This window comes from Streptomyces hokutonensis (assembly GCF_000376565.1).
Classification (GTDB): Bacteria; Actinomycetota; Actinomycetes; order Streptomycetales; family Streptomycetaceae; genus Streptomyces; species Streptomyces hokutonensis.
This window is the reverse complement of the sequence record NZ_BARG01000052.1, coordinates 57,672-263,696: the sequence shown is the minus strand read 5'-3', so window position 1 is coordinate 263,696 and position 206,025 is coordinate 57,672. Positions and strand designations below refer to the sequence as shown.

At 70.9% G+C, this 206,025-nt stretch carries 170 protein-coding genes, 2 pseudogenes and 2 riboswitches (1 of these 174 cut by a window edge); of the genes and pseudogenes, 76 read left to right on the top strand and 96 right to left on the bottom strand.

Going from position 1 to position 206,025, the window contains the following annotated elements:
- Nucleotides 1-278: LysE family transporter (locus tag SSP08S_RS56320; protein WP_019071817.1), on the bottom strand; the 278-nt coding region annotated here is incomplete at its 3' end.
- On the opposite strand from SSP08S_RS56320, the gene SSP08S_RS32370 reads away from it, so the two are divergent.
- Complete coding sequence (locus SSP08S_RS32370) at nucleotides 277-654, top strand: LysR family transcriptional regulator (RefSeq protein ID WP_026179015.1); 378 nt, start codon at nucleotides 277-279, stop codon at nucleotides 652-654. The genes SSP08S_RS56320 and SSP08S_RS32370 overlap by 2 nt on opposite strands.
- 2 nt (nucleotides 655-656) lie before the next feature.
- Nucleotides 657-1,058, top strand: a complete 402-nt coding sequence (locus SSP08S_RS64575) for a LysR substrate-binding domain-containing protein (protein WP_158697233.1) — start codon at nucleotides 657-659, stop codon at nucleotides 1,056-1,058.
- A 97-nt stretch (nucleotides 1,059-1,155) separates the two neighbouring features.
- On the opposite strand, the gene SSP08S_RS32360 is transcribed toward SSP08S_RS64575, so the two are convergent.
- From SSP08S_RS32360 to SSP08S_RS32345, 4 genes are all read right to left on the bottom strand, one after another.
- Nucleotides 1,156-2,517: a glycine cleavage T C-terminal barrel domain-containing protein gene (locus tag SSP08S_RS32360; protein WP_019071815.1), complete on the bottom strand. Its 1,362-nt coding sequence runs from the start codon at nucleotides 2,515-2,517 to the stop codon at nucleotides 1,156-1,158.
- A 172-nt stretch (nucleotides 2,518-2,689) separates the two neighbouring features.
- Nucleotides 2,690-3,817: an MBL fold metallo-hydrolase gene (locus SSP08S_RS32355; RefSeq protein ID WP_019071814.1), complete on the bottom strand. Its 1,128-nt coding sequence runs from the start codon at nucleotides 3,815-3,817 to the stop codon at nucleotides 2,690-2,692.
- A gap of 136 nt (nucleotides 3,818-3,953) precedes the next feature.
- A complete protein-coding gene (locus SSP08S_RS32350; protein WP_019071813.1) occupies nucleotides 3,954-4,865 on the bottom strand; it encodes a LysR family transcriptional regulator in 912 nt (303 codons plus the stop codon).
- Between the two features lie 199 nt (nucleotides 4,866-5,064).
- Nucleotides 5,065-6,408 carry a hypothetical protein gene (locus tag SSP08S_RS32345; protein ID WP_019071812.1) on the bottom strand — a complete coding sequence of 448 codons (1,344 nt, stop codon included), beginning with the start codon at nucleotides 6,406-6,408 and terminating at the stop codon, nucleotides 5,065-5,067.
- A gap of 137 nt (nucleotides 6,409-6,545) precedes the next feature.
- On the opposite strand from SSP08S_RS32345, the gene SSP08S_RS32340 reads away from it, so the two are divergent.
- The gene (locus SSP08S_RS32340) at nucleotides 6,546-7,043 is read left to right on the top strand and encodes a MarR family winged helix-turn-helix transcriptional regulator (protein WP_019071811.1); all 498 of its coding nucleotides are present in this window, start codon (nucleotides 6,546-6,548) and stop codon (nucleotides 7,041-7,043) included.
- Between the two features lie 21 nt (nucleotides 7,044-7,064).
- Here the strand turns inward: SSP08S_RS32340 and SSP08S_RS32335 are convergent, their stop codons facing one another.
- The 7 genes from SSP08S_RS32335 to folP all read right to left on the bottom strand — a co-directional run bounded on the left by SSP08S_RS32335 (nucleotide 7,065) and on the right by folP (nucleotide 14,505).
- A complete protein-coding gene (locus tag SSP08S_RS32335; protein ID WP_019071810.1) occupies nucleotides 7,065-7,991 on the bottom strand; it encodes a LacI family DNA-binding transcriptional regulator in 927 nt (308 codons plus the stop codon).
- A 104-nt stretch (nucleotides 7,992-8,095) separates the two neighbouring features.
- Nucleotides 8,096-9,124 carry a chorismate-binding protein gene (locus SSP08S_RS32330; protein ID WP_043259849.1) on the bottom strand — a complete coding sequence of 343 codons (1,029 nt, stop codon included), beginning with the start codon at nucleotides 9,122-9,124 and terminating at the stop codon, nucleotides 8,096-8,098.
- Nucleotides 9,125-9,185: 61 nt separating this feature from the next.
- Nucleotides 9,186-10,058, bottom strand: a complete 873-nt coding sequence (locus SSP08S_RS32325; RefSeq protein ID WP_019071808.1) for a bifunctional 5,10-methylenetetrahydrofolate dehydrogenase/5,10-methenyltetrahydrofolate cyclohydrolase — start codon at nucleotides 10,056-10,058, stop codon at nucleotides 9,186-9,188.
- A 126-nt stretch (nucleotides 10,059-10,184) separates the two neighbouring features.
- Nucleotides 10,185-11,090, bottom strand: coding sequence for a formyltetrahydrofolate deformylase (purU, locus tag SSP08S_RS32320; protein WP_019071807.1), 906 nt, complete (start codon nucleotides 11,088-11,090; stop codon nucleotides 10,185-10,187).
- Entirely contained in the window at nucleotides 11,087-11,959 is an 873-nt protein-coding gene (locus SSP08S_RS32315; protein ID WP_078532568.1) for a methylenetetrahydrofolate reductase, read from the bottom strand. The genes purU and SSP08S_RS32315 overlap by 4 nt, the downstream gene beginning before the upstream one ends.
- Before the next feature lie 135 nt (nucleotides 11,960-12,094).
- Nucleotides 12,095-13,438, bottom strand: coding sequence for an aminomethyltransferase family protein (locus SSP08S_RS32310; RefSeq protein ID WP_019071805.1), 1,344 nt, complete (start codon nucleotides 13,436-13,438; stop codon nucleotides 12,095-12,097).
- A 179-nt stretch (nucleotides 13,439-13,617) separates the two neighbouring features.
- Entirely contained in the window at nucleotides 13,618-14,505 is an 888-nt protein-coding gene (folP, locus tag SSP08S_RS32305) for a dihydropteroate synthase (RefSeq protein WP_019071804.1), read from the bottom strand.
- A 324-nt stretch (nucleotides 14,506-14,829) separates the two neighbouring features.
- Between folP and SSP08S_RS32300 the strand changes: the two genes are divergently transcribed.
- The gene (locus SSP08S_RS32300) at nucleotides 14,830-15,771 is read left to right on the top strand and encodes a serine protein kinase RIO (RefSeq protein ID WP_019071803.1); all 942 of its coding nucleotides are present in this window, start codon (nucleotides 14,830-14,832) and stop codon (nucleotides 15,769-15,771) included.
- Between the two features lie 80 nt (nucleotides 15,772-15,851).
- Here SSP08S_RS32300 and SSP08S_RS32295 read toward each other — a convergent pair whose 3' ends face one another.
- The 8 genes from SSP08S_RS32295 to SSP08S_RS32260 form a co-directional block, all read right to left on the bottom strand.
- On the bottom strand, nucleotides 15,852-17,315 hold the full coding sequence (locus tag SSP08S_RS32295) for a DUF6351 family protein (RefSeq protein ID WP_026179014.1): 1,464 nt from the start codon (nucleotides 17,313-17,315) through the stop codon (nucleotides 15,852-15,854).
- Between the two features lie 125 nt (nucleotides 17,316-17,440).
- Nucleotides 17,441-18,490, bottom strand: a complete 1,050-nt coding sequence (locus tag SSP08S_RS32290) for a hypothetical protein (protein WP_019071801.1) — start codon at nucleotides 18,488-18,490, stop codon at nucleotides 17,441-17,443.
- Between the two features lie 134 nt (nucleotides 18,491-18,624).
- Nucleotides 18,625-21,354 carry an AAA family ATPase gene (locus SSP08S_RS32285; protein ID WP_019071800.1) on the bottom strand — a complete coding sequence of 910 codons (2,730 nt, stop codon included), beginning with the start codon at nucleotides 21,352-21,354 and terminating at the stop codon, nucleotides 18,625-18,627.
- Nucleotides 21,355-21,537: 183 nt separating this feature from the next.
- On the bottom strand, nucleotides 21,538-21,897 hold the full coding sequence (locus SSP08S_RS32280; RefSeq protein WP_019071799.1) for an ArsR/SmtB family transcription factor: 360 nt from the start codon (nucleotides 21,895-21,897) through the stop codon (nucleotides 21,538-21,540).
- A gap of 207 nt (nucleotides 21,898-22,104) precedes the next feature.
- Complete coding sequence (locus SSP08S_RS32275) at nucleotides 22,105-22,479, bottom strand: hypothetical protein (RefSeq protein ID WP_026179013.1); 375 nt, start codon at nucleotides 22,477-22,479, stop codon at nucleotides 22,105-22,107.
- A gap of 228 nt (nucleotides 22,480-22,707) precedes the next feature.
- The gene (locus SSP08S_RS58320; RefSeq protein ID WP_019071797.1) at nucleotides 22,708-22,956 is read right to left on the bottom strand and encodes a hypothetical protein; all 249 of its coding nucleotides are present in this window, start codon (nucleotides 22,954-22,956) and stop codon (nucleotides 22,708-22,710) included.
- A gap of 423 nt (nucleotides 22,957-23,379) precedes the next feature.
- Nucleotides 23,380-24,150 (bottom strand): aldo/keto reductase, encoded by a 771-nt coding sequence (locus SSP08S_RS56310; protein WP_019071796.1) that lies wholly within the window; start codon nucleotides 24,148-24,150, stop codon nucleotides 23,380-23,382.
- Between the two features lie 169 nt (nucleotides 24,151-24,319).
- Nucleotides 24,320-25,210, bottom strand: a complete 891-nt coding sequence (locus tag SSP08S_RS32260) for a serine hydrolase (protein WP_019071795.1) — start codon at nucleotides 25,208-25,210, stop codon at nucleotides 24,320-24,322.
- Between the two features lie 712 nt (nucleotides 25,211-25,922).
- Here SSP08S_RS32260 and SSP08S_RS32250 point away from each other — a divergent pair.
- The 3 genes from SSP08S_RS32250 (at nucleotide 25,923) to SSP08S_RS32240 (ending at nucleotide 28,092) form a co-directional block, all read left to right on the top strand.
- The gene (locus SSP08S_RS32250) at nucleotides 25,923-26,474 is read left to right on the top strand and encodes a SigE family RNA polymerase sigma factor (protein WP_019071793.1); all 552 of its coding nucleotides are present in this window, start codon (nucleotides 25,923-25,925) and stop codon (nucleotides 26,472-26,474) included.
- Entirely contained in the window at nucleotides 26,471-27,154 is a 684-nt protein-coding gene (locus tag SSP08S_RS32245) for a SecDF P1 head subdomain-containing protein (protein ID WP_026179012.1), read from the top strand. The genes SSP08S_RS32250 and SSP08S_RS32245 overlap by 4 nt, the downstream gene beginning before the upstream one ends.
- Nucleotides 27,155-27,276: 122 nt before the next feature.
- On the top strand, nucleotides 27,277-28,092 hold the full coding sequence (locus SSP08S_RS32240; protein WP_026179011.1) for an SAM-dependent methyltransferase: 816 nt from the start codon (nucleotides 27,277-27,279) through the stop codon (nucleotides 28,090-28,092).
- Between the two features lie 61 nt (nucleotides 28,093-28,153).
- Here the strand turns inward: SSP08S_RS32240 and SSP08S_RS56305 are convergent, their stop codons facing one another.
- Nucleotides 28,154-29,020: a TetR/AcrR family transcriptional regulator gene (locus SSP08S_RS56305; protein ID WP_019071791.1), complete on the bottom strand. Its 867-nt coding sequence runs from the start codon at nucleotides 29,018-29,020 to the stop codon at nucleotides 28,154-28,156.
- A gap of 55 nt (nucleotides 29,021-29,075) precedes the next feature.
- Nucleotides 29,076-30,470, bottom strand: a complete 1,395-nt coding sequence (locus tag SSP08S_RS32230; RefSeq protein WP_281176159.1) for a flavin monoamine oxidase family protein — start codon at nucleotides 30,468-30,470, stop codon at nucleotides 29,076-29,078.
- A 158-nt stretch (nucleotides 30,471-30,628) separates the two neighbouring features.
- On the opposite strand from SSP08S_RS32230, the gene SSP08S_RS32225 reads away from it, so the two are divergent.
- From SSP08S_RS32225 to SSP08S_RS32160, 14 genes are all read left to right on the top strand, one after another.
- Nucleotides 30,629-32,167 (top strand): APC family permease, encoded by a 1,539-nt coding sequence (locus tag SSP08S_RS32225; protein WP_019071789.1) that lies wholly within the window; start codon nucleotides 30,629-30,631, stop codon nucleotides 32,165-32,167.
- 42 nt (nucleotides 32,168-32,209) lie between these two features.
- Nucleotides 32,210-33,592, top strand: coding sequence for an NAD-dependent succinate-semialdehyde dehydrogenase (locus SSP08S_RS32220; protein ID WP_019071788.1), 1,383 nt, complete (start codon nucleotides 32,210-32,212; stop codon nucleotides 33,590-33,592).
- A gap of 64 nt (nucleotides 33,593-33,656) precedes the next feature.
- Entirely contained in the window at nucleotides 33,657-35,762 is a 2,106-nt protein-coding gene (locus SSP08S_RS32215) for an acetate--CoA ligase family protein (protein ID WP_019071787.1), read from the top strand.
- Nucleotides 35,746-36,900 (top strand): acyl-CoA dehydrogenase family protein, encoded by a 1,155-nt coding sequence (locus tag SSP08S_RS32210; RefSeq protein ID WP_019071786.1) that lies wholly within the window; start codon nucleotides 35,746-35,748, stop codon nucleotides 36,898-36,900. The genes SSP08S_RS32215 and SSP08S_RS32210 overlap by 17 nt, the downstream gene beginning before the upstream one ends.
- A 44-nt stretch (nucleotides 36,901-36,944) precedes the next feature.
- Entirely contained in the window at nucleotides 36,945-37,970 is a 1,026-nt protein-coding gene (locus tag SSP08S_RS32205) for an NAD(P)H-dependent flavin oxidoreductase (RefSeq protein WP_019071785.1), read from the top strand.
- A 46-nt stretch (nucleotides 37,971-38,016) separates the two neighbouring features.
- A complete protein-coding gene (locus SSP08S_RS32200; protein WP_019071784.1) occupies nucleotides 38,017-38,475 on the top strand; it encodes a hypothetical protein in 459 nt (152 codons plus the stop codon).
- 29 nt (nucleotides 38,476-38,504) lie between these two features.
- Nucleotides 38,505-39,725, top strand: coding sequence for a low temperature requirement protein A (locus SSP08S_RS56300; RefSeq protein ID WP_019071783.1), 1,221 nt, complete (start codon nucleotides 38,505-38,507; stop codon nucleotides 39,723-39,725).
- 94 nt (nucleotides 39,726-39,819) lie between these two features.
- The gene (locus tag SSP08S_RS32190) at nucleotides 39,820-40,245 is read left to right on the top strand and encodes a hypothetical protein (RefSeq protein WP_026179010.1); all 426 of its coding nucleotides are present in this window, start codon (nucleotides 39,820-39,822) and stop codon (nucleotides 40,243-40,245) included.
- A gap of 197 nt (nucleotides 40,246-40,442) precedes the next feature.
- Nucleotides 40,443-41,672: a PP2C family protein-serine/threonine phosphatase gene (locus tag SSP08S_RS32185; protein WP_019071781.1), complete on the top strand. Its 1,230-nt coding sequence runs from the start codon at nucleotides 40,443-40,445 to the stop codon at nucleotides 41,670-41,672.
- Between the two features lie 272 nt (nucleotides 41,673-41,944).
- Nucleotides 41,945-42,811 carry a DUF4132 domain-containing protein gene (locus SSP08S_RS32180; protein ID WP_019071780.1) on the top strand — a complete coding sequence of 289 codons (867 nt, stop codon included), beginning with the start codon at nucleotides 41,945-41,947 and terminating at the stop codon, nucleotides 42,809-42,811.
- A complete protein-coding gene (locus SSP08S_RS32175) occupies nucleotides 42,808-47,700 on the top strand; it encodes a hypothetical protein (protein WP_019071779.1) in 4,893 nt (1,630 codons plus the stop codon). The genes SSP08S_RS32180 and SSP08S_RS32175 overlap by 4 nt, the downstream gene beginning before the upstream one ends.
- A gap of 79 nt (nucleotides 47,701-47,779) precedes the next feature.
- Nucleotides 47,780-48,940, top strand: a complete 1,161-nt coding sequence (locus tag SSP08S_RS32170) for an ATP-binding protein (RefSeq protein ID WP_019071778.1) — start codon at nucleotides 47,780-47,782, stop codon at nucleotides 48,938-48,940.
- Nucleotides 48,937-52,446, top strand: a complete 3,510-nt coding sequence (locus SSP08S_RS32165) for a vWA domain-containing protein (RefSeq protein ID WP_019071777.1) — start codon at nucleotides 48,937-48,939, stop codon at nucleotides 52,444-52,446. The genes SSP08S_RS32170 and SSP08S_RS32165 overlap by 4 nt, the downstream gene beginning before the upstream one ends.
- A complete protein-coding gene (locus SSP08S_RS32160; RefSeq protein WP_019071776.1) occupies nucleotides 52,443-54,299 on the top strand; it encodes an SWIM zinc finger family protein in 1,857 nt (618 codons plus the stop codon). The genes SSP08S_RS32165 and SSP08S_RS32160 overlap by 4 nt, the downstream gene beginning before the upstream one ends.
- 132 nt (nucleotides 54,300-54,431) lie before the next feature.
- Here the strand turns inward: SSP08S_RS32160 and SSP08S_RS32155 are convergent, their stop codons facing one another.
- Nucleotides 54,432-55,223, bottom strand: a complete 792-nt coding sequence (locus tag SSP08S_RS32155) for a hypothetical protein (RefSeq protein WP_102133449.1) — start codon at nucleotides 55,221-55,223, stop codon at nucleotides 54,432-54,434.
- 206 nt (nucleotides 55,224-55,429) lie between these two features.
- On the opposite strand from SSP08S_RS32155, the gene SSP08S_RS32150 reads away from it, so the two are divergent.
- Entirely contained in the window at nucleotides 55,430-56,059 is a 630-nt protein-coding gene (locus tag SSP08S_RS32150) for a GNAT family N-acetyltransferase (RefSeq protein WP_019071774.1), read from the top strand.
- A 40-nt stretch (nucleotides 56,060-56,099) separates the two neighbouring features.
- Here SSP08S_RS32150 and SSP08S_RS32145 read toward each other — a convergent pair whose 3' ends face one another.
- Both SSP08S_RS32145 and SSP08S_RS32140 read right to left on the bottom strand, forming a co-directional pair.
- Entirely contained in the window at nucleotides 56,100-60,185 is a 4,086-nt protein-coding gene (locus tag SSP08S_RS32145) for a beta-galactosidase (RefSeq protein ID WP_019071773.1), read from the bottom strand.
- Nucleotides 60,186-60,467: 282 nt separating this feature from the next.
- The gene (locus SSP08S_RS32140) at nucleotides 60,468-63,761 is read right to left on the bottom strand and encodes a lectin (protein ID WP_019071772.1); all 3,294 of its coding nucleotides are present in this window, start codon (nucleotides 63,759-63,761) and stop codon (nucleotides 60,468-60,470) included.
- Between the two features lie 943 nt (nucleotides 63,762-64,704).
- On the opposite strand from SSP08S_RS32140, the pseudogene SSP08S_RS58770 reads away from it, so the two are divergent.
- Together SSP08S_RS58770 and SSP08S_RS32130 are read left to right on the top strand one after the other, a co-directional pair.
- Nucleotides 64,705-65,435 (top strand): annotated as a pseudogene (locus tag SSP08S_RS58770) (COG3415 family protein); the annotation flags it as partial.
- 65 nt (nucleotides 65,436-65,500) lie between these two features.
- Nucleotides 65,501-66,079 carry an AAA family ATPase gene (locus SSP08S_RS32130; protein ID WP_158697232.1) on the top strand — a complete coding sequence of 193 codons (579 nt, stop codon included), beginning with the start codon at nucleotides 65,501-65,503 and terminating at the stop codon, nucleotides 66,077-66,079.
- Here SSP08S_RS32130 and SSP08S_RS62610 read toward each other — a convergent pair.
- From SSP08S_RS62610 to SSP08S_RS32110, 4 genes are all read right to left on the bottom strand, one after another.
- Nucleotides 66,076-66,243: a hypothetical protein gene (locus SSP08S_RS62610; RefSeq protein WP_086022023.1), complete on the bottom strand. Its 168-nt coding sequence runs from the start codon at nucleotides 66,241-66,243 to the stop codon at nucleotides 66,076-66,078. The two genes, SSP08S_RS32130 and SSP08S_RS62610, sit on opposite strands and share 4 nt — an antisense overlap.
- A 191-nt stretch (nucleotides 66,244-66,434) precedes the next feature.
- A complete protein-coding gene (locus SSP08S_RS56285) occupies nucleotides 66,435-67,694 on the bottom strand; it encodes an MFS transporter (RefSeq protein WP_245607996.1) in 1,260 nt (419 codons plus the stop codon).
- An 11-nt stretch (nucleotides 67,695-67,705) separates the two neighbouring features.
- Nucleotides 67,706-68,599: a dihydrodipicolinate synthase family protein gene (locus tag SSP08S_RS32115; RefSeq protein ID WP_019071768.1), complete on the bottom strand. Its 894-nt coding sequence runs from the start codon at nucleotides 68,597-68,599 to the stop codon at nucleotides 67,706-67,708.
- A gap of 35 nt (nucleotides 68,600-68,634) precedes the next feature.
- Nucleotides 68,635-69,957, bottom strand: a complete 1,323-nt coding sequence (locus tag SSP08S_RS32110) for an aminotransferase class I/II-fold pyridoxal phosphate-dependent enzyme (protein ID WP_019071767.1) — start codon at nucleotides 69,955-69,957, stop codon at nucleotides 68,635-68,637.
- Nucleotides 69,958-70,157: 200 nt separating this feature from the next.
- Between SSP08S_RS32110 and SSP08S_RS64265 the strand changes: the two genes are divergently transcribed.
- The 4 genes from SSP08S_RS64265 (at nucleotide 70,158) to SSP08S_RS32090 (ending at nucleotide 74,880) form a co-directional block, all read left to right on the top strand.
- Nucleotides 70,158-71,642 (top strand): M4 family metallopeptidase, encoded by a 1,485-nt coding sequence (locus SSP08S_RS64265; RefSeq protein WP_019071766.1) that lies wholly within the window; start codon nucleotides 70,158-70,160, stop codon nucleotides 71,640-71,642.
- Nucleotides 71,643-71,729: 87 nt separating this feature from the next.
- Nucleotides 71,730-72,524, top strand: a complete 795-nt coding sequence (locus SSP08S_RS32100; RefSeq protein WP_043259814.1) for a class I SAM-dependent methyltransferase — start codon at nucleotides 71,730-71,732, stop codon at nucleotides 72,522-72,524.
- 308 nt (nucleotides 72,525-72,832) lie between these two features.
- A complete protein-coding gene (locus SSP08S_RS32095) occupies nucleotides 72,833-73,276 on the top strand; it encodes a DUF485 domain-containing protein (RefSeq protein WP_019071764.1) in 444 nt (147 codons plus the stop codon).
- Nucleotides 73,273-74,880 carry a sodium/solute symporter gene (locus tag SSP08S_RS32090; RefSeq protein ID WP_019071763.1) on the top strand — a complete coding sequence of 536 codons (1,608 nt, stop codon included), beginning with the start codon at nucleotides 73,273-73,275 and terminating at the stop codon, nucleotides 74,878-74,880. Before SSP08S_RS32095 ends, SSP08S_RS32090 begins: the two co-directional genes overlap by 4 nt.
- Nucleotides 74,881-74,932: 52 nt before the next feature.
- Here the strand turns inward: SSP08S_RS32090 and SSP08S_RS32085 are convergent, their stop codons facing one another.
- Nucleotides 74,933-75,721 (bottom strand): lysozyme, encoded by a 789-nt coding sequence (locus SSP08S_RS32085; protein WP_245607998.1) that lies wholly within the window; start codon nucleotides 75,719-75,721, stop codon nucleotides 74,933-74,935.
- A 245-nt stretch (nucleotides 75,722-75,966) separates the two neighbouring features.
- Here SSP08S_RS32085 and SSP08S_RS32080 point away from each other — a divergent pair, with 245 nt between their 5' ends.
- A complete protein-coding gene (locus SSP08S_RS32080; protein WP_043259839.1) occupies nucleotides 75,967-76,776 on the top strand; it encodes an inositol monophosphatase family protein in 810 nt (269 codons plus the stop codon).
- Here the strand turns inward: SSP08S_RS32080 and SSP08S_RS32075 are convergent.
- The 5 genes from SSP08S_RS32075 to SSP08S_RS32055 all read right to left on the bottom strand — a co-directional run bounded on the left by SSP08S_RS32075 (nucleotide 76,751) and on the right by SSP08S_RS32055 (nucleotide 82,979).
- Nucleotides 76,751-77,764 carry an NAD(P)-dependent alcohol dehydrogenase gene (locus SSP08S_RS32075; protein WP_019071760.1) on the bottom strand — a complete coding sequence of 338 codons (1,014 nt, stop codon included), beginning with the start codon at nucleotides 77,762-77,764 and terminating at the stop codon, nucleotides 76,751-76,753. The genes SSP08S_RS32080 and SSP08S_RS32075 overlap by 26 nt on opposite strands.
- A gap of 52 nt (nucleotides 77,765-77,816) precedes the next feature.
- The gene (locus tag SSP08S_RS32070; protein WP_019071759.1) at nucleotides 77,817-79,241 is read right to left on the bottom strand and encodes an MFS transporter; all 1,425 of its coding nucleotides are present in this window, start codon (nucleotides 79,239-79,241) and stop codon (nucleotides 77,817-77,819) included.
- A 77-nt stretch (nucleotides 79,242-79,318) separates the two neighbouring features.
- Complete coding sequence (locus SSP08S_RS32065; RefSeq protein WP_019071758.1) at nucleotides 79,319-81,613, bottom strand: FUSC family protein; 2,295 nt, start codon at nucleotides 81,611-81,613, stop codon at nucleotides 79,319-79,321.
- A 111-nt stretch (nucleotides 81,614-81,724) separates the two neighbouring features.
- Complete coding sequence (locus SSP08S_RS32060) at nucleotides 81,725-82,156, bottom strand: ankyrin repeat domain-containing protein (protein WP_019071757.1); 432 nt, start codon at nucleotides 82,154-82,156, stop codon at nucleotides 81,725-81,727.
- Nucleotides 82,157-82,307: 151 nt separating this feature from the next.
- A complete protein-coding gene (locus tag SSP08S_RS32055; RefSeq protein ID WP_026179004.1) occupies nucleotides 82,308-82,979 on the bottom strand; it encodes a class I SAM-dependent methyltransferase in 672 nt (223 codons plus the stop codon).
- A gap of 88 nt (nucleotides 82,980-83,067) precedes the next feature.
- Between SSP08S_RS32055 and SSP08S_RS32050 the strand changes: the two genes are divergently transcribed.
- Complete coding sequence (locus SSP08S_RS32050; RefSeq protein ID WP_019071755.1) at nucleotides 83,068-83,640, top strand: YdcF family protein; 573 nt, start codon at nucleotides 83,068-83,070, stop codon at nucleotides 83,638-83,640.
- A 3-nt stretch (nucleotides 83,641-83,643) separates the two neighbouring features.
- On the opposite strand, the pseudogene SSP08S_RS59665 reads toward SSP08S_RS32050, so the two are convergent.
- Nucleotides 83,644-83,739 (bottom strand): annotated as a pseudogene (locus SSP08S_RS59665) (cupin domain-containing protein); the annotation flags it as partial.
- A 301-nt stretch (nucleotides 83,740-84,040) separates the two neighbouring features.
- On the opposite strand from SSP08S_RS59665, the gene SSP08S_RS56280 reads away from it, so the two are divergent.
- Complete coding sequence (locus tag SSP08S_RS56280) at nucleotides 84,041-85,402, top strand: bifunctional o-acetylhomoserine/o-acetylserine sulfhydrylase (RefSeq protein ID WP_019071753.1); 1,362 nt, start codon at nucleotides 84,041-84,043, stop codon at nucleotides 85,400-85,402.
- Nucleotides 85,399-86,544: a homoserine O-acetyltransferase MetX gene (gene metX, locus SSP08S_RS32035; RefSeq protein ID WP_078532566.1), complete on the top strand. Its 1,146-nt coding sequence runs from the start codon at nucleotides 85,399-85,401 to the stop codon at nucleotides 86,542-86,544. The genes SSP08S_RS56280 and metX overlap by 4 nt, the downstream gene beginning before the upstream one ends.
- Before the next feature lie 11 nt (nucleotides 86,545-86,555).
- On the opposite strand, the gene SSP08S_RS32030 is transcribed toward metX, so the two are convergent.
- From SSP08S_RS32030 to SSP08S_RS31935, 18 genes are all read right to left on the bottom strand, one after another.
- Nucleotides 86,556-86,993, bottom strand: a complete 438-nt coding sequence (locus SSP08S_RS32030) for an ester cyclase (RefSeq protein WP_019071751.1) — start codon at nucleotides 86,991-86,993, stop codon at nucleotides 86,556-86,558.
- A gap of 49 nt (nucleotides 86,994-87,042) precedes the next feature.
- Nucleotides 87,043-87,822 carry an SDR family NAD(P)-dependent oxidoreductase gene (locus tag SSP08S_RS32025; protein ID WP_019071750.1) on the bottom strand — a complete coding sequence of 260 codons (780 nt, stop codon included), beginning with the start codon at nucleotides 87,820-87,822 and terminating at the stop codon, nucleotides 87,043-87,045.
- A gap of 33 nt (nucleotides 87,823-87,855) precedes the next feature.
- On the bottom strand, nucleotides 87,856-89,316 hold the full coding sequence (locus tag SSP08S_RS32020; protein WP_019071749.1) for an MFS transporter: 1,461 nt from the start codon (nucleotides 89,314-89,316) through the stop codon (nucleotides 87,856-87,858).
- Nucleotides 89,317-90,138, bottom strand: coding sequence for a TauD/TfdA dioxygenase family protein (locus SSP08S_RS32015; protein ID WP_019071748.1), 822 nt, complete (start codon nucleotides 90,136-90,138; stop codon nucleotides 89,317-89,319).
- 39 nt (nucleotides 90,139-90,177) lie between these two features.
- Entirely contained in the window at nucleotides 90,178-91,503 is a 1,326-nt protein-coding gene (locus SSP08S_RS32010; protein WP_019071747.1) for an LLM class flavin-dependent oxidoreductase, read from the bottom strand.
- On the bottom strand, nucleotides 91,500-92,846 hold the full coding sequence (locus SSP08S_RS32005; RefSeq protein WP_019071746.1) for an LLM class flavin-dependent oxidoreductase: 1,347 nt from the start codon (nucleotides 92,844-92,846) through the stop codon (nucleotides 91,500-91,502). Before SSP08S_RS32005 ends, SSP08S_RS32010 begins: the two co-directional genes overlap by 4 nt.
- Before the next feature lie 13 nt (nucleotides 92,847-92,859).
- On the bottom strand, nucleotides 92,860-93,645 hold the full coding sequence (locus tag SSP08S_RS32000) for an ATP-binding cassette domain-containing protein (protein ID WP_019071745.1): 786 nt from the start codon (nucleotides 93,643-93,645) through the stop codon (nucleotides 92,860-92,862).
- The gene (locus SSP08S_RS31995; protein ID WP_019071744.1) at nucleotides 93,642-94,436 is read right to left on the bottom strand and encodes an ATP-binding cassette domain-containing protein; all 795 of its coding nucleotides are present in this window, start codon (nucleotides 94,434-94,436) and stop codon (nucleotides 93,642-93,644) included. Before SSP08S_RS31995 ends, SSP08S_RS32000 begins: the two co-directional genes overlap by 4 nt.
- On the bottom strand, nucleotides 94,433-95,290 hold the full coding sequence (locus tag SSP08S_RS31990; protein WP_019071743.1) for an ABC transporter permease: 858 nt from the start codon (nucleotides 95,288-95,290) through the stop codon (nucleotides 94,433-94,435). The genes SSP08S_RS31995 and SSP08S_RS31990 overlap by 4 nt, the downstream gene beginning before the upstream one ends.
- Nucleotides 95,287-96,237, bottom strand: a complete 951-nt coding sequence (locus SSP08S_RS31985; protein WP_019071742.1) for an ABC transporter permease — start codon at nucleotides 96,235-96,237, stop codon at nucleotides 95,287-95,289. The genes SSP08S_RS31990 and SSP08S_RS31985 overlap by 4 nt, the downstream gene beginning before the upstream one ends.
- Nucleotides 96,238-96,268: 31 nt before the next feature.
- Nucleotides 96,269-97,819, bottom strand: a complete 1,551-nt coding sequence (locus tag SSP08S_RS31980) for an ABC transporter substrate-binding protein (protein WP_019071741.1) — start codon at nucleotides 97,817-97,819, stop codon at nucleotides 96,269-96,271.
- 74 nt (nucleotides 97,820-97,893) lie between these two features.
- The gene (locus SSP08S_RS31975) at nucleotides 97,894-99,210 is read right to left on the bottom strand and encodes an O-acetylhomoserine aminocarboxypropyltransferase/cysteine synthase family protein (RefSeq protein WP_019071740.1); all 1,317 of its coding nucleotides are present in this window, start codon (nucleotides 99,208-99,210) and stop codon (nucleotides 97,894-97,896) included.
- Entirely contained in the window at nucleotides 99,207-100,232 is a 1,026-nt protein-coding gene (locus SSP08S_RS31970) for an isopenicillin N synthase family dioxygenase (RefSeq protein WP_019071739.1), read from the bottom strand. Before SSP08S_RS31970 ends, SSP08S_RS31975 begins: the two co-directional genes overlap by 4 nt.
- A gap of 364 nt (nucleotides 100,233-100,596) precedes the next feature.
- Nucleotides 100,597-101,874, bottom strand: coding sequence for a sulfite oxidase (locus tag SSP08S_RS31960; RefSeq protein WP_019071737.1), 1,278 nt, complete (start codon nucleotides 101,872-101,874; stop codon nucleotides 100,597-100,599).
- Nucleotides 101,875-102,323: 449 nt separating this feature from the next.
- Nucleotides 102,324-103,616, bottom strand: a complete 1,293-nt coding sequence (locus tag SSP08S_RS31950; RefSeq protein ID WP_019071735.1) for a hypothetical protein — start codon at nucleotides 103,614-103,616, stop codon at nucleotides 102,324-102,326.
- Nucleotides 103,617-103,714: 98 nt separating this feature from the next.
- Nucleotides 103,715-104,293 carry a TetR/AcrR family transcriptional regulator gene (locus tag SSP08S_RS31945; RefSeq protein ID WP_019071734.1) on the bottom strand — a complete coding sequence of 193 codons (579 nt, stop codon included), beginning with the start codon at nucleotides 104,291-104,293 and terminating at the stop codon, nucleotides 103,715-103,717.
- 130 nt (nucleotides 104,294-104,423) lie between these two features.
- The gene (locus tag SSP08S_RS31940) at nucleotides 104,424-104,864 is read right to left on the bottom strand and encodes a MerR family transcriptional regulator (protein WP_019071733.1); all 441 of its coding nucleotides are present in this window, start codon (nucleotides 104,862-104,864) and stop codon (nucleotides 104,424-104,426) included.
- 30 nt (nucleotides 104,865-104,894) lie between these two features.
- Entirely contained in the window at nucleotides 104,895-105,914 is a 1,020-nt protein-coding gene (locus tag SSP08S_RS31935) for an MDR family NADP-dependent oxidoreductase (RefSeq protein WP_019071732.1), read from the bottom strand.
- 177 nt (nucleotides 105,915-106,091) lie between these two features.
- A riboswitch (SAM riboswitch) is annotated at nucleotides 106,092-106,205 on the top strand.
- 18 nt (nucleotides 106,206-106,223) lie between these two features.
- Between SSP08S_RS31935 and SSP08S_RS64570 the strand changes: the two genes are divergently transcribed.
- The 12 genes from SSP08S_RS64570 to SSP08S_RS31875 all read left to right on the top strand — a co-directional run bounded on the left by SSP08S_RS64570 (nucleotide 106,224) and on the right by SSP08S_RS31875 (nucleotide 118,841).
- Nucleotides 106,224-106,364 (top strand): putative leader peptide, encoded by a 141-nt coding sequence (locus SSP08S_RS64570; protein WP_369407106.1) that lies wholly within the window; start codon nucleotides 106,224-106,226, stop codon nucleotides 106,362-106,364.
- A 235-nt stretch (nucleotides 106,365-106,599) separates the two neighbouring features.
- Nucleotides 106,600-108,219: an ABC transporter substrate-binding protein gene (locus SSP08S_RS31925; RefSeq protein ID WP_019071730.1), complete on the top strand. Its 1,620-nt coding sequence runs from the start codon at nucleotides 106,600-106,602 to the stop codon at nucleotides 108,217-108,219.
- A gap of 3 nt (nucleotides 108,220-108,222) precedes the next feature.
- Nucleotides 108,223-109,182, top strand: a complete 960-nt coding sequence (locus SSP08S_RS31920) for an ABC transporter permease (protein ID WP_019071729.1) — start codon at nucleotides 108,223-108,225, stop codon at nucleotides 109,180-109,182.
- Entirely contained in the window at nucleotides 109,179-110,108 is a 930-nt protein-coding gene (locus SSP08S_RS31915) for an ABC transporter permease (RefSeq protein WP_019071728.1), read from the top strand. The genes SSP08S_RS31920 and SSP08S_RS31915 overlap by 4 nt, the downstream gene beginning before the upstream one ends.
- Nucleotides 110,090-111,826 (top strand): dipeptide ABC transporter ATP-binding protein, encoded by a 1,737-nt coding sequence (locus tag SSP08S_RS31910; protein WP_026179003.1) that lies wholly within the window; start codon nucleotides 110,090-110,092, stop codon nucleotides 111,824-111,826. Before SSP08S_RS31915 ends, SSP08S_RS31910 begins: the two co-directional genes overlap by 19 nt.
- Entirely contained in the window at nucleotides 111,823-112,836 is a 1,014-nt protein-coding gene (locus SSP08S_RS31905; RefSeq protein WP_019071726.1) for an LLM class flavin-dependent oxidoreductase, read from the top strand. Before SSP08S_RS31910 ends, SSP08S_RS31905 begins: the two co-directional genes overlap by 4 nt.
- Nucleotides 112,833-113,375 (top strand): hypothetical protein, encoded by a 543-nt coding sequence (locus SSP08S_RS31900; protein ID WP_026179002.1) that lies wholly within the window; start codon nucleotides 112,833-112,835, stop codon nucleotides 113,373-113,375. Before SSP08S_RS31905 ends, SSP08S_RS31900 begins: the two co-directional genes overlap by 4 nt.
- A 475-nt stretch (nucleotides 113,376-113,850) precedes the next feature.
- The gene (locus SSP08S_RS31895) at nucleotides 113,851-114,540 is read left to right on the top strand and encodes a putative 2OG-Fe(II) oxygenase (protein WP_158697231.1); all 690 of its coding nucleotides are present in this window, start codon (nucleotides 113,851-113,853) and stop codon (nucleotides 114,538-114,540) included.
- A 107-nt stretch (nucleotides 114,541-114,647) separates the two neighbouring features.
- A complete protein-coding gene (locus tag SSP08S_RS31890; RefSeq protein ID WP_019071724.1) occupies nucleotides 114,648-115,712 on the top strand; it encodes a YncE family protein in 1,065 nt (354 codons plus the stop codon).
- A 114-nt stretch (nucleotides 115,713-115,826) separates the two neighbouring features.
- Nucleotides 115,827-116,459, top strand: a complete 633-nt coding sequence (locus SSP08S_RS56275; protein WP_158697230.1) for a hypothetical protein — start codon at nucleotides 115,827-115,829, stop codon at nucleotides 116,457-116,459.
- Entirely contained in the window at nucleotides 116,456-117,565 is a 1,110-nt protein-coding gene (locus tag SSP08S_RS56270) for a DNA glycosylase AlkZ-like family protein (protein WP_019071722.1), read from the top strand. The genes SSP08S_RS56275 and SSP08S_RS56270 overlap by 4 nt, the downstream gene beginning before the upstream one ends.
- A complete protein-coding gene (locus tag SSP08S_RS31875) occupies nucleotides 117,558-118,841 on the top strand; it encodes an MFS transporter (RefSeq protein WP_026179001.1) in 1,284 nt (427 codons plus the stop codon). Before SSP08S_RS56270 ends, SSP08S_RS31875 begins: the two co-directional genes overlap by 8 nt.
- A gap of 60 nt (nucleotides 118,842-118,901) precedes the next feature.
- On the opposite strand, the gene SSP08S_RS31870 is transcribed toward SSP08S_RS31875, so the two are convergent.
- Nucleotides 118,902-119,930, bottom strand: coding sequence for a helix-turn-helix transcriptional regulator (locus SSP08S_RS31870; protein ID WP_019071720.1), 1,029 nt, complete (start codon nucleotides 119,928-119,930; stop codon nucleotides 118,902-118,904).
- A gap of 202 nt (nucleotides 119,931-120,132) precedes the next feature.
- Here SSP08S_RS31870 and SSP08S_RS31865 point away from each other — a divergent pair, with 202 nt between their 5' ends.
- Genes SSP08S_RS31865 through SSP08S_RS31855 form a run of 3 tightly spaced genes read left to right on the top strand, consistent with a single transcriptional unit; the run spans nucleotide 120,133 to nucleotide 123,648 of the window.
- Nucleotides 120,133-121,170 carry an FkbO/Hyg5 family chorismatase gene (locus tag SSP08S_RS31865; RefSeq protein WP_019071719.1) on the top strand — a complete coding sequence of 346 codons (1,038 nt, stop codon included), beginning with the start codon at nucleotides 120,133-120,135 and terminating at the stop codon, nucleotides 121,168-121,170.
- Nucleotides 121,167-122,714 carry a class I adenylate-forming enzyme family protein gene (locus SSP08S_RS31860; protein WP_019071718.1) on the top strand — a complete coding sequence of 516 codons (1,548 nt, stop codon included), beginning with the start codon at nucleotides 121,167-121,169 and terminating at the stop codon, nucleotides 122,712-122,714. Before SSP08S_RS31865 ends, SSP08S_RS31860 begins: the two co-directional genes overlap by 4 nt.
- On the top strand, nucleotides 122,701-123,648 hold the full coding sequence (locus SSP08S_RS31855) for a DMT family transporter (RefSeq protein WP_019071717.1): 948 nt from the start codon (nucleotides 122,701-122,703) through the stop codon (nucleotides 123,646-123,648). Before SSP08S_RS31860 ends, SSP08S_RS31855 begins: the two co-directional genes overlap by 14 nt.
- A gap of 60 nt (nucleotides 123,649-123,708) precedes the next feature.
- Here SSP08S_RS31855 and SSP08S_RS31850 read toward each other — a convergent pair whose 3' ends face one another.
- The 11 genes from SSP08S_RS31850 to SSP08S_RS31800 form a co-directional block, all read right to left on the bottom strand.
- The gene (locus tag SSP08S_RS31850; protein ID WP_019071716.1) at nucleotides 123,709-123,951 is read right to left on the bottom strand and encodes a DUF6059 family protein; all 243 of its coding nucleotides are present in this window, start codon (nucleotides 123,949-123,951) and stop codon (nucleotides 123,709-123,711) included.
- Nucleotides 123,927-125,153, bottom strand: a complete 1,227-nt coding sequence (locus tag SSP08S_RS31845) for a dipeptidase (RefSeq protein ID WP_019071715.1) — start codon at nucleotides 125,151-125,153, stop codon at nucleotides 123,927-123,929. The genes SSP08S_RS31850 and SSP08S_RS31845 overlap by 25 nt, the downstream gene beginning before the upstream one ends.
- Nucleotides 125,150-126,814: a dipeptide ABC transporter ATP-binding protein gene (locus tag SSP08S_RS56265; RefSeq protein WP_019071714.1), complete on the bottom strand. Its 1,665-nt coding sequence runs from the start codon at nucleotides 126,812-126,814 to the stop codon at nucleotides 125,150-125,152. Before SSP08S_RS56265 ends, SSP08S_RS31845 begins: the two co-directional genes overlap by 4 nt.
- On the bottom strand, nucleotides 126,807-127,787 hold the full coding sequence (locus SSP08S_RS31835; RefSeq protein ID WP_019071713.1) for an ABC transporter permease: 981 nt from the start codon (nucleotides 127,785-127,787) through the stop codon (nucleotides 126,807-126,809). Before SSP08S_RS31835 ends, SSP08S_RS56265 begins: the two co-directional genes overlap by 8 nt.
- A gap of 3 nt (nucleotides 127,788-127,790) precedes the next feature.
- Nucleotides 127,791-128,873, bottom strand: coding sequence for an ABC transporter permease (locus SSP08S_RS31830; protein WP_019071712.1), 1,083 nt, complete (start codon nucleotides 128,871-128,873; stop codon nucleotides 127,791-127,793).
- The gene (locus SSP08S_RS31825; RefSeq protein ID WP_019071711.1) at nucleotides 128,870-130,495 is read right to left on the bottom strand and encodes an ABC transporter substrate-binding protein; all 1,626 of its coding nucleotides are present in this window, start codon (nucleotides 130,493-130,495) and stop codon (nucleotides 128,870-128,872) included. The genes SSP08S_RS31830 and SSP08S_RS31825 overlap by 4 nt, the downstream gene beginning before the upstream one ends.
- Nucleotides 130,496-130,727: 232 nt before the next feature.
- A riboswitch (SAM riboswitch) is annotated at nucleotides 130,728-130,837 on the bottom strand.
- Nucleotides 130,838-130,870: 33 nt separating this feature from the next.
- A complete protein-coding gene (locus SSP08S_RS31820) occupies nucleotides 130,871-131,404 on the bottom strand; it encodes a P-loop nucleotide/nucleoside kinase family protein (RefSeq protein ID WP_019071710.1) in 534 nt (177 codons plus the stop codon).
- A gap of 6 nt (nucleotides 131,405-131,410) precedes the next feature.
- The gene (locus SSP08S_RS31815) at nucleotides 131,411-132,475 is read right to left on the bottom strand and encodes an LLM class flavin-dependent oxidoreductase (RefSeq protein WP_019071709.1); all 1,065 of its coding nucleotides are present in this window, start codon (nucleotides 132,473-132,475) and stop codon (nucleotides 131,411-131,413) included.
- Nucleotides 132,476-132,511: 36 nt separating this feature from the next.
- Nucleotides 132,512-134,311, bottom strand: a complete 1,800-nt coding sequence (locus tag SSP08S_RS31810) for a dipeptide ABC transporter ATP-binding protein (RefSeq protein ID WP_019071708.1) — start codon at nucleotides 134,309-134,311, stop codon at nucleotides 132,512-132,514.
- Complete coding sequence (locus SSP08S_RS31805) at nucleotides 134,308-135,207, bottom strand: ABC transporter permease (RefSeq protein ID WP_019071707.1); 900 nt, start codon at nucleotides 135,205-135,207, stop codon at nucleotides 134,308-134,310. The genes SSP08S_RS31810 and SSP08S_RS31805 overlap by 4 nt, the downstream gene beginning before the upstream one ends.
- Nucleotides 135,204-136,190, bottom strand: coding sequence for an ABC transporter permease (locus SSP08S_RS31800; RefSeq protein WP_019071706.1), 987 nt, complete (start codon nucleotides 136,188-136,190; stop codon nucleotides 135,204-135,206). Before SSP08S_RS31800 ends, SSP08S_RS31805 begins: the two co-directional genes overlap by 4 nt.
- 182 nt (nucleotides 136,191-136,372) lie before the next feature.
- Here SSP08S_RS31800 and SSP08S_RS31795 point away from each other — a divergent pair, with 182 nt between their 5' ends.
- The gene (locus SSP08S_RS31795; protein WP_019071705.1) at nucleotides 136,373-138,058 is read left to right on the top strand and encodes an ABC transporter family substrate-binding protein; all 1,686 of its coding nucleotides are present in this window, start codon (nucleotides 136,373-136,375) and stop codon (nucleotides 138,056-138,058) included.
- Nucleotides 138,059-138,122: 64 nt separating this feature from the next.
- Here SSP08S_RS31795 and SSP08S_RS31790 read toward each other — a convergent pair whose 3' ends face one another.
- Both SSP08S_RS31790 and SSP08S_RS31785 read right to left on the bottom strand, forming a co-directional pair.
- On the bottom strand, nucleotides 138,123-139,754 hold the full coding sequence (locus SSP08S_RS31790; RefSeq protein WP_245607995.1) for a family 2A encapsulin nanocompartment cargo protein cysteine desulfurase: 1,632 nt from the start codon (nucleotides 139,752-139,754) through the stop codon (nucleotides 138,123-138,125).
- A gap of 662 nt (nucleotides 139,755-140,416) precedes the next feature.
- Entirely contained in the window at nucleotides 140,417-141,355 is a 939-nt protein-coding gene (locus SSP08S_RS31785; RefSeq protein WP_026179000.1) for a family 2A encapsulin nanocompartment shell protein, read from the bottom strand.
- A gap of 174 nt (nucleotides 141,356-141,529) precedes the next feature.
- On the opposite strand from SSP08S_RS31785, the gene SSP08S_RS31780 reads away from it, so the two are divergent.
- Nucleotides 141,530-142,432, top strand: coding sequence for a LysR family transcriptional regulator (locus tag SSP08S_RS31780; RefSeq protein WP_019071701.1), 903 nt, complete (start codon nucleotides 141,530-141,532; stop codon nucleotides 142,430-142,432).
- On the opposite strand, the gene SSP08S_RS31775 is transcribed toward SSP08S_RS31780, so the two are convergent.
- Nucleotides 142,407-142,871 carry a hypothetical protein gene (locus SSP08S_RS31775; RefSeq protein WP_158697229.1) on the bottom strand — a complete coding sequence of 155 codons (465 nt, stop codon included), beginning with the start codon at nucleotides 142,869-142,871 and terminating at the stop codon, nucleotides 142,407-142,409. The two genes, SSP08S_RS31780 and SSP08S_RS31775, sit on opposite strands and share 26 nt — an antisense overlap.
- 169 nt (nucleotides 142,872-143,040) lie before the next feature.
- Between SSP08S_RS31775 and SSP08S_RS31770 the strand changes: the two genes are divergently transcribed.
- Entirely contained in the window at nucleotides 143,041-143,559 is a 519-nt protein-coding gene (locus tag SSP08S_RS31770; protein ID WP_019071699.1) for a VOC family protein, read from the top strand.
- Nucleotides 143,560-143,585: 26 nt separating this feature from the next.
- Nucleotides 143,586-145,175 carry an FAD-dependent oxidoreductase gene (locus tag SSP08S_RS31765; RefSeq protein ID WP_019071698.1) on the top strand — a complete coding sequence of 530 codons (1,590 nt, stop codon included), beginning with the start codon at nucleotides 143,586-143,588 and terminating at the stop codon, nucleotides 145,173-145,175.
- A 54-nt stretch (nucleotides 145,176-145,229) separates the two neighbouring features.
- Here SSP08S_RS31765 and SSP08S_RS31760 read toward each other — a convergent pair whose 3' ends face one another.
- Nucleotides 145,230-146,213, bottom strand: coding sequence for an NAD(P)/FAD-dependent oxidoreductase (locus SSP08S_RS31760; RefSeq protein ID WP_019071697.1), 984 nt, complete (start codon nucleotides 146,211-146,213; stop codon nucleotides 145,230-145,232).
- A gap of 226 nt (nucleotides 146,214-146,439) precedes the next feature.
- Here SSP08S_RS31760 and SSP08S_RS31755 point away from each other — a divergent pair, with 226 nt between their 5' ends.
- Together SSP08S_RS31755 and SSP08S_RS31750 are read left to right on the top strand one after the other, a co-directional pair.
- Nucleotides 146,440-146,742: a ferredoxin gene (locus SSP08S_RS31755; protein WP_019071696.1), complete on the top strand. Its 303-nt coding sequence runs from the start codon at nucleotides 146,440-146,442 to the stop codon at nucleotides 146,740-146,742.
- Nucleotides 146,743-146,800: 58 nt separating this feature from the next.
- Entirely contained in the window at nucleotides 146,801-148,228 is a 1,428-nt protein-coding gene (locus SSP08S_RS31750; protein ID WP_218006673.1) for an aromatic ring-hydroxylating oxygenase subunit alpha, read from the top strand.
- Nucleotides 148,229-148,279: 51 nt separating this feature from the next.
- Here SSP08S_RS31750 and SSP08S_RS31745 read toward each other — a convergent pair whose 3' ends face one another.
- Entirely contained in the window at nucleotides 148,280-148,750 is a 471-nt protein-coding gene (locus SSP08S_RS31745) for a cupin domain-containing protein (RefSeq protein WP_043259809.1), read from the bottom strand.
- A 142-nt stretch (nucleotides 148,751-148,892) separates the two neighbouring features.
- On the opposite strand from SSP08S_RS31745, the gene SSP08S_RS31740 reads away from it, so the two are divergent.
- From SSP08S_RS31740 to SSP08S_RS31720, 4 genes are all read left to right on the top strand, one after another.
- On the top strand, nucleotides 148,893-149,360 hold the full coding sequence (locus SSP08S_RS31740; protein WP_019071693.1) for a cupin domain-containing protein: 468 nt from the start codon (nucleotides 148,893-148,895) through the stop codon (nucleotides 149,358-149,360).
- 410 nt (nucleotides 149,361-149,770) lie between these two features.
- Nucleotides 149,771-150,985: an ABC transporter substrate-binding protein gene (locus tag SSP08S_RS31730; RefSeq protein ID WP_218006672.1), complete on the top strand. Its 1,215-nt coding sequence runs from the start codon at nucleotides 149,771-149,773 to the stop codon at nucleotides 150,983-150,985.
- 42 nt (nucleotides 150,986-151,027) lie between these two features.
- Complete coding sequence (locus tag SSP08S_RS31725; RefSeq protein ID WP_019071690.1) at nucleotides 151,028-153,808, top strand: branched-chain amino acid ABC transporter permease/ATP-binding protein; 2,781 nt, start codon at nucleotides 151,028-151,030, stop codon at nucleotides 153,806-153,808.
- On the top strand, nucleotides 153,805-154,536 hold the full coding sequence (locus SSP08S_RS31720) for an ABC transporter ATP-binding protein (protein WP_019071689.1): 732 nt from the start codon (nucleotides 153,805-153,807) through the stop codon (nucleotides 154,534-154,536). Before SSP08S_RS31725 ends, SSP08S_RS31720 begins: the two co-directional genes overlap by 4 nt.
- A gap of 20 nt (nucleotides 154,537-154,556) precedes the next feature.
- Here SSP08S_RS31720 and SSP08S_RS61925 read toward each other — a convergent pair whose 3' ends face one another.
- Nucleotides 154,557-154,694 (bottom strand): hypothetical protein, encoded by a 138-nt coding sequence (locus SSP08S_RS61925; protein WP_019071688.1) that lies wholly within the window; start codon nucleotides 154,692-154,694, stop codon nucleotides 154,557-154,559.
- A 243-nt stretch (nucleotides 154,695-154,937) separates the two neighbouring features.
- Here SSP08S_RS61925 and SSP08S_RS61920 point away from each other — a divergent pair, with 243 nt between their 5' ends.
- Nucleotides 154,938-155,303, top strand: coding sequence for a response regulator transcription factor (locus SSP08S_RS61920; protein ID WP_019071687.1), 366 nt, complete (start codon nucleotides 154,938-154,940; stop codon nucleotides 155,301-155,303).
- A 97-nt stretch (nucleotides 155,304-155,400) separates the two neighbouring features.
- Entirely contained in the window at nucleotides 155,401-156,015 is a 615-nt protein-coding gene (locus SSP08S_RS31705; protein WP_019071686.1) for a dihydrofolate reductase family protein, read from the top strand.
- A 14-nt stretch (nucleotides 156,016-156,029) separates the two neighbouring features.
- Here the strand turns inward: SSP08S_RS31705 and SSP08S_RS31700 are convergent, their stop codons facing one another.
- From SSP08S_RS31700 to SSP08S_RS59655, 3 genes are all read right to left on the bottom strand, one after another.
- Nucleotides 156,030-156,875, bottom strand: coding sequence for an MOSC domain-containing protein (locus tag SSP08S_RS31700; protein WP_019071685.1), 846 nt, complete (start codon nucleotides 156,873-156,875; stop codon nucleotides 156,030-156,032).
- 13 nt (nucleotides 156,876-156,888) lie between these two features.
- A complete protein-coding gene (locus SSP08S_RS31695) occupies nucleotides 156,889-157,578 on the bottom strand; it encodes a M24 family metallopeptidase (RefSeq protein WP_019071684.1) in 690 nt (229 codons plus the stop codon).
- An 86-nt stretch (nucleotides 157,579-157,664) separates the two neighbouring features.
- Nucleotides 157,665-158,942, bottom strand: a complete 1,278-nt coding sequence (locus tag SSP08S_RS59655; RefSeq protein ID WP_019071683.1) for a methyltransferase domain-containing protein — start codon at nucleotides 158,940-158,942, stop codon at nucleotides 157,665-157,667.
- A 322-nt stretch (nucleotides 158,943-159,264) separates the two neighbouring features.
- On the opposite strand from SSP08S_RS59655, the gene SSP08S_RS31685 reads away from it, so the two are divergent.
- From SSP08S_RS31685 to SSP08S_RS31670, 4 genes are all read left to right on the top strand, one after another.
- A complete protein-coding gene (locus SSP08S_RS31685) occupies nucleotides 159,265-159,684 on the top strand; it encodes a TOBE domain-containing protein (protein WP_019071682.1) in 420 nt (139 codons plus the stop codon).
- Between the two features lie 156 nt (nucleotides 159,685-159,840).
- Nucleotides 159,841-160,482 carry a molybdopterin-dependent oxidoreductase gene (locus SSP08S_RS31680; protein WP_019071681.1) on the top strand — a complete coding sequence of 214 codons (642 nt, stop codon included), beginning with the start codon at nucleotides 159,841-159,843 and terminating at the stop codon, nucleotides 160,480-160,482.
- Between the two features lie 71 nt (nucleotides 160,483-160,553).
- A complete protein-coding gene (locus tag SSP08S_RS31675; protein WP_078532564.1) occupies nucleotides 160,554-161,534 on the top strand; it encodes an alpha/beta fold hydrolase in 981 nt (326 codons plus the stop codon).
- 14 nt (nucleotides 161,535-161,548) lie between these two features.
- Nucleotides 161,549-162,097 (top strand): YciI family protein, encoded by a 549-nt coding sequence (locus SSP08S_RS31670; RefSeq protein WP_019071679.1) that lies wholly within the window; start codon nucleotides 161,549-161,551, stop codon nucleotides 162,095-162,097.
- 25 nt (nucleotides 162,098-162,122) lie between these two features.
- Here the strand turns inward: SSP08S_RS31670 and SSP08S_RS31665 are convergent, their stop codons facing one another.
- A complete protein-coding gene (locus tag SSP08S_RS31665; RefSeq protein ID WP_019071678.1) occupies nucleotides 162,123-162,554 on the bottom strand; it encodes a hypothetical protein in 432 nt (143 codons plus the stop codon).
- A gap of 199 nt (nucleotides 162,555-162,753) precedes the next feature.
- Between SSP08S_RS31665 and SSP08S_RS31660 the strand changes: the two genes are divergently transcribed.
- Both SSP08S_RS31660 and SSP08S_RS31655 read left to right on the top strand, forming a co-directional pair.
- Complete coding sequence (locus tag SSP08S_RS31660; RefSeq protein WP_019071677.1) at nucleotides 162,754-163,131, top strand: NUDIX hydrolase; 378 nt, start codon at nucleotides 162,754-162,756, stop codon at nucleotides 163,129-163,131.
- 188 nt (nucleotides 163,132-163,319) lie between these two features.
- Entirely contained in the window at nucleotides 163,320-163,706 is a 387-nt protein-coding gene (locus SSP08S_RS31655; protein ID WP_019071676.1) for a toxin Fic, read from the top strand.
- A 16-nt stretch (nucleotides 163,707-163,722) separates the two neighbouring features.
- On the opposite strand, the gene SSP08S_RS31650 is transcribed toward SSP08S_RS31655, so the two are convergent.
- Entirely contained in the window at nucleotides 163,723-164,154 is a 432-nt protein-coding gene (locus tag SSP08S_RS31650) for a MarR family winged helix-turn-helix transcriptional regulator (RefSeq protein ID WP_019071675.1), read from the bottom strand.
- A gap of 198 nt (nucleotides 164,155-164,352) precedes the next feature.
- Here SSP08S_RS31650 and SSP08S_RS31645 point away from each other — a divergent pair, with 198 nt between their 5' ends.
- Complete coding sequence (locus SSP08S_RS31645; protein WP_051106026.1) at nucleotides 164,353-165,759, top strand: DHA2 family efflux MFS transporter permease subunit; 1,407 nt, start codon at nucleotides 164,353-164,355, stop codon at nucleotides 165,757-165,759.
- A 19-nt stretch (nucleotides 165,760-165,778) separates the two neighbouring features.
- Here the strand turns inward: SSP08S_RS31645 and SSP08S_RS31640 are convergent, their stop codons facing one another.
- Complete coding sequence (locus SSP08S_RS31640) at nucleotides 165,779-167,023, bottom strand: FAD-dependent monooxygenase (RefSeq protein ID WP_019071673.1); 1,245 nt, start codon at nucleotides 167,021-167,023, stop codon at nucleotides 165,779-165,781.
- 206 nt (nucleotides 167,024-167,229) lie between these two features.
- On the opposite strand from SSP08S_RS31640, the gene SSP08S_RS31635 reads away from it, so the two are divergent.
- The 3 genes from SSP08S_RS31635 to SSP08S_RS31625 are packed head-to-tail and all read left to right on the top strand — an operon-like array spanning nucleotide 167,230 to nucleotide 172,075.
- Nucleotides 167,230-168,432, top strand: a complete 1,203-nt coding sequence (locus SSP08S_RS31635) for an acyl-CoA dehydrogenase family protein (RefSeq protein ID WP_019071672.1) — start codon at nucleotides 167,230-167,232, stop codon at nucleotides 168,430-168,432.
- 48 nt (nucleotides 168,433-168,480) lie between these two features.
- Nucleotides 168,481-169,263, top strand: a complete 783-nt coding sequence (locus SSP08S_RS31630) for an SDR family oxidoreductase (RefSeq protein ID WP_102133446.1) — start codon at nucleotides 168,481-168,483, stop codon at nucleotides 169,261-169,263.
- A 46-nt stretch (nucleotides 169,264-169,309) separates the two neighbouring features.
- On the top strand, nucleotides 169,310-172,075 hold the full coding sequence (locus SSP08S_RS31625; RefSeq protein WP_019071670.1) for an ATP-binding protein: 2,766 nt from the start codon (nucleotides 169,310-169,312) through the stop codon (nucleotides 172,073-172,075).
- Between the two features lie 7 nt (nucleotides 172,076-172,082).
- Here the strand turns inward: SSP08S_RS31625 and SSP08S_RS31620 are convergent, their stop codons facing one another.
- The 3 genes from SSP08S_RS31620 to SSP08S_RS31610 all read right to left on the bottom strand — a co-directional run bounded on the left by SSP08S_RS31620 (nucleotide 172,083) and on the right by SSP08S_RS31610 (nucleotide 174,841).
- Complete coding sequence (locus SSP08S_RS31620; RefSeq protein ID WP_019071669.1) at nucleotides 172,083-173,549, bottom strand: FAD-binding protein; 1,467 nt, start codon at nucleotides 173,547-173,549, stop codon at nucleotides 172,083-172,085.
- A 132-nt stretch (nucleotides 173,550-173,681) separates the two neighbouring features.
- A complete protein-coding gene (locus SSP08S_RS31615) occupies nucleotides 173,682-173,876 on the bottom strand; it encodes a hypothetical protein (RefSeq protein WP_019071668.1) in 195 nt (64 codons plus the stop codon).
- A gap of 53 nt (nucleotides 173,877-173,929) precedes the next feature.
- Complete coding sequence (locus tag SSP08S_RS31610; RefSeq protein ID WP_019071667.1) at nucleotides 173,930-174,841, bottom strand: PfkB family carbohydrate kinase; 912 nt, start codon at nucleotides 174,839-174,841, stop codon at nucleotides 173,930-173,932.
- A 72-nt stretch (nucleotides 174,842-174,913) separates the two neighbouring features.
- Between SSP08S_RS31610 and SSP08S_RS31605 the strand changes: the two genes are divergently transcribed.
- Together SSP08S_RS31605 and SSP08S_RS31600 are read left to right on the top strand one after the other, a co-directional pair.
- Nucleotides 174,914-175,354 carry a MarR family winged helix-turn-helix transcriptional regulator gene (locus SSP08S_RS31605; protein ID WP_019071666.1) on the top strand — a complete coding sequence of 147 codons (441 nt, stop codon included), beginning with the start codon at nucleotides 174,914-174,916 and terminating at the stop codon, nucleotides 175,352-175,354.
- Between the two features lie 167 nt (nucleotides 175,355-175,521).
- Entirely contained in the window at nucleotides 175,522-177,186 is a 1,665-nt protein-coding gene (locus SSP08S_RS31600) for an MFS transporter (RefSeq protein WP_051106025.1), read from the top strand.
- 23 nt (nucleotides 177,187-177,209) lie between these two features.
- Here SSP08S_RS31600 and SSP08S_RS31595 read toward each other — a convergent pair whose 3' ends face one another.
- The 12 genes from SSP08S_RS31595 to SSP08S_RS31540 form a co-directional block, all read right to left on the bottom strand.
- The gene (locus SSP08S_RS31595; RefSeq protein ID WP_019071664.1) at nucleotides 177,210-177,710 is read right to left on the bottom strand and encodes a GNAT family N-acetyltransferase; all 501 of its coding nucleotides are present in this window, start codon (nucleotides 177,708-177,710) and stop codon (nucleotides 177,210-177,212) included.
- A gap of 43 nt (nucleotides 177,711-177,753) precedes the next feature.
- The gene (locus SSP08S_RS31590) at nucleotides 177,754-178,677 is read right to left on the bottom strand and encodes a DUF5829 family protein (RefSeq protein ID WP_019071663.1); all 924 of its coding nucleotides are present in this window, start codon (nucleotides 178,675-178,677) and stop codon (nucleotides 177,754-177,756) included.
- Between the two features lie 120 nt (nucleotides 178,678-178,797).
- Nucleotides 178,798-180,372 carry a glycoside hydrolase family 140 protein gene (locus SSP08S_RS31585; RefSeq protein WP_102133445.1) on the bottom strand — a complete coding sequence of 525 codons (1,575 nt, stop codon included), beginning with the start codon at nucleotides 180,370-180,372 and terminating at the stop codon, nucleotides 178,798-178,800.
- The gene (locus SSP08S_RS31580; protein ID WP_019071661.1) at nucleotides 180,369-182,918 is read right to left on the bottom strand and encodes a glycoside hydrolase family 3 protein; all 2,550 of its coding nucleotides are present in this window, start codon (nucleotides 182,916-182,918) and stop codon (nucleotides 180,369-180,371) included. The genes SSP08S_RS31585 and SSP08S_RS31580 overlap by 4 nt, the downstream gene beginning before the upstream one ends.
- Entirely contained in the window at nucleotides 182,915-185,077 is a 2,163-nt protein-coding gene (locus SSP08S_RS31575; RefSeq protein WP_019071660.1) for a beta-galactosidase, read from the bottom strand. Before SSP08S_RS31575 ends, SSP08S_RS31580 begins: the two co-directional genes overlap by 4 nt.
- Before the next feature lie 56 nt (nucleotides 185,078-185,133).
- Entirely contained in the window at nucleotides 185,134-186,621 is a 1,488-nt protein-coding gene (locus SSP08S_RS31570) for a glycoside hydrolase family 43 protein (protein WP_019071659.1), read from the bottom strand.
- On the bottom strand, nucleotides 186,618-187,544 hold the full coding sequence (locus SSP08S_RS31565; protein ID WP_019071658.1) for an ATP-binding cassette domain-containing protein: 927 nt from the start codon (nucleotides 187,542-187,544) through the stop codon (nucleotides 186,618-186,620). The genes SSP08S_RS31570 and SSP08S_RS31565 overlap by 4 nt, the downstream gene beginning before the upstream one ends.
- Entirely contained in the window at nucleotides 187,541-189,379 is a 1,839-nt protein-coding gene (locus SSP08S_RS31560) for a dipeptide/oligopeptide/nickel ABC transporter permease/ATP-binding protein (RefSeq protein ID WP_019071657.1), read from the bottom strand. Before SSP08S_RS31560 ends, SSP08S_RS31565 begins: the two co-directional genes overlap by 4 nt.
- Nucleotides 189,376-190,317, bottom strand: a complete 942-nt coding sequence (locus tag SSP08S_RS31555) for an ABC transporter permease (RefSeq protein ID WP_019071656.1) — start codon at nucleotides 190,315-190,317, stop codon at nucleotides 189,376-189,378. The genes SSP08S_RS31560 and SSP08S_RS31555 overlap by 4 nt, the downstream gene beginning before the upstream one ends.
- Nucleotides 190,318-190,410: 93 nt before the next feature.
- Complete coding sequence (locus tag SSP08S_RS31550; RefSeq protein WP_019071655.1) at nucleotides 190,411-191,940, bottom strand: ABC transporter substrate-binding protein; 1,530 nt, start codon at nucleotides 191,938-191,940, stop codon at nucleotides 190,411-190,413.
- A gap of 336 nt (nucleotides 191,941-192,276) precedes the next feature.
- Nucleotides 192,277-193,272, bottom strand: a complete 996-nt coding sequence (locus SSP08S_RS31545; protein ID WP_019071654.1) for a LacI family DNA-binding transcriptional regulator — start codon at nucleotides 193,270-193,272, stop codon at nucleotides 192,277-192,279.
- A gap of 156 nt (nucleotides 193,273-193,428) precedes the next feature.
- Nucleotides 193,429-194,025, bottom strand: coding sequence for a TetR/AcrR family transcriptional regulator (locus SSP08S_RS31540; protein WP_019071653.1), 597 nt, complete (start codon nucleotides 194,023-194,025; stop codon nucleotides 193,429-193,431).
- 97 nt (nucleotides 194,026-194,122) lie between these two features.
- On the opposite strand from SSP08S_RS31540, the gene SSP08S_RS31535 reads away from it, so the two are divergent.
- Nucleotides 194,123-195,094, top strand: a complete 972-nt coding sequence (locus SSP08S_RS31535; RefSeq protein ID WP_019071652.1) for an NAD(P)-dependent oxidoreductase — start codon at nucleotides 194,123-194,125, stop codon at nucleotides 195,092-195,094.
- A gap of 39 nt (nucleotides 195,095-195,133) precedes the next feature.
- Here the strand turns inward: SSP08S_RS31535 and SSP08S_RS31530 are convergent, their stop codons facing one another.
- Nucleotides 195,134-195,976 (bottom strand): MHYT domain-containing protein, encoded by an 843-nt coding sequence (locus SSP08S_RS31530; RefSeq protein ID WP_019071651.1) that lies wholly within the window; start codon nucleotides 195,974-195,976, stop codon nucleotides 195,134-195,136.
- Nucleotides 195,977-196,707: 731 nt separating this feature from the next.
- On the opposite strand from SSP08S_RS31530, the gene SSP08S_RS31525 reads away from it, so the two are divergent.
- From SSP08S_RS31525 to SSP08S_RS31515, 3 genes are read left to right on the top strand one after another with little or no spacing between them, the layout of a single operon-like run.
- The gene (locus SSP08S_RS31525; RefSeq protein WP_019071650.1) at nucleotides 196,708-197,400 is read left to right on the top strand and encodes a hypothetical protein; all 693 of its coding nucleotides are present in this window, start codon (nucleotides 196,708-196,710) and stop codon (nucleotides 197,398-197,400) included.
- Nucleotides 197,397-199,574: a bifunctional serine/threonine-protein kinase/ABC transporter substrate-binding protein gene (locus tag SSP08S_RS31520; RefSeq protein WP_019071649.1), complete on the top strand. Its 2,178-nt coding sequence runs from the start codon at nucleotides 197,397-197,399 to the stop codon at nucleotides 199,572-199,574. The genes SSP08S_RS31525 and SSP08S_RS31520 overlap by 4 nt, the downstream gene beginning before the upstream one ends.
- 33 nt (nucleotides 199,575-199,607) lie before the next feature.
- Nucleotides 199,608-201,716, top strand: coding sequence for a bifunctional serine/threonine-protein kinase/ABC transporter substrate-binding protein (locus SSP08S_RS31515; RefSeq protein WP_019071648.1), 2,109 nt, complete (start codon nucleotides 199,608-199,610; stop codon nucleotides 201,714-201,716).
- Nucleotides 201,717-201,761: 45 nt separating this feature from the next.
- On the opposite strand, the gene SSP08S_RS31510 is transcribed toward SSP08S_RS31515, so the two are convergent.
- Both SSP08S_RS31510 and SSP08S_RS56250 read right to left on the bottom strand, forming a co-directional pair.
- Nucleotides 201,762-204,152, bottom strand: coding sequence for an ATP-binding cassette domain-containing protein (locus tag SSP08S_RS31510; RefSeq protein ID WP_026178996.1), 2,391 nt, complete (start codon nucleotides 204,150-204,152; stop codon nucleotides 201,762-201,764).
- Between the two features lie 122 nt (nucleotides 204,153-204,274).
- Complete coding sequence (locus tag SSP08S_RS56250) at nucleotides 204,275-205,507, bottom strand: MFS transporter (protein ID WP_019071646.1); 1,233 nt, start codon at nucleotides 205,505-205,507, stop codon at nucleotides 204,275-204,277.
- Nucleotides 205,508-205,607: 100 nt separating this feature from the next.
- On the opposite strand from SSP08S_RS56250, the gene SSP08S_RS31500 reads away from it, so the two are divergent.
- Nucleotides 205,608-206,025: the 5' portion of a CGNR zinc finger domain-containing protein gene (locus SSP08S_RS31500; protein ID WP_019071645.1), read on the top strand. 131 nt of this gene lie beyond the right edge of the window; the window shows 418 of its 549 coding nt (coding positions 1-418); it begins with the start codon at nucleotides 205,608-205,610; the stop codon falls past the right edge of the window.

The following is a 206,025-nucleotide window of genomic DNA, read 5'->3' as shown; positions in this document are numbered from 1 at the left end:
ACCTCTTGACCGGCGGCCCCATCGGTCAGACGCCGCCCGCCACCGCCACCCCGAGCGGCGTCGTTCGCGCCATGGGTGGACCGGAGTGTGCCGATGCCGAGGACGATCAGGACGAGGCCGCCCGCCACACGTACGACCATGTAGGCGGCGGGGTCGGCCAGCAGGACCGCGGAGAGTCCGGCCTCCACCGCGGTGGACCAGAGCACCGTGCCGACGGCGTTGCCGGCGATGGATGCCCGCGCCAGGCGCGAACCGCCCTCCAGGGTCTGCCGAATCATGAACGCCTGTCCAGCGCCCGGAAGCATCGCGAGCAACGCAGCCGCCCACGCCCTTGGCCTCACCCCGGCGGCCGTGACCCAACAGGTGGCCAAGGCGGAACGGGACTGGCAGGCGCCGCTGGTTCTCCCCAGGCCTCGGGGAGCCACGCTCACCGCAGCCGGCACCCTCCTCGCCCGGCACGGTCGCGTGATCGACGAGCAACTGGACCAGGCCACCGGCGAGTTGGCGATGCTGCTCGGTCAGCTGTCACTGCGCCTGCGGGTGGGCGCATTCCAAGCGCCGTCGCAGCACCTGCTCCCGCCCGCGCTGACGGCACTGCGGCACCGGCACCCTGACACGGTGTCGAGGAGATCGCCGCGGGCCGACTCGACCTAGCGGTGATCGCGTCTTGGGATGCGCTCCCCGCGCCACCTCCGTGGGTCGCCGTCCACGATCTGCTCGTCGATCCGACCCATGGTCGTCGTACTCCCCGACGACCATCCACTGGCCGGCCGGCACCCCGTCGGGACCCCGATCGGCCTACACGAGCTGCGCGCCGGGTCATCAGTGACGATCGTGGCGGCCGGTCATCCGGCGGCGAGCAGCTCGACCGGGACGCCTCCGAGGCCGGTTTCACCCCTCGCATCAGGTACCGGACCGCCTCGTACGCCGTCGCCCCGGCACTCGTCGGAACCGGTATCGGCGTGGCCCTCGTCTCCCGCCTGGTCCTGACCGACGTCCCCGGCACCACCCATGGCGAACTGGCTCAGCCTCGACTGCACGCGGTCACCCCCACATAAGCCTCCCTGACACCTCTGGTGGACGTCTTCCTCGATCCCCTGCGCGACGTCGCCGGGCACATCACCGCGACCTGGGCGAACGGGCGCTGAGGGTCCCTCACCGCCCGGTGACGTCGATGCGCCGGTTGTCCGGCTTGAAGGGCAGTGCTGTGACCGTCGCGCGGATCTCCCGCTGCGAGGTGCCCGGACGGCCCCACAGGACGACGACCTCCGTGCCCGGGGTCGCATGCGCGGGGTCGAGCACACAGAGGGAGATCATCGCCCGCAGGGTCGGGCTCACCGTCCGGCCCGTGGCCACGCCGACCGGCTCGCCCGACACCAGGACCTGGTCGAAGTGGGGACCGCGTCCGCGCGGCAGTTCCATCTGGTCCGGCGGCTCGGCCTCGGCCAGGAGCGAGGTGAGGATGCCCGCGACGTCCTGTTCGTTCCAGCGTAGACCTGCCAACTGCCGTGTGGGTACGCCGTTTTCGGCGTCCCGGACGAGTGCGTCCCGGCCGACGAAGTCGCGGTCGGGGACGCCCTTGCGGAAGCCCCAGCCGAGCTCGCCCGGCTTGCGGAAGTAGTCTGTCACCCCGCCCGCGGGGACGAAGCTGCCGGTCGGCGCGCCCTTGCGGAACTGTCTCGGCGCGCCCGGCGTGAGGATGGACGCCGGCAGATAGTCCAGCCCGTTGGTCGCGATCCCGGCCTCGATGTGCTGAACAGGCTGGGCCCGGAAGCCGAGTTGACGCATGCCGACGTCCTGCCCGCTCGCCACGACCGCCGCCCAGATGTCGTTGGCGTGTGCGGCCGGCCCGTGCAGTTCGTATCCGAGTTCGCCCGAGATCCCGGTGCGCAGGACCCGTACCGGGACCCCGTCGACCTCCGACATACGGCTGCGGCTGAAGGCGATGTCGCGGAGGTCGTCCCCCGTCAGCTTCTCCAGTGCCGCCAGGGACGCCGGGCCCTGGACGCCGAAGATGAACACGTCGGGGCTGATGTCGGTGGCGGCGGCGTCCCAACTGCCCTGGCCCAGCTGCCACAACAGCCAGTCGCAACTGCCCGCGGTGTAGACGAACTCGTCGGGTCCGAGCCGGCACAGCACGCCCTCGGAGGCGACCCAGCCGTTCTCGTCGAGCTGCACATGGTGCTTGATCTGCCCGGTCTCGAAACGGGAGAGGTCCCGCATCCCCAGCCGGCTCAGGAACGCGAGCGCCTGCGGGCCGTGCACCTTCACCTTGTGCAGCGAGGTCCAGTCGCCGACGTAGCACGAGCCGACATGGGCGGCGCTCTCCTCGACCCAGTCCGTGTACTCCTCGGGGAGCAGGAGCTGCGCGAAGCGGCCGTAGGTGCCCCGGATGTTGCCCACGTCCTGGGCCGCGGCGGCCGGGCTGAACATCGCCGGGCGCTCGGTGATGAACGGGGCGTCGTTCAGCCGGAGAACCGCTTCGTAGGTGCTGCGCTGTTGTGAGACAGGGTCCATTTCACTCTCCGTCGAGTGGCCGTCGTCCAGGGTGCCGCCCGGAACGACCTCGCTGCTAGATCGATTAAGTCGGACGGTAACAGGAGGTCCGGGCCGGGGCGAGAGTCATGACGCACCGTTGATCGGTCGCGCGGTGCAAGCAATGCGGAACTGCCGTGCGGTGCCGGATCGGTCAGGACCGGCGGGACCCGCGCCGCTGTACCGGCAGACGCAGCAGGTCCGCGCCCAGCACCATCCGTCCGCCGAAGCCGGCCCGGCGTGCGCTGTCGCGGAGGAGGCGGCGCCAGGTCGCGTCGGGGACCACCGTCTGCTGTCCCGGGCCGAAGTGGGTCGCAACCAGAGTGCCTACGTCCGACTCGGCCGCGATCCGGCCGAGTTGGGCCACGTCCGTGTGGGTCGAAGTGATGTGGTCGATCAGCGCCTGGGGCAGGCCGAGAGTCGCGAGACCGGCCGGGTACAGGGCCTCGTGGACCAGGACGTCCGCGTGCGCCGCGAGCGTGATGATGTTCGGGGTCGGTGCCGTGTCGCCGGAGAAGACGACGCTGCCGTGGTCCGTGTCGAAGCGGTAGGCGTAGGCGGGGAACACCGCGCCGTGCGGGACGAGGACGGCGGTGACCTTCATGTCGTCGTTCTCCATGACGGTGAACGGCGCCATCGTCGGCGCGGAGTTCGTCGCCGAGGCGCCGGCGCCGGAGGGCGGCAGTACGTCGTGAACGTGGAGCAGGGTCGCCGGGTCGATGCCCGCGTGTTCGGCCATGAAGAAGGTCGGCGACGCCGCGTAGGCCTGGCCGGCCAGCCTGGTCATCTCGACCGTGCCCGGCACGGGCCCTGAGGCGCCGGTGACGGTCGAGGCGATACCGGCCGACCCCGGACCGTAGACCTCGATCGGGTTCTGGAAGCCCTGCGCGCCCGAGGCGCCCGCCGCCAGCAGCGGGAAGGAGTAGTAGTCGACGATGTGGTCCGCGTGCAGGTGGGTCAGGAAGATCCCGGCCAGCGACGGCATCGACAGCCCGGCGCGCAGGTACTGGGTCACCGCGCCCCGTCCGCAGTCGATCACGTACGTTCTGCCGTTGACCGTCAGCGCCGACGAGATGCCGTACCGGGTCGCCAGGGGCGGCGGGCCGCCGTTGGTGCCGAGCAGTGTCACGGACAGGCCCGTTCCGGAGGGCGCGGATCCGGTGTTCGTGGCCGCGGCGGCCGGTTCGGTGCCGAGCAGTGGCAGGGCGACGGCGGCGGCCGATGCCGTCATCGCGCCCAGCATCGTCCGGCGGGACGTCGGTTCACCCGGGGGTTCGCACATGAAGAGACAGCTCCTTCGTGGCTCGATTCGCGTTGCCACAGTGGCCACACCGAGCACGGCTGTCCATCAGTCGGTACAAAATATGTAATCAAGGGGCGAACTCTAAGATTTCGCACCGCGCAAGTGGCCGCGGACGTCAACGGCCGATCGTGGGAATCGGGTTCTCCGCGAACCACTGGGCGAGGAAGTCCAGGAAGACCGTGATCTTGCGCTGGGTGCCCGGACCGGGTCCGTGGATCGCGTAGAGCGGGCGGTCCGGGGCCGCCAGTTCGGGCAGTTGGACCTGCAGGGCCCCGGAGACGAGGTCGTCGTAGACGGACCGCTGTGGCAGCAGGGCGATCCCGCGCCCGTGGACGGCCGCCTTCTGGAGCGCGATGTACGAGTTGGACGAGAAGGCCACGTTGCGGATCTTGTGCAGGGTGGAGGCGTGGCCGTGTCCGATGCGCCAGACGGGGTCGTTGACGTGCACGAGACAGTCGCGACCGGCCAGGTCGCCGGGGTTTTCCAGGGCGCCGTGTTCGTCGACGTACGTCTTCGACGCGCACAGGACGAAGGGCAGCGAGGCGATCTTCTTCAGCCGCACACTGGAGTCCCGCAGGTCCCGGGTGTGGAACGCCAGGTCGAAACCGCCGTCCAGGAAGTCGTACGTCCGGTCGGACACGCCTCCCAGCTCGAACCGGATCTGGATCTTCGGGTGGGCGGCGGAGAACGCGGCGATGGCGTCTCCGAGGTCCAGACTCCCTATCCACTTCGGGCAGATGATGCTGAGGACGCCCTCCGCCCTGTCGTGCAGCTGCGCGATGTCGGAGTCCTCGGCGTCGATCTCCTTGACGATGCGGGCGGCGAACTCGGCGTAGCGCAGGCCCGGTTGGGTCAGGCTCACCGAGCGGGCCGTGCGGTTGACCAGCCGTACGCCGACTTGTCGCTCCAGCTCGGCGACATGCCGCGACACCAGTGATCCCGACGACCCCAGCGCCTTGGCGGCCCCGTTGAAGCTGCCGAGCTCGGCGACGATGACGAAACTGCGCATGAGAAGCAGACGGTCCATGGCGTTCCTCCGGTCCGTCACGGCACCGGTGTCCCTCCGGGCCGTGTCGGACATGGGGTGATGCGGTTGGGCGGAGAAGGTCGTCGCGTTGACACAACTAGATCGATCTAGTGATCGTAACAGAGGCCCCTCATCACCGGGAGTGCTCGGGTCTTCCCGTCTGCGCCGGGTCGGCCCGCCCAGCCGCACCGCCCGTGGGTCAGCGCTTCTTCGTCGCGAACGGGCGCGCCATGACCGTGCCGCGGACGCGGGTCTGGGCGTGCCGTTCGACGGCCGGGTTGGGTGAGCCACCGTTCGGCTCGCCCCAGACGATCTCCACCTGGTCTCCGGCGGCGGCCGTCGGGGCGATGGTGCCGAGCGAGATCCAGCCGCGGACGTTCGCGGAGTACGAGGTGAGCATCGCCGCTCCCACGAGTTCGCCGTCCTTCTCCACGCGGTCGAACTGGCAGGCGGTGTAGAACGCCGCCGGCATCTCCATGTACTTGAAGCGCCCCTCGCCCTTCTCGTACATGCTCGCGAAGATCTTCCCGACGTCGTCGCGGTCCCAGAGCACCCAGGCCTTGCGGCGGTGCGGCCGGTCCTTGATCGCCTCGAGGCCCTCGCGGCCGACGAAGTCGTGGTCGAACTTGAGGATGTGGCCGTAGCCGAGGTCCCACGGGGTGGTGTAGTACTCCTCGATCCGGTCGGCGACGAAGCTGCCGCCGAGGGCGAGGTTGCCCTCGAACGAACGCGCCGACTGCCACTCGCGGAACGCTTTCATGTCCTCGCCGGAGTAGGTCGCCGGCAGGGTGTTGGCGATCCAGCCCGACTCGGTGGCGACGGACGCGTAGGCGCGGGCGCCGATCTGGCGCAGGCCGTACTCGGCACCGGCCTCCACGATGAGGTCACGCACCGAGTCGATGTCGGCGTACGGCCCGGTGAACTCGTAGCCGGGGAAGCCGGACATGCGGTGGTTGAGCGCGGTGACCTCGTGCGGGCCGACGTTGAAGCGGCCCATGGTGAAGAACGGGATGTCCGGCATCGGCCCGCCGTTGACCTTCTCGAAGATCGCGGCGGCGTGCGGGCCCTGGAGCTGGAGGCGGAACAGCTCGCGGCCCTTCGGGTTGTTCACCGTGCGCTCGTCCCGGCGGACGGTGACGTCCCAGTCGCCGGTGGCCGCGTTGAACTGCACCCAGTTGAGGGCCGGCGGCCGGCCGACGATCCGGACGTGGCGGTCGCCGACGCAGAACAGGATGCAGTCGCCGATCATGTAGCCGTCGGGGCGGACCGTGATGAGCTGCTTGGCGCTCCCGGGGCCGAAGCCCTGGAAGCTGTTGGCCCCGAGGTGTTCGAGCAGCCGGTAGGTGTCGGGGCCCTGCACGACGAGGTCGGTCATGTGGTGCGAGAGGTCCATCAGCGCGGCGCTGTCGCGCCAGGCCTCCTGCTCGTCGCGCCAGTTGCTGAACTCGGGCTTGATCGGGAACGGGTACGCCCCGGAGCGTCCCTGCCGAAGCAGGGCGAGCGCCCCTCCCGCCTTGTTGATCTCTTCTTCGAGACTGGGCATGGGATTCCTCTCGGTCAGCGGCGCACAGCTTCGTCGCTGCGCCTCGCGACCGTATAACAGATGCCTGTAAAGTTTTAAGACGTCTGAAACAATGTTCTCGGGCGGATACTGACGTCCCGTACAGACGGAGGGCGACGATGGCTTCGGCGAAGGACAGCGCGGGTCCCGCATGGCAGGACGGACTGCCTCATGTGCTGTGGCGGACACAGCAGGCCGTGCACGGCCGGCTTCAGGACACGCTGGACGGACTCGGTGTCACCGTGACCCAGCTCGGTCTCGCGGTTCACCTCGACGAACTCGGTCTGATGTCCGCCTCGGACCTGTCACGGCTCTTCCACATCACGCCCCAGAGCGTGACGACGGCCCTCGCACAGCTCGAACGCGTCGGATGGGTCCGCCGGCTGCCCCATCCGGTGCACAAGCGCGTCATCCTGCACGAGCTCACCGAAGCGGGCCTCGCCGGAGTCGCGGACGGCCGGGCACGCATCGCCGCGATCGACGCCGCCCTCGCCGGGATCCTGGGTGACGGCGGCAAGGACGAGGTCATCGGTCAACTGCGGAAGCTGCTCTTCGCGTTGGAGGGTGAGGATCCCGCCTACGCCGGGATGTGGCCGGTGGTCCGCGCCACACCCTGAGCGCCGCACGGCCCACGGCGGTCAGACCGACGCGCGTGCCACGATCCGGCCCGGCACGGGCGCCAGCCCCCCGGTGCCGATGCCCAGGGCATTGCGGGCGGCGATCCGTCCGAGGACCTCGGCGTCGATGTGGACGGTGGTGAGCGCGGGCGTGGACAGCGAGCCGTACTCGGTCTCGTCGAAGCCGATCACGGCCATGTCCTCGGGCACCCGCAGCCCGAGATCCCGCAGGGCCGCGAGGCTGCGCTGCGCGATGTCGTCGTCGAAGGCCGCCAGCGCCGTCACATCGGGGTGGGCCGCCAGGAACGCCCGGATCGCCGCCGCACCGGCCTCCCTCGGCCTCGGCACGACGATGCGTTCCAGGGGCGGAAGTCCTCGACGCCGGGCGGCTTCCTGGGAGAACCCGAGCCGGGCCTCGGTGAGCGGGAAGTCGTGATCGGGCATCGCCAGGGCGATCCGGGTGTGTCCGTGGTCGGCGAGGTATCCGATCTGGAGGGCGGCGTTGGCGGCGAACCCGTTCTCCCAGTCGTCCTCGGTCGGTTCGTCGCCGCGCATGTAGGCCTCGCCGAGCCGCAGGACCGCCCGCGGCGCGATGGTGTCCAGGACCTTCTGGGTGGCCTCGGGGATCGAGTGCCCGTGCCGGACCAGCAGGATGTGGTCGTGTTCGGCCAGCTCCTCGTCCAGGCCCCGGACGTAGCTGCGGGAGAAGTTGCCCTCCATGCCCCAGTCGACGTTGAGCACCACGATGCGCGAAGAGCCCTCACGCAGTGCGCGGGCGATCCCGTGCGGGACGTATCCCAGGTCCTGGGCGGCCTCCATGACCCGCTCCCGGGTGGCCGCGGAGATCGTCTGGCGCGGGTCGTCGTTCAGGACGAAACTCACCGTCGCCCGCGAGACACCGGACGCCTTGGCCACGTCGGTCAACGTCACTCGGCCCGAACGGCCCATGCCCGCGTACTCCCATCGTCAGCCGTGCACACCGCACGCCCTCGTCGGCGGGCGTCACCAGTCGCCCTCCGGCACGTCGGGTTCACTCTACGCGCTAGATCGATTCAGTCCTCCACGACAGGACGCCGGCGCATCGGACCTCCGCTCGCGACGGACAACAACCGGTGTGCCTTCAGTTCGGTCTCCTGCCATTCCCGCTCGGGTTCGGAACCCCAGGTGATGCCCGCTCCGGTGCCGAACCTGAGGAGCCCTTCGCTCCGGTCGATCCAGAAGGTCCGGATGCCGACCGCCAGTTCGCCGCACCCGCGGTCGGCGTCGACCCAGCCGATACCACCGCAGTAGGGACCGCGAGGTTCCGTCTCCAACGCGTTGATGATCCGCAGGGCGCTCTCCTTGGGCGCCCCGGTGACCGATCCGGGCGGGAACGTCGCCGTCAGCAATTCGGGCCAGCCCACGCCTTCGCGCAGCCGCCCGCGCACGGTGGACACCAGGTGGACGAGCCCGGGGTGCTTCTCGACCGCGCACAGATCGGGTACGGCCACGGTGCCCGGGACGCAGACGCGGCCGAGGTCGTTGCGGACCAGGTCGACGATCATCACGTTCTCCGCGTGGTCCTTCTCCAGCAGATCCGCCTCGGTACGGCCGGTCCCCTTGATGGGCCCCGATGCCAGGTCCCTCCCGGTGCGCCTGAGGAAGAGTTCCGGCGAGGCGGTGGCCACCTCCACGCCGTGCCGTGGCAGACGGACGACACCCGCGTACGGTGCGGGATTGTGCCGTGCCAGCAGGCCGGAGAGTGCCATGACATCGGCCTCCGGCGCGATCGGGGCGGACAGCACCCGGCACAGATTGGCCTGGTAGACCGCGCCGGCGGCGATGTGTTCGCGGATGCGCGTCACACCGTTGGTGTAGGCGACGCGGTCGAGCGAGGAGGTCCACGCGTCGGGAGGAGGGCCGCGCCAGGGCGCCGTGGAAGGGCCACGGTCGTCCGTCCGTCGTACGTCGCGGAAGCGGGCGCAGGTCAGGCGGCCCTCGAAGTCGTACGCCACGGCCCAGAAGCCCTCGGAGTCCAACGCCTCGGCGTCCTGGGTGACGTCGACGAGACCGGTGGCGAGCTGTCCGCCGAGCAGGGCCATGGCGGGGAACTGGTCCACTGTGAACCTCCTTTGGCGCAAGTGGCTCCGCGTGCGGCGGAACTCAGGCCGCCGCGACGACCTCGGGTCCGGAACTCCACCGGGCGGCGAGCAACGTGTTGACCAGCAGCATGGCGATGGTCATGGGGCCCACGCCGCCGGGAACGGGGGTGATGCGACCGGCGATTCCGTCGAGTTCCTCGGAGCGGACGTCGCCGGCCAGGCCGGAGGGCGTCCGGTGGATGCCGACATCGATGACGACGGCGCCGGGCCCGACGTGTTCCGGGCCGATCAGCCCGCGGACCCCCGTGGCGACCACGACTATGTCGGCGGGGCGCGTGACCGCTGCGAGGTCGAGGGTGAACTCGTGCGCCACCGACACCGTTGCCCCGCGCCGCAGGAGGAGCTGGGTCAGCGGTCTGCCGACGAGTTCGCCCCAGCCGACCACCGCGACGTTCGCGCCCTGGAGCGGAACCCCCTCGGCGTCGAGCAGCTCGATGACTCCGCTGGGCGTGCAGGGGCGCAACCCCCGCTCCCCGCGGGCGAGAAGGCCGAGGCTGGCGGTGGTGAGACCGTCGACGTCCTTCATGACGGGGATGCGGTCGATCAGCGTGGCCGCGTCGAGCCGCGCGGGCAGCGGGAGTTGGAGGAGGATGCCGGAGACCCGCGGATCGGCGGCCAGTTCGTCGATGACGGCGGCCACGTCGTCGTGGGTCGCGTACCGGGGCAGGTGGCGGTGGAAGTCGCGCATGCCGGCCTCCTTGATGGCCCGGCGTTTCGCGGCGACGTACACGGCGCTGGCCGGATCGTCGCCGACGAGGACGGTCGCCAGTCCGGGAACGCTTCCTGAGGTGGTGGCGGCGACCGCGGCGACCTCCTCGGCGACCCGCGAGCGGATGCGCCGGGCGATTGCGGTGCCGTCGATCCTGGTGGTCATGGTCGGACCGCTTTCTTGTGACGGGGAACGATTCGCCCGGGCGACCGGGGCGTGGTGGGTGCGACCGTTGTCGTACGGCACCCGAACTGGCCGGTCGCCGGGCACAGTTGGCGAGATCGCCGGTCGCTAGGCGAAGACGATGGTGTGGTTGCCGTCGCGCATGACCCGGTCCTCGGCGTGCCACAGCACGGCGCGGGAGAGCACCGCGCGTTCCACGTCGGCGCCGCGGCGGGTGAGGTCGGTGGCCGAGTGGGCGTGGGTGACGCGGACGACGTCCTGCTCGATGATCGGGCCCTCGTCGAGGTCCTGGGTGACGTAGTGGGCGGTGGCTCCCACGAGTTTCACGCCCCGCTCCTTGGCCTTGGCGTACGGTCCGGCGCCGATGAAGGCGGGCAGGAAGGAGTGGTGGATGTTGATGATCGGGATGCCGACGTCCTCGATGAACTCGCCCGAGAGGATCTGCATGTAGCGGGCCAGGACGACGAAGTCGACGTTGCCCTTGAGCAGCCGCAGGTGTTCCGCCTCGGCGGCGGACTTGTCGGCGCCTTGGCAGGGCACGTGGAAGAAGGGGATCCCGAAGCTGCGGACCTCCTCGGCCACGTCGGGGTGGTTGGAGATCACCATGGCGACGGTGACGGGCAGTTGCCCCTGCCGGTGGCGCCAGAGCAGGTCGAGCAGGCAGTGGTCGGACTTCGACGCGAAGATCGCGACCCGCTTGGGCACCGACAGGTCGCGCAGCGTGTAGCTCAGCCCGAACGCGTCCACCAGGTGCTCGTCGAGATCGGCGCGCAGTGCGGGCAACGCGGCCTGGAGACCGTCGAGTCCGAAGACCGTGCGCTGGAAGAAGGCGCCGCCCTGCGGATTGTCGGAGTACTGGTCGAGGGAGACGATGTTCGCGCCGTGGCGGCTCAGGACGGACGTCACGGCGGCGACGATGCCGGTGGCGTCGGCGCCCTGGAGGACGAGCGAGGCCTGCTGGGCGGGCCGCTTGCCCGCGGCGGTGCGGGCCGGGGCGTCTTGGGTGAGGGTCATGCCAGGCTGTCCTTCCGGAAGCGGGCGGCCCAGTCGGAGGTGGCCTTGAGTCCGCCGAACGTATAGAAGTGGATCTTCAACTCGCCGTGGCGGCCCGGGTCGTGGGCTGCGGCCAGGTCGCGCAGGAAGCGATCGGGCCCTGCCGTGCCCATGAGGTTGCTCAGGGACAACCCGTATTTCTTGACGACCGAGGCGCTGGTCCCGACTCCGAAGCGGGCCGCGTACGACATGAGCCGGCGCACTCCGGCCGGCCCGGGCACTCCGATCCGGACGGGGAGTTCGACACCCTGGCCGCGGACCTGTTCGACCCAGGCGAGCACCGGGTCGACGTCGAAGCCGAACTGCGTGATGATGCCGCCGTCCAGGGGCTGGGCGGCGAGCGAGGCGTGTTTGTCCCGCAGTGCTGACCAGAGCCGGCCGTCGTCGATCGCGGGATGCCCTTCCGGGTATCCGCTGACGCTGACATGGCGGACGCCGTACTCCTGGAGCAGGCCCGTTTCGATCAGGGACAGCGAATCGGCGTACGGGCCCTCGGGATGCGCCGGATCTCCCCCGACGACGAACACGTTGTCGGACGTGCCGTCTTCGCGCAGGCCGGCCAGGAACTGCTCGAAGTCGGCGCGCGACCCGAGGCGGCGGGCCGATATGTGGGGCACCGGAACAAAGCCGAGCCGCTTGACCGCCCGGGCCGCCTCCAACCGCATCCGGAGGTTCTCGTTGCCGAGGAAGGTGACATTGATCCGGGTGCCCTGGGGGATGCTGTCGCGGGCCTCTTCGAGTTTGGGTACATCCTTGCCCGTCATCTCCAGGGAGAAGTCGTCGAGCAGCGAGGTACCGACCGCTGCTCGCATCGTGCTTGCGGGATTCATCGTCTTTCGTCTCGCTCTCTCTTCTGCGGGGGCCGGGTTCGGGGCACTCCCGCGGCACCGCCGGGGCGGCCCGGTCGACTTGACGTCGTGTCAGGAGGCGGGCCGGACCGGAAAGGTGCCGCGCGGCGGCCGGGGTCAGCGGTCGCGGCGGTAGAGGGTGCGCGCGTGCTGGTTGAACGGGGAGGGCTGGACCGTGGCGCGGATGCGGGGGAAGCCGAGGTCGGCCTCGGGGTCGGTGCCGGACCCGGGGTGCTCACCCCAGACGACCGTCACCTCGGTGCCGGGCACGGCGTGTTCGGGGTCGATCAGGGTCTGCGCCAGCACGGTCCCCACCGGGTCGATCGACGCGCTCTGCATGGTCACGCCGACCAAACCGTCGGCGTTCTCCACCCGGTGCCGGGCGTAGGAGAGGACGAAGCCGGGGTCCTCGCCCTGTCCGACGGCGGCGCGGACGTCGTCCGGGTCGAGGACGAGGGTCACCTTGGTGCGGAGCGGCTCCTCCTTGGCCTTCACCAGGGCGTCCCGGCCCACGAAGTCGTGGCCGAAGTGGATCACCTTCCCGTAGCCCAGTTCGTACGGGGAGACGTAGTAGTCCTCGATGTCCTCCGAGAAGTAGCTGCCGTTCAGCGGACGCTTGCCCTCGATGCCGAACAGGGGCAGGTACCTGCGGTATTCCAGCAGGTCCGGGTGGGTGTAGATGGCGGGGACGGGCGAGGGGATCCACCCGCTCTCCACACTGGGCGTGGCGTACGCGAGGGCGCCGACCTGGATCAGACCGAGCGGCTCGCCCGCCTTGAGGAACGTCTCGTGCACGTATGCCGAGTGCTCCCACGGACCGATGAACTCGAAGCCGGCCTGGCCGGCCATGCCGTGCCGCAGGGCGCGGATGGGGCGACCGTCCAAGGAGACCGCGGTGGAGTGGAAGAACTTCGTCTCCGGCAGCGGCCCGCCGAAGACCCGCTCGACGAGTTCCGCCGCCAGGGGTCCCTGGATCTGGTAGCGGAACAGCTTCGGATCGCCGCCGCCCGGACGGAAGGCGGAGGACGGGTCGGTGACGAACCCGACGTCGTAGCCGCCCTTCTCCGCGTGGTACTGCACCCAGTGCTGCGCCGCCGGGATCCCGCTGAGGAGGTACTTGTTCTCGCCCTCCCGGGCAAGGATCCCGTCGGTGACGATGTGGCCGTGCCGGGTGACCGGCACGTACTGCTTGGCCTGTCCGATCGCGAACTTCTCGAAGTTGTTGGCCCCGTGGTCGGCGAGCACCTTCGTGGCGTCCGGTCCCTCGATCCACATGTCGTACATGTGGTGCGAGAGGTTGAGGAGTGCCACGCCCTCGTGCCAGGCGGCCTGCTCCTGACGCCAGCCGGAGTACTCGCGCTCGACGACTTCGGGGGTCCACGGTTCGGCACCGGGCCGCCACAGCAGCTTGATCGGCGAACCGGCCTGGTCGATGGCGTCCTGGAGGGTGGGGATTGCCATAGTGACTCCTTGCTCGTAGCGACTCTCAGCGGTCTGTCTCATGGGAGCTAAATCGATCTAGTACGCCGACGAAGGCCCCTGTCCGGCTCGACGAGTTGGGGGGATTGCGTCACTAGAACGATCTAGCGGAAGCTAACAGAGTGGCCTCGCTCAAGGCGAGGGCCGGTGCGCAGGTTTTTCTACAGTCCCCGGTCGAGGTGTGCGCGGTAGGCGGCAGCCATGCGCACCGCGTCGAGACCGGCGCGGACGTCGTGGACGCGCACACAGAACGCGCCCCCGACGGCGGCGAGCGCGGAGACCGCCGCGGATGCCACGTCCCGCTCCGCGGGCGGCACCCGACCGGCACCCCCGGCCGCGAGGGCCGCGCCGATGAAGCGCTTCCTCGACGCGCCGACGAGCAGCGGATACCCCAGTCGCCGGAGGGAGCCCAGGTGGGCCAGCAGCGCCCAGTCATGCTCGGGGCGCTTGGCGAAACCGATTCCCGGATCAAGCACGACGCGGGCGGGGTCGACTCCCCCGTCCGCCAACTGCCGGACCCGCAGGCCGAGTTCGGCGACGACATCGGCGACGACATCGCCGTACACGGCATGGCGGTCCATCTCGTGGCTCGGCGCACGCCAGTGCATGGCGACGTACGGAACGCCGGCCGCGGCGACGGTCGAGGCCATGGCGGGGTCGGCCAGGCCGCCGCTCACGTCGTTGACCAGACGAGCACCCGCCTCGACGGCGGCCCGGGCCACGGGCGCGTGCATGGTGTCGATGCTCGTGCACACGCCGGCCCGGGCCAACGCGCGCACCACCGGGACGGTCCGGGCCAGTTCCTCGTCCAGACCCACGGGGTACGCCCCCGGTCTGGTGGATTCGCCGCCCACATCCACGATGTCCGCACCCTGAGCGGCGAGTGCCAGCCCCCGGTCGACGGCGCGTCCGGTGTCGGCGTACAGGCCGCCGTCCGAGAACGAGTCGGGTGTCACGTTGAGGATCCCCATGACCAGGCATCGTCCGGGCCGGGGCAGCCCTTCGAGTTCGGTGTGCGTTCCCGGCCGCCCGAGGGTGACGTCTTGCATGGTTGGCATCGGTGGCAACCTCCTTGATCCCGCGTCCCGCCGCGAGAAAGGAATACTAAATCGATTAGGTCGTCAGGTTACAGAGGAAAGCTAAATCGATCTAGCACCTGTGGATGACTGTCTTCGCGACCGTCGGCGCGTACTGCGACGGGTGGACCACTCGACCTGCTTTATTCGGTTGCCGCTCCCCCGGTCCGCCCTTCACCATGGGCGAGCGACCGGGAGCTGCCCGGTGCTCCACGAGAGGAGGCACGACCGTGATCACGACTGTCCTCGGCATGCCCGCAGACCACCTCTCACTCACTCCATGGAGCACCTCCAGCGATGTCTCACGACGATCTCCCGCAGCACTCTCAACTCCCTTCGTTCCCTGACGACTTCAGCACCGACGCGCACCGCTCCGTCCCGGTGCCGGACGGCCTGGGCGACGTCGACGACCGGTTCGTCTTCGACTTCCGCGCCTACGACGACGACCTCGCCGACGGCCAGCGCTGGTCGACCTGGCTCAGCGTCGAACCCCTCTCCCGCGGCCCCGAGCCGCTCCCGGACTGGGTGGTGACCTCGCAGGGCGCGATCGACACCGAACTCGGCGTCCTCAAGACCGGCAAGGAGGCCGACGTCCACCTCGTCGAGCGCGCCGACCCGCTCGACCCCGACGCCGGCGTGGTGATGGCGGCCAAGCGGTACCGCTCTCCCGAACACCGGTCCTTCCACCGCGCCGCGTCCTACACCGAGGGCCGCTCGATGAAACGCTCACGCGACGAGCGGGCCGTCAAACGCAAGAGCACCTTCGGCCGGCAGGTCGCGGCCGGCGAGTGGGCGGTGTCCGAGTGGGGTGCGCTGGTGCGGTTCTGGAACCTCGGGCTGCCGGTTCCCTATCCGGTCCAGATCGACGGCACCGAGATCCTCATGGAATGGATCACCGTCGTCGACGAGGACGGCACCGTCGCGACGGCGCCCCGGCTCGCCCAGACCCGACCCTCGCCCGAGCTGCTCGCGGCGTACTTCGAGCAGCTCACCGACGCGCTCGCGACGATGGTGCAGAACGGCCTTGTGCACGGTGACCTCTCGGCGTACAACATCCTGGCGGCGGGCGAGCGGCTGGTGATCATCGATCTGCCACAGATCGTCGATCTGGTCGGCAACCTCAACGGGATGACCTTCCTCCAGCGCGACTGCGCCAACATCTGCGGCTGGTTCCGCTCACGGGGCCTCGACGTCGACGAGCACGAGCTGTTCGCGGAACTGATGGCACACGCCTTCTGACCGAACCGGGCGGCCGGCCGTACTCCGTCGTCGGTGACCCTCCGGAACACCCACCGGGTCACCGACGACACCGCCGGCGGTCAGGGAGCGATCCCCACACCGTCGATCCGGCTCCACGCCCGTTCCTGTGCCGCGGTCATGGCGGGCCAGGCGAGCCCACCCGGCCGGGGCCGGATCCGTGAGGCGTAGGGCGCGGGGCGGAAGGTCGGGTCGTAGAAGCACCCGCTGCCGTACTTCTCGTCGAAGTCCGCGCAGGAAGCCGCGACCGAGCGCGGGGTCGGCTTGCGTCCGTGGCGGACCCAAGTGTCAAGCGCCGCAATCGAGTTGGCGTACTCGGAGTCGCTCAGCGCGCTGTGCTCGGTCTCCGTCGTGAAGGTCTGGACGAGGTTGCCGCCCCGGCCCGCGCCCTGGAGAGTGGCGCGGTAGGCCGCCTCGTGCTCGACGAAGGCGGTGGGGTCGTCGATCGCGTGCAGGGTGAGGACGGGGATGGAGACCTTGCCGGTCAGGTCGCTGTCGTAGGAGAGGTCGCGGCGCGCGGTCGGGTCGGCGGAGAACCGTTCGACGCCCGCGTTGAGCGCCTTGTCGTCGTGCGAACCCGAGTACCACACGCCCCTATTGCCGAAGGGGTTACGGCCGCCGAGCCGGTTCGACACGATGTCCCGGAACGTGAAGGTCGCGAACCGCAGATGTGACTCCAGCGCGCGCTCCGGGATGCGGGTGACGGCGAGGATGTCGTCGAGGTTGCGCTGCTGGAGCGCGGTCCGCTCAGCGGGGGCGGAGGCGAATCCGGTGCACTCCTGAAGGCGGGCGCGGAGCCCGGCGCTCGTCATGGTGGAGTCGGCGCGCAGCCCCTGCCACAGCGGGTACTGCGGCTCGCTCGGGCGGGGGTGGTTGTGGCAGTAGTACTGGTAGACCACCCGCAGGTCGACGCGGTAGTCGTAGCCGCGCGAACCGCCGCCGAGGACGCCGCTCGTGAGGAGCGCGCCGTCGTAGGCGCCGGGTTGTCTGCCGTAGGTCTCCGCGACCTTGGCGGCGACGTCGCCGCCCCAGGACTGGCCGTGCACATAGGTGCGCTTCGGTTTGCCGAACTCCGAGACGAACAGTTTGCGCACGTTCTCGGTGTCGGCGGCGGCCATCCGGGTCCCGTAGCCACCACGGCGGTAGGACGAGCCGGCCCAGGCGTACCCCTCCTCGACCATCACCGCCCAACGGCCCAGATCGTCGGTGCTCCGTGACGGGTCCGAGGAGTCGCCGAGATCGGGGCCGCCGTGCGCGTGCACGACGAGGGATCCGTTCCACTGCGTCGGGACGGCCATCGCGTAGTACGCCCCGTTGGCGTCCTGGCCGGTGTAGCAGGTCGCCTTGCCGAGCAGGTTGGGCGGGCAGGCTGCCACCGCGGGCCGCACGGTCTCCGTCCGGGGCGCGGGGGCGTTGCCGAGCGTACCGAGGAGTGCCGCGGCGAGGGCTGCGGCCAGCGCCGCCCGGCGGTGGCGAGGGGACGAGAGGCGTCTGCGTACTGGTACAGGTGCGTCAAATGTCTTCAAGGGAGCGGCTCCTGTGGTTTCGCTGTGCGAACGTGCCCTGCGAACCGTGATGCTAGGAACCGCCCCACTCGGGGACTACCCGTCGATCATTGCGTTCATAGTGTTCGCCCGCCGTGGCGCACCGATCAGTTGAACATGCGCCAGGTGTACGTCACGCGGTAGTGCCCGCCGAAGCCGCGGTACTCGGCGGACGCCGCCGCCGTTTCGGGCTTGCCGTTCCAGCGGCCGGTCAGTGCCGGGATGACGGTGCTGAGGGTCACGGGCGTGAACACGTCGTCCTCGACGATGCCCTTCAGCTGGTCGAAGGCCCAGCCGACGGCCGCGCCGACCGCCATGCCGATGAGGATGCCGAGCAGTCCGCCCGAAGCGCCGATCGCCGCGCCGACCGCCGCGGCGAGGTAGGCGGCGACCTTCGTCCTGACCATGTCCAGCAGTCGGTCGACGTAGGTGGCGAGCCCGCCGAAGTCGGTCTCCGCGAGCACCAGCGTGACGAAGTACGACTTCGGGTAGGTCGTGCCTCCCTCGTCGAGGTTGAACCAGTGGAACTGCTTCGGCGGCGCGTACGTCTTGACGTCTCCGTCGTCGAAGCTGCGCACGTCGAACGGGCTGATCTTCAGGGCGTCGCCGCTCTCGTCGACACTGGTGCCCGCGAGGGAGATCTCGTCGGAGCCCAGTTCCGACGTCTCGGCCAGGCACTTCACGCTGTGGATGCGCAGTTCCAGCTTGTGCAGCGCGGACGGTGCGGCCGCGGTCCCCGCGCCGGCCTGCGGTTCCTCGGGGAGGAGGAAGGGCAGCTTCTTCAGTTCGTCGGCCGGGAACTTCAACCGCTCCGGGAAGGGCATGCGCCGGATCTGCGCGTCGACCGAGGCCGGTGAGCGCAGGTCGACCCGGGCCAGGTCGCCGAGGCGTCGGGCCCGGCCCGCCACGTCCTTGAGGTCGGCGACGACCGCGTCCGCCGCCCGCTTCTTCTTGTCGTCGGACAGCCGGTCGAAGCGCTGGGCCAGCAGGTGTTCCGCGGCGCCCTTGTCCTCGGGCATCGGGTACCTGGCGGGCTCGGCGTGGTGCGCGGCGACCTTGTCGGCGGCGAGCCTCAGCTCCTGCACAACACGTTCGGCCACCGCCTTCACCTTGGCGTGCGGTATGTCGGTCACTATCTGACTGGTGTTGTCGACCATGACAGTCGATCCCCCGGTTGGTTGCGTGTGGTTGGGATTCCTCCGCTACGGGCCTCGGGCCCACGAGTGCGAAGTTCCACCGACGCTACGGCCGGCGCCGGCCCGGCACCCCGGGTGCGGCACCCGGGGTATCCCTAGGAACGGGGGTCGGGCACGGCGGCCAGCCGGGCCGCGAGCCGGGTGCGGGAGTCCACGCCCAGCTTCGGGAAGATCCGCCCCAGGTGGTACTCGACGGTCTTGACGCTGATGACGAGTTCGCGCGCCACCTGCCTGTTGGTCAGCCCGGACGCCACCAGACGGGCGACGGCACGCTCCTGCGGGGTGAGCACGGCCAGGTCCGACGGCCGCTCGGGGCGCGCGGCGGGGCGCAGCCCGCACGCGGCCAACTCCCTGTCGCAGCGCTCCAGATCGGGCTTCGCCTCCAGGGGTACGAGGAGGTCGCGGGCGCTCTGCAACTGCTCGCCCGCAACGGTGCGCTTCCCCGTGCGCCGCAGGAAACCGCCGTAGGCGAGGTGCAGCAGGGCCCGGTCGAAGGGGGCCTCGACATGGGCGGAGTGCCTGAGGCCCAGCCGGAAGGCGCGTTCGGCGGCTTCGGTGTCGCCGCGCGCGGCCTCCAGCGTGCCGCGGGCACGGGCGGCGACAAGCAGCGCCTCGTGGTGCCCCCGCCGGGCGGCGAGCACTTCGTACGGGGCGAGGATCCCTGCGGCGCGCTTCTCCTCGCCGAGGGCGGCCCACGCGTCGGAGAGAAGGTCTGCCCACGGTACGGTTCCGGGCTCTTCGAGGGAGCCGCGCGGGCCGAGCGCGAGCAGTGGATCGAGGGCCACGACGACGCCTTCCGGATCACCCTGGGCGCGGGCCAGACAGCCCTCGGCGAGCGCTGCCGCCAGCGCCGGGCTCACATGACTGCCCCCGGCGTAGGCGCGAACCACGGACGCGTGTGCCTGCGCCTTGGCGAACTCGCCGCGTGCCGCGCACAGTTGGGCGGCCAGTGTCCTGCTGTGCAGGGCGATGTGCGGCTGATCGGTGTCGGCGGCGAGCGACAGGGCGAACTCGGTGTGGACGAGCGCGTCGTCCCAGCGCCCCACGCGGTACTCGGCGGAGGCGAGCCCTGTCGCGGCGACCACCCGGAACGAGGCGGCCCGCCCGCGACAGGCGCCGAACACCCCGCTCAAGTCCCTTACGGCACCGGTGAGATCGCCGACGAACGGGCGCAGGTTCCCACGGCCCAGAAGGTTCTCCAGCTGTGCGGGGGACGCGAGGACCGGGTCGGGCAGCGGGCCGAGCTCCGCCAGGGTGTCCGCGGCCCGTCCGCTCATCGCGAGCCCGATCAGGCGCAGGTAGCGGATCATGTCGGTGGCGGTGTCGTCCGGCGCGAGACGCAGGGCCAGGTCCGCCCATTCGGCCATCTCGGCTCCGTGCGACATGCTGCCGTGCAGTGCGGCGAACTGCCCCGCGATCCGCGCCCCCAGCAAGGGCTCGGCCTCCGGGTCGCAGCGGTGCCAGGCATCCGTGAGCAGCGCCTCGGCGCGCCCCACGTCGAACAGGCTGAGCCGCCCCAGCAGGTAGCTGCGCCATCCGCCGGGCGCGAACTGCCGTATCCGTTCGGCGACTTCCCCCACATCCTGTACGTCCCCCGCAAGCAGCCGGCACTCCACGGCTTCGAGCGAGCACCGCTCCTGGACCCCGCCGTCCGGGCTCAGCCGGGCGGCCGCCTCGAGTTGCCCCGCCGCGCCGGCCCAGGCACCTTCGGCGGCGAACTTCCGGCCCAGCGCGGCCAGTTCGGCGGCCAGCCCCTCGTCGGGACCGACCGCCGCGAGCGCCCGGTGCCGTAACCACTGCGCCTCGTCCGTCACGACGGCGGCGGCCCGCAGATGCAGCGCGGCCCGTCGCGCGGGACCGAGCCGGTGGTACACGGCGGCGTGCACGAGGGGATGCGGGAACCGGATACCCGGGTCACCGGCCGCCTCGGTCAACAGGCCTGCGCGCACTGCCTCTTCGAGGGCGGCAAGTGCGTCACCGCCGACGGCTCCTCGCGGGTTCCCGTGGGCGACCGTCCACGCTTCGGCGAGTCCGCTGTGGGCGCCGAGCACCGCCGCCGCGCAGACCAGTGCCTCGGCCGGCGCGCCGATCGCGGCGAGCCGGGCCAGCACCAGTGCGGTGAACGACCTGGGTGCGGGCGGCGCGACGTCGGTCCGCGCCAGCGCCTCCAGCAGCCCGGGGCCCTCCTGCTCCAGCAGGGCCTTGACGTGGAGGGGGTTGCCCCCGGTGTGCGCGTACAACCGGTCGGCCGCCGCGACCGTCAGCCCGGCTGTGCCCAACTCGCTTCCCAGTCGCCGCAGTTCGGCGGGCGCGAGCCCGTCCAGCCGGACCCGCACGACGTCGTCCGCGGTGAAGCACCGCCGCAGTCCATCCGGCAGCCGTGCGTCGTCGACGTCCCGCACGACCACCAGCACCAGCACCCGGTCGGCCCGCAGCCGCCGTACGGCGAAGGTGAGTGCCTGGAGAGACGCGTGGTCGGCCCACTGGGCGTCGTCCACCACCACGACGACCGGTTCCCTGGGCTCGGGATCACCCTCCTGCGCCTCGTCCCACGCCTCCAGCAGTTCCGCACCCGCCGCCGAGGCGTCCGTCCAGCGGACCCTCGGCCCCAGCAACTGCGTTAGCACGCCGAAGGCCAGCTCGGACTCGGCCTCCTCTCCCGCGGCCCGCAGCACCTGCCCGGAACCGCACAGGAAGTGACGTACGAGGGCGGTCTTGCCGATCCCCGCCGGACCCTCGACGAGAACGCGCACGGGGACTCCGGCCCGAGCCCGCTCCAGGGCGCCGGCCAGCAGCGCGAGGCTCTCCGCGCGCCCGACGAACACGCCCTCCGGCCCCGGCCGAACTGTGGGACCCGCATGGTCCACCTCGGCTCACCCCCTCGGCCGCCCCCTGCGAGCATCGTCCTCAGGAAGGCGCGAGCAGTCCAGGTGTCGAACTCCCTGGACCCAACAGGCGCGCCGAATGGGCGAGTTCGGCCGCTGCAACGCCGTTCTCCCGTCCCGGCCTCACCGAGACGTAGGCACCGGACGCGGCGGGGCGTCCGCCTGCTGGAGTTCGGCGAGGATCTGGTTCTGGCCGGTGAGGAGTTCGGTGAGGATACGGCGGGCGGCGCGCAGGAGGTCGGCGACGTCCGTGCCGGCGAGTTCGTAGCGGACGGTGGAGCCCTCCCGTGTGGAGACGACGATCCCGGAGCGCCGCAGGACGGCCAACTGCTGCGACAGGCTGGAGGGTTCGATCTCGATGTCGGCGAGCAGGTCCCGTACGGACACCGGACCGTGCTGGAGGAGTTCCAGGACCCTGATGCGCACGGGGTGGCCGAGCATGCGGAAGAAGTCTGCCTTAACCTGGTAGAGGGGGACCTGCATGGATGCTCGCTCCTTGCCGGGTTGTTCGGACCGCAGCCGCCGGGATGTGGCGGTACCCGAGAGTGCCGCCACATCGCAGGCCGCCCTCCGAAGCCGATCCTTCACGTCTCGGTCCCCGCACAACCGCACATTGCGACCATGCAGATATCGCGAGTTGAAGAAGTCTTCACATCATGGGCAGACGTGGTTCCCGCGCGTCAGGACGGGCTAGATCTCGATCGCCGCCTCGACGCGTTTGAGTTGGTGGCGGGCCATGGCCAGGTTCGAGCGGGCCTTGTCCAGGACGAGGTACAGGAACAGGCCGTTGCCGTCACGGCCGGTGACCAGGCGGATCAGGTGGTACTGGCCGTCCAGCGTGATCAGGATGTCCTCGATCTGGCCCTTGAGGCCCAGCTGTTCCATGGTGCGCACCTTGGCCCGGATCACATCCGTGTTGCCGGCCGCGGCGACCGTCAGGTCGAGACTCTTGCTGCCGCCCAGCGTGCCCAGCGCCATTCCGCTGGTGTAGTCGACGACCGCTGCCCCCATCGCCCCCTCGATGCCGGCCATCATCTCCTTCAGCGACACTTCAACACTCGCCACGATGCCTCCCCTTGCGTTCCGTTGACTGCGGCGGGCCGGTACCCCCGACCCGCCTCGACGTCCGGACCGTAGGCATCCGGCCCTCGCCCGCGGAGCATCTCTTCGAGACTGACTCCGGACGATCGAACAACGGCCCGACAGGATCTGTTGATGGGCCGGAACTGCCGTGCCTGGTACGAAAGTTGACCCATCCGAGGCGCGGGCGGAACTACAAGATCCCTCGCACATTCACCGTCTCGGGCCGATCGGAGTGAACCTCCCCACCCGCGACTCGATCGCCTTCGCGGCCCGGAGCAGTACCCGTTCCTGGAGCTTCCCGCCCAGGAGTTGGACCCCCGCCGGAAGGGCGTCGACGACGCCGGTCGGGACCGCGACCGCGGGAAGGCCGAGGACCGGCACCGCCATCGGGGCGTACTGCGCCTGGACGGGCTGACGCATGCGGTCCGCCGAGTGGGTGTCGGCGTCCTGCCCGAACACGGGCTCGGTCGAGGGGGGGGAGGACCAGGATCGGGTACCGCTCCAGGAATGCCTGGAGTTCGGCGATCAGGACGCCTCGGCGGGTCCAGCCCTGGATGTAGGCGGGGAGGTCCGGCGACGTCCCCCACCACTCGCCCGCGACCTCGAAGTAGTGCCGCGCCGCAGCCCGCAGGCCGTCGTCCCCGAGGCTCTCGACGCCCGGCCACAGCACCCGGAAGTCCTCCAGGACCAGGAGGTACCAGAGCCGGTACGCCTCCTCCAGCTGCGGGACGTCGACCTCCTCCACCTCGTACCCGGCCTCCTCCAGTGCGCGCGCCGCCCGGGCGATCACCCCGCCCGCCGAGGCCGACAGGCCACCCGGCGCCCCGGACCTGGCGATACCGACCCGCGGCAACACCTCACCGGGGCTCGCGAGTCGGACGCTCAGCGACACAGGGTCGCGTGGGTCGAAGCCGGTCCCGCGACGGCGCGCAGGCCGGCACCGCCCGCGAGCAGACCGCCGGCGAGTGGACTGAACGCGGTCGTGGAGATGCCCAGGTGTCGGCCGGCGGGCATGACCTCGGCTTCGACACCTCGCTCGGCGAGGCTGTAGAGCACCTGATGGCGGACCGGCCGCCGTGCTCCGAGCCGGTCCGCCGTGAGCACGGCTTCCGTCAACTCCCAGCCTGCGTAGGTGGACAGGGCGTAGTAGCGGATCGTCCCGGCCCGGATCAGGTCCTCGAACGTGCCGATGGTGTCCGCGACATCCGTGACGGGATCCGGGTGATGGGCGTAGTAGATGTAGTAGATGTCGATGTGGTCGGTGCGCAGGCGGCGCAGGCTGCGCTCCACCGTCGTGACGATGTGCGCTCGGCTCAGGCCGCCGCCGGTGAAAGAGCCGTCGTTCGGGCCCGGCCCGACGGGGTCCGGGACCTTGGTCGCGAGTACGACATGGTCGCGCCTGGCGGCTATGGCCCGCCCCACGAGTTCCTCCGCCGATGCCCGCTCCTCGGCGGACGGCGCTCCCGGGCGGTCGAACCGCGGTTGGTTGCCGTAGGAGTTGGCCGTGTCGACGAAGTTGATGCCCTGGTCGAGTGCGAAGTCGACGACCCGCTGTGTGTCGGCCTCGGTGGGCGAGACTCCGAAGGTCGCGGTGCCCAGGGCCGCCGGCCTGGACACCCGGAGCCCGCTGGACCCGAGAAGCGCGTATTCCATGTCCGTGCCTCTTCTTCGTCGGTCCCCCTTCCTCGCGCGCGTGGGCACGCGGACGGGTACGGCCGACGTCAGGCGGCTTGGCCGCAGGGAACAGCGGGTGTGTTCCACGGGGTGGCACCGAAGTCGCAGCTGGGCAATCGCTGGAGGACCAGTGCGGCGGGGTGCGCCGTCAGCCGGCCGCCTGTGCCGAGGAGACCGCCGTGCGGGCCGCGCTTTCGACCGCCGCTATGCCGCCCGCCATCGACGCGTTGCCTGCGGAGAGGACCGCGACGAGGTAGTGGTGCGTTCCCGAGGTGACCTCTCCGACGCTGTTGATGTCCCACAGGCCGGTGGTGCTGCGCTGCAGCCAGCCGTTCTTGAGCGCCCACCCGGCGTCGGAGGCCGCCGAGACGCCCCACGACTGTCCGGCGGCGATGCGGGTCATCAGCGTACGGATGTAGGTCTGGGACGTCCCGGTCAGTACGGAGCCGCTCGCGGACGAGGTCCCGCCCTCGGCGAAGACCGCCTGCAACAGGCGGATCTGGTCGGTCGCCGTGGTCTGCGTGAGTCCCCACCTGCCGGCGGCTCCGCCCACGGTCGATGAGAGACCGAGGCGCTTGTTCGCCGCCTCCAGGCCGGGCGCCTGGCCGATCCGCCGCCAGAGTGCGTTCGCCGCGTCGTTGTCGCTGTGCTCGATCATCGCCGTGGCCCAGGTGCGTTCCTGCTGGGTGAGACCACGTCCGGCGTCCTGGGCCTGGAGGAGCAGCGTGGCGAGGATGTCGACCTTGATGATGCTGGCCGTGTCGTAGGGGACGTCCTTCCCACGCACCTGCGGCTTCAGGGCGGGGTGGTCCAGGTCCAGCACCGCGGTCGTCACGCGTGCCTCGCTCGTCGCGGTCGTCTGCGTGGTGCCGGTGCCGGAGCGCGCCGGCGTGCCGGTGTCGGCCGCCGCGGCCGGGCCGACCGCGGCGATCGCGAGAAGGGTGGACACTGCGCCGGTGAGGAGCGCCGCGCGACGGCCGCGACGGCCGGGGGTGCTCGCGGTCGACGTGGTCTGTCGGGGATTCGGTCGGTACGACATGGGGCCTCGGCGGTTCGGGGGCGGGGGCACAGAGCTGCGAACGTAGACGAGGCGGCCGTTCCGTGACGTGACCGGTGCCACGGAAAAGCCCTATAGGCACGATTTGTGAGGATAGCCACAGCTCACGGACCGCCCTGGATCGGGCTACGGCCCCCACGAGCACTGCTGCGAACTACCGCCTCCCCCTCGGCTTCTCAGGACCTTCGGCTACGGCCGGCGCGGACTGCGGCAGACGGGGAGCAAGGGTCGGCACGCCTGGAATCGTCAGGAGTGCGAGCGCCGCGAGGACAAGCCATGGGGCCGCGCTCGACACCTCGAACAGAACGGGGAACAGCAGTGGGGCCACGACTGTCGCGATCGCGAAGCAGTACGGGAAGACGGCCATGTACCGCCCGCGGAGGTCAGCGGGCGCGGCATCGGCGGACAACACGTTCGACAGCCGCGCCTGCCTCGATCCGTCTCCACCTGCCGGACAAATTGCTGACCAGCGTGAAGGCGGAGGACCACAAGGCCCGCTGCCCCAGTGAGGCGATCGTCGCGCCGAGGAGAAGCACACCGGTGTTCCGGACCGGCCGGCCTCGAGCCGCACGCTGTCGGTGGTGCGGTCGGCGCCGACGGCCGTCGGGAGCATCGCAGTCGAAAAAAGTCCTAACTGCAAGGCAGTAGAACCCCCTGCCGTACACGTCTTTACGGGGGAACAAGGGAGGGCACTTTGAACGCCGACGATGAACGCGAGTTCCGCGAGTTCGTGGCGGCACGGTCGAGATCGCTGCTGCAGACGGCCTACCTGCTGACCGGGGACTGGGAGCAGGGCCGCGACCTGGTCCAGACCGCACTCGCGTCCACCGCCCGGCGCTGGTCGCGACTACGCGACCGGCAGCAGCCGGAGACCTATGTGCGCCGGGCGATCTACCACGCCCAGATAGACCGCTTCCGACTGCTCAGTTGGGGCAAGGAGACCGTCACCGACACACTGCCCGAGCCGCCCGCGCAGGCCGCCGACTGGGCCGACACCGTGGTCCAGCGGCAGGACATCATGGCCGCGCTACGGCGTCTGCCCAAGCGTCAGCGCGCGGTGATCGTGCTGCGCTACTTCGAGGATCTGCCGGACCCCGAGATCGCCGAGATCCTGGGCATCTCCCAAGGCACGGTCCGCAGCCAGACCCACAAGGCCCTGACAGCCCTCCGCTCCGCCTTCGCCGAGGCGGCACAGGCGGCTGCTCCCTCCCCGTCCCCTGCCTCCGGAAGGAGCACCGTCGCATGATCGAGTCGACCGAACACCCCCTGCACCATGCCCTGCACGCCCATGTCCAAGAGAGCGGGGGCGACGCCGCCGGTCCTTACCTGGTCGCCCTGGCCGACGACGCGTTGCGGGTCGCCCGGCGGCGGCAGCGGCTGGCCCGCGCCGGGGCGGGAGTCATCGCCGTCGCCGCGATCGCCACCGCCGGGATCGCCGTCGCGGACGGCGGGACCTGGGGCGCGCACCAGGTGCGGCCCGCCGTAGGAGGCGTCGGGAACGCCGAGCAGGCGGCCAGGATCTCCCTCCTGCCGGTCACGTCCGTCACGGAGCACGCCTGCGCCGCCGGCAGCGGCGGCTACACCTTGCGGCTGCCCGCGGCCAGCCCGGCGTCCTGCGTCCAGGTCGACCGGGCACGCGGGATGACCGACGTGCGTGCCGTCTCCGCGAAGGCCCTCAGCAGCGCCGGCGAGTGGGAGGTCGTGGTGACCCTGAACTCCGCGGACCGGACCCGCCTCGCCGACCTCACCGGCACCCTCGCCACGGCCCCGGCCCCGCGCAACGAACTGGCCGTCCTCATCGACGGCAAGATCCGCGACACGGCCTACGTAGCCGCCCCTCTCACCGAAGGCCGCTTCGGCGTCGTCGGTGGGCTCACCAGCGAATCCGCCCACAGCCTGGCCCTCCGTCTGGGAACCCACAAGTGAGGATGCGTGCGCACCAGTACTCGATTGCTCCGGAGAGACGAACTGGCTTACGCGGCCGTGCCGTTGGGACGTAGGTTGAGCGGCGGACACCGCACACCTCGGCTGAAGGACGAACGCTACCCATGCCAGACCAAGCAATGACGCCCGGACCGGCCGCACAGCAGAAGATCGACACATCGGTGCCGCACTCGGCCCGGATCTGGAACTACTGGCTGGGCGGCAAGGACAACTACCCCGTCGACGAGGAGGCCGGGGACGCGTACACCGCCGTGTTCCCCGGCATCGTCACCATCGCCCGCAGCAGCCGCGCCTTCCTGCGCCGCAACATCACGTACCTGGTCTCCGAGGCGGGCATCCGCCAGTTCCTGGACGTGGGCACCGGTCTGCCGACCGCTGACAACACCCATCAGGTCGCCCAGCGGATCGCCCCCGAGGCCCGGATCGTCTACGTCGACAACGATCCGATGGTCCTCGCGCACGCCCACGCGCTGCTCTACTCCACGCCGGAAGGCGTGACCGCCTACGTGGACGCCAACGTGACGGACCCGGACCGCATCCTGGCGGAAGCCGCCAAGACCCTGGACCTCAGCAAGCCGACCGCCCTCATCCTCAGCAACATCCTTGGCCACGTCGCCACCCACGACCAGGCGCTCTCCATCGTCACCCGCCTGATGGACGCGCTGCCGTCCGGGAGTTACCTCTCCATCAACGACGGTTCGCGGGGCATCGACCCGGTCTTCGAGCAGGCCCAGGACGCCTACAACGAGAGCGGTGCCGTTCCCTACAACCTGCGCACCGTCGACGAGATCACGGCGTACTTCGACGGTCTGGAGCTGGTGGACCCGGGGGTGGTCTCGGTTCCCCTCTGGCGCCCGGAGTCCACGTCCCCGGCTCCGGAACAGATCGGCGAGCACGGCGGCCTCGCCCGGAAGCCGTGACACCCCGAGCTTCACTCTGAAGCTCGTACAGATCGCCGGTGCCCCAGGCCGATCGGTGAGGTCAGGTCAGATCGAGGTGCGGTTCGAAGGCCCGCAGCAGGAGTGAGCGCATGCGGTCCGGCCGCATCTCGGTCGAGCCGGCGAGGATCTGCATCGCCAGGCCGTCGACCATCGCGGTGAACCGGTCGGCGAGGGCCTCGACGTCGGCCTCCGGCGCCAGGCCCTCGGACCGGCACTCGTGCAGCAGGTCCACCACGACCCGGTACCAGCCGGAGTAGATCCGCCGCTGCGCGGACCGCAGCCCGGGTTCCAGCATCGCCTGGTTCCAGAACTGGATCCACACCGACCACTCGTCGATGTCGTCGGCGGTGAGCGGGAGTTGGACCTCGATGAGGCGGCGCAGCTTGTCCCGCGCGGAGGTCGCCCGGCCGAACTCCTCGTCGAGCCGGGTGCGGAACCGCTGGGCGTAGTACTCGAGCGCCGCGTGCAGCGTGGCTTCCTTGCTGGGGAAGTGGTAGTGCACCGTCGCCGTGCTGGTCCCGCAGTAGCGGGCGATGTCGGAGACGCGCACGTTGTGGTAGCCGCGGCGGGCGATGAGGACGGTCGCGGCCTCCAGGATCTGGTCCCGCCGTTCCTGTGCCGTCACCGGCTGCGCCCGGTCCCGTCCGGTGTCGGGCGGGAGCACGGGCTCCGGACCGACACCCTCGACGAGATACGCCACGGACACCCCGCAGGCCTTCGCGATCGCGGCGATCTCCTCGTCGCGCAGCCGCCGCGTCCCGCGCAGCGCCTTGGACAGGGCGGTCGGGTCCATGCCGATCCGGTGGGCGAGTTCGCGCTGGGAGACGGCGGCGGCCCGGATCGCCGTACGGACGCGTTCCGGCAGATCGGCGGCGGTCGCGGCCGGCCGCTCTTCGATGCTGGTCATAACCCGGTCAGTATGTCAGGCAAGGGTGTTCACCCCGGATTTCGGGCAACGCGGTTCACCCCGGGTGGGCGACGGCCGTCAGGGCGCTGATCACCTCGGCCGCGGCCCGCTCGCCCGACGAGATCGCCCCGTCGATGTAGCCGTTCCACACCGAGGCGGTCTCGGTCCCCGCCCAGTGGACGAGCCCGGACGGCTCCCGCCAGCCGTCCCTGCCGTGCCGGGTCCAGCCGCCCGGGGTCACGAAGCACTCGTAGCCGCCGATGGTCCAGCCCATCCGGGGCCAGATCCTCTCGACGTAGTCGACGGGCACTCCGGCCTCGGGCCCGGCCACCGCGGACAGTGCAGCCAGTACTTCGCGGCGGCGCTCGGTGTCGGTTCCGGCGGACCAGCGGTCGAGCCGGTCGCCGTAGACGAACGCGACGAGCACGCCGCGCGAGGCGTCCTCCGGGGAGTTGTCGAAGACGACGCCGACCGGGCTCTCGCCGTAGAGCGTCGCGATGCCGGAACGTCCGGCCGCGCGCCAGAAGGGTTCCTCATAGACGGCGTGCACCTTGGCGACCCGTCCCATGGGCGAGTGGCGTACCCAGCCGCGCCGCCCGGCGGGGAGCACCGGGTCGAACGCGATCCGTTCGACCGCCGCCGGGGGCACGGCGACGACGGCTCGCCGCGCGCGGACGACGGTGTGGCCGGTGCACGCCTCGACTCCGTGCGCGGTCTGGCGCAGGGACAGCACCGGTTCGCCGAGCCGGACCCGCCCGCCGAGCGACTTCGCGAGCGCGTGGGCCACCGCGTCCGCCCCGTCGGAGAAGCGGGCGTCCTGGGCGCAGCCGCGGGTCTCCATCAGCTGTTCGTAGCCGCCGCCGGAGGCCAGGTAGAACAGCACGTGGAAAAAGGAGATCTCACGCGGTTCGGCGCACCACACGCCCTGGATCGCGAGCGCCAGCCGCGCCAGGGCGTCCTCGTCGGCCGTCTGCGCGCGGAAGAAGTCCTCGGCCGACAGGGCGTCGAACTCCGCGAACCGCGGGGTGGACCAAGGCTGTTCGAGGACGACAGTACGGGCGAGGTCGTCGAGCAGGGCGGTGACGCGTTCGTACTCCTCGATGCCCGGGCCACTGTCCGGCGCGCCACCCGCGTAGTCGACGCGGGTACCGTCGGCGCGGATCTCGACGTGCCGACCGGTCTCCCAGGTCGGGAACGTCCGGCAGCCGAAGCGATCCGCGAGCGCGTGGAACCGTCGCTGGCCGGGCCCGATCCACTGTCCTCCGTGGTCGATGCGCACGCCCGACGGGCTCACCTGGCTGAACACACGGCCGCCCACACGGTCGGCGGCCTCCAGTACGACGACGTCGACCCCCGCGTCGGCCAGCCGCCACGCGGTGCTCAGTCCCGCGTATCCGGCGCCCACGACGACGACCTCGGTATCGACGGCAGAAGTCTCGAGTGCTGTCACGCCGGCCACCGTGCCGCAACACTGACTCATCAGTCAATACATCCCACAAAATTGCGATCGAGGTCTTGACAGCACCTTCCGCCGCAGCCAGTCTGACTCGCCAATCAGTCATTGCGTTTTCTTGTCGGTACCCGTAGACCAATAGATCGGGAGTGGCAATGACCTCAGATTCGCAACTCGACGTGCGCGAGGTCCAGACGGACAAAGGCCTGCGCTCCGGCGCGCTCTCCATGGCCACCAGCCTGATCCTCGCCGTGGCATCCGCCGCGCCCGCCTACAGCCTCACCGCCACGCTGGCGTTCGTCGTCGGCTACGTCGGCTTCCAGGCCCCGGCCGTCGTGGTGCTCGCCTTCGTCCCGATCCTGTTCGTCTCCTTCGGCTACGCCGCGCTCAACCGCCGCGATCCGGACTGCGGCACGATCTTCACCTGGGCCACCCGCTCCCTGAACCCGAGCCTCGGCTTCCTCGGCGGCTGGGCGATCATCGCGTCCTTCGTCCTCGTGATCGGCAGCCTCGCGCAGGTCGCCGGACAGTACGTGTTCCTGCTGGCGGGCGCCGAGAACATCGGTTCCGATCCGGCGAACTGGCGGGTGCTCCTCGCCGGACTCGGCTGGCTCGCGCTGATGACCCTCGTCTGCTACCGCGGTATCGAGATCGCGGCGGCGGTCCAACGCGCCCTGCTTTTCCTGGAGTTCGGGATGCTCGTGGTCCTGTCCGTCGTCGCGCTCGTCAAGGTGTACGCCGGCTCCGCGCCGACCGGGACCCGGCGTCCGAGCCTGTCCTGGCTCAACCCGTTCGAGGGCGCGTCCCTGAGCGCGTTCGTCAGCGCGCTGGTGCTGATGCTGTTCATCTACTGGGGTTGGGAGACGGCGCTCACCGTCAACGAGGAGACCGCCGACCGGCACCGCGTCCCGGGCCGCGCCGCGACCTGGTCCACGGTGCTGCTGGTGTTGCTGTACCTCCTCGCCACGTTCGCCGCGATCTCCTTCGCCGGCGTCGGCGACTCCGGGATCGGCCTGAACAACCCGGACAACTCCGGGGACGTCCTCTACGGTTTCGGCACCGCCGTGTTCGGGTCGAGCGGTTTCGGCTCGGTGTTGTGGCACCTGCTGATCCTCATGGTCCTCACCTCGGCCGCCGCCTCGACGGAGACGACCGTACTGACCCTGAGCCGCACGATGCTGTCGATGGGCGACCAGGGCGCGCTCCCGCGCGCGCTGGCCCGGGTGCACCCGCGCTTCCGCATCCCGCACGTGGGCACGATCGCGGTCGGGGTCATCGGCGCGGTGGTGTACGTCGCGCTGAACTTCCTCGGCCACGGCCTCGTCCTCGGCGACGCGGTGTCCGCCTGCGGGGTGCTGATCGCCTTCTACTACGGCCTCACCGGGCTCACGTCGGCCTGGGTGCACCGCGCCGGGCCGCGCGCCAAGGCGGCGGACCTCTGGCTGACCGTCGTCCTGCCCGCGATCGGCGGGATCGTCCTGCTCGGCGCGGGTGCCTGGAGCCTGGTGCAGGCCTGGGACCCGATCAACAGCGGTACGAGCTGGACCCTCCCGTTCTCCTCGGGATCCCGCGTCGGCGGCACGTTCGTGATCGGCACCGGGACGGTCCTGCTGGGACTGCTCGCCCTGTTGATCTGCCGACGCCTGTATCCGACGTTCTTCACACGTCGGTCAACTCCCGTGGCCCAGGCCTGAGTTCGACCCCTCCACCCTACGAGCCCTCGAGGTTGATTGCTCATGACCCTGCATGGCGCGGGGCAGCCCGCCTATCAGGTCGTCGATCCCGCGACCGGTGAACCGGTCCGCTCCTTCCCCTACGCCACCGATACCGAGGTCGCCGAAATCCTGGACGCCTCGCACGCGGCGTACCTCGGCTGGCGGGAGCGCACCGTCGCCGAACGCGTGGATCTCGTCCGCCGCGCGGGCGCAGCACTCCTACGACGCTCCGACGAACTGGCCGCGACCATGCGGCTGGAGATGGGCAAGCCGCTCTCCGAAGGCATCGACGAGATCGAGTACTGCGCGTCGATCTTCGATTACTACGCAGACCAGGGCCCCGCTTTGCTCGCCGACGAGGAACTCGCGCCCCACGGCGAAGGCCGCGCGGTCGTGCAGTCCCGCCCGATCGGCCCCGTGCTGGGCGTCATGCCCTGGAACTACCCCTGCTACCAGGTCGCCCGCTTCGCCGTCCCGAATCTCGTGCTGGGCAACACCGTGATCGTCAAGCACGCCGAGTCGGTCCCGCTCACCGCCCGCGCGCTTGAGGAAGTGTTCCTCGACGCAGGGCTGCCGTACGGGGCCTACCTCAACGTCTTCGCCACGCACGCACAGATCGAGGCCGTCATCGCGGATCCCCGGGTGCAGGGTGTGTCGCTCACGGGCTCCGAACGTGCGGGCTCGGTCGTCGCCGCGGCGGCGGGCCGGCACCTGAAGAAGTGCGTGCTCGAACTCGGCGGCTCGGACCCGTTCATCGTGCTGGACTCCCCCGACGTGACGACTGCGGCAACTCTGGCCTGGCGAACCCGCATTCACAACAACGGGCAGGCCTGCACCTCGAACAAACGCATCCTCATGATGGCCGACATCTACGACGAGTTCGTGACCGCGCTCGTCGCCGAGGCCGATGCCGTCGACACCGCCGTACATCCTCCGTTGGCCTCCCGCGCGGCGGCGGAACACCTCGCGGCCCAGGTCGGGGACGCCGTCGCCAAGGGCGCCCGCCTGCTCGCCGGCGGTGTCCTGGCACCTGACCGGTCGGCCCGCTTCTCCCCCGCCGTCCTGGTGGACGTCACCGAGGACATGCGGGCCTGGCACGAGGAGCTCTTCGGGCCGGTGGCCGTCGTCCACCGCGTGACGGACGACGAACACGCGGTCGAACTCGCCAACTCCACCCCGTACGGGCTCGGAGCCGCCGTCTTCAGCGCCGATCCCGAGCGGGCGCGCCGCGTCGCGGAGCGACTGGAGACCGGCATGGCGAACATCAACACCCCGTCCATGGACGGTCCCGAACTGCCCTTCGGCGGCGTCGGGCGTTCCGGCTTCGGCCGCGAACTCGGCCCGGGAGTCAGCGAGTTCATGAACAAGCGGCTCGTCTGTGCGGCGGTGCAGCCCCATGTCTGATCAGTTCGGCGTCGCAGCTCACCGCTCCGGCCCGCCGACGACACCTGAGACCGGGAGACCGTCCGTGTCCTTTCCCCAGGCCTTCGTCGACCCCTCGTCCGTCGCCGTCGTCGGTGCCACCGAGGACCGCGCCAAATGGGGCTACTGGCTCGCCACCGGCGCCCTCGCGGGAGCCGATCGGCGGCAGGTGTGGCTGGTCAACCGCCGTGCCGCGCAGGTGCTGGGGCAGCCCTGCCGTCCGTCGGTGGGAGACCTGCCGGGAACCCCCGACCTCGTCGTCGTGTGCGTGCCGCCGGAGCACGTCCTCCCCGTCGTGCGGGACGCCCTGGCCAAGGGCTGCCGCGCGTTCCTCGCCATAACCACGGGACTTGGCGCCGACGAGGCCGAACTCGCCGCGCTGCTGCGGGAGTCGAGCGCGCGGATGATCGGGCCGAACAGCCTCGGGCTGTTCAACGCGGCCACCCAACTCCGGCTCGCCTGGGGGAACTTCACGCCCGGAAGCCTGGCGGTCGTCTCGCAGAGCGGTCAGCTGGGCTCCGAGATCGCCGGGCTCGGCGCACGGGCCGGACTGGGCGTGTCGCGCTTCTACTCGGTCGGCAACCAGCTCGACGTGGGAGCCGTCGACGTACTCGAATCGCTCGTCACCGACGAACACACCACCACGGTGGCGCTCTATCTGGAGAGCTTCGCGGACGGAGCTCGGATCGTCGCCGCCCTCGCGGCCCTCCGCCGCGCCGGCAAGCGCGCGCTGGTTCTCACCACGGGTGCCAGCGAGGGCAGCCGCCGGCTCGCGCGGTCCCACACCGGTTCGATGACCTCGGCGCTCGATGTCGTCGACGCGGCGTGCCGCGCCGCCGGAGTCCTCCGGGTGGCGTCACCGCGCGAACTCGTCGACGCTGCAAGGGTGTTGGACGCGACCGCACCGCCGAACGGACGTCGGGTCGCGATCATCAGCGACAGCGGCGGGCAGGGCGGGATCGCCGCCGATCTCGCAACCGACCATGGCCTCCGCACGCCGGTCTTCACCGACCGGCTGCAGACCGGCCTGCGTGCCCTGCTCCCCGCCGCCGCGGCGGTGTCCAATCCGGTGGACCTCGCGGGCGCGGGGGAAGCGGATCTCCAGGTCTACGCGCGGGTCGTCGAGTTGGTGGCCGCCTCCGGCGAGGTCGACTCGATCGTCCTGTCGGGGTATCTGGGTTGCTACGGCGAGGACTCGCCGAGCCTCGTGGACGCCGAGTCCGCCGTGATCGACCGCCTGGGCCACCGGACGGGCTCCGCGCGCGTGCCGCTGGTCGTGCACAGCATGAGTGCCGCGTCGCCTGCGGTCGCCCGGCTTCGGGAGTGCCGCGTCCCGGTCTTCGACACCGTCGACGCGGCCCTGGGCGCGCTGGGCCACGTGACCCGGCTGGGCGGACAGCCAAGGCCCATCCCGACGACCGTGCGAACCGAAACGGCCGTCCCAACTCCTGGCTACTGGGCGGCTCGTACGTTCCTCACGGCCCTCGGCGTCGCGATGCCCGAGGCACGACGGGTCACCGGCGCGGCCGGGTTCGCGGAGGCCTGCGCGTCCCTGCGACCGCCGCTGGTGCTCAAGGCCGGCTGGATCGAGCACAAGAGCGAACTCCAGGCCGTCAGAACCGGTTTGGGCCCGGACACCGCGGCCGAGGCGTTCCGCGAGATGTACGAACGGCTCGGACCGGGCGAGTACGTCGTCGAGGAGCAGGACACCCGGCCGGGCGTCGTCGAGATGCTGATCGGCGCCCGCCGGGACCGTGACTTCGGCCCGACGGTGGCCGTGGGCCATGGCGGAGTCCACGCCGAACTCTGGCGTGACGTGTCGCTGGAGTTGGCGCCGGTCGACCGGCGGACGGCGGCCGGGATGCTCGACCGGCTGCGTTCGCGCCGGCTGCTGGACGGCTGGCGGGGCCAGCTCGCGGTCGACCTCGACGCGCTGATCGACGCGATCGTCGCCGTGTCCGAGGCGATCGCGGCCACCCCTGGTGTGGCGGACATCGAGGTCAACCCGATCCGGGTCGGGCCCGGAGGCGCACTCGCCGTAGACGCGCTCGTCGTCTCCAGTGCCGTAGAAGCCGTACCAGAGACAACCGGGGCGAACGGCCTCCGGGAATCCATCGAGGAGCAGGAGATATCTCGTGAGCACGTCCACTGAGCCCTGGCCGCTGACCGATGAGCAGCGGGCGATCGTCGAACTGTGCCGGGAGTTCGCCGCGAACGAGATCCGGCCGCGCGGACGCGAGGTCGACGAGCGGGACATCGAGTCGCCGCTGGACATCTTCCGGGCCGCGTCCAAGGTCGGCATCACCGACTTCATGCTGCCCGAGGAGTACGGCGGGGGTGGGTTCACCGATGTCGTGACCCAGTGCCTGGTCCAGGAGCAGATGTGCTGGGGCGACCCGGGCATCGGCAACTTCGTCTGCTCCAACGGGTTCTTCGCCGATCCGCTGCTCGCGCTCGGCACCGAGGAACAGAAGGCGGAGTGGCTGCGACCGCTCTCCGGGCCCAACCCCCTCTACACGGCACTCGCGACCACCGAGCCGGAAGCGGGTTCCGACGCCGCCTCCATCGTCACCACCGCCGTCCGGGTCGAGGGCGGTTACTCGATCAGCGGGCAGAAGGCGTGGATCTCCAACGCGGGACTGGCCGACCAGTACGTGGTGTTCGCGAAGACCGACCCCACTCGGGGTTCCTCCGGGGTCACCGCGTTTCTGCTGCGCAAGGGTGCCGAGGGGATGAGGTTCGGCGAGCCCATGCGCAAGATGGGGCAGCGCGCGATCGTCTGCCGGGAGATCTTCTTCGACGAGGTCTTCGTGCCCGAGTCCGATCGGCTCGGCGATGAGGGGCAGGGCTTCCGCGGGCTGATGAGGACGTTCGACATCTCGCGGATCGTGCTGGCCGCCGCGGCGACCGGAGCGGCCCGTGCGGCCTACGAGTACGCGCTCAAGTACGCCCGGGAGCGCAAGCAGTTCGGGAAGCCGATCGTCGAGCACCAGGCCGTGGCGTTCCGGCTGGCCGACATGGCGACGCGGATCGAGTCCGCGTGGCTGCTCACCCTGCACGCGGCGCGGCAGATGGACGCCGGAGCGGACGCCACGAAGGTCGCGGCGATGGCGAAGCTCCAGGCCTCGGAGACCGCGATGGCGGTGACCTGGGGTGCCGTCCAGACTCTCGGCGGCTGGGGTTACTCGCGCGAGTTCCCGGTCGAACAGTGGATGCGCGACGCCAAGTTGGAGGAGATCGAGGAGGGCACCTCGGACATCATGCGGCTGATCATCTCGCGACGGCTCTGACGCCCCGGTCACCTACGACATCTCTGCCCCGCAACAGGAGTGACATGACCTTCCAGAACGAGTTCACGGAGATGTTCGGGGTCGAACATCCCATCGTGTGCGGCGGGATGCTCGCGGTGGGCACCGCGGAGCTGATCTCGGCCGTCGCGAACGCCGGCGCCCTGGGCTTCCTCAGCGCGCTGACGCAGCCCACTCCGGAGGCGCTCGCCAAGGAGATCGCGCACTGCCGTGAACTCACCGACAAGCCGTTCGGCGTCAACCTCACCATCCTGCCCACCATCGAGCCGGTGCCGTACGACGACTACCGGGCCGTCATCATCGACTCGGGCGTGAAGGTCGTGGAGACGGCGGGCAGCAACCCCGCGCCGCACCTGCCGGCGTTCAAGGAGGCCGGGGTGAAGGTCGTACACAAGGCCGTCGCCGTCCGGTACGCGCTGAAGGCCGAGGCGTTGGGCGTCGACGCCGTCAGCATCGACGGGTTCGAGTGTGCCGGGCACCCCGGCCAGGACGACGTCCCCGGGCTCGTCCTGATCCCGGCCGCCGCCCGCAGACTCCGCATCCCGGTCATCGCGTCCGGCGGTTTCGCGACCGGTTCCGGCCTCGTCGCGGCGCTGGCGCTCGGGGCGTGCGCGATCAACATGGGGACCCGGTTCGAGGCGACCGAGGAGGCGCCGATCCATCCGAACGTGAAGGCCCGGATCGTCGCGAACGACGAGCGCGGTACCCAGATCGTGTTCCGGGAGTTCGGCAACACCGCCCGGGTGGCGCGCAATTCGGTCTCGCAGGACATCGCCCGCCTCGGCGCGCTCCCCGGGGCCGCCTTCTCCGACGTCGCCGAACTCGCCTCCGGGAATCGCGGCAGGGAGCGGGTGCTGCGCGGGGGCGATGTGGAGGGCGGAATGTGGTGGGCCGGTCAAGCCCAGGGCCTCATCGACAGCGTGGAGAGCTGCGAGACGGTGGTCCGTACGATCGTGGCGGACGCGGAGAGCATCATCCGCGGCCGGCTCCGGGGGCACCTCGTACCGTCGGCCGACATGACTCCGGCGGGAACGGGTGGCATACCGTACTGATGCCCCTCCCCCGCCCAGATCCGATCCGCTTCGGAGGCCCCGCCCCATGGCCCGCCTGTACGTCCGCTCCGGCATCGCCCCCGACGCTCCGGACGCGGCCTTCCCCATCCTGGTCGTCGATCCGAACGGCACCCCGGGCGAGCGTGCGCTGGCCCGGCTCGGTGGGCACTGTTACGAGGGCGACGGGGCGTTCTACCTGGTGCGGACGGACGGCTGGGCCGAGCAGTCGCTCGATGCCGGGCAGCTCGTGGTCGGCATCGCCGTCCATCCCGTGCCGCTCCGGCACGTGGGCGTGGACCCCGCCGCCTTCCCCGAACGGTCGGCGATCGACCCCGACGCCGTACTGATCGTGGAGGCCCGGACGACAGCCGATCCGGGACTCTGCGCGCGCCTGAGCGAGCCGACCGCCGTGTTCACCGCGGGACCCGACGTCACGCTCGACGCTCTCCTCGCCGACGACGAGGAGTGGCCGATCATGGTGGCTCCCCCGCCGTCCGAGGCCTGACCGCCGCCGCGACGGGGCATGGTGATGCGGTGAGCGAAGACGACACGATCGCATCGGCACCGCAACCGACCTCCGAGGAGAACCGGCACGCCAGTTGGCTGGAACTGTTCTTCGACCTGGTCGCCGTGGCCGGGGTGGCACAGATCGCGCACCTGCTGCACGGGGTCCCGGACGTGTCCGATCTCGGGCTGTACGCGCTGCTGTTCCTGGCCTTCTGGACGGCTTGGATCGTCTTCACCCTGTACGCGAACGTGGCCTACGAGAACACCCACGTCAGTACGGTGCTGGCCGCGATGTTCGGCATGGCCGTCATGGCCGCGGCGGTACCGGGCGTGCACGAGGGGGACGACCAGCACGCGCGCGTGTTCGCGCTTGCCTACGTCCTGATCCGGGGTCTGGCGAGCCGGGCCTGGCAGCACCGTCGTCAGATCCTCGTCGACTGGCCGGCCGCTCAGATGTCGCTCGGCGTGATCCCCTGGATCGTCTCCCTCTGGGCGCACGACCCGACGCGTTACTGGCTCTGGGCCCTCGGTATCGCCCTCGATCTGTACGTCACCTTCGCGGTCTCCCCACGCGACCTCGTCGAGCGCCAGGGGGCCCGGGAACGCCACGACGAACGGCCCGCGCGACGCGGCCCCACAAGGGGCCCGTCGCTCGCACGGTCGCAGACGGAGCACCTGAGCGAGCGGCTCAGCCTCTTCGTCCTCATCGTGCTGGGTGAGGGCGTCGCCCAGGTCGTCGAAGCCACTTCGGACGCGGAGTGGGACAAGAAGCTGTGCGTGCTCGCCGTCGCGGCGTTCTTCCTCCTGGCCGCACTGTGGGCGTTGTCCTTCGAGCACGGCTATGCGGGGGTGCCGCATCTGACGGCGGGCGTGCTGCCCTCCCGCGCGGGGCTGCCCCTGCACTGTTTCGTGTCCGGTTGCCTCGCCGCCCTGGCCGCCGCGCTCGGAGCCGCGGCCGAGCACTTGGACACGCTGCCGGACGCCACCCGGTGGCTGCTGTGCTCGTCGCTGGCCGGGTACTTCCTGCTCAGCGGGCTTGCCTGGCTGGGCAAGGCCGACCGGGAACGGCGGTGGCTGCTGTCGGTGGCTCTCCCCTGCTGCGTACTGCCGCTGCTGCTGGCTGGGTTCGGCGCCCATGTGCGCACGGTGACCGTGGTCTGGCTGCTCGTCCTGATCGCCTTGTGGCCGATTCTCTACGAGCGGCTGGTGACTAAGTCGTCGAGGGAGACCGTGGGGACCGCGACCTGAGCCATGGGGGCGAGCTTGTACCGGTGGCGCGGGCTCGGGCAGGCTGAGTTCCCCGTCGCCAGGAGGAGCGGGACGACCAGAAGGAGTCTCCGGCATGATCGACTGGGTGCCTCTCCGTACCGGAGCTCGGCCCGTTCCTTCGCCCATGGCCACGCCACTGGTCTGGGCGGCGGCATCCGGTGGCGCGTTGGTGCTGGTGGCGCTGCTCAACGCGCTGATAGGTCCCGATCGGCCCTCGCCGGCGCTGGTCGCGCTGTCCCTGCTCTCCGTGGTGCTCGGTCTGTGCGCCCGTTTCACGGCGGCCCCCGGCACGGCGTTCCTGTGCTGGCTCTTCCTCAACGGCTTCGCCATACCGCCCGCCGGCACGCTCACCTGGGCCGGACACCGCGACACCTTCTGGCTCGGCTGCCTGTTCACCGCCGCCCTGCTGGGCACGGCTCTGGCCCGCCTCCTCCACGCCCGAGCCGCCTACCGCCGGGTCACCACCGGCGTCGGCGGCCCGACGGACACCGGATCATGAACGGCTTGGCCGCTCATCGGGCAATACCATCGCCCGGACGCCCACGGCGGCCCTCGCGGGCAGGCCACTCGGTCGGGTGACGGCCTGCGGCATCGCCGCTGCTTGCCGGACCGAAAAGTGCCGTTTCCGGGCTTGATGGCCAGATCCCTCTTATCGTGGAGCGACACAGTGACCATCGGCGTCGAAGCGGGCAGGCCATGCAGGATCCGGAGATCGATTATGCGGCGGTTTTCCGCGACCTGCCCGGCATGGTGGCGCTGCTCAGCCCCGAGCTCGTCTACCTCGACGCCAACGAGGACTTCCAGCGCCTGTCGGGGCGCAAGCGCGAGGAACTGGTCGGCCGCTACATCTTCGACGTCTTCCCCGAGAACCCCAAGGACCCGGCGGCGGCCGGCATGCGCGAGACCCGGGAGTCGATGCTCCGCGCGGTGACCACCGGGGAGCGCGACACCATGGCCCTGCTCCGCTACGACATCGAGGATCCCCCGCTCTCCGGTCGCTGGGTGGAGCACTTCTGGAGCCCGGTCAACGCGCCCGTCCGCGGCCCGGACGGCGAAGTGATGCTGATCGTGCACCGGGTCGAGGAGGTCACCGAGTTCGTCCGGGGCTTCGGCGGCCAGTCCGACGACGGTCGGGCCCGGGTGCTGGAGGCCGAGCTGTACACCCGGGCGCGTGAGCTGCAGCAGGTCAACGAGCGGCTGCGCACGGCCCACGCCCACGAGCGCGAGGTGGCCCTCACCCTGCAGGCGGCGATGCTGCCCCCGCCGCGACCCGTCGGACATCACCGCGCGGCCGTCCGTTACCGGCCCGCCGTGGGCGCGCTGAACGTCTGCGGCGACTGGTACGACCTGGTCGACCTGCCCGACGGCGGGATGGCGGTCGCCGTCGGTGACGTCGTCGGACACGGTCTGGCGGCGGCCTGCGCCATGGGCCAGCTGCGCAGCGCCCTGAGCGCGGCCTGCCGGGTCGCCGACGGACCGGGCTCCGCTCTGGAGGCCCTCGGCCTGTACTCCCGTTTCGTCGAGGGCGCCGAGTCGGCCACCGCGGTCACGACGTTCATCGACTGGGACGACCACACCATCACCTACAGCTGCGCGGGCCATCCACCGCCGGCCCTGCTCGACCCGGACGGCACGGTGACCTTCCTCGACCAGGCCACCGACCCGCCCCTGGGCGCCCAACCCGAGCATGTCGGCCGGGAGGAGACGAGCGTCCCCTTCGCCGTGGGCGCCACCCTCGTGCTGTACACCGACGGACTGATCGAGCGTCGTACGGAGGACATCGACCGCGGTCTGGCCCGCCTCGCCGACTCCCTCGCCCGCCATCGGCACGCGGAACCCGAGTCCCTGGCCGACGCGCTGCTCGCCGATCTGCTCCCCGCCGAGGGCAACACCGACGACACGGCCCTGATCGTGCTGCGTCTGTGACGGCCCGTCCGTTCCGCACGGGGGCCGTGCGTTTGGCCTGAACTCGTAGCCCGGTGAACCGCCCGCCGGGCTGGTGCGAGTACGCGGAACGGGCATGGCCGGGCGTCTCGTTCGCCGGTTTCAACCATGGCTTCTCGTAGCCCGTCCACAGCTTCCCCGGCCGATTGTCAGTGATCGCCGCTAACGTTCCGCTTGTCGTCGCACAGATGTCGGGACGTCCCGGCTGAACTGTGCTTTCTTCGGGCTGTGTTGATGCGGAAGGCGGGGGCATCGTGGGTTGGCTGTCGGCGGGTGACGGGTATGAAGTCGCCCTGGTGGAGGGGCGGGTGGCGGCGCGAGCCACCGGGGGCCGGTCGGCGGGACGGCAGTTGAAGTCCCTGCCGCGCGCGCTCAAGGACCACCCGGAGGTGGACCGGCTGCGGCGGTTCGCCGAATGGCTGGATCGGCATGCTGCGGGCTGCGTCGCTCAGGTCGACTCCTGGATGGTGTCGTCGCTCCCCGTCCCCACCGGTCTGCTGGTCCGCGTGTGGCCGGACGAGGCCTGGCAGTCGGCCCTGCGCGACCTGGCCGTGGTCGGCGACGACCCCGACGAGGTCGGTTTCCTCCGGGGCACCACCGAGGACGGCGAGCTGCGGGTGGTGAACCTCGACGGCGAGACGGTACGGCTGTCCCCGCGCACGGTGACCCTGCCGCACCCGGTGCTGCTGCCGGACCTCGACGACATCCGGGAGTTCGCGGCGGAGTTGGGCATAGTCCAGCGCGTCGAGCAGATCCACCGAGCCACCTGGCAGCGCCCCGACGAACTCGCTCCCAAGGCCACCGAGGTACGGGAGTTCAGCGGCGGCTCGTTCCGCTCCCGCTTCGCCCTCGCCGCGCGCGCCAGTTCGCTGGGCTACCGCGTCTCGGGCGGCTACTCCACGGCCCGGGTGCGCGACGGCGGGCGCACTGTCGAGGCCTCCGTGTGGATCGGGGAGCCGTACTGGGAGGACACGGTGGAGACGGGGAGCCTCAGCTGGCAGGACCAGGACGGCCGTGCCCTGCCGTTGCGGGAGGTGGGACCGGTGGCCTGGTCCGAGGGGATGCGGATGGCGGCGGCACTGTACGCCGGGCGTGACATCGAGGAAGGCAAGAGCGCATGAGCGGGGGGACGCAGGTGTCGTACGAAGACATGCTCGCGGCGGGGGCGGTGCTGCCGCCGGACGCGGAGGGCGCCGGTGAGCGCGCGGTGCCGCTGACGGCACGCACCTATACGCACCCGGGTCTCGACGACCGGGTGGTGGTGCGGCTGGTCGCCGGTGAACTGGGCGCGGCGGAGGACCTGGCCGCGGGTTTCCTCGGTCTGGAGCAGGACGCCGAGCCCGTAGTGGTGGGGCTGGGTCTGCGTCAGTCGCTTGGCTTCCCGGAGTGGGTGCTGGTGCATCATCCCGAGGACGGGCACCACGCGCTCGGTGTCGTACCGGACCTGGAGCGGGCTGCCCGGCAGGCGAAGTCCCGGCCCAAGGCCGCGCTGGACGCGTACGTGGAACTCGGCGCGCGGCTGGCGGCCTCCGTGCCGCACTTCCTGCCGACCTTCTACGAGCAGGCGGGCCGGGTGTTCCTGGCCGAGGAGAACGCCACGTACGCGGCCCAGTTGTTCACGCGGGCCCGCAAGGCCGAGGCGGAGCACGGGCTGGTCATCGAGGAGGACCGGCTCGACGCGGTGTTCCTGGAGTTCGCGCTGGCGGGCGCGCTGCCGGTGAAGGTGCTGTCCTCCTACGGCAAGGAGCTGTCCGCGCGGGTACCGGCCGAGGAGGCGCTGCGGCGCTTCACGCGGCTGTGTCTGCGCCGTACCGCGGGCGGTCTGCCGCCGTCCGCCCAGATGGCGGGCGATCTGCGCAAGCTGGCGCGCGCCGCGGGGCAGGACGCCGACCTCGCCGAGCAGGAGTACCTGTCCGAGCTGCTCGGTCTGCCGGCCACGCTGCGTGCCGCGGCCGGCTGGTGGAAGGGCCACCGTGCCGCGCTGGTGGCACTGGCCGCACGGGAACGCCAGGTGCGCGGCACCCTGCTGGACATGATTCCGGCGGGCCACGACGACGAGATGCCCGCGCTGTGGCTCCAGGTGCTGGAGGACTCCGGCGCCACGGCGGGATTGTGGGACGCCACGCTGCCCGAGGAGGAGCGTCCCCGGGACGGCACGGCCGGGTGGCTGGAGCGTTTCCTGACGTTCCGTGAGCGGGCCCGGTCCTGGCGCGGCTCGACCCGGATGCCGCAGCTGTACCCGCTCGTGGAGCGGACGGCGGACCGGCTGCGGGCCGAACTCACCGCGTCCGGCGGCGCGTTGAAGGTCACCCACGACATCGACCTGATCGATCTGCTGCTGTCCCTGGACGTACCGGTGGCGGCTCCGGAGCGGGACCACGCCCTGCCGCTGGAGCAGTGGGCGGTGGGTGACGGGCACCGGGACCTGCTGCTCCTGGGGGCCGACGCCCGGTTCCACAGCGCCTTCCTGAAGGGCGCGGACCGGTTCGGCAACGACGACCCGGGGCTTCGGGCCATCCGGCTGCTGTCGCAGTCGCCCGGCTGTCGTCCGCTGCTGGCCCAGTGGGTGCGCGCGGTCGTCGAGCGGTTCACCGCGGTCGGTCTCCCGCAGTTGCCCGACGCCCTGCATCGCCTGAAGTGGCTGCCCGCCGAGGCGCTGGCGCTGGCCGAGGCGGACGTCCGCGCGGCGGTCGCCACCGACCTCGCCCCCGTGCTGGCGCGCACCCTGCGGGCCGGTCTCTTCGACGAACTCGGCTGGCCCGCCTGGGAGGAGGCGGCGGCCGCTCTCGTGCCGAAGGACAGGGTGGAGGACCTGGTCGTCGCCGACGCGTGGCCCCACCTCGTGGTGGCCGGCGAGGCCCAGGCCCGGGTGATCGGCGCCGAGGGCACCCTGCTCACCCACGACCTGCGCATCCCCGGGAACGACCGGTACGGCGACCCCGGCTTCCACCACGTCGACGGCGAACTCCTCGTCTACTGGAACAGCCGCAACGACGGCCTGCGCGGCTACTGGCACACCCGCGCCGACCGGGTCGAGAAGCTGGAAGGCCCGCGCGGTACCCGCGGCACCGAAATGGACTGGTACAAGGGCAACTTCCCCATCACCCTGCCGCTGCCCGGCGGCGGCCGGACCACCGGTCGCGGTGTACTGCACGCCGGGGACACGACCGTGCCCGAGGAGCGACCGCTGCTCTTCGACGGCTCCAACTACTGGGTGTGGCACGCGGATTCGGAGGACCCGGAGGCGCGCGGCTGGTACGAGTACGACCCCGCCACCGACGAGCTCGGGCGCATGAGCCGGCCCGCATTCCTCGCCGACGCACTGCGTGACGCCCCCGCCGGCAGCACCTTCGCCGGCGGACGGCTGCGCCCCTCCCCCACGTCCGGCGCCGCCCCCGCCTCCGCTCCCGTCGACGGTCTCGTCGGCCTGCGCAGGCTGCAACTCCCCGACGGCTCCACGCGGGTCGAGGATCTCGCCGGGCACACCCTCACGCTGCCCGCCGACGCGGGCCGGCCGTACACGCTGGTGATGTTCCCGGGCGCGGAGCGGCCCACCGCGGTCGTGCACAACGGCTGGCAGCTCGATCTGGTCGACGCGGACGGTGTCGTCACCGCCTGGGGGAAGACCGACCGTACGGCGGGCGTGTTCGGCGAGGGCACTCTGCTGCTGCCGCCGATGCAGTACTGGGAGTGCCTGACCCCGCGCGACCCGGCGGGCTCCACGGGACTGCGCCACATCGACCGGGACACCACCGCGGCCCTGCTGTCGGCCGCCGGCGACAAGGAACCGGAGGCGCTGCCCGCCGCGATCCGCACCCTGCTGCACGTCACCCACCCCGCCCTGCTCGCGGGCATCGCCGGGGTCGTGCGGTACGCGGCGGCCCAGCAGGCGGTCCTGGACGCGGCGGCGACCCGGCTCACCCTGGCCCTGGAAGGCGGAGTGGAGGACGAGGGACCGGCCGGTCCGACGGACAGCGTGCTGCGTGACGCGATGAGCGGCCTCGGCGCGTCCAACGGCTACTGGTGGAACCGCGACGACCAGGCCGACACCGTCTTCCGCGCCCTGCGGATGCTGACCCGTGCCGCCGACGCCACCGACGTCGTACCGGAACCGTCCGATGGCCGGCTCCACCTCGACGCGCGCGAACTGCCCGTCGGGCAGCCGGAGTTGCACACCCTGCTCGGGCGGGTGACGGCCCTCGCCTACCGGGCGGCGGCCGGTACCACCGCCGACGAGCACCGCGAGGCACTCCAGCAACTGCTGGCCGGATTCGCGCAGTTGGGGCTGGGCGGGCCCGATCGCTGGCGCAGGGTGACTCTGCACCTGGACGCGCACCGGCTGCGGCTGGCCTCGGGCAACTGGCGGGAGGGCTCCTGGAACGGGCTGCTGCCGCTGGCCGACGGCGCCTTCGTCGCGGTGACCGGACACGGGTCCCTGGGGGACGACGGCTGCGACTTCACCGGTCTGTTCCACGATCCGGCGGGACGGTTCGCCGCTCCGGAACCGTACAAGGTCCTGGCCTGCGACCCGATCGGCGAGGACGAACATCCGGGCCGACTCGGTGCGTTCCTCGCGGCGCTCGCCGAGCGCGGTCCGGCGCCGTGGTTCCCGGACGCGGCCGAGGAGTTCGCCCGGCTGACCGGTGTCACCGAGACCATGGCCCGGCTCGTCGTCGCCGGGCTGCCGGGAGTCGACGCCTACGAGCGGGCCTTCCTCACCACCGAGGCGCGCAATGTCATCGGGGTGAAGGTCGCCCCTGCGGCGGTCGCCAAGGACGAACTGCGCGCCCTCGACAGCGCCGTCCGCGCCGCGGTCGTGGCCGCTCTGCTGCCCGCCGACCCGGTCCGCCTGTGGACCGAGGGCCCGGACGTGGCGGCGGGCGCCGCGGTGTGGAACAGCAGGCTCGGCAAGCGTCCGGCCATCCCCGAGGACCTGCTCAGCGACGGCATCCGCGCCTTCAAGCACGCACCGTGGCCGGTACGGGAGGCGCTGCCCGCGCTGCTGGACCCGGCCCGTGCCCCGCAGCTCAGCCGGGATCTGCGGTGGGAGGTCAACGGCGACCGGGTGCGGCCGGTCGGCAACGACACGGCCGGGTTCACCACGCAGACCCTGGTCGGCTCGGTCGGCCTCGCAGCGTGGCTCGCCCACCGGCTGCCCGCCGGCGACCCGATCCGCGCCGCGCTGCCACCCGCGCTCACCGCGGTGCGCCAACGCCTGGCCGCCCCCGGGCTGATGCTCGACCTCGGCCCGTACATCAGCCTCCCCGCGTTCCGGAAGACGGCGGGTACGCCCACCGAGACCGGTCCGGGATTCGAGCGCTACGGCGCCGTCGTCCTCGCCACCCACGACGACCAGCCGGCCCCGGGCATCCGGGTCGACCTCCTCGACGAGGCCGGCCAGGACCCCTACCTGCCCGCGACCCGCGTAAATGACCAGCCGTTCCCGACGGAGACAGCCCTGCGGCTGGTCCGCGACCCCCGGTTCGCTGCCCTCCTCGCCGACCCCGGCGAGCCGATCGCGGGCGAGTGGGACAAGGACGGCACCTGGTGGCCCCAGCACCCGGGCCACTCCGTGCCCGACCTGGTCGTCGAGGTGGCCAAGGAGTACGGCCTCGGCGAGGACGCGGCCACGCTGTATCTGATGCTGCTCGCCATGCCCGACCCGACCGACCGCACGACGGCACGGTGGACGGGCTGGAAGCCGGCCCGGCTCAAGGCGGCCCGCGCCGAACTCGCCGCGACCGACCTCGTGGTCGAGGCCACCAGGACCAGGGCGGGCCGCTCGCTCTTCCTGCCCGGCGGCTGGGCCGAACAGCCGTCCCCGCGCGTCCCCTTGGAGCGCTGGAAGCTGCCGCTCTTCGACCTCGTCGACGGCGATCACACCCCCCTCGGGGTGATCGTGCCGACCGAACCGGTCGCGGACCTGTACCGCAGAGCCTGGCAGCGGGTCCAGGAGGGCGACGCTCCCCGGTTCGAGGAGCTGAAGGTGCGCCGGGGCCGCCGCCGCTGACGACGCCGTACCGGGGGCGTCCGCCATCTCCGGCGCCCCCCTCATCAACGACCAACAGACCTACCCAGCAAGGACTTTCATGACCTCGACCGACACGGCAACGGCCCTGCCCGACCGGCAGACGCTGCCCGCTGAAGAGCGCCACGCCACCGAACTCGCCTTCCTCGCCGCCCACGACGAGGGACCCCGCCCGCCCGGCTGGCGGCTGACGCCGCGATCCGTCATCACCTTCGTGTGCGGCAGCGCCGGCGAAGCCCTCAAGCTGCCCAAGCCCCACGAGACGCTGCCCCGCGAACTCGTCATAGCGCCCAAGTTCGTCGGTGAACGCGCCCTGGTGGAGCGGTGCGTGGTCACGCTCGCCGGGGAACGCGGACTGCTGCTCGTCGGTGAGCCCGGCACGGCCAAGTCGATGCTCTCGGAGCTGCTGTCGGCGGCCGTCTGCGGCACCAGCGCGCTGACCGTGCAGGGCACCGCGGGCACCACCGAGGACGCCCTGCGCTACGGCTGGAACTACGCGCTCCTCCTCGCCCAAGGACCCACTCCCCAGGCGCTGGTGGACTCGCCCGTGCTCGGCGCGATGCGCTCGGGACTCGTGGCGCGCGTCGAGGAGATCACCCGCTGTCTGCCCGAGGTGCAGGACGCGCTGGTGTCGATCCTCTCCGACCGCCGGATGAGCGTGCCCGAGCTGTCCGGCACGGACGAGGCGCAGGTCGCCGCCGCCCCCGGCTTCACCGTCATCGCCACCGCCAACCTGCGCGACCGCGGGGTGTCGGAGATGTCCGCCGCGCTCAAGCGCCGCTTCAACTTCGAGACGGTGCACCCGATCGCGGACGTCGACGCCGAGACCGCGCTCGTGAAACGACAGGCTGTCGCGGCCGTCGAGCGGGCGGGCGCCGCCTTCGACGTCGACGACGCGGTGCTCGACGTCCTGGTGACCGTCTTCCGTGATCTGCGGGCCGGGCGTTCGGCCGAGGGCTGGGACGTGGAGCGTCCGGGCACGGTGATGTCCACCGCGGAGGCGGTGCAGGTCGCCGTCTCCCTCGGGGTGGCCACCGCCTACCTCCCTTCCGGGGACCCCCTCGACCTGGTGCCCGGCCATCTCCTGGGCGTGGTCCGCAAGGACGATCCCTCCGACCACGCGCGCCTGTTGGGCTACTGGGACGGCCCGGTGCGCCGCCGCGCCGAGGACGGCTCCGCGACCTGGCGCCGCCTCTGGGACCTGCGGGAGAACCTTCGGTGACGATCGCTCAGGACCCCAGGGCCGCGCTCGACACCCTGGCCGACTCCGTGGTGCCGTACCTGCTGGGCGTACGGCACCACAGCCCGGCGCTCGCCGCCGCCGTGCCCGCGCTGCTGGACGCGGCCGGTGCCGAGGTGGTGTGCGTGGAACTGCCGGTGGACTTCCAGCCGTGGCTGACCCATCTCGGCGCGCCCGGCACGCTCGCGCCGGTCGCGCTCGCGGGTGCCGGTGCGGACGGACGGCTCGGCTTCTACCCGTTCGCCGACTTCTCGCCCGAACTCGCCGCGGTCCGCTGGGCGCGGGAGCGGGGCGTGGAGGTCGTCTGCTGCGACCTGCCGATGGCCGACGCGCGCTGGCACGCGGAGGGGCCCGAGCGCGCCGAGGCGCCTGACCGTCCTGCGCCCATTTCCTTCGCGCAGGCGCTCACCGCGGCCGGGACCGGCCGTGACGGGGACGACCTGTGGGACCGCAGCGTGGAGGTCCTCGCCCCCGGCTGCACACCGGAGTCGCTGCGCCGGGCCGCCCTCGGCGTCGGCTGGGCGCTGCGCCAGGACGCCGAGTCGTCCGGCGGTGTACCCGCGGTGGACCTGGCCCGTGAGGCGCACATGCGGGAGACGATCGCTCTCGCGGCGGCCGGCGGACGCCGGGTCGCGGCGGTGATCGGCGCCTTCCACGCGTCGGCGCTGACCGACGGCGCGGGGGTGGAGGGGACAGCATCGGTGTTCCCCGGGGAGCCCTCGTCCGTCGTCACCTCCCTCGTCCCGTACGCGTTCGATCTGCTGGACTCCCGGTCCGGGTATCCGGCCGGGATCCGCGACCCGCGCTGGCAGCAGGCGGTGTTCGGCGCGGCGGGCGATCCCGAGCTGCTGTACGACGCCGCCGCGCGGGCCATCACGGGAGTGTGCCGGGAGTTGCGCGCGGCCGGGCACACGGCGGGGACCAGCGAGGCCCGGGAGACGCTGCGGGTGGCCTGCGACCTCGCTCGGGTGCGCGGGCTCCCCGCACCGGGCCGGGGCGAGGTGCTTGAGGCGCTGACGTCCGTGATGGGGCAGGGCGAGCCGCTCGGCCGGGGCCGTGCTCTCGCTCGGGCCCTGGAAGTGGTCCTCGTGGGCACCGAACGCGGACGGGTCGCGCCGGGCACCCCGCGCTCCGGGCTCGGCCCTTCCGTCGAGGCCGAACTCGCCGCCCTGCGACTGCCCGGCCCGGACGACCCCTCCCCGCGTGAACTGCGCCTGGACCCGCTCCGTTCGCCCCTCGACAACCGGCGCGAGATCCTCCTCCGGCGGCTCGACGTGTGCGGGGTCGGATACGGCGAGCCGGTCGAGGTGTCCGGTACGGGCGACGCCTCCGCGCTCACCACGCGGTGGCGGCTGGCCTGGGTGCCGTCCGTGCCCGTCCGGCTGGACCTGGCCGGGGTGCGGGGCGTGACCGCCGCGCTGGCGGCGGAGGGGACGCTGCGGGAGACCTTCCGCAGGGAGTCGGCGGACGGCGGCCCCACAAGTGCCCTCGTCCTGACGGGACTTCGGGACGCCGCCCGCTGCGATCTGCCCGCCCTGGTCGGCCAACGGCTGGCGGAGGCGGCCGAGGTGCTGCCCGCCTCCGCGACACTTCCCGAACTCCTCACCGGACTCGACCTGTTGGAGGCGCTGCGCCGGGACCACCTGCCCGGCACCACGCCCGAGTCCCGGCAGGCGGCGGGCGTGCTCGCCGCCGATCTGCTGGAGTCGGCGGTACGGTCCCTGCCGGGTCTGGCGGGCAGCGACGACCCGGAGGAGGCCGCCGCGCTCGTCGCCCTGGCCACCCGCGCCGCCGACCACCGCCTGGGACTGCGCATGGACGAGGCCCTCGGCGGTCTCGCGCACACCGGCTCGCCCCTCGTCCAGGGAGCCGCTCTCGCCTGCCGGGTCCTGCTCGACCTGGACGACGCCGACGCGCTCGGCGCACGGGCGGCCGGTTGGATCGACGCCGCCACCGGCCCCGACGGACGGCACGCGTTGGCCCGCAGGCTCGCCGGGCTGCTGACCGGGGCCGCACCACTGCTCCAGTCGGCGCCGACCGCGCTCGACCCACTGCTCGACCGGGTCGACACGCTGAACGACCAGGCGTTCCTCGACCGACTGCCCGCGCTGCGCGGCGGCTTCGACACCCTGTCCCCGGCGGGCCGTGACCGTCTGCTGAACACGGTCACGGAGCGGCTGGGCGATCGCCTCGACCTGTCGCTGTCCGCCTCCCCGCGCCTCCTGGCCCTGTGGGCGGCGGCGGACGAGGCCGGCCGTACGGCCGTGGAGGCCCTGCGGGCGGCACGCCCCACGCCCCGACCCGCCGATGCTCCGGAGCCCGAGACCGCCGCCCCACGGCCCGTGCCGGCTCCGTCGATCGATGACGAACTCCGGCTCACGCCGACGGACCGGTGGCGGCTGCTCCTCGGCAGGGAGAGCGACAAGTTGCCCGCAGGCGGCCGCCGTTACGCGCACGCCCTCGACGAGCTGTACGGCAGGGGTCGCGGCGAGGGCTCCTCGGACCTGGGCCGGGACGGCGGCCCCGGCGGGCAGGACACCTCCTTCCCGACCGCGCGCGAGTGGGCGGAGGAACTCCAGGCGCTGTTCGGCGCGGAGGTGCGCGAGGAGGTCCTCGCCCGCGCCGCCGATCAGGGTCGTAGCGACGTACTGGCCGAGCTCGACCCCAAGTCCGTACGTCCATCGGTCGATCTGCTGACATCCGTGCTGTCGTTGGCGGGCGGGATGCCCGAGCAGCAGCTGGCCAGGCTGCGCCCGCTGGTGCGCCGGCTGGTGGACGAGCTGGCCAAGGAGCTGGCCACCCGGCTGCGGCCCGCGCTGAGCGGACTGGCCACGCCTCGACCGACTCGCCGTCCTGGAGGGCGGATCGACCTGCCGCGCACCCTGCGCGCGAACCTGGTCCATGCACGCAAGAGGGCCGACGGCAGCACTCTGGTCGTGCCGGAGCGGCCGGTGTTCAGCACTCGTTCGCGCAAGGAGGCGGACTGGCGGCTGATCCTGGTGGTCGACATGTCCGGGTCGATGGAGGCCTCCGTGATCTGGTCGGCGCTGACCGCCGCCGTACTGGGCGGAGTGCCCACGCTCAGCACGCACTTCCTGGCGTTCTCGACGGACGTCATCGACCTGACGGACAAGGTCGAGGACCCGCTGTCCCTGCTGCTGGAGGTGCGGGTGGGCGGCGGTACCCACATCGCGGCCGGTCTGGCCCACGCCCGATCCCTGGTGACCGTGCCCAGCCGGACCCTCGTGGTCGTGGTGAGCGACTTCGAGGAGGGCTATCCACTGGGCGGACTCCTGGGCGAGGTACGGGCACTCGCGAGTTCCGGGGTCCACCTGATGGGCTGCGCAGCTCTGGACGACTCCGGCACCCCCCGCTACTCCGTGCCCGTGGCCCGGCAACTTGTCGCGGCCGGGATGCCCGTCGCCGCCCTCAGTCCTCTCGCCCTCGCCCGCTGGGTGGGCGAACGCCTTCGCGGAGAGTCCCGATGAACCCCGAACTGCCCCCGGTGGCGCCCGAGGTGGCCGCTGCCGCCGTGGAGGCCCTGACCTCCCGACTGCGCAAGAAGCTGGACGCCGCGATCGAGACGTACGTGGCCGCACCCGTCACCGTCGAGGGTGCCGTGCGGCGGGTGCGGTGCGGTGAGGACGCGGAGGTCGTCCTCACTCCGGGTCCTTCCGGGGCGGTCACGGACGCCGGGGAGGCCGTGTGCAGTTGTCTGTTGGCCCCGAGGTGTCTGCACCTCGCCGCTGTGCTCGGCGCGTGTCCGGTGGCGGACGCGGAGACGGCCGTGGCGCAGGAGGTCGGCACTTCTGCGGAGGTCGAGCCGCCCGCGCAGGACACCGTCGCGCCCCCGCCGCAAGCGGGCCCCACTGATGCGCAGTTGACCGCCGCCCGCTCGCTGTGGGCCGCCGCGGCCGCCGTTCTGGCCGCCGGGGTGCCCGCCGCGGGCGCGGTGGCGCAGGCGGAGCTGCTGCGTGCCTCGCACACCGCGCGACTCGCCGGGCTGCACCGTGCGGAGGCGGCGGCGCTGCGGGTGGTCCGCGGCCTGCGGGGCGCACGGTCCCGTCACGACGGCCACCGGCTGGCCGACCTGGTCGCCGATCTGCGTGAACTCCTGTTGACCACGGGCCTGTTGGCGGCAGCCGATCCGGCCCCGGCGCTGGTCGGAACCGCCCGCCGCAGCTATCGCCCTGAGGGCGCGCTGCGCGTGCACGGGGTGTGCCGGGAACCGGTGATCTCCGCCACCGGTTACGGCGGGGTGGTCACCCATGTCATGTCCGACGACGGGCGCTGGTTCACCGTCGCGGACGTGAAGCCGGGGGGTGCCGCCCGTGCGCGCGGAGCCGCCACGGCCACGGTCGCGCTCGGTTCGGGCAGCGTCGACCATGCCGGGCTCTCCCGTGGCGGGCTGCTGATCTCGGGGGCGACGCTGTCCTCGGACGGCCGTCTCGGCGCCGGCAAGGGCGTCCGGGCGACACCGGTCGCGGGCCGGTCCTGGTCCTCGGGCCCGTTGGCCGCGCTGTTCGCCCGGCCGCTCGCCGAGGCCGTAGCCGCCCGGCTCGGGAACGCTTCGGTGAGCGATCCGGAGGGGGCCGAGCGGACGGCCGGTGAGCTGATCGGCTGTGATCTGGTCATCGTCGGAGTGGTCGAACAGCAGTTGCTCGCCCAGGAGTTGACCTCCGGCCGGGCGGACCCGGACGGTCTCCTGATCCGCCTCCTGCCGGCCAACGGTCACCCCGACCTCGCCCACACCGCGAACCTTCGCCGACTGGCGTCCCGCCCCGGGCTGAGACTGCGCGTCGTCGGCCGCCTCGATCCCGATCGCGCGGCCACACTCCGGCCGCTCGCCGTCGGCCCGGCGCCGGAAGCGGACGAGACCACGGCGACAACCCTGCGGCTGCCCACTGAGTGGCAGGGCCATGCCGATCTCGGCTACGACCGCATCGAGGGGAGCCATCTGCCGCCCGCCGACGCTCTCTTGGAGACGGCCGGGCTCCCCCGCATCCCGTCCGACCCGGTGACCGAGGCGCCGTTGTGGCGGCTGCGGAGGTTGGTCGAGGTCGCCGTGTCCGGTGGGCGCAGGGCCGCCGCCGAGCCCGCGCGCGACGGCGACCGGGCCGGGGCCGTCGTAGCGCTGCGGCGCGCCGGTTTCCGGACGGCCGCGGACCTGTCGCACGCGCTCGCCGCGGAGGCGGACCGGCGTGGGCGCGATGTGTTCGGCCGCACCGAGGAAGCGGACCCGGACGGGTACGCGCGCGCGTGGCTCGCCGCGGCGGTCTACCTGGCCGGGACCGAACGGGCGTTGGTCCGGGCCACGTGGGAGGGGCCGGACGCCGCCTGACCGCCGGGCCGGTCGCCCAGGCGCCAACCGTCGTACGACACCTGAACCGTTCCCGGAACGGGGCCGGGCCGGCGTCCACCCCGGATGGACGCCGGCCCCACCGTCCCGACGGGTGGGGACGGGCGCGCTGCGTCACCTGACGTCGACGAAGTCCCCTGCCGCCGTGGCCGGGCCGGTGGTGGGCGTACCGGCGAAGACGAAGCGGAAGTAGCCGTCGGCCTTGGCCTTGGTGGTGGTCTTCAGGCTGCCGCCGATGCCGCTGTTGACGGTCTTCAGGGTGGTGTAGACGGAGCTGCCCTTCTTGCGGAACTGCAGCTGGACCGGCCGGTCCTGGTAGCCGGTGTAGCTGCCGCTGTCCCAGTTGGCGCGGCTCAGCTTGCCGGTCACCGTGATGGTCCTGCCCTTCTTCACCGGCTCGGGCGAGGCATTGACGGTCACCTTGGCGTACCGCTTGAAGTTCGCCGTGCCGGCCTCGTCGATCTCCGTCCATTCGTCCGTGGTGTCCTGCGCCCCGGCGAGCACCTTCCAGGCTCCGGCGAGGCCGTTGTGGTCGAAGGCCCGCGCGGCGTCCACAGCGAGGTTCACCTTGCACGTGGAGGTGGTCGGGTCCGCCGACGACACCACGCATGCTCCCGTCGGCGGGTACAGCGGGAGGACGCCGTCGGCGTCGTCCGTGTTGGGGCCGTGCCACAGGTAGGCCCAGGACGCGGCAACGCCCTGAGGGTCGTGGGCGGTCCACGTGATCGTGACGGTCGTTCTGGTGGTCAGGCCGAGCACGATGTCCTTGCCTCCGTTGACCACGACGTTCGAGAACGTGGTGTCGTCGGCGACTGCCCTGTCCGCCGCCCGGGCGGTGGCCGGAAGCATCGATGCGGAAAGGGTGGCTGTCAGAAAAGTGATGGCGACGGCCGGGCGCATACGCATGAGGTCCCCCCTTGGGACGCTGGGTCCGCCGCCTCCCCAAGCGTCGGACCTGATGGTGTGTCATCGGGGGCTAGACCCATGAGGGCAGGCCACGGTTGCCCCATTCACCCCTGGCAGGTCACCACCACTCCTGATGTAATAGGCGAAACAGGGAACCGTTACTTACATCGGGAGGGGCTTTGTCTTTCAGGAACACGGCTGAAGCCGTGGAAGCGTGGGTCCACGGCTGGGCCCTTTCGCGTGGCGCGGCCGAACCGGCGCCCAGCGCCTGGGGTTTCACCATCGATGTCGGTCTGTCCCAGCACGTCATGCGCCACGTCCTGACCACCGCCGACGAGCCGACCGTCCGCAAGATCACCGAGGACGCCACCGCCCCGAACGTCTGGCTGAAGGCGTTCGTACCGCCGGAGACGCTCACCCCCTGGCTGGCCCCCGGCTGGTCCCTGTCAGCCGGTCCTGGCTTCCTGATGTCCGGCCCGCTGCGCGCCTCCGGCGCCGAGGTCCCCGGCGGCTACCAGTTGCGCACCTGGAGCCGCGCCGGTGTGACCCGCGCCCTGGTGCGCACCCCGAACGGCGCCTTCGCCGCGCGCGGTCAGGTCGCCGTGACCGGCTCCACCGCCGTCGTCGACCAGGTGGAGACCGACCCGGCCCACCAGCGCCGCGGCCTGGGGCGCGTGGTGATGGCCACGCTCGCCGATGTCGCGGCCGGGCAGGGGGCCACCGTCGGCGTGCTCGGCGCGACGCCGGACGGCCGGGCCCTGTACGAGCGCGTCGGCTGGCGGGTCCTGGCCCCGCTGACCAGCGCTGTGCGAGGCCCGGACCCGCTGGAGGCATGAGCGCGAGCTGTAGGAACGCCCGCGCTGTCCTGCCTCCCGGTCATTCACACGTCAGCGTGGGCGTCCCCCAGTCGCCGTGGTCGTTGCCGTTGCCGTCGCCCGCGTCGCCGACCTTGAGGTCGAGCACCTGGGCGCCGCTGATGTCGACGTCGATCGGCACCGCGGCCTGTTTGCCGTGGATCGTCGGCGTGGTGACCAGAGTCTTGCCGTCGGCGATCACCGAGAACGTCACCGTGCCCGCACCGTTCGTCTCGTCGTCGACGCCGACGGACGCCGTCAACCGCGAGCACTGTCCGGCGAGGTACAGCTCGACGTCGCTCACGGAGTTGGTGCCCAGGCCCTTGGCGTAGCCGACGCCCGCGATGGTGATCGGACGGCCGTCACCGGCCGCCTGCTCGCCGACGCTGGTGTCCCGTTCCACCGGGCCCCACCCGTTGGTGGACGACAGGAACGGCAGACCGCTCACGTCGCTCTGTCCGGCGGGCGGAGCCGGCGGGATCCCTCGGACGATGCGCTCGTCGTCGCCGACAGCCTGCCGTCCGTTCTGCCGGTAGTGCACCGTGGCGGTGAGTGCCGAGGCGGACGGCAGCGTTCCGGCCGGGGGCCGGACCTGCCAGGTGAAGGTGGCCGAGGTGCCGGGCCGCAGGCGCTCGACCGACTCGGGGCTCGTGGCACTCACGCTCCAGCCGTCCGGCGCCGCGAGCGAGGCCGTCAGTCCGGAGGCGGGCCGTCCGTCCTTCGGCACCCGGACCGTCGTACGGGCGGTGAAGGCCTGTCCCGGCTGGGCGGTGTCCGGCACGTCGAGGGTGACGTCCGTCCCCGGGCGCTTCGGCATCGCGTAGGTCCGGGCGTCGTAGCGCGGGCTGTCGTTCTGTGCGACGCGCAGGGAGGAGGCGTAGCTGCCGTAGTCGGTCAGTGAGACCTGGCCGAGTCCGCCGGTGCTGCCGTCGAGGTTCCACACCGCGATGGCGATGCTGTTGTGACCGTTCGGGTTCAGGATGCCGTTGGGGACCGGGAAGGTGTGCTGCGGGCCGAGGTAGTTGACGTAGTTGCCGACCTGCCAGCCGTTCACGAAGATCGTGGCGCGGTACTTGCGCGCCGGGTCGTCCGTGAATGTGAGCCCGAGCGAGGTGTCCTGACCGTGCGGCAGGTCCAGCTTGGCGTCGGTGCGGTACCAGGAGACGCCGGGTGTCGTGTCGGTCGTCGGGAGGGTCACGCGGTTCCAGTCGGCGTCCGGGTAGCCCGGCAGGGACCAGCCGGCCCGCTCGCCGTAGAGGCCGCCCGTCGACAGTGCACCGCGGACCGTGTCCTGGAGGTCTTCGCCGCCCCGTACGCCCTGGAGACGCCAGGTGACGGACGTCAGCGGCGCGCCGACGAGGGAGGCGCTGGTCAGGCCGCGCGCGGCCTTGTTGCCGTTGGTGGAGTTGTAGTCCTCCTCGTGTCCCATGTTGACGGTGAGCACTGAAATGACGTTGTCCCCTTGGGACTTCAGCGCGTCGGCCGGGAAGGTGAAGTCACCGCTGCCGGTGGTGGAGCTGCCCAGGAAGGTCCCGTTGAGCCAGACGGAGAACGCCTGCGCGTCTCCTCCCGAGTCCGAGACCAGGTGGATGCCGGTCTCCTTGCCGGTGGCGCGGAAGCGGCCCCGGTACCAGGTGTTGCCGGTGTGGAAGCCGTAGTCGTCGGCGTAGAGCACCGGCAGCGAGTTGACGCCGGAGACGCTGTTGGTGGTCGCCTTGTCGGCCACCTGCCAGCTGGTGTCGTCGAAACCTGGGGCCGCTTCGGGGGATTCCTCGGCGTGCTTCCAGTTGGTGAGTGCCGGCAGGTTCACGGGAGCGGCCACCGGGATCTTCCCGGTGAGGCTCCCCGTGTCGGTGGCGAGGGCGCCCAACGCCCTCCCGTTCCAGGTGACTTGAGTGGCGGAGGTGAACACCTCGATGTTCTTGTCGTCGGCGTTGTCGCCGGTGAGCGCCACGGTGCGGCCGCCGCGCAGGCTGGTCGCCGTCCGCAGCAGGTGGGTGCCGCGCACGAGAACGGGGCCGCTCGCCGTGTCCTGGCGCCAGAAGGTCTCCGCCGTGGCCTTGTCGCCGACCAGCAGAAGGAGCGGGCGCTTTCCGTCGCCGCTGATGCTGATGCGGATCAGGCCCTTGTGCGTGTAGTTCAGGCGGAGGTCGCCGGTGGACGGGTCCCAACTGGTCGTGACCGTCCCGCCGTTGGCGGTCACGGTGGGCTCGGTGGTGTAGCGGAGGACCGTCTCACCGTCGCTGTCCTCGTCGCCGTAGAGCACGGCGACGTCCCGGTTCCCGATGGTCGCGTTGGTCATGATCTCGGAGGTCGAGTACTGCAACTGGGCTTCGCCGAAGCGGTAGTTGGCCACGATCACGTGGGAGTCGCGTCCGTCGAGGGTGATCGCGGTGCCGGGCTGCTGCGGTACGACCGGGTAGGTCGGCTCCGCGGCGGAGTCGCCCGTCGGTACGTCGATGGCGTCTACGGCCACGTAGTTGTCCGTGGATCCCGAGCTGTGGCTCCCGGCGACGACGATCTTCAGCGTGTGCGCGCCGGGTGTCAGGCCGGTCTTCTGGAAGAGAACCGCCTGGCTCTCGCTGCCGGAGTCGTCGACCGTGGCCACCTTGGTGCCGTCGAGGTAGACGTCGGCGTTGCCGTGGTTGTTGGTCTTCGAGCCGATCCAGCGGATCGCGGTGCCGTCGAAGGGAACGGTGAGGGAGTCGCCGGCCGTCTTCGAGAAGGACTCCGTGTGTTTGTAATCGCCGCCGGTGTAGCTCGTGTTGGCCACGTGCGACCACGAACCGGCGTACTGCAGCGCGGAGTCGGGGTCGTCCCAGGTGTAGGTGGTGTCGGCGGACGGGACGGCGTTGAAGTCCAGGGAGATGTGGGTCTTGTCGACCGCCGTGGAGGTGGAGTTGCCGTGCCGCAGGACGTGGAACTGCGTCTTGGTGTCGGGGTTCATCCGGGCGGTGTCCACGACCGCCGAGTCGTCCGGTGGTGTGGTCCTGATCGCCTCGGTCTTCGTCAGCGGAGCGACCGACTGCGTGAAGTACCCGATGAGCTTGTCCTCGTAGTACTTCGGGTCGAGCTGGCGGGTCTCCCGGATCGCGGCCCCGTAGTCGTACGACGTGTAGTTCTGCGGCATGCCGAGCCAGCCCCAGTTGGTGCCGCCGTAGGTCATGTAGAAGCTCTGTGCGGTCGCGCCGACGGCGATGTTCTGCTTGTAGAAGACGTTGGCGAACTGGTCGTTGATGAGCTGGGCGCACTTGTCGTAGCCCGGTCCGCCCCACGGGTCGAAGGCGCCGCCCTGGAACTCCGGTGAGTAGAGCGGTTTTCCGGCCGGGTGGTCGTAGCTGATGTCGGGGACGCCGTTCCACTTCGCGGGGTTGGAGCAGTTGAAGCCCTGCGGGTAGGAGTCGGGGCCGTCGACGTCCAGGGCGCCGGTACCGGAGTTGAAGGTGCCGTTGTTGTTGCCGGTCAGCGGGACCGTGATGCCGTCCGCGCGGGCCTTGTCTTCGAGGTGCTGCATGTAGGAGCGTCCGGCGGCCGAGCCGTTGTAGTACTCGTTCTCGACCTGATAGGCGATCACCGACCCTGTGCCGTTGGTCAGTTGGTGGCGGGCGATGATCCGGTCGATCTGGGTCAGCCACTCGTCCGCGTACTTGAGGAACTGCGGGTCGTCGCTGCGGTTGTTGCCGGCCTTGGTGCTCAGCCAGCCGGGCAGTCCGCCGCCGTCGACCTCCGCGTTGATGTACGGCGCCGGGCGCGCGATGACGTAGAGCCCGGCCTCCTGGGCCATGTCGAGGAGCTTGTCGACGTCCCGTACCCCGGTGAAGTCGTAGACGCCCGGCTTGGGCGAGTGGTAGCCCCAATCGAAGTACAGGGACGTGGAGTTGAAGCCCGCGGCCTTCATCTTCTGGAAGATGTCGCGCCACAGGTCCGGGCTCGGGAGCCGGAAGTAGTGGAACTCGCCGGACCACAGGTAGGTGCGCTTGCCGTCGACGAGGAACGAATAGCCGTCGAGGGTCACCGTGTGAGCCTGCGGAGTGTCGGCGGCGTCCTGACTGACGGCGGGCGCCTGCTCGCCGATGTCCTGCGCCACCGCCGTGGCCGGCGCGGTCATGCCCGCCGCGAGGGCGATGGTCGCGGCCGTCGCGAGGACGGACCTCCACCACCGGCGCCGACCGGGTCTCGCACCTTCCGAACCGTTCCGACTACCCCGCACGGCGGCCTCCAGACCGACTGGGCGAACAGCATCAAACAGACTCAGGCAAAGCCGAACAGTAAAGGTGCACAGGCCTCACCACAATGGGGCGGGAGAAGACAGTTGAGGGACCGGTTCCCGGGCTCGCGTCCGGGAACCGGTCCGGCGTCGTCAGGACCGCCAGTGCCTCAACTCACCGCGCTACTGGCCGAATCCGTATGCGAACAGGTGGTCGGCGCCCGACGAGCCCGTCACCGGCAGCGTGATCGACGCGACCTGCTTGGACGCGTCCAGCGGGACCTTGGTGGCGAAGACATAGGCCTTGACGTTGTCCCGGCCCCCGCTCCCGGTGTTCCGATAGGCGGTCGTGACGGCCGTCGTGTCCCCTGGGAGCGGCGTGCTGCCGCCGCCGTTGAGCGTCCAGTCCGAGAAGCCGATCGTCGCCTGCGAGGTGGTGCCGTCGGTGTAGGTGACGGTCACCGTGCCCGAGACCCCGCTGCCGTCGGTCGGCGCGTTGGTCGCGGTGCCCAGCAGGCCGAGCGACGCACCGGACACGCCGGCCGGCATCGGGATGGTCTGGCCGGCCATCTCCAGGTTGTCCAGCTGCCCGGACGTCACCGTCGGCCAGGTGTAGGAGATGCCGTCGGCGGTGACGGTGGAGCCGCTCGTGACACCGGCAGCCGACAGGGCGTTCTGCGAGAACGCCCAGCCGTCGTTGTCGAATCCGCCCGAGAAGGAGGTGCCGTCGGGGTAGATGCCCTCGTTGGTGGCATACGGCCACAGCGCGCCGGCCTTGGCCACGGCCACGCGGAGGGTCGCCCCGCTCAGTGCCGTACCGGTGCTGTGATCGGTGAGCGCGAAGGTGACCGGGTAGGTTCCCTCGCTCGCACCCGCCGTCACCTTGACCTTGGCCTCGGCGCTGCCTGTCGCGGGGACCGTCAGCGAACCGGACGACGTGTCCAGCGTGACGCCGGAGGGTGCCGTCGCCTTCCAGTCGACCGTGACGGCAGTGCTGCCGAGGTTGGTGAGATCGAGCGTGCCGTCACCGGACGCGCCCGGCTGGAGCACCAGGCCGTCACTGGAGGGACCGGTCGCGGCCAGCACCCGGCCGCCGCCCGTGGTGTCCGAGGGCGGTGCGGCCGAAGGGTCGGACGCCCAGGCCTTGTTGGGTACGGTGCCGAGCGTGAAGTCGAGCGAGCCCGCGCCCTGGAACTGCTGATAGCTCAGCCAGGAGCTGTTCCACGCCTTGCCCTTGACGGCGAGCGACTGTACGTACGGCGCGTCGGGCGCGGCCTGCGGTGCGTTGATCCCCACGGTCCTGCCGCTGCCGAGGGTCACCTTGGCCACCGGGAACGCGGGGCTGCCGAGTGCCAGGGTGTCCGTGCCCGGGGTCTCCGGGTACATACCGAGCTCGGACCAGACGTACCAGGAGCTCATCGCGCCGAGGTCGTCGTTGCCGAAGGAGCCGACGGGCGCGTTGAAGTACAGGTTCTGCTGGGCGTCGCGCACGGCCGCCTGGGTCTTCCAGGGCTGGCCCGTGTAGTCGTACTCCCAGGGGATCTCCACACTGGGCTCGTTGCTCAGGTCGGCGTCGGTGTTGCCGGGGCGGGTGATGTTGTCGAGCAGGCTGTCCAAGTAGGACGAGTACGCCGTGTTCCCGCCGCGTGCCTGGATGAGCTGGCGCAGGTTGAAGGGGACCATCGGCGTGTACTGCGCGGAGGTGCCCTCCACGAAGCCGTTGGAGGTGCCGGGGGTGAAGCCGCCCGCGAACTGGCCGTCCTTGTTCTTGGCCTGCATATAGCCGGTCTGCGGGTTGAAGACGTTCATCCAGTCCTGGGCGCGGGTGGCGAACTTCGCGTAGACGGATGTGTTGCCCAGCGACTTCGCGAAGGCGGCGATGGCGTAGTCGGCGGAGTCGTATTCGAGTTGGGTGGAGACGGGGCCGTAGAAGTTGCAGCAGTTGTAGTCGTTCTCGTCGAGCGGGAGATAGCCCTTCGCGTCCCGTACGGACTCGCCGGGGCGGTCGTTGTTCGGGACGGTGGCCTCGTGCTGGAGGGCCGAAAGGGCCTTGGCCGTATCGAAGTTGGTGGCGCCGAAGGCGTACGCGTCGGCGATGATGCCGGCTGCCGGGTCGCCGACCATGACGTAGCTCTCGCCGTTGTTCGAGGCCCACTTGGGCAACAGGCCTGTCTGGTCATAGCCGTTGAGCATCGAGGTGACGACGTCACCGGCGACCTTCGGCTCGACCATCGCCATCAGCTGCGTCTGGGAGCGATAGGTGTCCCAGCCTGAGTAGTTGGCGTACTGGGCCTTCTGTCCCTTGGCGAGCGTGTGGATCTGGTTGTCCATGCCCATGTACTGGCCGTTGTCGTCGGAGAAGACGTTCGGGTGCAGCAGCGCGTGGTACAGCGCGGTGTAGAACTGCGTCTGCTGGTTCGAAGTGCCGCCGCCGATCTGGAGCTTGGTCAGCACCGTGTTCCAGGCGTCGTGATTGGCCTGTTCGACGGCTGCGAGATCCCACTTCTTGATCTCGGTGGAGAGGTTGTTCGCCGCTCCGGCGTCACTCGTGTACGAGATGCCGACCTTGGCGTTCACCGTCGGGTTCGAGGTGGTGTCGAAGGTCAGATACATGCCGTTCGCGCCGGTGGTGGGCGGCTGCGCGGCAGCGGATGTCCGCGGTGCGGCACTCGCTGCCGGGGACGGCGTACCGGAGTGCTTGTTCGCGCTCGTGTGGATCGTCGGGGCGGGCTTCGCCGGGACGGTGAAGTGCTTCTCCTTCAGCGGCGCCGACTTCGTCTTCTGCGGGGCCGGTTGGACCTTGCCGGCCTTCAGGGACTTCGCGTCGGGGGTGATGGTGCCGCCGACCCAGGTGCCGCTCGCGGCGAACGGCCGGTCGAACTTGATGTCGAAGTGCAGCGTGTATCTGTTGGCGGCGCCGCAGAAGTGACCGCTGTCGATCGCGCCGCTGATCTCCTGGCTGTTCACGACCTGGACGCGGGTCCCGTCGATCTGGGTGGCACCGCCGCTGAGCTTGAAGAGCAGGTTCGCCTGCTGCCCAGCGGGGAAGGTGAAGCGGCCGAGGCCCGCGCGGGTTGTGTCGGTCAGTTCGGTCTTGACGCCGTTCGCGTCGGTGACCTTGTAGTAGCCGAGCCCCGCCTGCTCGTCGGCGTGACTGAAGCCGGCGGACGTGGTGCCGAGGTCGCCCGACAGTGCGCCGGTCACGGGCAGGACGGGCAGGTCGCCCGCGACGGGGCAGCCCGGGCCCGAGATGTGGGTGAGGCTGAAGCCGGAGATCTTCTTGTCGTTGTACTCGTAGCCGCCGCCGTCGGGGCGGTCTGGCGTCGTGTCCGGGCCCCACTGGACCATCCCGGCCGGCATGTCGGGGCCGGGGAAGGTGTCCACCGCACCGGAGGTGCCGATGAGGGGGTTGACGAGGGACGCGGGGTCCGTCACCAGGGCCGGCGTCGCGCCGCTCGCGGCATACGCGTTGCCCACTGCCGGCAGTGGCAGAACGGCCAGGCCCAGGACGCAGAACAGGGCCGAATACCGGCGGGATCTCTTGCTGTCACGTGGCGCGGCTGAATGTCGGGGTCTCACCATCGGTTGCCTCCGCAGCAATTCGTGCCTGGCAGAACAGATGCCGACGCACCGAGATCCCGGAACGCCGACGACAGGCAACAGTTCCGGTCGCCCTCGACGGCCTGACAACGTTGCCATGCACGAGTGTCGAGTGAAACGTGTGCGCTGATGGCATGTCAACGAGGCCAACGGGACTTTCTGAACGCGAAGTTCACCCAGGGGCGCGTGCGGCGGCGGCACCCCAGGGGGGCGCACGGGTTCCGGGACGCGCGGACCCGCCTTGCCCTTGTGTGCAAACCCAGACGCAAACACGTCGAGCCGACGGCTTACCTCTCGGAGTGGTCGCACAACCGGCAGGCGCGGCAATGGTTCCGGCAAGAATCCCCCAGCACTGGGTCATCCTGACGCCATGGGACGCCCATTCCCTTGTTCGAGTACGGCTCGTGGATCATGCCGTCCCGCGGCCGAGGCGTCCGGTTCGGCCGAATGGAATGGGCGCCCCGCATTTCAAGTCGGGCAGCCGCACCGGGTCGCAATTTCCCCGCTCTTCGGCCACCACGTTTCGTGAACTGCCGTGCGGAGTCAAAGTGGTTGGCCATCCTGACCTGACGCTCGTGCCGACACTCACCTCGTTGTGGTGCAGCGTGACGACGAACTCCTCGGTTGGCACGTCGATGCTCGACGCCGCTTTTCGTCGAGGTCGGTCGTATACCGCGCAACACGCTCACCGCGGACGGGAGTTTGCACGACGAGATGTATATGGTGCGCGAATTCAGGATCCCGACGAATGGCGCACTTGAGCGTAAGTGGCCTTCCTGGACTCGATCACTCTTCGGAGCTGCCGGCCTCGGCGGGCGGACAGTGGGCGGGAGGCCGTCCCCGCCAACTCGGCGATGACGACGAGGACTTCGTCATCCAGACGGCCACCACCCGCCCGGTCGAGCTCGGCCAGCCGTTCACCCGCTGGTCGCTGCGCAGGCTGGTCGCCTACCTGCACAAAGTGCACGCCCGTGTGATCAGCCTCGGCCGTGAGGCGTTACGGTGCCTGCTCGCCCGCCGCGGCGTCCCCTTCCAGCGCACCAAGACCTGGAAGGAGCCCCCGGACCGCGAACGGGAGATGGAGCTGGACCGTAGCGGGCACATTCTGGACCGCTTCCCGGACCGGGTGTTCGCCTTCGACGAGTTCGGCCCGCTGGGCATCCGGCCCACCGCGGGCTCGGGCTGGGCCGAACAACGGCGTCCCGACCGGGTGCCTGCCACCTACCACCGCACCCACGAGGTGCGCTACTTCCACGGCTGCTACTCGGTGGGCGACGACCGTCTGTGGGGCGTGAACCGGCGCAAGAAGGGAGCCGTGAACACGCTGGCCGCGCTGAAGTCGATCCGTGCTTCACCCCGACCTACGCCTCGTGGGCGAACCCGGTCGAGGCGCACTTCGGGCCGCTGCGGCAGTTCACCATCGCCAACTCCCAGCACCCCAACCACACCATGCAGACCCAGGCCCTGGCCGCCGAGCGCAACGAACGCGCCCGCATCCGAAGCGAGAAGGGCATCCGCTGGAGCGGCCGCCCTCTCAAAGCCGCAGCCTGACCGCAACCCGGCGAACCTGCGCGGTCACAGCACTGGCCCGGGGTGGTCATGTCTACGCTGGCGGCGTGACGTTGGTGTGGGTTACGGGCAATTCAGGGACTGGTAAGTCCACGGTCTGCAGGGTGTTGCGAGCGCGTGGCTACGTCGCGCTCGACGCCGACGAGGACGGCTTCAGTCGCTGGATCGACCGGACCAAGGGCGACGTCGTGGTGGATCCTCCGTATCCGGTTCCTGGGGGCTGGCTCGACCGATACGGGTGGGCGATCGTCCGTGAACGCGTTGAGACCCTCGTCGAGGAGTCTCGTTTCCACATCGCGTTCTTGTGCGGGTCGGCGGAGAACGAGGCAGACGTCCGCGATCTCTTCGACCTCACCGTGTGCCTGGTGATCGACGAGGAGACCCTCCGCCACCGGCTCGCGACCCGCACTACGAACCCGTTCGGGCAACATCCCGAAGAGCTCGCAGCGGCCCTGAAGTGGAACCCTCGGATGAGAGCGATCTACGAAAGCCGTGGCGCGACGATCATCGATGCATCCAAGCCGGTGACCGAGGTGGTGGGCAGGGTGATCGACGCAGTTCAGGGGCTGACAGGGTCCACCCGCCACGACCCCGGACCCGGCGAACCTATGCGGCCAGAGCACTAGGCTTCACCGTCATCGGCGTCGTCGCTGTCCTCGTCGCCCTTGGCGCTCGCAAGGGCCCACACGACGAAGGCGAGAAGTACGGCACCCAGGATCGCTGTCCCGAGGTGACCCTGGACGATGCCGATGATCAATAACCCGGCGGCAAAAGGCACTATCAGGATCATGGCGCACACGCTGACCTCCGGAAATGGCATCGGTCCCGGCTGTGCAGGGTGCTGGCGTTGACGCCGAGCTACTCGGCGACCTCCGAGGCCGGCCTCCCGGTCTCGATCACGACACGTAGAGCACCCTCGCGGAACTCCGCATCAGCGGAACTCCGCATCATACGAGCGTTGCGACGATTCTCTCGGTACGGTCACGGGCGCTTCTCGGCGGCTCTCGCGAAGCGTGTCTCGGTGGTCGCGGCGGCGACGGCAGCGGAGACGGCCAGGAGGCCGACGACGAGTGGGAGTCGGACGGACACGCCGGTCAGCGAACCGGCCAGTGCCGTGCCGGCGGAGCCGGACGTGATCTTCAGGGCCGCGACCCAGATGAAGACCTGGCCGCGCGCTCCGCTCGGTGCGTACTCCGTGCGGGCCGCGAGGGTGGAGGCGAAGAAGCAGGTGTTGAGGATCCCGGTGAGGGCGTAGGCCGCGACGGACACCGCGAAGGCGGGGCTCGCGGTGACGGTGAGGAGGCCGGCGACGACGCCCAGGGCGAGGCGGCGCATCAGCCGGTCCGGATCGCCGGTGAGAGGGCGGACCATGACCGCTATCGATCCGGTGAGATTGCCGAGGCCGTACGCGGCGGTCAGCAGGGCCGCGGTGGCCGGCTCGGTGCCGAGGATCTTCGTCAGGTGGACCGCGGTGATCGGCAGCGCGGCGACACTCAGGGCGACGACCATCGTGAGGTAGACGGTGCGCCGAAGCCGACCCGTCCGGGCTATCAGCGCGAGGGTCGCTCCCGGCTTGAGGATCGCCGACCTGTCGCCACCGTGCGACGGCGCACTGAACGGCAGCAGCAGGACACCGCCCGCCGCCGTGGCCGCCCCGGCCGCGAGGGCGAGAGCCGCCGCGGTGGGCGAGACCCAGCCCGACAGGGCGGCCACCAGGGACGGGCCGACAGTGCCGCCGATGCCGTAGGTGGCCACGTCCCAGCCCTGGGCCCGGCGCTGCGTGCGCAGTTGGGGTCCGACGATGGCGGGCAGCCGGCTGCTGATGCCGCCGGTCAGCAGCGGCCCGCAGGCGCCGGCCGTGGCCAGCAGCAGCGCGGTCAGTACGACAGGTGCCTGACCGTACGTCAGCACACCCGCGGTCAGCGCGGTGGCGTACAGGAGGCAGGCCGCCGCGATGACCTTGCGGCCGTCCCCGGCGAGGTCCAGCGACCTGGCGACGAAGGGTCCGAGCAGATGCGGGGCGGTGATGCACGCGCCGAGTACCCCGGCGAGCGTCCCGGAGCCGCCGGACGAGGTGACGAGCAGGACGACGGCGACCACCGCTCCGCCGTCGGCGGTGCGGGCAAGGGCAGCGGCGACGACGTAGCGCGCCAGGCCGCCGACGCCCCCGCCCCCTCCGGACGAAGGCGAGTCCTCCTCCCGCGACCTCCGTGAACTGCTCGCTGTGCGCTGCGAGTTCACGCCGTTCGCGCTCAGGAGGTCAGCCCGAGGGTGTCCAGCGCGGCGACGACCTCCTGGCGGGCGGTCTCGTCAAGACCCCGCAGCGGAAGCGGCAGGTTCGGTTCCCCTGTCAGGCCGAGGTGGGCGGCGGCGGCGGAGATGACGCGCAGGCTGCCGTGGCGGCGGAACAGGGCCCACAGCGGCTCGAGTTGAGCGGAGAGGTCCACCGCCGGGCCCGCGTGGCCGGCCTGGGCGGCACGGGTGACGGCGAGCGCGGTCAGCGGGAAGGTGCCGCCGATGACCGAGTACCAGGCGTCGCACCCGGCGTTCAGACCGCGCGCGGCCGTCCAGTCCCCGCTCACTCCGATGGTGACGGTGTCGGGGATCAGCGCGCGCAGCGCGGCGACCCGGAGTTCGGCCTCGCGCGGGTCGTCGGGCACACCGGGGATCTTGATCGAGCCGATGTTGGGCAACTGCGCGATACGGCCGTGCAGTTCGTCGGTGAAGTGGACGTGCGTGGTGCCGGGGTTGTCGTAGACGCACAGCGGTACGGAGAGGTCGCGTGTCACGTCCTCGTACAGGCCGAACACCTCGTCCTCGGTGAGCGCCTGATACGTCATCGGGGCGAGCAGCAGTCCGGAGGCGCCCGCCCGCTGGGCGTCCTCGGCCAACTCCCGCACGTGGGAGGTGCGCAGCGCGCCGATGCCGACGATGACGGGCACCCCGTCGGCGGCCTCGACCGCGATCTTCGCGGCGTGGGCGCGCTGTTCGCGGGTGAGGTAGGCGTAGCCGCCGGTGGAGCCGAGCGCGCCGATGGAGTCCACGCCGGCGGCGGCGAGCCGTGCGACGAGCGCGGCGTACGCCGTTTCGTCGATGCCCTGCTCGTCGGTGGGCGTGAGGGGGAAGGCGCTCAGGCCGCGGAACATGATGACTCCTTGCTCGGGTGGGACGTTCGTGATGGTCAGTTGGCCGCTGTCGAGCGCAATTCCTCGACGACCGCGGCGAGTTCGGCGGCGAAGGCCTCGGCCTGCGGCTCGGTGACGGTGGAGGAGGTGACGCGGATCGCGCCCCGGTGGGCGGCCGGGTCCGGCGCGAAGAGGTGCCCGGGCCGCACCGCCCAACCCCGTTGCGCCAGGGCCGCGGCCGCGGCCCGTCCGTCGACGTCGAGCTCGACCCATACGTTCAGTCCGTCAGGCTTGTGCGGGACCTCGATGCCCTGCGCGTGCAGCCGCTCGACGAGCAGGCCGCTGCGCCGCGCGTACAACTCGCGGGCCCGTTCGTGGAGTTCATGGACGCGGGGATCGAGGAGGAGTTCACGGGTGACGTGCTGGAGCAGGCGGCTGACCCAGGTGGTGCCGGCGCTCAACCGCGCTTCCAGGCGCGCGGCGGTCTCGGCGTCGGCGGCGACGAGGGCGAGTCGCAGATCCGGTCCGAGGAACTTGGACACGGACCGCACCAGCGCCCAGCGTGAACTGCCCGGTGGTGTGATCCGGTGGTACGGCCGCGCGGAGACGGCCGAGAAGTGGTCGTCCTCGATCACGAGGACCTGGGGGTACTCCGCGAGGATCGCGCGCAGGTCGGCCGCCCGTTCCTCGGTGAGGCTCACGCCGGTCGGGTTGTGGGCCCGGGGTGTGCAGACGACCGCGCGGGCGCCGGCTTCCAGGGCAGCGCGCAGGGCGTCGGGGCGCAGGCCGGCGCCGTCGACGCCGACCGGTGCTGTGCGGTAGCCGTTGAGGCGCAGGGTGCCGATGCTCGCCAGGAAGCAGGGGTCCTCGATCGCCACCAGGTCCCCGCGGGTGAGGTGGGCGTTGAGGAGCCGCTCGGTGGCGTCCACCGCTCCGTGCGTCACCAGGGTGCGGAACGGTTGGTCGATGTCCTCGGCGAAGTCGGCACCGGCCCAGGCCTCCAGGCCGGCGTCGATGGCGGGCGCGCCGTACAGCGGCGGGCTGTAGTCCCCGCGCCGGGTGGCGGCCAGGATGTCGGGCAGCAGCCGCGGGTCGGGGTTGCCGCCGGCCAGGTCGACGCAGTCGGCGCCGACACCGACGCCTTCGCGTGCGAGCTGCGGCACCGCCGCGACGACCGTGCCGCCGCGGCCCCGGGTCTCGGCGACTCCCGCCTCGACAAGGCGCCGGTACGCGAGGGCGACCGTGTTCCGGTTGACGCCCAGCTCGGCCGCGAGCGTCCGCACCGGGGGCAGACTCGTCCGCGGCGCCAGCACGCCCGAAGCGACCTGGTCCCGCACGCTCCCCGCGATCTCGGCCGCGGTGACGCCCCTGATAGCCACGTGATCAGCTCCACCCGAGGAGAAGGATTCGTCCGAGCAGCAGGATTCGCCCTATGCCAAAGTTTGTCCTATGCCAAACATACGTCACGGACGACCACCGGCGCCACGTGCGTTCGTCGAGCCGGTGGAAACCCTGGACGTCGCCGGGGCCCGCTGGTTCCCTGACCGTGTGCGTCAATGCCCGGGGGAAGCGGGGAAGCATGGACAGCACGTTGATAGCGGCGCTCATCGGCGCTGCGGGCGGCGGCATCGCCACGGCCGCCGGTGGACTGCTGCGCACCCACAGCAACGCCCGTACGGCGGCCAGGCTGATCTACGCCGAACTGACCAGGAACAGCACGGCAGTTGCGTACTACCGCAGATACGGGCACTGGGCGGCGCCCGCGCCGAGCCGTACCGCGTGGGACGACCACGGGCCGCTGCTCGCGCGCAAACGCGACAGCGGGATCTTCGAAGCGGTACTGCGTGGCTACGAGGCCCTGGAGGCAATGCCGTTCATCACCGGGGACACGGTCTCCGAGGAGGCTCGCGAGGATCTGGCCCGGGACGCCGTGCAGCGGTTGGTGCGGGCGATCACGGAGATCGGCGAGGTGGCCCGGATCTCCAAGGGCCAGATCCGGGCGTGGACGAGCCGACTGGAACTGGTCGAACGCAGCGCCAGTCCGCTGGAACCCGCGCTGCTGCGCTCCAGCGTGGTCCCGCTGCTTCTGCTGGAACGGCTGACCGACCAGGCCCCGCCGCAGTTCGTCTTCCGCCGTGCCGAGGTGTACGTCGAGGAGGGGCGCGTCGTACGGAATCCGGACCTGGCGTCGGCCGACGACGTGAAGCACGTGGTCTTCGACGCGCGGTGGGGGACGGATCTCAACCGCCTTTCCACGGTGGCCCGTTCAACTGGTCACGGTCCGGTGGGTGACCCGGCCGTCGACGAGGCGTACGAGGGGCTGGTGGCCGCGTCGAGGTTTCTGCGGGAGGTCTTCGGCCGCGAGTACGTCGCGAGGCCCGGGGAGGGACCGATCGCGGCGGTCGTCCACTACGACCGGAACTACAACAACGCGTTCTGGAACGGTGAGGTCCTGGTCCTCGGGGACGGCGACGACCAGATCTTCACGCGGTTCAGCAAGTGCGTCGACATCATCGGCGTCGAGGTCTGGAAGGGACTCGGCGAACTGAGCCTTATCCCCTACTACGGACAGACCGGCGCCCTGCGCAACTCGATCTGCGATGTCTTCGGAGTACTGCTCAAGCAGTACACGCTGGACCAGACCGTGGAGCAGGCGGACTGGCTGCTGGGCGCCGGGCTGCTGGCTCCCGGCATCCACGGCGACGCGCTGCGCTCGCTGAAGGATCCCGGCAGCGCCTACGACGACGCCGTTCTGGGCACCGACCCACAGCCCAGGACGATGGAGGGCTACCAGCACACGGAACGCGACAACGGGGGCGTGCATCTCAACTCGGGCATCCCCAACCACGCGTTCTACCTCCTCGCCGAGCGGCTGGGCGGCAAGGCGTGGGAGCGGGCCGGGCAGCTCTGGTGGGAGGCCCTGACCAGCGCCGAACTCGACGAGCACGTACAGTTCGCCGACTTCGCCCGCCTGACGGCCTCCGTGGCGCTCCGCCTCTACGGCGAGGGCGACGAGCATCGCGCGGTTCTCGACGCGTGGTCCGCTGTCGGAGTCCTTCAGTAGGCGCGATGGGTGCGGGAGTTTTCTGCCGGTAGCGATCCGCGTGCTGCCGAGCTGTCCTGATCGGCCCGCCCTTGCCAGGGTGAGGGCATGACTGCGGGTGTGGGTTTCAGTGGTGAGGTCGCCGAGTTCTACGCGAAGTACCGACGTGGCTATCCGCCCCCGGTCATCGAGGCCCTGCGGGCGGCCTTCGCGCTCACCGCCGACGACATCGTGCTCGACCTCGGATGCGGCACGGGTCAGCTCTCTCTTCCACTCTCCTCCCAGGTCCGTTCCGTCATCGGCATGGACCCGGAACCGGACATGGTGCGGCTCGCCGCGGAAGCGGCCGCGGCGCAGGGCGTGCGGAACGTGACATGGGTGCTGGGCGCCGACAGCGACATCCCCGCGGTGGGGACGCTGGTCGGGCAGGGCTCCCTGGCGATGACGGTGATCGGGCAGGCCCTCCACTGGATGCGGCACGAGGAGCTCTTCCGTACCTTGGCGCCCCTGTTCCGTACGGGCGGCGGCATCGCCGTGGTGGCCAACGGCACACCGTTGTGGCAGCAGGACTGTGCCTGGTCACACGCCCTGCGGGCCTGCCTGGAGGATCACTTCGGCAGGAGGCTGGAGGCAACGTGCGGCACCGCAGCGCACGACCGGCGCCGATACGCGGACGCGCTCCGTGCCGCCGGGTTCACGGACGTCGGGGAAACGGTGATCGACTACAGCGACGAGCTGAGCGTCGACGAAATCATCGGCGGCGTCTACTCCGCCATCTCCGCGGACAAGCTGCCCAGGCAGGAGGACCGGCCGGCGTTCGCCGAGCGGATTCACCGGTCGCTCCCGCCCGGCCCGTATCTCGAGAGCGTCCGGGTTTCCGTACTCCTGGGCCGGGTGACGTGAGCTGACGGTGCATCATCCCGGGGGCGGGATCGCGCGGTCGACGAGTCAACTCCTTGATGCCGCGCGCCTTTTCACCGTTCGACCCCCTCGACGCGCCCGCACCTCACACACCACTCCCGCGACGTTCCATCCCACCCCTCACACCCACAACATCCGAGGTCAGCGCGGTGCAGCGGTTCTCACCAGGGAGTTCGTCGGAAGTCCTGCGCGGGCTCCGGAGCCCGCATAGCGTGCGGTGACCAGGACCGCTCCCCGCGTTCTCGTGGTCGGCACCTGTTGGGGCCCACGACCCACTAGGAGATCTTGGAATGTCCGCCGACAGCTCCGAGTTACACCCGCTGCGACACCGGCCCGCACGACACGCATCCCCTGTCCCGCCCTCGCCGCCACCCACCCGGCAGAGCAACGGCAACAGCAACTGGCGGTCCGTACGGGCCCGTTCATGGACCGGACCCCACCGCGATCTACGGCTTCTCCGCCGGGCCTGCCGCCGGCAGCGACGCGTCGCCGCATTCGCCGCGCTCGGCTACTTTGCCGTCTTCCTCACCCTCACCGTCGCACTCCCCTCGGTGATGACCGCTCCCGCCCTCGGCGGACTGCCCGCCGGCCTCTGCCTGGCGCTGGTCCAACTCCCCGTCACCTGGCTGGCCGTGCTCTTCTACGAGTACACCGCGCGACGCCACGTCGACCCCCTCGCCCGCCGGGTGCGCCACCAGACGCCGCACCCCCGCGACGAGCAGGTCGGGCCGTGACCGACTTCAAGGGCGCCGCACAGTCCTGGTCACTCGTGGCGTTCTTCAGCGTCGTCACTCTCACCCTGCTGCTGTGCGTGGTCACCGGCCCCGACCGCGACGACCTCGACGAGTTCTACACCGGCTACCGGTTCCTCTCCCCGCTCCGCAACGGCCTGGCCATCGCCGGCGACTACATCTCCGCGGCCACCGTCCTGACCGTCGGCGGCATCATCGCGCTCTGCGGCTACGACGGTGTCGTGCTGGCCCTGAGCACCCTGCTCTCCCTGCTGCTCCTGATGTTCCTGCTGGCCGAACCGCTGCACCACACCGGCAGGTTCACCATGGGCGACGTACTCGCCCGCCGGATGCCCGGCCGCGCGGTACGTATCACCGCCTGTGCCGTCACCCTTGCCGCGCTCGTGCCCATGATGGTCGTCCAACTCGCGGGCGTGGGGCAGCTGTTGGCGTACGTCCTCGGCTTCTCCGACAGCACCATGCGCACCGGCTGCGTCGTCGGGGCCGGAGCGCTGATGATCACCTACGCGGCGCTCGGAGGCATGCGCGGCACCGCCCTGATCCAGATCCTGAAGACCGTGATCCTCCTCGGCTCGGGCCTGGTCGTCGCCGCGCTCATCCTGCACACCTTCGGCTGGAGCCCCCCGACCCTGTTCCGGACCGCCGCGCGGAACAGCGGGGCCGGCCACAACTACCTGCGCTACGGGCTCCAGTTCGCCGGCGGAAAGCACCCCGCCCTCGACATGGTCAGCACGCAGTGCGCGATTGTGCTCGGCGGTGCGTCCCTCCCCCACGTCACCATGCGCATGTACACCGCCGGCAGCACCCGTCAGGTGCGCCGTGCGATGTCGTGGGCCGTGTCGGCGGTCGCGCTGTTCATCGCCGTCATGACCGTCGTCACGGTCGGCGCCACCGCCCTCATCGGCGCGAAGACCATCACGGCCGCGGACCCACGCGGCTCAACCGCCTATCTCCTCGGGGCGCGCGCCGCGTTCGGCACCGACCTCTCCCGTCCGGAGAGCCTGCTGTTCACCACCGTCACCACAGCCATCTTCCTGACCCTGCTGGCCTCCGTGGCCAGCATGACCCTGGCCTGCGCCAACTCCCTCGCCCACGACATCGCCGCCCGCCCCGACACACCACCGCTGCGCGAAATGGCGCTGGCCCGCCTGTCCGCCCTGGCCGTGGGCATCCCCGTGATCGGCCTGGCCGTACTCTCCCAGCACCGCAGCCTCCAGCCCCTCGCCATCCTCTCCTTCTGCCTGGGCGCCTCGGCGATCGCCCCGGCGCTCCTCTACAGCCTCTTCTGGCGCCGCTACACCCGCGCCGGTCTGCTGGCCACACTCATCGGCGGCACCGTCAGCGTCCTGGTCCTCCTGCCCGGCACCAGCCTCGTGTCCGGCACCCCCCAATCGGCCTTCCCCGACGCCGACTTCAACTGGTTCCCGTTCACCACGACCGCGCTGGTCTCCGTCCCGGCCGGGTTCCTCTGCGGCTTCGTCGCCACCGTCCTGTCCCGCAGAAGGTCCGGCGCCCGCGCACGCAACCGCTACGAATCCATCGAGCCCGTCCTGCTGGCCGGACCGGCGTACCCCAAGAACGGATGACGACCCGCCGCCGTGATCGGGACCGGGGGCCGCAGCCCCCGGCACCCGCCCCTCAGCCGGCGACAGCGAACTGGCGCAGCGCGTCCTGGGCACCGTTGAACCGGTCGTGGTCACCGACCGTCTGCCCGGACGACGTGTACTGCCACATCGTGTACGCCGACCAGCCCGCCGGAAGGGCCCCCACCGACGAGGCGTACCGGGCCACCCACAGGGGGTTCGTGGCGCCGAATCCGCGGTAGCCGCCGGTGCAGCTGCTCCACCAACTGGTGGACGTGTAGATCACGGCGTCACGGCCGGTACGGGCCTTGTAGCGGTTCAGGAAGTCACCGATCCAGGTGACCATGCTGCTCGTGGACTTGCCGTAGCAGGAGTCCCCGTAGGGGTTCCACTCGATGTCGAGTGCCCCCGGGAGCGTCCGGCCGTCGCCCGACCAGCCTCCGCCGTGGTCCACGAAGTAGTCGGCCTGCGCTGCTCCGCTGCCCCCGTCCGGTGTGGCGAAGTGGTAGGCCCCGCGGACCATGCCGACGTCGTACGCGCCCTCGTACTGGTCCTCGAAGTACGGGTTCCGGTAGGAGGTGCCTTCCGTGGCCTTCGTGTAGGCCCATCTGGTTCCGGCGCTCCACAGACTCGGCCACGCCACATCGCGCTGATAGCTGGAGACGTCCACGCCCTCGGTCTGCCCGGCCCGTTCCTCCGGGGACACCGCGCCGATCCTGCCGCTCGTCCCGTCGTGGGCCAGGACGCCGATGCCCATGTAGGCGCTGCCCCGCGCGGGTCCGGGTTCGGCCGTGGTCGGCGCGGGGGCCATACCGGTCACGGTGAGGAGAAGGCCGGACACCATCACGGCCACGCACAGACGGGAAAGCCCGTCCCGGGTTGTTATTCGTCGTCGCATACCGCCTATACGAACCGCAACCGTGCCGCATCGCACGTCATGTACCGCCAACCACGCCCGCACCCCGTACCGCGAGGCATCCGTGAGCCCGACGGGTGAGACCGCCGACCAAGCCGTACGACGACGTGATCTCCTGGACCGAGGCCGACCCGGGATGGTTCGCCCGCACACGACTGGAGTGGGGAAGAGCAGTGACGAACGAGCATGACCTGGACGCCGCGCTTCGGGTGGCCGTGGAACTGGCCGCGTGGGCATCGGAGACGATCCGCGGCGGGAACGGCGGGGCCTCGGGCCCGGTCCGGCAGAAGGCGGGCCCGGCCGACATCGTCACGGACACGGACGAGGCGGTGGAGCGGCACGTACGGTCGGTGCTGCGGCGCGAGTTCCCCGGCTGGGGGATCGACGGCGAGGAGTACGGCGTCGAGGAGGGCGCGTCGGACGCCCCGCACTGGGTGATCGACCCCGTGGACGGAACCACCAACCACGCCCACGGGCTGGGCTGGTGCTCCTTCTCGCTGGGCCTCGCGCGACCGGACGGCTCCCCTCTGCTGGGCCTGGTCGCGGACCCGTGGCGGGGCGAGGTGTTCACGGCCGTACGGGGCAGGGGCGCGCACCTGAACGGCGTCCCGATCCACGCGGCGGACCACACGACACTGACCGGCCATGTGTTCATGACGGAGTGGGCGGCGCACGCGCACTGGCCCGGCCTGGACGCGCTGATGGCCCGACTGGCCGACCGGCACTGCACGGTTCGCGTGATGGGCTCGACGGCACTGTCCCTGGTGCAGGTCGCGGCGGGCCGGGCGGCCGCCGCCGCGATCGGCGAGTTCCACCCGGTGGACGGTCTCCCGGCGCTGCTGATCGCGACGGAGGCAGGGGCGGTCGCAGTGCCGCAACTCCCGGCCTACGACACGCCGTTGCTGCTGGCCGCGCCCGGAGTCGCGGCGGAAGCGCGGGAGTTGTGGCAGTCGACGGTCAGTCCCCCGGTCCCGCGACCGTGACGACGACCTTGCCCTGCGGGTGGCCGTTCTCCAAGTGGCGGACGGCGTCGGCGGCTTCGGCCAGTGGAAAGGTGCGGTCGACCACGGGAGTGAGTTCACCCTTGTCGATGAGGGCGTCGAGAGTCTGAAGGTCCGCACGGCGTACGACCGCGAGCATGCCCCGGAGCTTCGGGCCCCCGAACAGCGAGCGCAGCCCCATCTCCAGTCGGATGCCCGCGTCGGCGAACCACTGGCTCCCGCCTTCGCCGCCGACACGGACGAGGGTGCCGTGCGGAGTGAGCACGCTGCGCAGGAGCGAGACACTGCGGTTGCCCGCGGCGTCCAGGACGACGTCGTACCGGCGCGGGCGGTCGGTGATCTCCTCGCGGGTGTAGTCGATGACGTCGACGGCGCCCAGGGATCGGACGAAGTCCGCCGCGTCCGGACCGCAGACCGCGGTCGCCTCGGCGCCGTGCGCGGTGGCGAGTTGGACGGCGAAACTGCCGACTCCGCCCGAGGCTCCGATGACCAGGACCTGCTGGCCCGGTCGCAGACCGGCCCTGGTGTGCAGCGCCTGGAGGGCGGTGACACCGGAGCAGGGGACGGCGGCGGCCTGTTCGAAGGTGAGGCCGTCGGGTTTCCGCGCGATCCTGCCGGCCTTGGCGAGGGCGAACTCGGCGAAGGAGCCCCGGCATTCGCCGTGGACGGCGTCTCCGGGTTCGAGGTCGGTCACGCCGGGGCCGACCGCCTCGACCACCCCCGCGCCGTCCCAGCCGGGCACGGGGTTCTTCGGCCTCCGCAGACCAAAGACGAGTCGCGCCGGATAGGGCAGGCCGGTCATCAGATGCCATACGTCGGGCCCGGCACCGGCGGCGCGCACTCGGATCAGTACCTCGTCGGGGCCGGGCACCGGTCGGTCGATGTCCCGCAACTCCAGTACGTCCGCCGGGCCGTAGACGTCCTGCACGATGGCTTTCAAGGTGGTCGCCTCCCGTTCGGGTCGGGGCACCCAGCCAGCATCCCGCGAGCCGGCGCACACGCCCAGCAGTCGGCCGCCGGATCTAGCTCTCTTCGACGGTTTCGACGGGGCAGGCGGTGACGGCCGGTTCGGACTCGCGTCGCCGCTCCGGGCCCGCCGTCCGGGTGCGGGCCGCCAGGCGGGCGGTAGCGGTGACCGGCAACACCAGCAGCGCGAACGCCCATACGAATGGGGCGAGTTGACTGTTCGTAGCCGCCGTCACCGCGCTGAACAGGGCAGAGGCCAGGGCCAGGACGAGCGTCTGCCCAAGGTTCTGCGCGGTCTGCATCGCGCTGCTCGCATAGCCCTGCCCGCCGGCCGGGGCGTGATTGAGGGACAGCAGCGTCAGCGAAGGCGTCGCGAGCCCCATGCCCACTGCGGCCAGCACCATCGAGGACACCGCCGTGGCCGCGGGGACGGCGGGCAGGACGCAGATCACGGCCGACAGGACCGCAGCCGCCATCACCCCGGCCCCGACGGCAACGAGCCGGTCCCTCGGTACCCGGTCCTGCAGGCGTCCCTGGAGCCAGGACGCCCCGGCCCAGGCGAGCGCGGCCCCGGTGAAGGCGAGCCCCGTCACCACGCCCGGCACCCTTCGTGCCGTACTCAACATCAGTGGTACGAACGCCTCCAGCGTGAAGTACGCGCCGGACGTCAGCGCCCGCAGCAACACGGTGGCGGGGAGCCCGCGCCCGGCCCGCCAGGTACGCGGCGGCAGCAGCCTCGGCGCGAACACCACGAGCAGCGCCAGTCCGGAGACCGTGCACACCCCGTGCCGTACGTCCCAGGCGGAGACACCGTACTGAGTGAGCGCTGCCGCCAAGCTCACCGCCAGCGCGGCGGAGAGGGCCGGCCGTCGCACCGGCCCCGCTGCCCGCGCGGCTTCTCCTCCGCTCTCCTTCCCCCGCCCGCGCAGCAGGAGCACCGCTGTCGCCGCCGGAATCAGGGTGAGAACCGCGAGGCCGAAGAACACCGCGCGCCAGGACCACCACGCGGCCACGAGCCCGGCGAGCGGCGGACCGGCCAGGGACGGCACGATCCAGCAGGCGCTCATCAGGGCCAGGGCTCGGGCACGCAGGTGATCCGGGTAGGCCTGGCCGATGGCCACGTTGATCGACACGGCCACCAGTCCGGCGGCGATGCCGTCCGCGAACCGTCCCAGGGCCAGCTGCCAGATGGTCGTACTCGTCGCGGAGACGAGCAGTGTGACGACGGTCAGGGCCACCCCGGCCATCAGCGGCCGACGCGGCCCGGCCCGGTCCGCCCAGGTCCCGCCCAGCACCCCGCCGAGCAGGCTCGCGGCGACGAACGCCCCCGCCACCAGCGGATACAGCACCACCCCGTCGAGGTCCCTGGCGGCCACCGGCAGCAACGGCATCACCGCCAGCGCGGCGAACCCGCTCAGGAACATCACCGCCGCGAAACTGGCGGTCGCGGCCAGATGGGTACGGGAGAGCAGTCCGGTCACGGACAGAAAGGTATGCACCAACTCCGGGCATGGCCAACGTATTTGATCCCGGCACTCCCGGTGTCAGGTGTCAGGCGTCAGACCGAGACGCTCGGCTTCGCCGCCGCCGTCAGGACGTGCTGGAGGCGGCGGGCCGCGTTGAGGTGGTCCGCCGTCCAGATGATGCGGACGGCGGTGGCCGTGGCGCGTCCGTCGTCGTCCCGCAGGTCACGCCGCAGGGAGTCGACGAGGCGCGCCTCTTCTTCGGTGTTGCGCGCCAACGGGTCCGGTACGGCGGTGTGTTGGCCGAGTCCGGCGGCCAGGTCGCGGTACCAGTCGGAGAGCCGGACGACGGTGTCGAGGAGGATCAGCCGGGCCTCGGAGCGGTCGGGCTGGATCTGTTCGTCGCCGCCGTTGCGCTGCCACAGTTCCAGCACGGCGTCGGCGGCGAGGCGCAGTCCTACGATCCCGGTGACCAGGGTGGTCATGTCGGAGAGCCGTACCGGCTTGGCGCCCCGTTCGGCGAGGTAGCTGCGGAAGGCGTCGTCGAGCCGGCGGGCCGCGGCGGCCGCCTGCCGGCTCGCCTCGAGCGGTGCGTCGGTCGGCAGACAGCCGATGCTGCAACGGCTGGCCGCGTACTCCACCGCGTCCGCGAGATAGCGGGCGCTGGCGTCGTACGCCGCGGACAGCGCCCGGTCCACGGCGGCCCCGGCGCCTCGCGGCCAGAAGAACAGTCCCACCAGCACACTGACCGCGCAGCCCAGGGCGATGTCCTGGATCCGCAGCAGCACGATGTGCCAGTCGGGGTCCTGGCCGATGTTGAACAGGATGACCAGGGCGACGGTGAAGGCCGCCTGTCCGGCCGCGAAGGAGATGGCGGCGGGGGCGATACCGGCGAAGAGCACGGCGACGGGGAGCAGGAACCAGAGCAGGGTGCCGTGGTGGCCGATGAGCTGGAGCAGCCCGACGCCCACGAGCGAGCCGACCAGGGTGCCGCCGAGGGCGCGCAGCGCGTTCTGCCCGGTGTTGAGCGCGTTGGAGCGCAGCACCGACAGGGTTCCGAGCAGGACCCAGAAGGAGTGCTGGACCCCTGTCGCGTTCGCCAGCGCCACGGCGATTCCGAGACCGAGCGCGCCCCGGAGGCTGTTGTGCAGCCAGACCGAGCGCGGCTCCAGATGGGCGGCGGCGCGTTCGACGGCCGAGCCGAGCGGCTGGGCCAGTGCGCCGGGTTCTCCGCCGAGCAGCCGCTCCGGCCAGCTGCGCCGCTCGGCGGCCGCGGCGAGATCCACGTTGCCGGCGATCTGCAGCGTGGCGAAGCCCAACTCCTGGGCGCGGAACGACAGATCGAGGGTCTCGATGAAGGCACGGACCTCCGACTCCGTGCGCGGCTTCGGCTGTTCCACGGGCAGCCGGTGGGTGGCGCCGTCCTCCATGCCGTCCATCGCCGCACGCAGGTTCACCAGGGCGGCGCGCAGGGCCTCGGGTGCCGCGCGCGGGGTGTCGAGGAGTACGGCCGCCTCGTCCAGGGCTGTGGCCGCCGCCCGCCGTACGGTGCGTGCGTCGGCGTCACAGACCCGGCGTTCGTCCGATGCGGGACCGCTGTCCTCCACGATGGCGCTGAGCCAGGTGAGTTCGTCGACCAGGCGGACCAGTGCGCGGGAGCCGACGGACAGACCGGTGGGCCGGTAGGGAGTGGCGTCGAAGGCGCTGCGCAGGTCCGCCGCGGCGGCGGTGGCCCGGTCGGCGGCGGCCTCGCACTGCCGGGCGGTCGGCGCCTGCGGCCCGCCGTCCAGCCAGGAGGCGTCGGTGCGCAGCTGGGCCGCCGCCGCGCGGCAGACCCGGGCGGCGGGCGCGCTCAGCGGGTCCGCGGTCGGCCGGGGCCACAACAGGGAGATCGCGAACATGGCGGCGACCGCGGCGAGGCCCGCTCCCGCGAGCCGGTCGGGCAGCTGCGACAGCGGGGCCGGTGAGGTCACGGGAAGGATGAAGGCCAGCAGCAGCGCGGTCGTGGCGCCCGCGAGGACGGAGCTGACGACACCCGAGAACAGGACCAGGAAGCCCACTACGACCATGGTGGCCACCGCCAGCCAGTTCGTACGCGCCACCAGCGTGCCGAGACAGATGAGCGTCGCCCACCCCAGCGCGAGCCCCACGTGCGCCCGCAGGCGCTGCACCATCGGGCCGGTGAACTCCACCAGCAGGAGCATCGAGAACGACCCGAACGCCGCATAGGTCGCCATCGTCGAGGATTTCAGCAGTTGGCCGCACAGGGCGAACAACGCGGGCATCACCAGTGCGGTGCGGGCGGCCCTGTGCGTCGCCGCGAGCCCCGGATCATGGTCCCGCAACCACGCCGGAATCCGCCCGGGCAGGCCGCGCCAAGTTCTCTCCATACGCCGGCGCACCTCCAGCCCGCGCAGCACCCATGTGCCCCGCCATACCCGAGTATCCGCCATGCCCGCCGATCGCCCCTGCCGGGCCGGACCAAGGCGCGGTGGGCCCCCTCACCCGGCCGTGACTGCCGTCGCGCCCGCCTCGGTGAGCAGGGCGGCCGTCGCGGGATGAGGACCGTTGTTCGCCCACTCCAGCGGGGTCCGTCCCGTGCCGTGGTCTTCCCGTACGTTCGGATCGGCGCCGTGAGCGAGCAGTGCGCGGACGGTGTCGGTGTGCCCCCAGCACGCTGCGGCGCACAAGGGCAGGCCCTCCGCGCCGATGCCGCTGCTCTCGGTGTCGAGGACGGCGCCGGCCGACAGGAGCAGCCGGACGATCGCGGCTTGCCCGTTCACGGAGGCGGCGTAGAGCGGCGTGGTGCCCTCGTCGTCGGCTCGTCCCGGGGCGGCGCCGGCGCGCAGCACTGCCTTCACTGCACCGGCGTCACCCACCGCTATCGCCCCGAAGAGCCGCCGGGAGAGTTTCTTCTGCTGCCGCTGCTTCATGGGCCGAGATTAGAGGGCTGCTGGTTGATGACGGGATCGTGGCTTTGACGACCGCGTTCACGAAGCTCTTCGGAGTGCGACACTCGGCGCACTGGTCCGCCACTTGTCATTCAGGTGACCGAGCCCGGCAGGCGCGGGACACGACCTGACGTCACGTCAGGGCGGCCTTGCGGGCGAGGATCTGGATCCCCGTCGACTCATGGCCGTTCATCGTGGACACCGTCACGGTCCGGCTGTCGATGCCTTCGAAGTCGGCGAGGAGCGCGGTGAGCCATTCACGGGAGTGATGGCGGCACACGGCGCCGTCGCCGGTCCGGAACACGCCGTAACTGGCGTCGCCGTGGCCGCCGTTGAGGGTGGCGTAGTCGTCGTAGCGGCTTCGGTTGCGCTCGTCGTCCTGCAGCAGGAGGTCGCTGGCGTAGAGGATTCCGCCGGGCCTGAGGACGCGGTGCAGCTCGGCGATCAGTCGGCGTTGGGCGTCGTCGCCGGGGACGCAGGTCAGCACGGCGAAGAGCAGCACCACGTCGAAGTCGGCGTCCGGGGAGGGCATGGACGGGGGTGTGTCCAGGGTCGTGAAGTGCATGGCGGGGTGCAGGAGTTGGGCCCGCTCGATCATCGCCGGTGAGATGTCCGCGCCCGTCAGATTGCCAAAACCGTGCCGTTCGAGTTCGTCGAGCGTGCGGCCGTAGCCGCATCCGTAGTCGAGAATCGCCGCCTGCTTGCCGATCCCCGCCAGCCAGGGCAGATGGAGGGGGTGGGTGAAGGTCTTCGTGGCCGCGGCGGCGTCCCAGTAGGAGATCTGGGTGTCGAGACGGTCGGACACGGTGGATGCCTCTCTGCGGAACGGCAGGGACACCAGGGTGACCTAGAGTCGCCGAATGCGACAAAGGACAGGCGTGGCGGCGGCTGGAATGGTGATCCTGGCCTGGAGCGAGTGGCTGAACCGGCGCTGGTCCCGAACTCTCGTGGGAGACAACGAGGGTGCTACCGAGGCCGTGGTCGTGCTGGGATACCGGAACCCTCGAGCGACGGCGAACCTCATCAACCGTTGGCGAGTCCGCGCCGGCATTCGCTCCCTCACCGATGACGGCAGGCACGACACTCGCTTGATCTTCAGCGGCGGTACGACGACCATCGGCGGTGCGTCCGAGGCCCGACTGATGGCCGACTACGCGCGGTCGGTGCTCGAATTCACCGGCACAGTAGTCCTCGAAGAGGAAAGCACAACGACATGGGAGAACGTCACCAACGTGATCCCGCTGCTCGAGGACGCCGACCGCATCAAGATCGTCTCCCAGCCGGCTCACGCCCTCAAGGCCCGCGAGTACCTGCGGCGGCAGCGCCCCGATCTCGCGAAGAGGCTCGTGCGCGCGGACGACTACCGCCCCGGCGAGTGGCTGATCGTCAAACCGCTGCTGGCGCTGTACGGGCTCTGGAGGCTCCGTCGCCTGAGGGCCGAGGAGCGCAGAACCACACCTGGCTGACCCTCAACTCCCGGCGCCCAGCACATACAGCCCCGGAAGATTGACCACGATCGCCTCCTGGGTGCTGCGGGCGATCACGACCGCGGCCTCCTCCACAGGGTGAACGGGACCGGGGGTCGGCGTGGTTGTGGCAGTCGTGTTTCAACTGCCCACGTCACGCTGGTTCTCCGGCACCGGCTGTGGTTCTCTCACTGCATGACCGTGCTCGTGACCCGCCGCCACGTCGACTACGTGCGTGTCACCAGCACGGGGTGTCCCGCCCTGAGCTGACGCTCCGCTCCGGCATCCGATTCCCCTCTTCACGAGCGCGCCGCGCCGGTATTAGTCGTGCCTTCTTTCAGGACAGCGGCCCCGCGGTCGGCTCGCCCCACGCACCCGCACGCCCGCACAAGGGAGAACCATGAGCCAGCCCATCGACTCCGTCACCGGGGGTCACACACCCGAGGACGAGTCCGCAGGTCCGGACACCTCTGCATGGTCGTTCGAGACCAAGCAGATCCACGCCGGCGCCGTGCCGGACCCTACGACCGGGGCGCGGGCGACGCCGATCTACCAGACCACCTCGTTCGTGTTCCGGGACACCCAGCACGCGGCCGACCTCTTCGCACTGGCCGAGCCCGGCAACATCTACACCCGCATCCACAACCCCACCCAGGACGTCTTCGAGCAGCGCGTCGCCGCCCTGGAGGGCGGTGTCGCCGCGGTGGCCCTGGCCTCCGGGCAGGCCGCGGAGACCCTCGCGATCCTGACACTGGCGTCCGCGGGCGACCACCTGGTCTCCAGCACATCGCTGTACGGCGGCACGTACAACCTCTTCCGCCACACGCTGCCGAAGTTCGGCATCGAGGTGTCCTTCGTCGACGACCCGGACGACCTGGACGCCTGGCGGGCGGCGATCCGCCCGAACACGAAGGCCCTGTTCGCCGAGACCCTCGGCAACCCGCGCGGCAACGTCCTCGACGTACGGGGCGTGGCCGACGTCGCGCACGAGGCCGGCGTCCCGCTGATCGTCGACAACACCGTGCCGACCCCGTACCTGTTGCGGCCCATCGAGCACGGCGCCGACATCGTCGTCCACTCGGCTACGAAGTTCCTCGGCGGGCACGGCACCACCATCGGCGGTGTCGTGGTCGACGGCGGCACCTTCGACTTCGGCGCGCACGCCGAGCGCTTCCCCGACTTCAGCGAGCCGGACCCGAGCTACCACGGCCTGCGGTACTGGCCGGCGCTCGGTCCGGGCGCCTTCGCCATCAAGCTGCGCGTGCAGCTGCTGCGTGACCTCGGCCCGGCGATCTCACCGCACTCCGCGTTCCTGCTCCTCCAGGGCGTGGAGACGCTGAGCCTGCGCATCGAGCGCCACTCGTCCAACGCCCAGGCTCTGGCCGAGTGGCTTGAGCAGCGCGATGAGGTGGCCGCCGTCCACTACCCGGGACTCGAGTCCAACAGGTGGTACGAAGTGGGACAGCGCTACCTCCCGCGCGGTGCCGGGGCGGTGCTCGCCTTCGAACTCCGTGACGGGGTCGAGGCCGGGAAGCGTTTCGTGGACGCCGTGGAACTCTTCAGTCATCTCGCCAACATCGGGGACGTACGCAGCCTCATCATCCACCCCGCGTCGACGACCCACAGTCAGTTGGATGAGGCGCAGTTGGCAGCGACGGGCACTTCGCCGGGTCTGGTGCGGCTGTCCGTCGGCATCGAGAACCTCGCCGATCTGAAGGCCGACTTGGAGGCCGGGTTCCGAGCGGCCAAGGGCGCGTCCTGAACACCGTACCGACTCCGTCCGCGGTCCCCCTTCCGCCGGCCTCCGGGGCCTGGCGGGAGGGGGACCCGCCCGGGCGCCGTCAGTGGCATGCTCGGGAGAAGCCCCTCGCGCTGGAGGCTGGTGGTGAACTGCCGGGTGTGCGGCTGGCGTTCGAGACCTGGGGGCGACTCGCACCGGACCGCTCGAACGCCGTACTCGTCCTGCACGCGCTCACCGGCGACAGCCATGCCGCCGGCCCGGCCGGGCCCGGTCACCCCACGTCCGGCTGGTGGGACGCGCTGATCGGACCGGGACGGGCTCTGGACACGGACCGCTGGTTCGTCGTCGCGCCGAATGTGCTCGGGGGCTGCCAGGGCAGTACCGGCCCGTCGTCGCTCCGCCCGGACGGACGGCACTGGGGCGGGGACTTCCCGTTTCTGACGCAGCGCGACCAGGTGGCCGTTGAGGCGGACCTGGCGGATGAACTGGGCATCGCACGTTGGGCGTTGGTGGTCGGCGGGTCCATGGGCGGGATGCGGGCGCTGGAGTGGGCCGTGACGTATCCGGAGCGTACGGACGCGCTCCTGCTTCTCGCCACCACCGCCTCGGCGAGCGCCGAGCAGATCGCGTGGACCAACATCCAGCTGCACGCCATCCGTTCGGACCTGCACTGGCAGGGCGGCGACTACCACGGCACCGGCCGGGGTCCCCATGCCGGACTCGGCCTCGCGCGTCGCCTGGCCCATGTCACCTACCGCAGCGAGCCGGAGTTGGCGGTCCGCTTCGGCCGTACGGCGCAGGGCGCGGAGGATCCGTGGAACGGCGGCCGGTATCAGGTCGAGTCGTATCTCGACCATCACGCGGCCAAGTTGGTGCGCCGGTTCGACGCGGGCAGTTACGTCACGCTGGCGGAGGCGATGAACAGTCACGACATCGGCCGCGACCGGGGTGACACGCGAGCGGCTCTGCGCCGGGTGACCGCGCGGACACTTGTCGCCGGAGTCGACTCCGACCGGCTCTATCCACCGTCCCAGCAGGCGGAGTTGGCGGCCGGGATCCCCGGCGCGGACCGTCTGCGCGTGATCGATTCGCCCTACGGCCACGACGGATTCCTGATCGAGACGGAGCAGGTCGCGGCGCTGGTCCGCGAACTCGTGGGCTAGCGACCCGGACTCTACGGGGAGTGTGTGTTCGCGAGTTGCTGGATAATGCCGAGGCGGTCCGGTAGCACGTTGTAGCGGACGATCCGGCCCTCGCGGACGGTCAGCCAGCTGATGCTCTGTCCGGTGAAGGGCTTGCCGGTGGCCGGCACGCCGAAGATGTTGCCGGTGTGCAGCCCCTCGATCGTCCAGAACACGATCACTCGGTCGCCCTCGGCGAGCAGGTCGGAGACGTGGACGTCCTCGACGTTCTCCCACAGCCACTCGGCGTGCTCGCGGGTGCCGGTGCCGCCTGCGCCGACCCGTGTCTCGTCGGCGGCGTCCGCGGCGACGATCTCGTCCAGGACATCCAGCCTGCGTCCGTCGACGAACTCCTCGAAGTAGCGCCGGGCGACCGACTTGTTGCGTTCGGTCTCGTTCTCGAAGGCGTGATTGTTGTGGGTGCCGGTCACTTGACGCCTGCTTTCTCTCGGCGGATCGGTGGATCGGTGAATTGCTGGATCAGTGGGCCGCGGGGCCGGGCGGCGGGGGCAGGATGCCTCCGTTGGCGCTGAGTCCGCCGTCGACCGGCACGGTCACCCCGGTGACGTACGAGGCGGCCGGTGAGGTCAGGAACCAGATGACCTCGGCCTGCTCCCGGGGCTCGGACCAGCGGTGCGCCGGGATACGGCCGGTGATGGCCGCGGAGAAGTCCGGGTCGGCGATCTGGCCAGCGGTCAGCGCGGTGGCCGTGCCGCCGGGGGCGATGGCGTTGACCCGGATGTTCTGGGCCGCGTAGTCAATGGCGGTGGCCCGCACCAGGTTGATGACAGCGGCCTTGGTGGCGTTGTAGCCCCAGGTACCGGGGTCGCCACGCAGCCCGGAGACGGACGAGGTCGCCACGATCGAGCCGCCGCCCGAGGCGCGCAACGCGGGCGCGACGGCCCGGATCCCGAGGGCGACGGAGCGCACGTTGACGGCGAACAGCCGGTCGAACCGCTCGATCGCACCGGACGCCTCCAGCGGACCGGCCCCACCGATACCCGCGTTCAGCACGGCCGCGTCGAGACGCCCGAAACGCTCCAACGCCAGCTCCACGGCTGCGGTGTTGGTGGACTCCTCGGAGACGTCACCGACGAGGGTGGCCACGCCGTCCAGGGTGCCGAGTTTGGCCAGCCCCTCCTCCTGTACGTCCACGGCGACCACCCGGTGACCGCGTTCGGCGAAGAGACGCACAGTGGCCTCCCCGATTCCGGACGCGGCGCCGGTCACCAACGTGACGGGCGCGGCACCTGACGTCATCAGCAACTCCTTTGTGGTGCAGGTGAGTTGGAGCTATCGCTCCTGCGGGCTACGGTCGTCCCGGGGACTCCGCACGGTCGGGAACTCGGGGCGCGGCGAACGGGGTGAGACGGCCACCCGGCGCAGCCGCGCAAGCACCAGCGCGGCGGCGAGGAGTCCGGCGCAGACGCAGGAGGCCAGCGCGTACGCGGTGCGCGGGCCGCTGCCGGACGCCGAGTGCAGATAGACCGCCGACACGGCGCTGAGACAGACGGCCGCCGCGATGCGCTGGGCCATCTGGAGAATGCCGCCGCCCACTCCGGCGGCCTCGGCCGGGGCGTGTTGCAGGACCTGGGTCTGGTTGGGCGAGACGGCCAGGCCGCCTGCCGCGCCGGACAGCAGCTGGGTCGCGGCGAGGACGACCGGCAGTGCGGCGGACGGTACGAAGAGCGCGGCCACCGCCCCGGCGAGGACGGCGCAGACCCCCAGCATCAGCCCGACGCTCACCGTGCGCAGCCCGATCCGTCGCACCAGCCGCCAGGCGAGCGCCGAGGAGACGCCCATCGCGATCGCCGAGGGGAGAGAGATCGCCGCCGTGAGGAGGGCGGAGAGCCCGAGCCCGTCCTGGAGGAAGACGGTGAGCACAAGGGACGCGGCGATCGAGGAGCCGAACTGAGCCATGGCGACGGCCGTGCCCAGCATGTACGGCCTGGACGACGCGAGCGCCGGATGAACCAACGGCACCCGTCCCCGGCGTACCCGTACCCGCTGATGCGCGACGAACGCACAGGCCAGAGCGCATACCCCGGCCGCCCACAGAAGTGCCGCTCCCCCGCTGTCCGGGGTGCGGATGAACGGCACCATCAGCGTCAGCGTGCAGGCGCAGGCCAGGCCGAGGCCGAGGATGTCCAGCCGGGAGTCGTGGGCGGTGCGCCGGGGCGGCGGCAGCCAGCGGGCCGCGATGGTCAGGGTGACCACCGCGCACGGCGTGCTCAGCAGGAGGCAGTAGCGCCAGCCGGTCCCGGGCCCGAGTCCGGCGACGAGGGCGCCGCCGAGCGGCGGGCCGAGTGCGGCGGCCACGCCTGCCGTCACCGCGTACAGCCCGAGCGCCCGGCCCCGGTCGACCCCGTGGAACACGTCCTGAATGGTGCCGATCACCTGGGAGTTGACCAACCCCGCCGCGGCGCCCTGCACCAGCCGGGCGCCGATCACGGTCCCCGGTCCGCCGCCGGTCGCGGCCGCCACCCCGGCCAGGAGGAAGACGGCCATGCCGGCGAGGAAGAGCCGTTTGCGTCCGTGCAGATCGCCGAGGCTGCCCCCGGGTACGAGGGCCAGTCCGAAGGCCAGCGAGTAGCCGGCCACGATCCACTGGACGTCCGCCGCGCCGGCCCCGAGCGAGTGCCGCATGCTCGGGACCGCGATGTTCAGAACTGCCTGGTCCAGCAAGGTGGTTGCCCCTGCGGCCAGACACACCAGCAGTACGCGGCGGGCGGCGCGGTCTTCTCCCGGGAGCATTCAGGCGTGCCGCTCCGTGACGCCCGCGTCCGGCTCCACACCGAGGACCTTGCGGTAGACGCGCTCGCCGTCGCCGTAGTCGTCGACGGCGTAGTGCCAGGTCGCCCGGTTGTCCCAGAGGACGAAGTCGCCGGGCTGCCAGCCGAAGCGGATGGTGTAGTCCGGCGAGGAGGCGTGCCGCAGCAGATGGTCGAGGAGCACCTTGCCCTCCGCCGGGGTGACGCCGGTGAGCTGCTTCGCCGAGCTGCTGATGAAGAGGCCCTTGCGGCCGGTGGTGGGGTGGGTGAGGACGACCGGATGCTCGACGGGTTCGCCGGGAGCGTCCTTCCTGCTGCCCTGCGCGTAGTTCTCGGCGTTGCCGTTGTAGAGGGCTCCGACCGACTCCAGCAGCACCTTGAACGGCTCCGACAGATCGTCGTACGCGGCCTGGAGGTCCGCCCACAGCGTGTGGCCGCCCAGCTCCGGCACCACCTCGTAGGTCAGGGACTCGATCGCGAACACGGGCTCGCGCCACAGCCCACCGATGTGCCAAGTGCTGGCTTTCCCGGTCTGCTTGACGTTGTACGGGTAGACCAGCGGGTTGGCCGGGTGCTTCACGGCGGTCGGATGGCCGAAGGGCCGCGCGAACAGGCTGACGGCGGCGACCTGCTGATCGGGCGTCAGATGCTGACCGCGGAACACGAGGACCTTGTGCTCCCGGAAGGCCCGGCGTAGTTCGTCGGCGGTGCTCTCGTCGACGGGCGCGGTCAGGTCGACTCCGGCGACTTCGGCGCCGAAGCGGGGCCCTGCCCTGAGGATGTCGAGACGTGCGACGGTGGTCATGACGTTCTCCTTCTGCTACGGCGGGTGCGGGGGTGTGGGTCAGGAGCGCCGGGGTGGCCGGGGCAGCCCGAGATGGTCGCGGAGCGTGGTGCCGGTGTAGTGGGTGCGGAAGAGGCCTCGGCGCCGCAGTTCGGGGATCACCAGGTCGGCGAAGTCGTCCAACGTGCCCGGCAGATAGGGGAAGACGACGTTGAAGCCGTCGGCGGCGCGGCCGTGGAACCACTCCTCGATGTGGTCGGCGATCTGCTCGGGGGTGCCGGTGACGGTCCGGTCGTCGTCGGCGACCCTTCGCACCAGGTCACGGATGGTGAGGTGGTCGCGGCGGGCGTCCTCGTAGATCTGCTGCTGTGCGGTCTGCGACTGGTTGGAGACGGGGAGCTCGGGCAGCGGGCCGTCGAGTGGGTAGGAGCTGAGGTCGAAGCCGCCGAGCCAGTAGGAGAGGTCGGCCAACGCGACCTGCGGGGGCAGGAGTTCGGTGAGCCGGGCCAGTTTGTCGCGGGCTTCGGACTCGGTCGGCGCGGTGATCACGGACAGGGCCGGAAGCACCTTGAGGTGGTCGGGGTCGCGGCCGTGGGCGGCGGCGCGTTCCTTGATCTCGGCGTAGAACTCCTGTGCCCGGGTGAGATCCTTGATGCCGGAGAAGATCAAGTCGGCGATTCGGGAGGCGAGTTGCTTGCCCGCTTCCGAAGCCCCGGCCTGGACGATGACCGGGTGTCCCTGCGGAGGCCGGGCGATGTTGAGCGGTCCTGCGACCTTGAGGTGCTTGCCCTCGTGGTCGAGCGCGTGCAGTTTGGCGGGGTCGAAGTAGACACCGCTCGCCTGGTCATGGTGGAAGGCGTCGTCCTCGAAGGAGTCCCAGAGACCCGTCACCACGTCGTGGAACTCTTCGGCGCGGTCGTAGCGGGTGGCGTGGTCGAGGTGGGCGTCGAGGCCGAAGTTCTGGGCCTCGCCGTCGTTGAGGGAGGTCACCACGTTCCAGCCGGCCCTGCCGCCGGAGATGTGGTCGATCGAGGCGAACGTACGGGCCACGTGGTACGGCTCGTTGTAGCTGGTCGACGCGGTGGCGATCAGGCCGATCCGGGAGGTGCCAGCGGCGAGTGCGGCCAGCAGGGTCGTCGGTTCGAAGGAGTCGTTGACGACGCTGACGCGGCTGAGGACGTCCTCGCTCGCGAACGGCACGCCGACGAGATCGGCGAGGAACACCGCGTCGAAGGCGGCCCGTTCGGCGGTCTGCGCGAAGGAGAGCACCTCCCGGATGTTCACGCCCGCGTCCGCGGCGGTGTCGGGGTGCCGCCAGGCGGCCAGGTACTCGCCAGGCGGCTTGAGGAAGGCGTTGAGGTGGAGTTGGTCGGTGCGGCGGCTCATCGGCCGGTCTCCTGGAGGTCTCGGGCGCGGGCGGCCGGGCGCGTCAGGCCGAGGTTCTCGCGCAGGGTGGCGCCCTCGTACTCGGCGCGCAACAGACCGCGGCGCTGGAGCAGCGGGACCACGTGGTCCACGAAGTCGTCGGCGGGGCCCGGCAGATAGGGGAAGGAGATGTTGAATCCGTCGGCCGCCCGCGCCCGGAACCAGGTCTCGATGTGATCGGCGATCTGCTCGGGGGTACCGGCGACGGCGGAACCCGCGGCGAACCGGTGGGCGAGCTGACGAATCGTCAACTTCTCGTCGTGGGCGAGCTTGAGCAGCAGCTCCCTGCGCGACTTGCTGCGGTTGGTATCGGGGATGTCCGGCAGCGGGCCGTCCACCGGGCGGTCCGTCAGATCGAGGTCGCCGATGTTGTCCTGGACCAGGCGGCGGGCCACGTCGTCGTGGATGAGGTCCTGGAGTTCGGCGAGCCGTCGCCGGGCCTCCGTCTCGGTGGCGGCCACGAGCGGAGTGAGGCCCGGCCACACCAGGAGGTCGTCGGGATCGCGGCCGAAGCCGGCCGCCCGCGCCTTGACGTCCGCGTAGAAGTCCTGGGCGGCCCCCAGTTCGTGCTGGGTGGTGAACAGGACCTCGCCGTGCCGGGCCGCGAACTCCCGTCCCGTGGCGGAGGATCCGGCCTGGAAGAGCACCGGATGCCCCTGCGGCGGCCGGGAGATGTTCAGGGGTCCACGGACGGTGAAGTGCTCGCCCCGGTGGTGCGGAGTGTGCAGGCCGGCCGGGTCGTAGTAGCGCCCGCTCTCCTTGTCCCGTACGACGGCCTGGTCGTCGAAACTGTCCCAGAGCCCCTTGACGACCTGCACGAACTCGTCGGCGCGGCGGTAGCGCAGCTCGTGTTCGAGGTGGCTGTCGCGGCCGAAGTTCGCCGCCTCCAGCGGGACGACCGAGGTGACGACGTTCCAGCCGGCGCGACCGCCGGAGATGTGGTCGAGGGAGGCGAACTTGCGGGCGATGTGGAAGGGATGGTTGTAGGTGGTGGTCGCCGTCGCAGCCAGGCCGATGTGCTCGGTCACCAGGGACAGGGCGGCGAGCAGCGTCAGCGGTTCGAAGTGTTCGGCGCGGCCGGTGCGGGAGAGCGAGTCGAGCTGGTGTCCCCAGATCGCCACGACGTCGGCGACGAACAGGGCGTCGAAGCGCCCGCGTTCGAGGGTCCGGGCGAGATCTGCGTGAAAGGCGAAGTCGAGTTGTCCGTCGGGCCGTGCGTCCGGATGGCGCCAGCCGGCGATGTGTCCGCCGGAGCCGTGGACGAGGGCTCCGAGGGTGAGCCGACGTGGAGTCTGGGTGGTCATGGTGTGCCTCCGGTCATGCGGGCAGCCGGGGTACGGCGGCCAACAAGCGGCGTGTGTACGGGTGTCGGGGATCGGCCAGGACCTGAGCGGCCGGGCCTTGTTCGACGGCGCGGCCGTCCTTCATCACCAGCACGTCGGTACACAGATGCCGTACGACACCGATGTCGTGGGACACGAGCAGCAGCGTCAGTCCGTAGGCCTCGGCGAGGTCGTCCAGGAGGGCGAGGATCCGGGCGCGCACCGACACGTCGAGCGCGCTGAGCGGTTCGTCGCCGACGAGGACCTTCGGGCCGGGTGCGAGGGCGCGGGCGATGGCGATGCGCTGCCGCTGTCCGCCGGAGAACTCGTGCGGGTACCGGCCGCGCACAGCCGGCTCCAGGCCTACGGCACGCAGCAGTTCGTCCACCCGGTCGTCGTGGTCGCCGGGCAGCCGCAGGCATTCCAGCGGTTCGGCGACGATGTCACGGACGGTGGCGCGCGGATCGAGCGAGCCCATCGGGTCCTGGAGCACGACCTGGACCTCACGCCGGAACCAGGTCAACTTCCTTGGCGCGCCCGGCCGTACCTCACGGTCCCGGTAGTGCACCGTCCCCGCGTCGGGCCGGTCCAGGGCCAGCAGGAGCCGGGCGAGGGTGGACTTCCCGGAGCCCGACTCCCCCACGATTCCTAGGCTGTTGCCCTCGTTCAGCTCCAGCGACACGTCCTGTACGGCATGACGGTGGACGGCGGGCGCGCGCAGCGAGGTGCGCGGCAGCCGGAAGCTGCGGCTGAGCCCGCTCCCCTTGAGCAGTGTCGTCATCGGGCGACCTCCGGGGTGTCCCAGCCCGTGGCCCGCGCGGCGGCCACCAGCCGTTGCGTGTACGGGTGTCGGGGAGTTTTTACGACGGTCTTGGTGGCGCCCTCCTCGACCAGCCGGCCGTCCTTGAGCACGGCGACCCGGGGGCACAGCCGGGCGACCACCGCGAGGTCGTGGCTGATGAACAGCAGCGCGGTGCCGTGCTGTTGGACCAGCTCGTCGAGGAGCCGGAGCATGTCGGCCTGGACGGTCACGTCGAGGGCGGTGGTGGGTTCGTCAGCGATGAGCAGTGCCGGCCGGGTGGCGAGGGCCATGGCAAGCCCGACGCGCTGGCGTTGGCCGCCGGAGAGCTGGTGCGGCCAGGAACGGACGAGGAGTTCGGGGTCCGGCAGTCCTACCTGGGCGGCGAGTTCGACGGCCGCGGCTGCGGCCTGTCGCCGGTTCAGTCCGCGGTGCAGCCGCAGCGGCTCGGCGAGTTGCCTGCCGATGCGCATGAGCGGGTTGAGGGCGCTCATGGGTTCCTGGAAAACCATGGCCATGCGTTCGCCGCGCAGCCGGGACAACTCCCGGTCGCCGAGGCCGAGCAGCTGTTCGCCGCCGAGGCGGACGCTGCCGGTGGCCTCGGCGCCGTCGGGCAGCAGTCCCATGACGGCGAGCGCGGTGAGGGACTTGCCCGAGCCGGACTCGCCGATCAGCGCGAGCCGTTCACCGGGGGCCAGCTCCAGGCCGACCTCCTCGACCACGGTCGTACCGCCGATGCGTACGCTCAGGTCGCTGATCTTCAGCAGGCTCATACGGGGGTCACCTCCCGTACCCGCAGGCGCGCGTCCGTGGCCTCGCGCAGACCGTCGCCGAGCAGGTTGAAGCCCAGCACGGAGGCGGCGACGGCGATCCCGGGCCAGATGACGAGCAGCGGGCGGGCGGCGATGTACGCCTGCTGCTCGTACAGCATGCGGCCCCAGGAGACCGCGGGTGCCGGGGTGCCGAATCCGAGGAAGGACAGGGCGGCCTCGGCGAGCACCGCGACGGAGAGGACCAGCGAGAGCTGCACGATAAGGGTGGGCGCGATGTTCGGCAGCAGGTGCTTGCGTACGGTGCGCCAGGTGCCGGAACCGGCGGCGTGGGCCGCGAGCACGTAGTCCGTGTCCAGGACCCGGGCCGCCTCGGCGCGGGCGACCCGGGCGAGGTTGACGCCCGCTCCGACGCCGATCGCGGTGATCACGGTCCAGGTGGAACCGCCGTGGACGGCGGTGAGGATCATCGCGATCAGCAGGACGGGGAACGCGATGAGCACGTCGGTGAGTTGGACGACGGCGGCACCCGGCCAGCGCGGCAGAAGGACCGCGGTGAGTGCCAGGGCCAGCCCGACCACGGCCGCGACGGCCGCCGCGAGCAGGGCCGTGCGCAGGGTGCTGCGGGCGCCGGTGAGCAGCTGGCTCAGCTCGTCCCGGCCCAGCCGGTCCGTGCCGAGGAGATGCCCGCCGGAGAACGGCAGCAGCCAGCCGTCCTGCGGACGCACGAGCGTCGGGTCGTACGGCGTCCAGACGAGGGAGACCAGGGCGGACAGCACGAGGACACCGACGAGGACGCAGCCGACGAGGCCGTTGCGGCTTCTGAGGAGCGCCCGCAGGGCGAGGGGCACGCTCATACCGCGCTCCGCAGCCTCGGGTCGATCAGCCGGTGCACGAGGTCCACGAGGAACCCGATCACCAGTACCGCCCCGGTGAGCAGCAGGATCTCGCTCTGCACCTTGTCCAGGTCGCGGTTGCCGACGTCGGTGATCAGCATCTGGCCGACACCGGGCAGCACGAACACCTGCTCCACGACGACCGCGCCCGCGATCAGCGCGGCGATCTGCAGGCCGAGCACCGACACCACGGGCACGGCCGCGTTGCGCAGTCCGTGGCTCAGCAGCGCGCCGGTGCGGGTACGGCCCTTGGCGCGTGCGGTGCGCAGCCAGTCCTGGTGCAGGACGTCGAGCACGGCGGACCGCACGAACCGCAGCAGGACCGCGCCCTCGGACAGCGCCAGCGTCAGCCAGGGCAGCACCAGACTGCGCAGCGCCTGCCCGGGCTCGGCCCAGCCGTCGACGGGAAAGCCCTGTGCGGGCAGCCAGCGGACCTGGACCGCGAACACGAGGACGAGCAGCAGTCCCACCCACAGGGCGGGCAGGGCGATACCGAACTGTCCGAGCGTGTTCACCGCGCCGCCGAGCCAGGAGTCGCGCCGTACGGCGGCGAAGACCCCCAGCGGCACGGCGAAGGCGAGCGCGAGGACCACCGCGCCCAGGGTCAGCGGCCCGGTGACGGCGAACTTCTCGGCGAGCTGTCCGGAGACCGACGTACCGTCGAGGACCGACCGCCCGAAGTCCCCGGTCACCACTCCCCCGATCCAGCTGCCGTACTGCGCGACGAGAGGCCGGTCGAGCCCCAAGTCCTCGCGCACGGCGGCGACTTGGGCCGGGGTGGCCTTGATGCCGCCGATCGTCTGAGCGACGTCGCCGGGCAGCAGCCGCAGGACGAGGAAGATCAGCACGCTGGCGGCGAACAGGGACACCACCAACAGGGCGGCCCGGCGCAGCAGATAGAGGGTCACGCGGAACTCACCTCTTCCCTCACTTCTTGCCTCACTTCTTCGCCACGGCGAGGTCCGCGAGGTCGTAGCGGCTGCTGGTGAAGTTGCGCGGTACTCCGGTGACTCCGCTGCGGACGACGGTGAGTGTCTGGTTGACGAACAGCCAGTCGGCGGCGGCGTCCTGGGAGACCTGGCGGGCCGCCTTCTTCAGGTACGCGTCGCGCTGCACGTCGCTGGTGGCGGTGCCCGCGGCGGCGTACCACTTCTGGACGTTCGCGTTGTCGTAGCCGAAGTAGTAGGCGGGGTTGGCGAAGTTGTACAGATCGCGGGCCTCGGCGTGGTCGACGAGGCTGAGCTGGTAGTCGTGCTTGGTGAAGACGGTGTTGAGCCAGGTCTGGAACTCGACCTGCTTGACGGTGAGTTGGATGCCGACCTGCTTCAGGTCGGAGATCAGGTAGTCGCCGATCGTGGGCGGGTAGATGTTGGGGATCTGCACGGTGAGCTTCAGCCCGCTGCCGTAACCGGCCTGCTTGAGCAGCTTCTTGGCGCTCGTCGGGTCGTAGGCGTCGATCGCGGTGAGGTCCTCGTACCCGGGGTCGGTGGCCGGGACCGGGCCGCCGACGGCCTTCGCGGCTCCGCCCAGCGTCTTGACGAGGCCGGCGTTGTCGATGGCCTGGCGGATCGCGCGCCGGACACGTATGTCCTTGGTGGGGCCGGAGGCGTTGTTGAACGCGAGGGTGAACTTGTCGGTGGTGTCGCCGCGCAGCACCGTGTACTTGCCGGTGTCCGAGAACGGCTGGAGCAGGTCGGCCTGCGCCGCCGTCTCGATGTCCGTCTGGCTGGTCTGCTGCGCGTTGTTGGCGGCGTTGTCGTCCTTGATGTAGTGGAGGACGACCTTCGCGACCTTGGCCTTCGTACCCCAGTAGGAGTCGTCGCGGACGAAGGTGATGGACGAACCGCGCTTCCAGCCGGCCAGTTCGAAGGGCCCGGTGCCGTTCTCCTTGCCTGCCAGCGTGGAGAAGTCGGTGCCCTTCTTGAAGACGATCCCGGCCCGTTCGGTCAGGCCCCAGGTGAAGTTGGTGTCACGGTGCTTGAGCTTGACGACGACGGTGTGGTCGCCGGACGCCGACACGCTCTTGACGGAGGCGAGCGCCGCCGCGTCCGGGTTCTTCGAACCGACTGCCGTGACCTGCTGCAACGACCAGACGGCGTCGGCCGCGGTGACCTGGGAGCCGTCGTGGAAGGTGGCGTCCTTCGCGAGGTGGAAGGTGTAGGTGAGCCCGTCCGAGGAGGCCTCGTACGAAGTGGCCAGGCTGGGCCGGATCTTGTTGTTCTCGTCTCGGGTCAGCAGGCCCTGGTAGATGTTGTCGAGCAGGATCTGGTCGAGGGCCGCACCCGCCGTGGAGGCGATGTCGAGGCTGGTGGGTTCCAGCACGAGCCGGACGTCGACGGTGGCGTTCTTGTCGATGTCGGCGGACTGGGTCGCCTGCTTGGTCCCTCCGGCGTTCGCCGGGTCGCCGGACGATCCGGTGCCGCACGCGGTCACGGTCAGGCCGACGAGAACTGTGGTGGCGGCGAGCCGGAGGGCGGTTCTGCGGCGCATGGCTGATCTGACTCCTTGGCTGTGAGCGGTGGTTCGTGGAGCGCGTGGGCTGTGGGCGCCCGTACGGCGGTTACTCATCCGGCGGCTGCCCTCAGTCCGGTCTCCAGATCGGCGAGGAGATCGTCGGCGCCTTCGAGACCTACGGAGAGCCGCACCAGACCCGGGGCGACACCGGCCGCGGCCTGCCGGCCGGCGTCGAGTTGGGCGTGGGTGGTGGAGGCGGGGTGGATGACGAGGCTGCGTACGTCGCCGATGTTCGCGAGGTGGCTGAACAGCCGTACTCCTTCGACGAATCGGCGCCCGGCGTCCAGCCCGTCCGCGAGTTCGAAGGCGAGTACCGCTCCGGCCCCGCGCGGCAGGTACCGCTTGGCCTGGGTCGTCCAGGGACTGGATTCGAGGCCCGCGTAGTGGACTCGGCCGACCTGCGGCTGCGCCTCCAGCCAGGCGGCCAGTGTCCGGGCGTTCGCGACATGGCGCTCGATGCGCAGACTGAGCGTCTCCAGCCCCTGAAGGAGCAGGAAGCTGTTGAAGGGTGAGACGGCCGGTCCCAGATCCCGGACGAGCCGGGTGCGCAGGCGCAGCGCGTAGGCGAGGCCGAGGTCGGAGAAGGAGTCCCAGAACGACAGCCCGTTGTACGTCGGATCGGGGTGGGTCAGGCCCGGCCACCGGTCCGGGTCGGCACCGAAGTCGAAACGGCCGCTGTCGACGACGACTCCGCCGATACCGGTGCCGTGTCCCGACAGGAACTTGGTGGTGGAGTGCACGACGATGTCGGCGCCGTGCTCGAAGGGCCGTAGCAGGTAGGGCGTGAGCACGGTGTTGTCCACGACGAGCGGGACCCCGACCTCGTGCGCGATACGGGCAACCGCCTCGATGTCGAGGACGTTGCCGCGCGGGTTGCCGATGGTCTCGCCGAAGAACGCCTTGGTGCCGGGGCGTACGGCCGCGTACCAGGCGCCGAGGTCGTCCGGGTCGTCGATGAAGGTGACCGCGATACCGAAGTCGGCGAAGGTGTGTTCCAGGAGGGTGCGGGTGCCGCCGTAGAGGGAGGACGAGGCGACGATGTGGTCGCCGACGCGGGCCAGGTTCAGCAGGGCGAGGGCCGTGGCGGCCTGGCCGCTGGCCACGGCGACGGCCGCCGATCCGCCTTCCAGGGCCGCGATGCGCTCCTCGGCCACGGCGGTGGTCGGGTTCGACAGCCGGGTGTAGGCGTGGGTGGTGAGGTCGGACAGCTCGAACGCCGCGGCGGCGTGCGCGGTGTCGCGGTAGACGTAGCTGGTGGTCTGGTGGATCGGCACGGCACGTGCGCCGGTGGCCGGGTCCGGTACGGCGCCGGCGTGCACCTGCCGGGTCTCGAACTCCCAGCCGTCGTAGGGTCGTTGGGTGCTCATCGCTCGCTCTCCCGCTTCGCCAGGACGTCGGACCACCAGCGTTCGGCGACCCTCGGGTGCGAGCGGAGCCAGCCGACCACGGCGTTCTCACCGAAGGCGGCGAGCAGGGGGTTGTCGGGGTCGTCGGTGACACCGCGGCTGCGGGCCGCGAGTTCCGCCGGGAGCTGGAGCGGCTTGACGACCGCGTCGAGGCGCGGGCCGAGGAAGAAGGGGATGGAGTAGCGGTCCACGCCCGAGGGACTGATCACCCGGTGCCGAGTGGCCTTCAGATAGCCCTGCGTGGCGATCTCCAGCATCTCGCCGATGTTGAACACGAAGGCGTCCGCCACGGGTACGGCGTCGATCCAGCCGCCGTCCTCGCGCTGGACCTGGAGTCCGCCCACCTCGTCCTGCTGCAGCAGCGCGAGATACCCGTAGTCCTTGTGCGCGCCCACTCCCTGGTCGGCGTCCTCGGCGGGGCGCGGCGGATAGTGCACGATCTTCACGTGCACGGCCGCCTCGTCGTCGAACCACTGGTCGAAGTAGCCCTCGTCCTGTCCGAGCGCGGCAGCCAGTGCCCGCAGCACCTCCCGGCTCACGCGCAGCGCCTCCGTCTGCCAGCGCAGCACGATGTCACGCAACTCCGGTAGCGCGGAGGGCCATTGGTTCGGCCCGACGAGGCGGAGGTAGTCGGGATCGTGCGGTCCCACGGCGAGAGCCGTGCGCTCCGGGCCGATGTCGATCTGTTCGCGCCAGTCGGCGCTGCCCGCCGTGTACTCGGTTCCGGTGCGTGTGTACCCGCGGAACTGGGGCGAGTTGAGATTCTCGATCTCCAGTCGGTCCTCCTCCGGAAGCGCGAAGAAGGCGCGGGCCGCTCGCAGGACCTCGTCCCGTACGGACGGGGGAACGCCGTGTCCGGTGACGTAGAAGAACCCCACTTCGTGGGCTGCGGACCGGAGTTCGGCCAGGAAGGCGTCCCGGTCGGTGCCGGGATCCCGCAGGCGGGAGATGTCGATGACGGGGAGGACGGTGGGCTGTGCCATGGGATTCCTTCGCGGCAGCAGACCCGGACACGGCGGCTCGCGCGGCAACGGCCGTAAAGGAACGGTCAGTTGCCGACAGGGCAGAGGTATACGCCGGGAGCAGGTCGGGGAAGGGAGGTCGAGAGCGCGGGCCGTGGGCCGACGGTCAACGACAGATCTCGTCGAACTGGTCGGCGCGGCGGCTCACCCAGAACGGGTCGAGCAGCACCGTGTGTGCCTGGCCAGTGGTCTCCATGAGCGGATCAAAGCACACGCTTGCGGGTGCGTCCACCGAGCATCCCGACGGGTGAGACGGCGATCGGGACGGTTATCGGGACGACGGCCTGACGAGGCGTCGGCAGCGGGCCCGGTGCGCCGTTGTCCGTCACACCACGCTCACCGGGTGGCGCACCACCGCGTCGAACAGGTAGCCCAGGGCGTTGGGCACGGCGATGTCCGGCTGGGTACGGTCGGCCGTGTCCGTGGCGCGGGCCAGCAGGTGGGTGGCGCCAGGTGCGTCCGGCCGCCAGTTCAGGGACCAGCGGGTCCAGGTGTCGGCGCGGGGCCGGTCGTGCAGGCGGGCGGGCCGCCAGTGCGCGCCGTCGTCGGTGCTGACGTCGACCCGGGCGACGGCGCCCGCGCCCGACCACGACCGCCCGTGCAGTACGTGCGTGCTCCCTGCCGTGAACGTGGCCCCGCCGGCCAGTTCGAATGCGCTCTTGGTGACCTGCCGGGTGAGCGGCGCGCTGCCGTCCTCCGGGTAGGCGGAGCCGAACAGCCGGTAGAAGGTGGTGTTCCAGGGCGAGTAGAGCGGCTGCGCGGACACCTCGATGTCGCCGACCCACTTGATCGACGCGATCCCCACCCAGGAGGGCACCAGCACCCGCACCGGATACCCGTGGTCGTACGGCAGCGGCTCGCCGTTCATCTCGTACGCGAGCAGGACGTCGTCCAGCGCCTTCACCAGCGGCAGCGGGCGGCGTACCCGGCCCAGGTTCTCGCCGCCACTGACGTACTCGGCGTCCAGACCGCGCGGCTGCACGTCGACGGCGTTCCGGGACAGCCCGGCTCTGCGCAGCACGTCGCCCAAGCGCACCCCGCGCCAGCGGGCGACGCCGATCGCGCCCAGGGTCCACGCGGTGCCGGTGACCGTGTCGCCCTGCTGGGTCGTGTAGAAGGAGCGCCCGTTTCCGGCGCACTCGACGAAGGCGGTACGGGTGACGGCGGGCAGGGCGCGCAGATCGTCGTACCCGAACTCAACCGGCCGGTCCTCGCCGGGGGTGCCGCGCAGCCCGCTCCCCCACAGCCGCAGCCGCCAGTCGTCGGCGTCCAGAACGGGGGTGGCGGTGTGGTTGCGCACGAAGAACAGCTCGTTGGGGGTGTGGTGGCCGGTTCCGCGCAGCGCGTCCCAGCGGGTCTCGGCGTTGGTGCCCCGCTCGATGAACCACTCGGGCGGCAGCGGCTTGACGATTCCGGGGACGGCGGCGCGGGCGGTCCGCGTGCCGCCGAGCGCGGTCCCGGCGGCCGTGGCGGCGAGCAGGGTGAGCAGCCGACGGCGGGTGACCCCGTCCGCCCTGGCCTCACCGGCCAGCCACTGGCGCAGCCTGCGGCGGTCGTAGTCCGTTTCGTCGTGGCGACCGGGAGGGGCAGCGGGTACAGACATGGCGTGTCCTCGTCATCTCTGGGCGAAAAGTGCGGAGCGGCACGGAAGTTCGCGGGAAGTGCCGACGCGTGCACAACCGGCCTTTCCGGCACGACTGTTGGCACAAGGGCGAGGAGGTGCGTGATCAGCCGGTCGCCCGACACAGCGCGGCGGCCACCCGGACGAGGTCCACGGCGCGGCGGCGGGTCAGCGGCTGCGACAACGGCATGGCGAGATGCAAGCAGCTGGAAGGGAGGGTGTCAACGAGGCGTCCGCGTCTGCGCGGCAGGACACCGCGGAGGGCGAACGCGCGCCGCGTGCCGAGGAGTTGCTCCCGACCTGAGTCCGCCGCTCCGCCCGGGTGCACGAGCGGATGCGGGCGGGACTCAAGTGCGTTGACGTGATCGCGGTGGTGGGCGGCGAGACGCCGGCACACCCTGTACGGACGGGATCTCCGTGATGGTCGAAGCTCAATTACGCTGAGTCGCGGGGTCGGGTAGGTCGATGACGATGCGGCCCGGTCGGTCGCTGTCGACCGTTGCCGGACCGGTGTCTCGGCCGGTGCGGCGCAGGGCGACGTTCTCCGGGTAGAGGCGACCGAGCAGTGCCAGCGCCACGAGGTCGTCCTGAGCGGTGGCGTCCACGGTGACCTCGCCGGTCTCCGTCCACACCAGGTCGGGTGCGCGCAGCACGTCCCACAGGCCGGCGGTCCGGGCTTCACCGGCCGATGCGGCCTCTGGGGTGGGGGCCAGGCGGGCGAAGCGATGACCGCGCAGCGCCTGGCCGAGATCGACGCGGGCAGTGGTGCCGTCGCGGGTCACCTCGATGTGGGCGGTGCGCGTCCCGTCGGTCGCGGGACCGCTGACGACACGGCCCGAGGCCGGCCCCGATGTTCCGGCGGCGGGCGGCAGTTCCTCGACGAGTGTGCGGGGTGCGGCGTAGTAGTCCTCCGCTTCGGCGACATACGTGGTGGTGTCATCGGCCACTTGACCGGGAGCGGGACGCCAGGTCAGCAGATGCCTGGGAGCGGTGAGGGGCGATCCGTCGACCACTGCGGGCAGGACGGTGCCGCCGCCGTGGTCGAAGCCGTAGCCGGTCGGACCCGAGGTGCCGGTGACGACGTGCCGGGCGAAGTCCACGATGCCGGTGTGCCGGATCTGGCGGACCAGGAGTTCGGTGAGGAAGGCGTCACGCGCCGGCTCGGTGTGCCGCAGTCCGGTCGGGGTGACCAGGAGCGGGACGTCCTGCCAGTTGGTGAAGGGCAGCAGGGCATCGCGCAGCAGGACCATCTGGTGCAGCCACTCGTTGTAGAGCTGTATGGCGACGGGCCCGCCGCGACGGCCCATGAGGAGGTCGGTCGCGGGGTGGGTGAGCAGGTGGCCGTAGCAGTGGCTGCGGACGACCAGTGGGCCGGCGGGCAGCGGTATCGGGTGGGTGAGCAGCTGGTCCAGTGCCGTGGTCGCCCATGAGGCGATCTCCCGGCCCAAGGCGTCGGCCTGCGAGCCCAGTTCACGGCTTGCCGAACCGCGGTCCGGACCGACGGTCAGCGGCAAGGAGGTCTCGCGGGTGCCGAGGCCGAGCGTCGCGTGGATCTGGTCCTTCAACACGTCGCTGTCGACGCTCTGCAGGGAGTCGACGACCCCTTGCAGCAACGGCACGGTGCCGGTGAAGAACTGACGGGCAGTCATGGTGCCGGTCTCGGGGAAGGTGTTCCATCGGGCGCCGCCGAGAGCGGGCGCGGACGAGGTCCGTACGGGGGCCATGGGTCCTCCGGTGTGGTCGAGGAAGTGGTGTGGGGCTGAAAGAAGAGCGGAGCAGCAGCTTTCTGGATCGATCGATACGGATTAAGGGCACGAAAAGATCAGTCGAGGACCGCCAGGGCGACGTCCACGAGGGGTTCGAGGGCGCGGGCATCCGGGGTGATCTTCGCGGAGACGAGCAGTCCGTTGAGGAAGGTGACGAGGAAGGCGGCGAGGGTCCGCGGGTCGCGGTCCGTCGTGATCTCGCCCCGTTCCACCGCCGCGCTCAGCACCTCCGCGAGCGCCTCCCGGCTTGCCTCCTGCATGTCGCACACCGTGCGCCGGGTCGCCGCGTCCTTGGGCAGGCGCTCACAGACGCCGTTGACCGCGAGGCAGCCCCGGCCGCCGTGCTCGACCGCGATGCGGATCCGTTCGACGAGCATCGCGCGGATCGCGGAGCGGGCGTCCGCGCCCTCGTCGAGGCTCCGCAGGGCGTCCGCCGCGAGAGTGCTGCGGTAGTGCTCCAACGCGGCCCGGTACAGGCCGTCCTTGTCGCCGAACGCCGCGTACAGCGACCCCTGGCCGATCCCGAGATGCCCGGTCAGGTCGCGCACCGAGGTGGCCTCGTAGCCGCGCGTCCAGAACAGGTCCATCGCGCGGCTCACGGCCGCCTCGGTGTCGAATTCCCGGGTCCTTGCCATGCCTCGACAGTAACCTATCTGGAACGCACGCTCAAGAAAGTGTCGCGAACCGGGGTCCGCTCCGCTCTTCCGCCTGCGCAGTTCGTGCAGCAGCCCGTTGACGACACGGTGCACCGAGGTGACGGCGTGGTCAGGAACCCGTCCGGGCATCGCTCATGGGGACGTCGACGCCCATGAGTTCGCCGACCAGGACACCGAACCGTAGGTCGAGCCGGTCTGCGAGGCGGTCTCGAACCTCCGTCAATCCGCGGATACGGGCCTCGAGATCGGCCAGCCGCCGGATGGCCACCTGCGGGACGACGCAGGTGTCCGGATAGGGCCCCTTGCGGACCTGTGACACCTCCGGGCGGTCGGGCAGCGCGTCGACGATCTCGATGAGGAGACGGACATCGCCGATGGTGAGGCCGGAGTCCAACAGCTCGCGGACGGCGTGGAGTCGCCGTACGTCCTCCTCGCCGTACTCCCGCTGTCCCGACGTCGTACGCCGTGCCGTGACCAGGCCACGCTGCTCGTAGTAGCGCAGGGTGCGGGTGGTGACACCCAGAACTGCCGCCGCGTCGCCGATACGCATTCCGTCCTCCAGGAGTCGGGTGGCCGGCGACTACAACTCCACGACCACCGTGCCGATGTGGTGTCCTTCGAGCAGTTCCATCAGGGCGCGGGGTGCCTGGTCGATTCCGGACAGCCGGGTGTGCGGGACGGTGACCGAGCCCTCCCTGATCCAGCGGCCGAACGTCTCCGGGTATTCCGCGAGCGCGTCCCGGTGGCGCGCGCCGCTGATGCCGCGGAGCTGGATCCCCCGCACGATGAGCGAGTAGGTGTCGATCTCGACGGGCGCCGTGCTCTCACCCGCCACCTGCGCGGAGAGCGCTCCGACGAGCCCCACGCGGGCACCGGGACGGGCCAGGGCCAGCGCGGCCCGCAACTGCTCCCCGCCGACGGTGTCGACGACCGCGTCGATGCCTTCGGGGGCCGCTTTGCGCAGCTGGTCCTCGATCGGGCCGGCTCCGCGCAGCACGACCGCGTCGTATCCCAGTGTCCCGACCAGGTAGTCGGCCTTGCGCTGTGAACTGGTGCTGCCGATGACGCGGCCCGCCCCGCGCAGGCGGGCGAACTGCCCGGCCAGGGTGCCGAGTCCACCCGCCGCGCCGGAGACGAACACCGTGTCCCCCTCGCGTACTTCGGCTCCCCGGACGACGCCGATCCAGGCGGCCGAGCCCTGCGAGAGGTACGCCACCGGGTCCGGCAGAACCGTCAGGTCGACGAGTCGCACCGCGTCGGCCTCCACCACCGCGTACTCGCGGAACCCCGCCCGGTGCGTCACCGGATCACCGGGGCGCAGGGTCCCGCCCTCGGGGGCAGTCACCACCTCGCCGACCGCCGGAGCCGACAGCGGCCGGCCGACCTCGAACGACGGCAAAGGCATTCCCACGTCCTCCTTCATCAGGGTGCGCAGCGACGCGGCGACGCTCATCAGGCTGTTGCGTACCAGCACCTGCCCTGGTCCCGGTCGCGGGACGGGAACCTCCACCACGGTGAAGTGGCCGGAGTCGAGGGCGCCTTCGGGACGGGAGGCGAGACGTACCTCGCGATGCGTGGCGGGGATGTTCGACGCGGACATCTGCTGACTCCTGACGGCTGGTCGGAGCGCCGCACACCTTGCGGCGGCGCCCACCGACGGTAGAAGTTGACGCGCGCGTCAAGGTCAAGCCGGAGCGGACCGTCCGGTCGATTCCCCCTCTCGTCGGCCCACACCCGGCATTGACGTACGAGGACGACGCTCCGTACGATCACGATCGGCATCGAGTGTCAGCGTGAAGCCCTGGCTTGCTGACCGGCAACCCTCCGACGCGGTGGGGTGCTCCAGGTGAAAGCCCGGCAGGATCACCGAGGATCTCTGCAAGCGCGAGGCCCTGTGGCCGGGTCGGAGATGTGGAGGACGGTCGTGCGACACAGCAGTGACCCGAGTGTCTCCATCGTTTCCCTGACGGCCGCGACAGTGTTCTCCCGGTTCTCGCGCCGCCGCCACATCGACCTGCAGCGCTTCACCAGCTGTCTGTGTCGCGCCTGACCGCCTTGACCACGTCCGTCTGACGTCTGTCGCGGCCCCGTAGGCGTTCTCCCGCAGCCTCTCGCGGTCCTGTCCGTGCTCACGGACCCGATCCGCAACCGCCGCGTCCCTTCCCGCCTGCCCCCCCAACTGCACTGCCCGTCCTCGGCGTTGCGCCGACCGGAGCGGCGCGCCCGCGCGCAGCCGTGATCCACCGGGCACCACATGCGTAGTGACACGAGTAGGAGCACTGTCCGTGAGAGCACATCCGGATATCCGACCCACCCGTTGGACGGCGCTGGCCGCCCTCCTGACCACCAGCGTCCTGCTGACCGCCTGCGGATCGGGAGGCGGCGGCTCCGACAGCGGCGGCGGACAGGCCAGGTCCGGTGGCACCCTCACATTCGCGGTGGGCTCCGACGCCGGCTGCGTGGACCCGCAGCAGGTGGCCAGCAACGACACCATCTACTCAGTACGGCAGATCGTGGACTCCCTCACCGACCAGGACCCCGCGACCGGCAAGATCGTGCCGTGGCTGGCGAAGAGCTGGGACATCAGCTCCGACGCGACCACGTTCACGTTCCATCTCAGATCGGGTGTCACCTTCAGCGACGGGTCCAAGCTGACCGCGCAGGTGGTCAAGGACAACTTCGACGCGGTGCCGAAGCTCGGCGCGCTGGGCACCCTCGCCGAGGGCTATCTGAGCGGCGTGAAGAGCACGACCGTGGTCGATCCGCTCACCGTCAAGGTGACCTTCCAGCAGCCCAACGCCCAGTTCCTGCAAGCCACTTCGACGCACTCGCTGGGCATCGAGTCGTCGGCGAGCGCGAAGAAGTCGCCTCAGGAGAAGTGCAGCCAGGGGGTGGTCGGCTCCGGGCCCTTCGTGCTGAAGCAGTACGTGCAGAACCAGTCGATCACGCTCGCCAAGCGCACCGGGTACGCCTGGGGGTCCTCACGGTGGACCAAGAGCGGCGAGGCCTATCTCGACAAGGTGGTCTTCAAGGTCGTACCCGAGGCGGGAGTTCGGGCAGGCAGCCTCCAGTCGGGTCAGGTGGACGCGATCAGCAGCGTCGGCAAGGCCAACGAGGCGGCCCTCAAGGGCGGTCAGGTAACCCTTCAACGGCGGGCCAATCCCGGAGTCGTGTTCGGCCTGGCCTTCAACAACTCGCGGCCGGTGCTGAAGGACGCGCGAGTCCGCCAGGCCATCGGATTCGCCATCGACCGCAAGCAGATCGCCGACACGGTGTTCCCGACCGGCACCCAGCCCGCGACCAGCATCCTGGCCCACACCACACCCGACTACGCCGACCTGTCCTCGGACCTGACGACCGACGCGGCCAAGGCGAAGTCCCTGCTGGACGCGGCCGGTTGGAAGGCCGGCAGCGACGGCATCCGGACGAAGGACGGCAAGAAGCTGAGCCTGACGGTCGACTGGATCCCCAACTCGGCCACGAACCAGCCCGCGTTGGAGCTGATCCAGCAGCAACTCAAGGCTGTCGGAGTCGGCCTGACGCTCAAGCAGGTCCAGGTCACCCAGCTCACCCCGACACTTCAGTCCGGCGACTACGACGCCGTATGGAGCAACGTGACCCGCGCCGACCCGGACATCCTGCGCAGTTCCTTCTCCACCGAGCTCGCCAACTTCTACCGCCTTCCCACGACCCCGCTGGACACCGCGCTGACCGGGCAGGCGGCGACCACCGACGCCACCAAGCGCAGCCAACTGGTGGAGCAGGCGCAGCAGTTGATCGTGCGGAACGCCTACGACGTGCCGGTGGTGGAGCTCCAGACGCAGATCGGCGTGGCGAAGAAGGTACACAACCTGAACTTCGACGCCTCCAGTCGGATCCAGCTGCACGACACCTGGATCGGCTGACACATGCGCCGCTACGCGATCAAACGGCTCGCCCAGGCGGTCGGGGTGCTGTGGGCCGCCTACACGGTGTCCTTCCTGGTCCTCGACTTCCTGCCGGGCGATCCGGTCACGGCGATGGCCAGTGCCGGAATGGACTCCGGGACGGTCGATCCGGCCCAACTCGCCGCGCTGCGCCACGAGTACGGCTTCGACAAGCCGATTCTGGTGCAGTACGCGGACTACCTCGGCCGGGCGGTGCGCGGGGACTTCGGCGACTCGGTCTCCACCGGTCGGCCGGTGTCCTCGACGCTGGCCGACGCCCTCCCGCAGACCCTCCAGCTGACCGGTGCCGCGCTGCTCCTCGCCGTGCTGCTCGGCGGCGGACTGGCGGTCGTGGCGACCTACACCTCACGCCGCTGGCTGCGTCAACTGCTGCTGTCGCTGCCGCCATTGGGGGTGTCGGTCCCGACGTTCTGGGTGGGGCTGCTGCTCGTCGAGTCGTTCTCGTTCCGGTTGCACTGGTTCCCCGCGTTCGGCAACGACGGGCTACGGGGGCTGGTCCTGCCCGCCCTGACGCTGGCGATCCCGACCGGTGCGCAGGTGGCACAGGTGCTCGCCAAGAGCCTGCTCACCGCGCTGGACCAGGCCTATGTGGAGACCGCCCGCGCCAAGGGCGCCGGGCGGTGGCGGGTCCATCTGCGGCACGCCCTGCGCAACGCGTCCCTGCCGGCATTGACCGTGGTCGGCCTGCTGGTGGGGCAGTTGATCGCCGGTTCGGTGGTCGTCGAGACGGTGTTCTCGCGTGACGGCCTCGGTCGGGTGACGGCCGCCGCGGTCACGGCCCAGGACATCCCGCTGGTGCAGGGGGTGGTGGTGTTCGGGGCGCTGATCTTCGTCCTGACGAACCTGCTCGTCGATCTCGTCTATCCGCTGCTCGACCCGCGGATCGTGGTGGCCTCGGGCCGGAAGGCGGTAGCCGTATGAGTCAGGGTCTTGTCGACGACACCGCCGCCGATGCCGCGCTCGGCCTCGCGCGGCCGGTCGAACCTGGGCCCGGCAGCTCCGGGACCGCGCGCCGAGTCGACGCGCGCCGGGTCCTGCGGTTCGTGGTGCGCCGCCCCGGTCTGCTGCTGTCGGTCCTGGTCCTCGTCCTGGTGGTGCTGGCGTCGTTCTGGCCGGGCCTGTTCACCTCCCGGGACCCGCTGGCGGGCGTGCCGTCGCAGAACTTCCGGGGCCCTAGCGGCGCGCACTGGTTCGGCACGGACGAACTGGGCCGTGACGTGTTCTCCCGGGTCGTCCACGGCGCCCAGCTCTCCCTGAAGGCAACCCTCATCGCGGTCGCGGTCGCCTTCGTGGTCGGCAGTCTCATCGGGCTGATCGCCGGTTTCGTGGGCCGCTGGATCGACGACGTGCTGATGCGCTTCGTCGACGTACTCCTCTCCATCCCGGCGCTGTTCCTCTCCCTGGCCCTGGTCACCGCGCTCGGCTACGGCACGGTCAAGGTGGCGGTCGCGGTCGGTATCGCCAGCGTGGCGAGCTTCGCGCGGGTCACTCGGGCCGAGGTGCTGCGGGTGCGGCAGGCGGTCTTCGTCGAGGCCTCGCGCTCGTGCGGGGCCCGCTGGTACTCGGTGCTGGGCCGACATGTGCTGCCCAACGCGGCGGGCCCGGTGATCGTCCTGGCCACCCTCGACTTCGGCTCCTCGATCCTCGCCGTGTCGGCCCTGAGCTTCCTCGGCTACGGCGCCCCACCACCGGCCCCGGAGTGGGGCACGTTGATCTCCGACGGCCGCAATTACCTCGCCAACGCCTGGTGGTTGACGGCGCTGCCCGGGCTCGCGATCGCGGCGACCGTGCTCGCCACCAACCGCATCGCACGCGCGCTGGACGGCGAATGGTCCCGGCAGTCATGAGCGACCGCCCGCCGAACACACCTGGAACGGATGAGGACTTGAGCACGACACCGAGCACCGACCCGGACCCCGGCGAGGGCGCCGCGCTGGAGATACGCGGTCTGTCCGTGTCGTACCGCACCCGCGGCGGCACCGTAGCAGCCGTGCGGGACGTCGATCTCGACGTACGCCCGGGCGAAGTGACCGCGGTGGTCGGGGAGTCCGGGTCCGGCAAGAGCACCACCGCGCATGCGATCACCCGGCTGCTGGCGGCCAACGCCACGATCGACGCGGGCACGATCCGCTTCGGCCGGCACGACCTCACCGCGCTGAGCGAGGCGGAGCTGCGTACCGTGCGCGGCGCGCAGATCGGCCTGGTGCCCCAGGACCCGTCGGTGTCCCTCAATCCGGTCAAACGCATCGGTGAGCAGGTCGCCGAGGTGCTGCGCATCCACGGTCTCGCGACCCGCCGCTCCGCGCCGGCGGAGGCGATCGACATCCTGCACCGGGCCGGACTGCCGGACGCGGCCACCCGGGCCCGGCAGTACCCGCACGAACTCTCCGGCGGCATGCGGCAGCGCGCCCTGATCGCGATCGCCATCGCCGCGCGGCCGAGGCTGATCGTGGCGGACGAGCCGACCAGCGCGCTCGACGTCACCGTGCAACGCGTCATCCTCGACCATCTCCAGGGCCTCACCGAGGAGTTGGGCACCGCGATCCTGCTGGTGACCCACGATCTCGGCGTGGCCGCCGACCGGGCACAGCGCCTCGTCGTCATGTCCCAGGGGCGGGTGGTCGAGGCCGGAGCGACCCGTGAGGTCCTCGCCGATCCCCAACACGACTACACCAGACGCCTGTTGGCCAGCGCGCCGAGCCTGACGACCGCGATCCCCCGCACCAAGGCCACCGCACCCCCGCCCACCGGCACAACACCGCTGGTCGAACTCCGCAACGCGGTCAAGGAGTTCAGGCTGCCCCGCGCGAACGGCGAGTCCCGCACGCTGCGTGCCGTCGACGACGTCAGCCTCACTCTCCACCGCGGCCGCACCCTCGCCCTGGTGGGCGAATCCGGCTCGGGCAAGTCGACCACCGCCCGCCTGGTGCTCCGCCTCACCGACGCCAGCGCCGGACACATCCTGTTCGACGGTACCGACGTCACCACTGCCAGGGGCGCACAGGCCAGGCAACTGCGCCGACGCGCCCAGCTCGTCTACCAGAACCCGTACGCCTCGCTCGACCCCCGTTTCTCCATCGGCGAGGTGATCACCGAACCGCTGCGTGCCTTCAAAGTCGGCGACCGCACCTCCCGGCTGGACCGGGCGCGGGAACTTCTCGACCGGGTCGCCCTGCCCGCCGCGACCCTGGACCGCCGCCCGGCGGAACTCTCCGGCGGTCAGCGGCAGCGCGTCGCGATCGCGCGGGCCCTCGCCCTCTCCCCCGACCTGGTGGTGTGCGACGAGCCGGTGTCCGCGCTCGACGTCTCCGTCCAGGCCCAAGTCCTGGACCTGCTGGCCGAGTTGCAGGCCGACACCGGAGTGGCGTACCTGTTCATCTCGCACGACCTGGCCGTCGTACGGCAGATAGCGCACGAGGTCGCGGTCATGCGGGCGGGCCGCATCGTCGAGACAGGCGCCCCCGACGACCTGTTCAAGCACCCCCGCCACGAGTACACCCGCGAGCTGCTCGCGGCGATCCCCGGCCGCCGGGACGACCACGACCTGAGGACGCAGACCGCATGACCATCACCTCCCTCGCCTTCCTCACCCCGGGCAACTTCGCCGACGACGACCCGTACACCGGCCTAGAGGAGACCCTCCAACTCTTCGAGTACGGCGAGCGGTTGGGCTACGACGGCGCGTGGATCCGGCAACGGCACCTCGAACACGGCGTCGGTTCGGCCGCGGTGTTCCTCGCCGCGGCCGGACAACGCACCCAGCGCGTCGAGTTGGGGACCGCGGTCATCCCGATCGGCTACGAGAGCCCGTTCCGGCTCGCCGAGGACCTGGCGCTGGCCGACGTACTGTCCCGTGGCCGGCTCCAGGTCGGCTTCAGCACCGGCATGCCGCACGCCGAACTCCTGGGCGACCTCGTCTACGACGGCGACTGGCGTACCTTCGACCTGTCGTACGGCAGGGTCGCCCGCGTCGTCGACAACCTGCGCGGCGACTACCTCGGCGGCCCGGACACGGTGATCGAGTCACCGGGCAACACCCAGCGCCCGCGCCTGCAACCGCACAACCCCGGCCTGGTGGACCGCATTTGGTACGGCGGCGGTAGCCTGCGCTCGGCCCGCTGGGCCGGTGAGAGCGGCCTCAACCTGCTGTCCGGGAACATCGTCACCGGCGAGAACACCGACGACTTCACCACGGCCCAGTCGAACCTGCTCACCGAGTACCGGCGCGTCCAGCCCACCGCCCGTGTCGCGGTGGGCCGCGTCGTCGTCCCGTTCGACAGCGCCGACCGGGCCACCCGCGCCCGCTACCGGACGTACGCCGACAGCCGTCACGCCCGCACCCTCGCCCCGCAGGGCCCGAGGCGGACCCTGTTCGCACCCGATGTGGTCGGCACGGCGGAGCAGATCCTGGAGCAACTGGCCGCGGACCCGGTGGTGTCGGCGGTCTCGGAGCTGCGCCTTGAGCTGCCGTACGAGTTCCGGCGGGAGGAGTACGAACAGATCCTGCACGACGTACTCCACCTGGTCGCACCCGAACTGGGCTGGCGCCCCGCGCAGTTGGAGGCCGCGCGATGAGTCCCGTACGACTGGAGGTCCACGCCCGGGAGCCGTTCGCGGACGGGCATCGCTTCGCCGAGGGCGGGGAGTACGAAGTTCTCACGGCCACGGCCCACTACACCGTGGACCCCACGAAACCCGCCCTCCGCTCGATCACCGACCTCGACCTCGCACCGCGCGACAGCGACGGCACGGTGCGCTTCAGCGGGGACGTCGAGATCCTGCGCCCGGTCGACGGCGGACGCCGACGGCTGTTCTTCGACTGGGGCAACCGGGGCAACAAGCGGGCCGTCCAGTACTTCTGCGACGCCCCGCACACGAACCGCCCCCGTACCCTCGCCGACGCGGGCAACGGCTATCTGCTGCGGCGCGGTACACGGTCGTCTTCGGCGCCTGGCAGGGTGATCTGCTGCCCGGCTACGGACGGCTGCTCCTCGACCTGCCCGTCACGACGCACGGCACGGAACCCGTACGCGCCCGGACCACAGCCGAGTTCGAGGAAGTACCGAGGGCGGCCTGGCGATTCGCCCGACTGCAGGGCGGGGGCTGTGACTTGAGGTCGCAGGCTGTCGCTGTCGTGCCGAGCCGGAGTGACCTGTACGTCGACGGTGGGCTGCGGCCGGGCTGGGTCTCGAAGAGTTCGAGCATCTCCTCGGTAGACCGTGTCTCGTGTGCTCTTCCTCCGCATCCTGGTCGTGGGCCCGTGGTTCGGGTGCGATCATGCCCGAGGCGGGAGCGGTCCGTGACGGTCGGCCATCTCGGACATCTCCGGGGCGACCGTGCGGTCGTTCAATCAGCTGTCGGAACTCGGTGAATGTCTGGGCATCGGCCGGTCTCGGCACCAGGAATCGGTGGCTGGTTCGCGTTCCTCAACCGGAGGCTCGTTGACAGGTTCACTGCTGGATGCCTAGCCTAAGCCAGATGCGGGGCCTGAAGATCCATTCCGGGCAATTTCCCTCGTATGACTGTGCGTGAAACTCTGTGTGTTCTAGTCGTGTGCGCGGCAAGCGATCCACCGTATGGGGAGCGTAGTTGACCACAACGGCCGGCAACAAATTGGAAACGCCCGTCAATAGTTCTTCGGCCAGGCTGCTCAGCCTTTTCGCCACGCCTGTCGCCAAAATCCCGTGCCCTTTCGCAGAGGAAATCAACGGGAATTTATCCGCGTCGGTGCTGCACCGGATGACGACGGAGGTCAAGGACCTGTCGTTCAAGTCCGAGACGGTGGGCAACCTGACCGAGTGGGCCGACCCCGAGGTGGACCGGCTGACCGCATGGGTGCTGGGTATGGCCCGCACGTTCGTGGAGACCGTCCGGCGCGAGCCGCTGCATCTGGCCGTGGGGGCCAACTCGTCGACAGATGTCCAGGTCGCGGCGTTGCGAAGCTGGGCGAGCGTCTATCGTAGTGGCAACAATCATGCGGCCCACTTCCATCCGAACACGGCAATCTCGGCCATCTACTACGTGGCGTCGGCCGGCTCCTGCGACTTGGAGTTGACCGATCCCCGTACAAACGTGGACGTCTTCGATCCAGGTATCACCTTCGCCAACGAAGGTCAGATCGTGCGTGTCGGCTGCCGCCCGGGCGACCTTCTGCTCCTGCCGGGCTGGATGAAGCACTCGGTGCCGCCGTACGACGACACGGATGTCCGGATTTCGATTGCGTGGAATCTCGCCTATACCTTCAGCCCCGACGTCGCTCTGCGACCTGCGGGCGGCTGAAGAACGAAAATCACCACCCGCTCCTGAACGGCAAAGGCGCGGGTTGCACCACCTCGCCCAAAAGGAACGTCAGCTCTGTGCATCCAACTCGATGTAAGGAGTAAAACGTGGCAATCGAACTCTATTCGACCGACACCGATTCGGGTCAGATCTCCGTCATCCGAAAGGAAGCGGACGGCTACACGTCCGTGACGGCGATTCCCGTCGGAAACGCACCTCGCGGCAGCGTCAAGTTCACCCGGGACGGACGCGGCTTCGTCTCGAACACGTCCACGAACTCGGTCTCCGAAATCGACGCCCTGACGCACCGGGAAGTAGCTCGGATCACGGTCGGCTCCGGCCCGCGAGGCATCGGCATCCTTCCTGGCGACCGCTACATGCTGGTCTCCAACTCGGGCTCCAACACGGTGTCCGTGGTCGACCTGGAATCGCGCGACGAACTGACCCAGGTCGCCGTCGGCCGCGACCCCCGGCACATGGCGATCGTCGGCGAGTCCGCGTACGTCTGCGTCTGGGGGTCGGGCTACATATCCAAGATAGACATCTCCGGGCTCAAGACCGGAGACGTCAGCAACGTACGCGAGATCGCCCGTATCCGCGTGCAGGAGAACTCGCACCCGTACAGTCTCAACGTCGACCGCACCGGCCGGTACGCGCTGGTCGCCTGCAACTCCGTCGACTACGTTCCGGTGATCGACCTCACCACCGACAAGGTCGTGCGGCGGGTCCCCGTCACCAGCCAGGGTGGTCGCGCGGTCGCGTTCTCGCCCGACAACCGGCACGCGCTCGTCACCCTGGAGCGGGAGTCGGTTATCGCGGTCATCGACATGGAGACCTTCGAGGTCACCCGGTACCTCCCGACCGGACCCTCGCCCCGGGGAATCGCCGTCGACGAGACGGACTTCACGATCTACTCGTCGGCGTTCTCCCGCGGCGCCGTGATGCACGCGGGACAGCCCGGGAGCATGCCGCACGCCATCACGGTGGTCCGGATGGACAACGTCGACCTGAGCACGGACGACGAAACGGGAGGCCAGCCGGTCTTCGAGGACATCCCGGTCGGCTTCGGGCCCTGCAGCGTCTCGCTGTTCGACACCGACCGCGTGAGCCTCGACAACGTCGACATCAACGCCCAGCACATTGCGGGCAGTTCGGTGGGCTCAGCCGGCTGACCCCGGCAGATCGATAGGCTCGGTCGGCCACACCGGGCACGCACGGATACGGCGTACGTCGTCGGCGAATCCCTCGTCGGCGACGTACCCATGGAAGAGGTGAAGACGCTCAGCATGAAGTTCGAACGCATCCACCCGTGGGCTCTGGTGCCCGAACAACGCACGGTCGACATCGAGGCGGCGAAGGAACGCGAACGCCTCTACCGCGAGAACTTCCGGCACCTGCGCGCCGCACGCCAGCCCGAGTTCTGCGCGCCGTGGAATCTGGGCCAACGGGTCGGATGGCGGGTCTTCAGCCCGGTCGACGTCACGCTCACCGCCCTGCCACAGATCGAGATCTCCGCGGAGGACACCGAAGCCTCGGCCGGGGCTGTCGGCAAGCAGGAGGTCTGGTTACGCGGCGGCACCGCGTTGGCCATGGACCGGCCGCCATGGCTGCACCTGTACGAGTTCCGCGACGGCGACGGCTGGGGCAGCATGTTCGTCCCCAACGGCCAGGGCAGTGTCGAGTGGCGCCAGGGGTGGATGCCGGACGACTTTCAGCCGCTGTCCGTCATGACCTTCCCCAGTGAGGAACTGCCCGAACTGGGCGTTCTCGTCGGTGTTCTCACCCCGGCCTCACTGGACCGCATGCAGTCGACCGGCTTCAGCATCGCGATCAGCCCGCGCACCGACGTCGACATCCGCAGGGGGCAGGAGATCGCCAGGATCGTCCTCGTGGGTCCCGAGTCACTGAGGGCGTCATGACCGCTGAACTGACTCTTCCCGAGGCGCGGCGCATCGCCGTCGCCGCACAGGGCCTGCACACGCTCAACACCCTCGACACGACACCGCGCGCGGTGCTCGACCGGCTCGGGTGCGTCCAGATCGACTCGATGTCCGCGGTACGCCGCTCCCATGAACTCGTCCTGCTCAGCCGCGGTACGCCGATGGACGAGACACAACGCCTCGGTACGACCGAAGGCGCCGGCGCCTCGTTCGAGGGAATGGCCCACGCGCTGTCCCTTGTCCCGGTCGACATGTGGCCAGCCTTCGGCTTCCGGCGCCGCCGCGTCCTCGAGCGGGGATGGATCGGGCCGTCCGTGGACATGGAGGCGGTCAAACACGCCCGGACGCTGCTGGAGGCCGAGGGCCGGGTACGGCTCCGAGACTTCGGCGGTGCGACGGGCACCGGTTGGTCGCGCGACTCGGCGTACCGGTGGGCCCTGGAATGGCTGGCCGCGACCGGCGGAGCCGTCTGTGCCGAGCGGGACCGCTGGGAGCGTGTCTACTGCCTGCCCGAACTCGCCATCCCTGAGCCGCTGCGCCATGCCGAACTGTCCGAAGCCGAATGCGTCCGAGAGCTGTGCCGCCGGGCAGTCGATGCGCTGGGCGTGGCGACCACAAAGGACGTCGCGGACTACTTTCGGCTGCGGACGGCCGATGCACAAGGTGGTCTCGATGCCCTCGGACTCGACCGGCGTACGGTGTCGGGCTGGCGCCAGCCCGTCTGGCTGGCGCCCGACGCCGACCCGGCAGTCAAGATCGACGAGGAGGCCGTGACCCCTCTGTCGCCGTTCGACTCGCTGGTCTGGACGCGGGAACGGCTACTGCGCCTGTTCGGCAAGGACTACAAGCTGGAGGCGTACAAACCCGCCGAGAAGCGGACCTTCGGCTACTTCGGCCTGCCGGTCCTGCGCGGCTGCGACATCGTCGGACGCGTCGCGCTGCGCCGCCGCAAGCAGACATTGGTCGTCGAGAACACCGAGTTGGACGCCAGCGTACCCACGTCGACCACCGAAGAGGCCGTCAGCACCGTCAAGCACTGGACCTCCTGCGACACCGTCATCTACGAGGGGGATGAACGTGGCTGAGCAACCGGCGCCGCCCACCTTTCGAGCGCTGCTGACAGACAAGCGCGTCGCTTCGGCCATCGCGGCGGTGACCATCGGCCGGCTCGCCGCCGGCATGGTCCCGTTCGGCATGATCGCCCTCTTCACCAGCAAGCACGAACTGGGCTGGGCGGGAGCGGCATTCGCCGCCTTCCTGATCGGGGCGGCCGTCTTCGGCCCGTACAAAGGCGCGTTCATCGACCGGTTCGGTGCCCACCGTCTGTTGCTGCCCATGGCACTCGCCTTCGCGGTGACGGCGTCCGCGGCGGCTCTGACGGCCCAGAGCGGACGGATAGTGCTCTACCCGGTCGCGCTGGTACTGACCGCCGCTTCCGCCGTGCTCGCTCCGCCGAACAGCGCGGTCCTTCGCACGGTCTGGACGGAGATGGCCCGAAGCGACGCCGAGAACACGAGGCTGCACTCCCTCGACTCGGTTGTGGAGGAGGCGACTTTCGTCGTCGCGCCCCTGCTGACCTCCGGCATCTGGCTGGTCGTCGGTGCCCAGTGGGCAGTCATCACGGGCGGCCTGTGCGCACTGGTGGGAACGGTGTGGTTCAGCCGCGTGATCCACCTGCTGGGCGCCGACCGCGTAGTGCACGGGAGCCCGCCCGCCAAAGCCGGGCCCGGCGTCGACAAACGGAGCACGGTCGGCATTCTGTTCTCCCGCAACGGAATGGCGGTGCTCGCCCCGATGACCGCCCTCGGCCTGGCCATGGGCGCACTGAGCGTGGGCTATCCGGCATGGGCACTCGAACACTCCCACGCCCAACTGGCCGGCGTGCTGATGGCACTCGACTCGGTGGGCGGGATCGTGGCCGGTCTCATCTATGGACGTCTGCCCGACCGGCAGGCCCAGTTGTGGCGACGCTACTTCGGGGCCACGGTCATCCTCGCGGCAGGCGTCGCCGTCGTCGCCCTCAGCACCAACCTCCCCGTCGTCATGCTGGGCAGTCTGCTCGTCGGTGCCTCACTCACGCCGATGTACATCATCGCCTTCGTCCTGGTCGGAGCGGCCTTCCCGAAAGATCGGCACACCACGGTCAACGCCAGTATCGGCTCCGCCTACAACCTCGGCTCCGGGCTCTCCGCCCTCGCGGTCGGCGCGGCACTGGCCGAGTGGCAACTGACCGGGACGCTCCTGCTGGCGGCGGCGCTGGCACTGCTCCTCGGTGCGACGGCGCTCCTGGGCCGGACCGTGCCATCGCCGCCCGCTCCCACCGCGGTCGTACCTCCGTCGGCCGAGGCGGAGGTACTTTGACCCAGGCGCTCGTGGCGAGGACGTTCACCGATCGCCTCCGACACCGCGGTGCGCCCCGCTCTACGCAGCCTTCCGTTCCTCGCCGTGTCCGCGCTGGCCGAGGACATAGCCGGCCTGGAGACGCGTCCTGGCCCCGAGCGCGTCCATGAGGTCGGCGATGCGTCGCTGGCAGGTGCGCAGGGAGATGTCCAGGCGTCGGGCGATCACCTTGTCCTCCAGGCCGTTGAGCAGCATCCGCAGAATGGCGTCGTCGATCAGGGCCGAGGTGGAGCGGGCGCTGTCGTGGTCGTAGCTGCCGTCGAAGGGCCGTGCCTCGTCCCACGCTCCGGTGAGGGTGTGCCGCAGCGCCGCGACGACGGACTGCTCGCGGACGACGCTGAGCCCCGGGCCCTCCTCGGCGGGGACCACGGCGACCTCTGAGTCGACGACCAGCAGCCAGGCCGGAGGGGAGACGGCCGTGCGCACCTGGCCTCCGTCGGCGATCAGCGTCTCGACCCGCTCGCGTACCCGTACGTCGAACCTGGCCGACTCCGGCAGCAGCACCCTGAGGAGGTCGGAGCGTGTCCCCGCGCTGCGCAGCCACGCGCCGCGGTCCAGGTCGGCGGGTTCCTCCCAGGGGTCCTGGGTGGGGAGGGAGAACAGGATCTCCCGTCTCGCCTCGACCGTGATCGTGGTGAGGATCCCCCGGGCGGCTCTCGGGTCCTCGACGCGTTGCACGTGCGGATGCTGTGGTTCGCCCGAGAAGTTGGCCCGGTACAGCGGCAGCAGGCTGTGCATCTGCTGCCGCAGCCGCTCCAGTTCGTGCTGCCGCTGGCGCAGCGCCTCGTCCTGCACCGCGAGCAGTTGCAGGGAGGCGGACATCGGGTTGACGGCGACGTAGGCGTAGGTGCAGCCGTGCACCAGATGCAGGAGCCGCAGCCGCAGCAGGTCGTCGATGGCCGCCGCAGCCTCCGCCTCGGAGATGCCGAGTTCGCGTACGCACCGTTGGAGGTCGACGTACTCGCTCCGTAGGGCGAGCGTGTATACGTCGCCTGCCGCGGTCCCCGCCTGCGGGACGTCCGGCAGGTCCGTTATGCCGCCGATGCTCACGGTTCGTCTCCCCCTCGTAATCGTGCCTGGCGCAAGTCTGTGGCTGCCCGGCAAGGGGCGCCCCCGGAGATTCTTCAACAGGAACAGAACCCGCGCCGAACCCTCTGGTGCTTTGTTCACCGTCCCGCAACACCCGGGCAGCGCATGCCGGTTGACCGTGTCCGTCACACCCCGGACGGCCGCGGCTGAGACAAGGAGATTCATGAGTAACCGTCAGCCCGAGGCACGCTTACAGGGCCTCTGGTCCGACCTGGTTCCCGTCGGCGCGCCGGAGGGGCTCGTGGCTTCTCGCGGCACCGTCCTGGGGCGGATCCGCTTCACGGACGCCCCTGCCGAAGCCACCCTGGACGACGCCACTCCGCTCCTGACCACGCATATGGCCAACGAGCACGTCCGTCCCGTCGAGGAGATCTGGCGGACCGCCCTCCCGGTGCGGACCGGCGTCGCCGGCGACGCCGTCTTCGCCGAGGACGGCGAGCACGTCTTCTACGCGGTACGCCTCGGCCCCCAGCCGGTGTACCGCTCGCCGGTGCGCGAACTGTACGAGAACGCCCTGCGGTTCACCTGGGAGCGCGGCTACACCGACCTGGTCCGCATGTGGAACCTCATCGGCGGCATCACCAGTCCGAACGCGGACGGCCTGGAGATCTACCGCGACTTCTGCATAGGCCGGGCGGAGGCGTTCGCCGCCTTCGCCGACCGCTTCCCCCAACTCCCGGCCGCCACCGGCATCGGGACTCTCTCTCCGGGCGTCGACGTCTGCTTCCTGGCCACGAAGCCGGGCCGGGCCGTGCACCTGGAGAACCCGCGTCAGACTCCGGCGTACAAGTACCCCTCCCAGTACGGGCCGAAGTCGCCGAGCTTCGCCCGGGCCACGTTCCTGAAGGACGTCGGCGCGCCGGGGTCCGGGACGGGGAGCCTCTTCGTCTCGGGCACGGCCAGCATTCTGGGCGACGACACGGTGCACGTCGACAACGTCGCCCTCCAGACCGAGGAGACGCTGCGCAACATCGAGGCGCTCGTCGGCGGCGACAATCTCCGGGCCCACGGCCTGGACGGTGCCGGGTACGACGTCAAGGACCTCGACCAGGTCAAGGTCTATGTACGCGACGCCGAGCACCTGCCCGTCGTACGGAACATCTGCGAGTCGACGCTCCCCGCCGACACGGACATCTCTTATTTCAACGTCGCGGTCTGCCGGCCCGACCTGCTGGTCGAGATCGAGGGAGTGTGCAGGTGACGGACATCCTGACCGACCGCCCCGCCACTCCGGCAGAGACCGTCCCGGCCACCGGCAACCTGTCCGTACGGCTGGAGGACCTCGCACGCCAGGGCGGCTGGCTCGGCCGGACCGCGTACCTCCAGGGCACGCACCGCTACTCCTACGCCGAGGTGTACGACCAGGTGCGCCGAACCGCCGCCGCCCTGCGGGGACTTGGGGTCGGGCGCGGGGACCGGGTGCTGCTGGCGCTGCCCGACAGCGTCGCCTTCGTGGCGACGTTCCTGGCCGTCCTGCGCATCGGCGCCGTGGCCGTACCGGTCAACACCTTCTTCCACGCCGACGAGTTGCGCACCAGCGAGGAGATCGCCGAGGCCTCCCTGGTCGTCGCCGACGCGTCGCTCCGCGCGGAGTTCCGCGGCCGGGGCGTGACGCCGAGGGAACTGACGGAGGTCTACGACCCCGCCGGCGACGACACTCCGGAGCCGCTGGCGTCCGACGCTCCCGCCTTCGCCGTGTTCACCTCCGGCACCACGGGCGCGCCCCGCCTCTGCTTCCACGACCACGGTGACGCCCTGCACTTCGACCGGGCGATCGGCGGTGTCCTCGCGCTCCGCCAGGGCGAGGTCTGCTACTCCGTGTCGCGCATGTACTTCGCCTACGGGCTGGGCAACTCGGTCCTGCTCCCGCTGCAGCGCGGCGCCGCGGTCGTCCTGTCCCCGCAGCGCGCGGACGAGACGAACGTCCCGCAGCTCCTGGAACGCCACGGCGTGAGCGTCTTCTACGCCCAGCCCAGCTTCTACGCCCGGCTGCTCGCCCGCCCTCAAGTCGCCGACCTGCTGGGCCGGTTGCGGCTCGCTCTGGTCGCCGGAGAGACGCTGCCCCGGCCGCTGGAGGACAGGCTGCGCCGCGTCCTCGGACCGCGGCTCCTGAACATCTGCGGGACCAGCGAGATCGGGCACGCCGTCCTGGCCAACGGCCCGGACGAGATCCACCCGTACAGCCTGGGCCGGATCCTCGCGCCGTACCGGGTGCAGGTCGTCGACGACGCGGGCGAGGCCGTACCGGACGGCGAGGTCGGGCAGTTGCAGATCTCCGGCCCAGGCATCGGCCCCGGTGTGAAGCGGGGCGGCCTGCCGCCGCACCGGCTCGGCCCGGAGGAGTGGTTCGCCACCGGGGACTCCGCACGCGTGGACGCCAAGGGCCTGGTGTGGCTGCTCGGGCGGGTGGACGACATCGAGATCGTCGCCGGGGCCAATGTCCACCCCATCGAGGTCGAGGACCTGATCACCGGAATCGCCGGGGTGCGCGAGGCCGCCGTCTGCTCGGTGCGCCGGGCCGACGGGACGACGAGCCTGCGCGCCTACGTCGTCGCCGAGCCCGGAGCGGACCGGCTCGCCACGCTGGCGGCAACCATCCGCTCCACCACGGCGGCGAAGCTCACTTGGTACAAGGTCCCCGAGGACGTCGAGTTCATCGACGCGTTGCCCCGGAACAGCACGGGAAAGATTCTCCGCCGCGTCCTGCGCGGAGCGAACAGGGAGTTGCCCGATGGCACAGCATGAGACGTCCCCCGCCGAACCGAGGACTCCGGTCTCCGCGTTGGCCGCCGCAGTCCTCACCATGGTCCTGTGGGCCTCGGCGTTCGTGGCGATCCGGCACATCGGCGAGAGCGTGCGACCCGGCCCCCTCGCGCTCGGCCGTCTCCTCATCGGTTCCGTCGCGCTTCTCGCCGTCGTGGCGTTCCGGCGCGAGGGTCTGCCGGCGCGCGCCGCGTGGCCCGGTATCGCGGGCATGGGCGTGTTCTGGTTCGGGCTGTACATGGTGGCGCTGAACTGGGGTGAGCAGCACACGGACGCGGGGACGGCGGCCCTGCTCATCGGCGCGGGCCCGCTCCTGGTCGCGCTGCTCGCCGGGTTCCTGCTGCACGAGGGCTTCCCGCGCCCCCTGCTCATCGGTCTCGCGGTGGCCTTCGTGGGCGCGGCGCTGGCCGGGGCGTCGAGCGGCGGCGGCGATTCGGCCCTCATCGGTGTGCTGCTCTGCCTCGCAGCGGCGGCCGGTCACGCCGTGGGCGTCATCTTCCAGAAGCCCGCGCTCTCCCACGCCTCACCGTTGCAGGTCACCGCCTACGCCAGCACGATCGGTGCCGTCGCCTGCCTGCCCTTCGCGGGTCAGCTCGTCACGGATCTGGGCGACGCGTCGGCCGGGGCCTGGGCGGGAGTGGTGTATCTGGGGCTGCTTCCTACGGCGTTGGCGTTCTGGACCTGGTCGTACGCGCTGGCGCACATGCCGGCGGGGCGGCTGGGAGCGGTGACCTACATCGTGCCCGCCCTCACCGTGCTGCTGGCCTGGCCCACGCTGGGCGAGTTCCCGTCCGGCCTGGCACTCGCCGGAGGTGCGCTGTGCCTCCTCGGAGTGGGGCTCTCGCGCCGTCAGCCGCGGACGCGGACCGCGCCCGAGACGGCCGACGTGTCGGAACCGGTGCTGGCACAGGACTGAACACGTCCGGCGGTCCGCCCGCGCCCGGACACCTGGCGCCGGCGGACCGCCGCACCCTGTTCAGACCCTCTGATCGAGCGCGGACCACAACTCCCGCTCCACGTCCGTCGGCGGGATGTGCGTGGCGAGACACTCCGGATGCCCGGACGGCGGTCCGTCGTACGGGCCCGGCCTCCGCGCGGGGACCACGGGCAGCAGAAGTCCCCCCAGGCAGCAGCCGATCGCGAGCAGCCCCGGTACCCACCGGGCGAACGCGTCGGCCCATCGGCGTTCGCGGCTCACCGCAGCGGAGCCGTCGGCCACAGCGGTTCGGTCGCGCGGTCCTCGGCCTCGCGCAGGACGCGCAGCACGTTGCGGCCGGTCAGGGCCTCCAGGTCGGACCGGGACCAGCCGCGGTCGGCGAGTTCGCGCAGCAGCACCGGGTAGCCGGAGACGTCGGCGAGTCCGGTGGGCTGGTGGTCGACGCCGTCGTAGTCGCCGCCGAGGCCGATGTGATCGCGCCCGGCCACCTCGCGGGCGTGCTCGACGTGATCGGCGACCTGGGCCACCGTCACCTCGGGCCGGGGATGTTCCTCGGTCCAGCGCCGCAGCCGGTCGTCGGCGCTCGCCGAGAAGCCGGCCGCGAGCTCCTCGGCGACCTGCGCCGGATCCTCTCCCGGCCGTGGTGCGCGCGGCCAGCTCCAGGGCTGCGAGGGCAGCCCGAGACGTTCGCGTTCGGCCTGCAACTCCCGCGCCCACTCGGCGACTTCGGCCGAGATGAAGTACGGGACGAAGGTGAGCTGGATGACACCGCCGTTGCCCCTCAGCAGCTCCAGGACCGGGTCGGCGACATTGCGCGGGTGATCGTTGAGGGCGCGTACCGAGGAGTGGCTGAACAGTACCGGTGAGGTCGAGGCGGCGAGCGCCGCGCGCTGGGTGGACTCGGCGACGTGCGAGAGGTCCACCAGCACGCCGGTGCGGTTGAGTTCGTCGACGATCGCACGGCCGGTGTCGTTCAGGCCGCCGACGCCGGGCTCGTCGGTGGCCGAGTCCGCCCAGGTTGTGTTGTCGTTGTGGGTGAGGGTCACGTAGCGGACACCGAGCCGGGCGTACGACCGCAGGACGCCCGGTGACTCGGCGAGGCTGTGGCCGCCCTCGATGCCGAGCAGCGAGGCGATCCGTCCGTCGGCGATCACCCGCTCGACGTCGCCGGCGGTGTAGGCGATCCGCAGGGCGTCCGGGTAGCGGGCGACGAGCCGGTACACGGCGTCGATCTGCTCGAACGTGGCCACCACGGCCTCGGGTTCGGGGAGTTGGGACGAGACGTACACCGACCAGAACTGTGCGCCGACCCCGCCGGCGCGCAGCCGGGGCAGGTCGGTGTGGAGGTCGGCACGTCCCGCGTCGAGCCCCTCGACGCTGTAGCCGGAGCGGGCACGCAGCGCCACGGGCAGGTCGTTGTGACCGTCGAAGACGGGAGTACTGCTCAGTACCTCTTCGACGAGGTCCACCACGGTGTCGGTCATGTGCTTGCCACTCCTTCGTCGAGGGCGTGCTCGCGGCGGCCCTGCCGTACCGGGTCGGCGACGGGCAGGGAGGCGACCAGCCGCCGCGTGTAGTCGTCCTGCGGGTTGCCGAGCACCGCGGCGGTGGATCCCGACGCGGCGATCCGGCCCCGGTGCAGTACGACGACGCGGTCGGCGACCTGCTCCACCACCGCGAGGTCATGGCTGATGAACAGCGCCGCGAAGCCCAACTCCCTTTGCAGTTCGGTGAAGAGGTCGAGCACCTTCGCCTGGACGGACACATCGAGGGCCGAGGTCGGTTCGTCCGCGATGATCAGTGGGGGCCGCAGGGCGAGCGCCCGGGCCAGGGCCGCGCGCTGACGCTGTCCGCCGCTGAGTTCGTGCGGATAGCGGTCGGCGTAACTCCGGGGCAGATGAACGGAGTTCAGCAACGCCTCGGCCTCGGCACGGATCGCCGTGGCCCCGAGTTCGCGCCGGTGGACGGTCAACGGCTCCGCGACGCTGTCGGCGATGGTGAGCAGCGGATTGAAACTGGCCGCGGGGTCCTGGAAGACGTAGCCGATGTGTCCGGCCCGGCCGCGCGTGCGACGCCGAGCCGTCAACGGCTCGCCGAACACGGTGAGTTCACCGCCGGTCGCGGCGGTCAGACCGGCGACCACCCGGCCGATGGTGGTCTTGCCGCTGCCGCTCTCCCCCACCAGTCCGAGCACCTCGCCCGGCCTGATCTCGAAGCTCACGCCCTCGACCGCGCGGAAGCCCTTCCTGCCCAGTCGCCCGGGGTAGTCCACGACCAGCTCGGCAGCCCGTACGACGGGCTGCTCGTCGCCCGTCGTGGACGTCGGTGTCCGGCTCTGTTCCCCGAAGACCGGTACGGCGGCCAGGAGTTCGCGGGTGTACGGGTGGGCGGGCGCCGCGAACAGCTCGCGTACCGGGGCCTGTTCGACGACCTCGCCCTCGCTCATCACGGCCACCCGGTCCGCGAGGTCGGCGACGACGCCCATGTTGTGGGTGATGAGGAGCACGGCGGTGCCGAAGTCGGTGCGGCAGCGGTGCAGGAGTTCGAGGATCTCCGCCTGGACGGTGACGTCGAGGGCCGTGGTGGGCTCGTCGGCGACGATGAGCCGGGTGCCGAGGGCGAGGGCCATGGCGATGACGGCGCGCTGTTTCTGGCCGCCGGAGAGTTGGTGGGGGTAGTGGTTCACGCGGGTGGCGGGGTCGGGTATGCCGACCTTGTCGAGCCATTCGACGGCAAGCGTCCGGCGTTCGGCCTTGCTGCCGCCGTGTCCGTGGGCGCGCAGGCCTTCGGTGAGCTGCCAGCCGATGGTGAACACGGGGTTCAGCGCGGTGGAGGGCTCCTGAAAGACCATCGCTGCGTGGGTGCCGCGCAGGGCGCGCAGCCGGGCGGGGGACGCGGCGAGGACGTCCTCGGCGGGGTCGGCGGTGCCGTCGCCGAGCAGGACCCGGCCGTGGGCGGTCGCGGTGGCGGGCAGCAGCCCCAGGACCGACTTGGCGGTGACGGTCTTGCCGCTGCCGCTCTCGCCGACGAGGGCGAGTATCTCGCCGGGGGCGACGGACAGGCTCACGCCCTTCACGGCGGGCGCCGCGCCGGCGTCGGTGTCGAAGGTGACGTGCAGGTCCTCGATGCGCAGGAGGTCAGTCATCGTCCGCACCTCCGTCCGTTGCGGTGGCGGTCGCCTTCGTGCTCGTACCGCCGCGTCGTCGCAGTCGCGGGTCGGCGAGGTCGGTGAGGCTCTCGCCGAGCAGGGTCGTGCCGAGCACGGTGAGCACGATGGCCAGGCCCGGTGGGATCGCGGTCCACCACAGGCCCGAAGTGACGTCCGCGACCGAGCGGTTGAGGTCGTAGCCCCACTCGGAGGCAGAGTTGGGTTCGATGCCGAAGCCGAGGAAGCCGAGTCCGGCGAGGGTGAGGATGGCCTCGGAGGCGTTGATGGTGAAGATCAGGGGGAGGGTGCGGACCGAGTTGCGCAGGACGTGCCGGAACATGATCCGCCAGGTGCCGGTGCCGATCACCCGGGCCGCGTCGACGAAGGGCTCCGCCTTCACCCGGGTCACCTCGGCCCGTACGACACGGAAGTACTGCGGCACGAACGCGACCGCGACCGAGCAGGCCGCCGCGCCGAGGCCGCCGACGAGGCTGGACTGTCCGCCGCTGATCACGATCGACATGACGATGGCGAGCAGCAGCGGCGGGAACGCGTAGAGCGCGTCTGCCAGCCCCACCAGCAGCCGGTCGAGGCGCCCGCCGAGATAGCCGGAGGCCAGTCCGAGAACGGTGCCGGGGACCACCGAGAGCAGCAGCGCGGCGAGGATGATCTCCAGCGCGGTCCTGGCGCCCCACACCGTGCGGGACAGCACGTCGTACCCGGCGATGGTGGTACCCAGCGGATGGGCGCCGCTCGGGTGTTGCTGCGACCCGAACAGCCTTCCCCCGTCCTGGAGTTGGGCGTATCCGTACGGTGCGAGGAGCGGTCCGAGGAGGGCGGTGAGGACGAACAGCACGGTGAGCAGGGCGCCGGTGAGGAGCATCGCGCGCTGCACCGGGCCACCGGTGCGCAGGCGTGCGCGGAGGCGGTCCGGCAGCAACGTGGGCCGTCGCACGAGGAGTTGGGCCACGGCTCAATACCTCACTCGGGGGTCGATGAGGGCCGCGACGACGTCGACGAGGAAGTTCGTCACCGCCACGACGACGGCGAACAGGGCCACGATGCCCTGCACCGCCGGGAAGTCACGGACCGTCAGATAGTGGGCGAGTTCGTAGCCGAGACCCTTCCACTCGAAGGTGGTCTCCGTCAGCACCGCGCCACCGAGCAGCCCGGCGACCTGGAGTCCCAGGACGGTGACGACCGGGATCAGCGCAGGTCGGGTCGCGTGTCGCGTCACCAAGCGGAAGGGCGCCACGCCCCGGGAGCGGGCCGCCTCGACGTAGTCGGCGCCGAGGGTGCCGATCAGGTTCGTGCGCACCAGCCGCAGCAGGATGCCGGCGACGAGCAGGCCGAGGGCCACGCCTGGCAGTACGGCGTGCTCCAGGACGTCGGCGACGGCGGCCCCGTCACCACTGCGTATGGCGTCGACGAGGTAGAAGCCGGTCGTGCTGGTCTGGTTCTGGAGGAACAGCTGGACGTCGGTGCTCGCCCGGCCGGACGCGGGCAGCCAGCCGAGTTGGATGGCGAAGACGAGCTTCAGCAGCAGGCCCGCGAAGAACACGGGGGTGGCGTAGGTCAGGACGGCGAACAGGCGCAGGGCCGCGTCGGGCGCCCGGTCCCGGTACGTGGCCGCCACCATGCCCAGCGGCACACCGACGGCGAGGGCCACCAGGAGGGCGTAGCAGGCGAGTTCGACGGTGGCGGCGCCGTAGGTGCCCAGGACGTGGGTGACCGGTTCGTTGTCGGTGACGGTGCGGCCGAAGTCGCCGGTGGCCAGGGACTTCAGATAGTCCAGGTACTGGGTGAGCAACGGCCGGTCGTAGCCCGCCTGGTGGAGCTTCGCCTGGAGCTGGTCCGGGGTGAGCCGGTCGCCGAACGCCGCGCTGATCGGGTCGCCGGTGGCGCGCATCAGGAAGAAGACCAGGCTGACCAGGATGAACACGGTGGGGATGATGAGGAGGAAGCGGACCACCAGGTAGCGGGCGAGTCCGTACCCGGCGGCGCCGTCGGCCGGGGTGGCGACGGCGCCGGGGGTGTCCTGCGTCAGGGCGCTCACTTCTTCGAGAGTCCTGCCCAACGGAAGGTGTACGCGCTGGTCAACGCGTCCGGCACACCGCTGACGTCGGTACGGGTGACGATCGCGGTCGACCCCTGGAGCAGCGGGAGCAGCGGCACCTGCGCGGCGGCCTTGTCCTGCGCCTCCTTGAGGAGTTCGGTGCGCTTGGCCGGATCGATCTCCGTCTCCTCCTTCAGGATCAGCGAGCGTACGGCGGGGTCGTCGTAGCCGTTGGCGACCCAGCTGTTGGCCGAGTAGAAGGGCGAGAGGTAGTTGTCGGCGTCCAAGTAGTCCGCGTACCAGCCGAGTTGGTAGAGCGGGTAGAGGTGCTTGACGCGGTCCTTGCCGTACTGCGTCCACTCGGTGGACTGGAGGTTCACCTTGAACAGCCCGGTGGCTTCGAGCTGGGTCTTGACGAGGGCGTACTCGTCGGCCGAGGACGAGCCGTAGTGGTCGCTGTTGTACTGGAGGTTGAGGGTGACAGGGGTGGTCACCTTCGCCGCCTTGAGCCGTGCGGCGGCGGCCGCCTTGTCTGGGCCGCCCTTCTTGTCGCCGTAGAGGGACTTGAAGGAGTCGGTGGCGCCGGTGAGTCCGTCGGGTACCGAGCTGTACAGCGGCTGGTAGCTGTTCTTGTAGACCTGCTGGGCGAGTTGGGCCCGGTCGACGGAGTCGGCGACGGCCTGGCGGACGGCGAGTGCCTTGGCCTTGTCGGCGTCCTTGGTCTTGGTGCCGTAGGGCTGGGTCTGGAAGTCGAAGACGATGTAGCGGATGCCGTTGCCCGAGCCGGTGTGGACCTTGATGTCCTTCTTCTTGGCCAGGTCGTCGAGGTCGGCGGTGGTGAGGGTGCGGTAGACGGCGTCGACCGTGCCCTGCTGGACGTCGAGCTTCAGGTTGCTGGCGTCGGTGTAGTACTTGAGCTGGATGTTCTTGGTCTTCGGGGTGCCCAACTGGCCGCCGTAGTCACTGTTGTGAGTGAAGGAGACCAGCGAGTTCTTGTCGTAGCTCGTGACGCCGTACGGGCCGTTCCACGGTTTGGCCGCGACGATTGTCTTGTCGTCGAGGATCTTGTCCGCGGGGAAGGTCTGTTCGTCGACGATGTAGCCCGCCGCGGTCGACAACACCTGGGGGAACAAGGTGTCGTTGGCGGACTTGAGGGTGAAGACGACCGTGGTCGGTGTCGGGGCGGCGACCGAGGCGAGGTTGTAGAGGAGGGACGAGGGGCCGTTCTCGTCGGCGATCTTCAGCGTGCGGTCGAAGCTGAACTTGACGTCGGAGGAGGTGAGTTGGTGGCCGTTCGCGAACTTCAGGCCCTTCCTCAGAGTCACCGTGTACTCCTTGGGACCCGTCAGCTTGATGCCGGTGGCCAGGTCCGGGGAGACCTCGGTGGCGCCGTTCTTCACGCTGAGGAGGGTCGCGTAGACCTCGCTCTCGATGGTGCCGGAGCCCGCGTCCCAGGCGCCCGCCGGGTCGAGGCTGGTCACCTGGTCGGTGGTGCCGACGGTGATCGTCGGGCCGTCGGAGCCGGTGGACGTCTTGCTGCTGGTGCAGCCTGTAAGGGCGACCAGGAGGGCCGTGCCGAGGGACAGGGCGCTGAGGGGTCTGACGGTGCTGGAGTGTGCCATGGCTGGTCTCTGTCTCCGCATGGGTGGGTGCGCGAAAGGGGTGCGGCAGGCAGGACATGCCGGGCGCGCGCTGTCGCGTGAAGGGTGAGGGTGGAGGTGCTGTGCGAGGAGCGGTCAGCTGTGACAGAGACAGCTGGAGACCAGCAGCAGATCCACATGACGCCGGGAGCACAGCACGAGGCCGTTCGCCACGTCGTCCTCCTAGGGGTGTCGCCGACAACCAGGGCCGGTGGGAACGCACTTGCAGAACAGGAACATCCGCCGAGCCGTCACCTGGGGCACCCCACTGCGTCGAGGGTTGCCGTCCGGCCAGCCAGGGCTTGATCACCGGAACTCGTAGCTCGCGCTCACCGTAGATCGACTGTTCTCTCGGCGTCAAGAGTTTCCTGGTCGAAGTGAATCCAGGCGATGGAGAAGGGAGTTGAGCGACTCCTGCGGCACGGCTCCGGCGGTGTCGAGGGTGATGTGCTCACGGTTCCAGGGTTCGTAGTCGCGTCGGCGGACCTCCTCCCAGTCCGGAAGCGTCAGACCGGGAATGTCGACCGAGCGGGAGGTCACGCGGTGCCGGTGCTCGGCCGGATCCGAGCAGATGACTTCGACCTCCGCGGTCGGCACGCCCGCCCTGGCCCCCACGTCGCGCCAGCTGTCCCGGGTGACGGCCAGCGGGTTGACCGACTCCGCGACCACCGTGAGCCCTTGTCGGAGGTGTTCCTCGGCCAGGTCGTACCCGACGACATAGCCGGCCGGCCCGACCGGGTGTCGCGCCAGTCCGGAGCGGACGAGCGCCTGCTCGATGGTGTCGACGCGCAGGTGCACCGCCCCGATGCGTGCGGCCAGGAGTCGGGACAGCGTGGTCTTCCCGGTGCCGGGGAGTCCGCCGATGACGACGAGCGCGGCGTTCGACAGCACCCGCAATCACCGCAGCCGGGGCAGGAGTTGGTCTCCGATGCGGACGATCTCCTGCTTGTAGGGCGTGTCGGAGAGGACGAAGTGTGTGATGCCGAGCTTGCGGTAGTCGTCCAGCGCCGCGGCCACGTCGGCGGCGGAGCCGACCAGCCAGGTTGTCGCCGCTCCCCCGCCGCCGACCGTCCCCGGCGTGGTGTACAGGCAGGTGTCGAGCACCTCGCCCCGGGCGGCGAGGTCGTAGAGCCGCTGCTGTCCGACTGCCGTCTTCCGGTTCCCCGTCCACGTCAACTCGTCACTCGGACCCGCCGCCATGCGCGCGACCCTTTCCTCGGCCACCCGCCATGCCTCCTCCGTTGTCTCGCGCACCACGGTGGTGATCCGCAGGCCGAACTCCAGCGGGCGGTGCCGACGGCCGACCTGGTCGCTCAACTTCCTGAGCCGGTCGATGCGTTCGGCGAGCGCGGCGAGCGGCTCGCCCCAGAAGAGCTGCACGTCCGCCTCGGCCGCCGACACCCGTTCGGCGGCCTCGGACGCGCCGCCGAAGTACAGGGTCGGATGCGCTCTGTCGGCCGTCGTCCAGGGGCGGGGTGCCGCCGTGGACCCGCTCACCTGGAAGTGCTCACCGGCGAACGTCACGTCCTCCTCGGTCCACAGCCGTCGTACGAGATGCAGGAACTCCCGGGTGCGCGCGTACCGTTGGGCCGGATCGCTGCGGGTGTCGCCGTAGGCGGCCAGGTTGTCGAGGCCGCTGACGATGTTGACCAGGACCCGGCCGCGGCTGAGCTGGTCCAAAGTCGCTGCCGCGACGGCGAATTGGGCCGGCTGCCAGTAGCCGGGACGGACCGCGATCAGGGGCTTGAAGGTGGTGGTCCTGGCGGCAAGCGCGGTGGCGACGGTGAAGGTGTCGGGGCGCCCCCACCCGGTGCCCAGGAGCGCACCGCCCCAGCCGTGCCGCTCCGCGGTGCGGGCGAGGTCGGTGGAGTACTCGATGGAGCCCCAGCCGTCCGTCGTGTCGTCGCCGCGGTGGCCAGGCTCGACGGTGTTGGGGATGTACCAGAGGAATTCCGGGCTCATCGTGGGTCCGATCGCAGATTGTCCGAGGGCTGGCACCTAGACGACCTCCCGTACCCGCGGAAAGTGGCAGGCCGCCCCGTCCCCGTCGAACACCGGCGCCTCCTGCTCGCATCGTTTCCGCTCCCTCTCCCCCAGGTGCGGGCGGAGCGGGCAGCGGGCCCGGAACCGGCAGCCGTCGTAGCGTCGCGTCGGGCTCGGCGGGTCCCCGGCGAGCAGGATGCGCGACCGTTGCCGTGCCCGCTCGCGGGTCGGGTCCGGCAGGGGTACGGCGGAGAGGAGGGCCTGGGTGTAGGGATGCCGGGGGCGTTCGAAGACCTCGTCCACGGGGCCCGCCTCGACCGTGCGTCCGAGGTACACCACGCTCACGCGGTCGGCGATGTTCCGTACGACGGAGAGGTCGTGGGAGACGAAGAGGTAGGCGAGGCCCAGTTCTTCCTTGAGGCGTTGGAGGAGTTCGAGCACTCCGGCCTGGACGGAGACATCGAGTGCCGAGACCGGTTCGTCGAGGACGAGCAGTTCGGGTTCGACGGACAGCGCGCGGGCGATGCCGACGCGCTGCCGCTGGCCGCCGGAGAACTCGTGCGGGTAGCGCTCCGCGTGGGCCGGGTCCAGGCCGACCTGTGCGAGGAGTCGAGGCACCCGCCGGCCGATCGTCGCCCGGTCGGCGCCCTGGGTGCGCAGCGGCTCGGCGACGATGTCCCCGACGGGCATGCGCGGGTCGAGGGAGGCCATCGGGTCCTGGAAGACGATCTGGACACGGCGGCGCAGAGCCTTCGTCTCCGCCTTCCCGAGCCCGGCGAGGTCGTTGCCGAACAGCTCGATCGATCCGCCTTCCGGCGGGGCCAGTTCGAGCAGTTCGAAGAGCGTCGTCGACTTCCCGGACCCCGATTCGCCGACGAGCGCGAGTGTCTCGCCGCGCCGGATGTCGAGGTCGACGCCGTCGACGGCGTACACGGAGCCGATGCGGCGCTTGAAGGCCGTTCCCTTGAGGAGGGGGAAGGTTCTGGTGAGTCCGCGTACCTTCAACACCGTTTCGCCGGTCGGTGGTTGGGGCGCGCGCGGGGTGTCCATCCGGGGCACGGCGGCCAACAGCCGTTTCGTGTACGGCTCCTGGGGCCGCTCGAAGACGTCGACGGCCGTGCCCGACTCGACGACCCGTCCCTCGTGCATCACGGCGACCCGGTCGGCCGTCCCGGCGATGACACCGAGGTCGTGGCTGACCAGGAGCAACGCGGCCCCGGTCTCGCGTTGCGCGGTGCGCAGGACGTCGAGCACCTGTGCCTGGATGGTGACGTCGAGGGCGGTGGTCGGTTCGTCGGCGAGGATGATGTCGGGGTCGTTGGCCATCGCCATGGCGATCATCGCGCGCTGGCGCATGCCGCCGGAGAACTCGTGCGGGAAGGCCCTTGCGCGCAGGGCGGGTTCGGGGATCCCGACGAGGTCGAGCAGTTCGACCGCTCGTTGCCGTGCCTGTTCGCGGGAGACGTCCTGGTGGGCCCGTACGGCTTCGGCGATCTGGTCGCCGATCCGGTACACGGGCGTGAACGCGGACAGCGGGTCCTGGAAGACCATGGACACGCGGCTGCCGCGGATTCGGGTGAGCTGCTTCTCCGAGGCGCCGACGAGTTCCTGCCCGTCGAGCCGTACGGATCCGCGTACTTGGGCGTTGCCCGGGAGCAGTCCGAGGACCGCGAGCGCGGTCGCTGACTTGCCGGAGCCCGACTCGCCGACGAGGCCGAGGACTTCACCGCGTTCGAGGGTGAGAGCGACCCCGCGCACGGCGGGCCGTCCGTCGAAGTCGACGTCCAGATCGGTCACTTGGAGGATCGGGCTCACCGGGAGGCCCCTTTCGAGGTGGGGTCCAGCGCGTCCCGCAGCCCGTCGCCCACCAGGTTCACCGCCAGCACGAAGACGACCAGGAGCCCGGCCGCGAAGAAGAACATCCAGGGGTAGGTGACCGCGGCGCTCGTCCCGTCGGCGATCAGCGTGCCGAGCGAGACGTCGGGTGGCTGGACGCCGAAGCCGAAGTACGACAGGGCTGTTTCGCTCATCACGGCGCCGCCGACCTGGATGGTCGCGTCGATGATGAGGAAGGAGGCGACGTTGGGCAGCACGTGCCGCCAGATGATCCGGAAGGGTCCCACGCCCATGTACCGTGCGGCGCGCACGAATTCGCGTTCCTTGAGGGAGAGCGTCATGGACCGCACGACCCGGGCGGTGATCATCCACGCGAAGAGTCCCAGCAGCCCGACCAGGGCGAACCAGCCGCTGGAGTTCAGCCGGGGCGAGACGATCGCGATGATCAGGAAGGAGGGGAAGACCAGCAGCAGGTCCACGAGGAACATGAGGAGCCGGTCGGTCCAGCCGCCGAAGTATCCGGCGCAGGCGCCGACGAGCGAGGCGAGTCCGGTGGACAGCACGGCGACGAGGAGTCCGATGACGAGGGACTTCTGCAGGCCGCGCACGGTCTGCGCGAACACGTCCTGGCCGATGCGGTTGGTGCCCCACCAGTGGTCGGCGCCGGGTGCGGCCCGCAGCGCGGTGTAGTCGATGTGGCTGTAGGACCACTTGGTGGCGTAGGGCCCGACGAAGGCCAGCAGGAACAGCAGCACCAGGACGACGGCTCCGCCGAGGGCGGTGCGGTTGCGCAGGAAGCGGCGCAGGACGACGGTGGCGCGGCCGGCGGGCGGGGCGGCGACGGGTGCCTCTTCGGCGATGACGGCCGTGGTCATGACGCCTGCCGGATGCGCGGGTCGAGCGCGGCGTGCAGGAGGTCGGCGAGGAAGCCGGAGAGCAGCACGGTGACGGCGGCGAAGAGGTTCACGGCGACCACCGAGTTCACGTCGTTCTTGCCGATGGACGCGATGAACCACTCCCCCATGCCGTGCCAGCCGAAGATCGTCTCCGTGAAGATGGCGCCGGTGAACAGCGCGAGGAAGCCGTAGGAGAAGTAGGTCGACATGGGGATGAGGGCCGTCCGCAGTCCGTGCTTGAGGAAGACCGTGCGGCGGGCGAGGCCCTTGGCCCGCGCGGTGCGCAGATAGTCCGAGCCGAGGACGTCGAGCATCGTGTTGCGCTGGTAGCGGCTGTAGCTCGCGACGGCGAAGAGGGCGACGGAGAGGGTGGGCAGGAGCAGATGCACACTCCGGTCCTTGAGGACCGTCCAGAGGCCGCCGGTCACGCCGGGGCTCTTCTCTCCCGTGAACTGGATCAGGTCCGTGCCCGTCGACTGGTTGAACCAGATCGCGCCGGTCTTGAGAAGAATCGCCAGCAGGAAAACGGGAGTCGAGAGCAACGCGAAGGAGGCGAGGGTGACGGCCCTGTCGCTGAACCGGTACTGCCGCTCCGCCGTCCAGGCCCCGACGAGCACTCCTACGACGGTCCCGAACACGGTCCCGGCGAGCAACAGCCGCAGGCTGACGCCGAGTCGGCGGCCGAACTCGGCGTCGACGGAGGTGCCGTCGATGGTCTCGCCGAGGTCGCCGCGGACCGCATGCCCTGACCAGCGCAGGAAGCGGTTCAACAGTGGGGTGCGGTCGTTGACGCCGATCTCGTCGAGATGGTGGTTCACCGAGGCCGCGGGGATGGGCGGCTGCCGGCCGGCGTAGTACTCGCGCGGGTGGAGCGCGAGCGAGGCCAGCAGGTAGGAGAGGCAGACGGCGGCCAGGAGCAACAGGGCGTAGTAGCCGAGTCGTTTGGCCAGGTAGGCAGGCACAGTAGAAATGGTCCAGGTGTCTTGTTGCCACTTCATGAAGAGAACATGTCAGGTGTCCAGGGGGTCTCCCCCGAGGGTCGTAGGCCGTTCTACGTTCGGTACATCCACCTGAAGTCCGGCGCGCCCACCCCTAGTTCCGGCGCCCCCCACTGACGACCACCGGCCTCACGAAGGACACCGACATGCGACAGACCTCCGCCGCAGCCTGGGTCGCCGCCACCGCGGCCACCGCGTTACTGGTGACCGGCTGCGGCTCCTCCGACGACGGCAAACCCGTCGCGCAGAGAAGCGCGGCCCCGGCAGGAAGCCAGGCCATCAACGCCCGTCCGCTGAACGACATCCAGCAGGGCGGCACCCTCAAGCTGGCGATCTCGCAGTGGATCGCGGACTTCAACCGCTACACCGCCAACGGCAACCAGGGCGACGCGCAGGACATCAACGAGCTCGTGGAGCCCCGGCTGTTCTGGGCGGACGCCCAGGGCGAGTCCCACCCCGACACGGACTTCCTGCTCTCCGTCGCGGTGACCTCCACCAGCCCGCAGACGGTCCTCTACAAACTCAACCCCAAGGCGAAGTGGTCCGACGGAAAGGCCATCGACTGGCGGGACTTCGAGGCCCTGTGGAAGGCGAACAACGGCACGGACAAGGCGTACGAGGCCGCCGACACCTCCGGCTACGAACAGATCGGCAAGGTCGAACAGGGCGCGGACGCGCACCAGGTCAAGGTCACCTTCACCACGCCTTACGCCGACTGGAAGCACCTGTTCAACCCGCTGCTGCCGGCCGCCGGTATCGACACCCCGGACAAGTTCAACAAGGGCTGGACGGAGAAGATCCCGATCACCGGGAACGCCTTCAAGATCTCCTCGTACGACAAGACCGCGCAGACCATCACGGCGGTACCGGATCCCAACTGGTGGGGAACGAAGCCCAAGTTGGACTCCATCGTCTACCGCGCCCTGGACTACACCGCCTGGACGGACGCCTACCTCAACAAGGAGATCGACTACGCCGCCGCGCTCCTGCCCGAGGACTACAAGCGGCTGTACAAGGCGGCGGGCACCGACATCCGCGTCGGCGCCCGCTGGGACGAGGTGCACATCGAGTTCAACGGCGCGCGCGGTCCACTGAAGGACGTGCGTGTCCGCCAGGCACTTCAGCACGCCATCGACCGCAAGTCCATCGCCACCGCCTTCGGCAAGGACCTCCCCGTCCAACTGAAGCCGTACGGCAGCCACTTCTTCATGCCCAACCAGGCCGGCTACCAGGACAACTCCGGTACCTACGGCACGTACGACCTGAAGAAGGCGGGCGAGCTGCTGGACGCGGCGGGCTGGAAGCTCCAGGGCGGCAAGCGGGTCAAGAGCGGCAAGCAACTCACCCTCGGCTACACGCTCAGCGCGGGTTCCACCTCCGCGCAGGTGGACCAATCAGAGCTGGTGCAGGCGCAGTTGGCGCAGGTCGGCATCAAGCTCAACATCGTGAAGGTGCCGACGAACGACTACTTCTCCAAGTACGTCACGATCGGCAACTTCGACCTGACGAGCTTCCGTTGGGTCGACCAGATCTTCCGCTCCCAGGCGTACCCGATCTACCGCGAGCCGTCCGGCAAGAACCTGTACCAGAACTACGGTTCGGTCGGCTCCCCCGAGGTCGACGCCCTGCTGAAGAAGGCCACCGAGACCACGGACACCACCGAGGCGAACAAGCTCTACAACGAGGCCGACGCCAAGATCTGGGCTCTGGGCCACTCGATCCCGGTCTACCAGCGCCCCCAGGTCCTCGCGGTCCGCTCGAACCTCGCCAACTACGGCGCGAGCGGCCTCGCGGACGTCGACTACACGAAGGTGGGCTGGCTGAAGAAGTGACCCGACGGGTACGGCGGAGACCTCGGACAGGTCTCCGCCGTACCCGTTGTGGTGGCGCGTTCGGCTAGCGGCGGTCCGCGAGCCGTTGGACCGCCGAGATCAGTGTGTCCACCTCGGCGTGCGTGTTGTAGAACGCGAACGACGGCCGGACGGTGGCCTCCAGGCCGTACCGGCGCAGGATCGGCTGCGCGCAGTGGTGGCCCGAACGCACCGCGATTCCTTCCTCGTTGAGCGCGGTGCCCACCTCGGCCGGTTCGTAGCCGTCCAGGACGAACGACACGATGCTCGCCTTGTTCGGAGCCGTGCCGACCAACCGCAGCCCGGGCACGCACCGCAGGCCCTCGGTGGCGTGTTCGACCAGGGTGTGTTCGTAGGCGGCGATGTTCGGCAGGCCGATGCGTTCGACGTAGTCGATGGCGGCGGCCAGCCCCACGGCGTCGGCGATGTTGCCCGTACCGGCCTCGAAACGGCCCGGCGGCGGCTGGAAGCTGGACTTCTCGAAGGTGACGTCGGTGATCATGTTGCCGCCGCCCTCCCACGGAGGCATGTCCTCCAGGACCTCCCGTTTGCCGTAGAGGACACCGATCCCGGTCGGTCCGAACAGCTTGTGCCCGGAGAAGACCAGGAAGTCGGCGTCCAACTCCCTTACGTCGATCGGGAGATGCGGGACGGACTGGGCCGCGTCGACCAGGACACGTGCCCCGGCCCGGTGCCCGATCTCGATGATCTGCTCGACCGGTACGACGGTGCCGAGCGCGTTGGACATCTGGGTGACCGCTACCAGCTTGGTCCGCTCGGACAGCAGGGCGGTGTACTGGTCGAGCAGCAACTGGCCGCTGTCGTCGACCGGGATCACCTTGATCACCGCGCCGGTCTGCTCCGCCAGCATCTGCCAGGGCACGATGTTGGCGTGGTGCTCCAGATGGGAGAGCACGATCTCGTCGCCCGCGCGGATGTGCGCCGGACCCCATGCCTTGGCGACGAGGTTGATCGCCTCGGTGGTGCCCCGCACGAACACGATCTCCTCGGCGGAGCCCGCCCCGATGAACCGCGCGACGGTCTTCCTCGCGCCCTCGTAGGCGTCCGTGGCCCGGGCGGCCAGTTCATGTGCCGCGCGGTGGATGTTGGAGTTCTCCCGCGAGTAGAACTCCACCAGCCGGTCGATCACCGCCTGCGGCTTCTGCGTGGTCGCGGCGTTGTCCAGCCAGATCAGCGGACGGCCGTTGACCAGCTCGGACAGGATCGGGAAGTCCCGGCGCACCGCCTGCACGTCGAAGGCCGGGTGCTGGTCGAGCGGTAGCCCCAACGGCGCGCCGGATACGTCGGGTTCCTGGACGAAGTAGTACGGCGCGGTCGTCGCCGTCGGTGCCATCATCTCGGGCAGCTGCGGCAGCCCGAGGTGCCCGAAGCCGGGTAGCTCCGGTGCCTCGGCGGGGTACCCGGCGGCCTCGGTGAGGAAGTAGTACGGCCCGGGGTCCGGGAGTTGGGCCGGTGCGGCCGGCGACGGGACGGGCGGTGGCCCCGGGGCCACCGGCGGGGCCGATGCCTCCGGGGTGGCTCCGCCCGGCGCGCCCACCGCGTAAGGGCTCGCCATGAACGTGGCGGGGGCACTGGTCGGGGGCGGCCCGGACGGCGGGCTCATTCCGGCGGTCGGCGCCGGGGGCGGCGGGTCCATGGACGGGATGCCGGTGGGCATCGGAGGCAATGGGTCCGCGGCCGGCGTGCCGCTGGAAACCGCAGGCGCGAAATCCGCGAGCGGCAGTCCGGTCGGCGTGGCGGACGACGGACCGGCCGCCAACAGACCGACCGGCGTGACGGACGACGGGCCGACTGTCGAAAGACCAGCCGGCATGGCAGAGGACAGGCCGGCGTTCGGAAGACCGGCCGGCGCGGCTGAGCTCGGGCCCGGGGCGGGTGAGCCCGTGGGCCCCGCAGTCGACGGCCCGGCAAGTGCCGTAGGAGACGAGTCCGCGAACGGCAGCCCGGTCGGCGCGGCAGGCGACGGGCCGTCGGTCGGAAGACCGACCGGCGTGGCAGAGGTCAGGCCGGCCGTCGACAGACCGACCGGCGCGGACGGAATCGGGCCCGGAGCCGGCGGACCCCCGGGTACCGCAAGCGCGGGCCCCGCAGCCGACGGCCCCGCAACTGCCGTGGTCGCTGTAGAAGAAGTGTCCGCGAGCGGCAGGCCGGCCGGTGTCGGCCATTGCGTCGGAACGTCGGGGGCCGGGGGCTCCGGGGTCGCCGCCGGCTGCCCGGGGAGTGCTCGGAAGAACTCCCCGGCCATCCGGCTCAGCGTCTCCTCGTCCGGCAGCCACGCCGGGGCGGCTTCGTTACCGGTGGTTGGGGGCGTGGTCATGGCTACCGGTAACTCGGCGCGTAGTCATGGAACTTGTCGACCTCGACGTCGTCGAGGACGGCGAGCGCGTCGTCGGTGAGGACCGCGAGGGAGCAGTACAGGGAGATCAGGTAGGAGGCGATGGCGCTGCGGTCGATCTGCATGAAGCGCACCGACAGGCCCATGCCCTGCTCGCCGGAGAGCCCGGGCTGGAACAGTCCGACCACGCCCTGGCGCGACTCGCCGGTGCGGAGAAGGATGAACTTCGTCCTGCCGTTCTCCAGCGGGACCTTGTCCGACGGGACGAGCGGCAGGCCACGCCAGGTCAGGAACTGCGAGCCGAACATGCTGACCGTGGCCGGCGGTACGCCTCGCCGGGTGCACTCCCTGCCGAACGCGGCGATCCCCTCGGGGTGGGTGAGGAAGAAGGCGGGCTGCTTCCACACCTTCGTGATGAGGGCGTCGAGGTCGTCCGGGGTCGGCGGGCCCGCCATCGTGGAGATCCGCTGGGTGTCCGCCACGCTGGCCAGCATCCCGTACTCCGGGCTGTTGATCAGCTCGCCCTCCTGGTGCTCCTTCACCGCCTCGATGGTCAGCCGCAGTTGCTGCGCGGTCTGGTTGTGCGGGCTGGAGTAGAGATCGGAGATGCGGGTGTGCAGGTCCAGGACGGTCTGAACCGCCTTGAGCCGGTACTCGCGGGGTTCGCGTTCGTAGTCGACGAAGGTGTCCGGCAGCGGCGACTCGTCGTAGTTGTCGCACTCGATGCGCACCGACTCGGGGTGAACGACCTTGTTCACCCGGTAGATGCCGGCCTCGACCGGGACCCAGGACATCAGATGGACCAGCCAGCGAGGCGTGATGGAGGCCATCTGGGGAACGGTCTTGGTGGCGTTCGCGAGGGTCCGCGCCGCGCTGTCGCTCACCGACATCGATCGCGACGGTGGATTCACAGCCGTGGTCATGCGCCATCTCCTTTCGGCGCCCGGGATCCGGGCAGGCGTGAGGGGTGAGATCGCCGACGGGACAGGTACGGCCGAGATCTCTCGCACCCACTATCGATTCACCGTCGCAGTGAGCCCGGTAATGGTCCAATGTGTGTTTTCGAGGCTGTCATCGACGCGGTCTATGATTCACAAATGATCGACTTGAGTCGGTTGCGTGTCCTGGTCGCCGTGGCCCGCGAGGGTTCGATCACGGCGGCCGCCGAGGCACTGCACTACGCCCAGCCGTCGGTGAGTCATCAACTCGCCAAGCTGGAGGCCGAGGTCGGGGTTCCGCTGCTGCAGCGGATGGGGCGCGGTATCCGGCTCACGGAGGCCGGCCGGCTGCTGGTGGACCGGGCCGAGTCGATCCTCGCGCAGGTGGAGTCCGTGCACGCGGAACTGGACGAGCTGGCCGGACTGCGCACCGGCCGGGTCCGGCTGGCCGCGTTTCCCTCGGCGCTGGCCACCCTGGTGCCGCTCGCCGCCGCCCGCGTGTCCGCCGAACATCCCGCCGTCGAACTGACCCTGCGCGAGGCCGAACCGCCCGACGCGCTCAACGCCCTGCGCAACAACGACGTCGACGTGGCGCTGATCTTCGAGCACGGCGATCCGCCGCAGCGCGACCGCCGCGACACCACGATGACACCGCTGCTCGACGAGCCGTTGTACGTGGTCACCCCGGCCGACCGGTGCTGGGACGGCCCCCGGGCCGAGCTGGCCACCTATGCCGACGCGCGCTGGATCGCCGGGTGCGAGCGCTGCCGCGAGCATCTCGTCGCCGCCTGCGGGCGGGCCGGGTTCGAGCCGGTGGTCGAGTTCGAGACCGACGACTACGTGGCCGTACAGGCGCTCGTCGCGGCCGGGCTCGGTGTGAGCCTGCTGCCGGGCCTCACCCTCCTCGCCAATCGGCACCCCGGGGTCAGCCTCCACCGCGTCCCCGGCATGCGCCGCCAGGTCGTGGCCGCCGTCCACGGCAAGCCGCCCGCGTCCCAGCCCGCCCAGGTGCTCCTCGACGCACTCGCCGCGACCGTCACCGAACCGGAATGGCCGACCTGACCGGTTCATCAGCGGTGATCCAGTCGGTCACCTGCCGTACGTACTCCCGGTATCCGGACCGCGCGGCCTCCACGATCGCGGGGACCTTCTCGGGTTCGGTGTCCAGACACAGCTGTACGAGGACGTGGTGCGGGCCGTCCACCGGTGCGAGCGCGGAGGCCAGTTCGGCGTCGATCATTCCGGCCTTCTCGGCTGCTCCGAACGAGGCTGTTGGTGTCCCCGGTAGCGCGGCCCGGTTGACGGCCGCGGCCAGGTCGTACAAGAGCGCCAGAATGCGCTCGATGACGAGACCGGCCCCCGGATCGGCGGCCAGGCGGGCGCTGTCCAGCGCGCCGAGCGAGTCGAGTTGGCCGACCGACTTGCGCATGGTGATGAGCCGGTGCTCGATCGCGGCCCGGTCCACGGGCAGTTGAGCCGCCCCCGCGCTGGATGTGGTCATCGCCGCATCGTGCCACGCGGGGTTCGCGCCGACGTCGCCGATTCCGTCTGGTGGGACATCCGGTGGACGACCGTGGGTGCCGGGTGGACATTCGATGCCCGTGGTCAACCGGGCCAGCCAGAGCAGGGGGTGCCGAGTGCGGTCATTGAGTGACCTCTTCCGAAATTTCATGCAGCTCGGATATGTGACGGACGACATCGACGCCGCGGCCTCGTTCCTGGAGTCGAGGCTGGGGACCGTGCGGTGCGTCAAGCACTTCAAGTCGTCGCTGGGCGGCGGCCTGCCGCCGGTCAGTGCCGGCGCCCCACGCGCCCCCTTCGTGGTGGTGGACGGTGCGCCCGCCGACGAGTGGGTCATCGATGTGGCGCTGGTCAACGCCGGGCCGACCAACCTGGAGATCATCCGTCCCGTCGGCGGCGCTGTCGACCTCTACCGCGGTGCCGTCCGGCCCGGGGAACCGGCGACGCTGCATCATCTGGGCTTCCGTGTCGACGACTTCGACGAGGCGTCGGCGATCGTCGCCGCGAGCGGCAGGACGTGGAAGCAGTTCGGGGACAGCGGCGCCATCCGCTTCGGTTATCTCGACATGACGGCCGAACTGGGCCACTTCGTCGAGGTCATGGAGCTGGACGAGGAAGCCGCCCAGGGATTCGCACACCTTGAGGCCATGTCCAACGCGCCCCGGTGACAAGGGCATTCGGGAGAGGAAACGTCATGAGCGACGAAGGCACAGCCGATTCCTACGACGTCGTCGTCGTCGGCTCGGGCGCGGGACTCGTCGGCGCGTACGCGGCGGCCTCCCGTGGGCTCCGTACGCTGGTCATCGAGAAGACGGAGTACGTCGGCGGCACCACGGCCTATTCGGGCGCCGGAATCTGGCTCCCCGGCAACGCGGCCGAGCAGCGGGCCGGTGTCGAGGACGGTCCCGATGTCGCACGCCCGTATCTCGACGCGATCGTCGGCGACGACTCGCCGGCCTCGCTGCGGGAGGCCTTCCTGCGCGCGGGGCCCGTCCTGATCGAGGAGTTGGAGCGGAATCCGCGGTTCGGCCAGTTCGTCTGGCAGGGCGTGCCGGACTACTTCGCCGGACGGCCGGGGAGCCTGCCGCAGGGGCGCACCATCTTCCCCCCGGACCTGGACCGGTCCGAACTCGGCGAGCTGGAACCGCTGGTGCGCAGGCCGCTGTGGACGGAACGCTGGGGTGTCGAGGTCGGCCCGAGGATGATCGGCGGCCAGGCCCTGATCGGCCGGGCGCTGCTCGCGTTCATGGAGACCGGCAACGGCACCGTCCGCACGAACACCGGGCTGACGCGTCTGCTCGTCGAGGACGGCACAGTCGTCGGCGTCGAGGCCCTGAGCGAGGGCGAGTTGGTCGAGTTCCGGGCCCGCCGGGGCGTGCTCCTCGCCGCCGGTGGCTATGAACGGAACGGCGAACTGCGTGAGCGGTTCCAGCCCGGAGTCGGCGACGAGTGGACCCAGGGCTGCCCGGGCAACACCGGCGACGCCCTCCTCGCGGGCATGGACATCGGCGCGGCGACCGACCTGCTCGACGAGTCGTGGTTCGCGCCCGGTCTCGTCGTGCCCGACACGCGCCCGGTGTTCTACACCTCTGTCTGGAGCGGTATTTGGGTCAACGCGGCGGGACAGCGCTACATGAACGAGCGTCTCCCCTACGACCGCGCCGGTCACGAGATGCTCAAGGCGCACAGGGCGTCGGGCGTGTCGCACCTGCCGACGCACTGGGTGTTCGACCAGCGCCAGCTCGACAACAGGAAGGCGTTCGCCGGGCTGCCGGTCGCGCCGCAGGTTCCGGGCTGGTTCGATGTCGAGAAGTTCCTCGCCGCCGGTGTGCTGAAGCGGGCCGACTCGCTGGAGGAGCTGGCGGAGCTGATCGACGTGCCTTCGGGCGCACTCACCGAGAGCGTCGAGCGGTTCAACGGCTATGCCCGGGGCGGCAAGGACGAGGAGTTCGGTCGCGGTGAGGATCCCTGGGACCTGATGATCACGCACATGGCGGGGTCCCACACCGACGGTCCGAATCCCTGTCTCGGTGTGATCGACAAACCGCCGTTCTACGCGGCCTCGATCGTGCTGTCCGACCTGGGGACCAAGGGAGGTCTCAAGACGGACGACCACGCGCGCGTGCTGCGGCCCGACGGCTCGGTGATCGCCGGTCTGTACGCGTCGGGGAACACGATGGCGCCGATGTCGGGCCGCATCTACCCGGGCGCGGGCGGTCCCGTCGGTTCGTCGATGGCGTTCTCCTACATCGCTGCGGTCGACATGGCTGACGAAAGCCAATAGGTGCGAACAGCTCCCTCTCGAAGTAGGCCTCTTCGAGAGGGAGTTGAGGCGTGTTCAGGCGGACTCGGTGGAGTGTCCGGGGAACAGGGACAGCGCGGGGTCCAGGGCGACGGCCGCATTGTTGACCGCCGTCGCGACCTCCCCGAAGCCGACCGACATCAGGCGGACCTTGCCGGGGTACGCGGTGACGTCACCGGCCGCGTAGATCCGCTCGACCGTGGTGCGCATCCTGGTGTCGACGACGATCGTGCGCCGCTCCAGCTGGACGCCCCAGTCGGCGAGTGGTCCGAGGTTGCTGATGAAGCCGAGCGCGGCCACGACCGCGTCCACCTTCAGCACCCGGGGCTCGGTCTCCCCGTCGACCTTCAAGTGCGCCTGGCGCAGCCGGTCGTCGCCGGTCAGGGTCTCCACCTGGGCGTTGGTGACGATGCCGACCCCGCACTCGTGCAGTTCGCGGACGCTCGCCGCGTGGGCCCGGAACGTGCCGCGCCGGTGCACGAGGGTCACCGAGCGGGCGATGGGGTGCAGGGCGAGGGCCCAGTCGACGGCGCTGTCCCCGCCGCCGACGACGAGGACGTCGCGGTCGGTGTGTTCCGCCGGGTCCGGCACGAAGTAGGTCAGTCCGCGGCCGAGGAACTCCTCACCGGCCGGGAGGGTGCGTGGCGTGAACGTGCCGATCCCGGCGGTCAGTACGACCGCTCCGGCGTCGACCGTGACGCCGTCGGAGAGGGTGACCTGGGGGCGTCCTTCGGGCGAGTGGGCGAGGCCGACCGCCTGGCGGCCCAGGAGATACGCCGGGTCGAAGGCGTCGGCCTGGTCCTTGAGGGCGGTGACGACGTCGCGGCCACGGGTGCCGGGGACGGCGGCGATGTCGCGGATCTCCTTCTCCGGGTAGAGGGCGGTGATCTGGCCGCCGCACTGCGGCAGCGCGTCGACGAGGACGGTCCCCAGCCCGCGGAAGCCCGCGCAGTAGGCGCCGTAGAGCCCGATCGGGCCGGCGCCGACGATGAGGATGTCTGTGGTCACGGTCTCGGCCACGGGCCGGCCTCCTGGGCGTGGTGGGCGGGGGGTGGGCGGCTGTCGCGCACGTCGCCCTGGGTCGGCCGGTCGAGTGTAGGAGGCGTCCGACCAGGGGCGTCGGTGTCGGTCCCGGTTGATGGGACGGTCGGTGGACGGTCCGGGGCGCCGCGTGGAGAGTCGTTCTCACCGCCACCGCGACGACGGCCGAAGGGGTCCGTACGCCCTGTGGTGCTCGGAGCTTTCCGTGGACGAGGAGGCGAGGCTCGTGAGCGATGAGGTGCGGGTGTGGATCGATCAGAAGCTGTGCACGGGTGACGGTCTGTGCACCCAGTACGCCCCCGATGTCTTCGAGTTCGGCGACGACGGGCTCGCCTACGTCAAGGACGCCCCCGACGGTGAGCTGCTGACGCCGGAGGGCGCGCAGGCCGATGTGTCGGAGCGGTTGCGGCTGGACGTGATCGACGCCGCCGACGAGTGCCCGGGCAACTGCATCCACGTGGTGCGGCGCGCCGACGGGACCGAGGTCGCCGGGCCCGACGCCGGCTGACCTCATCTTGCGGCCCGCTGGAGCCGTACACGTATGCCGAGTGGAGGAGTGGTGATCGGTGTCTGCCGTGGTTGAGCCTCAAGTGGACCGTCGTGTCCCGTGGTTCGAGGGCGATGTGCCGGCCGAGAAGGTCCCGGAGAAGTACCGGCTGGCGCGCGCGTTCGTGCCCAAGAGCCGTTATCTGGACCCCGAGTTCCTCAAGCTGGAGCTGGAGAAGGTGTTCACCCGGACCTGGCTGATGGCCTGCCGGCTGGAGGAGCTGCCGGGTGTCGGCTGTTTCGTCGAGTACGAGATCGGTGGTCATTCGATCCTGATCGTGCGGGAGGGCAAGGACTCGATCCGGGCCTATTTCAACGCGTGCCGGCATCGCGGTACGCGGCTGGCGCGGGGCCGGGGCCGCGTCGGCTCCCTCATCTGCCCGTTCCACGGCTGGCGTTGGAACCTGGACGGTTCGATCAGGCTGGTGCTGGACCGTGAGGAGTTCGTGCCGCGCTCGGACGACGACCTGGGTCTGGTGCAGGTGCGGGCCGAGCAGTGGGGCGGGTTCGTGTTCATCAACATGGACCCCGAAGCACGGCCGTTGCTCGAATATCTCGACCCGATTCCGAGGATCTTCGCGCCGTTCCAGTTCGAGCACATGCGGTACCGGTGGCACAAGTCCGTGCCGCTGCCGTGCAATTGGAAGACCGCGCTGGACGGGTTCCTCGAGGCCTATCACGTGGCGGGGACGCATCCGCAGCTGTACCGCTTCGACAAGTCGAACACCAACATCGCCTCGATGAAGGAACTCGAGAACCGGATGTGGGCGCCGACGACCGTGTACGAGCGGCACGCGCACTATTCGAGTGTCGGCCCGAAGAAGAAGGACACCGGCAAGGACCCGGCCAACCGGGGCACGGGGGGCGTGACCGACGAACGGCTGAGCGTCGCGCTGAGCGTGCAGTACATCGCCGACGACATGCGCGGCCTGGAGAACGAGCGGAGCTGGCGGGCCGCCGAGGCGCTGAAGACTGCGGAGGTCCCGGAGGGGATGACCGCCGGCCAGTACTACATGCGGCTGTACAAGGAGTTGTCGCTCGCCGAGGGCTACGACTGGCCGGACATCACGCCCCAGCAGTGGGCGGAGGCCGGTACCGCGTGGAACGTGTTCCCGAACACGATCCTGCTGCCCAACCAGGGTTCGGTGTTCGGCTACCGGGCGCGGCCCGACGGCATGGACCCGGACCGCTGCCTGTTCGAGATCTTCAGCCTGGACCAGGTCCCGATCGCCGACTACGACAAGAAGCGGGACTTCCAGCCGCAGTTCTTCGAGGACTTCCGCGAGGCCGACCTCGGCGAGATCTTCACCCAGGACCTGCTGAACGCCAAGGAGGTCACGGTGGGCATGCACTCCCCCAGCTTCGACGGCCACCGGCTGAGCGAGGAGCAGGAGATGACGATCTACAACCACCACCGGGTCGCCGACCGGTTCCTCTGGACGGACTGACCCGCCCGATCCGTGGTCCCGGCCCTCGGGGGCCGGGACCGGCCCGTCCGCTCAGCGCCGGACCCAGCCGACGTCGTGCCAGTACGTCTCCAGGTGCTTCAGCGGCTTCGGCCAGGTCTCGATGTACGTGACACCCTCGGATCCCGCCGTCATCGTGTACGGCGTGCCGGCCCGGCTGAGGAAGACCTCCCCGGGTCCCACCCGCACCGTCTGCGGCTCGCCCGACTCGTAGTGCTCGATGTGGTACTCGCCGGCGAGGACGAAGAGCATCTCGTCCACGTTGTGGTGGTGCCGTGGCACCGTGAAGTGCGGGCGCACGCGCAGCGGGTTGCGGTTGAAGCGCGGGATGTCGATCGGCTTGGTGGACACCCACATCGCGCCGTCGAACGTCGCCGCGAAGTCCACGGGCGCGTCCCGCAGCAGACCGCCGTCGTTCCAGAAGTACTGCGGATGCCCCTGCTGGTCCAGGCCCATGGGAACCCAGTCCGCGTCCGCCACCAGATCACCGAAAGTAAGAGTCACGCGGCGACCGTACGCACGGCCCGCCCGTATGTCGTCGACAGGTTCCGCTCATCGGGACCCGTCGGCCGGGCGTTCACAACTCCGGTCCCGGCCAACGGGATTCACGTATGACACGCCCGAACCCGCTGCTCAGTATCGGTTCATGGGAATCGAGAGTTTCAACCTGCTGGCGGACGAGGGCTGGATCGAGCTGCCGGTCGACCAGTCCGCCCCCACGTATCTGTGGCACGAAGGCGGTCTCCTGGCCGACGCGCCGGTCGACATGGAGCAGACCTTCAAGGGCAACATGTGGTGGTCGACCAAGGTGGACCCGTCGTTCAACATCAACGGGCTGCGCTGCGCCCCGAACTTCGCGGTGCCCCGGCACCACCACAACCTCGACGAGTTGATCATCGTCTTCGGCGGGGAGTTCCATGTCGCCTGGGGCGAGGACGGGGAAGAGGGCAGCCGGACGGTCGGGCCCGGCGAGTTCTGGATCAGCAAGGCCGGAACTCCCTATCTGATGACGGCCGGTGCCGAGGGCGTCACCTACGCCGAGACCTGGCCGGAGCCGATGGCGAACCTGGAGACGTACTGGCACGACGCGGGCTGGGTCCACCGCGACAACTGACCAGCCTGCATCATTCCGTCTCCTCATTCCATGCACGAAGCCGACCGATAGGCGATCAGCCAGAACAGTTCCCGTACGACCCATTCCAGCCGACTGCAATTACGTATACTCTTCTTGCTCACGGACCGGTTCTGCGGGGAGCCGCTCACGAGCAGGTCCGCCTCGTCGCCGGTCGTGACGTCCACGCCACGCCGGCCGACATGGTCTGCCGCGGCACCCGGCCCTCGCGCCGTTCGACATGCGCTCGCGGCTCTCTCTTCACTTTCTCGGACGGCGAAGGCGCCGCGCGGTGCCGCCGTCCGCTGATCGCTGCGAGTGCGGGGCACTCGCCGACACGTTGGGAAGCGGACATGATCGAGTCGGTCGGACGAGCCCTCTCCACACCCCGGTCGCGCGTATCACTCGCACTGGTGTCGACCACCGTGCTGCTCGCCGGATGCGGTGGCGGCGCCAGTGGTGCCACCACGGCGGACAGCACGAAGATCCCGGCCGCGCTGGCGAGCGCCTTTCCGGGCCACAAGGCCACCGGCGCTCCGGTGAGGATCGGGCTCATCACCAATGAGGGCGGCTCGGCGATCAGCCAGCCCGAGACCCGGGAGGCCGCCGAGGCGGCGATGAAGTACGCCAACGCCAACCTCGGCGGAATCGCGGGCAGGCCCATCGCGCTCACGGTCTGCAAGACGAAGGAGGAGCCCGCGACGGCACGGGACTGCGCGAACCAGATGGTCGAGCAGAAGGTCGACGCGGTGGTCCTGACCAGCAGCGGTCTGGGCGACTCCATGGTGCCGATCGTGACCAAGGCCGGCATTCCCTGGGCGACCGCCATCGCCGCCAGCAACTCCGAGGGCACCACCGCCAACGCCTTCTCCTGGACCGGCGGTTTCCCGACGACCATGACGTCGATGGCCGCGTACGCCAAGGAGAAGGGGTACAAGAAGGTCGCCGCGTTCGTGATCGACGCACCGGCCGCGGTCAGCGGGATCGAGGCCATCGGAAAACCGGTGTTCGCCAAAGCCGGCGTCGGACTGCGGATCGTGACGGTGGCCGCGGGCACTCCGGACGCGTCGCCGCAGGTGAGTGCCGCGCTGCGGAACAAGCCCGACGCCGTGGCCGTCGTGGCGGATCCGACCGTGTGCACCTCCGTGCTCCAGGCCATGGGCACGCTCGGCGCCGGCATCGCCCGGATGACCGTCCAGTCGTGCGTGTCCCCCGAGGTCGTCCAGGCGGTAGGCACGGGCATGGACGGCGTGCAGGTCTTCAGCAGTTTCGACGTCGCCAGTGACGACCCGGAGGCCCAGCTCTTCCGCCAGGTGATGAAGGAGTACAGCCCCGACACCCCGACCCAGGGCTATGCGGCGATCGGCTACCAGGGCGTGCTCGGCCTGGTCCGCGCCCTGCACGGACTGACCGGCACGGTCTCGTCCAAGACGATCACGGCGGCCCTGCACACGGCGAAGGACGTCGTACTGCCGGCCGGACACGGCATCACGTTCAGCTGCGACTCCAAGGCGGTACCGGGACTGCCCGCGGCGTGCTCGGCGAAGGAGGTCACCGGCACGGTGTCGTCCGACGGCAAGTTGGGGCAGCTGCGGGTCGTCGATCCCAGTGCGTTGTTCGCGCGGTAGTCGAAGCAGCGGTCGGAGCAACCGGGAGGGACGGTCTCGCCGATGAGCCAGTACGTCGTGTTTCTGTTGCTGGGGCTGGGCAGTGGGGCGGTGTTCGGCGCGCTCGCACTGGCGCTGGTGCTCACCTACCGCGGTTCCGGGGTGGTCAACTTCGCCACCGGGGCGATCGCGTTGTACAGCGCGTACACCTACGCGTTCCTGCGCCAGGGTGAGTTGCTGGTGCCACTGCCGGGTGTGCCGAAGAAGATCGGGCTCGGCGGACCGCTCGGACTCTTCCCGGCGGTGGTCATCTCCCTTGTGCTGGCCGCCTTGTTGGGGGTGGTGCTGTACGGGCTGGTCTTCCGGCCGCTGCGGACCGCGCCGCCGGTGGCGAAGGCCGTCGCCTCGATCGGGGTGATGCTGGTGATCCAGGCCGTGCTGGCCGCGGGCGTGGGCACCGGCGCGGTGTCGGTCAAGGCGATCCTGCCCAACGACCCGGTGTCCTGGGGCGGTTCGCTGATCCCGGGCGACCGGCTGTGGTTCGCGGCCGTCATCGTCGTACTGACCGTCGTGCTGGCGCTGGTGTTCCGGCTGACGCGGTTCGGTCTGGCGGCCCGGGCGGCGGCGGAGTCGGAGAAGGGCGCGCTGGTCAGCGGGTTGTCGCCGGAGCGGATCGCGGTCGCGAACTGGGCGCTCAGCTCGGCCATCGCCGGTCTGTCCGGCATCCTGATCGCGCCGATCGTGCCGTTGGTCCCGGTGTCCTACACGCTGTTCATCGTGCCGGCCCTCGCGGCGGCGCTGGTCGGCAACTTCACCGCGCTGATCCCGGCCGTGGGCGCCGGGCTGGTCATCGGGATGCTCCAGTCGGAGGTGCAGTTCCTCCAGGGGAAGTGGTCGTGGCTGCCCCAGACCGGTCTGGCCCAACTGGTGCCGCTGGCCGTCATTTTGGCCTACCTGGTGGTCCGCGGACGACCGCTCCCCACCCGCGGCTCGCTGATCCAGCAGGCGCTCGGCCGGGCACCACGCCCGGACCGCGTACTGGTCCCGGCCGTCGTGAGTACGGCCCTGGGTGTCGTCGTACTCCTGGCCACCCACGGCAGTATCCGCGCCGCCGTGATCACCTCACTCACCCTGGCTGTGATCTCGCTGTCGCTGGTGGTCGTCACCGGGTTCGCCGGGCAGATCTCCCTCGCCCAGCTGACCCTGGCCGGAGTCGGCGCGTTCAGCCTCAGCAAGCTGAGCGCGGGATGGGGTATACCCTTTCCGCTCGCCCCGCTGCTGGCGGCCCTGGCCGCGATGGTGATCGGCGTCGTGATCGGGCTTCCCGCGCTGCGGATCCGCGGTCTGCCCGCGGCCGTGGTCACGGTCGCGCTGGCGGTGGCACTGGAGGCCTTCTGGTTCCGCAACCCCGAACTCAACGGCGGCCTCGGCGGCTCCAAGATCCCCTCCCCGCACCTGTTCGGCCTCGACCTGGGCATCGGCTCCGGCGAGGACTATCCACGGCTGCCCTTCGCGCTGTTGTGCCTGCTGGTCCTGTTGCTGGTGGGCCTGGGCGTGGCGTGGCTGCGGCGCAGCCGGCTCGGCGCCGCGATGCTCGCCGTGCGCGCCAACGAACGGTCGGCCGCGGCTGCCGGCATCGACGTCGCCCGCACGAAGATCGTCGCCTTCGCGATCGGCGCGTTCGTCGCCGGGCTCGGCGGCGCCCTCCTCGGCTATCAACAGACCGTCGCGGACGCCGAGATGTTCACCGCGATCGGCGGCCTGGGTCTGTTCGCCACCGCGTATCTGGCGGGCGTCACCGCCCTGTCCGGCGGCATCGTGGCGGGCGTGATGGGGGCCGGCGGCCTGCTGCCCGTGCTCCTGGACCGGGCCCTGTCCCTGGGTGAGTGGTACGACGTGATCATGGGCATCGGACTCGTCCTCACGGTGATCACCAACCCAGAGGGCGTCGTAGGCCCGGCACATGAACTGGCGGCGCGGCTCCGGCGCGGGCACCGCCCGGCCACCGTCGACGACACGGACGCCGATGGCCTCACCGAGGCGGCAGTTGCCTCTCGCCCACCGGTCCCCGATCCGGGCGAGGTGGTCCTCTCGGTCCGCGACATCGGGGTTCGCTACGGCGGTGTGGTGGCCGTCGACTCCGTCTCCTTCGAGGTGCGCTCGGGCGAGATCGTCGGCGTGATCGGACCGAACGGTGCCGGGAAGACGACCCTGCTCGACGCGATCAGCGGATACCACCGCAGCACGGGAACAGTGGAGTTCGACGGCCGGAAGATCTCCTCCCTGAAGCCGCATCAGCGCGGCCGGGCAGGGCTCGGCCGCACCTTCCAGGGCATCGAGCTCTACGAGGATCTCAGCGTCGAGGAGAACGTGCTGGTCGGGGAGGCCGCGGCACGACACGGTGGCGACCATGTCGGTTCGGTGCAGGGGCCGGAGCTGCGGAACCGGCTGTTCGAGACGCTGCACCTGAGCCGGTTCCGGGACCAGCCGGCCCGTGAACTCTCGCAGGGCAGGCGGCAGTTGGTGTCCGTCGCGCGCGCCCTGGCGGGCCGCCCCCGGATGCTGCTGCTGGACGAGCCCGCGGCCGGTCTGGACAGTTCCGAGAGCCGCTGGCTGGGCGACCGGCTGCGGGCGGTGCGGGCCGACGGCGTGACCGTGCTGCTGATCGACCACGACATGGGGCTGGTGCTCGACGTGTGCGACCGGATCGTCGTACTGGACATCGGAAAGGTGATCGCGGACGGAACTCCCGCCGAGATCAAGGCGGATCCACGCGTCGCCACCGCCTACCTCGGCGCGACGCAGAGCGATACGGACGAGATGCGCGGGGAGGTCGTCCAGTGACCGGACCGGAGCTGCTGAGGTGCGAGGACGTGGACGCGGGTTACACGAAGGGGCGGCCTGTGGTGCGCGGCTTCGGCCTACGGCTGCTGCCCGGTGAGGTCGTGGCCCTGCTGGGGCCCAACGGGGCGGGAAAGACAACCCTGTTGACGACGCTCGCCGGTCTGCTGCCGCGCCTCGGTGGGACGGTGGCCCTCGACGGCCGGGAGATCCGGGGCGGCCGGGCGCGCGAGGCAGCCCGGCGGGGACTGGTCCTCGTGCCCGACGACCGCTCCCTGTTCACGCAGTTGACCGTGCGCGACAACCTGACGCTCGCACGCCGCCGCCAGGGCAGCAGCATGGAGCAGGTGCTCGACTTCTTTCCGGCACTGGGCAAACGGCTGAAGGTCGCGGCCGGCCAACTCTCCGGCGGGGAACAGCAGATGCTGGCCCTGGGCCGGGCCATGATCCAGGATCCACGGGTCCTCCTCGTCGACGAGCTGAGCATGGGGCTGGCCCCGGTGATCGTCGAGGAACTGCTGCCGGTCGTCCGGCGGATCGCCGAGGACACCGGCGCGGCCGTCGTGCTGGTCGAACAGCACGTCCGGCTGGCCCTCGGCGTGGCGGACCGGGCGCTGGTCCTGGTGCACGGCGAAACCGTCCTCAGCGACTCCGCCGACCGACTCGCGGCGGACCCCGGTCTGCTGGAGCGCGCGTATCTCGGAGAGCGGGCACCGGATCCGGTCCCCTGAGCGGATCAGGCCGTACTCGCCTACGCGTCGAGGGTGAGCCCACGGGGGCGGTAGTCGGTAAGTACGGCCGTGACCGCTTCCGTGCGGGAGCACAGACCGGCGCGGGCGAACAGCCGGGACAGCCGGTTGGCGACCGCGTCCTCCGTCAGCCGTAGCACGGTGGCAAATCTGACGGTTGGCCAGGCCTTCGGCGGTCAGCAATGCGAGCAACTGCTCGCTCTGCACGGTGGCTTGTCTGCGGCCGGGGCGGTGATCCCGGCCGTGCGCATGACGGTCCGGGTCGGGAGGCGACGCGATCGTGGTCGCCGTGGACGTGGCGGACGCCGCCGTCCTGGACCTGCTCCACCGCCTGTGCGACAAGCCGGGCGCGCGTCTTGTGGTGGCCAAGCAGTGGCGGACCGATGTGTCGGCGCCGCGGTGTCCGCGCCGTCGTGTGGTGGGACTTCCGCAGCCCGGACGTCTTCGTCCATGCAGTGCGCGCCGTGGCCGGGGAGCCCGCCGTCCGGCGAGTTCCCGTGCGTCAGCCGCGTGATGCGGCGCCGAAGGAACAAGCCGTCGCGGTCGTCGGCGACCGCGCCTCGCTGACCCCGCGCGGGGTGGCCGTGCTGCGTCTCATCGCCGAAGGCAGGCAGTGCGACGAGATCGCGACGGAACTCTCGTACTCCGAGCGCACGGTGCGGTACATCCTCTACGGCGCGATGAAGCGGCTGCGGACCCGCGCCCTGGCCCATGCCGTCTCGTACGCCATCCGGGCCGGACTGATCTGAGCGGACGTCGCATCGGCCGGGCAGTGTGTCGAATGCGCCGGTTCCCGATCGACGTAAGAGTGGAAGCACCACCCCCACGACTCAGGAGCATCCCATCGTGACCGTGACCGCGGACTTCGCCATCTCCCTCGACGGCTGTATCGCCGGCACCGGTGTCACCGTCGACAACCCCGGAGGGGACGGCGCCGAGCCGCTCTTCGAGTGGATCCACAACCTGGCGAGCTGGCGGGAGCGTCAGGGGATGACCGGTGGGGAGGAGAACCGCGACTCGGAGTTGATGCGCGAGTGGTTCGAGGCCACCGGGGCGGTGGTCATGGGCCGGACGATGTACGACACCGGCGAGGAGTTCTGGGGCGACAACCCGCCGTTCCGGACCCCGGTGTTCGTGCTCACGCACCGCCCCCGGCCGGCCCTCGTCAAGGAGGGCGGGACCACCTTCACCTTCGTCACCGACGGCATCCACAGCGCCCTCGCCCGGGCACAGGCCGCCGCCGGTGACCGGAACGTCGACATCGCCGGTGGCGCGAGCACGGTCCGGCAGTACCTCGGGGCGGGGCTCGTCGACGAACTCCAGCTGCACGTGGTGTCCGCGCTGCTCGGCGACGGGCTGCGGCTCTTCGACGGAACGGGCCCGGGACGACGGCGCGTCGAGCAGGTCAGGGTGGTTGAGACACCGCTCGCCACCCACCTGAAGTACCGCTTCACGCACTGACCGTGCCGGGACGATCAGGCGGTGTTCTGCAACGAGATCGGATCGCCCACCCGGACCGTGCCCGCCTCCAGGACGTCCAGGTAGACGCCGAGGCACGAGAGCCGGCCCAGGTCGAAGACCGGTACGCGGTGTTCCCGGGCGACCGCGCGCATGATGCCGGGGTCCGGCGGGAGTTCGTCGTGGCCGAGGGTGGGAACCACGCAGCGGGGTGTCGGCACCAGGACCCGGAACAGGGCCTCCCCCACCCGCAGGCACGACCCCACCCAGGCGTCCTCCGGAAAACCGGGTCCCCCGGCGGTGTCCACGACCAGGTTCGGCCGGAAGCGGCGGGCGTCGAAGTCCCCGGCGGGGTGGACGGCGCGCATCCGGTCCAGGGCCGCGGTGGTGACGAGATGGACCCGGCCGAAGTCGAAGAACGTTCCCGCGGCGACGCCGCCCGTCGTGATGCTCTCCCCGGTGGCGTCGACGGTCGCCGACTCCCGCACGGAGTCCGGGACCCCGCCCTCGTACGCGGGCACCGCGCGCTCCAGCCTGCCGTCCTCCGGCACGACCGCCGACAGGAAGACCCGGCGGCCCAGCAGTTCGGACAACTCCCCGTCCAGGTCCGGGTCTTCGACCGCGAGGGTGGTCCCGTCCGGCAGTACGACCCGCACCACGCCGGAGTCGTCGAGGCGGCTGCGGCAGCGCAGCAACTCGCCCCACTTGCGCGGGTGTTTGGCGCTGCCGACCGCGCCCGTCCCGTCGAGGACGGCGTAGACCCGGTCCCCGCAGAGTCCGCGCTCCGTGACCGCCACGGCGATCACGGCCTCGCCCACCATCGACTTCACCGGATAGCGGTACAGCGCCGCGACAGTCCCCATGGAGCAATCCCCGTCAGAGAGTGAGCAGTTCCTCGTGGAAGCCGCCGAACTGCCTTTCCCGGTCGATGAGATGGATCTCCAGGATCCAGTGGCAGGCGCGGCCGGCCTTGTCGGTGCGGCGCATGGGGGTGACGTTCTCCAGGGTGACGTACGACTCGACGTGCGCGCCCTCGATCGTCTCGTGCGGGAACTCGCCGACCAGGTGTCCGGCGTGCCAGCCGCCCAGTTCCCAGCCCGCCTTCTCGGCGAGCCGGACGACCTCGGCGTAGAGCCGCTCACCCGTGATGTCCGGGGTGTTCTCGAAGAAGCTCCGGCCGGCCGCGAACACCTTGGGCAGGTCGTCGCGCAGCCGGTGCTTGACCGGGTCGTCGCCGAGGACGAAGGTGCGGCCGAAGTCGGCCTCGTACTCCTCGAAGATCGGCCCGAAGTCGGCGAACACGATGTCGTCGGCGCCGATCACCCGGTCCGGCGGGTTCTCCTTGTACGGCTTGAGGGTGTTCGGTCCCGAGCGCACGATCCGTTTGTGCCAGTGCCGGGTGGTGCCGAACATCTCGTTCGCGAGGTCGCGGATCCGGTCGCTGACCGCGCGCTCCCCCTCGCCGGGCGCGACGAGCCCGCGCTCCTCGATCTCCGCGAAGAGCAGTGCGGCCTTGGCCTGGGCATCGAGCAGGCGTGCGGCCCGCGTGGGTTCGTCGTCAGCCATGGGCCGAACCTAGCCAGCGCGATCATTGTCGGCAACGTGATTCCGTATGCCGGGCTCGCCGCACCCCGTTGCGCGGGACGGCGCGTTCATCCGGCGACGCGGGTCGCGCGGGCCAGGAAGTGGTGCGGGGCGTCCTCGTAGCGGGACAGGTCCCAGCCCGCGGCGCGCAGGGCGGGGCGGAGGTGGTGCTCCGCGAGAGGGTCGTCCAGGTCGAGGGGGCGGCCGTGGCGGGCGGCGCGTTCGGCGCGGCCGGAGGGGTGGTAGAGCAGGAGGGTGCCGTGGGGCGCGGTGACCCGGGCCCATTCGCGCAGGGCGGTCGCGGGGTCGGGTACGTGGTTGATGAGGCCCGCGCTGAAGACGGCGTCCAGCGCGGCGGTCGGCAGCGGCAGTCGGCAGGCGTCGGCCAGCAGCAACTGCCCGTCCTTGTCGCGGCCCTCGCGCAGGGCGACGCAGAGCATCGCGGGCGTGAGGTCGATGCCGAGGACGAGGCCCGCGTCGCCGACGTGTGCGCGCAGCGCGGGCAGCGCCCGGCCGGTGCCGCAGCCGAGGTCCAGGACGCGTGCGCCGGGACGGAGTTCCATCCGCTCGACGGCCGCCGCGTACCGGGGGCCGTCGCCCGCGAACCGTTCCTCCCAGGTGGCCGCCCGCCGGGTGAAGAAGGCGCGTGTCGCGGTCTGCTCGGCGCGCGCCGCGACGAAGGCGGCGAAGCGCTTGAACACACCGTCGCGGTGCCGGGCCAGTACGGCCAGTTCGGCGGGCGCGGACTCCACCACCCCGGGGGCGGTGGCCGCTTCCTCCGGGAAGGCGTCGGCGAAGGCGCCGACCGCAGTCTCGTCCACCTCCAGGTGGAACTGCGTTCCCCACGCCGAGCCGCCGATCCGGAACGCCTGCACCGGGTACCGCTCGCAGGAGGCCAACAGGATCGCCCCGGCCGGCAGGTCCATCGTGTCGCCGTGCCAGTGCAGCACCCGCAGCCGCTCGGGAAGGCCGGCGAAGAGCGTGTCGGTGTGCGCGGCCTCCGTCATCCGTACGTCGGCCCAGCCGATCTGCGCGCTGTCGCCGGGGCGTCCGGCACCTCCCGCCGCGACGGCCAGCAACTGCGCCCCGAGACACACGGCCAGTACGGGGATCTCGGCGTCCAACGCTGCGCGCAGCAGCGCGAGTTCAGCGCTACGGCCGGGGAAGTCCTCGTAGGCGGCCGTCGCCCCGCCCATCACCACCAGGCCCACCAGGTCGTCGGCCCTGTCCGGCACCGGGTCGCCCGCCCAGGCCCGGCAGACCCGGGTCGGCAGCCCGGCCGCCTCCAGCGCAGTGCCGATGGCGTAGGGGCCTTCGTGCGGTGCGTGCTCCACGATCTGGATCACGGGCGACCACCTCCCGCACGACCGTACCCGGCCGATGGCCGAAACCAAACGCGGATACAAGACGAAGAGCCCGTCCTACCTCGCAATTGCCAGGGCATTCCGCCCATTGCCCAGTCGCGGGCGAATACCCCGCGACGGCGGCGGAATTCCGGTGATCAATCTCCCCGTTCGCGGGTTCCTCCGATTTGCCAGGACGCAGGAAACTCCCAGGTGGTGGATGCGACGGGGTCCCTGACGGCCGCGTCCCGAGCGGCTAGCTTGTGGACGCACAGCCGGTGACAAATCCGGCAATCCTGAACTTTTCTGTGTGAGGCGTTCCGTCATGACCTTGAGCATCCGCAACCAGATTCCCGGCACCGTCACGGCCGTCACGCCCGGCGCGGCGATGGCGACCGTGAAGGTGCGCCTCGACGGCGGCCAGGACCTCACGGCGGCGATCACGCTGGAGGCCGTGAAGGACCTGGGGCTCGCCGAGGGCACGGCCGTGCGCGCCATGATGAAGTCCACCGAGGTCGCGCTCGCCACCGGCCGGGTGGAGGGGTTGTCCATCCGCAACCAGTTGCCCGGCACGGTCAGCGATGTCGCCACCGGCGGGGCGATGGCCGTCGTCAAGATCACGGTCGACGGGGGCGAGCTGACCGCGGCGATCACCAAGGACGCGGTCGGCGACCTCGGTCTGGCGGCCGGTTCGCCGGTCGTCGCGCTGATCAAGTCGACCGAGGTGTCCCTGGCGACCGTCTGACCCGCTCGGGACGTGCCGGCCAGGCGTCGATCCCTCCAGAGCAGCGACGCGCACAGGCGCACCCGGACCCGGCCTCGGTCGCGCCGGACGGGAGCGCCTACGCTGCTCGGGAGAGGTAGCCGTAACCAGGTCACCGGCATAGAAGGGACGTCCCGCGTGGCAAGCGACCGACAGGACACGGCAGAGGCCGCCGACGCGGACCGCCGTATCCCGCCCGGCCAGCGCCATGTGCACGGCTGGCCGGTCTCGCACTACGGGCCCGTCCCCCGCTTCCGCCCCGACCGCTGGAACCTGCGGGTCCACGGCGCCACCGCCGACGGCGCCGAGCACAGCTGGACCTTCGACGAACTGGCGCCCCTGCCGCATGTCACGGTCGTCGCCGACCTGCACTGCGCGTCCGGCCCGACCTCCACCGACCACGAGTGGTACGGCATCCCCGCCACCGTCCTCCTGGACCTGGTCCCGCCGGCGCCGGAGGTCACACATGTGATGGCCTGGGCGGAGTACGGCTATTCCGCCAACCTCCGCCTGGCCGACTTCACGGCGGCGCAGACCCTGCTGGCCACCCATCACAACGGCGAGCCCCTCACCGCCGAACACGGCTTCCCGCTGCGCCTGGTCGTGCCGCACCTGTACGGCTACAAGAGCCCCAAGTGGCTGCGTGCCGTCGAGTACCTCACCGAGGACCGGCGCGGTTTCTGGGAGGAACGCGGCTACCACAACATCGCCGACCCCTGGAAAGAGCAGCGCTACTCCTACCAGGAGCAGGACGAGGGCGGTGCGGTGCGCGAAGCCTGAGTGGCCGAGATCTTCCCCCGGCCCAGGGCCCGTACTGCCTGGCGATGTTGACCACACGTAGGCTCGCCCCCATGGTTGCGCAGCGCATGGTCGACGTGAACGGCATACGACTGGAGATCGCCGAGCAGGGCGAAGGCCCGCTGGTGGTGCTTCTGCACGGCTTCCCCGAGTCGTGGCACTCCTGGCACCACCAGATCGGCGCGCTCGCCGACGCGGGCTTCCGGGTGGTCGCCCCCAACCAGCGGGGCTACGGCCGCAGCGACCATCCCGAGGCCGTCGACGCGTACACGATCTTCCATCTGGTCGGCGATGTCGTAGGTCTGATCCAGGAGTTGGGCGAGCGGCAGGCCTACGTCGTCGGGCACGACTGGGGTGCGGCGGTCGCGTGGAACACCGCGCTGCTGCGGCCGGACATGGTGCTCGGGGTGGCCGGTCTGAGCGTCCCGCCGCCCTTCCGCGGTCCGTACCCGCCGCTGGCCGTGACGCAGAAGCGGTTCGGGGGCCGGTTCTACTGGAACTACTTCGACCGTCCCGGGGTCGCCGACGCCGAGTTCGGCGCGGACACCCGGACCACGCTCCGCAAGTTCCTCTACTCCGCCTCCGCCGCCGCTTCTCCCTCCGGCGAGATCATGCAGCCGCTGGTCCCCTCGGGGCAGGGCTGGCTGGCGTCCATGGAGGATCCCGAGGTGCTGCCGGACTGGCTCACCGAGGAGGACCTGGACGCGCTCACGGAGAGTTTCGCCGGGGGCTTCACCGGCCCGCTGAACTGGTACCGCAACCTGGATCGCAACTGGGCACTGACCGCGCCCTGGCACAACGCCGTCGTCACCCCGCCCGCCCTGTACGTGTACGGCGACCGTGACCTCGTCCCGGCGTTCCCCGGTGCCGCCGAACTCATCGCGCAACTCCCCGACTTCATGCCCAACCTGGTGCGCAAGCCCGTCGAGCTGGCCGACTGCGGACACTGGACCCAGCAGGAACGTCCGGACGAGGTGAACGCGGCGCTCATCGACTTCCTGAAGACCTGCGATCAGAGCGCCGCCGGGGAATAGGAGATCCTCTGATCATGGAGTTCCTCTGCCACCACCGCGACCGGCCCGGCTCCCTCGCACTGCGCGCGGAACTGACGGAACGGCACTGGTCCTACATGGACGGGTACGCGAAGGAGATGATCGCCCGGGGCCCGACCCTCTCCGACGACGGCGCTCCCACGGGCAGCGTGCACATCCTCGATCTGCCCTCTCCGGCCGCCGCCCGTGCGTTCGCCTTCGACGAGCCGAACTACCAGGCCGGTGTCTACCGGGACGTGCTGCTGCGCCGCTGGCGGAACGCGCTGGGGCGCACCATGTGGGACTTCCCGGGTGGCCGGACCGGCGGCGACCGCTACCTGGTGATCGGCCTCGGGACCGGCCCGGCGGCGGACCTCACGGTGCCGCCCGGCCGGGACGAACTGATCGCGTACGGACCGTTGTTGTCCGACGACGGCTCCCGCTGGCTGGGCACTGCGGCACTGCTCCGGGCACCGGACGCGAAGGCGGCGCGCGCCATGCTGACCCAGGACCGGTACGCGGACATCGAGGTGCACAACTGGCAGTTCGGTGGGCGACCGTCCTGAGTTGCCGCCCTCGTCGTCGGTGACGTCACTCCACCGTGCCGACCTGGTCGGGCCGTGGTGGCACCGGGGAGTTGAAGGTGGTGCCCGGGAAGTCGCGGCCCTGGAGGACCGGGGCGTAGTAACTGCCGCCGCTGATCGCGTTGTTGACCGCGCCGTCACCGGTGCGGACGAGTTTGGCCTGTTCGTGCCAGGCGGCGAGGGCGGTGGCGAAGTCGGGGTCGAGGGCCGCGCGTACGGCCAGGGCCGTGCTCAGCGCGTGGGCCCGGGTCCCGTCACCGGGAGCCTGCTGCAGACGCGTCAGTTCGTCCTCGCCCGGACCCGGTGCACCCGAACCGTCGTCGCCGCGGTGGAACGGCCGCCGTACGAGAGCCGTGAGACCCGCCCACACCTGTCGTCCCACCTCGCCGCCCGCACCTCCGGCCAGCGAAGCGAGCAGTCCTACCGACACCGGGTCCATCCGGCCTCCTCCTCGACGGGACGTGACCACTCCCGTGTCAGTGGAAAACGCCCGGCGAGGTGTCCCGGTTCCCGCCGGTCCCGAAGTCGTGCCGGGTGCGGGCGTACCGCGTGAACCGCCGCGTCCCGGGTAGGAAACGGGGTCGGACGCGGCCGGACGGGCGGTCGCTCCTTGTACGTACGAAGGGAACGGTGCGGAGATGTCGTTGGAGCAGGCCGCCGAGGAACTGGTGGACGCGGTCGTCGTGAACGACGGGCAGCTGCTGCTGGTGAATGTGCAGGGCGGTTGGGGTCTGCCGTCCGGGGTCCCCGAGGAGGCCGAGACGCCACAGGCCACCGCCGCGCGCGCGGTCTACGAACTCACGGGCTATCTCGTGGACGGGTCCAGCCTCCTGGTGCCTGAGCCGGCGGACGGAGCGCCGGCCGTCGTATGTCATCTGCTGAGCGAGGATCCGTCCGGGGAGGCCCAGCTCACCGCCGGACAGCTCCGCTGGGCGCCCTTCGCCGAAGCCGTCGACATCGACGGTGGGCTGCCCGCACCCGTGCGCGCCTACCTGGAGGGCCATACACCCGTGTAGGAAATCCCGGCCCGCCCGCGGGCGACAGCCGTGGAGAAGCGGTTCCTCGCGGGCTTCAAGGAGTCCATGGCACGCAGCGGTGCGGCGTTCGCGGCCTAGCCGGGCACCGCGGATCCCAGTGCGGAGCAGCGGGCGGCCGAGGCGGACGCGCTGCGCGAACTCGAGGGCCAGGAGCAGGGGCACGCCGCGTGACCCAGCCCGAACCACCGCACACGCTGGACGTCACGTGCCTGCTGCACGCCGCCGAACTGCTCGACCGTGATCTCCAGGTCGACCACTACGGCCCGCTCTACGCAGCCGCCGCGCGTGTCGACGCCCGCGCGACGGAGCGCGACATCTACGGCTCCCTGCGCCTCAAGGCGGCGGCACTGCTGCAGACCCTGGCGAAACTGGCCTGCCTGGAGCACTCCAACGAGGCCTTCGCCTGGCACGCCACCGAGGCCTACCTGATCCTCAACGAACGCCGCCTCGACCACCCGCCCAAGGCGGCCATGGCGCTCGTGCGCGACGCGGCCTCCGGCGAACTGGGCCTGCCCAGGATCGCCCGCCAACTGCGCGAGTGGGCCACTGCCTGATCCTCCCGGACCGGCCTCAGGACGTCGCCTTCCGGATGCGCCCGAGCAGGGCCCGCAGCTGTGCGCGGTCCTCCGCGTCCAGTTCGGCCGTCGCCTCCGCGAGCGCGAGGCCGTCGACCTCCTCAGCCTCGCGATGACAGTCCCGGCCCTTGTCGGTGAGGCGGAGCAGAAACGCGCGCCGGTCGTGCGGATGACGTACGCGCTCCACCAGCCCGTCGCGCTCCAGGCTGTCGACGATGCTGGTCGTGGTGCGGGCCGCGACGCCGGTCATCTCGCTCAAGTCCCGCATGCGCAAAGGCTCTTCGGCATGGGCGAGCATCCGCAGGGCGCGCAGCCGGGCGACCGAGGCGCCGTTTGCGCGCAGCCGGATCTCCACGAACTGCCGTAGCCGGTGGGTCGTCTCGTAGAGCTCGTCGACCAGGATGTCGCTGCTGCCGTGCACTGCCATGACGTTCCCCGTTCCCCGTTTTCGCGGTGAGAACCGATTCTACGTTCCTCGACCGCGACCTATGAGCACTCACATAGTGAGTATGCTCAGCATGTGCTGCTGTTCCGACGCCGTCCCGTCTCCCCCGCTTCCCCCGTCCCCCTCGCCTCCCGAATACGCCTCCGTCCGCGCCCGGGCCAGCGCCTGGTCGTGCCCGTCATGTGTGTCTGCGTGACGTTCATCGCGATCGTCGACGGAGCGATCACGACCGTCGCCCTCCCCTCCATCGCCCGCACGTTCCGCCTGACCACGGCCGCCCTGGACGGTGTGGTCGTGGTCTACCCGGTCTGTCTGGCCATGGCCATCCCCGCCTCGGCCTGGCTCGTGGAGCGGTTCGGCGCCAAGCGCGTGCTGCTCACCGCCCTCGGCGCCTTCCTCGCCTCGTCGCTGCTGTGCGGCGCGGCGGCCGACCTCGCCCAGCTCGTCGCCTTCCGCGCGGTCCAGGGCCTCTCCGCCGGACTGCTCTTCCCCGCCGCGTCCTCGCTGCTCTACAGCACCTTCAACTCGTGGGAGCAGGTGCGGATTTCGCGGTACATGATCGTCCCGCAGCAGATGGCCCCGGCCGTCGCGCCGATCCTCGGCGGCCTGCTGGTGGACCATCTGTCCTGGCGCTGGGTGTTCTACGTCAACCTGCCGCTGGGCGTGCCCGCCGTCGTGTTCGGAGCGGTCTTCCTGGCCGAGCACCGCGGTCATCGCCCCGGCCGTTTCGACCTCACCGGGCTGCTGCTGAGCGCGGCGGCCCTGGGTTCCGTGATGTTCGGGGTCTGCGAGGGTCCCAACCGCGGCTGGTCCTCCCCCGCCGTCGTCACCGCCCTCGTACTCGGCGCGGTCCTGCTCACCGCCGCCGTCCTCTTCGAACTCCGCACCGCCGAACCGCTGTTGAGACTCCGGCTCTTCGCGGACCGGCTCTTCCGGGACACCAACCTGATCAATCTGGTGGGCCTGGTGCCGATCCTGGGCGCGATGTACCTCGGCCCGCTCTTCCTCCAGCAGGGACAGGGCCGTTCGGCCTTGGAGTCCGGCACCAGCACGTTCCCCGAGGCCTTCGGTGTGCTGCTGACGGTCCAGATCGCCGGGGTCCTGTACTCCAGGGTCGGCCCCCGGATCATCATCGGCGGCGGCCTGGCCATGGTGAGCGGGGTCCTGCTGCTCTTCGCCACCTGCGACCAGGACACCGGCCTGTGGACCTTCCGTACGTACATGTTCCTGCTCGGCGTCGGCATGGGCGGCGTCTTCATGCCGACCACGGTGGCCTCGCTGGCGACCGTCTCCCGCAAGGACCTGGCCCAGGCGTCGACACTCAACACGGTCGTACGGCAGACCGGGGGCGCCTTCGCCCCGGCGGCGGTGACCACGGCCCTGGTCCTGAACACACCCACGGCAGCCGCGGCGAACCCGCCCATCACCGCCTACCAGCACGCCTATCTCGCCCTGGCCGCCCTCGCGGCAGCAACCTCCCTCTTCGCGTTCACGCTCCCCGACGGTCCGGCTCGCGCCGCCGCCCGTCGGACCACCGCGTCGGGCGGGACGGCTTCGCCTCGGCGCCGGCACGAGGAGGCGCACTAGCACTGGCCACCCCGCGCTCTCAGGGGCTCACCGGTGAAACCGACCAGGAATCCCGGGAGTTGAGTACGGCGGTCGTACACCCGGCCAGCTGTTTGTAGCCCTGGGAGACGGCCGTCGCATGCTCCTCGGACACCGGGCCGCCGACCTCCTCCGCCAGGGCGATGATCTTCTCGGGGCCCAACTCACGGTTGGCCAGCACCAGTTGGTTCAGGGGTTCGCGGCGCAGCTCCTCGTACCGGGCCAACGCCCGTACCGGATCGTCCTGGTGGGCGAGGGACCAGGCCAGGACCCGGGCGTCGACGATCGACTGGGAGCCGCCGTTCATGCCCATGGGATACATGGGGTGGGCGGCGTCTCCGACCAGCGTCACCCGGCCGAAGCTCCAGCGCGGCAGCGGGTCGCGGTCCACCATCGGGTACTCGTGAATGCCGGTGGAGCCACGGATCAGTTCGGGCAGGTCGATCCACGGCAGACTCCAGTCCGCCACTCCAGCCAGCGCCTCCTCCACGGCAACCGACCGATGGAAACCGTCCGTTGCCTCGCCGGGCCGCGGGCCGCGGACCTCCAGCACCCAGTTCATGAGCGCGGGGCCGCCCTCGACAGCCGGGTCCTCGACGGGGTAGGCGACGAACTTGTCCCCGGGGCGTCCTCCGGCCACCACGATGGTCCGCCCGCCGAGTAGGTGCGGATACCGGCTCATCCCCCGCCACATGCGCACCCCGTTCCCGCTGGGGGCGCCCTCACCCGGGTGCAGTTGGGCCCGCAGTCGGGAGTCGATGCCGTCGGCGCCGACGAGGGCGTCGGCCTCGATGACCACCGATCCTCCGGTGTTCCGGTCCGTGAAGTGGGCTGCCACGCCTCGCTCCTGGGGCTCGAAGCGTTCGAAGGCCATGCCGGTGCGGATCGCGTCCGGTCCGATACGGGTGCGGACCGCGTCCAGCAGCATCATCTGCAACTTGCCCCGGTGGACGGAGTATTGGGGCCACTTGTAGCCGGCGCCCAGACCTAATGGCTCCTCCCAGATCGGGCGTCCTCGACGATCGCAGTAGACCAGTCGCTCCGGCGGCAGCGCGATGGCGTCCAGCGCGTCGCCGAGGCCGAGTTCGGTGAGTTCGCGCACCGCGTGGGGCAGCAGGTTGATGCCGACGCCGAGTGCCCGCAGTTCGCGCGCGGACTCGCACACCACCGGTGTCATTCCCGCGGCGCGCAGGCTCAGAGCGGCGACAAGGCCGGCGACGCCGCCGCCCACCACGACGATCTTCACATGTTCTCCCTTGCGCTCCACTGTGCCAACTCGCCCTGGACTCTTGGCCGTTCAGGGAGCCGGGCAGGGCCGGGGGCGGCCCGTCCCCTCATCATCACCATATCCGGAGGGATCATCTCCAGGTAAGCTGACCGCGTTGCGCGACGGCGTGATCCCGCCAGGAACGGCACCACCCGTGGTGGATCAAATCCCAGAGAGGAACCCCGATGACAGACCCGAACAGCCGGGACCTCTTACCCCGGGCCAGCACCACCGAGGCACAACTCGTGCGGGTGGCAAGGGACTTGACGCCGGTCGTCGCGGCCCACGCCGAACGGACCGAGCGCGAGCGCACATTGGCCGAACCGAGCGCGGAGGCGCTCCGCGAGGCCGGGCTCTTCACCATGGGGACACCGCGCCGCTACGGCGGCCTCGGCGCCGGTGTGCGCACCGCCGTCGACGTGTGCGCCGAGCTGGCGACCGGCTGCGCGTCGAGCTCATGGCTCGTCGGCATCGTGTACGGCGCCGCGCTGTTCGCCTCGCAACTGCCCGACGAGGTCCGCACCGCGATCTGGAAGTCCGATCCGGACGCCGTGCTCTGCGGGGCCGCCAATCCCTCCGGTTCGGTCACGGCGGTAACAGGCGGGCTCGAACTCGACGGGCGGTGGCCGTGGATCTCCGGCATCGACCAGGCGTCCTGGGTGCTGCTGGGCATCGTCCGCGAGGACCGCGGCGGGCCGGAACGCGGGCTCGCCCTCGTCCCGGCGGCCGCGCTCACGGTGGCGGACACCTGGCACATGGCAGGCATGCGGGGCACCGGGAGTCGGACGGCCGTGGCAAGTCAACTCTTCGTCCCTGACGAGCAGTTCGTGTCCTTCGCCGAGATCGCCGAAGGCATCGGCATCCGACGGCATCCGGGCGAGGCCCGGGTCATCTTCCCCCTGTCCATCAACCTGCCGCTGGTCGGCACCGGCGTCGGCATCGCCCGCGGCGCGCTCGAACGCGTCGTCCGGGACCTCGCGGGAGGAAAACGGTCGGTGTCACCTCTGCACGCCCTGACGGCGGAAGCCGCCCCGCACCAGCTGAACGTCGCCCAGGCCGCCACCTTGATCGACACGGCCGCGCTGCACCTGCGGCGCGCCGCCGACGAGATCGACGAGGCCGCGCGCGCCGGACGGCGCCCCGACCTGGAGACCAGGGCCCGCCTGCGGATGGACGGCAGCCACGCGATGCGCTGCGCCCGCGAGGCCGTCAGCCTCCTGCTGGACACGGCCGGGGCGAGCAGCTTCTCCGACGACTCACCGCTCCAGCGCGCCTGGCGCGACATCGGGACGGCCTCGCGGCACGCGGCGCTGAGCGTCGAAACCAGCCGGGAGCTCTACGGCCGCGTCCTGCTCGGCCGCTCCCTCCCCCACACCGACGTCGTCTGAATCCCGTACCGACGTCGACCGACCCGAGCAACCAAGGAGACCCGACCGGTGGCCGCACCCCGACCCTCGACAGACCCGATCCGACCGACGGCGGAACGCAGGGTGGCCCTGATCACCGGTGCCGCGCGTGGCATCGGCGCCTCGATCGCCACCGAACTGCACCGGCTCGGCCTGCGGGTGGCGCTGCTGGACCGGGACGACTCCGGCGCACGGGCTCTGGCCAAGGCGCTGGACCCCGACGGGGACTCCGCCATGGCGGTGCGCGCCGATGTCGGCGACCCCGAGGAGACACGGGACGCGGTGCGCGCGGTGTCCTCGGCGTGGCACAGCCCCGATGTGCTGGTCAACAACGCGGCGCGGACGGCGCCCGGTTCGGTGTGGGACGTCGAACTCGACGAGTGGGACGCCCTCATGGCCACGAACCTGCGCAGCGTCCTCGTCCTCACCCGGCTGTGCGCGCCGCCGATGCGGGAGCGCGGCTGGGGCCGGGTGATCAACCTCGCGTCGCTGGCCGGGCAGCAGGGCGGGCTGGTCGCCGGGCCTCACTACGCCGCGGCGAAGGCGGGTGTGCTGGTGCTGACCAAGGTCTTCGCCCAGGAGCTCGCGCCCCACGGCGTCACCGTCAACGCCGTCGCTCCTGCGGCCGTACGGACGCCCGTCATGGACGAGTTGCCCGCCGAGGCGCTGCGGCGGGCCGCCGACCGGATCCCCGTGGGCCGGTTCGGGCGGCCCGACGAGGTGGCGGCGCTGGTGGGTCATCTGGCGGGGGACGACTCCGGATACATCACGGGTGCCACACTCGACGTCAACGGCGGCTCGTTCATGCGGTGACAGTGGCAGTCGGTCGTAGAGTTCCGAGGTCGGAAGGGAGCAGGGGATGGACGGGTCTTCGCCGGCGGGTCCGGCCGAGCCTCTGGTCGGGCGCGATCACGATCTCGGGCTGGTCCGGGGGTTCGTCGAGGAGGCCATGGTCTCCGGCAGGGCGCTGCTGCTGTCCGGGGACGCCGGGGTCGGCAAGACGGTGCTGCTGGACGCGGCGGCCGGACAGGCACGCGGCACGGGTGCGCGGGTCGTGCGGGCCGCCGGTGTGGAGTTCGAGAGCACGATGAGTTTCGCGGGTCTCCACCAGGTCCTTCAGCCGCTGCTGGCCGGGCTCGACGGGCTGCCCGACCCGTACCGCACCGCCCTGAACGTAGCGCTGGGCCTGGACCGGGGCGCGCCGTCCGATCAGCTGCTGGTGTCGAACGCGGCGCTGACGCTGCTCGTCCAGGCGGCGGTGGAGCGGCCGTTGCTGGTGATCGTCGACGATCTCCCGTGGCTGGACCGGGCCAGCGCCGTGGTGCTGGGCTTCGTCGCACGTCGTCTTGGCGGCAGCCGGGTCGGCTTCCTCGGCGCCTACCGGTCGGGGGAAGGCACGTTCTTCGAGCGCGGCGGGGTGCCCCACCACCACGTACAGCCGCTCGACACGACGGCCGCGGCGGCGTTGATCGAGGCCCGTTCCCCCTCCCTCGCCCCGCGTGTGCGGGACCGTCTTCTGGCGGAGGCGCAGGGCAACCCGCTGGCCCTGCTCGAGCTGCCGGTGGCGCTCAGTGGCGCCCAGCGCTCCGGAGCCGACGTACCCGAACTGCTGCCGCTGAGCCGCCGGCTCCAGGCCGTATTCGCGTCCCGGGTCGAGGCGCTGCCGGCCGCGACCCGGCTGCTCCTGCTGTACGCGGTCCTGGACGGCACCGGTGATCTCGCCGTTCTCACCGCGGGGACCGGCATGGACGACCTGGCCGACGCGGAACGGGCGGGACTCGTCTACGTGGACCAGGTCACCGGACGGCTGGCGTTCCGCCATCCCCTGACCCGCTCCGCCGTCGTGGAGCTCTCCACCAGCGAGCAGCGCCGCGAAGTGCACCGCGCCCTGGCGGAGTTGAGCGCCGACCGCCCCGAGCGGCGCGCCTGGCACCTCGCCCATGCCACCGTCGAGCCCGCCGAGGACGTCGCGAGTCTGCTGGAGACGGTGGCACGCGACACCGTGCGGCGGGGCGACGCGGGCGGTGCCATCGCCGCGCTGCTGCGTGCCGCCGAGCTGAGCCCGCGCGGCTACGAGCGCAGCCGCCGGATCGCCGAGGCGGCCTACCTCGGCGCGGACCTGACCGGTGATCTGCGTGATGTGCCCCGCCTGCTGGAGGAGGCCCGGCTGGCCGACGGCGGACGGGCGGGCCCGCTGGTCGCGGCCGTCGCGGCGGCGCACCACATCCTCCTCAGCGGTGAGGGCGACCTGGACACCGCGCACCGGCTGCTCGTCGGCGCGATCGACATGCAGCACCAGCCGTACGACGCCGCCGACCCGACCATGATCGACGCGCTGTACACCCTGGCCTGGCTGTGCCAGAGCAGTCAGCGCACGGAGTTCTGGAAGCCGCTGCACCGGGCGCTCGGCCTGCTGAAACCAGAAATCCCGGACCAGCTGGCCCTGACCGTCAACACCATGGCCGACCCGGCCCGGACGGGGTCGGCCGCGCTGGGGAAGCTCGACGAAGCGATCGCCTCGCTCGACCGGGAGGCCGACCCGGTCCGGGTCATCCGGATCGCCATGACCTCCCTGTACGTGGACCGGCTCCCGGCGTGCCGCACGGCGCTGCGCCGGGTGCTGCGCGACGGGCGGGACAACAGCTCGCTCACCGTGGAGATCCAGGGGCTGGTGTACCTGGGCCGGGACCATTTCGCGGCCGGCGAGTGGGACGAACTGGAGGCGCAGGCCGCGCAGGGCCGTGACCTGGGGGAAGCCAACAGCTATCAGCTCCTGTCGACGGAGTTCCTGTACCAGCGGGCGCTGGTCGCCGCCGCCCGGGGCGACGAGGCCGCCACCCGGGCCCTGACGGACGAGATGACCCTCTGGGCGACACCGCGCGGGGTGGGTTCCTATCTGTCGTGCGCCTCGCACGCGAGGGCGCTCGCCGCGCTCGGCAGGGGTCGGTTCGAGGACGCCTACCGGCACGCGTGCGCCATCAGCCGCGCCGGGGAACTCGCCTCGCACGTTCCGCCCGCCCTGCTCGTCGTCATGGATCTCGTCGAGGCGGCGGTCCGAACGGGCCGGGCCTCGGAGGCGACGGCCCACGCGACGGCTGCGCGCGAGGCCGGCATCGCCGCGATCTCGCCACGGCTCGCCCTGCTGGTGAAGGCGTCGGAGGCCATCGCCGCCGTCGACCACGAAGCGATCGGCCTGTTCGAGGAGGCCCTCGCGGTACCCGGCACGGACCGCTGGCCCTTCGAGTTGGCCCGGGTCCGCCTCGCCTACGGCGAACGCCTCCGCCGGGTGAAGTCCACGACAGAGGCGCGCACCCGACTCGCCGACGCGATCGACACGTTCGAACGGCTCGGCGCCCGCCCCTGGACGGCCAGGACGGGCAACGAGCTGCGGGCGACCGGCCTGTCCGTCGGGTCTTCCGGTGTCACCGGACCGTCGTCACTGACACCGCAGCAACGGGAGATCGCCCTCCTCGCGGCGGCCGGCCTCACCAACAAACAGATCGCGGAACGCCTCTTCCTCTCCCCCCGCACCGTCGCCGCCCACCTCCGCCAGCTGTTCCCGAAGCTGGGCGTGGCCTCCCGCGCCGCACTGCGCGACGCGCTCGCGGACCTGCCGCCCGACTAGGACGACATCAGAAAATCCCCTGCCCCGGTACCAGGACCCCCTTCGGGTCGTACGTCCTCCTGGCCTCGGCGAACCGGTGCCACACCGGTCCGAAGTGCCGTCTCCAGTCGGCGTGTCGGAAGGGGATCGAGCCGACCGGGTACTGCGTGCCGCCGACCGCGCCGACCGTGTCGTAGGCGGAACGGTTGGCATTCAGCAGGCGCTGCACCGTGGCCGTGTCCTCAGGTGGCGTGGTGCGCAGGACGGCGAAGAGGTATGGCACCGGGTCGTCGGGCGTCCGCAGCAACGGGGTGTGGAGGCGCTCGCGCAGCAGCGGGTAGAGGAGGACGACGCCCGGTCCCAGGTCGGCCGGGGTGAGCGCGTCGAGGAGGGTGGCGGCGAGGTCGGCGGTGCTGCGGCCGGGCAGCAGGAGGTTGAGCCAGGGGTGGGCGTAGGCCCACAGGCCCGCTGCCTTCAGGGCGGCGACGGAGGGGGCGAGCCGGTCGAGGAAGTCGTAGTAGCCGAGGTCGGTGATCTGGACGCCGGACGCGGTGTGGCGCAGTCCGCGCAGGAGCGTGGCGTCGTCGGGGGTGTCTCCCACGGGCGGTCCGTAGGCGACGGCCTCGATGGTGAACTGGTCGAAGGCTCCGGCGGTGTCCGCGCCGACCTGGCCCTCGAGGTAGGCGAACCGGCCCTCGGTGGCGAGGAGGCGCTGGTCGTCGAGGAAGGTGCGCAGGTCGGCGTAGGGCAGGAGGTAGTGCCGTACGGTCTCCGGGGCGCGCACCAGGCGCAGGGTGGCGGCGACGATCACGGCGCACTGCCCGAGTCCGGCGAGCACGGCGTGGAACAGGTCGGGGTGCCGGGTGGGGGAACAGCGGAGCAACTCCCCGGCGCCGGTGACGACTTCGAGCTCCAGGACGTTGTCCACCTGTGCGCCGTGCCGGTGGGTCTGGCCGCCCAGGCCGCCGACGGACAGGGTGCCGCCGACGGAGAGTTCGAGGTAGTCGGTGAAAACGGGCGGGGTCAGACCGTGGGCGAGGGTGGCCTTGGCGACGTCGCTCCACTTCGCGCCCGCCCCGACCGTGACCCGTGAACTACCCACCTCTACGGGCCCGATGGAGGCGAGCGGCCCGGTCTCGATGATGAGCCCGCCCTCCACCTGCGCCTGCCCGTTCGTGCCGTGCCCCTGTCCGCGCGGCGCCACGCGGATTCCGTGCAGATTGCAGAACCGCACCATCGCGACGACGTCCCGCACGGACCCGGGCCGCAGCACCGCCGCCGGTCTGCGGTGCACGATGTGCCCGAAGTCGTCCGCGTCGGCGGCGAGCGAGGCGTCGTCGGTGAGCAGCGTCCCGTCCAGGCGCGGGACGCCGCTGAGCGGTCCGCCGGAGTCGGTCACCGCCCAGCTCCGGGTGAAGGGGTCGAAGCCGATGACCGCGGCCGAGGCGACGGCCAGGCCGCGCAGAGCGGTGCGTCGGGTCGGGGTGCGGGGCATGTGGTCCTCCTGAGACCGTCCGGGTGAAACGATCAACGACGGCTCAGTCTAGGCACGTTGGGGTTCGGAACAGGGTTCCGTCGCGGCGCGTTCCCCGACCGGTTCGGCACGTGCCGCGGCGGCCCGGCCCTGCTAGTCGTCGTCCTGGCTGCTCCGATTCAGGCCCCGCCGGCGGTTCTTCCGGGAGCTGCGCAGCAGTTCACTGACGGTGAGGGTCACGGTCGCGACGGCGCGCGCCCAACGGGGCCCACCGCGCTCGGCCCACACCACACAGGCGCACCCGCCGATGACGAGCACGAGGACGCCGAGCAGCAGCACAATGATCATGTTTCCCCCTGAGTTGGTACGGCCCGGTGACCCGTACGTTCCTGATGATCTTCTCAGGTCCGGGCGTGCCGGCCCGGGTCGCCCCTCCCCATCCACTCGCGCGTACCGAACGAGCCGGCTGCCCGCGAGGCCACGGCGGCCGCCGTGCGCAGCGCCTCGGCGAAGCCCTCCGAGGTCAGGCGGTCCTGGAGTGCGAGGTGATGGGCCAGGGCACCGTGCAGGACATCGCCCGCGCCCAGGGTGTCGGCCACCCTGACCGGGGGCACGTGCAGGGTGCCTTCGGCGTCCGGGGCCGCCCACATGATGGGGTTCGCCCCTCCGGTGACTGCCGACCAGACGACCCCGTGTTCCCGAAGGAACCCCAACGTCTCCGCCGGTGTGTGCGTGCCGGGTGGGCGGAAGTCGGAGGAGCAGACGGCCACGTCGATGAACGGGAGCAGGTCCTCTGTGCCGGGCTTCCAGCTGCCGCCGTCGAAGACCGTCGTACGGCCGGCGGTACGCGCGGCGCGGGCCGCGGCCACGGCCAGTTCCATGTGGTGGCCGTCGAACTCGACGATGTCGCAGGCCGCGACCAGCGTGTCGAGGTCGTCGGGCGGGGTGAGCCGGTGGCGTGTCGCGTTGGTGGAGGCTACTGCGCGTTCGCCGGTGGAGGCGGTCACCAGGACGGAGGACACGGCGGGCGGTTGCGTCGAGTCGGCGGCGAGGTCGGTGACCGTCACGCCTAGTGCGTGCAGGTCTGCAGTCGCCCCAACTCCCAGCGGGTGGCTGCCGATTGCCGTCAGCAGCGTGGCCGTGCCGCCGAGGTGGGCGAAGGTCGCGGCCGCGTTCGCCGCCGGGCCGCCGGCGGCGACCACCTGGTCCCGGGCGGTGAGTTTCTCGTTGGCACCCGGCGCGTGGTCCACGAGCTGGATGACATCGAGGGTGCACAGTCCGACGAACAGTCCTGCGGGACGCTCTCTCACCATCAGTGACCTCCTCGCGCCATTTACTAACAATTGGTTGAGCAGTCCAGGCTGATAAATCTAGTGTTAGTAACCATGAAGGTGGACAGTCCGAACGACACTGCCCGGCTCGCGTCCGATCTACGGCTCGCGGTGGGGCGGGTGACCCGGCGGCTGCGTCAGGCGCACGCCGTGGGGGACGTGTCGCTCTCCGGAGTCTCGGTGCTGGCCCGGCTCGCGCGTGAGGGGTCGGAGTCGCCGACGTCCCTCGCCGAACTGGAGCGGGTACGCCCGCAGGCGATGGCGAGCACGCTCGCGCTGCTCGAACAGCGCGGGCTCGTCGTCCGCAGCCCCGATGCCGCGGACCGGCGGCGGAGCATCCTGGCGATCACGGACGAGGGCCGCGCGATGCTGGCCGAGCGGCGCTCGGAGTCGGTGCAGCGCCTCGCCGTCGTCCTCGACGGGTTCACCGACGCGGAGCGCGTGGCGCTGGCGTCCGCCCTCCCCCTCCTCGACCGCCTTGCGGAGCGACTGTGACCGAGGGCGCGCGCATACCCGGCGGGGGACAAGGGACCGGACCGCAACCAAGGCGGCCGTCCCTGCTGAGTGCCGTGCGCTCGGGGCGTCGTAAGGACACTCCCCCGGGGCCGAACTACAAGTGGGTAGCGCTGTCCAACACGACACTCGGCGTGCTGATCGCCACGATGGACGCCTCCATCGTGATCATCTCGCTGCCCGCGATCTTCCGGGGCATCGGCCTCGACCCGCTCGCGCCGGGCAACATCGGCTATCTGCTCTGGATGATCCTGGGCTATCTGCTGGTGTCGGCGGTGCTCGTGGTCGTGCTCGGCCGGCTCGGTGACATGTTCGGCCGGGTGAAGATCTACAACATCGGCTTCCTGATCTTCGCGTGCGCGTCCGTCGCGCTGTCCCTGGACCCGTTCCGCGCGGGGGCGGGCGCGATGTGGCTGATCCTCTGGCGGATCGTGCAGGCCTTCGGCGGCTCGATGCTCACCGCCAACTCGGCCGCCATCCTCACCGACGCCTTCCCGGCCCGGCAGCGCGGGATGGCCCTCGGCGTCAACCAGATCACCGCGCTCGCCGGCCAGTTCCTCGGCCTGCTCGCCGGTGGGCTGCTGGCCGTCGTCGACTGGCGCGCGGTGTTCTGGGTGAGCGTGCCGATCAGCATCACCGGCACGATCTGGTCGTACCTGAGCCTGCGCGAGACCTCGGCGGGCCGCCCCGGCCGCATCGACTGGCTGGGCAACCTCACCTTCGCGGCGGGCGCCGGAATCCTCCTCGCGGGCATCACCTACGGCATCCAGCCCTACGGCGGCAGCGCCACCGGCTGGGGGAACCCGTGGGTGCTCAGTGGTCTGATCGGCGGCGTCGTACTGCTGCTGGTCTTCTGCTACATCGAGACGCACATCGCCGAACCGATGTTCAACCTGGCCCTGTTCAAGGTGCGCGCCTTCGCCGCGGGCAACCTGGCCGCACTGCTGACGGCGATCGCGCGGGGCGGACTCCAGTTCATGCTGATCATCTGGCTCCAGGGCATCTGGCTGCCGTTGCACGGCTACGACTACGAGGACACCCCACTGTGGGCGGGCATCTTCATGCTTCCGCTCACGGTCGGCTTCCTCATCGCGGGACCCGTGTCCGGATATCTGTCGGACCGGTTCGGCGCCCGGATGTTCTCGACGGTCGGGCTGGTCGTCGTAGCCCTGTCCTTCGTCGGTCTGCTGGCGCTGCCCATCGACTTCGACTACGGGATGTTCGCGGCGCTGCTGCTGCTCAACGGGCTGGGGCAGGGCATGTTCTCGGCGCCGAACACGTCCTCGATCATGGGCAGTGTGCCGAGCGAGTACCGGGGTGTCGCCTCGGGCATGCGCTCCACCTTCCAGAACTCGGGCACCGCCCTGTCCATCGGCGTGTTCTTCTCCCTGATGGTCTCCGGGCTCGCCTCCTCACTGCCCGGCACACTGAGCAAGGGGCTCCAGGCCCACGGCGTACCGGCCGGCGCCGCCGACCAGGCCGCGTCGCTGCCACCGGTGAGCACCCTGTTCGCCACGTTCCTCGGCAACAACCCCATCCAGCACCTGCTCGCGTCGAACGGCGTCCTCGACCAGCTATCAGCGGCCCAGCGCGCCGTCCTGACCGGCCACTCCTTCTTTCCCCGCCTGGTCTCCGGGCCGTTCCACCACGGCCTGACCATCGTCTTCGGCGTGGCGGCGGGCATGGCCCTGGTCTCCGCGATCGCCTCGGCCCTGCGCGGCGGCCACCAGTCCGAACCCGCACCGGCCGGTCTGCCGCCCGCCCCCGCCGAGACACCCGAAGCCACGCAGGCGGGGCCCAACGGGCCGTCGTAGAAAGGGAATTGCTGGACGACCACTCACACGGCGCGCTCCATGCACACCAGTTGATCGCGGTCGTCCCATGACTCGGTGACGGTGAAGCCGAACCGTTCGTACAGGGCGATGGCCCCGGTGCGCCATTTCCAGACCGACAGCCGCACGGTGCCCGCGTCGCTCTCCGCGGCATGCGCGAGTGCGGCACGGAGCAGGTCCGACGCGATGCCCCGGCCCCGGAATGCCGGGTCCGTCCAGAGCCTCTTGATCTCCGACCGCCCGTCGGCGGGGGCGGTCACCACCAGACAGCCCACCGGGGTGCTCCCGCTCAGCGCCAGCAGCACCACATCGTCCGCGAACGCGGTCCGCGGGTCCGAGATCTCCGCACGGTAGCGGTCCGGCAGACCGTCCGCATCGGCGACGGCACGGCCCTTCTCGGCCTCCGTGCGCAGATGGTAGGCCGTCAGCAGCCCGGCCGTGCCGTCCTCGGCGGAAAGTTCTCCGGCCGACCGGCGGACGACCGAGATCTGGTCCTGAGCAGTCATGACGTCAGCATCACACGGCACGAGCCGGGCTCTGTCCGCGCCCTTACGGAGTGCCGTTGTGGGCGAACGTCCACACGGCCCGGCTGCCGGGGCCGACGGTCAGGGTCGAGTTGCCGATCCGCTCCACGTGTCGGTCCTTCACGGGCCTGTTGAGTGACATGTCGACCTGCTGCATGCCCGCGTTCGCGCGCGGCACGACGTCGAGGCGGATCGTGGTGCCGCCGCCCTTCGCGACGACGCCACCGCCTGCCAAGGTCCGGACGGTGAACCCGCCGGCCCGCAGCAGTGGCACGGTGTCGGCGAGGTCGCCCTCGGTGACCGCGATGCGCACGGAGGTCACGTCACGCATCAGGTGGGTGCGGTAGGCGTCGGAGAGGTAGCGCTCCCGGCCTACGTCACCGGGGTAGCTCGGCGGTTCGGTGTTGCCGCGGGGGTCGGCGAAGTACTCCGGCCGGTACTCCATCGCCCAGGCGCCGAAGGCGTCGTACTCGGTGGTGGTGAGGATGGCGTCGAACCACGGCACGGGCACGCCGTCACCGAAGTCCCGGGTCTGGAGGAACTCGATCGGGTCGGCGACCCCTTCGTCCTTCAGCCGTGCGGTGACCGTCGCCAGGTCGCCTGCCCGCTCGGTCGACAGGCCCAGCCCGGCGGAGCCGAGAGTGCCGTCCTGGCCCGCGACGTCACCGACTCCGAAGAGTTCCAGGTAGGTCTCGCGGCCCATCAGGTAGCGGCCGGTCCAGGTCTGTCCCCCGGTGCCGGTCGTGGTGCGGACCTGGAAGTTCGCGAACTCCCGCAGGTAGTCGGAGTGTTCGATGGCGTCGGCGGTCTCCCGGTCGAAGACGCCGTAGGAGTGGTTGTAGAACAGCAGCTGCCGGTCGTGCGAGGACGGCCGGCCGTCTTCGGCCTGTGCCGTCCCCACACCACCTCCGATCGCCCCGGCCAGGGCCATGGCGAGCACGATGATCAATCGAAATGTCCGACGTATCAGCATGCGCGCGATCGTAGGGCGACGAGGGGACGGCCGCCGTGCTTTGTGAACGAGGTCGAAATGCTTGACACACGGGCGGCACGGCAGCCTCCCCAGGAGTCAACTCCCCCTCGGGTGATGGCAGATGTACACCCTCGGCGCCCCTCCCTCGTCGGGCACGGGATCCCCGGCGGTGGCGCGTACACCCTCCCGTACGGTGGCGCCCGTACGTGGATCTACGACGCGGTAGGGAAGCGGGACGTTCTCCGGGTCGGTGATGATCAGTGGGCCGCCCTCCTCCGCGTAGCAGAGGTACAGCTCGCCGGGGACGGACAGGCCCCGGGGTGCCAGGGTGGAGCGCCAGTCCGGGCGCATGTCCGTGAGCGGAAGGCCGTCGAGGATGCGGGAGATGCGGCCGACGTGGTGCGAGCCCTCGAAGTCGAGTGCCTCGCGCCAGCCCGCCTCCTTCGCTAGGAAGTAGTCCTCGTGGCCGGGTTCGTCGGGGTGCAGTCGCCACTGCCACAGGCTCGCCGCGCCGTACACGACGCCCATCGTTCCGCCGGCGCAGAGGTTGCTCCAGGCCTCGTGCCCCTGCCACCAGCCGGCGGCACGGCCGGGGCGGCCGGTGTTCTCGTAGGTGGGTTCGCCGTTGGCGACCGCCTTGGGCGGGGTGTTGCGCCACATGTCGGCGACCCGTTCCTGGACGTGTCCGCCCATGTGGCCGGTCTGGCACCACTGGAAGTGCAGCCAACTCTCGTGCTGGTGGGCGCGGTTGGTGGAGTGCGGCCGGTAGTGGATCCCGCAGGGCTGGCCGTAGGCGTCCCAGCGGCCGATCTCCGCGCCGCCCGCCGCGATCTGCGGTTCGCCGCCCTCGCCGTCGGCGCCGACCAGGTAGACGGTGGGGGCGGCGCCGTAGCGGGCGACCAGGTAGCGGCAGTAGCGGGCGTACTCCTGCGGTGGGACCACCGGGCCCGCCACGCGGAGGCCCTTCCAGCCGAAGCCGTGGAAGAGCGGCTGGAGGACGGGCACGATTCCGTGGTCGCGGAGGATGCCGGTGAGCCGGTCGAGGTACTGGAAGTACGCCGGGTTCAGGACGTCGACGTGCCCGGTGGGCAGGTCCTCGAAGCCGACGTCGAACCCCTCGTCGGCGGTGCGGTCGCGCGGGCCGCGCGCGTCCATGTCGGGCTGGACGCTCATCAGCAGGGCCGCGTTGAAGCCCTTGGCCCGTCTATCGGCCGCGTACTGCCTGACCTGTTCTTCCGTGGCTCGCCAGGGCAGGGCCCAGGCGGTGTCGGCGACCAGCAGCGCGGGCGTTCCGTCGGCGTGCACCAGGCTGCGTCCGCCGGGTGACATCCGCCAGAAGCCGTGCCGGTGGAAGGAGTTGGCGTCGTCCGGGGCCGGGCGGACGTCGAGGGTTCCGCTGCGCCCCGAAAGTCCTTCGTCCGTGAGGCAGTTGCTGTCGCTGCGCCAGGTCCAGCGGCCGGCCGGCTCCGGGGAGGCGAACCGGATCTTCCAGATCCGGCCGCCGTCCCAGAAGGCCGGGCGGCGCAGGACCGTCCCGGACTCGTGGGTGAAGTCGGCCCATACGTCGACGTCCGTGTAGGGGTTGGCGTGGTCGCGGACCCCGGTGAGGGTGATCTCGGTCCCCCGCCAGGGGGCGGTCACCAGGTCCGCTTCCGATCCTGCGCGGCTCATGACCGGCCGACGGCGATGTCGGCGGCGAGGGGCAGGGTCGTGGAGGACGGGCCCGCTTCCAGCCGGAAGGTTCCCGGCTCGACCGTCCAGCCGCCCGTTCCGGTGTCCCAGTGCCGCAGGGCCCGCGCGTCCACCGTCACCGTCGCGACGGTCTCCTCGCCGGGCGCGGCCTCGACCACGGCGAACCCGGCGAGCCAGCGGACCGGGCGTTCGACCTCGCTTGCGGGGCGGCCGGCGTAGATCTGCACGACCTCCTTGCCGTGCCGCGTACCGGTGTTGCGGATGCGCACCTCCGCAGTGAAGTCGGTGCCGGGAGGTGCCTCGGCGGGGACGTCTAGCGAGACGTACTCCCAGGTGGTGTAGCCGAGTCCGTGGCCGAAGTCGTAGCGGGGCGGCTGCCATTCGGGACGGCCGGCGCCACGGTGGCCGATGAACAGGCCCTCGTCGTAGGTGAGGACGCCGTCGGACGGTTCGGTGGTGGGCAGTCCCCGCTCGGAGGCGGGCCAGACCGTCGGGAGCCGGCCGCCCGGTTCCGCCTCGCCGAGCAGGACGTCGGCGAGCGCGTTGCCGAACTCCTGGCCGGGGAACCAGGCGAGCAGCACCGCCGCCACGTCGTCGGCCCACGGAAGCAGCACCGGCGCCCCGGAGTTGACCACCACTACGGTACGGGGGTTGGCCTCGGCGACCCGGCGGACGAGTTCGTCCTGCCGTCCGGGCAGGGCCAGGCTCGTGCGGTCGAAGCCCTCGCTCTCGACCTCCTCGGTGGTGCCGACGACGACCACGGCGACCTCGGCCTCGCGAGCGAGTGCCACGGCCCGCTCGATCTCCTCGTCGTCGCTGCCGTGCGGGGGCTGCAGGTTGAGCTGGAACATGGTGACCGCGCCACCGATGGCCTCGCCCGTGGAGCCGGCGGCGGACTCGGTGTCGGCATCGATGTCGATGTCGTGGGTGAGGACGATCTCGGTCTCCTCCCCTTCCGCCAGCTCGACGGCGTGCAGTTGCTGGGGTGGAGTCATCAGCCCCTCCACCAGGTCGGCGCCCGGCGGGAGTTGGAGCCGTACGTCGAAGGCCTCGGCCCCCGCGACGGACAGCCGGAAGCGGCCGATGCCCGAGCCGCCGATCGCGTAGCGACCTGCCTCGGTCGCGCGGACGACGGTGCGCACCTCCACCCGGGCAACCTCGTCGACGGGCACTCCGGGGCCGTAGGAGCCCATCCAGGTGTAGGCGGCCCCGGCGCGGAGTTCGGAGCCGAGGAGGGTTCCGTCCGCGGCGAGGAAGCGGACCTCGGTGCCCTCGCCGGAGCCGTCGGGGAGGCGGAGGTGGGACAGCGGCGCCACGGGGGTGCGGGTCCCCGGGGTGACGCCGATGCCGTGGGTGACCTCGACGCCGTCGCCGAGGGCGGCGCGGATGCCGTCGAGCGGGGAGACGGTGTACGGCGGGAAGACGGTGGCGCTGCCGCCGCCGAGGGTGCGGGCGACGGAGGCGTTGGGGCCGAGGACGGCGACCTTTGTCAACACCGCGCGGTTCAGGGGCAGTACGGCGCCCTCGTTGCGGGCCAGCACGAATCCGGCGGCGGCGGTCTCGCGCAGCCGGGCCGCCACCGCTGCCGTGTCCTGCTCCGGCGGCCGGGTGTCGGCGGGTATGCCGTCCAGCGCGCCGACCCGGGCGGCGAGGCGCAGCAGCCGCAGCACCTTGTCGTCGACGAGCGTCTCGTCGACCTTGCCCTTGCGTACGGCGGCGACCAGCGCGTCGCCCCACGGGCCGAGCGGGCCGGGCATCACCAGGTCGAGCGCGGCGCGCGCCGACTGCTCGGTGGTGCGGGCGGCGAACCAGTCCGACATCACAAGACCGTCGAAGTTCCAGTCGTCGTGCAGGACTTCGCGCAGCAGCGGGCTCTCGGTCATCGGGTGTCCGTTGACCCCGTTGTAGGCGGCCATCACGGCCCACACTCGGCCCTCGCCGACGATCGCCTCGAACGGCGTCAAGTACAGCTCCCGCAGGGCGCGTTCGCCGATACGGGCGTCGAGCGTCATCCGCTGGGTCTCGGAGTCGTTGCCGACGAAGTGCTTGACGGTGGCCGCCACGCCGCCGCCCTGCACGCCCTTCACATAGGCGACGCCGATCCGGGAGGTGAGCAGCGGGTCCTCGCTGAAGCACTCGAAGTGCCGTCCGCCGTAAGGGGTTCGGTGCAGGTTCACGGTGGGGGCGAGGAGGACGTCGACGCCCTTGGCGCGTGCCTCGTGGGCGAGCAACCCGCCCAGTTCCTCGACCAGTTGCTCGTCCCAGGTGGCGGCGAGGGCGGTGGGCGAGGGCACGTTGGCGGAGGGGCTGCGCTCGTCCCAGAGTTCGCCGCGGACTCCGGCGGGGCCGTCCGAGACGACCAACCGCCTTAGCCCTACGGCGGGTTCGGGGTGCAGGGACCAGAAGTCCGCGCCGGTCAGCAGCCGCACCTTCTGCTCCAGGGTGAGCGCGCCGAGGCGCCTGGCGAGCTCGGCCTCGTCGGCCGCGGGCGGGGCGTCGGTGGGGGTGGGCTGCTGCCGGGTCACGGCGTCCTCCTCGGTGAAGTGTGGTCGGTGGGGGTGTCGCCTGCGCTCTCGACGAGAACCCGGACGTCCCAGGGGCCGAGCGCGAGGGCGGTTCCGGCGGCGAGGGGCTCGCCGGTGAGCAGGTCGCGGACGTCCGCCGGGAGGCGGTAATCAACCGGCTCCCAGGCCCAGTTGTGGACGAAGCGAAGGGTCGCGCCGTCGGCGGTGGTGGCCGAGGTGCAGGTGACGGAGGCCGGCCGGGCCGCGCGCCAGGCGTCGGGCGGCAGCGAGGTCGCGGCGATCCAGTCGGCGAGGCTGTGTGAGAGTTCGCGGTCGGGGACGGTGCCGATGTACGTCACCCGACCCGCGCCGTACTCGTGGGTGGTGACGGCGGCGAACTCGCCCAGGTGCGGATGGTCGTACCCGGCGAGGACGGTCGCGCCGTCGGCGATCAGCCCGTCGGCCCACGCGGTGGCCTGTCCGTGCAGGGCGGGGCCGTCCGGTGTCCCCTCGCCCTTGGTGATCGTGACCGGGGTCAGCACATTGGTGAACTCCTGGTAGTGCGCGCCCGCGGCGGGGCGCAGCACTCCGGGCATGACCGTATGCCGGGCGACGGCCTCCGCGTCGGCGTAGCCGGTACGGGGAGTGAGGACGAGATGGCCGCCCGCTTCGGCGTACCGGCGCAGCAGGTCGAGGGTCCCGTCGTCCGCGATGTACAGGGCCGGGACGACAAGCACCGGCCAGCGGTCCACCAACTCCTCTGGACTGGAGGTGAGTTGTTCCGGGGCAACGATGTCGACGGACAGTCCCGCGTCGAACAGCCCCCGGTAGTGGGCGGCGACGATCCGGTCGTAGGACTGCGGGTCGCCGAACCAGGAGGGGGCGCCGCCCCGTAGGGGTGCCATGAACTCCATGGCCCAGCGGCTGTCCGCGGAGAGCAGCATCGCCACGTCGCTTCGGGGGCGCAGGCCCTCGATCCTCGGGCTCGCCTGCTGCAACTCCCCTGCGATCGCCGAGAGTTCCTCGTACGTCCGGCCGGGTTCCAGGCTGTGGCCGAGGATGCCGCCCCAGTAGGTCTCGGCGCCGTAGTGCAGGGAGTGCCAGTGCCAGTACTCGATCATCCGGGCGCCGCGCGCGACCATGTTCCACACGGCTTGGCGGGCCTGGCCCCGGTAGAGGGGGAAGTTGTCGGCGGAGCCGCCGATGGAGGTGGCGTTGGTCTCCATGACGAGGAAGGGTTCCTGGCGGATGCCGCGGGCCAGGTCGTTCTGGAGGGAGAGCCAGGCGGGCCCCGACCAGGGGACGAAGAACGGGTGCAGTCCGCCGGTGGGCTCGTCGGGGCCGGGCAGGGCCAGTCCGCCCTGGGTGGCGTAGTAGATGTTGGCCCCGGTGATGTCGAGGGGCCGGCCGATGGCGGAGATGTCCAGGCCCTGCTGGCCGAGGGCGACGCAGGTCGTGATGAAGTGGTGCTCGGGGACGAGACCGCGGACCAGGTCGGCGTGCCAGGTGATGTACTCCTGCGTCAGCCGGGACTGGTAACGGCGCCAGGCGAGGTCGTACGACGGGGTGGTGTTGCCGTCGGGGGTCCACAGGTCCGCCCAGTCCTGGAGGCGGTGGGACCAATAGGTGAGTCCCCAGCGGCGGTTGAGGGTCTCGACGTCGCCGTAGCGGTCGCGGAGGTGGTCGAGGAAGCCCTGGAACACCGAGTCGTTGTGGAAGAGGCGGAGTCCGGGTTCGTTGTCGACCTGCCAGCCGATGACCGCCGGGTGGTCGGCGTAGCGTCCGACGACCTTGCGGACCAGCCGCTCGGCGAGATGCCGGAAGGCGGGGTGCGAGTAGTCCGCGTCCTGTCGCATGCCGTACGGGATGGTCTCCCCGGTGCGTGAACGGGCCGCCGTTTCGGGGTACTTGCGACGCAGCCAGGGCGGGACGGCGTAGGTCGGGGTGCCCACGATGGCCTTGATGCCGCGGTCGTGGGCGGCGTCGAGGACGGGCTGCAGCCAGTCGAGCTCGAACTGTCCCTCGCGGGGTTCCCAGGTCGACCAGACGGACTCGCCGACCCGGATGACGTTGAAGCCTGCCTCGGCCATCAGGTCGAGGTCCTGTGCGAGCCGTTCGTAGGGTTGGTACTCGGTGTAGTAGGCGGCTCCGAAGAGCATGCGCGGGAAGAAGGTGCCCATGCGGTGCTGGTGACTTTCTGTCAGATGCCGGTCGGGTGTCTCGGACGGCGCGGGCGTCAGTCCTCGCCCCGGTAGCCGAACTCGGCGAAGGCGACCGTGCCTTCGGCGGCGTACATGCCGACGACTCGGCCCGTGAAGGACGCGGCGGTCTCGGCCGAGACGTAGCGGCCGTCGAGGGCCGCGAGTTCGACCGGTCCGCTGCCGGAGTCGACGGACAGGCGGACCACGTCCGGGCTGAGGGCGTCGAGGCCCATACCGGTGACCGGTTCGGTCTCTATCCGTACGGTCACCGGACCCGGCGGAATCGGCTGCTCCCAGGTCTGGGAGAGTCCGCCCACCCGGGCGCGGGCGCGGGCGAGTCCGGCGCCCACCTCGATGTCGTAGTGATGGAGTTCGTCGATGCGCAGGCTCAGTCCGCCGACGCCCTCAGCGCTGTCCACGCGGACCGTGAAGACCGCCGACTCGTGCTGCTGGCGGCGGCCGACGAACCGTGGTCGCGGGTCGTCCATGGTGGAGCCGTCGGCGTGGATGACCAGGTGGCCCGGGCGCCCGGTGAGCGAGGACCAGTCGGCGGCGGGTGTGCGTATCGAGAGCCATTCCAGGCCGAGTTGGGCACCGCTGAAGGTGTCGGTCTGCTCAACCGGTCCGGTGGACGGCGTCAGTTGGACCGGCTGCACCACGGGCCAGCCGTCGATCCATTCCAGTGTGGTGCTGAACGTCTCCCGGCCCATGGGCGAGAAGGCCCTGGTCAGACCGCCGGGCCGCATCCCCAGCAGGAGCAGGGCCCAGCCGTCGTCGGGAGTGCGTACGAGGTCGGCGTGGCCGGTGTTCTGGACCTTGCGGGCGGTGCTGCGGGCACTGAGCACGGGATTGGCCGGGCAGCCCTCGAAGGGGCCGTCGGGACGGGTGCCGCGGGCGATGCTCACGGAGTGTCCGCGCTCGGTGCCGCCCTCGGCGATCAGGAGGTACCAGGTGCCGTCGATCTCGTAGAGGTGCGGTGCCTCGGGGAACATCAGGCCCGTGCCGGACCACAACGACCGTGGTTCTTCGAGGGCTTGGCCGGTTTCGAGGTCCATCCGGACCTGTTGGACGCCCAAGTGCTCGCCGGCGTGGTCGCCGTCGAGCTGGAGGCCGGAGTACGTGACGTAGCAGGTGCCGTCGGCGTCCCAGGCGAGGTCCGGGTCGATGCCGGGCGCTCCCTGCATGACGACGCCGTCGGACCAGGGACCCTCGGCGCGGTCGGCGGTGAAGATGAGGCTGCCGCGTCCCATCGCGTCGGTGACGACCAGCCAGAAACGGCCGCCGTGGAAACGGATGGTGGGCGCCCAGGCGCCGCCGAGCGTGGGGACCTTCTCGACCGCCAACTGCCCCGGCCGGGTGACGACATGGCCGATCGGCTCCCAGTGCTCCAGGTCGCGGCTGTGGAACAGCGGTATGCCGGGGAGGTACTCGAAGCTGGAACAGGCGAGGTAGTAGTCGTCGCCGACGCGGGTGACGCTGGGGTCCGGGTGGAAGCCGGGGACGGTGGGGTTGGGCAGGGTCATGCTCGGTCTCCCGACGTCGAGGCGATAGCGGGGGTGTTCGTGCGGGCGTCGGCCGCCATGGCCGCCGCCAGGCGTTGCCGTTCGGCCCTGCGCTCCGCCTGGCGTGCCGGGTCCGGTACCGGTGCGGCGAGCAACAGCCGCTTCGTGTAGGGGTGTTGGGGTGTGGTGGTGACCGTCGCCGCGTCGCCGGTCTCGACGATCTCGCCGCCGCGCATGACGGCGACCCGGTGGCTGATGTGCCGGACCACGGACAGGTCGTGGGTGACGAAGAGATAGGCGACGCCGGTGCGTTCCTGGATCTCCACGAACAGGTCGAGGACCCGGGCCTGGGTCGACAGGTCCAGTGCGCTGACCGGTTCGTCGCAGACGATGACGCGCGGGTCGCGGGACAACGCCCGTGCGATGGCGATGCGTTGACGCTGGCCGCCGGAGAACTCCCGGGGCAGCCGTTCCCCCGCGTCGGCGGGCAACCGGACCTGGTCCAGGAGGTCCCGCACCCGCTTCTCGGCCTCCGCGCGAGGGGTGCCCGCGACGCGGAGCGGTTCGCTGAGGATGTCGTTCACGGTCATCGCCGGATTGAGGGAGGTGTACGGGTCCTGGAACACCACCTGGATGTCGCTGCTGAGCGCCCGGCGTTCCTTGGCGCCCAGGCCCGAGATGACCTTGCCGGCGTAGTGGACGGTGCCGGAGGCGACCGGGGCGAGGCCGAGGACGGCCCGGCCCAGGGTGGTCTTGCCGGAGCCCGACTCGCCGACCAGCCCGAGGGTCTCGCCCGCGCCGATGGTGATCGACACCCCCTTGAGCACGCGGAACGGCGGCCTGCGCCAGCCCTTCGCCGGGTACTCCACGACCAAGTCGTCGACTGCCAGCAGGGGTTCGGCCGGGACATCCTTGCGCGGTGTCCCGTTCATGGTCGCGGTCATGCCGGACCCTCCTGATGTACGGAGTTCGTGATCACTGCGGGATCCGTGACGCCCGCGATGCTCGCCGGCACGATGCGGCTGAGTGGGGAGCGCGGCTCCGCGTCCTCCAGCGTGGAGGCCAGGAGCATGCGCGTGTACGGGTGGCGGGGGCCGGCGAACAACTCCCGTACGGGGGCGGACTCCACCACGGTGCCGGTCTGCATCACCGTCACGCGGTCGCAGATGTCGGCCACCACACCGAAGTCGTGGGTCACGAGGATCACGCCCATGTTCCGCTCGCGTTGGAGGGACCGGATCAGGTCGAGCACCTCGGCCTGCACGGTCACGTCGAGCGCCGTGGTGGGCTCGTCGGCGATCAGCAGGTCGGGTTCGCAGGAGACCGCGCCGGCAATGAGGACGCGTTGCGCCATGCCGCCGGAGATCTGGTGGGGATAGCTGTTGAAGACCCGCTCGGGGTCGGCGATCCCGACCCGCTCCAGCAGGGCGAGGGTCTTGGCCTTCGCCTCGGCGCCCGACAACTTCAGGTGTCTGCGCACCGGTTCGACGAGTTGGGCGCCGATACGGAAGGAGGGGTCGAGGTTGGACATCGGCTCCTGTGGGACGTAGGCGATCCGGCGGCCCCGGTAGCGGTTCATCTCCGCGCGACCGAGATTCCCCAACTCCGTGCCGTCGAAGACCAGTTGGCGGGTGGAGACGCTCGCCTCCGGGGGCAGGAGTCCCAGGACGGCGAAGGCGGTCTGGCTCTTGCCCGAGCCCGACTCCCCCACCAGGCCGAGGACTTCGCCCCTTCGCACCGTGAGCGAGACGCCCTCGACGACGGTCTTCTCCCCCTCGGCCGTCGGATAGGAGACGGTCAGGCCTTCGAGGGCGAGCAGCGCGTCCGTCGCCTCGGGCGGTGCGGAGTGCTTTACCGCCACGGGCTTGCGAGGTGTCGTGCCGCGCGGCTTCCGTCCGCGTGTCGCGGTCCCGTCCAGCGCGTCCCGCAGGGCGTTGCCGAGCAGGCCGAACGCGGCGACGGTCACCGCGAGCGCGACTCCGGGCCAGACCATCAGCTCCGGCTTGTTGTAGATGTTGGCGAAGGCGTCGTTGAGCATGGAGCCCCAGCTCGCCTGGGTCGCCGAACCCAGGCCGAGGAACTCCAGGCCGGACTGGATGACGATGCCGAGACCGAGCATCTGGGCGGCCTGGATGATGGTCGGCGCCTGGACGACGGGCAGGATGTGGCGGCGGATGATCCGGGCGTCCGACAGGCCGGACACCCGTGCCGCGTCGACGTACAGCTCCTCACGTACGGAGATCACCGAGGCACGGATCAGCCGGAAGACGCCCGGTGACATCAGCACGCCGAAGACCGCCATGGCGAGGTATGTGTTCTGGCCCACCGCGGACATCACGACGAGGAGCACGATGATCGCCGGTACGGCCATCAGCAGGTTGGACACCCAACTGCTCACGGCGTCGAACCACTTGCGGTAGTAGCCGGCGACCAGACCGGCTGGAACGCCGATCACCACGGCGACGGCCACCGCGAGCAGGGCGCCCAGCAGGCTGGTGCGTCCGCCGTAGAGGAGTCGGGCCAGGACGTCACGGCCGACGCCGTCACCGCCCAGGGGGTGCTTGCCGCTCATCGGGGCGAGGCTCTCGGTGAGCGAGGTGTGCGCCGGGTCCTGGCTGGTCAGCAGCGGTGCGCACAGGCTGGCCAGCGAGATGAGGGCGAGGAGGACCAGGCAGGTCACGGCGACCGGGTTGCGCAGGAGCCGGCGCAGGAGGCCCGCCCTTCCGTGGGCGGCGACGGCCGGGGTGACCGCTGTTTCTTCGGACTGAGGCAGCGTCATCCGACACGCACCTTCGGGTTGAGCCAGCCGTAGGCGAGGTCCATCAGGATGTTGACCACCACGACGAGGGCGACCATGACGACGACCACGCCCATGACCACCGGGGTGTCGCCCTGGGATCCGGCGCTCGTCGCCTCGCTGCCGATCCCGTTGAGGCCGAAGACCTTCTCGACGACCACCGCGCCGCCGACCAGGCCGATGAACTGCAGGGCCAGCACGGTCAGCGCGGCCGGGGCCGCGTTGCGCAGCGCGTGCCGGAACAGCAGGCTGCGCTCGCTGATGCCGCGGCTGCGGAGGGTCCGTACGTAGTCCGCGCGCAGGACGTCGACCATGGAGCCGCGTACCTGCTGGGCGGTGGCGGCGATCGCTCCGACGGAGAGCGACAGTGCGGGGAGGGTGATCGACTTCAGCCAGCCGCTCGCCGAGTCCGCGAACGGGACGTAGCCGGTGGCCGGCAGCCAGCCGAGGTCGACGCCGATCACCACGGCGAACACCAGGGCGACCAGGAAGCTCGGCACCGCGAAGCCCAGGACCGCGAGCAGCTGCACCACCTGGTCCAGTGCTCCCCGGCGGACTGCCGCGGCAACTCCCAGCACGGTGCTCAGTACGGCCGACAGCAGCAGTGCCGCCAGCACGATCGACAGCGTGACCGGCAGCTTGTTCTCCAGCGAGGTCGTCACGGACTCACCGCTGAACCACGAGCTGCCGAGGTTGCCGTGCACCGCGTCCGCGAGCCAGTGGCCGTAGCGGACCACGAAGGGCTGGTCGAGCCCGAGTTCGGCGGACTTCGCGGTCACCTGCTGCCGAGTGGCGGTCTGTCCCACGATCTGGCGCACCGGATCGGAGCCGGTGAGGCCCATCAGCGCGAAGGTCGTGGTCGCGATCACCAGGACCAGGACCAGCCCGGCGGCGATGCGCCGGACCAAGAAAACAATCATCAGTCTCTCCACCTTGCCTTTCCTCGGCCGTTGTGGGACGTCGGCGGCCGGGCGGGACCGGTGTCACCGTGCCCGCCCGGTCCGCCGTCCTGGTCAGCCGGCGGGCTTGAAGTTGTAGATCGGGGGCACCGCGGCGAAGGTCTGCGGTGTGAAGGTGACGCCCTTGGTCGTCGCGTAGACGGCCTCGACGGAGTCCCAGGGCGCGTTCCACGCCTGGTCGACGAGGTAGGTGTTGAGCTGCTTGAACAGGGCGTCCTGGGTGGCGCCGGTCGCCGAGCGGGCCTTGGTGATGAGGTCGGTGACCTTGGCGTCCTCGGTGTGCAGCGGGTTCCACAGCGCGGTCTTGCCGACCTCGATCTGGATGGTGTCCCAGGGACGGAAGGAGGCCAGCGTCATGTACGACAGCGGGTACTTGCCGGCGAGGAGGGCGCTGATGAACTGCGTGACGGGGATCTTGTCGACCTTGACCTTGATCCCGATGTCCTCCAACTGCTGGACCATGGCGGCCTGTTGGTCGGGGAAGACCGAGGACACGTCCGGGACGGTGACCGAGAAGCCGTGCGGGTAGCCCGCCTCGGCCAGCAACTGCTTGGCCTTCGCCGGGTCGTAGGAGTACTTGGAGTTCAGGGAGCTGTCGAAGGCCGAACCGGCCGGGTTGAAGATCTGGGTGGTCGCCTTGCCGAGGCCCTGCTTCGCCGTTTTCACGATCGTGTCGCGGTCGAAGGCGTAGTTGAGCGCTTGGCGGACCCGGACGTCGCCGAGCGCCTTGACGATCTTTCCGGCGCGGTCCCAGATGTAGACGCCCTCGACGTCGCCGGAGGTGAACTTGGTGACGGTCAGCCCGCTGCTCTTGGCCGGGGCGATGCTCTTGGCGCTGGCCAGCAGGGCGCCGTTGACCTGGCCGGAGCGCAGCGCGTTGAGCACGGCGGTCGGGTCGGTGAGCGGCTTGAGGACGATCTTGTCGAAGGGGAAGGCGGCCTTGTTCCAGTACCCCGGGTTGCGGACGAAGGTGTAGGTGCTGCCCGCCGTGGTGGCCGACTTGTCCAGGCTGTACGGGCCGGAACCCACCGGGGTGTTCTTGATCGTGCCCGCGGCGATGGCCTTGGGGCTGGCGATCATGCCGGCCACATTGCCGAGGTTCGGGACCAGGGAGGGGTCGGGGGCCGAGAGCCTGATCTTGACCTCGGTGGCGCTGACGACGTCGACACCGCTGATGCTGGCCAGTTGGCCCGCCGCCTCGCTGGTGCCGCCCTTGGTGTGCAGCAGGTTGGTCTTGACCGCGGTCGCGTCCAGGGGGGTGCCGTCGGTGAACTTGACGCCGCTGCGCAGGGTCAGCGTGAGTACCGTGCGGGCCGCGTCGTAGGACCACTTGGTCGCCAGGTTGGGTTCGACCTCGGCCGTCGGGGACAGCCGGAACAGCGAGTCGTATACGGGCTGGTAGTACTGCGCGTTGTTGCCGAGTCCGGCGTCGGCCAGGTCCCACGGCTGCGCCGCGACGAGCGGGGCCAGGGTCAGGGTGCCGCCGGTGGCCGCCTTGCCGGAACCGGAACCTGAACCCGAGCCGCACGCGGCCGCGGACAACATCAGGGCCGCGGATACGGCCGTCAGCGCGATTCTTCGCATGGGTACTCCGCTGGTGAGTGGATGACCGGGCGGCATCAGGCGTCGAGCCGCCCTCAAGAGCCTCGGAGGTGAAGGGAGAACCAGGTCCTGACGCGGCGTCGACCGTTCTTGGCGGTCAGCCGTCCCTGGCCGGAGGGGTTTGTTCGCCACCGTTTTCGGTGGGTGAGAACCAGCCACTGATACGTACAAGTGAAACGTATGCGTAACGTAAGCCCAGCCCTTGGCGGGCCACAAGACCCGTGCGTCACTGTTTTCCGGAAAGCCGGAATCAACCGGGGCGTCGCATCACCGCGCACCCGAAGCCGGAACGGCCGTTGTCAGATGGGCCTGCCGCCGTCAGGCCGACTCGCGCACGACCAGGCTCACCGGGGTCACCTGGGGCGACGACGGCAGCGCCCGGCCGGCCACGCCGCCGACGATCATCCGGGCCGCGCGGCCCACGACGACGTCGAGGTTGTTGTCGATCGTCGTCAGCGGTGGCATCGCGAAGGGCGCCAGTTTGTCGTTGTCGACGCCGATCACGGCCAGGTCGCCGGGGGCGGACAGGCCCACCCTGCGCATGCCCGCGAGGAGGGCGAAAGCCGTCTCGTCGTTGTAGGCGCACACTCCCGTGACGGCCGGGTCGGCGGAGTGCCACTGCTCGGCCGCGGCGGCCGCCGCCGCGATGTCGAGGGGCACGTCCAGCAGGACGGGCGGCTCAAGTCCGCGCTCCGCGCAGGCCGTTCGGGCGCCTTCGAGCCGCAGCGCCAGGAAGTCGCGGAGCCGGGGATCCCCCGGTGCGGCATAACCGATGCGGACATGCCCCGTGTCGGCCAGCCGCTCCACCTGCATCGCGCCGATGACGGTCTGCGGGATGGTCAGCACACCCGGTGCGGCGTCGGGGCCCATCCCGGCGCTGACCACGTGGATACCGGCCGCGCGCATACTGGCCACGTCCTCGTCGGAGACCTCGAACGCCGTCATCACGGCCGCCGGCATGAGTTCCCGCCACAGCGACTTGAGCGGGGCGTGGTGCTCGCGCCGGGTGACGAGGTTCAGGCCGTGGCGCTCCAACTCGTCGCCGAGCATCTCGACGAGGGCGGTGATCGTGCCGCCGACGGGGACGTCCGGGAGGAACATCAGCACCAGGTCGCTGCGGCCCAGACGGAGGGCGCGTGCGGCGGCCGAGGGTTTGTAGCCCAGCTTGGCCACCGCGTCGAGGACCTTGCGCCGGGTCTGCTCGGAGATCTTCTGGTGCGGCACGTCGTTCAGCACATAGCTGACCGTGGTCTGCGAAACTCCCGCTTCCTTGGCGACGTCGGTCGCCGTCACGCGGCCGGTCCTGCCCGCCATGGGAGCCTCCTGGGAACATCTCGGACATACCGGTACCGTGCGCCCGACCTGGGTGGCGTGCGTCACTGAATCGTAACAGTGAGGGTGCCATACGTCCGACGTGTCGGACAGGATGGCCTGTTACTGGTGGTACGAATGATGCCCCCGAGCCTCCGATCAGCGCACCGCGGCATCGAGGAGCGGGCCGAGCTCCCTGGCCACGGTCGTCAGGGCACGGACGTCCCGCTCGGCCCGGGCCACGAGGATCGCGCCCTCCAGGGCACTGATCATGAGGGTGGCCAGCGCGCCGGCCCGCTCCTGCGGAACACCCATCCCGGTGAGCGCGCGGGCGACCGAGCCGCTCCAGTCGGCGAAGGCGGCGGAAGCGGCTTCACGCGTGGGCGCACTGGTCTCCGCGCAGTCCACCGTGGCGGCGGCCACCGGACACCCGCCCGCGAAGCCGACGGCCGTGTACTCGTCGGTCCACTGGCGAACCATCTCGCCGAACAGCCCGCTCGGCGTCGGCTCGGACAGCGCGGCGAGGAAACGGTCGACGCGCTTGCCCGCGTACCGGCCGGCCCAGCCGACGGCCTCGTTGACCAACTGCTCCTTGCCGCCGGGGAAGTAGTGCTGGAGCGAGCCGCGCGGCGCGTGCGCGTGGACGGCGACCTCGCGCATCCCAGTGGCGGCGACCCCGTCGCGCCGGATGAGCTGCGCCGCGCTGAAGACCATCCGCTCGCGCGCCCCGTACCGGGACGCCTCTGCCGCCGCCATCCCCGACCTCCGTCACCGTCGCACGGGCTCTCCGCGCTCCACTCTATGACCGCTGTCATAGCGTGAACTACTATGACCGCCGTCATAAACAACGGCGATGGTGGTGGTCCCGCGCCTCGCCGGGGGACGGAAACGGCGGTGCATCGTGGCGTACGTGGGTTTCGTCGGCCTCGGGGTCATGGGGCAGCCCATGGCGCTCAACCTCGCCCGTGCCGGAACACCCCTCGTGGTGTGGAACCGCTCGCCCGGCCGGTCCGAACCCCTGCGTGCCGCCGGGGCCGAGGTCGCGGCAGGCCCCGCCGAGGTCTTCGACCGCGCCGACGACGTCGTGTTCCTGATGCTGGCCGACGAGACGGCCGTCGACGCGGTGCTGGGCCGTGGCACCCCGGACTTCGCCGCGCGGGTCGCGGGACACACCGTCGTCCACATGGGCACGACCTCGGCCGAGTACTCGGGCAGCCTCCAGGACGACATCCGGAGCGCGGGCGGGAGATACGTCGAGGCCCCGGTCTCCGGTTCCCGAGTCCCGGCGGAGCAGGGCGAGTTGGTGGGCATGCTGGCCGGGGACGCCGACGCCGTGGCGGCCGTACGACCGCTGCTCGCGCCGGTGTGCCAGGAGACGTTCGGCTGCGGTGCGGTGCCGGGCGCCCTGCTGATGAAGTTCTCGGTGAACCTGTTCCTGATCACGCTGGTCACCGGGCTCGCCGAGGCGTTCCACTTCGCCGACCGGAACGGGCTCGACCAGGGCCTGTTGCGCGATGTGCTGGACGCGGGGCCGATGGCCAGTTCCGTCTCCCGGACGAAGGCGCCCAAGCTGGTGGGCCGGGACTTCGGTGTGCAGGCGGCGGCCGCTGACGTGCTGAAGAACAACCGGCTGATCGCGGAGGCCGCCCGCAAGGCCGGGCTGGCCTCCCCGCTCCTCGACATCTGCCACGCCCTCTACGACGAGACCGTGGCGCGGGGTCACGGCGGCGAGGACATGGTGGCCGTGGTGCGCGCGCTGGAGGCCAGGACCGAGGGTGCGGGACCGTCCGGCGCCCGCACCCTCCCTGCGGAGAACGGCATGTGAGCGCGGACGGCCGTGTGTGCCCGGGGTGCCGCCGTCAGGTCACCAGGAGGAGGTGTGCGTCTGCGACTGCTGTGCCTGCTGCTGCGCCGGGAACACGGAGTCGCCGCCGAACAGCGGCGCGGGGGCGGGCGCCTGCTCGCTCGTCTCGTCGTCACCGAGCATCATGTCCGGGTCGAACATGACGATGACGGCGGCGATCAGCAGGACGATGAGCGGGCCGGCGAGCATGACCAGGAGGAACGCGACCAGGTCGGCCGAGGACTGCGCGGACGCGGCCTGGTGGGTGAGGTGCACGGAGACCGCGGCCATGCCGGTGTAGTGCATGCCGGTCACGGCCACACCCATGACCAGGCTCGCGCCGAGGCTCGCCCACAGCGCGTGGATGGAGACCGCCGCCCACAGCGCCGCGGTGGCCGCCCCCACGGCGATCACCACGGACAGCACCACGGTCAGCGGGTCGTAGTGGAGGGTGCCGTTCGTCTGGATGGCGGCCATCCCGAGGTAGTGCATCGCCGCCACGCCGAGTCCGGTGACCGTGCCCGCGATGGCGAGGTTGAGCGGTGAGCCGCCCCGGTAGCCGACCAGGAACACTCCTACGGCGACCACCACGATCGCCACGAGGAGGCTCAGGAGCGTCTTCGTCGTGTCGTAGTTGACCAGCGCGCCCTGGACGCTGAAGCCGATCATGGCGATGAAGTGCATGGTCCATATACCGCAGCCGATCGACACCGCGCCCATGGCCAGCCACCGGGCTCTGTGCTGCGGGCGGCGCAGCGAGCGGGTCGTGCAGCGCAGCCCGAGGGCCGCGCCCAGGCATGCCATCAGGTAGGCGGCGACAGGTGTCACTGCGCCGTAGTAGAAGTCGGAGACGGTGGCGGTCATCGAGGGTTCCCTTCACGTGCGTGCAGGCAGGCGGCACCGCAGTCGCGGTGTGCCGGCACGGTGACGTGCGCACGCTCCCGTCCGACGGGCCACGGAGACCGCCGGGCCGCGCCGGGCGCGGGCCTCCGGTCGGGAGACGCGCGGGGACACAGGGTGCGCCACGGCAGGGGCGCGCGCGGATCGACCACTCCCGCCCCTGCCGCACGTTCGTACCGGCTCGGCCGGGCGGACATGCACGAGCGCGCGGACATCCTGCGAACGGAGACAGGACACGGGGAACCGAACGGTCGAGTTCAAGCCACCAGGCCGAGTTGTGCATGATTCAATCACGGCCTGCACACATTTCCTGCACAACCTGGATAGCTGTTAGCCGAATCGATACATCGCCACCACTGCCCATAAAGCCCACCAACGTGGCGAGTTCACCCTCCGGCCGACCGCGCACGCCCCGGCTGCAACCGGAACGCCGGGTGTCGTCGTCAGAACCGCTAACTACTCATGTTTGTAAGGGCAGTTGGCAACCGAGAACGTTGACGTGCGCCACACTCGTCCCAGGGTGCGGGCACCAGGGGTGGGAGTGACGCATGGCCGGGTGGAGACCAGTCTTAGCGGCGACGACGGGGGCGTTACTGCTGGCGGGGTGCAGTGGCGGGGCGGGCGACGACGAGCCGAAAGCGGAGGGGACGCCGAAGAAGGGGGCCGGTGCTTCGCCCTCGGCCTCGGCGTCGCCCGTGACCGAGCCGTACACGCTCGCCGAGGACCGGGCGCCGAAAACGCGGGCCGAGGCGGTCGCGTTCGTTCGTGAACTCACCGTGCGCCCCGACTACTTCGGCACCGGGTACCGCAGGCGCGATCCCTTCGAGAGCGATCCGGCCGAGTGGGCCGTGCTCGGCGAGGACTGCCTGTGGCGGCGCGAGGCGCTGCCCGGCACCGTGCTGGCCAGTCTCACCCGGGCGTACGAGCTGCCGGCGAAGGACGGCAAGGGGCCGGTGTACGTGTCGTTGACCGTCACCGTCCACCAGGACGTCGTGTCGGCGCGGCGCGACATGGCCGGGTCGCTGGAGGAGGCGCTGCGCTGTCCCGAACAGCAGCTGAACGCCACGGACCGGGTGCTCGGCCTGTTCTCCCGGGTGGACGCGTTCACCGACGGGCGGTCCGTGATCTCCGACGACGACCTGACGGAGACCGGGAGTTGGGCCGCCGACGGCGCCAAGCCGCATCCCTTCGACTGGTACAAGTTCCGGATGGGACCGGTCACCGTGGCCGCGACCGCGCGACACGGCTCGGGCCGGACCGAGGCCGAGGACTCCGCCGTCACCACCGACATGGGCAAGGGAATGACCTTCGTCGCGGCGAGCATCGACGGCAAGGGCAGGGCCGGCGACGCCGCCGAACCCACCGGGACGAAGGGGGCGGGACAGTGAGCGAACCGCTGCGGTCCTCCGACCCGTCCCGCATCGCGGGGTTCCGGCTGCTGCGGCGGCTCGGCGCCGGCGGCATGGGCGTCGTCTATCTCGGGCGCACCGAATCCGGGGCACTCGCCGCGGTCAAGGTGATCCGGGGCGAGGGCGCCGGGGACGACGACTTCCGGGCCCGGTTCGCGCGGGAGGTGGAGCTGGCGCGGCGGGTGGACAGCCCCTGGGTGGTTCCCGTCCTGGACGCGGACGCCGGGGCGCGCGAGCCGTGGCTGGCCACCGCGTTCGTTCCCGGACCCTCCGTCGCGGAGGCGGTCGCCGCGCACGGCCCGCTGTCTTCGCAGGCCGTACGTGTCCTGGGCGGGCTGCTGGCCGGGGCGCTGGACGCCGTGCACGCGGCCGGGCTCGTGCACCGGGACGTCAAGCCGGGCAACGTACTGCTCGCCCTGGACGGGCCGCGCCTGATCGACTTCGGCATCGCGCGCGCCACCGACGACACGGCGCTCACCGCGTCCGGGCTCGTGGTCGGCACCCCGGGTTTTCTCGCCCCGGAGCAGGCCGAGGGGCAGCCCGCCACGTCCGCGAGCGACGTCTTCGCGCTGGGCTGTGTGCTGGCGTACGCCTCGACCGGCACGCCTCCCTTCGGCACCGGGACACCGGACGCCCTGATGTACCGCACGGTCCACGACGAACCCGAACTCGCCGGTGTGGAGAGCGAGTTGCGGCCCTTGGTGGAACGCTGCCTGGCCAAGGACCCGTCCGAGCGGCCCACTGCCGAGGACATACGGCGCGTGTTCACCGATGACGCTCCGGACGCCTCCGGCGGCTGGCTCCCCGACCCCGTCGCCCGGATGGTCGCGGCACGGGCCGCCGAGAGCCTCGCCTTCCCGGACGTCGAGCCCACGGTCGTGGACGAACCGGCCGATCCCGCCCGGCACCCGGGACGGCGCCGTCTGCTGCTGGCCGGCGGCGCGCTGCTGCTCGCGGGCGGCGGGACCGGGGCGGCGGTGTGGGCGTCGGGGGACGACGAGAAGCCGGCCGCGAGCCCCGCGCGTCCCGTGTACGTCCTCGGTGTGCACACGACCACCGGCACGGCCGAGGCGGCCGTCAGCCGGGCCTCCGAACGCGCCGCCCGCCTCGCCGTCGCCGAGCACAACGCCACGCGGACGCGCTCCTACGACCTGAAGGTGAAGGTCCTCGCCGACCGGGGCGACACGGACACCGCCCGGGCGGTGGCACGCGAGTTCACCGCCGACCGGGACGTCGTCGCCGTACTGGGACCGGTTGCCGAGATCCCCATGCGGACGGCCCCGGCCGTCTACGGTGCGGCCGGGCTGACCCATGTCTCCAGCACCACGGGCCAGCAGGACTACTTCCTGACCTCGCCCAAGACCTCGTTCCAGAGCGCCCCTGCCCACGCCGCGCTCGGCGGCTGGATCGGACTGCACGCCTACATCACCCGACAGGTGGTGCCGGCCGGCGTCGTGATCGACCGGGCCGGCGGCTCGGCCATGCAGGACGAGGGCACCCAGGTGGTCACCAACTGGCGCAACGTCCTCAAGAGCGAGGTCGTGCCCCGCGTCGTCGCGGAGGACACGGACGACGGCCCGAAGGCGGTGCGTGATGTCCTCGCCGCCGGTGTGAAGGCATTCGTGTACCTGGGCGCCCTGGACGCCACCGTCCGCACGGCCCAGGAGCTGGCCGCGGCCGGCTTCACCGGGCCGCGCTGGATGCAACACCAGCTCTACGGCTCGGACTTCCCGCGCCTCGCGGGCGCGGCCGGGGAGGGCTGGTTCGTGGTGACGGACGCCGTGGACCCCTCCGTCCTGACGACGAAGCGGGCCAAGGACTTCACCGCTGCCTGGCGGAAGCGGTACGGCAGCACTCCGGAGCCGTACGCGACCGAGGCGTACGACAGTGTGAAAATGCTGCTCGCCGAGTTCGCCCGCACGGTCCCGGCCGGGACGCGTCGACGGCCGGTGCGGGCCGATCTCGCCGTGCGGCTGGCGAAGGTGAAGTACCGGGGCATCGCCCGCACATACGCCTTCGGCGACCTCCACCAGTACGACAACAGCTCGACGGGCTGGGCGGACGAGACCTTCGTCCACGAGGTCCGCGGCGGGCGGTTCCGGCAGCTGGGATCGCTCGGCGATCTGAACCGTGCGGCGCAGAGCCAGGGCTGAGGAACGAACGACGGGGAAACGGAGGCGGCTGTCTTGGAACGGCTCCTGCCCACCGATCCGTCCCTGATCGGCGGGCACCGGCTAGCCGGGCGGCTCGGCGCGGGCGGCATGGGCGTCGTCTACCTGGCGCGCTCGCCGCACGGCGCGTGGTGCGCGCTGAAGGTGATCCGCGCCGAGTATGCCGACGACCCCGGCTTCCGCGCCCGTTTCCGCCGTGAGGCCGAGCTGGCGTCGCGCCTCACGAGCCGGTGGACCGTGCCGGTCGTCGCGGCCGACGCGGACGCCCGATCCCCGTGGCTGGCCACCGCGTATGTGCCCGGCCCGTCCCTCGCCGAGGCAGTGGCGCTGCGCGGCCCCTGGCCCGAGGCGCAGCTGCGCGGGCTCGGTGCCGTGCTGGCCGAGGCACTGGACGGGGTGCACAAGGCCGGGCTGGTCCACCGGGACGTCAAGCCCGCGAACGTGCTGCTGGCCGCGGACGGGCCGCGGCTGATCGACTTCGGGATCGCGCGGGCCGTCGGCGCGACCGCGCTCACCACGGACGGCACCGTCGTCGGCTCCCCCGGCTACCTCTCCCCCGAGCAGGCGCGCGGGCTCACCGTCGGCCCGTCCAGCGACGTCTTCTCGCTCGGCTGCGTCCTCGCCCACACGGCCACCGGCCGCCCGCCGTTCGGTACCGGCGGCGCGGCGGCCGTGCTGTACCGGACCGTCGGCGAGGAGCCGGACCTGGACGGCATCCCGGAGAGCCTCGGCCGGACCGTACGACGCTGCCTGGCGAAGGAACCGGAGCGCCGCCCCAGCGCCCGTGAACTCCGCGACGCCTTCGGCGAGTTCGCCCTGGCCGAGTGGCTGCCCGAAGGGCTGCCGGCCCTGGTGGCCGCCCGTGCCGCACGCGTCCTCGACCTGCCCGTTCCCGATCCGACGATGCTCGCCGGGCCCTCCCCGGTGGACGCGCCGCCCTCGCCCACCCGGCGGCGCCTGCTCGTCGCGGGGGCCGCGCTCGGGGTATCGGCGGTGGCCGGGGCGGGCGCGTGGTGGGAGTGGGGCCGGTCCGCCGCGTCGGCGAACACCGGTTCCGTACGGCGCTCCCGCCATGTCGTCGCCCTGCTCGGCAGCCCGGACGACCCCTCGTTCACCAACCACCGGCGCGGCGCACTCCTCGCCGTCGAGCAGCACAACCGGGACGCCGAGCGAACCGTGGATCTCGTCCTGCGCACCGCGGACGACGGCGGCACCGCGAAGGGCTCCGCCGCTGCGGCCGCCAAGCTGGCCGCCGACCCGGACGTGTCCGTGGTGATCGCCGCGGGCACGAACGCGACCGTACCCGCCGCCCTCGCCCCGTGCACGAAGGCCCGGCTGACCCTGCTGATCACCCGCGCCGACACCGAAGCCCTCGACGTCGTCAACACCACCAGCGCCCTCGTGCTGCGCAACACCCGGATCGTCGGCCCGATCGCGGGGGTGATCTATCTGAACCGGGCCGTCAAACCCGCCCGCACGGTGATCGTGCACGACCTGGCCACCGAGGCGCAGAGCCTGGTCACGGTCCGCATCACCACCGTCGACGGCGTGCTCGACGGCGGGACGACGGTGGAGGAGGTGGCCGCGGACGAGGACTTCACCGGGGCCGCCGGCCGTATCGCCGCCCGCCCCCGCGACGCCGTCCTCTTCGGCGGGGTGAGCCCGGACCGTGCCGCCGCCTGCGCCCGCGCGCTGCGGGACGCGGGACACCGGGGCGCCCGGGTCGCGAGCGAGCAGGTCCTCGGCGCCCCCTTCCTCGCCGCCGGCGAGGGCTGGAGGATCGCCACGGGCTACACCGACGCGAACGCCGACACCCGTACCAAGGCGTTCGCCGCCGCGTTCCGCGCCCGCCACGGACACGCGCCGGGCGCCTGGGCGGCCGAGGCGTACGACGCCGTCCGGTTCGCCGCCCACGGCCTTGCCTCCGTCGGCGACGACGGCCGTACCGCCCTGCGCTCGGAACTGCTGCGCCGCCCCTGGCAGGGCATCACGCGCCGTATGAGCTTCGACGCCTCCACGCAGTTCTTCCAGGCCGGCGAGGACGGCGGAGGGTTCCTGTTCCGGGTGACCGGAGGAGCCGCCCGCTTCGTGGCGCGGTCCGCCGACATCGGCAAGAAGACATGAGCCTTTGTGCAACTCCCTTTGAGTGCAAGGGAGTTGCACAAAGGGTCACGCGCCGACGTACGCCGCCAGGTGCTCCCCCGTGAGCGTCGACCGCGCGTCGACCAGGTCGGCCGGTGTCCCCTCGAAGACGATCTTGCCGCCGTCGTGTCCGGCGCCGGGGCCGAGGTCGATGATCCAGTCGGCGTGGGCCATGACCGCCTGGTGGTGTTCCACGACGAGGACGGACTTGCCGGAGTCGACCAACCGGTCCAGCAGGCCGAGGAGTTGCTCGACGTCGGCGAGGTGGAGGCCTGCGGTGGGCTCGTCGAGGACGTAGACGCCGCCCTTCTCGGACATGTGGGTGGCGAGCTTGAGGCGCTGGCGCTCGCCGCCGGAGAGGGTGGTGAGGGGCTGACCGAGGCTGAGGTAGCCGAGGCCCACGTCGGCGAGGCGGGTAAGGATCTTGTGTGCGGCCGGAGTCGCCGCCTCGCCCGCACCGAAGAACTCCTCGGCCTCGGTCACCGACATCGCGAGCACCTCGCTGATGTCACGGCCGCCGAAGTGGTACTCCAGCACCGACGCGTCGAACCGCTTCCCCTCGCACTCCTCGCACGTCGTGGCCACGCCGGCCATCATCGCCAGGTCGGTGTAGATGACGCCGGCGCCGTTGCAAGTGGGGCAGGCGCCCTCGGAGTTGGCGCTGAACAGGGCCGGCTTCACGCCGTTGGCCTTGGCGAACGCCTTGCGGATCGGTTCGAGGAGTCCGGTGTACGTCGCCGGGTTGCTTCGGCGTGAGCCCCTGATGGCGCCCTGGTCGACCGACACGACGTTCTCGCCGGCCGGGATCGACCCGTGCACCAGCGAACTCTTGCCGGAGCCCGCGACACCGGTGATGACGGCGAGGACGCCGAGCGGGATGTCGACGTCGACGTCCTGGAGGTTGTTGGTCGCGGCGCCCCGGATCTCCAGGGTGCCGGTGGGCTTGCGGGTCGACTCCTTGAGCTTGGACCGGTCGTCGAAGTGCCGGCCGGTGATGGTGCCGCCGGTGCGCAGCCCCTCGACGGTGCCCTCGAAGCAGACGGTGCCGCCGGCCGTACCGGCGCCCGGGCCGAGGTCGACGACATGGTCGGCGATCGCGATGGTCTCCGGCTTGTGCTCGACGACGAGCACCGTGTTGCCCTTGTCGCGCAGGCGCAGGAGCAGGTCGTTCATGCGCTGGATGTCGTGCGGGTGCAGGCCGATGGTCGGCTCGTCGAAGACGTAGGTGACATCGGTGAGGGAGGAGCCGAGGTGGCGGATCATCTTGACGCGCTGCGCCTCGCCGCCCGACAGCGTGCCCGCGGGCCGGTTGAGCGAGAGGTAGCCGAGGCCGATCTCGACGAACGAGTCGAGGGCGTGCCGCAACGCGGTGAGCAGCGGCGCGACCGACGGCTCGTCGAGGCCGCGCACCCACTCGGCCAGGTCGCTGATCTGCATCGCGCACGCGTCGGCGATGCTGATGCCCTTGATCTTCGACGAGCGCGCGCCTTCGTTGAGGCGGGTGCCGTCGCAGTCGGGGCAGGTGGTGAAGGTGACGGCCCGGTCCACGAACTCGCGGATGTGCGGCTGCATGCCCTCCCGGTCCTTGGCGAGCATCGACTTCTGGATGCGCGGGATCAGACCTTCGTAGGTCATGTTGATGCCGGCGATCTTCATCCTGGTCGGCTCGCGGTGGAGGAAGTCCTGGAGTTCCTTCTTCGTGAACTTGCTGATGGGCTTGTCGGGGTCGAAGAAGCCGGACTCGATGTAGAGGCGCGAGTTCCAGCCGCCGCCCGTGTAGCCGGGCACGGTGATCGCGCCCTCCGCAAGGGACTTGGAGTCGTCGTAGAGCTGGGTGAGGTCGAGGTCGGTGACCGAGCCGCGGCCCTCGCAGCGCGGGCACATGCCGCCGGTGATGCTGAAGCTGCGGCGCTCCTTGACCTTCTGTCCGCCGCGTTCCATGGTGACCGCGCCCGCGCCGCTGATCGAGGCGACGTTGAAGGAGAACGCCTTGGGCGAGCCGAGGTAGGGCTTGCCGAGGCGGCTGAAGAGGATGCGCAGCATGGCGTTGGCGTCGGTGGCCGTGCCGACGGTGGAGCGGGGGTCGGCGCCCAGCCGCTGCTGGTCGACGATGATCGCGGTGGTCAGTCCGTCGAGGACGTCGACCTCGGGACGGGCCAGCGTCGGCATGAAGCCCTGCACGAAGGCGCTGTACGTCTCGTTGATCAGCCGCTGCGACTCCGCGGCGATGGTGTCGAACACGAGTGAGCTCTTGCCCGAGCCGGAGACACCGGTGAACACCGTCAGCCGGCGCTTCGGGATCTCGATGCTGACGTCCTTGAGATTGTTCTCGCGCGCCCCGTGCACGCGGATCAGGTCGTGGCTGTCGGCAGCGTGCAGCCCGGACGACTGCGTGTCCGTTCTCGTGGCCTTGCTCATCGTGCGTTCCCTCCGTTTGCGCCGGGCCGCCGAGAGTCGCTCGACGGTCATCGCCCGGCTCGATCCAACCAGGCTTCGAGCGGTACGTCCGCTTCCGGTCGGTGCCGCACCTGGCAGTCACGCTAGGGGGAAGGCGTGGCCTCGCGCTTCTCGAATCCTGACCGGTCCGGTCGCCGCTCACCGTGCCGCGCCCGGCGCACGTGGTGCAGATGCCGGCCCAGCGCGACCACGGCCAGGGCGGCGACCAGCCCCGTCACACCCCGCCAGCCGAACCGGTCGTACGTGCGCACCCCCAGCCACGAGCCCGCGCTGCCGCCGAGGAACGCGCAGGTCATGTACGCGGTGTTGATACGGGCCCGGGCCTCGGGCCGTAGCGCGAAGATGCGGGCCTGGTTGGCGACCTGGCCGGACTGGACGGCGACGTCGAGCAGCAGCATGCCCGCGGCCAGGGTCAGCAGGCCGGCCGTGCCGCCCCCGGCGGCCGGGACGAGGAGCGCCGCCGAGGCGATCGTGCCGAGCATGGCGAGGAGGCTGACCCTGTCGGGGCCCCGGCGGTCGGCCAGTCGTCCGGCGAGCGGGGTGCTGAACATGCTGGCCGCGCCGACCAGTCCGAGGATGCCCACGGCCTGGGCGCCCATGCCGTACGTCGGTCCGGTGACGAGCAGGGTGAGCGTGGTCCAGGCGGCGCTGAAGCCCCCGAAGACCATGGCCTGGTAGAGGCAGGAGCGGCGGAGGTCCGGTTCGGTGCGCAGCAGCCGCAGCGGGGCGGCTATCAGGGCCGGGTAGCCGTGCCGGGTGGAGGGCGTCGTGGGCGGGACGGCCCGGGAGAGGACCGCGGCCAGCACCAGGACGACGACCGCCGCCACGAGGTACGGCGCCCGCCAGCCGAACCGTTCGCCGAGGGTGCCGCTGAAGGTGCGGGCCAGGAGGATGCCGCCGATCAGGCCGCTGAGGAGGGTGCCGGTGACGGCTCCGCGGCGTTCGGCGGGTACGAGTCCGGCGGCCATCGGGATGATGATCTGGGGCACGACCGTCGTCACACCGGTGATCGCGCTCGCGGCGACGAGCAGCGGGAGCGAGGGCGCGGCGCTCGCCGCGAGCAGTCCGGCGGCGGTGAGCACGAGCAGGGTGACGATCAGGGGGCGGTGCGGGAGCCGGTCACCGAGGGGGACCAGGAGGAAGATCCCGGCCGCGTACCCGAATTGGGCCGCCGTGACGACGAGGGCGGCCGAGGCTGCGGAGACGCCCAGGTCGGCGGCGACGAGCGAGCTGATCGCCTGTGGGAAGTAGATGGTCGAGACACCCACGCCGCAGGCGAGGGACAGGACGAGGATCACCCAGCGGGGCACGGACACACCTCACGCGAGAACCGGTTTGACTGGTTCGGGTGACGGTAGCAGGAGAGCCACTCTCCTGGCACCACTTAAACCGGTTCCATGGAGGTAGGGTGGGCGCGTGTCATCGACTCCGCGCTTCCGCCAGGGCGCCGGGCGCCTCTGCCTGGACTTCATCCGCACCCTGCGCCACCGTGGTTCGCCCGACGTGGTGGAGGAACTCCCCGACGCCGGGGCCCTGTCGGCATGGGTGCGGCAGTGCGGCCCCTGCGCGGCAGGAGGGGGCGCCGACGCGGCCCGGGCACGCGAGCTGCGCGAGGCGGTCTACGTCCTGATCACCGCGGCCCGGGCCGGCCGGCTGCCCGACGCGCGCTCGATCGCCCTCGTCAACCAGGCCGCCGTACATCCCGTCCCGGTACCGCGCCTGACCAGCGCGGGGCGGCTCGACTGGCGGGCCGAGGACCCCGTCCGGGCCACTCTCGCTCTCGTCGCCCGTGACGCCCTGGACCTCGTGACCTCCCCGTCGCTCACCCGCGTCC

Excerpts from the sequence above, each read along its gene's own strand:
- SSP08S_RS32370 (WP_026179015.1), top strand. The coding sequence starts at position 277 with ATGAACGCCTGTCCAGCGCCCGGAAGCATCGCGAGCAACGCAGCCGCC.
- SSP08S_RS32360 (WP_019071815.1), bottom strand. The coding sequence starts at position 2,517 with ATGGACCCTGTCTCACAACAGCGCAGCACCTACGAAGCGGTTCTCCGG.
- SSP08S_RS32355 (WP_019071814.1), bottom strand. The coding sequence starts at position 3,817 with ATGTGCGAACCCCCGGGTGAACCGACGTCCCGCCGGACGATGCTGGGC.
- SSP08S_RS32350 (WP_019071813.1), bottom strand. The coding sequence starts at position 4,865 with ATGGACCGTCTGCTTCTCATGCGCAGTTTCGTCATCGTCGCCGAGCTC.
- SSP08S_RS32345 (WP_019071812.1), bottom strand. The coding sequence starts at position 6,408 with ATGCCCAGTCTCGAAGAAGAGATCAACAAGGCGGGAGGGGCGCTCGCC.
- SSP08S_RS32340 (WP_019071811.1), top strand. The coding sequence starts at position 6,546 with ATGGCTTCGGCGAAGGACAGCGCGGGTCCCGCATGGCAGGACGGACTG.
- SSP08S_RS32335 (WP_019071810.1), bottom strand. The coding sequence starts at position 7,991 with ATGGGCCGTTCGGGCCGAGTGACGTTGACCGACGTGGCCAAGGCGTCC.
- SSP08S_RS32330 (WP_043259849.1), bottom strand. The coding sequence starts at position 9,124 with ATGGCCCTGCTCGGCGGACAGCTCGCCACCGGTCTCGTCGACGTCACC.
- SSP08S_RS32325 (WP_019071808.1), bottom strand. The coding sequence starts at position 10,058 with ATGACCACCAGGATCGACGGCACCGCAATCGCCCGGCGCATCCGCTCG.
- purU (WP_019071807.1), bottom strand. The coding sequence starts at position 11,090 with ATGACCCTCACCCAAGACGCCCCGGCCCGCACCGCCGCGGGCAAGCGG.
- SSP08S_RS32315 (WP_078532568.1), bottom strand. The coding sequence starts at position 11,959 with ATGAATCCCGCAAGCACGATGCGAGCAGCGGTCGGTACCTCGCTGCTC.
- SSP08S_RS32310 (WP_019071805.1), bottom strand. The coding sequence starts at position 13,438 with ATGGCAATCCCCACCCTCCAGGACGCCATCGACCAGGCCGGTTCGCCG.
- folP (WP_019071804.1), bottom strand. The coding sequence starts at position 14,505 with ATGCAAGACGTCACCCTCGGGCGGCCGGGAACGCACACCGAACTCGAA.
- SSP08S_RS32300 (WP_019071803.1), top strand. The coding sequence starts at position 14,830 with ATGTCTCACGACGATCTCCCGCAGCACTCTCAACTCCCTTCGTTCCCT.
- SSP08S_RS32290 (WP_019071801.1), bottom strand. The coding sequence starts at position 18,490 with ATGGTCGACAACACCAGTCAGATAGTGACCGACATACCGCACGCCAAG.
- SSP08S_RS32280 (WP_019071799.1), bottom strand. The coding sequence starts at position 21,897 with ATGCAGGTCCCCCTCTACCAGGTTAAGGCAGACTTCTTCCGCATGCTC.
- SSP08S_RS56310 (WP_019071796.1), bottom strand. The coding sequence starts at position 24,150 with ATGGAATACGCGCTTCTCGGGTCCAGCGGGCTCCGGGTGTCCAGGCCG.
- SSP08S_RS32260 (WP_019071795.1), bottom strand. The coding sequence starts at position 25,210 with ATGTCGTACCGACCGAATCCCCGACAGACCACGTCGACCGCGAGCACC.
- SSP08S_RS32245 (WP_026179012.1), top strand. The coding sequence starts at position 26,471 with ATGATCGAGTCGACCGAACACCCCCTGCACCATGCCCTGCACGCCCAT.
- SSP08S_RS32240 (WP_026179011.1), top strand. The coding sequence starts at position 27,277 with ATGCCAGACCAAGCAATGACGCCCGGACCGGCCGCACAGCAGAAGATC.
- SSP08S_RS56305 (WP_019071791.1), bottom strand. The coding sequence starts at position 29,020 with ATGACCAGCATCGAAGAGCGGCCGGCCGCGACCGCCGCCGATCTGCCG.
- SSP08S_RS32225 (WP_019071789.1), top strand. The coding sequence starts at position 30,629 with ATGACCTCAGATTCGCAACTCGACGTGCGCGAGGTCCAGACGGACAAA.
- SSP08S_RS32220 (WP_019071788.1), top strand. The coding sequence starts at position 32,210 with ATGACCCTGCATGGCGCGGGGCAGCCCGCCTATCAGGTCGTCGATCCC.
- SSP08S_RS32205 (WP_019071785.1), top strand. The coding sequence starts at position 36,945 with ATGACCTTCCAGAACGAGTTCACGGAGATGTTCGGGGTCGAACATCCC.
- SSP08S_RS32200 (WP_019071784.1), top strand. The coding sequence starts at position 38,017 with ATGGCCCGCCTGTACGTCCGCTCCGGCATCGCCCCCGACGCTCCGGAC.
- SSP08S_RS32190 (WP_026179010.1), top strand. The coding sequence starts at position 39,820 with ATGATCGACTGGGTGCCTCTCCGTACCGGAGCTCGGCCCGTTCCTTCG.
- SSP08S_RS32185 (WP_019071781.1), top strand. The coding sequence starts at position 40,443 with ATGCAGGATCCGGAGATCGATTATGCGGCGGTTTTCCGCGACCTGCCC.
- SSP08S_RS32175 (WP_019071779.1), top strand. The coding sequence starts at position 42,808 with ATGAGCGGGGGGACGCAGGTGTCGTACGAAGACATGCTCGCGGCGGGG.
- SSP08S_RS32170 (WP_019071778.1), top strand. The coding sequence starts at position 47,780 with ATGACCTCGACCGACACGGCAACGGCCCTGCCCGACCGGCAGACGCTG.
- SSP08S_RS32160 (WP_019071776.1), top strand. The coding sequence starts at position 52,443 with ATGAACCCCGAACTGCCCCCGGTGGCGCCCGAGGTGGCCGCTGCCGCC.
- SSP08S_RS32155 (WP_102133449.1), bottom strand. The coding sequence starts at position 55,223 with ATGCGTATGCGCCCGGCCGTCGCCATCACTTTTCTGACAGCCACCCTT.
- SSP08S_RS32145 (WP_019071773.1), bottom strand. The coding sequence starts at position 60,185 with ATGACCGCGCCGGCCACGGCGGTGGCGCAGGACATCGGCGAGCAGGCG.
- SSP08S_RS62610 (WP_086022023.1), bottom strand. The coding sequence starts at position 66,243 with ATGATCCTGATAGTGCCTTTTGCCGCCGGGTTATTGATCATCGGCATC.
- SSP08S_RS32115 (WP_019071768.1), bottom strand. The coding sequence starts at position 68,599 with ATGTTCCGCGGCCTGAGCGCCTTCCCCCTCACGCCCACCGACGAGCAG.
- SSP08S_RS64265 (WP_019071766.1), top strand. The coding sequence starts at position 70,158 with ATGGACAGCACGTTGATAGCGGCGCTCATCGGCGCTGCGGGCGGCGGC.
- SSP08S_RS32100 (WP_043259814.1), top strand. The coding sequence starts at position 71,730 with ATGACTGCGGGTGTGGGTTTCAGTGGTGAGGTCGCCGAGTTCTACGCG.
- SSP08S_RS32095 (WP_019071764.1), top strand. The coding sequence starts at position 72,833 with ATGTCCGCCGACAGCTCCGAGTTACACCCGCTGCGACACCGGCCCGCA.
- SSP08S_RS32085 (WP_245607998.1), bottom strand. The coding sequence starts at position 75,721 with ATGGTGTCCGGCCTTCTCCTCACCGTGACCGGTATGGCCCCCGCGCCG.
- SSP08S_RS32065 (WP_019071758.1), bottom strand. The coding sequence starts at position 81,613 with ATGGAGAGAACTTGGCGCGGCCTGCCCGGGCGGATTCCGGCGTGGTTG.
- SSP08S_RS32060 (WP_019071757.1), bottom strand. The coding sequence starts at position 82,156 with ATGAAGCAGCGGCAGCAGAAGAAACTCTCCCGGCGGCTCTTCGGGGCG.
- SSP08S_RS32050 (WP_019071755.1), top strand. The coding sequence starts at position 83,068 with ATGGTGATCCTGGCCTGGAGCGAGTGGCTGAACCGGCGCTGGTCCCGA.
- SSP08S_RS56280 (WP_019071753.1), top strand. The coding sequence starts at position 84,041 with ATGAGCCAGCCCATCGACTCCGTCACCGGGGGTCACACACCCGAGGAC.
- SSP08S_RS32025 (WP_019071750.1), bottom strand. The coding sequence starts at position 87,822 with ATGACGTCAGGTGCCGCGCCCGTCACGTTGGTGACCGGCGCCGCGTCC.
- SSP08S_RS32020 (WP_019071749.1), bottom strand. The coding sequence starts at position 89,316 with ATGCTCCCGGGAGAAGACCGCGCCGCCCGCCGCGTACTGCTGGTGTGT.
- SSP08S_RS32015 (WP_019071748.1), bottom strand. The coding sequence starts at position 90,138 with ATGACCACCGTCGCACGTCTCGACATCCTCAGGGCAGGGCCCCGCTTC.
- SSP08S_RS32010 (WP_019071747.1), bottom strand. The coding sequence starts at position 91,503 with ATGAGCCGCCGCACCGACCAACTCCACCTCAACGCCTTCCTCAAGCCG.
- SSP08S_RS32005 (WP_019071746.1), bottom strand. The coding sequence starts at position 92,846 with ATGACCACCCAGACTCCACGTCGGCTCACCCTCGGAGCCCTCGTCCAC.
- SSP08S_RS32000 (WP_019071745.1), bottom strand. The coding sequence starts at position 93,645 with ATGACGACACTGCTCAAGGGGAGCGGGCTCAGCCGCAGCTTCCGGCTG.
- SSP08S_RS31995 (WP_019071744.1), bottom strand. The coding sequence starts at position 94,436 with ATGAGCCTGCTGAAGATCAGCGACCTGAGCGTACGCATCGGCGGTACG.
- SSP08S_RS31990 (WP_019071743.1), bottom strand. The coding sequence starts at position 95,290 with ATGAGCGTGCCCCTCGCCCTGCGGGCGCTCCTCAGAAGCCGCAACGGC.
- SSP08S_RS31980 (WP_019071741.1), bottom strand. The coding sequence starts at position 97,819 with ATGCGCCGCAGAACCGCCCTCCGGCTCGCCGCCACCACAGTTCTCGTC.
- SSP08S_RS31975 (WP_019071740.1), bottom strand. The coding sequence starts at position 99,210 with ATGAGCACCCAACGACCCTACGACGGCTGGGAGTTCGAGACCCGGCAG.
- SSP08S_RS31970 (WP_019071739.1), bottom strand. The coding sequence starts at position 100,232 with ATGGCACAGCCCACCGTCCTCCCCGTCATCGACATCTCCCGCCTGCGG.
- SSP08S_RS31960 (WP_019071737.1), bottom strand. The coding sequence starts at position 101,874 with ATGTCTGTACCCGCTGCCCCTCCCGGTCGCCACGACGAAACGGACTAC.
- SSP08S_RS31950 (WP_019071735.1), bottom strand. The coding sequence starts at position 103,616 with ATGGCCCCCGTACGGACCTCGTCCGCGCCCGCTCTCGGCGGCGCCCGA.
- SSP08S_RS31945 (WP_019071734.1), bottom strand. The coding sequence starts at position 104,293 with ATGGCAAGGACCCGGGAATTCGACACCGAGGCGGCCGTGAGCCGCGCG.
- SSP08S_RS31940 (WP_019071733.1), bottom strand. The coding sequence starts at position 104,864 with ATGCGTATCGGCGACGCGGCGGCAGTTCTGGGTGTCACCACCCGCACC.
- SSP08S_RS31935 (WP_019071732.1), bottom strand. The coding sequence starts at position 105,914 with ATGTCCGCGTCGAACATCCCCGCCACGCATCGCGAGGTACGTCTCGCC.
- SSP08S_RS64570 (WP_369407106.1), top strand. The coding sequence starts at position 106,224 with ATGTGGAGGACGGTCGTGCGACACAGCAGTGACCCGAGTGTCTCCATC.
- SSP08S_RS31920 (WP_019071729.1), top strand. The coding sequence starts at position 108,223 with ATGCGCCGCTACGCGATCAAACGGCTCGCCCAGGCGGTCGGGGTGCTG.
- SSP08S_RS31915 (WP_019071728.1), top strand. The coding sequence starts at position 109,179 with ATGAGTCAGGGTCTTGTCGACGACACCGCCGCCGATGCCGCGCTCGGC.
- SSP08S_RS31910 (WP_026179003.1), top strand. The coding sequence starts at position 110,090 with ATGGTCCCGGCAGTCATGAGCGACCGCCCGCCGAACACACCTGGAACG.
- SSP08S_RS31905 (WP_019071726.1), top strand. The coding sequence starts at position 111,823 with ATGACCATCACCTCCCTCGCCTTCCTCACCCCGGGCAACTTCGCCGAC.
- SSP08S_RS31900 (WP_026179002.1), top strand. The coding sequence starts at position 112,833 with ATGAGTCCCGTACGACTGGAGGTCCACGCCCGGGAGCCGTTCGCGGAC.
- SSP08S_RS56275 (WP_158697230.1), top strand. The coding sequence starts at position 115,827 with ATGAAGTTCGAACGCATCCACCCGTGGGCTCTGGTGCCCGAACAACGC.
- SSP08S_RS56270 (WP_019071722.1), top strand. The coding sequence starts at position 116,456 with ATGACCGCTGAACTGACTCTTCCCGAGGCGCGGCGCATCGCCGTCGCC.
- SSP08S_RS31865 (WP_019071719.1), top strand. The coding sequence starts at position 120,133 with ATGAGTAACCGTCAGCCCGAGGCACGCTTACAGGGCCTCTGGTCCGAC.
- SSP08S_RS31855 (WP_019071717.1), top strand. The coding sequence starts at position 122,701 with ATGGCACAGCATGAGACGTCCCCCGCCGAACCGAGGACTCCGGTCTCC.
- SSP08S_RS31845 (WP_019071715.1), bottom strand. The coding sequence starts at position 125,153 with ATGACCGACACCGTGGTGGACCTCGTCGAAGAGGTACTGAGCAGTACT.
- SSP08S_RS56265 (WP_019071714.1), bottom strand. The coding sequence starts at position 126,814 with ATGACTGACCTCCTGCGCATCGAGGACCTGCACGTCACCTTCGACACC.
- SSP08S_RS31825 (WP_019071711.1), bottom strand. The coding sequence starts at position 130,495 with ATGGCACACTCCAGCACCGTCAGACCCCTCAGCGCCCTGTCCCTCGGC.
- SSP08S_RS31815 (WP_019071709.1), bottom strand. The coding sequence starts at position 132,475 with ATGAGCCCGGAATTCCTCTGGTACATCCCCAACACCGTCGAGCCTGGC.
- SSP08S_RS31805 (WP_019071707.1), bottom strand. The coding sequence starts at position 135,207 with ATGACCACGGCCGTCATCGCCGAAGAGGCACCCGTCGCCGCCCCGCCC.
- SSP08S_RS31795 (WP_019071705.1), top strand. The coding sequence starts at position 136,373 with ATGCGACAGACCTCCGCCGCAGCCTGGGTCGCCGCCACCGCGGCCACC.
- SSP08S_RS31790 (WP_245607995.1), bottom strand. The coding sequence starts at position 139,754 with ATGCCCACCGGCATCCCGTCCATGGACCCGCCGCCCCCGGCGCCGACC.
- SSP08S_RS31785 (WP_026179000.1), bottom strand. The coding sequence starts at position 141,355 with ATGACCACGGCTGTGAATCCACCGTCGCGATCGATGTCGGTGAGCGAC.
- SSP08S_RS31780 (WP_019071701.1), top strand. The coding sequence starts at position 141,530 with ATGATCGACTTGAGTCGGTTGCGTGTCCTGGTCGCCGTGGCCCGCGAG.
- SSP08S_RS31775 (WP_158697229.1), bottom strand. The coding sequence starts at position 142,871 with ATGACCACATCCAGCGCGGGGGCGGCTCAACTGCCCGTGGACCGGGCC.
- SSP08S_RS31770 (WP_019071699.1), top strand. The coding sequence starts at position 143,041 with ATGCAGCTCGGATATGTGACGGACGACATCGACGCCGCGGCCTCGTTC.
- SSP08S_RS31765 (WP_019071698.1), top strand. The coding sequence starts at position 143,586 with ATGAGCGACGAAGGCACAGCCGATTCCTACGACGTCGTCGTCGTCGGC.
- SSP08S_RS31740 (WP_019071693.1), top strand. The coding sequence starts at position 148,893 with ATGGGAATCGAGAGTTTCAACCTGCTGGCGGACGAGGGCTGGATCGAG.
- SSP08S_RS31725 (WP_019071690.1), top strand. The coding sequence starts at position 151,028 with ATGAGCCAGTACGTCGTGTTTCTGTTGCTGGGGCTGGGCAGTGGGGCG.
- SSP08S_RS61920 (WP_019071687.1), top strand. The coding sequence starts at position 154,938 with ATGTGTCGGCGCCGCGGTGTCCGCGCCGTCGTGTGGTGGGACTTCCGC.
- SSP08S_RS31700 (WP_019071685.1), bottom strand. The coding sequence starts at position 156,875 with ATGGGGACTGTCGCGGCGCTGTACCGCTATCCGGTGAAGTCGATGGTG.
- SSP08S_RS31695 (WP_019071684.1), bottom strand. The coding sequence starts at position 157,578 with ATGGCTGACGACGAACCCACGCGGGCCGCACGCCTGCTCGATGCCCAG.
- SSP08S_RS31685 (WP_019071682.1), top strand. The coding sequence starts at position 159,265 with ATGACCTTGAGCATCCGCAACCAGATTCCCGGCACCGTCACGGCCGTC.
- SSP08S_RS31675 (WP_078532564.1), top strand. The coding sequence starts at position 160,554 with ATGGTTGCGCAGCGCATGGTCGACGTGAACGGCATACGACTGGAGATC.
- SSP08S_RS31670 (WP_019071679.1), top strand. The coding sequence starts at position 161,549 with ATGGAGTTCCTCTGCCACCACCGCGACCGGCCCGGCTCCCTCGCACTG.
- SSP08S_RS31665 (WP_019071678.1), bottom strand. The coding sequence starts at position 162,554 with ATGGACCCGGTGTCGGTAGGACTGCTCGCTTCGCTGGCCGGAGGTGCG.
- SSP08S_RS31660 (WP_019071677.1), top strand. The coding sequence starts at position 162,754 with ATGTCGTTGGAGCAGGCCGCCGAGGAACTGGTGGACGCGGTCGTCGTG.
- SSP08S_RS31650 (WP_019071675.1), bottom strand. The coding sequence starts at position 164,154 with ATGGCAGTGCACGGCAGCAGCGACATCCTGGTCGACGAGCTCTACGAG.
- SSP08S_RS31645 (WP_051106026.1), top strand. The coding sequence starts at position 164,353 with ATGTGTGTCTGCGTGACGTTCATCGCGATCGTCGACGGAGCGATCACG.
- SSP08S_RS31635 (WP_019071672.1), top strand. The coding sequence starts at position 167,230 with ATGACAGACCCGAACAGCCGGGACCTCTTACCCCGGGCCAGCACCACC.
- SSP08S_RS31625 (WP_019071670.1), top strand. The coding sequence starts at position 169,310 with ATGGACGGGTCTTCGCCGGCGGGTCCGGCCGAGCCTCTGGTCGGGCGC.
- SSP08S_RS31620 (WP_019071669.1), bottom strand. The coding sequence starts at position 173,549 with ATGCCCCGCACCCCGACCCGACGCACCGCTCTGCGCGGCCTGGCCGTC.
- SSP08S_RS31615 (WP_019071668.1), bottom strand. The coding sequence starts at position 173,876 with ATGATCATTGTGCTGCTGCTCGGCGTCCTCGTGCTCGTCATCGGCGGG.
- SSP08S_RS31610 (WP_019071667.1), bottom strand. The coding sequence starts at position 174,841 with ATGGTGAGAGAGCGTCCCGCAGGACTGTTCGTCGGACTGTGCACCCTC.
- SSP08S_RS31605 (WP_019071666.1), top strand. The coding sequence starts at position 174,914 with ATGAAGGTGGACAGTCCGAACGACACTGCCCGGCTCGCGTCCGATCTA.
- SSP08S_RS31600 (WP_051106025.1), top strand. The coding sequence starts at position 175,522 with ATGGACGCCTCCATCGTGATCATCTCGCTGCCCGCGATCTTCCGGGGC.
- SSP08S_RS31595 (WP_019071664.1), bottom strand. The coding sequence starts at position 177,710 with ATGACTGCTCAGGACCAGATCTCGGTCGTCCGCCGGTCGGCCGGAGAA.
- SSP08S_RS31585 (WP_102133445.1), bottom strand. The coding sequence starts at position 180,372 with ATGAGCCGCGCAGGATCGGAAGCGGACCTGGTGACCGCCCCCTGGCGG.
- SSP08S_RS31575 (WP_019071660.1), bottom strand. The coding sequence starts at position 185,077 with ATGGGCACCTTCTTCCCGCGCATGCTCTTCGGAGCCGCCTACTACACC.
- SSP08S_RS31570 (WP_019071659.1), bottom strand. The coding sequence starts at position 186,621 with ATGACCCTGCCCAACCCCACCGTCCCCGGCTTCCACCCGGACCCCAGC.
- SSP08S_RS31565 (WP_019071658.1), bottom strand. The coding sequence starts at position 187,544 with ATGACCGCGACCATGAACGGGACACCGCGCAAGGATGTCCCGGCCGAA.
- SSP08S_RS31560 (WP_019071657.1), bottom strand. The coding sequence starts at position 189,379 with ATGACGCTGCCTCAGTCCGAAGAAACAGCGGTCACCCCGGCCGTCGCC.
- SSP08S_RS31555 (WP_019071656.1), bottom strand. The coding sequence starts at position 190,317 with ATGATTGTTTTCTTGGTCCGGCGCATCGCCGCCGGGCTGGTCCTGGTC.
- SSP08S_RS31550 (WP_019071655.1), bottom strand. The coding sequence starts at position 191,940 with ATGCGAAGAATCGCGCTGACGGCCGTATCCGCGGCCCTGATGTTGTCC.
- SSP08S_RS31545 (WP_019071654.1), bottom strand. The coding sequence starts at position 193,272 with ATGGCGGGCAGGACCGGCCGCGTGACGGCGACCGACGTCGCCAAGGAA.
- SSP08S_RS31540 (WP_019071653.1), bottom strand. The coding sequence starts at position 194,025 with ATGGCGGCGGCAGAGGCGTCCCGGTACGGGGCGCGCGAGCGGATGGTC.
- SSP08S_RS31535 (WP_019071652.1), top strand. The coding sequence starts at position 194,123 with ATGGTGGTGGTCCCGCGCCTCGCCGGGGGACGGAAACGGCGGTGCATC.
- SSP08S_RS31530 (WP_019071651.1), bottom strand. The coding sequence starts at position 195,976 with ATGACCGCCACCGTCTCCGACTTCTACTACGGCGCAGTGACACCTGTC.
- SSP08S_RS31510 (WP_026178996.1), bottom strand. The coding sequence starts at position 204,152 with ATGAGCAAGGCCACGAGAACGGACACGCAGTCGTCCGGGCTGCACGCT.